The 229,136-nt window shown below is 73.0% G+C and carries 211 protein-coding genes and 6 tRNA genes (1 of these 217 running past the window's edge); 120 read left to right on the forward strand and 97 right to left on the reverse strand.

The window, feature by feature from the left end; genetic code table 11:
* Nucleotides 1-286: 286 nt before the first annotated feature.
* Genes ACFPL3_RS07140 through ACFPL3_RS07155 form a run of 4 tightly spaced genes read right to left on the reverse strand, consistent with a single transcriptional unit; the run spans nt 287 to nt 5,381 of the window.
* A complete protein-coding gene (locus ACFPL3_RS07140; protein WP_343946175.1) occupies nt 287-880 on the reverse strand; it encodes an NUDIX hydrolase in 594 nt (197 codons plus the stop codon).
* A gap of 19 nt (nt 881-899) precedes the next feature.
* Nucleotides 900-2,411: a glycosyltransferase family 87 protein gene (locus ACFPL3_RS07145; protein ID WP_343946174.1), complete on the reverse strand. Its 1,512-nt coding sequence runs from the start codon at nt 2,409-2,411 to the stop codon at nt 900-902.
* Nucleotides 2,408-4,939 (reverse strand): transglycosylase domain-containing protein, encoded by a 2,532-nt coding sequence (locus ACFPL3_RS07150; RefSeq protein ID WP_379588605.1) that lies wholly within the window; start codon nt 4,937-4,939, stop codon nt 2,408-2,410. Before ACFPL3_RS07150 ends, ACFPL3_RS07145 begins: the two co-directional genes overlap by 4 nt.
* Nucleotides 4,940-4,970: 31 nt before the next feature.
* Nucleotides 4,971-5,381 (reverse strand): DUF5318 domain-containing protein, encoded by a 411-nt coding sequence (locus ACFPL3_RS07155; RefSeq protein WP_343940853.1) that lies wholly within the window; start codon nt 5,379-5,381, stop codon nt 4,971-4,973.
* 180 nt (nt 5,382-5,561) lie between these two features.
* Here ACFPL3_RS07155 and ACFPL3_RS07160 point away from each other — a divergent pair, with 180 nt between their 5' ends.
* The 4 genes from ACFPL3_RS07160 to ACFPL3_RS07175 all read left to right on the forward strand — a co-directional run bounded on the left by ACFPL3_RS07160 (nt 5,562) and on the right by ACFPL3_RS07175 (nt 8,727).
* A complete protein-coding gene (locus tag ACFPL3_RS07160; protein ID WP_343940854.1) occupies nt 5,562-6,155 on the forward strand; it encodes a PadR family transcriptional regulator in 594 nt (197 codons plus the stop codon).
* A complete protein-coding gene (locus ACFPL3_RS07165; protein ID WP_343940855.1) occupies nt 6,148-7,227 on the forward strand; it encodes an inositol-3-phosphate synthase in 1,080 nt (359 codons plus the stop codon). Before ACFPL3_RS07160 ends, ACFPL3_RS07165 begins: the two co-directional genes overlap by 8 nt.
* Before the next feature lie 513 nt (nt 7,228-7,740).
* Nucleotides 7,741-8,256 (forward strand): C40 family peptidase, encoded by a 516-nt coding sequence (locus ACFPL3_RS07170; protein ID WP_343940856.1) that lies wholly within the window; start codon nt 7,741-7,743, stop codon nt 8,254-8,256.
* A 63-nt stretch (nt 8,257-8,319) separates the two neighbouring features.
* A complete protein-coding gene (locus ACFPL3_RS07175) occupies nt 8,320-8,727 on the forward strand; it encodes a DUF1707 SHOCT-like domain-containing protein (RefSeq protein ID WP_343940857.1) in 408 nt (135 codons plus the stop codon).
* 2 nt (nt 8,728-8,729) lie between these two features.
* Here the strand turns inward: ACFPL3_RS07175 and ACFPL3_RS07180 are convergent, their stop codons facing one another.
* Nucleotides 8,730-9,569, reverse strand: a complete 840-nt coding sequence (locus ACFPL3_RS07180) for a helix-turn-helix domain-containing protein (protein WP_343940858.1) — start codon at nt 9,567-9,569, stop codon at nt 8,730-8,732.
* Nucleotides 9,570-9,685: 116 nt separating this feature from the next.
* Here ACFPL3_RS07180 and ACFPL3_RS07185 point away from each other — a divergent pair, with 116 nt between their 5' ends.
* Entirely contained in the window at nt 9,686-9,937 is a 252-nt protein-coding gene (locus ACFPL3_RS07185) for a putative antibiotic biosynthesis monooxygenase (RefSeq protein ID WP_343940859.1), read from the forward strand.
* 12 nt (nt 9,938-9,949) lie between these two features.
* Here the strand turns inward: ACFPL3_RS07185 and leuS are convergent, their stop codons facing one another.
* Nucleotides 9,950-12,832 (reverse strand): leucine--tRNA ligase, encoded by a 2,883-nt coding sequence (gene leuS / locus ACFPL3_RS07190; RefSeq protein WP_343940860.1) that lies wholly within the window; start codon nt 12,830-12,832, stop codon nt 9,950-9,952.
* 231 nt (nt 12,833-13,063) lie between these two features.
* Between leuS and ACFPL3_RS07195 the strand changes: the two genes are divergently transcribed.
* Entirely contained in the window at nt 13,064-13,513 is a 450-nt protein-coding gene (locus ACFPL3_RS07195) for an SdpI family protein (RefSeq protein ID WP_343940861.1), read from the forward strand.
* Here the strand turns inward: ACFPL3_RS07195 and ACFPL3_RS07200 are convergent.
* Nucleotides 13,510-14,109: a YqgE/AlgH family protein gene (locus tag ACFPL3_RS07200; RefSeq protein ID WP_379588608.1), complete on the reverse strand. Its 600-nt coding sequence runs from the start codon at nt 14,107-14,109 to the stop codon at nt 13,510-13,512. The genes ACFPL3_RS07195 and ACFPL3_RS07200 overlap by 4 nt on opposite strands.
* A 42-nt stretch (nt 14,110-14,151) precedes the next feature.
* On the opposite strand from ACFPL3_RS07200, the gene ACFPL3_RS07205 reads away from it, so the two are divergent.
* Entirely contained in the window at nt 14,152-15,480 is a 1,329-nt protein-coding gene (locus tag ACFPL3_RS07205) for an MFS transporter (protein ID WP_343940863.1), read from the forward strand.
* Nucleotides 15,481-15,484: 4 nt separating this feature from the next.
* Here the strand turns inward: ACFPL3_RS07205 and ACFPL3_RS07210 are convergent, their stop codons facing one another.
* On the reverse strand, nt 15,485-16,948 hold the full coding sequence (locus ACFPL3_RS07210) for a CCA tRNA nucleotidyltransferase (protein ID WP_343940864.1): 1,464 nt from the start codon (nt 16,946-16,948) through the stop codon (nt 15,485-15,487).
* A gap of 109 nt (nt 16,949-17,057) precedes the next feature.
* Between ACFPL3_RS07210 and ACFPL3_RS07215 the strand changes: the two genes are divergently transcribed.
* The 9 genes from ACFPL3_RS07215 (at nt 17,058) to ACFPL3_RS07255 (ending at nt 27,505) form a co-directional block, all read left to right on the forward strand.
* Nucleotides 17,058-17,552, forward strand: coding sequence for an NUDIX domain-containing protein (locus ACFPL3_RS07215; protein ID WP_343940865.1), 495 nt, complete (start codon nt 17,058-17,060; stop codon nt 17,550-17,552).
* Nucleotides 17,549-19,993 (forward strand): DUF6049 family protein, encoded by a 2,445-nt coding sequence (locus tag ACFPL3_RS07220; RefSeq protein WP_343940866.1) that lies wholly within the window; start codon nt 17,549-17,551, stop codon nt 19,991-19,993. Before ACFPL3_RS07215 ends, ACFPL3_RS07220 begins: the two co-directional genes overlap by 4 nt.
* Complete coding sequence (murJ, locus tag ACFPL3_RS07225; protein WP_343940867.1) at nt 19,990-21,657, forward strand: murein biosynthesis integral membrane protein MurJ; 1,668 nt, start codon at nt 19,990-19,992, stop codon at nt 21,655-21,657. The genes ACFPL3_RS07220 and murJ overlap by 4 nt, the downstream gene beginning before the upstream one ends.
* A gap of 124 nt (nt 21,658-21,781) precedes the next feature.
* Complete coding sequence (locus ACFPL3_RS07230; protein ID WP_343940868.1) at nt 21,782-23,437, forward strand: protein kinase family protein; 1,656 nt, start codon at nt 21,782-21,784, stop codon at nt 23,435-23,437.
* A gap of 60 nt (nt 23,438-23,497) precedes the next feature.
* Nucleotides 23,498-24,043 carry an RNA polymerase sigma factor SigM gene (gene sigM / locus ACFPL3_RS07235; RefSeq protein ID WP_343940869.1) on the forward strand — a complete coding sequence of 182 codons (546 nt, stop codon included), beginning with the start codon at nt 23,498-23,500 and terminating at the stop codon, nt 24,041-24,043.
* Nucleotides 24,040-24,690 carry a hypothetical protein gene (locus ACFPL3_RS07240; RefSeq protein WP_379588610.1) on the forward strand — a complete coding sequence of 217 codons (651 nt, stop codon included), beginning with the start codon at nt 24,040-24,042 and terminating at the stop codon, nt 24,688-24,690. The genes sigM and ACFPL3_RS07240 overlap by 4 nt, the downstream gene beginning before the upstream one ends.
* 96 nt (nt 24,691-24,786) lie before the next feature.
* Nucleotides 24,787-25,794 carry a thioredoxin-disulfide reductase gene (gene trxB, locus ACFPL3_RS07245; protein ID WP_343940870.1) on the forward strand — a complete coding sequence of 336 codons (1,008 nt, stop codon included), beginning with the start codon at nt 24,787-24,789 and terminating at the stop codon, nt 25,792-25,794.
* A 38-nt stretch (nt 25,795-25,832) separates the two neighbouring features.
* Complete coding sequence (trxA, locus tag ACFPL3_RS07250) at nt 25,833-26,159, forward strand: thioredoxin (RefSeq protein WP_075952539.1); 327 nt, start codon at nt 25,833-25,835, stop codon at nt 26,157-26,159.
* A 185-nt stretch (nt 26,160-26,344) separates the two neighbouring features.
* Complete coding sequence (locus tag ACFPL3_RS07255; RefSeq protein ID WP_343940871.1) at nt 26,345-27,505, forward strand: N-acetylmuramoyl-L-alanine amidase; 1,161 nt, start codon at nt 26,345-26,347, stop codon at nt 27,503-27,505.
* Nucleotides 27,506-27,560: 55 nt separating this feature from the next.
* On the opposite strand, the gene ACFPL3_RS07260 is transcribed toward ACFPL3_RS07255, so the two are convergent.
* Entirely contained in the window at nt 27,561-28,262 is a 702-nt protein-coding gene (locus ACFPL3_RS07260; protein ID WP_343940872.1) for a GNAT family N-acetyltransferase, read from the reverse strand.
* Nucleotides 28,263-28,555: 293 nt separating this feature from the next.
* On the opposite strand from ACFPL3_RS07260, the gene ACFPL3_RS07265 reads away from it, so the two are divergent.
* On the forward strand, nt 28,556-29,875 hold the full coding sequence (locus ACFPL3_RS07265) for an aminotransferase-like domain-containing protein (protein ID WP_379588772.1): 1,320 nt from the start codon (nt 28,556-28,558) through the stop codon (nt 29,873-29,875).
* Nucleotides 29,876-29,881: 6 nt separating this feature from the next.
* Complete coding sequence (locus ACFPL3_RS07270; RefSeq protein ID WP_343940873.1) at nt 29,882-30,835, forward strand: D-alanine--D-alanine ligase family protein; 954 nt, start codon at nt 29,882-29,884, stop codon at nt 30,833-30,835.
* Nucleotides 30,836-32,988: 2,153 nt separating this feature from the next.
* Here the strand turns inward: ACFPL3_RS07270 and ACFPL3_RS07275 are convergent.
* The 8 genes from ACFPL3_RS07275 to rpmH all read right to left on the reverse strand — a co-directional run bounded on the left by ACFPL3_RS07275 (nt 32,989) and on the right by rpmH (nt 38,167).
* Entirely contained in the window at nt 32,989-34,050 is a 1,062-nt protein-coding gene (locus ACFPL3_RS07275; protein ID WP_343940874.1) for a ParB/RepB/Spo0J family partition protein, read from the reverse strand.
* Between the two features lie 6 nt (nt 34,051-34,056).
* Nucleotides 34,057-34,980 (reverse strand): ParA family protein, encoded by a 924-nt coding sequence (locus ACFPL3_RS07280; RefSeq protein WP_343940907.1) that lies wholly within the window; start codon nt 34,978-34,980, stop codon nt 34,057-34,059.
* A 23-nt stretch (nt 34,981-35,003) separates the two neighbouring features.
* Nucleotides 35,004-35,684: a 16S rRNA (guanine(527)-N(7))-methyltransferase RsmG gene (gene rsmG / locus ACFPL3_RS07285; RefSeq protein WP_343940875.1), complete on the reverse strand. Its 681-nt coding sequence runs from the start codon at nt 35,682-35,684 to the stop codon at nt 35,004-35,006.
* The gene (locus ACFPL3_RS07290; protein WP_343940908.1) at nt 35,677-36,129 is read right to left on the reverse strand and encodes a Jag family protein; all 453 of its coding nucleotides are present in this window, start codon (nt 36,127-36,129) and stop codon (nt 35,677-35,679) included. The genes rsmG and ACFPL3_RS07290 overlap by 8 nt, the downstream gene beginning before the upstream one ends.
* 141 nt (nt 36,130-36,270) lie before the next feature.
* On the reverse strand, nt 36,271-37,377 hold the full coding sequence (yidC, locus tag ACFPL3_RS07295) for a membrane protein insertase YidC (protein WP_343940876.1): 1,107 nt from the start codon (nt 37,375-37,377) through the stop codon (nt 36,271-36,273).
* Nucleotides 37,371-37,655, reverse strand: coding sequence for a membrane protein insertion efficiency factor YidD (yidD, locus tag ACFPL3_RS07300; RefSeq protein ID WP_343940877.1), 285 nt, complete (start codon nt 37,653-37,655; stop codon nt 37,371-37,373). Before yidD ends, yidC begins: the two co-directional genes overlap by 7 nt.
* On the reverse strand, nt 37,648-38,010 hold the full coding sequence (gene rnpA, locus ACFPL3_RS07305) for a ribonuclease P protein component (protein WP_343940878.1): 363 nt from the start codon (nt 38,008-38,010) through the stop codon (nt 37,648-37,650). Before rnpA ends, yidD begins: the two co-directional genes overlap by 8 nt.
* Nucleotides 38,011-38,023: 13 nt before the next feature.
* On the reverse strand, nt 38,024-38,167 hold the full coding sequence (rpmH, locus tag ACFPL3_RS07310; RefSeq protein ID WP_075952533.1) for a 50S ribosomal protein L34: 144 nt from the start codon (nt 38,165-38,167) through the stop codon (nt 38,024-38,026).
* 487 nt (nt 38,168-38,654) lie between these two features.
* Between rpmH and dnaA the strand changes: the two genes are divergently transcribed.
* The 11 genes from dnaA (at nt 38,655) to ACFPL3_RS07365 (ending at nt 51,149) form a co-directional block, all read left to right on the forward strand.
* On the forward strand, nt 38,655-40,268 hold the full coding sequence (gene dnaA / locus ACFPL3_RS07315) for a chromosomal replication initiator protein DnaA (protein ID WP_343940879.1): 1,614 nt from the start codon (nt 38,655-38,657) through the stop codon (nt 40,266-40,268).
* Nucleotides 40,269-40,955: 687 nt separating this feature from the next.
* The gene (dnaN, locus tag ACFPL3_RS07320) at nt 40,956-42,116 is read left to right on the forward strand and encodes a DNA polymerase III subunit beta (RefSeq protein WP_343940880.1); all 1,161 of its coding nucleotides are present in this window, start codon (nt 40,956-40,958) and stop codon (nt 42,114-42,116) included.
* Between the two features lie 11 nt (nt 42,117-42,127).
* A complete protein-coding gene (gene gnd / locus ACFPL3_RS07325) occupies nt 42,128-43,099 on the forward strand; it encodes a phosphogluconate dehydrogenase (NAD(+)-dependent, decarboxylating) (RefSeq protein ID WP_343940909.1) in 972 nt (323 codons plus the stop codon).
* 3 nt (nt 43,100-43,102) lie between these two features.
* On the forward strand, nt 43,103-44,233 hold the full coding sequence (recF, locus tag ACFPL3_RS07330; protein ID WP_343940881.1) for a DNA replication/repair protein RecF: 1,131 nt from the start codon (nt 43,103-43,105) through the stop codon (nt 44,231-44,233).
* A 348-nt stretch (nt 44,234-44,581) separates the two neighbouring features.
* On the forward strand, nt 44,582-44,908 hold the full coding sequence (locus ACFPL3_RS07335; RefSeq protein WP_379588617.1) for a DciA family protein: 327 nt from the start codon (nt 44,582-44,584) through the stop codon (nt 44,906-44,908).
* 269 nt (nt 44,909-45,177) lie between these two features.
* The gene (gene gyrB / locus ACFPL3_RS07340) at nt 45,178-47,157 is read left to right on the forward strand and encodes a DNA topoisomerase (ATP-hydrolyzing) subunit B (protein WP_343940882.1); all 1,980 of its coding nucleotides are present in this window, start codon (nt 45,178-45,180) and stop codon (nt 47,155-47,157) included.
* 39 nt (nt 47,158-47,196) lie between these two features.
* Nucleotides 47,197-49,695, forward strand: coding sequence for a DNA gyrase subunit A (gyrA, locus tag ACFPL3_RS07345; protein WP_343940883.1), 2,499 nt, complete (start codon nt 47,197-47,199; stop codon nt 49,693-49,695).
* Between the two features lie 48 nt (nt 49,696-49,743).
* Nucleotides 49,744-50,724 carry a DUF3566 domain-containing protein gene (locus ACFPL3_RS07350; protein WP_343940884.1) on the forward strand — a complete coding sequence of 327 codons (981 nt, stop codon included), beginning with the start codon at nt 49,744-49,746 and terminating at the stop codon, nt 50,722-50,724.
* Between the two features lie 62 nt (nt 50,725-50,786).
* Nucleotides 50,787-50,860 (forward strand) — tRNA-Ile (locus tag ACFPL3_RS07355).
* A gap of 53 nt (nt 50,861-50,913) precedes the next feature.
* On the forward strand, nt 50,914-51,024 hold the full coding sequence (locus ACFPL3_RS07360) for a DLW-39 family protein (RefSeq protein WP_343940885.1): 111 nt from the start codon (nt 50,914-50,916) through the stop codon (nt 51,022-51,024).
* Nucleotides 51,025-51,073: 49 nt separating this feature from the next.
* Nucleotides 51,074-51,149 (forward strand) — tRNA-Ala (locus tag ACFPL3_RS07365).
* Nucleotides 51,150-51,243: 94 nt separating this feature from the next.
* Here the strand turns inward: ACFPL3_RS07365 and ACFPL3_RS07370 are convergent.
* Nucleotides 51,244-52,110, reverse strand: a complete 867-nt coding sequence (locus tag ACFPL3_RS07370) for an SDR family NAD(P)-dependent oxidoreductase (protein WP_343940886.1) — start codon at nt 52,108-52,110, stop codon at nt 51,244-51,246.
* Between the two features lie 66 nt (nt 52,111-52,176).
* Between ACFPL3_RS07370 and ACFPL3_RS07375 the strand changes: the two genes are divergently transcribed.
* Nucleotides 52,177-52,746 (forward strand): TetR/AcrR family transcriptional regulator, encoded by a 570-nt coding sequence (locus ACFPL3_RS07375; RefSeq protein ID WP_343940887.1) that lies wholly within the window; start codon nt 52,177-52,179, stop codon nt 52,744-52,746.
* A gap of 30 nt (nt 52,747-52,776) precedes the next feature.
* Here the strand turns inward: ACFPL3_RS07375 and ACFPL3_RS07380 are convergent, their stop codons facing one another.
* Nucleotides 52,777-53,274, reverse strand: coding sequence for a VOC family protein (locus ACFPL3_RS07380; RefSeq protein ID WP_343940888.1), 498 nt, complete (start codon nt 53,272-53,274; stop codon nt 52,777-52,779).
* A gap of 74 nt (nt 53,275-53,348) precedes the next feature.
* Here ACFPL3_RS07380 and ACFPL3_RS07385 point away from each other — a divergent pair, with 74 nt between their 5' ends.
* Entirely contained in the window at nt 53,349-54,035 is a 687-nt protein-coding gene (locus ACFPL3_RS07385) for a nucleotidyltransferase domain-containing protein (protein WP_343940889.1), read from the forward strand.
* Nucleotides 54,036-54,067: 32 nt separating this feature from the next.
* Here ACFPL3_RS07385 and ACFPL3_RS07390 read toward each other — a convergent pair whose 3' ends face one another.
* From ACFPL3_RS07390 to ACFPL3_RS07400, 3 genes are read right to left on the reverse strand one after another with little or no spacing between them, the layout of a single operon-like run.
* Nucleotides 54,068-54,301 carry a protein kinase family protein gene (locus ACFPL3_RS07390; protein ID WP_343940890.1) on the reverse strand — a complete coding sequence of 78 codons (234 nt, stop codon included), beginning with the start codon at nt 54,299-54,301 and terminating at the stop codon, nt 54,068-54,070.
* A 10-nt stretch (nt 54,302-54,311) separates the two neighbouring features.
* A complete protein-coding gene (locus ACFPL3_RS07395; protein WP_343940891.1) occupies nt 54,312-55,916 on the reverse strand; it encodes a thiamine pyrophosphate-dependent enzyme in 1,605 nt (534 codons plus the stop codon).
* 19 nt (nt 55,917-55,935) lie between these two features.
* Nucleotides 55,936-57,228 carry an Nramp family divalent metal transporter gene (locus ACFPL3_RS07400; RefSeq protein WP_343940892.1) on the reverse strand — a complete coding sequence of 431 codons (1,293 nt, stop codon included), beginning with the start codon at nt 57,226-57,228 and terminating at the stop codon, nt 55,936-55,938.
* Between the two features lie 76 nt (nt 57,229-57,304).
* On the opposite strand from ACFPL3_RS07400, the gene ACFPL3_RS07405 reads away from it, so the two are divergent.
* The gene (locus ACFPL3_RS07405; protein WP_343940893.1) at nt 57,305-58,009 is read left to right on the forward strand and encodes a ribonuclease activity regulator RraA; all 705 of its coding nucleotides are present in this window, start codon (nt 57,305-57,307) and stop codon (nt 58,007-58,009) included.
* Here ACFPL3_RS07405 and ACFPL3_RS07410 read toward each other — a convergent pair.
* On the reverse strand, nt 58,006-58,683 hold the full coding sequence (locus tag ACFPL3_RS07410; RefSeq protein WP_343940894.1) for a GntR family transcriptional regulator: 678 nt from the start codon (nt 58,681-58,683) through the stop codon (nt 58,006-58,008). The genes ACFPL3_RS07405 and ACFPL3_RS07410 overlap by 4 nt on opposite strands.
* A gap of 138 nt (nt 58,684-58,821) precedes the next feature.
* On the opposite strand from ACFPL3_RS07410, the gene glgX reads away from it, so the two are divergent.
* Together glgX and ACFPL3_RS07420 are read left to right on the forward strand one after the other, a co-directional pair.
* A complete protein-coding gene (gene glgX / locus ACFPL3_RS07415) occupies nt 58,822-60,939 on the forward strand; it encodes a glycogen debranching protein GlgX (protein WP_343940895.1) in 2,118 nt (705 codons plus the stop codon).
* Between the two features lie 10 nt (nt 60,940-60,949).
* Nucleotides 60,950-61,273 carry a putative quinol monooxygenase gene (locus ACFPL3_RS07420; protein ID WP_343940896.1) on the forward strand — a complete coding sequence of 108 codons (324 nt, stop codon included), beginning with the start codon at nt 60,950-60,952 and terminating at the stop codon, nt 61,271-61,273.
* A 7-nt stretch (nt 61,274-61,280) separates the two neighbouring features.
* On the opposite strand, the gene ACFPL3_RS07425 is transcribed toward ACFPL3_RS07420, so the two are convergent.
* A complete protein-coding gene (locus ACFPL3_RS07425; protein WP_343940897.1) occupies nt 61,281-61,697 on the reverse strand; it encodes a hypothetical protein in 417 nt (138 codons plus the stop codon).
* 84 nt (nt 61,698-61,781) lie between these two features.
* Nucleotides 61,782-62,297: a hypothetical protein gene (locus ACFPL3_RS07430; protein ID WP_343940898.1), complete on the reverse strand. Its 516-nt coding sequence runs from the start codon at nt 62,295-62,297 to the stop codon at nt 61,782-61,784.
* Nucleotides 62,298-62,521: 224 nt separating this feature from the next.
* Between ACFPL3_RS07430 and ACFPL3_RS07435 the strand changes: the two genes are divergently transcribed.
* The 3 genes from ACFPL3_RS07435 to ACFPL3_RS07445 all read left to right on the forward strand — a co-directional run bounded on the left by ACFPL3_RS07435 (nt 62,522) and on the right by ACFPL3_RS07445 (nt 65,116).
* Entirely contained in the window at nt 62,522-63,643 is a 1,122-nt protein-coding gene (locus ACFPL3_RS07435) for an alpha/beta hydrolase family protein (protein ID WP_343940899.1), read from the forward strand.
* Between the two features lie 36 nt (nt 63,644-63,679).
* On the forward strand, nt 63,680-64,228 hold the full coding sequence (locus tag ACFPL3_RS07440; RefSeq protein ID WP_343940900.1) for a peptidylprolyl isomerase: 549 nt from the start codon (nt 63,680-63,682) through the stop codon (nt 64,226-64,228).
* Between the two features lie 165 nt (nt 64,229-64,393).
* Nucleotides 64,394-65,116, forward strand: a complete 723-nt coding sequence (locus tag ACFPL3_RS07445) for a rhomboid family intramembrane serine protease (RefSeq protein ID WP_343940901.1) — start codon at nt 64,394-64,396, stop codon at nt 65,114-65,116.
* Nucleotides 65,117-65,380: 264 nt separating this feature from the next.
* Here ACFPL3_RS07445 and ACFPL3_RS07450 read toward each other — a convergent pair whose 3' ends face one another.
* From ACFPL3_RS07450 to ACFPL3_RS07495, 10 genes are all read right to left on the reverse strand, one after another.
* On the reverse strand, nt 65,381-65,827 hold the full coding sequence (locus tag ACFPL3_RS07450) for a PH domain-containing protein (RefSeq protein WP_343940902.1): 447 nt from the start codon (nt 65,825-65,827) through the stop codon (nt 65,381-65,383).
* Nucleotides 65,828-65,906: 79 nt separating this feature from the next.
* On the reverse strand, nt 65,907-66,173 hold the full coding sequence (gene crgA, locus ACFPL3_RS07455) for a cell division protein CrgA (protein WP_343940903.1): 267 nt from the start codon (nt 66,171-66,173) through the stop codon (nt 65,907-65,909).
* A 69-nt stretch (nt 66,174-66,242) separates the two neighbouring features.
* Entirely contained in the window at nt 66,243-66,878 is a 636-nt protein-coding gene (locus ACFPL3_RS07460) for an aminodeoxychorismate/anthranilate synthase component II (RefSeq protein ID WP_343940904.1), read from the reverse strand.
* A 51-nt stretch (nt 66,879-66,929) separates the two neighbouring features.
* Nucleotides 66,930-68,852 (reverse strand): Stk1 family PASTA domain-containing Ser/Thr kinase, encoded by a 1,923-nt coding sequence (gene pknB / locus ACFPL3_RS07465; protein WP_343940905.1) that lies wholly within the window; start codon nt 68,850-68,852, stop codon nt 66,930-66,932.
* A 109-nt stretch (nt 68,853-68,961) separates the two neighbouring features.
* Nucleotides 68,962-70,371, reverse strand: a complete 1,410-nt coding sequence (locus ACFPL3_RS07470; protein ID WP_379588626.1) for a serine/threonine-protein kinase — start codon at nt 70,369-70,371, stop codon at nt 68,962-68,964.
* The gene (locus ACFPL3_RS07475; protein WP_379588628.1) at nt 70,368-71,843 is read right to left on the reverse strand and encodes a peptidoglycan D,D-transpeptidase FtsI family protein; all 1,476 of its coding nucleotides are present in this window, start codon (nt 71,841-71,843) and stop codon (nt 70,368-70,370) included. Before ACFPL3_RS07475 ends, ACFPL3_RS07470 begins: the two co-directional genes overlap by 4 nt.
* Nucleotides 71,840-73,279 carry an FtsW/RodA/SpoVE family cell cycle protein gene (locus tag ACFPL3_RS07480; protein WP_379588629.1) on the reverse strand — a complete coding sequence of 480 codons (1,440 nt, stop codon included), beginning with the start codon at nt 73,277-73,279 and terminating at the stop codon, nt 71,840-71,842. Before ACFPL3_RS07480 ends, ACFPL3_RS07475 begins: the two co-directional genes overlap by 4 nt.
* Nucleotides 73,280-73,332: 53 nt before the next feature.
* Nucleotides 73,333-74,700, reverse strand: coding sequence for a PP2C family protein-serine/threonine phosphatase (locus ACFPL3_RS07485; protein ID WP_343940652.1), 1,368 nt, complete (start codon nt 74,698-74,700; stop codon nt 73,333-73,335).
* A 94-nt stretch (nt 74,701-74,794) separates the two neighbouring features.
* Nucleotides 74,795-75,250 (reverse strand): FHA domain-containing protein FhaB/FipA, encoded by a 456-nt coding sequence (locus ACFPL3_RS07490; protein ID WP_343940654.1) that lies wholly within the window; start codon nt 75,248-75,250, stop codon nt 74,795-74,797.
* Between the two features lie 74 nt (nt 75,251-75,324).
* A complete protein-coding gene (locus tag ACFPL3_RS07495) occupies nt 75,325-76,629 on the reverse strand; it encodes a DUF3662 and FHA domain-containing protein (protein WP_343940656.1) in 1,305 nt (434 codons plus the stop codon).
* A gap of 134 nt (nt 76,630-76,763) precedes the next feature.
* Between ACFPL3_RS07495 and ACFPL3_RS07500 the strand changes: the two genes are divergently transcribed.
* Nucleotides 76,764-76,846 (forward strand) — tRNA-Leu (locus ACFPL3_RS07500).
* Nucleotides 76,847-77,396: 550 nt separating this feature from the next.
* Here ACFPL3_RS07500 and ACFPL3_RS07505 read toward each other — a convergent pair.
* The 3 genes from ACFPL3_RS07505 to ACFPL3_RS07515 form a co-directional block, all read right to left on the reverse strand.
* Complete coding sequence (locus ACFPL3_RS07505) at nt 77,397-78,014, reverse strand: nucleoside/nucleotide kinase family protein (RefSeq protein WP_343940658.1); 618 nt, start codon at nt 78,012-78,014, stop codon at nt 77,397-77,399.
* Nucleotides 78,015-78,018: 4 nt separating this feature from the next.
* Nucleotides 78,019-78,261, reverse strand: coding sequence for a DUF2630 family protein (locus ACFPL3_RS07510; RefSeq protein WP_343940660.1), 243 nt, complete (start codon nt 78,259-78,261; stop codon nt 78,019-78,021).
* 94 nt (nt 78,262-78,355) lie between these two features.
* Nucleotides 78,356-79,189 carry an LLM class F420-dependent oxidoreductase gene (locus ACFPL3_RS07515; protein ID WP_343940662.1) on the reverse strand — a complete coding sequence of 278 codons (834 nt, stop codon included), beginning with the start codon at nt 79,187-79,189 and terminating at the stop codon, nt 78,356-78,358.
* A gap of 57 nt (nt 79,190-79,246) precedes the next feature.
* Between ACFPL3_RS07515 and ACFPL3_RS07520 the strand changes: the two genes are divergently transcribed.
* The 5 genes from ACFPL3_RS07520 to ACFPL3_RS07540 are packed head-to-tail and all read left to right on the forward strand — an operon-like array spanning nt 79,247 to nt 83,638.
* Nucleotides 79,247-80,365: a 5-methyltetrahydropteroyltriglutamate--homocysteine S-methyltransferase gene (locus tag ACFPL3_RS07520; protein ID WP_343940664.1), complete on the forward strand. Its 1,119-nt coding sequence runs from the start codon at nt 79,247-79,249 to the stop codon at nt 80,363-80,365.
* A gap of 1 nt (nt 80,366) precedes the next feature.
* Entirely contained in the window at nt 80,367-81,113 is a 747-nt protein-coding gene (locus ACFPL3_RS07525; RefSeq protein ID WP_343940666.1) for a class I SAM-dependent methyltransferase, read from the forward strand.
* On the forward strand, nt 81,110-81,559 hold the full coding sequence (locus ACFPL3_RS07530; RefSeq protein ID WP_343940668.1) for a DUF4442 domain-containing protein: 450 nt from the start codon (nt 81,110-81,112) through the stop codon (nt 81,557-81,559). The genes ACFPL3_RS07525 and ACFPL3_RS07530 overlap by 4 nt, the downstream gene beginning before the upstream one ends.
* A 19-nt stretch (nt 81,560-81,578) precedes the next feature.
* Nucleotides 81,579-82,238 carry an NAD(P)H-binding protein gene (locus ACFPL3_RS07535; RefSeq protein ID WP_343940670.1) on the forward strand — a complete coding sequence of 220 codons (660 nt, stop codon included), beginning with the start codon at nt 81,579-81,581 and terminating at the stop codon, nt 82,236-82,238.
* On the forward strand, nt 82,238-83,638 hold the full coding sequence (locus ACFPL3_RS07540) for a dihydrolipoyl dehydrogenase family protein (RefSeq protein WP_343940671.1): 1,401 nt from the start codon (nt 82,238-82,240) through the stop codon (nt 83,636-83,638). Before ACFPL3_RS07535 ends, ACFPL3_RS07540 begins: the two co-directional genes overlap by 1 nt.
* A gap of 10 nt (nt 83,639-83,648) precedes the next feature.
* Here the strand turns inward: ACFPL3_RS07540 and ACFPL3_RS07545 are convergent, their stop codons facing one another.
* The 4 genes from ACFPL3_RS07545 to ACFPL3_RS07560 form a co-directional block, all read right to left on the reverse strand.
* Nucleotides 83,649-84,641 carry a copper resistance D family protein gene (locus ACFPL3_RS07545; protein ID WP_343940672.1) on the reverse strand — a complete coding sequence of 331 codons (993 nt, stop codon included), beginning with the start codon at nt 84,639-84,641 and terminating at the stop codon, nt 83,649-83,651.
* Nucleotides 84,638-85,216, reverse strand: coding sequence for a copper resistance CopC family protein (locus ACFPL3_RS07550; RefSeq protein ID WP_343940673.1), 579 nt, complete (start codon nt 85,214-85,216; stop codon nt 84,638-84,640). The genes ACFPL3_RS07545 and ACFPL3_RS07550 overlap by 4 nt, the downstream gene beginning before the upstream one ends.
* A 38-nt stretch (nt 85,217-85,254) precedes the next feature.
* Entirely contained in the window at nt 85,255-85,761 is a 507-nt protein-coding gene (locus ACFPL3_RS07555) for a hypothetical protein (RefSeq protein ID WP_343940674.1), read from the reverse strand.
* Nucleotides 85,762-85,873: 112 nt separating this feature from the next.
* A complete protein-coding gene (locus tag ACFPL3_RS07560; RefSeq protein ID WP_343940675.1) occupies nt 85,874-86,389 on the reverse strand; it encodes a DUF6474 family protein in 516 nt (171 codons plus the stop codon).
* A 157-nt stretch (nt 86,390-86,546) separates the two neighbouring features.
* Here ACFPL3_RS07560 and ACFPL3_RS07565 point away from each other — a divergent pair, with 157 nt between their 5' ends.
* The 4 genes from ACFPL3_RS07565 (at nt 86,547) to ACFPL3_RS07580 (ending at nt 90,957) form a co-directional block, all read left to right on the forward strand.
* Entirely contained in the window at nt 86,547-88,253 is a 1,707-nt protein-coding gene (locus ACFPL3_RS07565; RefSeq protein ID WP_343940676.1) for a TM0106 family RecB-like putative nuclease, read from the forward strand.
* A gap of 96 nt (nt 88,254-88,349) precedes the next feature.
* The gene (locus ACFPL3_RS07570; protein ID WP_343940677.1) at nt 88,350-89,168 is read left to right on the forward strand and encodes a CPBP family intramembrane glutamic endopeptidase; all 819 of its coding nucleotides are present in this window, start codon (nt 88,350-88,352) and stop codon (nt 89,166-89,168) included.
* Nucleotides 89,165-90,298 carry a sensor histidine kinase gene (locus ACFPL3_RS07575; RefSeq protein WP_343940678.1) on the forward strand — a complete coding sequence of 378 codons (1,134 nt, stop codon included), beginning with the start codon at nt 89,165-89,167 and terminating at the stop codon, nt 90,296-90,298. Before ACFPL3_RS07570 ends, ACFPL3_RS07575 begins: the two co-directional genes overlap by 4 nt.
* Nucleotides 90,295-90,957, forward strand: coding sequence for a response regulator transcription factor (locus ACFPL3_RS07580; protein ID WP_343940679.1), 663 nt, complete (start codon nt 90,295-90,297; stop codon nt 90,955-90,957). The genes ACFPL3_RS07575 and ACFPL3_RS07580 overlap by 4 nt, the downstream gene beginning before the upstream one ends.
* Before the next feature lie 10 nt (nt 90,958-90,967).
* Here the strand turns inward: ACFPL3_RS07580 and ACFPL3_RS07585 are convergent, their stop codons facing one another.
* Entirely contained in the window at nt 90,968-91,882 is a 915-nt protein-coding gene (locus tag ACFPL3_RS07585) for an RNA polymerase sigma-70 factor (RefSeq protein ID WP_343940680.1), read from the reverse strand.
* A gap of 380 nt (nt 91,883-92,262) precedes the next feature.
* Here ACFPL3_RS07585 and ACFPL3_RS07590 point away from each other — a divergent pair, with 380 nt between their 5' ends.
* Genes ACFPL3_RS07590 through ACFPL3_RS07615 form a run of 6 tightly spaced genes read left to right on the forward strand, consistent with a single transcriptional unit; the run spans nt 92,263 to nt 96,626 of the window.
* Nucleotides 92,263-93,042: an ABC transporter ATP-binding protein gene (locus tag ACFPL3_RS07590; protein ID WP_343940681.1), complete on the forward strand. Its 780-nt coding sequence runs from the start codon at nt 92,263-92,265 to the stop codon at nt 93,040-93,042.
* Entirely contained in the window at nt 93,039-93,866 is an 828-nt protein-coding gene (locus ACFPL3_RS07595; RefSeq protein WP_343940682.1) for an ABC transporter permease, read from the forward strand. Before ACFPL3_RS07590 ends, ACFPL3_RS07595 begins: the two co-directional genes overlap by 4 nt.
* A gap of 8 nt (nt 93,867-93,874) precedes the next feature.
* The gene (locus tag ACFPL3_RS07600; protein WP_343940683.1) at nt 93,875-94,915 is read left to right on the forward strand and encodes an ABC transporter substrate-binding protein; all 1,041 of its coding nucleotides are present in this window, start codon (nt 93,875-93,877) and stop codon (nt 94,913-94,915) included.
* Nucleotides 94,916-94,937: 22 nt separating this feature from the next.
* The gene (locus ACFPL3_RS07605; RefSeq protein ID WP_343940684.1) at nt 94,938-95,345 is read left to right on the forward strand and encodes an AraC family transcriptional regulator; all 408 of its coding nucleotides are present in this window, start codon (nt 94,938-94,940) and stop codon (nt 95,343-95,345) included.
* Between the two features lie 49 nt (nt 95,346-95,394).
* Nucleotides 95,395-96,195 (forward strand): alpha/beta fold hydrolase, encoded by an 801-nt coding sequence (locus tag ACFPL3_RS07610; RefSeq protein ID WP_343940685.1) that lies wholly within the window; start codon nt 95,395-95,397, stop codon nt 96,193-96,195.
* Nucleotides 96,192-96,626: a VOC family protein gene (locus ACFPL3_RS07615; protein WP_343940686.1), complete on the forward strand. Its 435-nt coding sequence runs from the start codon at nt 96,192-96,194 to the stop codon at nt 96,624-96,626. Before ACFPL3_RS07610 ends, ACFPL3_RS07615 begins: the two co-directional genes overlap by 4 nt.
* A gap of 11 nt (nt 96,627-96,637) precedes the next feature.
* On the opposite strand, the gene ACFPL3_RS07620 is transcribed toward ACFPL3_RS07615, so the two are convergent.
* Complete coding sequence (locus tag ACFPL3_RS07620; RefSeq protein WP_343940687.1) at nt 96,638-97,804, reverse strand: enolase C-terminal domain-like protein; 1,167 nt, start codon at nt 97,802-97,804, stop codon at nt 96,638-96,640.
* Between the two features lie 112 nt (nt 97,805-97,916).
* On the opposite strand from ACFPL3_RS07620, the gene ACFPL3_RS07625 reads away from it, so the two are divergent.
* From ACFPL3_RS07625 to ACFPL3_RS07650, 6 genes are all read left to right on the forward strand, one after another.
* Nucleotides 97,917-98,537 (forward strand): TetR/AcrR family transcriptional regulator, encoded by a 621-nt coding sequence (locus tag ACFPL3_RS07625; protein ID WP_343940688.1) that lies wholly within the window; start codon nt 97,917-97,919, stop codon nt 98,535-98,537.
* Nucleotides 98,538-98,579: 42 nt separating this feature from the next.
* Nucleotides 98,580-99,104 carry a methylated-DNA--[protein]-cysteine S-methyltransferase gene (locus tag ACFPL3_RS07630; protein ID WP_343940689.1) on the forward strand — a complete coding sequence of 175 codons (525 nt, stop codon included), beginning with the start codon at nt 98,580-98,582 and terminating at the stop codon, nt 99,102-99,104.
* Nucleotides 99,105-99,115: 11 nt separating this feature from the next.
* Nucleotides 99,116-100,348, forward strand: coding sequence for a cytochrome P450 (locus ACFPL3_RS07635; RefSeq protein ID WP_343940690.1), 1,233 nt, complete (start codon nt 99,116-99,118; stop codon nt 100,346-100,348).
* 64 nt (nt 100,349-100,412) lie between these two features.
* Entirely contained in the window at nt 100,413-100,853 is a 441-nt protein-coding gene (locus ACFPL3_RS07640) for a hypothetical protein (RefSeq protein ID WP_343940691.1), read from the forward strand.
* Entirely contained in the window at nt 100,853-101,728 is an 876-nt protein-coding gene (locus ACFPL3_RS07645) for an Fpg/Nei family DNA glycosylase (RefSeq protein ID WP_343940692.1), read from the forward strand. The genes ACFPL3_RS07640 and ACFPL3_RS07645 overlap by 1 nt, the downstream gene beginning before the upstream one ends.
* A gap of 11 nt (nt 101,729-101,739) precedes the next feature.
* On the forward strand, nt 101,740-102,945 hold the full coding sequence (locus ACFPL3_RS07650) for a sensor histidine kinase (protein WP_343940693.1): 1,206 nt from the start codon (nt 101,740-101,742) through the stop codon (nt 102,943-102,945).
* Between the two features lie 274 nt (nt 102,946-103,219).
* Here the strand turns inward: ACFPL3_RS07650 and ACFPL3_RS07655 are convergent, their stop codons facing one another.
* Nucleotides 103,220-103,558 (reverse strand): hypothetical protein, encoded by a 339-nt coding sequence (locus ACFPL3_RS07655; RefSeq protein ID WP_343940694.1) that lies wholly within the window; start codon nt 103,556-103,558, stop codon nt 103,220-103,222.
* Between the two features lie 324 nt (nt 103,559-103,882).
* Between ACFPL3_RS07655 and ACFPL3_RS07660 the strand changes: the two genes are divergently transcribed.
* The 9 genes from ACFPL3_RS07660 to ACFPL3_RS07700 all read left to right on the forward strand — a co-directional run bounded on the left by ACFPL3_RS07660 (nt 103,883) and on the right by ACFPL3_RS07700 (nt 114,323).
* Nucleotides 103,883-104,755 carry a S49 family peptidase gene (locus tag ACFPL3_RS07660; protein WP_343940697.1) on the forward strand — a complete coding sequence of 291 codons (873 nt, stop codon included), beginning with the start codon at nt 103,883-103,885 and terminating at the stop codon, nt 104,753-104,755.
* 130 nt (nt 104,756-104,885) lie between these two features.
* Entirely contained in the window at nt 104,886-105,758 is an 873-nt protein-coding gene (locus ACFPL3_RS07665; RefSeq protein ID WP_343940695.1) for a LytR/AlgR family response regulator transcription factor, read from the forward strand.
* On the forward strand, nt 105,755-107,146 hold the full coding sequence (locus ACFPL3_RS07670) for a hypothetical protein (protein ID WP_379588636.1): 1,392 nt from the start codon (nt 105,755-105,757) through the stop codon (nt 107,144-107,146). The genes ACFPL3_RS07665 and ACFPL3_RS07670 overlap by 4 nt, the downstream gene beginning before the upstream one ends.
* 9 nt (nt 107,147-107,155) lie before the next feature.
* A complete protein-coding gene (locus ACFPL3_RS07675; RefSeq protein WP_343941890.1) occupies nt 107,156-108,892 on the forward strand; it encodes a sodium/solute symporter in 1,737 nt (578 codons plus the stop codon).
* A gap of 52 nt (nt 108,893-108,944) precedes the next feature.
* Complete coding sequence (locus ACFPL3_RS07680; RefSeq protein WP_343941891.1) at nt 108,945-110,693, forward strand: sodium/solute symporter; 1,749 nt, start codon at nt 108,945-108,947, stop codon at nt 110,691-110,693.
* A gap of 264 nt (nt 110,694-110,957) precedes the next feature.
* Nucleotides 110,958-111,245, forward strand: coding sequence for a DUF485 domain-containing protein (locus ACFPL3_RS07685; protein ID WP_379588774.1), 288 nt, complete (start codon nt 110,958-110,960; stop codon nt 111,243-111,245).
* Between the two features lie 17 nt (nt 111,246-111,262).
* Nucleotides 111,263-112,921, forward strand: coding sequence for a solute symporter family protein (locus ACFPL3_RS07690; RefSeq protein WP_425564186.1), 1,659 nt, complete (start codon nt 111,263-111,265; stop codon nt 112,919-112,921).
* Between the two features lie 94 nt (nt 112,922-113,015).
* On the forward strand, nt 113,016-113,348 hold the full coding sequence (locus ACFPL3_RS07695; RefSeq protein WP_343941893.1) for a rhodanese-like domain-containing protein: 333 nt from the start codon (nt 113,016-113,018) through the stop codon (nt 113,346-113,348).
* A gap of 9 nt (nt 113,349-113,357) precedes the next feature.
* The gene (locus ACFPL3_RS07700; protein WP_343941894.1) at nt 113,358-114,323 is read left to right on the forward strand and encodes a DUF4328 domain-containing protein; all 966 of its coding nucleotides are present in this window, start codon (nt 113,358-113,360) and stop codon (nt 114,321-114,323) included.
* Here the strand turns inward: ACFPL3_RS07700 and ACFPL3_RS07705 are convergent.
* A complete protein-coding gene (locus ACFPL3_RS07705) occupies nt 114,286-115,458 on the reverse strand; it encodes a cytochrome P450 (RefSeq protein ID WP_343941895.1) in 1,173 nt (390 codons plus the stop codon). The genes ACFPL3_RS07700 and ACFPL3_RS07705 overlap by 38 nt on opposite strands.
* 46 nt (nt 115,459-115,504) lie before the next feature.
* On the opposite strand from ACFPL3_RS07705, the gene ACFPL3_RS07710 reads away from it, so the two are divergent.
* On the forward strand, nt 115,505-116,446 hold the full coding sequence (locus ACFPL3_RS07710) for a DUF5926 family protein (RefSeq protein WP_343941896.1): 942 nt from the start codon (nt 115,505-115,507) through the stop codon (nt 116,444-116,446).
* A 151-nt stretch (nt 116,447-116,597) separates the two neighbouring features.
* Here ACFPL3_RS07710 and ACFPL3_RS07715 read toward each other — a convergent pair whose 3' ends face one another.
* Nucleotides 116,598-117,413: a CPBP family intramembrane glutamic endopeptidase gene (locus ACFPL3_RS07715; protein WP_343941897.1), complete on the reverse strand. Its 816-nt coding sequence runs from the start codon at nt 117,411-117,413 to the stop codon at nt 116,598-116,600.
* Nucleotides 117,414-117,449: 36 nt separating this feature from the next.
* Here ACFPL3_RS07715 and ACFPL3_RS07720 point away from each other — a divergent pair, with 36 nt between their 5' ends.
* Nucleotides 117,450-117,863: a hypothetical protein gene (locus ACFPL3_RS07720; RefSeq protein WP_343941898.1), complete on the forward strand. Its 414-nt coding sequence runs from the start codon at nt 117,450-117,452 to the stop codon at nt 117,861-117,863.
* Between the two features lie 8 nt (nt 117,864-117,871).
* A complete protein-coding gene (locus ACFPL3_RS07725) occupies nt 117,872-118,189 on the forward strand; it encodes a DUF3817 domain-containing protein (RefSeq protein ID WP_343941899.1) in 318 nt (105 codons plus the stop codon).
* Here ACFPL3_RS07725 and ACFPL3_RS07730 read toward each other — a convergent pair.
* Nucleotides 118,182-118,991, reverse strand: a complete 810-nt coding sequence (locus tag ACFPL3_RS07730; protein ID WP_343941900.1) for a DUF2470 domain-containing protein — start codon at nt 118,989-118,991, stop codon at nt 118,182-118,184. The genes ACFPL3_RS07725 and ACFPL3_RS07730 overlap by 8 nt on opposite strands.
* A 117-nt stretch (nt 118,992-119,108) precedes the next feature.
* On the opposite strand from ACFPL3_RS07730, the gene ACFPL3_RS07735 reads away from it, so the two are divergent.
* Entirely contained in the window at nt 119,109-119,987 is an 879-nt protein-coding gene (locus tag ACFPL3_RS07735; protein ID WP_343941901.1) for a hypothetical protein, read from the forward strand.
* A gap of 12 nt (nt 119,988-119,999) precedes the next feature.
* Here ACFPL3_RS07735 and ACFPL3_RS07740 read toward each other — a convergent pair whose 3' ends face one another.
* A complete protein-coding gene (locus tag ACFPL3_RS07740) occupies nt 120,000-120,542 on the reverse strand; it encodes a macro domain-containing protein (RefSeq protein ID WP_343941902.1) in 543 nt (180 codons plus the stop codon).
* A gap of 22 nt (nt 120,543-120,564) precedes the next feature.
* On the opposite strand from ACFPL3_RS07740, the gene pheA reads away from it, so the two are divergent.
* Together pheA and ACFPL3_RS07750 are read left to right on the forward strand one after the other, a co-directional pair.
* Complete coding sequence (gene pheA, locus ACFPL3_RS07745; RefSeq protein ID WP_343941903.1) at nt 120,565-121,506, forward strand: prephenate dehydratase; 942 nt, start codon at nt 120,565-120,567, stop codon at nt 121,504-121,506.
* A complete protein-coding gene (locus ACFPL3_RS07750) occupies nt 121,503-122,135 on the forward strand; it encodes a histidine phosphatase family protein (protein WP_343941904.1) in 633 nt (210 codons plus the stop codon). Before pheA ends, ACFPL3_RS07750 begins: the two co-directional genes overlap by 4 nt.
* Before the next feature lie 26 nt (nt 122,136-122,161).
* On the opposite strand, the gene ACFPL3_RS07755 is transcribed toward ACFPL3_RS07750, so the two are convergent.
* Complete coding sequence (locus ACFPL3_RS07755; protein ID WP_343941946.1) at nt 122,162-122,500, reverse strand: metallopeptidase family protein; 339 nt, start codon at nt 122,498-122,500, stop codon at nt 122,162-122,164.
* A gap of 67 nt (nt 122,501-122,567) precedes the next feature.
* On the reverse strand, nt 122,568-123,989 hold the full coding sequence (locus ACFPL3_RS07760) for a septum formation family protein (RefSeq protein WP_343941905.1): 1,422 nt from the start codon (nt 123,987-123,989) through the stop codon (nt 122,568-122,570).
* A gap of 185 nt (nt 123,990-124,174) precedes the next feature.
* Here ACFPL3_RS07760 and ACFPL3_RS07765 point away from each other — a divergent pair, with 185 nt between their 5' ends.
* The 3 genes from ACFPL3_RS07765 to ACFPL3_RS07775 are packed head-to-tail and all read left to right on the forward strand — an operon-like array spanning nt 124,175 to nt 126,440.
* Nucleotides 124,175-124,798, forward strand: a complete 624-nt coding sequence (locus tag ACFPL3_RS07765; protein ID WP_343941906.1) for a hypothetical protein — start codon at nt 124,175-124,177, stop codon at nt 124,796-124,798.
* 2 nt (nt 124,799-124,800) lie between these two features.
* Nucleotides 124,801-125,967: a glutathionylspermidine synthase family protein gene (locus ACFPL3_RS07770; RefSeq protein WP_343941907.1), complete on the forward strand. Its 1,167-nt coding sequence runs from the start codon at nt 124,801-124,803 to the stop codon at nt 125,965-125,967.
* Nucleotides 125,968-125,975: 8 nt separating this feature from the next.
* The gene (locus ACFPL3_RS07775; protein ID WP_379588641.1) at nt 125,976-126,440 is read left to right on the forward strand and encodes a DUF350 domain-containing protein; all 465 of its coding nucleotides are present in this window, start codon (nt 125,976-125,978) and stop codon (nt 126,438-126,440) included.
* Between the two features lie 7 nt (nt 126,441-126,447).
* Here the strand turns inward: ACFPL3_RS07775 and ACFPL3_RS07780 are convergent, their stop codons facing one another.
* A complete protein-coding gene (locus ACFPL3_RS07780; RefSeq protein ID WP_343941908.1) occupies nt 126,448-127,092 on the reverse strand; it encodes an endonuclease in 645 nt (214 codons plus the stop codon).
* Between the two features lie 238 nt (nt 127,093-127,330).
* On the opposite strand from ACFPL3_RS07780, the gene ACFPL3_RS07785 reads away from it, so the two are divergent.
* The 6 genes from ACFPL3_RS07785 to rfbB all read left to right on the forward strand — a co-directional run bounded on the left by ACFPL3_RS07785 (nt 127,331) and on the right by rfbB (nt 132,716).
* Nucleotides 127,331-128,359, forward strand: coding sequence for a DNA polymerase III subunit beta family protein (locus tag ACFPL3_RS07785; protein ID WP_343941909.1), 1,029 nt, complete (start codon nt 127,331-127,333; stop codon nt 128,357-128,359).
* A 41-nt stretch (nt 128,360-128,400) separates the two neighbouring features.
* On the forward strand, nt 128,401-129,195 hold the full coding sequence (locus ACFPL3_RS07790; protein WP_343941910.1) for an HAD family hydrolase: 795 nt from the start codon (nt 128,401-128,403) through the stop codon (nt 129,193-129,195).
* Nucleotides 129,196-129,372: 177 nt separating this feature from the next.
* Nucleotides 129,373-129,912, forward strand: coding sequence for a phosphatase PAP2 family protein (locus ACFPL3_RS07795; protein WP_379588776.1), 540 nt, complete (start codon nt 129,373-129,375; stop codon nt 129,910-129,912).
* On the forward strand, nt 129,909-130,829 hold the full coding sequence (locus tag ACFPL3_RS07800; protein WP_343941911.1) for a decaprenyl-phosphate phosphoribosyltransferase: 921 nt from the start codon (nt 129,909-129,911) through the stop codon (nt 130,827-130,829). Before ACFPL3_RS07795 ends, ACFPL3_RS07800 begins: the two co-directional genes overlap by 4 nt.
* Nucleotides 130,830-130,838: 9 nt before the next feature.
* Entirely contained in the window at nt 130,839-131,726 is an 888-nt protein-coding gene (gene rfbA / locus ACFPL3_RS07805) for a glucose-1-phosphate thymidylyltransferase RfbA (protein ID WP_343941912.1), read from the forward strand.
* Between the two features lie 9 nt (nt 131,727-131,735).
* Nucleotides 131,736-132,716, forward strand: coding sequence for a dTDP-glucose 4,6-dehydratase (gene rfbB, locus ACFPL3_RS07810; protein WP_343941913.1), 981 nt, complete (start codon nt 131,736-131,738; stop codon nt 132,714-132,716).
* Here the strand turns inward: rfbB and rfbD are convergent.
* Genes rfbD through ACFPL3_RS07825 form a run of 3 tightly spaced genes read right to left on the reverse strand, consistent with a single transcriptional unit; the run spans nt 132,697 to nt 135,042 of the window.
* Nucleotides 132,697-133,542: a dTDP-4-dehydrorhamnose reductase gene (gene rfbD, locus ACFPL3_RS07815; RefSeq protein ID WP_343941914.1), complete on the reverse strand. Its 846-nt coding sequence runs from the start codon at nt 133,540-133,542 to the stop codon at nt 132,697-132,699. The two genes, rfbB and rfbD, sit on opposite strands and share 20 nt — an antisense overlap.
* 1 nt (nt 133,543) lies before the next feature.
* Complete coding sequence (locus ACFPL3_RS07820) at nt 133,544-134,092, reverse strand: dTDP-4-dehydrorhamnose 3,5-epimerase family protein (protein WP_343941915.1); 549 nt, start codon at nt 134,090-134,092, stop codon at nt 133,544-133,546.
* A complete protein-coding gene (locus ACFPL3_RS07825; RefSeq protein ID WP_343941916.1) occupies nt 134,089-135,042 on the reverse strand; it encodes an NAD-dependent epimerase/dehydratase family protein in 954 nt (317 codons plus the stop codon). The genes ACFPL3_RS07820 and ACFPL3_RS07825 overlap by 4 nt, the downstream gene beginning before the upstream one ends.
* Nucleotides 135,043-135,165: 123 nt before the next feature.
* Here ACFPL3_RS07825 and ACFPL3_RS07830 point away from each other — a divergent pair, with 123 nt between their 5' ends.
* Genes ACFPL3_RS07830 through ACFPL3_RS07855 form a run of 6 tightly spaced genes read left to right on the forward strand, consistent with a single transcriptional unit; the run spans nt 135,166 to nt 140,869 of the window.
* A complete protein-coding gene (locus ACFPL3_RS07830; RefSeq protein WP_343941917.1) occupies nt 135,166-135,771 on the forward strand; it encodes a class I SAM-dependent methyltransferase in 606 nt (201 codons plus the stop codon).
* Nucleotides 135,772-135,801: 30 nt separating this feature from the next.
* Nucleotides 135,802-137,091: a lipopolysaccharide biosynthesis protein gene (locus tag ACFPL3_RS07835; RefSeq protein WP_343941918.1), complete on the forward strand. Its 1,290-nt coding sequence runs from the start codon at nt 135,802-135,804 to the stop codon at nt 137,089-137,091.
* A 45-nt stretch (nt 137,092-137,136) separates the two neighbouring features.
* Complete coding sequence (locus ACFPL3_RS07840) at nt 137,137-137,838, forward strand: glycosyltransferase family 2 protein (protein ID WP_343941919.1); 702 nt, start codon at nt 137,137-137,139, stop codon at nt 137,836-137,838.
* Between the two features lie 6 nt (nt 137,839-137,844).
* Nucleotides 137,845-138,267: a DUF2304 domain-containing protein gene (locus ACFPL3_RS07845; RefSeq protein ID WP_343941920.1), complete on the forward strand. Its 423-nt coding sequence runs from the start codon at nt 137,845-137,847 to the stop codon at nt 138,265-138,267.
* Nucleotides 138,264-139,172, forward strand: coding sequence for a glycosyltransferase family 2 protein (locus tag ACFPL3_RS07850; protein ID WP_343941921.1), 909 nt, complete (start codon nt 138,264-138,266; stop codon nt 139,170-139,172). The genes ACFPL3_RS07845 and ACFPL3_RS07850 overlap by 4 nt, the downstream gene beginning before the upstream one ends.
* The gene (locus ACFPL3_RS07855) at nt 139,169-140,869 is read left to right on the forward strand and encodes a hypothetical protein (protein ID WP_343941922.1); all 1,701 of its coding nucleotides are present in this window, start codon (nt 139,169-139,171) and stop codon (nt 140,867-140,869) included. Before ACFPL3_RS07850 ends, ACFPL3_RS07855 begins: the two co-directional genes overlap by 4 nt.
* On the opposite strand, the gene ACFPL3_RS07860 is transcribed toward ACFPL3_RS07855, so the two are convergent.
* Together ACFPL3_RS07860 and ACFPL3_RS07865 are read right to left on the reverse strand one after the other, a co-directional pair.
* Complete coding sequence (locus ACFPL3_RS07860; RefSeq protein ID WP_343941923.1) at nt 140,866-142,521, reverse strand: hypothetical protein; 1,656 nt, start codon at nt 142,519-142,521, stop codon at nt 140,866-140,868. The two genes, ACFPL3_RS07855 and ACFPL3_RS07860, sit on opposite strands and share 4 nt — an antisense overlap.
* Before the next feature lie 17 nt (nt 142,522-142,538).
* Nucleotides 142,539-144,515, reverse strand: coding sequence for a DUF6541 family protein (locus ACFPL3_RS07865; protein ID WP_343941924.1), 1,977 nt, complete (start codon nt 144,513-144,515; stop codon nt 142,539-142,541).
* A 126-nt stretch (nt 144,516-144,641) separates the two neighbouring features.
* On the opposite strand from ACFPL3_RS07865, the gene glf reads away from it, so the two are divergent.
* Nucleotides 144,642-145,835 carry a UDP-galactopyranose mutase gene (gene glf / locus ACFPL3_RS07870; protein ID WP_343941925.1) on the forward strand — a complete coding sequence of 398 codons (1,194 nt, stop codon included), beginning with the start codon at nt 144,642-144,644 and terminating at the stop codon, nt 145,833-145,835.
* Between the two features lie 142 nt (nt 145,836-145,977).
* Here glf and ACFPL3_RS07875 read toward each other — a convergent pair whose 3' ends face one another.
* From ACFPL3_RS07875 to ACFPL3_RS07910, 8 genes are all read right to left on the reverse strand, one after another.
* Nucleotides 145,978-147,198: an MFS transporter gene (locus tag ACFPL3_RS07875; protein ID WP_343941926.1), complete on the reverse strand. Its 1,221-nt coding sequence runs from the start codon at nt 147,196-147,198 to the stop codon at nt 145,978-145,980.
* 47 nt (nt 147,199-147,245) lie between these two features.
* Complete coding sequence (locus tag ACFPL3_RS07880; protein WP_343941927.1) at nt 147,246-148,592, reverse strand: LLM class flavin-dependent oxidoreductase; 1,347 nt, start codon at nt 148,590-148,592, stop codon at nt 147,246-147,248.
* Complete coding sequence (locus tag ACFPL3_RS07885) at nt 148,589-149,314, reverse strand: ABC transporter ATP-binding protein (protein WP_343941928.1); 726 nt, start codon at nt 149,312-149,314, stop codon at nt 148,589-148,591. The genes ACFPL3_RS07880 and ACFPL3_RS07885 overlap by 4 nt, the downstream gene beginning before the upstream one ends.
* Nucleotides 149,290-150,147 carry an ABC transporter permease gene (locus ACFPL3_RS07890; RefSeq protein ID WP_343941929.1) on the reverse strand — a complete coding sequence of 286 codons (858 nt, stop codon included), beginning with the start codon at nt 150,145-150,147 and terminating at the stop codon, nt 149,290-149,292. Before ACFPL3_RS07890 ends, ACFPL3_RS07885 begins: the two co-directional genes overlap by 25 nt.
* 5 nt (nt 150,148-150,152) lie before the next feature.
* Complete coding sequence (locus ACFPL3_RS07895; RefSeq protein ID WP_343941930.1) at nt 150,153-151,205, reverse strand: ABC transporter substrate-binding protein; 1,053 nt, start codon at nt 151,203-151,205, stop codon at nt 150,153-150,155.
* Between the two features lie 27 nt (nt 151,206-151,232).
* Nucleotides 151,233-152,198: a TauD/TfdA dioxygenase family protein gene (locus tag ACFPL3_RS07900; RefSeq protein ID WP_343941931.1), complete on the reverse strand. Its 966-nt coding sequence runs from the start codon at nt 152,196-152,198 to the stop codon at nt 151,233-151,235.
* 217 nt (nt 152,199-152,415) lie between these two features.
* On the reverse strand, nt 152,416-153,645 hold the full coding sequence (locus ACFPL3_RS07905) for an ROK family transcriptional regulator (protein WP_343941932.1): 1,230 nt from the start codon (nt 153,643-153,645) through the stop codon (nt 152,416-152,418).
* Nucleotides 153,646-153,703: 58 nt separating this feature from the next.
* Nucleotides 153,704-153,796 (reverse strand): putative leader peptide, encoded by a 93-nt coding sequence (locus tag ACFPL3_RS07910; protein ID WP_343941933.1) that lies wholly within the window; start codon nt 153,794-153,796, stop codon nt 153,704-153,706.
* Nucleotides 153,797-153,946: 150 nt separating this feature from the next.
* Between ACFPL3_RS07910 and ACFPL3_RS07915 the strand changes: the two genes are divergently transcribed.
* Nucleotides 153,947-155,956, forward strand: a complete 2,010-nt coding sequence (locus ACFPL3_RS07915; protein ID WP_343941934.1) for a glycosyltransferase — start codon at nt 153,947-153,949, stop codon at nt 155,954-155,956.
* Between the two features lie 10 nt (nt 155,957-155,966).
* On the opposite strand, the gene ACFPL3_RS07920 is transcribed toward ACFPL3_RS07915, so the two are convergent.
* The 6 genes from ACFPL3_RS07920 to ACFPL3_RS07945 all read right to left on the reverse strand — a co-directional run bounded on the left by ACFPL3_RS07920 (nt 155,967) and on the right by ACFPL3_RS07945 (nt 163,360).
* A complete protein-coding gene (locus ACFPL3_RS07920) occupies nt 155,967-156,404 on the reverse strand; it encodes a helix-turn-helix domain-containing protein (RefSeq protein ID WP_343941935.1) in 438 nt (145 codons plus the stop codon).
* On the reverse strand, nt 156,404-156,883 hold the full coding sequence (locus ACFPL3_RS07925; RefSeq protein ID WP_343941936.1) for a hypothetical protein: 480 nt from the start codon (nt 156,881-156,883) through the stop codon (nt 156,404-156,406). The genes ACFPL3_RS07920 and ACFPL3_RS07925 overlap by 1 nt, the downstream gene beginning before the upstream one ends.
* A gap of 102 nt (nt 156,884-156,985) precedes the next feature.
* Nucleotides 156,986-158,893, reverse strand: coding sequence for a glycosyltransferase (locus tag ACFPL3_RS07930; RefSeq protein ID WP_343941937.1), 1,908 nt, complete (start codon nt 158,891-158,893; stop codon nt 156,986-156,988).
* A 97-nt stretch (nt 158,894-158,990) separates the two neighbouring features.
* The gene (locus ACFPL3_RS07935) at nt 158,991-161,891 is read right to left on the reverse strand and encodes an arabinosyltransferase domain-containing protein (protein ID WP_343941938.1); all 2,901 of its coding nucleotides are present in this window, start codon (nt 161,889-161,891) and stop codon (nt 158,991-158,993) included.
* A gap of 33 nt (nt 161,892-161,924) precedes the next feature.
* Nucleotides 161,925-162,428, reverse strand: coding sequence for a hypothetical protein (locus ACFPL3_RS07940; RefSeq protein WP_343941939.1), 504 nt, complete (start codon nt 162,426-162,428; stop codon nt 161,925-161,927).
* Nucleotides 162,428-163,360 (reverse strand): carbamate kinase, encoded by a 933-nt coding sequence (locus tag ACFPL3_RS07945; RefSeq protein ID WP_343941940.1) that lies wholly within the window; start codon nt 163,358-163,360, stop codon nt 162,428-162,430. The genes ACFPL3_RS07940 and ACFPL3_RS07945 overlap by 1 nt, the downstream gene beginning before the upstream one ends.
* Before the next feature lie 299 nt (nt 163,361-163,659).
* On the opposite strand from ACFPL3_RS07945, the gene ACFPL3_RS07950 reads away from it, so the two are divergent.
* From ACFPL3_RS07950 to ACFPL3_RS07965, 4 genes are all read left to right on the forward strand, one after another.
* Nucleotides 163,660-166,401 carry a cation-translocating P-type ATPase gene (locus ACFPL3_RS07950; protein WP_343941941.1) on the forward strand — a complete coding sequence of 914 codons (2,742 nt, stop codon included), beginning with the start codon at nt 163,660-163,662 and terminating at the stop codon, nt 166,399-166,401.
* A gap of 14 nt (nt 166,402-166,415) precedes the next feature.
* Nucleotides 166,416-167,264 (forward strand): polyphosphate kinase 2, encoded by an 849-nt coding sequence (gene ppk2 / locus ACFPL3_RS07955; protein ID WP_343941942.1) that lies wholly within the window; start codon nt 166,416-166,418, stop codon nt 167,262-167,264.
* A gap of 39 nt (nt 167,265-167,303) precedes the next feature.
* A complete protein-coding gene (locus tag ACFPL3_RS07960; RefSeq protein ID WP_343941943.1) occupies nt 167,304-167,942 on the forward strand; it encodes a nitroreductase family protein in 639 nt (212 codons plus the stop codon).
* 172 nt (nt 167,943-168,114) lie between these two features.
* Nucleotides 168,115-169,620 (forward strand): acyltransferase family protein, encoded by a 1,506-nt coding sequence (locus ACFPL3_RS07965; protein WP_379588653.1) that lies wholly within the window; start codon nt 168,115-168,117, stop codon nt 169,618-169,620.
* 22 nt (nt 169,621-169,642) lie between these two features.
* On the opposite strand, the gene ACFPL3_RS07970 is transcribed toward ACFPL3_RS07965, so the two are convergent.
* On the reverse strand, nt 169,643-170,398 hold the full coding sequence (locus ACFPL3_RS07970) for a decaprenylphospho-beta-D-erythro-pentofuranosid-2-ulose 2-reductase (RefSeq protein WP_343943309.1): 756 nt from the start codon (nt 170,396-170,398) through the stop codon (nt 169,643-169,645).
* Nucleotides 170,395-171,756, reverse strand: coding sequence for an FAD-binding oxidoreductase (locus tag ACFPL3_RS07975; protein WP_343943308.1), 1,362 nt, complete (start codon nt 171,754-171,756; stop codon nt 170,395-170,397). Before ACFPL3_RS07975 ends, ACFPL3_RS07970 begins: the two co-directional genes overlap by 4 nt.
* Nucleotides 171,757-171,829: 73 nt before the next feature.
* On the opposite strand from ACFPL3_RS07975, the gene ACFPL3_RS07980 reads away from it, so the two are divergent.
* On the forward strand, nt 171,830-172,429 hold the full coding sequence (locus ACFPL3_RS07980; protein ID WP_343943307.1) for a DUF1707 SHOCT-like domain-containing protein: 600 nt from the start codon (nt 171,830-171,832) through the stop codon (nt 172,427-172,429).
* On the opposite strand, the gene ACFPL3_RS07985 is transcribed toward ACFPL3_RS07980, so the two are convergent.
* Together ACFPL3_RS07985 and ACFPL3_RS07990 are read right to left on the reverse strand one after the other, a co-directional pair.
* Entirely contained in the window at nt 172,420-173,055 is a 636-nt protein-coding gene (locus ACFPL3_RS07985; RefSeq protein WP_343943306.1) for a dihydrofolate reductase family protein, read from the reverse strand. The two genes, ACFPL3_RS07980 and ACFPL3_RS07985, sit on opposite strands and share 10 nt — an antisense overlap.
* A gap of 17 nt (nt 173,056-173,072) precedes the next feature.
* The gene (locus ACFPL3_RS07990; protein WP_343943305.1) at nt 173,073-173,603 is read right to left on the reverse strand and encodes a dihydrofolate reductase family protein; all 531 of its coding nucleotides are present in this window, start codon (nt 173,601-173,603) and stop codon (nt 173,073-173,075) included.
* Nucleotides 173,604-173,755: 152 nt separating this feature from the next.
* Between ACFPL3_RS07990 and ACFPL3_RS07995 the strand changes: the two genes are divergently transcribed.
* On the forward strand, nt 173,756-174,388 hold the full coding sequence (locus ACFPL3_RS07995; RefSeq protein ID WP_343943304.1) for a TetR/AcrR family transcriptional regulator: 633 nt from the start codon (nt 173,756-173,758) through the stop codon (nt 174,386-174,388).
* Complete coding sequence (locus tag ACFPL3_RS08000) at nt 174,321-175,052, forward strand: TetR/AcrR family transcriptional regulator (protein ID WP_343943303.1); 732 nt, start codon at nt 174,321-174,323, stop codon at nt 175,050-175,052. The genes ACFPL3_RS07995 and ACFPL3_RS08000 overlap by 68 nt, the downstream gene beginning before the upstream one ends.
* On the opposite strand, the gene ACFPL3_RS08005 is transcribed toward ACFPL3_RS08000, so the two are convergent.
* The gene (locus ACFPL3_RS08005; RefSeq protein ID WP_343943302.1) at nt 175,027-176,706 is read right to left on the reverse strand and encodes a DUF885 domain-containing protein; all 1,680 of its coding nucleotides are present in this window, start codon (nt 176,704-176,706) and stop codon (nt 175,027-175,029) included. The two genes, ACFPL3_RS08000 and ACFPL3_RS08005, sit on opposite strands and share 26 nt — an antisense overlap.
* A gap of 64 nt (nt 176,707-176,770) precedes the next feature.
* On the opposite strand from ACFPL3_RS08005, the gene ACFPL3_RS08010 reads away from it, so the two are divergent.
* Nucleotides 176,771-177,184, forward strand: coding sequence for a GtrA family protein (locus tag ACFPL3_RS08010; protein WP_343943301.1), 414 nt, complete (start codon nt 176,771-176,773; stop codon nt 177,182-177,184).
* Between the two features lie 58 nt (nt 177,185-177,242).
* Here the strand turns inward: ACFPL3_RS08010 and glfT1 are convergent, their stop codons facing one another.
* From glfT1 to ACFPL3_RS08035, 5 genes are all read right to left on the reverse strand, one after another.
* Entirely contained in the window at nt 177,243-178,169 is a 927-nt protein-coding gene (gene glfT1 / locus ACFPL3_RS08015) for a galactofuranosyltransferase GlfT1 (RefSeq protein ID WP_343943300.1), read from the reverse strand.
* Nucleotides 178,166-178,930 carry a galactan export ABC transporter ATP-binding subunit Wzt/RfbE gene (gene wzt / locus ACFPL3_RS08020; RefSeq protein ID WP_343943299.1) on the reverse strand — a complete coding sequence of 255 codons (765 nt, stop codon included), beginning with the start codon at nt 178,928-178,930 and terminating at the stop codon, nt 178,166-178,168. Before wzt ends, glfT1 begins: the two co-directional genes overlap by 4 nt.
* 6 nt (nt 178,931-178,936) lie before the next feature.
* On the reverse strand, nt 178,937-179,824 hold the full coding sequence (gene wzm / locus ACFPL3_RS08025) for a galactan export ABC transporter permease subunit Wzm/RfbD (protein WP_343943298.1): 888 nt from the start codon (nt 179,822-179,824) through the stop codon (nt 178,937-178,939).
* Between the two features lie 82 nt (nt 179,825-179,906).
* The gene (locus ACFPL3_RS08030) at nt 179,907-180,413 is read right to left on the reverse strand and encodes a bacterial proteasome activator family protein (protein ID WP_343943317.1); all 507 of its coding nucleotides are present in this window, start codon (nt 180,411-180,413) and stop codon (nt 179,907-179,909) included.
* 75 nt (nt 180,414-180,488) lie between these two features.
* On the reverse strand, nt 180,489-181,475 hold the full coding sequence (locus ACFPL3_RS08035) for an NAD(P)H-quinone oxidoreductase (protein WP_343943297.1): 987 nt from the start codon (nt 181,473-181,475) through the stop codon (nt 180,489-180,491).
* Nucleotides 181,476-181,529: 54 nt separating this feature from the next.
* Between ACFPL3_RS08035 and ACFPL3_RS08040 the strand changes: the two genes are divergently transcribed.
* Complete coding sequence (locus tag ACFPL3_RS08040; protein WP_343943296.1) at nt 181,530-182,174, forward strand: GNAT family N-acetyltransferase; 645 nt, start codon at nt 181,530-181,532, stop codon at nt 182,172-182,174.
* Here the strand turns inward: ACFPL3_RS08040 and ypfJ are convergent, their stop codons facing one another.
* On the reverse strand, nt 182,175-183,101 hold the full coding sequence (gene ypfJ, locus ACFPL3_RS08045) for a KPN_02809 family neutral zinc metallopeptidase (protein WP_343943295.1): 927 nt from the start codon (nt 183,099-183,101) through the stop codon (nt 182,175-182,177). It abuts the gene before it with no gap.
* Between the two features lie 136 nt (nt 183,102-183,237).
* Here ypfJ and ACFPL3_RS08050 point away from each other — a divergent pair.
* A tRNA-Ser gene (locus ACFPL3_RS08050) sits at nt 183,238-183,322 on the forward strand.
* A gap of 262 nt (nt 183,323-183,584) precedes the next feature.
* Here the strand turns inward: ACFPL3_RS08050 and ACFPL3_RS08055 are convergent.
* From ACFPL3_RS08055 to ACFPL3_RS08065, 3 genes are all read right to left on the reverse strand, one after another.
* Nucleotides 183,585-183,923, reverse strand: coding sequence for a transcriptional regulator (locus ACFPL3_RS08055; protein WP_343943294.1), 339 nt, complete (start codon nt 183,921-183,923; stop codon nt 183,585-183,587).
* Entirely contained in the window at nt 183,920-184,645 is a 726-nt protein-coding gene (locus tag ACFPL3_RS08060; RefSeq protein WP_343943293.1) for a hypothetical protein, read from the reverse strand. The genes ACFPL3_RS08055 and ACFPL3_RS08060 overlap by 4 nt, the downstream gene beginning before the upstream one ends.
* A 118-nt stretch (nt 184,646-184,763) precedes the next feature.
* Complete coding sequence (locus ACFPL3_RS08065; protein ID WP_343943292.1) at nt 184,764-185,012, reverse strand: hypothetical protein; 249 nt, start codon at nt 185,010-185,012, stop codon at nt 184,764-184,766.
* A 137-nt stretch (nt 185,013-185,149) separates the two neighbouring features.
* Between ACFPL3_RS08065 and ACFPL3_RS08070 the strand changes: the two genes are divergently transcribed.
* On the forward strand, nt 185,150-185,350 hold the full coding sequence (locus tag ACFPL3_RS08070) for a helix-turn-helix domain-containing protein (protein ID WP_094922778.1): 201 nt from the start codon (nt 185,150-185,152) through the stop codon (nt 185,348-185,350).
* A gap of 492 nt (nt 185,351-185,842) precedes the next feature.
* Here ACFPL3_RS08070 and ACFPL3_RS08075 read toward each other — a convergent pair whose 3' ends face one another.
* A complete protein-coding gene (locus ACFPL3_RS08075; RefSeq protein WP_343943291.1) occupies nt 185,843-186,235 on the reverse strand; it encodes an ester cyclase in 393 nt (130 codons plus the stop codon).
* A 1,204-nt stretch (nt 186,236-187,439) separates the two neighbouring features.
* Here ACFPL3_RS08075 and ACFPL3_RS08080 point away from each other — a divergent pair.
* The 5 genes from ACFPL3_RS08080 (at nt 187,440) to ACFPL3_RS08100 (ending at nt 190,584) form a co-directional block, all read left to right on the forward strand.
* Nucleotides 187,440-187,619, forward strand: coding sequence for a hypothetical protein (locus ACFPL3_RS08080; RefSeq protein WP_343943290.1), 180 nt, complete (start codon nt 187,440-187,442; stop codon nt 187,617-187,619).
* Nucleotides 187,620-188,270: 651 nt separating this feature from the next.
* Nucleotides 188,271-189,248 carry an NAD-dependent epimerase/dehydratase family protein gene (locus ACFPL3_RS08085; RefSeq protein ID WP_343943289.1) on the forward strand — a complete coding sequence of 326 codons (978 nt, stop codon included), beginning with the start codon at nt 188,271-188,273 and terminating at the stop codon, nt 189,246-189,248.
* Complete coding sequence (locus ACFPL3_RS08090) at nt 189,245-189,637, forward strand: TIGR03618 family F420-dependent PPOX class oxidoreductase (RefSeq protein ID WP_343943288.1); 393 nt, start codon at nt 189,245-189,247, stop codon at nt 189,635-189,637. Before ACFPL3_RS08085 ends, ACFPL3_RS08090 begins: the two co-directional genes overlap by 4 nt.
* A gap of 9 nt (nt 189,638-189,646) precedes the next feature.
* Nucleotides 189,647-190,243, forward strand: a complete 597-nt coding sequence (locus tag ACFPL3_RS08095; protein ID WP_343943287.1) for a dihydrofolate reductase family protein — start codon at nt 189,647-189,649, stop codon at nt 190,241-190,243.
* Between the two features lie 185 nt (nt 190,244-190,428).
* On the forward strand, nt 190,429-190,584 hold the full coding sequence (locus ACFPL3_RS08100; protein WP_343943286.1) for a hypothetical protein: 156 nt from the start codon (nt 190,429-190,431) through the stop codon (nt 190,582-190,584).
* 3 nt (nt 190,585-190,587) lie between these two features.
* Here ACFPL3_RS08100 and ACFPL3_RS08105 read toward each other — a convergent pair whose 3' ends face one another.
* From ACFPL3_RS08105 to ACFPL3_RS08115, 3 genes are all read right to left on the reverse strand, one after another.
* The gene (locus tag ACFPL3_RS08105) at nt 190,588-191,184 is read right to left on the reverse strand and encodes a DinB family protein (protein WP_343943285.1); all 597 of its coding nucleotides are present in this window, start codon (nt 191,182-191,184) and stop codon (nt 190,588-190,590) included.
* 56 nt (nt 191,185-191,240) lie between these two features.
* Nucleotides 191,241-191,528, reverse strand: coding sequence for a putative quinol monooxygenase (locus ACFPL3_RS08110; protein ID WP_343943284.1), 288 nt, complete (start codon nt 191,526-191,528; stop codon nt 191,241-191,243).
* A gap of 88 nt (nt 191,529-191,616) precedes the next feature.
* Nucleotides 191,617-192,156, reverse strand: coding sequence for an AAA family ATPase (locus tag ACFPL3_RS08115; RefSeq protein WP_343943283.1), 540 nt, complete (start codon nt 192,154-192,156; stop codon nt 191,617-191,619).
* A gap of 117 nt (nt 192,157-192,273) precedes the next feature.
* Here ACFPL3_RS08115 and ACFPL3_RS08120 point away from each other — a divergent pair, with 117 nt between their 5' ends.
* Nucleotides 192,274-193,371 carry an MFS transporter gene (locus tag ACFPL3_RS08120; protein ID WP_343943282.1) on the forward strand — a complete coding sequence of 366 codons (1,098 nt, stop codon included), beginning with the start codon at nt 192,274-192,276 and terminating at the stop codon, nt 193,369-193,371.
* Between the two features lie 93 nt (nt 193,372-193,464).
* Here the strand turns inward: ACFPL3_RS08120 and ACFPL3_RS08125 are convergent, their stop codons facing one another.
* On the reverse strand, nt 193,465-193,701 hold the full coding sequence (locus tag ACFPL3_RS08125) for a hypothetical protein (RefSeq protein ID WP_343943281.1): 237 nt from the start codon (nt 193,699-193,701) through the stop codon (nt 193,465-193,467).
* A 104-nt stretch (nt 193,702-193,805) separates the two neighbouring features.
* On the reverse strand, nt 193,806-195,065 hold the full coding sequence (locus ACFPL3_RS08130; RefSeq protein ID WP_343943280.1) for a M18 family aminopeptidase: 1,260 nt from the start codon (nt 195,063-195,065) through the stop codon (nt 193,806-193,808).
* Nucleotides 195,066-195,085: 20 nt separating this feature from the next.
* Between ACFPL3_RS08130 and ACFPL3_RS08135 the strand changes: the two genes are divergently transcribed.
* Nucleotides 195,086-196,498, forward strand: coding sequence for a GMC family oxidoreductase (locus ACFPL3_RS08135; protein ID WP_343943279.1), 1,413 nt, complete (start codon nt 195,086-195,088; stop codon nt 196,496-196,498).
* Nucleotides 196,499-196,557: 59 nt separating this feature from the next.
* Here ACFPL3_RS08135 and ACFPL3_RS08140 read toward each other — a convergent pair whose 3' ends face one another.
* Together ACFPL3_RS08140 and ACFPL3_RS08145 are read right to left on the reverse strand one after the other, a co-directional pair.
* Nucleotides 196,558-197,334, reverse strand: coding sequence for an arylamine N-acetyltransferase family protein (locus tag ACFPL3_RS08140; RefSeq protein ID WP_343943278.1), 777 nt, complete (start codon nt 197,332-197,334; stop codon nt 196,558-196,560).
* 33 nt (nt 197,335-197,367) lie between these two features.
* Complete coding sequence (locus ACFPL3_RS08145; RefSeq protein ID WP_343943277.1) at nt 197,368-197,787, reverse strand: nucleotide triphosphate diphosphatase NUDT15; 420 nt, start codon at nt 197,785-197,787, stop codon at nt 197,368-197,370.
* A gap of 6 nt (nt 197,788-197,793) precedes the next feature.
* On the opposite strand from ACFPL3_RS08145, the gene ACFPL3_RS08150 reads away from it, so the two are divergent.
* Nucleotides 197,794-199,827: a M3 family metallopeptidase gene (locus tag ACFPL3_RS08150; protein ID WP_343943276.1), complete on the forward strand. Its 2,034-nt coding sequence runs from the start codon at nt 197,794-197,796 to the stop codon at nt 199,825-199,827.
* Here the strand turns inward: ACFPL3_RS08150 and ACFPL3_RS08155 are convergent.
* Nucleotides 199,817-200,602 (reverse strand): benzoate/H(+) symporter BenE family transporter, encoded by a 786-nt coding sequence (locus ACFPL3_RS08155; protein ID WP_343943275.1) that lies wholly within the window; start codon nt 200,600-200,602, stop codon nt 199,817-199,819. The genes ACFPL3_RS08150 and ACFPL3_RS08155 overlap by 11 nt on opposite strands.
* Nucleotides 200,603-200,651: 49 nt before the next feature.
* Here ACFPL3_RS08155 and ACFPL3_RS08160 point away from each other — a divergent pair, with 49 nt between their 5' ends.
* From ACFPL3_RS08160 to ACFPL3_RS08170, 3 genes are all read left to right on the forward strand, one after another.
* On the forward strand, nt 200,652-201,209 hold the full coding sequence (locus ACFPL3_RS08160; RefSeq protein WP_343943274.1) for an XRE family transcriptional regulator: 558 nt from the start codon (nt 200,652-200,654) through the stop codon (nt 201,207-201,209).
* A gap of 104 nt (nt 201,210-201,313) precedes the next feature.
* A complete protein-coding gene (locus ACFPL3_RS08165) occupies nt 201,314-201,523 on the forward strand; it encodes a hypothetical protein (protein ID WP_343943273.1) in 210 nt (69 codons plus the stop codon).
* A 172-nt stretch (nt 201,524-201,695) separates the two neighbouring features.
* Nucleotides 201,696-202,673 carry an MsnO8 family LLM class oxidoreductase gene (locus ACFPL3_RS08170; protein ID WP_343943272.1) on the forward strand — a complete coding sequence of 326 codons (978 nt, stop codon included), beginning with the start codon at nt 201,696-201,698 and terminating at the stop codon, nt 202,671-202,673.
* Nucleotides 202,674-202,747: 74 nt separating this feature from the next.
* Here the strand turns inward: ACFPL3_RS08170 and ACFPL3_RS08175 are convergent, their stop codons facing one another.
* The gene (locus tag ACFPL3_RS08175) at nt 202,748-203,830 is read right to left on the reverse strand and encodes a glycoside hydrolase family 16 protein (RefSeq protein WP_343943271.1); all 1,083 of its coding nucleotides are present in this window, start codon (nt 203,828-203,830) and stop codon (nt 202,748-202,750) included.
* A 306-nt stretch (nt 203,831-204,136) separates the two neighbouring features.
* Here ACFPL3_RS08175 and ACFPL3_RS08180 point away from each other — a divergent pair, with 306 nt between their 5' ends.
* Complete coding sequence (locus tag ACFPL3_RS08180; RefSeq protein ID WP_343943270.1) at nt 204,137-204,823, forward strand: response regulator transcription factor; 687 nt, start codon at nt 204,137-204,139, stop codon at nt 204,821-204,823.
* 138 nt (nt 204,824-204,961) lie between these two features.
* Entirely contained in the window at nt 204,962-205,237 is a 276-nt protein-coding gene (locus tag ACFPL3_RS08185) for a GlsB/YeaQ/YmgE family stress response membrane protein (RefSeq protein WP_343943269.1), read from the forward strand.
* A gap of 64 nt (nt 205,238-205,301) precedes the next feature.
* Here the strand turns inward: ACFPL3_RS08185 and hisC are convergent, their stop codons facing one another.
* Nucleotides 205,302-206,354 carry a histidinol-phosphate transaminase gene (gene hisC / locus ACFPL3_RS08190; RefSeq protein ID WP_343943268.1) on the reverse strand — a complete coding sequence of 351 codons (1,053 nt, stop codon included), beginning with the start codon at nt 206,352-206,354 and terminating at the stop codon, nt 205,302-205,304.
* Between the two features lie 61 nt (nt 206,355-206,415).
* On the opposite strand from hisC, the gene ACFPL3_RS08195 reads away from it, so the two are divergent.
* The 4 genes from ACFPL3_RS08195 to ACFPL3_RS08210 all read left to right on the forward strand — a co-directional run bounded on the left by ACFPL3_RS08195 (nt 206,416) and on the right by ACFPL3_RS08210 (nt 209,424).
* Nucleotides 206,416-207,114: a dienelactone hydrolase family protein gene (locus ACFPL3_RS08195; protein ID WP_343943267.1), complete on the forward strand. Its 699-nt coding sequence runs from the start codon at nt 206,416-206,418 to the stop codon at nt 207,112-207,114.
* A gap of 63 nt (nt 207,115-207,177) precedes the next feature.
* On the forward strand, nt 207,178-209,148 hold the full coding sequence (locus tag ACFPL3_RS08200) for an acetoacetate--CoA ligase (RefSeq protein WP_343943266.1): 1,971 nt from the start codon (nt 207,178-207,180) through the stop codon (nt 209,146-209,148).
* A gap of 54 nt (nt 209,149-209,202) precedes the next feature.
* Nucleotides 209,203-209,292: transfer RNA gene (locus tag ACFPL3_RS08205), tRNA-Ser, on the forward strand.
* 56 nt (nt 209,293-209,348) lie between these two features.
* Nucleotides 209,349-209,424 (forward strand) — tRNA-Arg (locus tag ACFPL3_RS08210).
* 54 nt (nt 209,425-209,478) lie between these two features.
* Here ACFPL3_RS08210 and ACFPL3_RS08215 read toward each other — a convergent pair.
* Nucleotides 209,479-210,021 (reverse strand): EthD family reductase, encoded by a 543-nt coding sequence (locus ACFPL3_RS08215; RefSeq protein WP_343943265.1) that lies wholly within the window; start codon nt 210,019-210,021, stop codon nt 209,479-209,481.
* A gap of 323 nt (nt 210,022-210,344) precedes the next feature.
* Between ACFPL3_RS08215 and ACFPL3_RS08220 the strand changes: the two genes are divergently transcribed.
* A protein-coding gene (locus ACFPL3_RS08220) for a sigma-70 family RNA polymerase sigma factor (protein WP_343943264.1) crosses the window boundary here: on the forward strand, nt 210,345-229,136 show its beginning. 25,146 nt of this gene lie beyond the right edge of the window; the window shows 18,792 of its 43,938 coding nt (coding positions 1-18,792); the start codon lies at nt 210,345-210,347; the stop codon falls past the right edge of the window.

Here is a 229,136-nt window from a genome sequence, read left to right on the forward strand (position 1 = left end):
ACGGCGGCTCCCGCCGCGCATACATCGCCCGCACCGCCGCCACGATCTCCGGCGCCGGCTCCGGCCACGGCGTCGGCTGCACCGACATCACACACACCATCCCACGGCCGGGACAGGGATAGGGGCCGGCCGTCAGATGATCATGAAGCCAAAACCCGCCACACCGACACCGACACGCCAAACCCCACCAGCACAACACTCGCCGCCGAATTAGCCAGCAGGGTCAGCATTCGTCGGGAAACGCCCCCGAACAACGATCATGCGTCCGTCCGACGGCCCCGGGCCCCTACCGCCAGGCGAACACGGGCTGCTCCAGGTGAGCCACCCGCGTGGCGCGGCCCTGCAGCACCACCTCCCGGAACTGGTGGAGCACGGCGGCGGTGGGGGCGTGCACGTACCGGCCCAGCAGCGGCAGCTGGATCACCGGCGCGTCCGACTCGGGGATCGTGACGAACCGCGGCTCGACGTCCACCAGCTCCAGGGGCACCCGGTGCACCTCGGACACCTCCACCGGGTTGGGGCGCAGCACCGGATCGCCGTCGGCCCACAGCACCACCGGCGTGATCAGGTAGCCGGAGCGGGTGGCGTAGTCGTCGAGGAGGCCGAGTTCCGCGTCGGCGTCCAGCACGAGGCCGAGCTCCTCGGCGAGCTCGCGGCGGGCGGCGGCGCCGGGATCCTCACCCGGGTCCGTCCGCCCACCGGGGAGCGCCCACTGGCCCGCGTGCCCGCGCAGCGTGGCCGCGCGCCGGGTGAGCAGGAACGCCTCGCCGTCCGACTCGAGGGTGATGCCGACGGCCGCCGGCTTGAGGTCCGGCCGGTCGAGCGGCCGGCGGGCGAATCGGCTCAGGGCGGTGTGGGTGTGGTGGCGGGTGACGGGCACAGCCGAAGCGTGCCAGCCGTCACCGCGCGCCGCTGACCTGCGGTACCGGTGCCGGCGCGGGCCAGTCCGGGTCGGTGGTGCTCGGCCGCCGCCCCGGCAGGGTGCGCACGGGGTCGGTGTCGGGGCGCAGCACCGATCGCACCACCAGCACGCAGAGCAGCACGACGAACGCGTCGCGCAGCACGACGGTGCCGAGGAACCAGTCCGGCGGGAGCCCTTTGTTCGCCGGTGTCAGGTAGTAGTACATGCGCGGCGCCCACACCAGCGCGTCCACCGCCATCCACGCCAGCAGCAGGCGCCAGCGCGGGAGCGCGAGCACCGCGAGCGGCACCAGCCACAGCGAGTACTGCGGGCTCCACACCTTGTTCACCAGCAGGAACGAGGCGATCACGAGGAACGCCAGCGAGGCGACGCGCGGGGTGTGCTGCGCGCGCAGGGCGAGCACGCAGATGGCGAGGCAGCAGAGCACGAAGAGCACCGCCGACACGGTGTTGAGCACCGTGGGGGTCTCCCCGTCGGCGAGCTTGCCGTCGAACCCGGGCCAGCCCGTGAAGTACTGGATCACGAAGTACAGCGAGTCGGGATCGGCGGGCCGGGTGCGGTTGAGCCGGAAGAACTCCCCCCACCCGGTGGGGTACAGCACCAGCACCGGAACGTTGACGAGCACGAACGTGCCGACGGCCGCACCGATCGTGCCCAGCGCCGTGCCGATCCGGCGTCGGCGCAGGCCCACGAGCAGGACCGGCAGGAGCAGCATCAACGGGTAGAGCTTGAACGCGCCGCCGATGCCGAGCAGCACGCCGGCGAGCAGCGGTCTTCGCCGGGCGAGGGCGAGCATCCCGGCGGTGGCGCAGGCCACGGCGAGCGCGTCGAAGTTGGTGAACACGTGCACCGCCACCAGCGGGGACAGCGCCACGAGCGCCGCGTCCCACGGCCGGTTCGGCCGCATTGCGCGCACCGCCCACACGGCCACGAGCCACGCCAGCGCGAGCCACGCCGCGCTGATGTCGAAGTAGACGACCACCGGCAGCGCGGTGGGCAGGAGCGGGACCACGCCGGCCGCCCACACCCAGGCGTCCGCGAGGCGCGCGTTGACGTACTGGAAGTAGCCGGTGAGCACCGGGTACTCCATGTAGCGCACCCGCTCGTCGTCCGTGCCCGCACCGTCGACCCACGGGTCGCGGTAGGGCACGGCGCCGCGGTCGAGCCCTTCGATGCCCCAGAGCGGGACGGTGTCGGAGTAGCACATCGCCACGTACTGGCGGTTGTTGCGCCAGTCGAGCGCGACCGTGCCGTCAGCGGTGGTGTACTGCTGCAGGCAGGGCGCCTTGCCCAGCCAGCCCAGTGCGAGCACCGCCACCGCGATCAGCAGGATCACGCGCAGCGGTGTCCAGAACCGGCTGCGGCCCACGAGGGCGTGCCGGCCGAGCGGACCACCCGCCACCCGGCTGGCGGCCGTGACGAGCGGTTCGGTCCACGTGGGGACGACGCGCGCGGGCGGGGCGTGCGGTTCCCGCACCCGCGGGCTCACCCGACGGGATCCTCGTTCGTGCTGTCGAGCGTGGACGGATCCGACTGCGAGCGGTTCGACGACCCCGACGAGCCCGAGCTGCTCCCGTTGCCCTGGTCGGAGGTGGGGCGGTCGCTGCCGCGTTCGCTGCCACCGTCGTCGGAGGAGCGGTTGTTGTCGTTGTTCCGCGAGTCGTTGCTGCGCGAGGACCGGCTGTCGTCGTCGGAGGAGCGGCCGGAGTCCCTGTCGCCGTCCTCGTCGCGGTCGGAGTCCTCATCGTCCTCGTCGTCGTCATCGTCGTCGTCCGGCGAGGTCGACTCCGAGGTGAACTCGGCCCGCGGCGGGTCGCCGATGGGCACGAAGGGCGAGAACTGCTCGGCCGGCAGGTCCTCCGTGGCCGTCTTCATGAACGAGTGCCAGATCTGGCCCGGCAGGCCGCTGCCGAAGATCGGCCGCTTCTGGGCGTTGCGGATCGGGTCGCTGCGGTCCGACCCCACCCAGACGGCGGTGGAGACCTGCGGGGTGAACCCGACGAACCAGGCGTCACGGTTGTCGGTGGCGCTGCCCTCGAGCTGGGCCGTGCCCGTCTTTGCGGCGACGGGCCTGCCCGGCAGGCTGTAGTTCTTCTTCGGGGCCACCTCGAGCATCGCCTCGATGACGTTGCGCGCGACCTGCTGCGGCATGACCTGCCGCCCGGCCGACTCATCGTGCTCGTACAGCACCTCGCCGTCAGCGGCCTCCACCCGGGACACGATGTAGGGCTCGTGGTAGACGCCCTCCGCGGCGAACGTGGCATAGGCGGAGGCCATGTCGACGGGGTGCACCTCCTTGTCGCCCAGCGAGATGCCACCGGTCGGGTTGGGGAGCAGGTCCTCCGGGATGCCGGCCTGGTGGGCCGCCGCCGCGACGTTGCTCGGGCCGACCTCGATGCCCAGCTGGTAGAACCAGGTGTTGATCGACTCGGTCATCGCGTAGGTGGCGCCGCACTGGTCGCAGCTCACGCCCTCGACGTTGCGCACCACGCCCGCGCGGCCCGGGAACTCCTTGGGCCCGCGCCCGTCGATCTGGGTGCCGAGGCCGAACCCGTTGTTCTGCTGCAGCGCGGCGGCCAGCACGAACGGCTTGAACGACGACCCGGGCTGGCGGAACGCCTCGCCCGCGTAGTCGACGCCCAGACCGTTGGTGCCGCCGTAGTAGCTGATGATCGCCCCGGTCTTCGGGTCGATGGAGACCAGCCCGTAGCGCAGGTTGTCGGGCTGCCTCGCGGTCAGCTTCTTCACGGTGTCCACGGCCTCCGCCTGCAGCGGCTGCTTGACCGTGGTGGTGACCGTGACGCCCCGGGTGTTGACGACGTCCTGGGGGATGCCCTTGGCCTCGAGCTCGGCGAGCGCGCGCTCGTAGATGTGGTAGCGGTCGTCGTCGGGGATGCCGCCGCCCGTCTTCTCCTTGATCTCGGGGAGCACGGGGAAGGTCTGCGCGTCGCGCTCGGCCTTGTCGAGCCAGCCCTGCTCGACCATGCCGTCGAGCACGAAGTTCCAGCGCTCCTGCGAGCGCTCGGGGTTCTTCGCGGGGTCCCAGCGGGACGGGGACTGGATGACGCCGGCGAGCATTGCGCCCTCCGACACCGTCAGCTCGCTCACGTCCTTGTCGAAGTACGCCTTCGCCGCTGCCTGGACGCCGGACGCGCCACGGCCCCAGTAGATCGTGTTGAGGTAGTTCTCGAGGATCTCGTCCTTGGTCTTCTCGCGCGAGATCTTGACCGCGAGGACGACCTCCTTGTACTTGCGCCAGAGGGAGAAGTCGTCCTCGCCGGTGGAGACCTTGATGTACTGCTGGGTGACGGTGGAACCGCCGCCGACGCCGCCGGTGAGCTGGTTGTAGACGGCGCGCCCGATGCCCATGAAGTCGAAGCCGGGGTTGGAGTAGAAGGTGCGGTCCTCCGCGGCCAGCACCGCGTCGCGCACGTGCTTGGGCACCTTGTCGAGCGTGACGGTGACGCGGTTGCCGTGCTCGGGTCGCACGGTGGCGAGCTCCTCGCCGTTGGCGAACCGGAACGTGGCCACCTGCGCGAGCGCCACCTCCTGCGACGACGGCACCGGGAACATGAACCAGCCGATGACGAACGCGACGAACGGGCCGATCAGCATCAGCCCGAGCACGACGTAGGAGATGCGGCGCACGCGCCGCCACGGCGAGACCTTCTTACGCCCACGCGCGCGGCCACCCGGTGCGGGCGGGCGCCCGGCAGCCGCGGTGGGTGGCCCGTGGCCGGCCACGATCGCGGTGGCGTCCTCGTCGTCGTGGGTGAGCAGCGGTACCGCGGGGCGGGACCCCGGCGGGCGAGCGGCCGCGCGCGGCGGGCCGTCGGCCCGGTAGCGCTGCGGCGGGACACGGGGATCCTGCGGCGGGCCCTGCCTGCGCGGCCGGCCGCCTGCCGGTGCGCCCGGGTCGCGGTGGGGCGGGCCGGGCCGGCGGGGCGGCGGGCCGCCGTACGGGTCGCGCGGGCGGCCTCGTGGCGCGTCGAACCGGGGGTCGCGCTGATCACTCACCGCTGCTCCGGGGGTTCGGGGACGATTGCGGTCACTCGGCGGCGGTCCTCCGTCGGTCGGGCCTGCGGCTGTGGGGAGCGTCGCCCGAGCCCATCACATAGGACAGGACGAGGTGGTTCCAGCTGCAGGTGCGACAGACCTCCACCACGTACACGGAGAAGTCGGCGTGGACGTTCGCCAGTTGCTCGATCTCCTCCGGTTTGCGTGCGGATCCCGCGGCGTGCCTGAGCTCTTCACCGAAGATCCACGAGACCTGAGTGAGCCGTTCCTTGCGGCACACCGGGCAGCTTCGATCAGTGGGTTCGCCGTGGAACCGCGCTGCTCGGAGCAGGTACGGACTGGCGTCGCACACCTCGGCGACGCCGACCCGACCGGAGTGGACCTCGGCGAGCAGCGCACGGCGCTGCAACGCGTAGTCGACCACCTGCCGCTGCGTGCGCACCCGGTCAGGGTACGCGGACCACTCCCGGGAAGGCGCGAGAACACCACCGACCGAACGGCTTGATCGATGACGGGTCGCCGGGCGGCGTTCGCGGGCCTGTCGCCGGATGTATCGCCTCGATATACTCCAGCGCGCTATCGGCACGTTCCATCGGGTCGCGGCAGCGGAGGTGAGGTCGTCGTGCTCGAGCTGGCGATCCTCGGCCTCCTCCAGGAGGCCCCGATCCACGGCTACGAACTGCGCAAACAACTGGGCCTGCGACTCGGCGGCTTCCGGTTGTTCTCCTACGGCTCGCTGTACCCGGCGCTGCGCCGGCTCACCCGGGCCGGCCTCATCGCCGAAGCGGCCGAGGAGGAGGCGCCCGAGGGCGGCAGCTGGTCGCGCCGGGGCCGCCGTGTGTACCGGATCACAGCCGAGGGCAAGGAGCGCCTCGCCGAGCTGCTCTCCGAGGCCGGTCCCCACGCGTGGGACGACGAGGGCTTCGGCGTCCACGTCGCGTTCTTCTCGCGCACGCCCGCGGAGACGCGCATGCGGATCCTCGAGGGCCGCAGGCGGGCCGTCGAGGAGCGCCGGGAGGGCCTGCGGGCGGCTCTCGGCCGGGCGCGCGAACAGATCGACAACTACACGCAGCAGCTCCACCAGCTCGGCCTCGACGCCTGCGAGCGGGAGGTTCGGTGGCTCAACGAGTTGATCGCCACCGAGCGCGCGGCGCAGGACGGGGCGACACCGCTCGAGCACGACCAGGAAGACGAGAGAAGGAGCCGCAATGGGTGAGGTCCGTGTCGCCGTGGTGGGCGTCGGCAACTGCGCCGCGTCGCTGGTGCAGGGCGTGCACTACTACGCGGACGCCGATCCGGCCACGCGTGTCCCCGGTCTGATGCACGTCGACTTCGGCGGGTACCACGTCCGCGACGTCAGGTTCGTCGCCGCGTTCGACGTGGACGCCAAGAAGGTCGGGCGCGACCTGTCCGAGGCGATCTCGGCGAGCGAGAACAACACGATCAAGATCTGCGACGTCCCGCCGCTCGACGTCCCGGTGCAGCGCGGCCACACGCTCGACGGCCTGGGCCGCTTCTACCGCGAGACGATCGACGAGTCCGACGAGGAGCCGGTCGACGTTGCGCAGGTCCTGCGCGACAGCCGCGCCGACGTGCTCGTGTCCTACCTCCCGGTGGGCAGCGAGGCCGCCGACCGCTTCTACGCGCAGGCGGCGCTCGACGCGGGCGTGGCGTTCGTCAACGCGCTCCCGGTGTTCATCGCCTCCGACCCGGAGTGGGCGGAGAAGTTCCGCGTCGCGGGCGTGCCGATCGTCGGGGACGACATCAAGAGCCAGGTCGGCGCCACCATCACCCACCGCGTGCTCGCCCGGCTGTTCGAGGACCGCGGCGTGCAGCTCGACCGCACGATGCAGCTCAACGTGGGCGGGAACATGGACTTCCTGAACATGAAGGAGCTCGAGCGGCTGGAGTCGAAGAAGGTGTCGAAGACCCAGTCGGTCACCTCCCAGGTCGACCGCGACCTCGGCAAGGACAACGTGCACATCGGCCCGTCGGACTACGTGGCGTGGCTGGACGACCGCAAGTGGGCCTACGTCCGGCTGGAGGGCAGGGCCTTCGGCGACGTGCCGCTGAACCTGGAGTACAAGCTCGAGGTCTGGGACTCGCCCAACTCCGCGGGCATCATCATCGACGCCGTGCGGGCCGCGAAGATCGCGAAGGACCGCGGGATCGGCGGGCCGATCCTGTCCGCGTCGAGCTACTTCATGAAGTCGCCGCCCGAGCAGTACAGCGACGACGAGGCCCGCCGTGCGGTGGAGGAGTTCATCCGCGGCGAGCGGGAGCGCTGACGCCCCACCAGCCGATCCGGCCCCGGCCGTGGCCCTGCCGCCGCGACCGGGGCCGATTCGTTTCCAGAGCGCGAACCTTTTCGAGGCTGCGCCGTCGGTTCCGTTCCGGAAACAATTTCACTCGTCTGCATCAATCACGGTCACATCACGGAGGCATCAGTTGCGCAGGTCACCGGCCTGCGGTGCCATGTGATCCCTCGGAGCGGTTCATCGCGCACCAGGCATGACCTGTTCGGCGTAATCAGCGGTGAGCGAGTTCACCGGATAGCGAGTGCCGCTTTGAGAGATGCGTCATGGCATCGCGACGAAATCGGTTCGTAATGTGCCGGACGGCTCTGCGCCACCGACGCTCATCCGGAGCGGCGGGTGCAGGGTCACCGCCGGACGGGCGGGATGCGGCACGCCCCACGTGCGAGAACGGGGCCGTGCGGATCGCAGCCCGCTGGTTCCCGCGGGCTCCCCCCGCCCGCGGGAACCGGTCCGCCGGTGCAACCCCCCCGAGGAACATCCCCCGTGACCAAGCACCTCCCCGCGCTTGCGGTGCGTGCCGCCGTCGTGACCACCACCGCTGCCATCGCCTCCGTCGTGGCCGTGCTCCCCGCCGCCGCCGAACCCGCCCCCGTCGCGCCGGCGGTCGCCCCCGTGGCCGTGAGCGCCCCCGCCGCAGCGGCACCCACCGCCGCCGCTGCCCGGTCCACGGCGCTGCAGCACGCGATGAGCAAGATCGGCGCCCCGTACCGCTACGGGGCCACCGGGCCGAACGCCTTCGACTGCTCCGGCCTCGTCTCCTGGGCCTTCAAGAAGGCGGGCAAGTCGCTGCCGCGCACCAGCCGGGCGATGTCGCAGGTCGGCACGCCGGTGTCGCGCTCCGAGCTCCAGCCCGGCGACCTGGTGTTCTTCTACAAGCCGGTCAGCCACGTCGGCATCTACATCGGCGACGGCAAGATCGTGCACGCCAGCACCCGCAAGAGCCCGGTCAAGATCTCCGACATGGGTCGCATGAAGTTCAACTCCGCGCGCCGCGTCTGAGAACGCGGGCGGTCCGTCGAACGATCGATGCCGCGAGGGGCCTGCGCTCGTACGATCGGTGAGGTGAGCTCCGACGACGACCGCAGGCACCTGCGCGTCTCGGACGCGGACCGGGAGGCCACCGCCGAGCGGCTGCGGATCGCGGTCGACGAGGGCAGGCTCGACCTCACCGAGTACGACGCCCGGGTGCGCTCGGCCTACGCCGCCACCACCTACGGGGAACTCGAGCCGCTCACGGCCGACCTGCCCGCGCCGCCCCCGCCTGCTCCGGCGAAGAAGCCCGCCGCGCGCGGCACGTTGCTCGACGAGTGGCGGGAGTGGCTCGGCGGCGCGATCATCATGATCGCGATCTGGGGCACCACCTCGTTCTTCGCCGGCTCGCTGCACGCGTTCTGGCCCGCGATCCCGCTCGGGATCTGGGCCGCGGTGATCGTCGCGGAAGCGCTGGGGAAGAAGGAGAAGGGCGCCTGAGCTCACACCCCGGCGTCGGCGGCGATCGCCAGCAGCGAGAGTGCGTCGTGGTCGGGTGTGCCCGGCGCTGCCTGGTGGACGCTGATCCGCGTGCTGCCGTCGCCCGAGCGCAGCACCTCCCACGCCAGGGAGATCGAGCCCACGGCCGGGTGGTGGAAGACCTTCCGCGCGCCGGTCTTGTGCTGGACGTCGTGGCGCTGCCACAACGCGGCGAACTCCGGGCTCGCCGCCGACAGCTCCTCGACGAGCGCGGCGACGTCGAGCGCCTCCGGATCGGTGGCGTGGACGGTGCGCAGGTCGGCCACCGCACCCGCCGTGGCCGCCTGCCAGTCCGCGAACAGCGCGGGCGCGTCCGGGTGCCGGAACATGTAGCGGATCGTGTTGCGGCGCGCGGGCGGCCACCCGGCCAGCCCGTGGTAGAGCGCGAGCCCCTCCGGGTTGGCGGCGAGGACGTCGCAGGTGCGGCTCAGCACCAGCGCGGGGCAGGGCCGCAGGTTCTCCAGCAGCATCCGCATGCCCGCCGTGACCGTGCGGTCCGGCCGGCGGCGCACCGGCCTGCGCCGGGCGGCGTGATCGGCGAGAGCGAACAGGTGGGCACGCGCCTCGTCGTCGAGCTGGAGCGCACCGGCCAGCGCGCCGAGCACCGCGCTGCTCGGGTTGGTCTCCTTGCCCTGCTCCAGCCGGATGTAGTAGTCGACGCTCACGCCGGCGACCGCGGCGAGTTCCTCCCGCCGCAGGCCGGGCGTGCGCCGCAGGCCCACCCCGGCGGGCAACCCCACGTCCTCCGGCCGGACCCGGGCCCGCCGGGCCCTCAGGAAGGCGGCCAGCGCTGTCGAGCTCATGCCACCATCATCCGCCGGGCGGCGCGCCGGTGCCTGACCCCAGCACTGCCACCCACGCGGGGACCAGGAACGACGCGCCCTGAACGGCTCGCTCCGGCGCGCCGATCGTGGTGGTCATGTCGAGAACCCCACTGCACGAACGTCCCGCCTCCGCCCGCACCGCTCCGCGGCCCTGGAAGATGTGGGTGCTGCTGACGTGCGCGATCTACCCGCTGCTTCTCGTCATCGTGATGCTGACGGACCCGCTCGTGCACGTGCTCCCGGCACCCGTGCGCTACCTCGTGGTCGTGCCGCTCATGACCGCGTCGGTGGTGTGGGGCGTGCTGCCGCGGCTCCACCGCTGGTTCGGCCGCTGGCTGGCCCGATGACCCGGGAGGGGCTCAGACGACCACGTTGACCAGGCGGCCGGGCACCACGATCACCTTGCGCGGGGTGCCACCGGCGAGGGCGGCCACGACCTTCTCGTCGGCCAGCGCCGCGGCCTCCACCTGCTCACGCGTGGCATCGGCCGGCGTGGTGACGCGCGAGCGCACCTTGCCGTTGATCTGGATCGGGTACTCGACCGTGTCGGCCACCAGGTACTGCTCGTCGGCCACCGGGAACGGGCCGTGGGCCAGCGATCCCTCGTGGCCGAGCCGTGACCACAGCTCCTCCGCCACGTGCGGCGTGAGCGGCGCCATCATCAGCACCAGCGGCTCGGCCACCGAGCGGGGCACGCCGACCGCGCCGTAGACCTTGGTCAGGTGGTTGTTCAGCTCGATCAGCTTGGCGGCCGCGGTGTTGTACCGCAGGCCCACGTAGTCGCTGTGCACCCCGGCGATCGCCCGGTGCAGCACCCGCAGCGTCTCGGTGTCCGGCTCGGCATCGGTGACCCGGAGCTCGCCGGTGCGCTCGTCGACCAGGTTGCGCCACACCCGCTGCAGGAACCGCTGCGATCCGACGACGTCGCGGGTGGACCAGGGCCGCGAGACCTCCAGCGGACCCGTGGACATCTCGTACAGGCGGAACGTGTCGGCGCCGTAGCGCTCGCACATCTCGTCGGGCGTCACCACGTTCTTCAGCGACTTGCCCATCTTCCCGTACTCCCGGCGCACGGGCTGGCCGTTCCACGTGAAACGGCCCTCCTCGTCCTCGACGACCTCCTCGGCGGGGACGTAGGTGCCACGGGCGTCGGTGTAGGCGTACGCCTGGATGTAGCCCTGGTTGACCAGCCTGCGGAACGGCTCCTCCGAGCTCAGGTGGCCCAGGTCGTAGAGCACCTTGTGCCAGAACCGGGCGTACAGCAGGTGCAGCACCGCGTGCTCGACGCCGCCGACGTACAGGTCGACGCCACCCGGGTCGTTCGGGCGCGACGGGTCCTTGCCCATCCAGTACCGCTCGACGTCGGGGTCGACGAACCGCTCGTGGTTCTCCGGGTCCAGGTACCGCAGCGGGTACCAGCACGAGCCTGCCCACTGCGGCATCGTGTTGGTCTCGCGGCGGTAGTGCCGCTCGCCGTCACCCAGGTCCAGGTCGACCTCCACCCACTCGGAGGCGCGCGACAGCGGCGGCTCCGGCTCGGTGTTCGCGTCGTCCGGGTCGTAGGTCTTGGGGGAGTAGTCGTCGACGTCGGGCAGCTCGACGGGCAGCTGGTCGTCGGGCAGCGCCACCGGGCCGTGCTCGTCCCAGACGATCGGGAACGGCTCGCCCCAGTACCGCTGGCGGGAGAACAGCCAGTCGCGCAGCTTGTACTGCACCACGGCCTCGCCCGCGCCCTTGGCCGCCAGCCACTCGGTGATGGCCTGCTTGGCCTCCGCCACAGCCATGCCGTTGAGGCTGATCTCGTCGTTCGCCGAGTTGATCGCCGGGCCGTCGCCGGTGAACGCCTGGCCGTCGAAGCCCTCGGTCGGCTGCACGGTGCGCACGATCGGCAGCCCGAACGCCTCCGCGAAGTCCCAGTCGCGCTGGTCCTGCCCGGGCACCGCCATGATCGCGCCGGTGCCGTAGCCCATCAGCACGTAGTCGGCGACGAAGACCGGGATGCGCTCCCCGTTGACCGGGTTGGTGGCGTACGCGCCGGTGAAGACGCCGGTCTTCTCCCGGTTCTCCTGCCGGTCCAGCTCGGACTTGCGCGACGCCGCCTCCCGGTAGGCGGCCACCGCGGCCTGCGGGTCGGCCGCGCCACCGGTCCACCGCGGATCCACGCCGTCCGGCCACCGCTGCGGCACGATCACGTCGACCAGCGGGTGCTCCGGTGCCAGCACCATGTACGTGGCACCGAACAGCGTGTCGGGCCGGGTGGTGAAGACCTCGATCTCGGTGCCGCCGGCCGCACCGTCGACCGGGAAGCGGACCTGCGCTCCCTCGGAGCGGCCGATCCAGTTGCGCTGCATCGACTTGATGGAGTCCGGCCAGTCCAGCCGGTCGAGGTCGTCGATCAGGCGGTCGGCGTAGGCCGTGATCCGCATCATCCACTGCTTCAGGTTGCGGCGGAACACGGGGAAGTTGCCCCGCTCGCTGCGACCGTCAGCGGTGACCTCCTCGTTGGCCAGCACCGTGCCCAGGCCGGGGCACCAGTTCACCGGCGCCTCGGAGATGTAGGCCAGCCGGTAGCCGTCGATCACGGTGCGCTGCTCGGGCGGCGTCAGCTCACCCCACGGGCGACCGTCCGGAGTGGACCGCACGCCCTGCGCGAACTGCTCCTCCAGCTCGGCGATGGGCCGCGCCTTCTGCTGCTCGGTGTCGTACCAGCTGTTGAAGATCTGCAGGAAGATCCACTGCGTCCAGCGGTAGAACCCGACGTCCGTGGTGGCCACCGAGCGGCGCTCGTCGTGGGCCAGGCCCAGCTGGCGCAGCTGCGCCTTGTAGCGCTGGATGTTCTCCTCGGTGGTCTTGCGCGGGTGGGTGCCCGTCTGCACCGCGTACTGCTCCGCGGGCAGGCCGAACGCGTCGAAACCCATCGCGTGCAGCACCGTGCGGCCGTTCATCCGCAGGTAGCGCCCCAGCACGTCGGTGCCGATGAAGCCGAGCGGGTGGCCGACGTGCAGCCCCGAACCCGACGGGTACGGGAACATGTCCAGCAGGTAGACCTTCTCGCGGCTCGTGGCCTCCGGGTCGGCCCACGGCCCGGACGGGTTCGGCGCGTGGAAGGTGCCTTCGTTCTCCCACCGGTCCTGCCAGCGGCGCTCGATCTGGGCGGCCAGCGCGGCGCCGTACCGGAACGGCGGCGCGCCCTCCCCGGCGTCGGCGCTCTCCGGCGCGGTTGCCGTCGTGTCCGTGCTCATGTCCCGCTCCTGGGAAGTCCGTGGGTGGCCCGAAAACCAGAAGACCCCTCCGCCCGGAGGCAGAAGGGGTCGGCCGCGCCGGGGCGTGTGTGCACGCTCAGTGCGGCGCGGCCTCGAGAAGAAGTCGGCGGGCCACGGCCCCAGGGTAGCGCCGCCGCGCCGGCGGGTGCGATCGGGTACGGGGCCACCTGAGCCCGGCGCGGGCCCCCGACCACCGCGTACCGTGGTCGCGTGCCGCTCCCCGTCCGCCTCGTCCTGGGTGTCCTGCTCGTCGTGCTGGGCGCTGCGCTGCTCACCTACGCGCTGCTCGGCATGCGCCGCAAGCTGCGGCGCAACCGGTGGTTCGGGGTGCGCACGGCAGCGAGCCTGCGCTCCGACGCCGCCTTCGCGGTGGCCAACCAGGTGGCGGCGGCACCGCTGGGCGCCGCGGGCGTCGTGGGCGTGCTCGGCGGCGGCGCGCTGCTGGCGGGCGCCACCGGCGTGCTCGGCTGGACGCTGTTCGCGGTGAGCGCCGTGGCCGTGTTCGTGCTCACCGGCGTGGGCGGGGTGGCGGGTGACCGCGCAGCGGGCGCCGTGCCCGCACCCGACCCCGGCCCCTCGGCCTGCGCGGGCACGTGCGCCGGGTGCGACCTCGTGGCGGGCTGCCGCACCGCGGCCGCCCCGGCCCGCAGCGAGAGCTAGTTGTTCCTGAGGTCCAGCGGGTAGGTCGCCAGCAGCGACAGCGGCATCCCCTGCCTGCGCAGCACGTGGCCCCACAGCCGGGAGTCGTGGCGGGCCAGCACGTCGTCGGGGATGGCGGGCACGACGATCCAGTCGCCGCGCTCGATCTCCGTCGCGAGCTGCCCGGCGTCCCAGCCCGAGTAGCCGGCGAACACGCGCAGCCCGCGCAGGTTCGGCGCGATCGCCTCCGGGTCGGAGTCGAGGTCGACGAGCGCCACCGGGCCGCGCACCGCGATCAGACCCTCCACCGCGCCCGGGTCCTGGCCCGTGCGGACGGTCGCGAGGCAGAGCGCGGTCTCGCTCTCCACCGGTCCCCCGACGAACACGGCGGGCGGCTGCGACGACAACGGCGCCCACGACGGGAGGACATCGCGCACGGTGACCTCGCTCGGCCGGTTGAGCACGACCCCGAGCGTGCCCCGGCGCCGGTGCTCGATGATGTAGATCACAGTGCGCCGGAAGTGGGGGTCGAGGAGCCCGGGCGCCGCCACGAGGAGGGTGCCGGGCGCCACCTCCGAACCGGGAGCCGAACCAGAACGGGAGCGCTCGTCCACCACGCGCCCATCGTCGCACCCCCGCTCAGCGCGTAACCTCCAGCCGTGCCGACAACGGGACCTGGGTCGCCTGCGGCCGCCCCGGTGGTGCCCGGCGCGCGGCTGGGCCTCGGGGGGCTGGTGCGCACACCCGGGTTCCGCAGGCTCCTGGCCGTGCGTTTCGCCACCCAGTGGGCGGACGGGATGTTCCAGGCCGCCCTCGGCGGGGCCGTGCTGTTCAACCCGGAGCGGCAGGCCGATCCGCTCGCCGTGGCCGCGGGGCTCGCGGTGCTGCTGCTGCCCTACTCGTTGATCGGCCCGTTCGCAGGCGCGCTCATCGACCGCTGGGACCGCAAGCGCGTGCTGCTGGGCGCCAACCTCGCGCGGGCGGCCCTGGTGGTGGTCGTGGCGGCCGTGGTGCTCTCGGGCGGCGCGGGCGCGGCGCTCTTCCTGCCCGCGCTCGCCGTGGCGGGCGTGAGCCGGTTCGTGCTCGCCGCGCTCTCGGTGGCGCTCCCGCACGTCGCCCCGCGCAGGCACATGGTGGAGGCCAACACGTTCGCGGTGACGGCGGGGGCGGCCGTCGCCGCTCTCGGCGGGGCCACGGCCATCGGGCTGCGCGAGCTCGTCGGCACCGGCGACACCGGTTCGGCGACGGTCACCCTCGTGGCGATCGCCGGGTCGCTCGCCGCCGCGGTGTTCGCGGGCGGGTTCCGCAGGGGGCAGCTCGGGCCCGACCGCACCGACCGGCGCCCGTCCACGGTGAGCAGCGTGCTGCACGGCTTCGCCGACGGCGCGCGGGCGACGATCGCCACCCCGTCGGTGGCCGCGTCGTTCCTGGCGCTCGGCACCCACCGGCTCGCCTTCGGCGTGTCCACCCTGCTGTCGCTGCTGCTGTTCCGCTACGCGTTCACCGACGCGGGCCCGCTGCGCGCCGGCATGGCGGGCCTCGGCGAGGCGGTCGTGCTCGCCGCGGCCGGGCTGGGCACCGCGGCGCTGGCCACCCCGTGGGCGGTGCGGCGCTGGGGCCGGCCGCGCACGGTGCGCGTGGCGCTCGTCGTCGCCACGGTCACGCAGCTCACGCTCGCGGCGCTGCTCTCGCTGCCGATCGTGATGGTGTCGGCGTTCGTGCTCGGGCTCACCGGGCAGGTCGTCAAGCTCTGCGCCGACGCCGCCGTGCAGAGCGAGGTGGGGGACGAGGTGCTCGGGCGGGTGTTCGCCCTCTACGACATCGTCTTCAACGTCGGCTACGTGCTGGCGGTGACCTCCGCCGCCCTGCTGAGCCCGCCGAACGGGGTGGCGCCCTGGCTGTTCGCCGGGGCCGCGCTCCTCTACGTCATCGGCCTCGTCGGCCACGACCTGCAGCTGCGCCGGGCCCGCGCGACCGCGGCGCGGTAGCGCGTCAGGCCAGGCCGTTCTCCGCCGCCCAGGCGCGCAGCTCGGCCTCCGCCTCCTCGCGCGTGAGCGGGCCGCGTTCCATGCGCAGGGCGAGCAGGTGCTTGTAGGCCTTCCCGACCTGCGGACCGGGCGGGATGCCGAGCAACCGCATGATCTCGTTGCCGTCCAGGTCCGGGCGGATGGCGTCGAGCGCCTCCTGCTCGCGCAGCTTGGCGATCCGATCCTCGAGGTTGTCGTAGCTGCGCTGCAGCGCGGCGGCGCGGCGCCGGTTGCGGGTGGTGCAGTCCGAGCGCACGAGCCGGTGCAGCCGCTCGAGCAGCGGACCGGCGTCGGTGACGTAGCGGCGCACGGCCGAGTCGGTCCACTCGCCGCCCGAGTACCCGTGGAAGCGCAGGTGCAGGAACACCAGCTGCGCCACGTCGTCGACGATCTGCTTGGGGTAGCGCAGCTCGCGCAGCCGCCTGCGGACCATCTTCGCGCCGACCACCTCGTGGTGGTGGAAGCTCACGCGGCCGTCGGGCTCCTTTCGCCTGGTGGCGGGCTTGCCGATGTCGTGCAGCAGCGCGGCGAGCCGGAGCACGAGGTCGGGGCCGTCGGTCTCCCGGCCGATCGCCTGCTCGAGCACCACGAGCGAGTGGGTGTAGACGTCCTTGTGCTGCATGTGCTCGTCGATCGCGAGGCGCATGGCGGGCACCTCGGGGAGCACGTGGTCGCACAGCCCCGTGTCGACCATCAGCTCGATCGCACGCCGCGGGTGCTTGCCGAGGATCAGCTTGCTGAGCTCGGCCTGCACGCGCTCGCGGGTGATGCGGGCCAGCTCGCCCGACATTTCCGTCATGGCGACTACAACCCGCGGCGTGGGGGTCAGGCCCAGCTGCGAGACGAACCGGGCGGCGCGCAGCATCCGCAGCGGGTCGTCGGCGAACGACTCCTCCGGGGCGGCCGGCGTGTCGAGGGTGCCCGCGGCGAGCGCGGCGAGCCCGCCGTGGGGGTCGACGAACCGCCGCTCGGGGCCAGTCAGCTCCACCGCCATCGCGTTCACGGTGAAGTCCCGCCGGACGAGGTCCTCCTCGATGGTGTCGCCGAAGCGCACCACCGGGTTGCGGGAAACGCGGTCGTACGCGTCGGCCCGGAACGTCGTGATCTCCACGGTGGTGCCGCGCCTGCGGGCACCGATCGTGCCGAAGGCGATGCCGGTGTCCCACACGGCGTCGGCCCAGCCCTCGACGATGCCGCGCACCGCCTCCGGCCGCGCGTCGGTGGTGAAGTCGAGATCCGAGACGTCCCGGCCGAGCAGGGCGTCACGGACGCTGCCGCCCACGAGGTAGAGGCGATGACCGGCGGCGGAGAACCGGGCCGCGAGTTCCTCGGCGACCGGGCCGACCGTGACCATCTGCACGACCGCATTCTCCTGGGCTCGCAGGAGTTCGCTGGGTGCGGCGTCGGAGGCGGGGGCGGGTGCGGACACGGCGCGCCAGTCTATGCGGCGCGAATCGGACGGGCGACGAGGATCCGCGGGACGCGGCGCGCGCGGCTCGTGGCGGCGATCGAGGCCTGTCGCTCGTTACCATCCCCACATGTCCTCATCCCGCGGCCGCTCCGGGGGGCGTCGCGGGAGTCGTCCAGCGGATCGCCGCCGCCGGCTGCGCACCGTCGACGAGACGTCGGCGGGTGGTCTCGTCGTCGACCACACCACCGGGGCCGCCGCCGTGATCGGCCGTCTCGACCGCAGGGGCCGCCTGTTGTGGTCGTTGCCGAAGGGGCACATCGAGGCCGGTGAGACGGCCGAGGAGGCGGCGGTGCGCGAGGTCGAGGAGGAGACCGGCATCATCGGCCGCGTGGTCGCACCGCTCGGCACGATCGACTTCTGGTTCGTCGCCGAGGACCGCCGCGTCCACAAGACCGTGCACCACTTCCTGCTCCAGGCGCTCGGCGGCGAGCTGTCCGACGACGACATCGAGGTCTCCGAGGTGGCGTGGGTCCCCCTCGACGAGCTGGAGGGACGCCTCGCGTACGCCGACGAGCGCCGTCTGATCAGGAGGGCCACCGAACTGCTGGAGGAATCCGCGTGAAGCCGGTCGCGACGCTCGTCGCGATCACCCTGCTGACGCTGGCCGGGCTGTTCGGCTCCGGTCCGGTACCCGGTGCGGCCGCGACTCCGGCGCCCGCCCGCGGGGAGCAGGTGGACGGGCCGCTGCGGCTGGAGCTCACGGAGATGTCCCCGCGGGTGGTCACCGCGAGCGGTTCCCCGAACCTCGAGGTCGCAGGCACCATCACCAACACCGGCCCGGACCCGGTGCGCGACCTGGCCATCCGGGTGCAGCGCGGCAACCCGCTCACCACCGAGGGCGCCGTGCGCGACGCACTGGACGGCACGGCGCGCACCGATGCGATCACCCCCCAGTTCCTGCCCCTCACCGGGGAGCTCGCGCCGGGGGAGCAGGTGCCGGTGCGGCTGACCCTCCCGCTGCGGGGCGCACCCGAGACCAGCCTGGCCCTGAACTCCACCGGCGTGCACGAACTGCTGGTGAACGTCAACGGGGCACCGGGGGACGGGCCGCGCGCCCGCCTGGCCGCCGTGCGCATGCTGCTGCCGGTGCTGTCGCTGCCGCCCGACCCGGAGGCCCCGGACCGCGTGCCGGAGGCCACCACGGGCGGGGCCACCCCGTTCGCCCTGCTCGTCCCGATCACCGACACGCCGCGCAGACTCGCCACGGTGCCCGGCGAGCCGACCCTGCTCACCGACGACGAGCTGGCCACCTCCTTCGCCCCCACCGGACGCCTCGGCGGGATGGTGGGCGCGCTTGCCCGCACCGCGCCGCCCGAGTCGCGGGTGCGCGAGGCGACGTGCCTCGCGATCGACCCGGATCTGGTGCAGACCGCGGCGCTGATGCGCAACACCGACGGCTACCAGGTGCGCGGCCCCGACGGCGTCCCCGTGCCCGGCACGGGTGCGGCGGCGGCAGGCGAGTGGCTCGACCAGCTCGCGTCCGTGGCGCGCGGGGGCTGCGTGATCGCGCTGCCGTACGCCGACGCCGACCTCGCGGCCCTCACCCGCGCCGGCATGCCCGACCTGGCCCGCTCCGCGATCACCGACGGCAGGCAGGTCCTGCAGGACATCCTGCAGACGCCGGTCGTGCCGGACGTCACCTGGCCGGTGGAGGGCGCGGTCGACGACGCGACGGCCGCCGTGGCCGCCGAGGCCGACGGTCGCTCGCTGCTGCTGTCCGCCGACGCCGTGGAGCAGGGGAACGTCACCCACGAGTCAGGCGTTCACCCGATCGCGGGTGGGCAGCGCACCCAGTTCACCGTGCTGACCGACCCGTTGCTCACCCGCGCGGCCGCAGGTCACGGCGACGCGCCGGGCCCCGACCTCGCCCCGGTGCGCGGCGCCTCGGCCCCCTCGGTGAGCCCGGCGGGCACGGCGAGCCCGCTCTCCACGCAGGACGTCATCGGCGCGCTCGCGTTCCGCGCCGGGGAACCGGGCGACGCCGCCCGCGCGGGCGGCGGGCCGCTCGTGCTCGCCCCACCGCACCAGTGGACGGCCGACGGCCCCGCCACCGCGGGGCTGCTCGGCGCGGTGGACCAGCTGCTCGACGCCGGGCGCATCGTGCCCCGCGGGCTCGACGACCTGATGGCCGTCGGACCCCCCACCGGCGCGGCCGCGCTGCCGATCACCTACCCGCTGCACGTGGGCGGGCGCGAGGTCACCGGGCCCGCGCTCGACGAGGTCCGCTCCACCGCGGCGCAGATCACCGACCTCGCCTCGGCCGCCGTGCCGAACGCGGGGGTCGGGGTGAGCCCCGACGAGGCGTTCACCCCGCTGCGGCGCGGCCTCCTGCGGCCGGTGTCCGCGGCGTGGCGCGACCGGCCGGACGACGCGCGGGCGGCCGCCGGCGAGCTCGCCGACCGCGTCGACACGTTGCGCGGCTCCGTCCGCGTGCTCGAACCACCGGGCCCGTACTCCCTCGCCACGTCCGACGCGCCCATCCTGATCACCGTGGCCAACGGGCTCCCGGTCACGGTGCGGGTGGACGTGGAGATCCTCCCGTCCTCGGGCCTGCGGGTGGCCCCGCTCGAACCGCAGGAGGTGCCGCCGCTGGGCAGGCGCCAGGTGCGGGTGAGCGCGGAGGTCACCCGGTCCGGGCAGTTCAGCGTGCAGGCGGCGGTGCGCACCCCGGACGGTGAGCTGCTCGGGCAGCCGAGCCGGTTGAAGGTGCGCTCCACGGCCTACGGCACCATCACCGTGTGGTTGACGGCGAGCGCGGGCATCCTCCTCGTGGTGCTGGCCGGCCGTCGGATCGTGCGGCGGATCCGCGGGGAACCGGGCAACCGGCCTCCTGGCCCGGGTCCGGATCCGGCACCCCCGCCGCCGCGTCCGCAGGCGGGCCCGCGCTCCCGCCACACCGGCGACCCTTTCCCGGACCCGCACGCCCCCACGGAGCGGCTCCCGAGGGTGCCGCCCCGCGGCGAGCGCCCGCCCCCCGGCCCACCCCGCGTCCCGAGCCCGTGACCGACCCGGCGCCGGACGACGCGATCACCGAGCGGATCCCGGTCGTTCCCGCGCCGCGGGCCGAGCCGTCGCTCGGCCGCTCGAGCAGCGTGATGGCGCTGGGCAGTCTGGCCAGCCGCGTGACCGGGTTCCTGCGGCAGGTCGCGCTCTTCACGGTGCTCGGCGCCACCGTGCTGAACGACTCGTACACGCTGTCGAACACGCTGCCGAACATCGTCTACGAGCTGCTCATCGGCGGCGCGCTGAGCAGCATGATGATCCCGCTGCTGGTGCGCGCCCAGCGCGAGGACCCCGACGGTGGGGAGGCCTACACCCGCAAGCTGATCACGCTCGCCGGCGCGGCGCTGCTGCTCGCCACGGCGGCCGGGCTGCTCGCCGCCCCGCTGCTGACCCGGCTGTACCTGGGCGGCCAGCCGAGCAGCACGGCCGACCCGGAACTCGCCACCACGCTCGCCTACATGCTCCTGCCGCAGATCTTCTTCTACGGCCTGGGGGCGCTGCTCGGCGCCGTGCTCAACAGCCGCGGGTCGTTCGGCGCGTTCGGCTGGGCACCGGTGCTGAACAACGTCGTGGTGCTCGCCGTGGTCGGGGTCTACCTCGTGGTGCCGGAGGAGGCGCAGCTCCTGGTGCTCGGTGTGGGCACCACGCTCGGCATCGCCGCGCAGACGCTCGTGCTGCTGCCCGCGGCCCGCCGGGTCGGGTTCCGGTACCGCCCGCAGTGGGGCTGGGACCCGCGGCTCACCAGGGCGGCGGGGCTGGGCGCGTGGGCGGTGGTCTACGTGCTGATCGGGCAGGCCGGGCTCGTCGTCACCACCCGGGTGGCCACGGGGTCCGACGCGGGCGCCTTCGCGATCTACACGAACGCGTGGTTGTTGCTGCAGGTCCCCTACGGCGTGCTCGGCGTCTCGCTGCTGACCGCGCTCATGCCGCGCATGTCCCGGGCCGCCGCGGAGGGCCGCACCGGCGACGTCGCCGCCGACCTCGGCCTGGGCGGCAGGCTCGCCTCGGTGCTGCTGGTGCCGATCTCGGTGCTGCTCACCGTGTTCGGCGGCGCGGTCGGGGTGGCGCTCTTCGGCCTGCGGGCAGGCAACCTCGACGGCGCGACGCAGCTGGGCGCCGCCCTCGCCGTGTCGGCGTTCGGCCTGCTGCCCTTCGCCTTCACGATGCTGCAGGCTCGGGTGTTCTACGCGCTCACGGCCCACCGAACCGCCACGTTCGTGCAGCTGTGCGTGGTCGTCACGAAGATCCCGCTGATGCTCGCCTGCCCGCTGCTGCTCCCCGCCGAGGACGTCGTCCTGGGCCTCTCGGCCGCCAACAGCGCCGCGTTCGTCGTGGGCGCGGTGATCGGCCAGCTGCTGCTGCGCAGGATGCTCGGCCGGGTCCCGACGGGTGTGGTTCTCGGCACAGCGGGCCGTTGCCTGCTGGCCGCCGCAGCAGGGATGCTGCTCGCCGCAGGGCTGATCGCGCTGCTCGCCGCCGGTCCCCTCGCCGGGCTGGCGCCGATCGCGCGGGCGTGGGCCGAGATCGGGGTCGCGATTGTGGTCGGCGGGCCGGTAACGGTGCTGGTCATGCGACTGATAGGGGTAGATGAGGTTCGAGTCGTTGGGGAGCGACTCGAACGGCTCGTCGACAGGGGGAAGTCTCGGCGCGGCACCGGCCGCTGACGTAGGCTCTGCCCCGGGCGAGGTGTGGTTCGCGAACGCTGGGGAGGGCGGAGCGGTGAGTGAGTTGGCGAGCCCACCGTCAGGTGCGGCCGCGCCCGAGGGATCGGCCGACACGGCGGCCCCCGTGGACACCACACCTCACGTTCCCGAGCAACAGCGGTCCGACGAGTCGTCGGACGGCCAGCCCACCGTGCGCACCACCCCGGCCGCCGACCTGCCCACCGCGCCCGCGGTGCCGCCGGTGCCGTCCGGCACCATCGCGGGCAGCCTGCTGGCCAGCCGCTACCGCCTGCGCACCCGGGTGGGCACCGACCCGGCGGCGTGCGCGGAGTTCTGGCGGGCCGAGGACACGATCCTGCGCCGCGACGTGGCGGTCACCGTGCTGCGCCGCCCCGCCCCCGGCGTGGTGCTCGGCGACGACCTCAGCGACACCGCCCGCGCCGAGCAGATGGTGGTGCGCGCGCTGCGCTCCGGCAGCTTCGAGCACAGCGGGTGCGCCCGGCTGCTCGACGTCCTCACCCCGGGCGCCGCGAGCCTGCCCGAGGACGTGCTCGGCGCCGCCGTCACCGAATGGGTCCCCGGCCGCAGCCTCGGCGAGGTGGTGGCCGACGGGCTGATCAAGCCACTCGCGGCGGCCCGGGCCGTCGCGCCGCTGGCCGCGGCCGCCGAGGCGGCCCACCGCCACGGCCTCGTGCTCGGCTGCGACCACCCGCAGCGCGTCCGCATCACACCCGACGGGCGCGCCCAGCTGTGCTTCGCGCTGCCCCGCCACGACGTCACCCCCGCCGACGACGTGCGCGGGCTCGGCGCCGTGCTCTACACGCTGCTCACCAGCCACTGGCCGCTGTCGTCCGCCGATGCCGCCCGGGCCGGTCTCTCCGCGGCCGAGCCCACGCCCGGCGGGGCGCTGCCGCCGCCGTCGGAGCTGCGGCCCGGGGTGCCGGTCGAGCTCGACACGCTCACCCACGGCACGCTCGGCCCCGACGGCGTCCCCGGGCACGTCCACACCGCCGCGGCCGTGCAGCGGCTGCTCACCGAGGTGGTGGCCGAGGACGACCGGATGGCGCTGTTCCCACCCGCCCACGACGGCGTGCCGTCCGCGCCGGGCGACGTGTGGCAGGACCGCGGCCGCACCGTCGCCCCCACCGACCCGCAACGCCGCCGCAAGATGACCATCGCCCTCACCGCGCTCGGCGCGGCGGTGCTGGTCGTCCTCGGCTACCTCGGCGTGCAACTCGGGGCCATGTTCGTCGACAACGGCGCCCCGCCGATCGTCGTCGAGGGCGAGCCGGTGCAGCCCGACCAGGCGCAGCCGCAGATCGCGCCGCCCCCGGCCGGTCCCACCGTCGGCGGTGTCGCCGTCGAGGTCTACGACCAGGGCGGCGATCCCGACAACGCCGATCGCGCGGCCCGCATCATCGACCACGACCCGGCCACGGCGTGGGGCACGTCCACCTACTACCAGCAGTTCCCCGCGTACCGGCCCGGCATCGGGATCATGGTGTCGTTCGCGTCGGCGGTGCAGCTGTCCGAGCTCACCATCGACTCGCCGAGCCGCGGCACCGTCGTGGAGATCCGCTCCGCCCCGTCCACCGACGCCACGCTGGCCGAGACCGAGAAGATCACCGAGGTCACGCTCGGCACCGGCCGCACCCCGGTGTCGCTGGACGGCAGCCAGCCCGTCGAGCACGTGCTGCTGTGGATCACCAAGCTGTCCGGCGGCGGCTCCGCGTACTCGAGCGAGATCGGCGAGGTCGAGTTCCGCCGCGCAGGCGCCTGAGGTCGCACGAGTTTCCCCGAACGCCCACGGGAGCTGGCCCCGCCGACCTACCCTCCGGACGTGGGGACGCCGAGCGACGCGGAGTTGCTCGCCGCCCACCGCGCAGGCGACCGGCACGCGTTCCGGGAGCTGGACGCGCGGTACCGCAACCGTCTGTGGGCGATCGCGCTGCGCACCCTGCACCACCCCGAGGACGCCGCCGACGTCGTGCAGGAGGCGCTCGTGGCCGCCCACCGCAACGCGGGGTCCTACCGCGGCGACGCGTCGGTGCGCACGTGGCTGCACCGCATCCTCGTCAACGCCTGCATCGACCGGATCCGCAGGGACAGCCGCCACCGGACGGTGCCGTTCCCCGAGGTCGAGCCCCGGGACCGCAGCCCCGACGTCGCCGCCGACGTCGTCACCCGGCTGTCCGTGGTGGAAGCGCTCGCCGAGCTGCCCGCCCACCAGCGGGTGGCCGTGGTGCTCGTCGACGTGCAAGGTTGGCCCCTCCACGAGGTGGCCGAGGTCCTGGAGGTCCCGGTCGGCACCGTGAAGAGCCGATGCGCACGCGGCAGGCTCCGCCTGAGCGCGCTGCTGGGGCACCTGCGGGAGGGGGAACGATGACCGAACCGCCCGAGCGCCCCTCCCTGCCCGCCGACCTACTCGCCGACCTGCACGCGGGCCTGATCGACCCCGCACGCGCCGCTGAAGTCCGGGCCGCCGCCGATCGCGACCCCGCCGCGCGGGCCGTGCTCGACGCATTGGACACCACCCGGGGCGAGCTGGGCGCTCTCGACGACCCCCCGGTCCCGGCGGAGTACGCCGCCCGCTGGGACGCCGCGCTCGCCGCCGAAGCGCCACCCGGGCGGGAGCCTGCGGCGCGCCGGCGGCGGGTCCGCCCCGCGCTCGTGGCCGCCGCCGCGCTCGCCGCGGCCGTCGTCGCCGGCGTGGTCCTGACCCCCCGGGAGCCCCCCGCGATGTCACTCGAGGGGGTGGACCTCGTGTCCGCGGGCCTCGACGTCCGGGGTGACTTCGACGTCGGCGACCTGGCCGACCCGGCACGGCGGGCGGGCTGCCTACGCGCCGTCGACGCCGGGGTGCCGCCCGAGGCGCCGCTGTTCGGCGGCCGCGACGTCGTCCTCCACGGGCAACCCGGCGTGCTCCTCCTGCTCGGCGGGGGTGGGCCCGGACGGCTGCACGTCGTCGTGGTCGCCCCCGGCTGCGGCCCGGACGGCGGAACCCTTCTCGGAGCTCGCCACATCGGCCGGTGACCCGCATCACTGCCGCAGGGCGGGGCTCGACCGCGGCGGAATGACCGGACCTGGGATGGTGTTGACGGCTGTACGCAACGAGGGAGGTACGCACCCGTGAGCAGCGATCGAGCGAGCGACGTTCGCGAAGTGATCATCGTCGGGTCGGGCCCGGCTGGTTACACCGCGGCGGTCTACGCAGCTCGTGCCCAGCTGAACCCCCTCGTCTTCGAGGGCACGCAGTTCGGCGGCGCTCTGATGACCACCACCGAGGTCGAGAACTACCCCGGCTTCGTCGACGGGATCATGGGCCCCGAGCTGATGGAGCAGATGCGCGGGCAGGCCAAGCGCTTCGGCGCCGAGCTGCGCGCCGAGGACGTGGAGCAGATCTCGCTCGAGGGCGAGATCAAGTCCGTCGTCGCCAACGGCGTCACCTACCGGTCCCGCGCCATCATCCTCGCGATGGGTGCAGCCGCCCGCTACCTGCACGTCCCCGGTGAGCAGAACCTGCTCGGCCGCGGGGTGAGCGCCTGTGCCACCTGCGACGGCTTCTTCTTCCGCGACAAGGACATCGCGGTGATCGGCGGCGGCGACTCGGCGATGGAGGAGGCCACTTTCCTCACGCGGTTCGCCCGCTCGGTCACCATCGTGCACCGCCGCGACGAGTTCCGGGCCTCGCGCATCATGCTCCAGCGCGCCAAGGACGACCCCAAGATGCGGTGGCGCACCAACGCCGAGGTCGTGGAGGTGCTCGGCGAGGGCAGCGTCTCCGGCCTGCGGCTGCGCGACACGCAGACCGGAGAGGAGTCGGTGCTCGACGTCAGCGGCATGTTCGTCGCGATCGGGCACGACCCCCGCAGCGAGCTCGTCAAGGACGTGCTCGCCACCGACGAGAACGGCTACGTCAAGGTCGAGTCGCCGAGCACCCGCACGGCCATCCCGGGCGTGTTCGCCGCGGGCGACCTGGTCGACCACACCTACCGGCAGGCCATCACCGCCGCCGGCTCCGGGTGTGCCGCGGCCATCGACGCCGAGCGCTGGCTCGCCGAGGCCCCGGTGCCCAGCGAGCTCGTCGGTGGTGGCTACGGCAGTTCGTCCGAGCAGGTCGCGGCCGTCACCGGCTGAGACAGAAGTCATCAGGTAGTTCAGGGAACGGAGTACACATGGCCAACACCGTCGAGGTCACCGACGCCTCGTTCGAGAGCGCCGTCCTCAAGAGCGACAAGCCCGTCGTGGTCGACTTCTGGGCCACCTGGTGCGGGCCGTGCAAGATGGTCGCACCCGTCCTCGACGAGATCGCCGGGGAGAACAAGGACAAGGTCACCGTCGCGAAGCTCGACATCGACGCCAACCCCGCCACGGCGCGCGACTACCAGGTGATGTCGATCCCCACGATGATCGTGTTCAAGGACGGCAAGCCGGTGAAGCAGATCGTCGGCGCCAAGCCCAAGGCCGCGCTGCTCTCGGACCTGGCCGACTACCTCGCCTGACGGTTCACACACGCCGAGACCCCGCTCCGGTCCGCCGGGGCGGGGTCTCGGCTTATCACGACACGAACACGACCGGACACGGCCCGCTGTCCGCGCGTCGCCCCCCGGCAGGGCACAATGGTTCGGGCCCGGATCGGGGGCGGGCGGTCCGAGAACGGCAAGCCACGACAGCGAGCGAGGGGTGCATGCAGCTGCTGCGCCGAGGTGACAGCGGTCCGGGTGTCGTCGAGATCCGGTCCACGCTGCGACGGTTCGGTCTGCTGCCCGCGGCCGCCGCGCACGGTCTGCACGAGGACGTCTTCGACGCCGACGTCGAGCAGGCGGTGCGCGCGTTCCAGCAACAGCGGGGTCTCATCACCGACGGGATCGTCGGCCCGGCCACCTACCGCGCGCTGCGCGAGGCCGGATGGCAGCTGGGCGACCGGATGCTCGCCCTCATGATCTCCGCCCCGATGAGCGGCGACGACGTCGTCGCGCTGCAGGAGCGCCTCCTCGAGCTCGGGTACGACCCGGGCCGCCCGGGTGGGGTGTTCGACGAGCAGACCGAGGCCGCGCTGAAGAAGTTCCAGCGCGAGTACGGCCTCGTGCCCGACGGGCTGTGCGGTCCGGCCACGCTCCGGTCGCTGCGCCAGCTCGGCCGCAAGGTCACCGGCGGCAGGCCGCGGCTGCTGCGCGAGCAGGAGCTGCTGCGCCAGGCCGGCCCGCGGCTGCGCGGCAAGCGCATCGTGGTCGACCCGGGGCACGGCGGCCCGGACCGCGGCGTCGTCGCCGCCGGGGTGGCCGAGGCCGACATCGTGTGGGACATGGCCCGCCGGCTCGTCGGCCGGATGACGGCCACCGGGATGGACGCGATGCTGTCCCGCCAGGAGGACACCTGTCCCAGCGAGACGGAGCGGGCGGAGTTCGCCAACGGCGCGGGCGCCGACCTCGTGCTGTCCCTGCACACCGACGCCAACCGGAGCATGCACGCGCAGGGCCTCGCCACGTTCCACTTCGGCAACGGGTCCGGCGCCACCTCCACGGTGGGGGAGGCGCTCGCGGGCTTCATCCAGCGCGAGCTGCTCATCCGCACCGGGCTGCAGGACTGCCGCACCCAGGCCCGCACCTGGGAGCTGCTGCGGCTCACCCGGATGCCCACGGTGCGGGTGGAGATCGGCTACCTCACGCACATCGGCGACCGGCGCAGGCTGCTCGACCCGGCGTTCCGCGACATCGTGGCCGAAGGCATCCTCGTGGCCGTCAAACGCCTGTACCTGCTCGGCCAGGACGATCAGCCCACCGGCACGTTCACCTTCTCCGACGTGCTCGCCCGCGAGCTGGAACGCGGCGGCGCCCAGGCGATCTGAGAGCCCGGGCAGCCCGGGCCCGCGCCCTCCGGGCGCGCTCGGTGCTGCGCAGCGCTCAGATGGCCGTACAGGAGCCTCTGAACGGGCTGCTGAGGGCCGCTCCGGAGCGGGTGGGTACCGAACGCGCCGGCTCGGACCGCACCCCTCCTGCCTGCATCGGGATGGTGATCGTGCCGAGGAGCTGCTCCAGCGCCGCCTCGACGTCTTCCTTCCACGTCATCGCCGACCGCAGTTCCATGCGCAGGCGGGGGAAGCGCGGGTGGGGACGGATGGTCTTGAAGCCCACCGCCCGGAGGAAGTCGGCCGGGATCAGGCACCCCGGCTCGGACCCGGGTCGCTGCTCCCCGAACACCTCGATCGCCTTGACCCCGCGCCGGGTGAGGTCGCGCACCACCGCCTGGGCGAGCATCCGCCCGAGCCCCTCACCCGAGAACTCGGGCAGCACCTGCATGGTGGTGAGCAGGACCGCGTCGGCGCTCACGGGGCCGGTGGGCATCTCGGCCGCCCGCGGCACCGCCGACGGCGGCGCGTAGATCACGTAACCCGCGGGCGCCCCGGCCATGTAGACCACGCGGCCACAGGAGCCCCACTCGAGCAACACCTCGGAGACCCAGGCCTCCTTCTCCAGCTCCGTGGAGCCGAAGTCGACAGCCCGCTTGCCGAGGGTCTCGGACAGCTCCCAGAAGACGCACCGCCTGCACCGTTTGGGCAGGTCATCCAAATTGTCGAGGGTGAGCGCCGCCACATGCCAGGACAAACCAACCTCCGGCGGCGAGGAGCCATCGCGAATTCGGACATACGGCGCCCGCGCGCCGACCCGACGACGATAGATCGGTCCAGCCCGGAAGGACACCCCGACTGCTGCGACCGGCGTTCCCACCACGACGATCGGTCGCAGGTTCCCCCATTCCGGCTACCGCCCGGAGTGGCCTTCATGACGACCGCGGCCGGCGGCGCACCCCCACCCCATAGACTCGGAGATCCCGTCGCAGAGGATCCGGGAGGTCCACCGTGCCGCAGCCGGCCACGCCCCCACCGCCGTTCGACGCCGTGCCCGCGGGCGCACAGGCGGCAGCGGCAGCGGGCGCGCCGCTGCCGGTCCGCCCCGCCGAACGGTTCGCCGCACGCACGGCCGGCATGACCGCCTCCGAGATCCGGGCACTCTTCGCGGTGGCGAGCCGCCCCGAGGTCGTCTCCCTGGCCGGTGGCATGCCCAACCTCGCCGCACTCCCGCTCGACGCGCTCGCCGCCGAGGTGGGCCACCTCGTCGCCCGCGACGGGCAGGTCGCCCTGCAATACGGCTCCGCCCAGGGCGTGCCGGCCCTGCGCGAGCAGATCTGCGCGGTGATGGCGCTCGAGGGCATCCGCGCCGACCCCGACGACATCGTCGTCACCGTCGGCTCCCAGATGGCGCTCGACCTCGTCACGCGCATCTACTGCGACCCCGGCGACGTCTTGCTCGCCGAGGGCCCGTCCTACGTCGGCGCGCTCGGCAGCTTCGCCGCGTACCAGGCGCGCGTCGTGCACGTCGCGATGGACGAGCACGGCCTCGTGCCCGAGCTGCTCCGCGACGCGCTGCGCTCGCTGGCCGCCGAGGGCGTCACCCCCAAGTTCCTCTACACGATCCCGAACTTCCACAACCCCGCCGGCGTCACGCTCGCCGTCGAGCGCCGTGCGGAGGTGCTCGAGATCTGCGCCTCGTACGGCGTCGCCGTCGTGGAGGACAACCCGTACGGGCTGCTGGGGTTCAGCGGCCGCACCTATCCGGCGCTGCGCTCCATGGACCGCGACGTCGTGTACCTCGGGTCGTTCTCGAAGACGTTCGCGTCCGGGCTGCGCGTCGGCTGGGCGCTCGTGCCGCCCGCGGTGCGCGACCGGCTCGTGCTCGCCGCGGAGTCGGCGGTGCTGTGCCCGCCGAACTTCACGCAGATGATCGTGTCGCGCTACCTCGCGGCGCACGACTGGCGCAGCCAGATCAAGAGCTACACCGAGGCGTACCGCGAACGGCGTGACGCGATGCTCGACGCGCTCGACGCCCACATGCCCGAAGGTTGCACGTGGAACGTGCCCGACGGCGGCTTCTACGTCTGGCTAACCGTGCCCGACGGCGTCGACACCAAGGCGATGCTGCCGCGCGCGGTCACGGCGCGCGTCGCGTACGCGTCCGGCACCGGCTTCTACGCCGACGGGTTCGGCAGCCGGCAGCTGCGGATGTCCTACTGCTACCCCACCCCCGAACGCATCACCGAGGGAGTGCGCCGGCTGGCCGGCGTGATCGAGGCGGAGATGGACGTCATGCGCACTTTCGGCAGCCCGGCGCGTCCGGCGCTCGGCGGGGGACCGCAGGCGCCGAGCCCGCACACCCCCTGACCGTCGGTGATCGAACGCAGCGTGGTCGTGCTCGCGGGAGGCCTCTCCCACGAGCGCGACGTCTCCCTGCGGTCCGGCCGGCGGCTCGCCACCGCGCTCCGTGACGCCGGGGCCGAGGTGCGCGAGCTCGACGTCGACGGCTCGCTCGTCGCGCAGCTGCGCAGCGACCCTCCCGACGCGGTGGCGATCGCGCTGCACGGGGGAGAAGGGGAGAACGGCTCGGTGCAGGCCGTGCTCGAACTCCTCGGCATCCCGTTCGTCGGCACACCCGCGCGGGCGTGCCGTCGGGCGTGGGACAAGCCGACCGCGAAGGCCGAGCTCGCCGGGGCCGGCCTCGACACCCCCGACTGGGTCGCGCTGCCGCACACCACGTTCCGTGCGCTCGGGGCACAGGCGGTCCTCGACGCGATGGTCGACCGGCTCGGCCTCCCGCTGATGCTCAAGCCCGACCAGGGTGGCTCCGCGCTCGGGGCGCAGGTTGTCGGCGAACGCGCCGACCTCCCCGCGGCGATGGTCAGCTGCCTCGCCTACTCCGACACGGTGCTCGCGGAACGCTTCGTCCGCGGCACCGAGGTCGCTGTCACGGTGGTCGACGACGGCGTCCTGCGCGCGCTGCCCCCCGTCGAGATCGACACCAGGGGAGGCGTCTACGACTACACCGCGCGCTACACGCCTGGCACCGTCTCGTTCCACTGCCCGGCGCGCCTCGACGAGTCGGTCCTCGCCCGGCTCGAGGAGACGGCGGTCGCCGCACACCAGCTCCTCGGTCTCCGGGACGTGTCGCGCATGGACGCGGTCGTTGACCCGGACGGCCGTGTCCAGGTCCTCGAGGTGAACGTCTCGCCCGGCCTCACCGAGACCTCCCTGCTCCCCGTCGCGGCCCACGCCGCGGGGATGGAGGTGGGGGAGCTCTACGCCGCGCTCGTCGAGCGCGCCATCACGCGGCGGTGTTTCACGTGAAACACGGCGGCCCGACCACCTGAGCCACGGCCGCTGTTTCACGTGAAACATCGCGGACGGCTCCACCCACAGCGCAGGTCGCGGCCGAGGGCCGCAGCGGTGCGGCGCGCCTGACGTGCGAACGGCCCTCTCGTCCGATAGAGCGGTACAAGGGTGCCGTTCGTACGGTCGTCGGCTGGGCGCGCGACATGCCGGCTGCAGTCGCTACGCCACGGTGGATCGCTTGCTGGTTTCTGTCCGCGGAGCCGGCGCGCCGACCGCAGGCGATGCATGGTCCACCGAGAGCTGGCCACCCCAGGCTGCTCACACAGAGGCGGTGGCGCCGGCACACCGGTTGCAGTCGGTGTGCGAGCGTGAGAGCGGTGCGCCACCGTCGGGAACCGCGTGCCCGGCCGCCCCGCAGCGTCCTCGACCCGGCACCCAGTGGCGGCCGAGGCACGGCGCGGCCGCTCACACATCGGCGCTGGTGCTGGCACACCAGTTGCAGTCGATGTGCGAGCACGACGAGCGGTGCGCCGGGCCGGGGTGATCGCCCGGATCACTTTGAGTCGGGCCACGCCGCGGACCCTGTGCGGCACGAAGCACGCCGCCCCAGCGACCCACCGGCGCCGGGCGGGCACCAGTCGCAGTCGATGTGCCACCGCAGCAACAGGTGCGCGCGCACCGGGATGCTCACCCAGCCCCCGAAGTCCACACCCACCGCAGTCGGAGCGAGCCCCCAGACGCCGCCCCCACTCCTGACACACGCGGTTCTGCCCGCACACTGTCATGCGCCGGCGGGCTCGCCCCGTAGCGACCTCGACGTCGGTACACGCACCGCCGGCCAGTCCGCTCGCACATGGACCGTGGTGCTCGCACACCAGCTGCAATCGGTGTGCCGACACCGGGCCGCTCGCCCGCGCCGAATGGAGCCCACGCCCACCACAGCGATGCCGGCACCGAGAACGACGCCCTCAGCCTGCTGACGGACGAGCTGCGGTGCTCGCACACCCCGGGGAAGCCGTCGCCGGGCCGCTCCACAGCGATCTCGCCGGCTCCCAGTCGCGGGTGAAGCTCGGGCGCCACCGGACCGCGGGGGCGGCCAGGACTGCCGCCCCACGCCACGCCACTCACACATCGGCCCTTGTGCTCGCACACCAGTGGCAGTCGGCGTGCCACCGCAGCAGACGGTGTGCCCACACCGGGATGCTCGCCCGGAGCCCGCCTCGGCCGCAGCCGATGAGCGGCCACCACGAACGGCGCCATCCTCGGGACGCTGCCGCCCGGCTACTCACACATCGACACCGAGCGGCGCGCGCACCGGCTCCACCAACGGTTCGTGCCTGGTGCGCGCCGCCGGCGCGCGGCCGCTCCCTCCACGCGGAGGGCGAGCGGACTGCCGTGGGCCTCGCAGCAGGCACAGCGGGTTCACTACGCCTGGCCGGGTCGGCCGCGGCCACCTCCACCGCGGTGCGTGTCGCTCCACGAGCAGTTCGGGGCGCTCGGAGTCTTCGCCTCCCGGTCCGACCTCCGCGATCTCGATGCCGGACACCGGTAGGTCGAGATGCACGCACCACACCGCAAGCCGGCCGCAACGGCCGCCGACCGGGCCACTCACACATCGCCATTGATGCCGGCACACCAATTGCAGTCGGTGTGCCAGCACCACAAGCGGTGTGCCAGGAACCGGGATGCCAGTGCGCCCCGGCGCCCAAGAGTCTTTTGCCATCCGCTCGGCGTGCCGCGCCACCCACGATGCCGCGACTCGAGCGGCCGACTGCCGTCCGCGGCTGTCGCGCACCGATGCGATCGCTGTGGCGGCGACATCAACGACGTGCATCTCCGGGCCGTAGCCGACCGGCCCGCTCACGCATCGATCCCTGGCGCCTGCACACGGCGGCGCCCCTGCGCAGGTCGGACTGGTCAACGGTTCCGGTTTGGCGTCGCCCCAGTGGGCCGAACAGCCGCACTGCGCGTCGTGGCGGGGTGTTTCACGTGAAACACCGCGCCCTTTCGACCAAATCCTCGCTTTGCTGCCCGAGAGCCCCGGAGAGGGGATGTGGCTCGTCCCGGCCCCATCACCCGAGCGCGGTCCAGCCGACCACTTCTCGGCGACCTCAGGGCGCCCTGAGAGCCGTTCTGCGGCGCCGAATGATCGTGCGCGGGTCCGGAGATCAGTCCTGCGAGGGGTTCATCAGCCGCGCGATCCGCTCGAGGTCCTCCACCGAACCGAACTCGACCACGATGCGCCCCTTGCGCTGACCGAGCTCGACCTTCACGCGGGTGTCGAACGTGTCGGACAGCCGCTCGGCGAGATCCTGCAGCCCCGGCGCCTGCATCGGCTTGCGCCGGTTCGGCTTCGCGGCCGAGGTGGGGGAGTCGCGCCGAAGGAGGACGACCGCCTCCTCCGTGGCGCGCACCGACAGACCCTCGGCCACGATGCGGGCGGCGAGGTCCTCCTGCTTGCCCGGGTCCTCGACGCCGAGCAGCGCTCGGGCGTGCCCGGCGGACAGCACGCCCGCCGCCACCCGTCGCTGCACGGAGACCGGCAGCTTCAGAAGCCGGATCGTGTTGGTGACGACGGGGCGGCTGCGGCCGAGGCGGTCGGCGAGCTCGGTCTGGGTGACCCCGAACTCCTCGAGCAGCTGCTCGTACGCGGCTGCCTCGTCGAGGGGGTTCAGCTGAACGCGGTGGATGTTCTCCAGCAGCGCGTCGCGCAGCATGGCGTCGTCGCCGGTCTGCCGGACGATCGCCGGCAGCCTGCTGAGGCCGGCGCGCTGCGCGGCCCGCCAGCGCCGCTCGCCCATGACGAGCTCGTAGGAGCCCGGGGCGACCTCCCGCACCACGATCGGCTGGAGCAGACCGAACTCACGGATCGAGTGCTCCAGCTCGGCGAGCGCCTCCTCGTCGAACTGCGTGCGGGGCTGCTTCGCGTTCGGCTGGACGGCGGCGAGGTCGATCTCGCGGTACACCGCGCCGCCGACGGCGACGGGCGCGGCCGACGGTGGCTCGGAGGCCCGCTCCGGCCCGCGTGGCGTGCTGGGGGAGGGGATGGTCGGTCCCGGCACCACCGACGTCGCGCGGCTGGCCGTGCCCGGGCTCGTGGTGCCCGCACCGTCGGCCTGGGCCGGTGCGGTGGGGATGAGCGCGGCAAGTCCGCGCCCCAGCCCGCCCTTCCGCTGCGGGGCGGACTTCTGGGCCGTGGGGCGCGTCGATGGCGCCTCGCGCTCAGGCATGTGCGGCTACCGCCCGTCCTGGTCCGGCGGCACGGGCATCTCCGCGCCACGCTCGGCGATCTCGCGGGCTGCGTCGACGTAGCTCATCGCGCCGCGTGAGCCCGGATCGTAAGCCAGCACGGTCTGGCTGTATCCGGGCGCTTCGGAGACCTTCACGCTGCGGGGGATCACCGTGCGCAGCACCGTGTTGCCGAAGTGGCTCCGCACCTCGCTGGTGACCTGGTCGGCGAGCTTCGTGCGGCCGTCGTACATGGTGAGCAGGATGGTCGAGACGTGCAGCTTGGTGTTGAGGTGGGCCTGCACGAGGTCGATGTTGTTGAGGAGCTGGCCGAGCCCCTCGAGCGCGTAGTACTCGCACTGGATCGGGATCAGCACCTCGTCGGCCGCCACGAGCGCGTTGACCGTGAGCAGGCCGAGCGAGGGCGGGCAGTCGACGAAGACGTAGTCGACGTCGAGCTCGTCCAGCGCCTCGCGGGACAGCGCCTGGCGCAGCCGGTTCTCCCGGGCCACCATGCTGACGAGTTCGATCTCCGCGCCGGCCAGGTCGATGGTGGCGGGGACGCACAGGAGGTTGGGCGAGGCCGTGCTCTCCGCAGCGGCCTCCGCCAGCCGGATCTCGCCCAGGAGCGCCTCGTACACCGACGGCGTGCCCAGCCGGTGGTCCACACCGAGGGCGGTGCTGGCGTTGCCCTGCGGGTCCAGATCGATCACCAGCACCCTGACGCCGTGCATCGCCAGCGCCGCGGCGATGTTGACGGTGCTCGTGGTCTTCCCGACCCCGCCCTTCTGGTTGGCGACGGTCAGCAACCTCCGGTGGCTGGGGCGCGGCATCCGATAGCGGTCGGGGTGCAGGACCCGCGCAGCACGCGCAGCTTCCTCCGCGATCGGCGTCCATCCGGGTGTTTCACGTGAAACATGGTCAGGGGAGATCTCGTACTGGGACACCTTGAACGTCACGCCCGCCCTCTCCTGCGCGCCGCGCGGGCCGGGGCACCGGCTACCCGCTCGACGACCACCACCGTGCTCGGTGGATCGATGATCCCCGACCCGCACCGTTCGATCCGGGGGACTCCGCCGCCGAGCCGTCGCACGGCCGCAGTGTCCCGCTCCACCTCGTCTGCCGCGCCCGCGCCCTTGATCGCGAGCATGGACCCGCCGGGCCGGAGCAGCGGCAGGCACCAGCCGGCGAGGCGGGCCAGTGGCGCGACGGCGCGAGAGGTCACCACGTCGGCCCCCTCCCATCGCCGCCGCACGACATCTTCCTCGGCTCGGCCCCGCTCCACCTCCACCGCCACGCCGAGATCGGCGATCACCTCTCGCAACCACTCGACTCGACGAGCGAGAGGTTCCACGAGAACGATGTGGGCGTCGGGCAGGGCCAACGCCAACGGTATCCCGGGAAGGCCCGCTCCCGAACCCACATCCACGATTCGGGCGCCGTCCGGCACCAGCACGGCGACGACCGCGCAGTTGAGGACATGGCGTTCCCAGACGCGATCGGCCTCACGCGGGCCGACGAGCCCGCGCTCGACACCGGAGGTGGCGAGGTGTTCGGCGTACCGCCGGGCGAGCGGCAGCCGCTCGCCGAAGACGGTGGTGTCCCGGTCCGCTCCCGCGGGGTCCGGATCAGGCACTGCGGAAGATGACGACCTGCCGGCGCGGCTCCTCGCCCTCGCTCTCGCTCGCCACACCCTTGATCTTGGCGACGGCGTCGTGCACGACCTTGCGCTCGAACGGGGTCATCGGGCGCAGGCGCACGGACTCCCCGCTCTCGAGCACCTCGGTGGCCGTGCGGGTGCCCAGCGCCGTGAGCTCGTCGCGGCGCCCCTCCCGCCAGCGCGCGATGTCGAGCATCAGCCTGCTGCGGTTGCCCGACACCTGCTGCACGGCCAGGCGGGTGAGCTCCTGGAGCGCCTCGAGCACCGCGCCCCGGTCGCCGACCAGCTTGTCGAGGTCCTCGCCACCGTCGATGCTGACGATCGCGCGGCCGGCCTCGACGTCCAGGTCGATGTCGCCGTCGTAGTCCAGGATGTCCAGCAGCTGCTCGAGGTAGTCGCCTGCGATGTCGCCCTCGCGCATCAGCTGGTCCTCGGCGGAGGTGGCCCCGTCCTGCGCAGTCTTCGGCACGATGCGTCTCCTCTCTGAACAGGTGCGGCGCGCCCGGTCACCCGGAACGCGCCGCTGCGGTGGCTGGTGAGGGCCACCGCGGATGGCTCGTGGTCAGCGGCGCTTGCGCGGGCGGCGCGCCGGCGGCCGTGAGCCGCCTCCGCTGCGCGCTCCGCGCTCGCTCCCGCCCTTGCTGCCGTTCACGCTCCCGTCGCCGTTGCCGGAGGCGTCCGCGGATTCGGACTTCGGGGCCGCGCCGTTCGACTCGCCGGTGGAGCCGGAGGCCGCGGGCTTGCGGGTGATGGGCTTGGAGCCCGGGCGCTTGGCCGGCTCCTTCGCCTGGTCGGCCTGCTCGGGCCGCATCGGCTTCTGGCCGGGCCGGGGGGCGCGCGCCTGCCGCGTGACGGCGGCCTGCTCGCGCTTGGCGCTCTCCTCGGCGTCGATGCGCTTGTAGACGACGTACTGCTGGCCGAGCGTCCACAGGTTGTTCGACACCCAGTAGAGGAGCACGGCGAGCGGCAGGAACGGGGCACCGACGACCACACCGACCGGGAAGACGTAGAGCATCAGCCGGTTCATGATCGCGGTCTGCGGGTTCTCGGCCTGCGCCGCGGTCTGGCGGGCCACCGAGTGGCGGGCGGTGATGTGGGTGAAGATGCCCGCGGCGATCATCAGCGGGATCATCACGATCAGCATGGAGGCGATCGAGGTGCCCGCGGCGTTGAGGACCTCCTCGCCCTGCAGCACCCAGTTGCCGAGCTTCGCCCCGAACAGGGTGGAGCGGTTGAAGGACTCGACCTCCTCCAACCCGAAGAAGTAGTTCTCGGTGCGCGGGGCGCCGTTGCTCAGGATCGGGTTGAACTCGCGCAGCACGTGGAAGAGGCCGATGAACACCGGCACCTGCACCAGCACGGGCAGGCACCCGCCGAGCGGGTTGACGCCGTGCTCCCGCTGGAGCCGCTGCATCTCCTCGGCCTGCTTCTGCCGGTCGTTCGCGTACTTCTTGCGGAGCTTCGCGATCTCGGGCTGGAACTCCTGCATCCGGCGCATCGACCGGACCTGGTGCACGAACGGCTTGTAGAGGATGGCCCGCAGCGTGAAGACCAGGAACATCACCGACAGGGCCCACGCGATGCCGCTGTCCGGGCCGAGGAGGAAGCCGAAGACCTCGTGCCACACCCAGAGGATGAACGAGACCGGGTAGTAGATGAAGTTCAGCACGGGGCTTGCTCCTCGATGTTCTTCCGAGCCGAGCAGGAACGGCGCGGTGGCACCGGGTCGACTCCGCCAGGGTGCCATGGTGCGCACCGCACCAGCCGCCGGACCGTGAGCCACGAACCGCGCAGCAGCCCGTGCACCTGCAACGCCTCGATCGCGTATGCGCTGCAGGTGGGGTAGAAGCGGCAGGTCGGGGGGAGCGCGGGGGACACCCAGCGCTGGTAGCCGCGCAGGAGCGCGACGGGCAACCGCGTCAGCGGGGAACGCCGCTCGTCAGCCACGGCGCGTCCCGGCCGCACATTTGCGGAGGACGCCGTGGAGGCCGGCGTCGAGGTCCTCGCCCAGCTCGGCCGACGTGGCGCCGGCGGCGGGCGGGAGCGCCCGGACCACCACCATCGATCCGGGTGGGAGCGCGCCGAGCCGGGGTGCGAGGAGGTGGCGCAGCCGCCGGCTCACGCGGTGGCGCACGACGGAGCCCCCGACGGCCTTGCTCACGATCAGCCCTGCCCGCGTGGGGCCGGGCTCTGCTGGGCAGTGCATGTGGACCACGATCCTCGACCGGCCGCTGCGCCGCCCTCTCCTGAGGACGGCTGCGAACTCGTCCCGGTGCGTGAGCCGGGACCCGGCCGGAAGCACCGGGCCGGCCGGATCAGGCCGAGAGCCGCTGGCGGCCCTTGCCCCGGCGGGCCGCGACGATCGCGCGGCCGGCGCGGGTGCGCATGCGCAGCCTGAACCCGTGGGTGCGGGCCCGGCGACGGTTGTTGGGCTGGAAGGTGCGCTTGCCCTTGCTCACGGTCGGCTCTCCTGGTCGACGGCGATGCGCGGCAGGCCGTCGGTGATCATCATGCGGCTGGTCGGACAGTGCACCCGTACGGGCCGCGCGCCGTACCGGGCGCACTGGGCGCACCACGGGCAGCACTCGACCCGCATGCACGGGCACGGTTGTCGCCAGGGTACATGGCAGGTGGGCCGCCGTCGTCCTGCGGGGGAGGCAACGAGCACGCGAGCGGTGCGCCCACGCTACCCGCTCATCGCGATCATTCTGTTGCCCGATTGCGTGACTGCAACGACTTGTGGCATCGGGCCGACGTTGTTAGCGTCGCCCCTTCCACAGCGAGATCCGGGGGGATCGTCACATCGGCAAGCTGCACGGGCCCGCGCGCGTCTGACGCTGCGTGTCCGCGTAGCGTCTTGCGCACAGGTGTGGACAAGTCTGGGGATGATCGCCCCTCCGGGGCGCGTGATCGTCCGGGGCGACGACCGGAGGGGAGCGCGGACCGGTGGCCGACCAGCCAGGGGACCTGGGACAGGTTTGGAACCGCGTCATCGCCGATCTCTCCGGCGCCGCGGCCAGCTCGGGTCAGTCGCTCTCGCCGCAGCAGCGCGCGTTCCTCCGGCTCACCCGCCCATTGGGTCTCATCGACGGCACGGCGTTGCTCGCCGCGCCCAGTGAGTTCGCCAAGGACGCCATCGAGCGCATCCTGCGGCGGCCGATCAGCGACGCGCTGGGCCGCCACCTCGGGGTCACGGTGAACCTCGCGGTCGTCGTCGACGCCTCCGCAGCGTCGGGCGGCACCGAGGTGCCCGACCCGCCCGGGGCTCCGGCGCGCACGGCGCCGGCCGCCGTCGGTGGGGACGCGGGCGGCGGCAGCCACTCGCAGGCCGAGGAGTCCGAGCAGCTCGGCGGTGCCGACACCATCTCCCTGTCCACCGGTCCTCTTGCGGCGGTGGTCGACGCCGACAACGGGCGCACGAACGGCGGTGGCCACCGCGAGCAGCCCGGTGACGGGCGGCAGGCCGCCGAGGTGTGGCCCACCTACTCCGGCCCGCCGGCGGGTGAGACGGTCACCCCGCGGTCGCAGACCCGGCTGAACGAGAAGTACACCTTCGACACGTTCGTCATCGGGGCGTCCAACCGCTTCAGCCACGCCGCCGCCGTCGCGGTGGCCGAGGCGCCCGCCCGCGCGTACAACCCGCTCTTCATCTGGGGCGACTCCGGGCTGGGCAAGACCCACCTGCTGCACGCGGTCGGCCACTACACGCAGCGGCTGTTCCCCGGCATGCGCGTGCGGTACGTGTCCACCGAGGAGTTCACGAACGACTTCATCAACTCGCTGCGTGACGACCGCAAGGTGGCGTTCCAGCGCCGCTACCGCGACGTCGACGTGCTGCTGGTGGACGACATCCAGTTCCTGGAGGGCAAGGAAGGCACGCAGGAGGAGTTCTTCCACACCTTCAACACCCTCCACAACGCCAACAAGCAGATCGTCGTGTCGTCCGACCGGCCGCCGAAGCGCCTCGAGACGCTCGAGGACCGCATGCGCACGCGGTTCGAGTGGGGCCTCATCACCGACATCCAGCCGCCCGAGCTCGAGACGCGCATCGCGATCCTGAGGAAGAAGGCGGCACAGGACCGCCTCGCTGTGCCAGGCGACGTCCTGGAGTTCATCGCCGAGCGCATCGAGCGCAACATCCGGGAGCTGGAGGGCGCGCTCATCCGCGTCACGGCGTTCGCGTCGCTGAACCGGCAGCCGGTCGACACGCAGCTCGCCGAGATCGTGCTGCGCGACCTCATCCCCGACTCCGCGGCGTCCGAGATCACGGCCCCGACGATCATGGCCGTCACCGCGGAGTTCTTCGGCGTCACGATCGACGAGCTGTGCGGGCCGGGGAAGTCCAAGGCGCACGCACAGCCCCGCCAGATCGCGATGTACCTGTGCCGCGAGCTGACCGACCTCTCCCTGCCGCGGATCGGGCAGACCTTCGGCGGCCGCGACCACACCACGGTCATGCACGCCGACAAGAAGATCCGCAACGAGATCGCCCAGCGCCGGAAGACCTTCGAGCAGGTCCAGGAGCTCACGGCGCGGATCAAGCAGCGCGCCCGGCACTGACGTCACGCCCGCCCGTCCGTACGAGCGGCACCTTCGTCCGCATCTATCGGACGGGAGTGCCGCTCGTACGCGTCTGCGGGGGGAGTTCCACGCTCCGTGACCACACGCGGTCACCGCCCGTGGTCACCCGGGTGCGCCGCGGGACCGCGGGCGGGTTGCGCACGGTGAGGATCGAGGCCCGGATCCGGTCGCACTGCGTCCCCACCCGACCACTCTTCACCCACATCTGGGGACAACTCTGTGGATTGTCGCCTCGGGGCCCGTGGACGGATCGTGTGCAGTCGGTGGAAAACCGGTGTCCATCACGGGGACAGCTGCCCGTTCCGAGCCTCCATCCACGGGTCGTCCGATCCGCCCACGGGTCCGCCCACGCGGCTCTCCACATCCAGACACGGCCTCTGGCCTGCACGAACGCGGTCCATCCACACTGCACACAGGCCCTTTCACTACTGCTGGAGTTCTCTCTTTGAACATCCAAAGAAGAAAGAGCGCGGTGGATGGGACCGGACCGGGGTGCCCGGATCGGGTACCCCATGGCCGGGATGACACCCGCCGTCCCGAGGCTCTACGGTGGGCTCCCCGGGCCGTGGGTCCTCCCCGGCACCACGGCGGCGTCCGGGCGCCGCACCCACAACGCCCGCCGGCACAGCCGGCGACCGAGTCGTCCCCAGCGCGAGAGGTCCCCTCATGAAGTTCCGGGTCGAACGCGACGTCCTCGCCGACGCCGCCGCCTGGGTGGCCCGCAGCCTCCCGGCGCGCCCACCGGTCCCGGTGCTCGGCGGCGTCCTCGTCGAGGCCACCGGCGGGGCCGACGGCGATCGGCTCACGGTCTCCGGCTTCGACTACGAGACGTCGGCGCGCGTCGAGCTCGACGCCACGATCGGCGACCCGGGCCGCGTGCTCGTCTCCGGCAGGCTGCTCGCCGACATCACCCGCGCCCTCCCGGCCAAGCCGGTCGACCTCGTCGTCGACGGAGCGCGCGCCACGATCAACTGCGGCAGCAGCCGCTTCAGCCTGCCGACCATGCCGGTCGAGGACTACCCCCAGCTGCCGGCCATGCCGCAACTCGCGGGCCGGGTCGCGGCGAGCGAGCTCGCCGAGGCCGTCGCGCAGGTGGCCGTCGCGGCGGGCCGCGACGACACGCTTCCGATGCTCACCGGCATCCGGCTCGAGATCGAGGGGGAGCAGCTCACCCTCGCTGCCACCGACCGGTTCCGGCTCGCGGTGCGCGAGCTCGACTGGACCCCCGAGGACGGCGCGCAGTCGAGCGCGGTGCTGATCCCGGCGCGCACGCTGGCCGAGGTCGCGAAGACGCTTTCCGGCGCGGGCACCGTGGAGATCGCGCTGTCGGCGGGCGACGGGATGCTCGGCATCACCGGCGGTGGCAGGCGGGCCACCACGCGCCTGCTCGACGCCGAGTTCCCCCGGTTCCGCCAGCTGATCCCGGCGGAGCACACGAGCGCCGCCGTGATCGAGGTCGCGCCCCTCGTCGAGGCGATCAAGCGCGTCGCACTGGTCACCGACCGCGTGGCGCAGGTCCGGATGGAGTTCGCCGACGACGGGCTGCGCCTCGCGGCGGGCGGCGACGACGTGGGCAGCGCGGAGGAGGAGCTTCCGTGTGAACTCGACGGCGCGCCACTCGTCATCGCGTTCAACCCCGGGTACCTTCTCGACGGACTCGGTGCGCTGCACACCGAACGGGCCCAGCTCACGTTCACCACGCCGAACCGTCCCGCGCTGGTGCGGCCGGTGCCCGCCGCGCCCGCGGAGGAGGGCGCCGCCGAGGAGAGCGCGGAGCCGGTGCCGGGCTACCTGCACCTGCTGATGCCCGTGCGCCTGCCCGGCTGAACGAGCTCCGGATCACGACCCCAGAGAGGCGAAACGTGCAACTCGGACTCATCGGGCTGGGCCGGATGGGCGGCAACATGCGTGACCGGCTGCGTGCGGCCGGCCACGAGGTGGTCGGCTACGACCCCCGCCCCGAGGTGAGCGACGTCGCGTCGCTGGCCGACCTGGCCGGGGCGCTCTCCGCGCCCCGCGTCGTGTGGGTGATGGTTCCCTCCGGGGAGCCGACGCGCGGCGCGGTGCGCGCGCTGCGCGACGTGCTGGACACAGGCGATCTGGTGATCGACGGCGGCAACTCGCGCTACACCGACGACGCCCCCAACGCCGCCCTGCTCGACGAGAAGGGGATCGGCTACCTCGACGTCGGCGTGTCGGGCGGCATCTGGGGCAAGGCCAACGGCTACGGCCTGATGGCGGGCGGCTCCGCCGAGCACGTCGAGCGGGCCATGCCGATCTTCGACGCGCTGCGCCCCGAGGGTCCGCGCGAGGAGGGCTTCGTGCACGCGGGCCCCGTGGGCGCGGGCCACTTCTCGAAGATGGTGCACAACGGCATCGAGTACGGCCTCATGCAGGCCTACGCGGAGGGCTTCGAGCTGCTCTCGGCCGCCGAGCTGGTCACGGACGTGCCCGGGGTGCTGCAGGCGTGGTCGCGCGGCACCGTCGTGCGCTCGTGGCTGCTCGACCTGCTGGTCGACGCGCTCCAGCAGGACCCGGGGCTGGCCAAGCTGGACGACTACGTCGAGGACTCCGGCGAGGGCCGGTGGACGATCGAGGAAGCGATCCAGCACGCCGTGCCGCTCCCGGTGATCTCCGCGGCGCTGTTCGCGCGGTTCGCGTCGCGGCAGGACTCCTCGCCCGCGATGCGGGCGGTCGCGGCCCTGCGGCAGCAGTTCGGCGGGCACGCGGTGCGCACGGCGACGGGACCCACCGGCACGCCGGGCGAGCACGCCGGCCCGACCTCCGGCACCGGCAGCACCCAGAATTAGTCCGTGCACCTGCGCCGCCTCGCCGTCACGGACTTCCGCTCCTGGGAGAGCGCCGAGCTCGACCTGCAGCCCGGCGTCACGGTGCTCGTGGGGCCGAACGGGGTGGGCAAGACCAACCTGGTCGAGGCGGCCGGCTACCTGGCCACCCTCGGCTCGCACCGCGTGGCCACCGACGCCCCGCTCATCCGGCGGGGCGCGGCGCGGGCGCTCGTGCGCGGTGTGGTGGTGCACCAGGGCCGCGAGCTGACGGTCGAGCTGGAGATCGCGCAGGGGCGGGCCAACCGGGCCCGCGTCAATCGCGCCCCGGCGAAGCCGCGCGACGTGCTGGGGATCCTGCGCACGGTGCTGTTCGCCCCGGAGGACCTCGCGCTGGTGCGCGGCGATCCCGGCGAGCGCAGGCGGTTCCTGGACGACCTGCTCGTCTCGCGGTTCCCGCGGTTCGCCGCCGTCCGGTCCGACTACGACCGCGTGCTGCGCCAGCGCTCTGCCCTGCTCAAGACGGCACGGGGCGGCGGTGACATGCGCACGCTCGACGTGTGGGACGGCCACCTCGCCCGCCACGGCGCCGCACTGCTGGCCGGCAGGCTGGAGCTCGTCGACGCCATCGCGCCACGCGCGGTCGAGGCGTTCGCCGAGGTCGCGCCCTCCTCCGACCCGATCGCGCTCGGCTACCGGTGCAGCCTGGAGGGCGAGCTGCCCGGGGCCGCGGCCGAGCTGGAGCCCCTGCTCGTGGAGGCGATGGGCCGCCTGCGCCGCCAGGAGGTGGAGCGGGGCGTGTGTCTGGTGGGCCCGCACCGCGACGACCTGGAGCTGCGGCTCGGTGACGGCCCGGCCAAGGGCTACGCGAGCCACGGGGAGTCCTGGGCGCTGGCGCTCGCGCTGCGGCTCGCGTCGTACCGGCTGCTGTGCGCCGACGACGTCGAACCCGTTCTCGTCCTCGACGACGTGTTCGCCGAGCTCGACGCGCGGCGCCGCAGCGCGCTCGCCGACGTCGCCCGGCGCGCCGAACAGGTGCTCATCACCGCGGCGGTGGCGGAGGACGTACCCGAGGGTCTGGACGGCGAGCGGTTCGCGGTGAACGGAGGGCATGTCGAGCCGTTTGCGCAAGAGGCCACGTCAGGAGGTCGCCTGTGATCTCACCCACCTGGGGACAAAGGTGTGGATACTGTGGATAACTTCGGCCGCACTGGTGATGACAAGCAAAAACGACCGCCCATCGTGCCCGACGAACCGCCCGGCGCGCCCCATTCGAGGCCACCTGTCCCCAACCCTGGGGATGAATCGGAGGCAACCGCTGGTCGCAGCCGGGGTGCTGATCTCGCTCGCGAGGCGCTGCGGGCGGCGCGGGAGGCCAGCGCGGAACGGGCGGCCCAGCGCTCCGCGGAGTCGGACGGACGCCGGCCCACGCGGCCCCGCGGACGCCGCAGGCGGTGGTCCGGTGCGGGCCCCGACGAACGCGACCCCCAGCCGTTCGGCAGGCTGGTGTCGCGGGTGGCACTGGACCGGGGCTGGTCGCCGCGGCTGACCGACGCCACGGTCCTCGGCCGCTGGCCGCAGCTGGTGGGGGCCGAGATCGCCGATCACTGCACGCCGCTGTCGCTGCGGGACGGGGAGCTGGTGCTGCAGGCCGAGTCCACGGCCTGGGCCACCCAGCTGCGGCAGCTGCAGCGCCAGCTGCTGTCCCGGCTCGCCGGGTCCGTCGGGAAGGACGTCGTGCGCCGGATCCGGGTGGTCGGGCCCTCGGGCCCGAGCTGGCGGCACGGCCCGCGGCACGTCCGCGGCAGGGGGCCCCGGGACACGTACGGATGACGCTGATCGCGGCATGAGGCGATTCAGGGCGACGTGACGCGCCCGTAGCCCGATTCGCCCCCCGTGACGGCCCGCCGGACCCGTCTGGGCTCCCGATCGGCGCTCTGCGACGATTCTGGGGGTGTCCTAGCCGCGTTTCAGGCAGGGTGCCCCGGTATGATGGAGGGGTGTTCCCGGGCGCTCCCCGATCGCCCGGTCTGGAGGCTCTGACGCGCGGGGTGCAGCCGTGCGCCCGCGACAGGGCCGTCGTGCGAGGAGACAGGCTGCCCGTGCCGGAGAAGAAGAACGCTTACAGCGCGTCGTCCATCACCGTCCTCGAGGGTCTCGAGGCGGTCCGCAAGCGGCCCGGCATGTACATCGGATCCACCGGTGAACGCGGGCTCCACCACCTCGTCCAGGAGGTCGTGGACAACGCCGTCGACGAGGCGATGGCGGGTTACGCCACGCGCGTCGAGGTCACGCTGCAGGAGGACGGCGGCGTCCGCGTCGTCGACGACGGCCGTGGCATCCCGGTGGGCATGCACCCGGTGGAGAAGAAGCCGGCCGTCGAGGTCGTGATGACCGTGCTGCACGCTGGCGGCAAGTTCGACGGCAAGTCGTACGCGGTGTCCGGTGGTCTGCACGGCGTCGGCGTCTCCGTGGTCAACGCGCTGTCCACCGCGCTCGACGTCGAGATCCACACCGAGGGCAAGGTCTGGCGCCAGCACTACGCGCACTCGGTGCCCGGCCCGCTGCGCAAGGGCGAGGACACCACGCGCACCGGCACCAGCGTCACGTTCTGGGCCGACCCGGACATCTTCGAGACCACCACGTACAACATCGAGACGATCCGGCGCCGCCTGCAGGAGATGGCCTTCCTCAACAAGGGCCTCACCATCGTCCTGCGCGACGAGCGCAACGGGCACCCGGCCGACGAGGAGGAGCCCGACGCCGAGGGCTACGTGGCGAAGGTCAAGGAGTACACCTTCTGCTACCCCAACGGCCTCGAGGACTTCGTCGCCTACCTGAACAAGGCGAAGGACCCGATCCACAAGAAGCTCATCTCGTACTCGGCCGAGAGCGAGGACCACGCGGTCGAGGTGGCGATGCAGTGGAACTCCGGCTACACGGAGTCGGTCTACACGTTCGCCAACACGATCAACACCCACGAGGGCGGCACCCACGAGGAGGGCTTCCGCTCCGCGCTCACCACCACCGTCAACCGGTACGCGCGCGACAAGAAGCTGCTCAAGGACAAGGACCCGGCGCTGTCCGGCGACGACATCCGCGAGGGGCTCGCCGCCATCGTCTCGGTCAAGGTGAAGGAGCCCCAGTTCGAGGGGCAGACCAAGACCAAGCTGGGCAACACCGAGGTCAAGTCGTTCGTGCAGCGGGTGAGCAACGAGTGGCTCGCCGACTGGTTCGAGCGCAACCCCACCGAGGCCAAGACCATCGTCAACAAGGCGGTGCAGTCGGCGCAGGCCCGGATCGCGGCGCGCAAGGCGCGCGAGCTCGTGCGGCGCAAGAGCGCGGGTGACATCGGCGGTCTGCCCGGCAAGCTGGCCGACTGCCGGTCCACCGACCCGGCCAAGTCCGAGGTCTACATCGTGGAGGGCGACTCGGCGGGTGGCTCGGCCAAGTCCGGCCGTGACTCGATGTACCAGGCGATCCTGCCGATCCGCGGCAAGATCATCAACGTCGAGAAGGCGCGCATCGACCGCGTGCTCAAGAACACCGAGGTCCAGTCCATCATCACGGCGCTGGGCACCGGCATCCACGACGAGTTCGACCTGTCCAAGCTGCGGTACCACAAGATCGTGCTCATGGCCGACGCCGACGTCGACGGCCAGCACATCCGCACCCTGCTGCTCACCCTGCTGTTCCGGTTCATGCGGCCGCTGGTCGAGGCGGGGCACGTGTTCCTGGCGCAGCCGCCGCTCTACAAGATCAAGTGGGCGGGCCGGGGCGCCGAACCGGAGTTCGCCTACACCGACCGCGAGCGCGACGGGCTCATCGAGGCCGGCCGGGCCGCGGGCAAGAAGCTGCCCAAGGACGAGGGCGTCCAGCGCTACAAGGGCCTCGGCGAGATGAACGCCAAGGAGCTCTGGGAGACCACGATGGACCCGGCCAACCGGCTGCTCCTGCAGGTCACGCTCGACGACGCGGCCACGGCCGACGAGCTGTTCTCGATCCTGATGGGCGAGGACGTCGAGTCCCGCCGGTCGTTCATCACCCGCAACGCCAAGGACGTGCGGTTCCTGGACGTCTAGTCCCGGCCGCTCCAGCTCCGCACGATTCAGAGAAGGACCATGACCGACACCCTGGACCCCACACTCCCGCCGCCGCCGGAGGGCGACCGCACCGAGCCGGTCGACATCCAGCAGGAGATGCAGCGCTCCTACATCGACTACGCGATGAGCGTGATCGTCGGCCGGGCGCTGCCGCTGGTCGAGGACGGGCTCAAGCCGGTCCACCGGCGCGTCCTGTACTCGATGGGGGAGAACGGCTTCCGGCCGGACCGCAGCTACGTCAAGTGCGCCCGCGTCGTCGGCGAGGTGATGGGTAACTACCACCCGCACGGCGACTCGGCGATCTACGACGCGCTCGTGCGGCTCGCGCAGCCGTGGGCGCTGCGCTACCCGCTGGTCGACGGGCAGGGCAACTTCGGGTCCCGCGGCAACGACCCCGCCGCGGCCATGCGGTACACCGAGTGCCGGCTGTCCCCGCTCGCCATGGCGATGCTGCAGGACATCGACGAGGACACCGTCGACTTCGCCGACAACTACGACGGCAAGACCCAGGAGCCGCTGGTCCTGCCGTCGCGGGTGCCGAACCTGCTGATCAACGGCAGCGTCGGCATCGCGGTCGGGATGGCCACCAACATCCCGCCGCACAACCTGCGCGAGGTCGGCGACGGCATCGTGTGGGCGCTGGACAACTGGGAGGCCACCGACGAGGAGCTCCTCGAGGCGCTGATGCAGCGCATCAAGGGCCCGGACTTCCCGACCGCGGGTCTGATCGTCGGCCGCGACGGCATCGAGCAGGCCTACCGCACCGGCCGCGGGTCGGTGCGGATGCGGGCGGTGGTCGAGGTCGAGGAGGACGCCAAGGGGCGCACCACCCTCGTCATCACCGAGCTGCCGTACCAGGTCAACCCGGACAACCTCATCGAGTCGATCGCGCAGCAGCACCGCGACGGCAAGCTCTCGGGCATCGCCGAGATCAACGACGAGTCGTCCGATCGCGTCGGCATGCGGATCGTCATCACGCTCAAGCGCGACGCCGTGGCCAAGGTTGTGATCAACAACCTCTACAAGCACACCCAGCTGCAGCAGGGCTTCGGCGTCAACATGCTGACCATCGTCGACGGCGTGCCGCGCACGTTGCGCCTCGACCAGATGATCCGCAACTACATCCGCCACCAGATCGACGTCATCGTCCGGCGCACCCGCTACCGCCTCCGCAAGGCGGAGGAGCGGGCCCACATCCTGCGTGGTTACGTCAAGGCGCTCGACGCCCTCGACGAGGTCATCGCGCTGATCCGCGCGTCCGAGACGGTCGACGTCGCCCGCACGGGCCTGATGGAGCTCCTCGACGTCGACGAGATCCAGGCCCAGGCGATCCTGGACATGCAGCTGCGGCGCCTCGCCGCGCTGGAGCGCCAGAAGATCATCGACGAGCTGGCCGAGATCGAGCGCACCATCGCCGACCTCGAGGACATCCTCGCCCGGCCCGAGCGGCAGCGCACGATCGTGCGCGACGAGCTCATCGAAATCGTCGAGAAGCACGGCGACGAGCGGCGCACCCAGATCGTGGCCGATGACGGTGACGTCACCAACGAGGACCTGATCGCGGTCGAGGACGTCGTCGTCACGATCACGCAGACCGGCTACGCCAAGCGCACCAAGACCGACCTGTACCGGGCGCAGAAGCGCGGCGGGAAGGGCGTGCAGGGCGCGCAGCTGAAGCAGGACGACATCGTCGCCCACTTCTTCGTGTGCTCCACGCACGACTGGATGCTGTTCTTCACCAACAAGGGCCGTGTGTACCGGCTCAAGGCCTACGAGCTGCCCGAGGCCAACCGCAGCGCCCGCGGCCAGCACGTGGCCAACCTGCTCGCGTTCCAGCCGGACGAGCAGATCGCCCAGGTCATGCAGATCAAGGACTACCAGGCGGCGCCCTATCTCGTCCTTGCGACGAGAAGTGGTCTGGTGAAGAAGTCCCGGCTCACCGACTTCGACTCCAACCGCACCGGCGGCCTGATCGGCATCAACCTCCGCGAGGACGACGAGCTGGTCGGCGCCGTGCTCTGCTCGGCCGACGACGACCTGCTGCTCGTCTCGGCGGAGGGCCAGTCCATCCGGTTCGCGGCCAGCGACGAGGCGCTGCGCCCGATGGGCCGCGCCACGTCCGGCGTGCTGGGGATGCGCTTCAACGACGGCGACCGGCTGCTGTCGCTCGCCGTGGTGCGGCCGGAGACCTTCGTCCTGGTCGCCACCGCCGGTGGTTACGCCAAGCGCACCCCGATCGAGGACTATCCGGTGCAGGGTCGGGGTGGGAAGGGTGTTCTGACCCTCCAGTACGACCGTCGTCGTGGCACCCTGGTCGGCGCGCTCATCGTCGGGATCGACGACGAGCTCTACGCGATCACCTCGACCGGCGGGGTGATCCGAACGTCGGCCCGCGAGGTCCGCAAGGCCGGCCGGCAGACGAAGGGAGTCCGGCTGATGAACCTCGGCGACGGCGCCACCCTGCTCGCGGTGGCCCGCAACGCGGAGGACGACGCGGACGACCAGTCGCTCGGCTGAGCTCGTGAGCCGCCCCACCCACCAGGCCCCGAGGAGACGCCTCCCCTCGTGAACGAGACGACGAGCACACCGGACGAGCCCGACGGTCAGGGCCGTGTGGCCACCGGCGAGCAGGCGGCGATCCCGCAGCAGGCGAGTCGGCCGGAGGCCGCCTCTCCCGCCGAGCAGGGAGGCGCGGCCGGCACGAACGGGACGGCACCACAGCAGTCCGAGGAGGTGGCCGCAGCGGAGCGGCCGGTCGATCCCACGGGGTCGGACGCGCCCACCACGCACCTCCAGGTCCCGCAGCCGCAGGGCTCGGCTCCCGCGGCGGCAGGGCAGCAGGACGAGACGGAGGCGCAGGCAGCTCCTCAGGCCTCGCCGTCACCGTCCCCCACGCCGTCCCCCACGCCGCGTCCACCGGACCCCGAGCCGGCGCCGGGGCCGATGCCCGGGCCCGGCCCGGAGGCGGCGGCACCGCCCCCGTGGCACCGGATGTCGCCGGGTGGGGCGGCACCCGAGACCACGCCGGAACCGGCCGCCGAGCCGCCGCGGGGCGGGCTGCTCGACGAGGGGCCCACGGCGTTCCTCGAGCCGCCCTCCCGCTACGAGGAGCCGCGCACCGAGACGAACACCGCGGCGGCCGATACCGGCAGTTGGTCCAGCGTGCGGGCGGTCCGCAACCGGCCGCCCCGGCAGGCCGCGCTGCAGCTCAAGCGGCTCGACCCGTGGTCGGCCCTGAAGCTGGGTCTCGTCCTGGCCGTGGTGCTGTTCTTCATCTGGCTGGTGGCGGTCGGCGTGCTCTACGGCGCGCTCGACGGCATGGGCGTCTGGGACCGGCTCAACGGCACCTACGCCGACCTGGTGTCCGGTGACACTCCCACCGGCAGCCCGCTCATCAGCGCGGGCCGGGTCTTCGGGTTCGCCGCGGTCATCGGGGCGATCAACAGCCTGCTCTTCGCCGTGGCGGTCACGGTGGGAGCGTTCGTCTACAACGTGTCCGCCGACCTGGTCGGGGGCATCGAGGTCACGCTCTCGGAGCGCGACTGACCCTTGGGGGTATCCGGTTGAAGGCGGCCGGAGGCGCTGCGGTAGCCTCGTCTCCGTCGCACGGGCCCATAGCTCAGTTGGTTAGAGCGCGTCGCTGATAACGACGAGGTCGCTGGTTCAAATCCAGCTGGGCCCACTCCCCGAGCTCCACTCCGGACATCCTTCGGGACAAGTTAGGACGTGATCCTCGTGAAGAAGCTCATCGCCGTGGCAGTCGCCCTGGCCGCTGGCGCCTTCATCTTCTCCAAGGTCCGCGCTTCCCGCGAGACCGACCTGTGGCACGAGGCCACCAACAGCTGAACCTCGCAGCACTGCCCGCTGCTGAGCGGGTAACGTCCCCGCTCAGCCAGGGGACGTAGCTCAATTGGCAGAGCACCGCCTTTGCAAGGCGGGGGTTAGGGGTTCGATTCCCCTCGTCTCCACCAGCAGGAACGACTTCCAGGAAGATCGTTCCGTGGGGTGAGCCGGACGTGTGCTCCGCCCGCTGCGTGGGCCGAGCACACGCCCGGTTTTCTCTCCTCAGCGTGCCGTCAGTCCCAACGGGTCGACTTCGTCGGCGGTGGCGTCGTCGGCGGTGGTGGAGCGGCTCAGGTCCTCCCACCGCTCGTCCTCGGCCAGCAGTGCACGCACCGCCGCGGTGCCGTAGGCGAAGGCGTCCTCACCGACGAGCAGTCGCACCGGCGGGGCATCCATCGCTGCCACCTGCAGCACCACCTGCGCGACCTTTGCCGGGTCGTTGGCGTTGGTCGCGCCGCCCTTCTCGAATCGGCGCGCCATTTCGCCGACGGTCGCGTCGTACTCGGGCCGGACCGGGGCGATCCGCATGGACGACCCCGCCCAATCCGTCCGCATCCCGCCCGGCTCCAGCACCGTGACACGGATTCCCAGCGGAGCCACCTCCGCGGCGAGCACCGAGGAGAAGCCGCCGACCGCCCACTTCGCGGCCTGGTAGGCGCCCAGCCCGGGGGTGGTGACGCGGGCGCCTACCGACGAGACCTGCACAATGTGGCCGCTGCGCTGCTCGCGCATGACGGGCAGCGCCGCCCGAGACATGTGCACCACGCCGAACAGGTTCGCGTCGACCTGGTCGCGGAAGTCGTCGAGATCCACGTCCTCGATGCTCGCGACGTTCGCGTACCCGGCGTTGTTCACCAGCGCGTCCAGCCGCCCGAAACGATCCACCGCCGTCCGGACGGCCGCTTCGGCAGCGGCCGGGTCCGTCACGTCGAGCGGCACCGGGGTCAGCCGCCCCTCGCCTGTGTCGAGGTCGTCGAGCGCGTGAGGGCTCCGCGCGCCGGCGACCACGTCGTGGCCCGCCGTCAGTGCGGCCCGCACGATCTCCCGACCGAGACCGCGGGAGGCGCCTGTCACCAGGAACACCGACATCTCGTCACTCTCCTAACTAACCAGCTGGAAGACTACGGTCAACTGAACAGTTAGTAGCGTGGGTTCATGCCCGAGCCCCGCGATGCCGCAGCGACCCGCCGCAGATTGCTCGACGCGGCCACAGCCGAGTTCGCCGCGGTCGGGATCGCGGGCGCGCGGGTCGACCGCATCGCGGCCGCAGCCCGGAGCAACAAGGCGCAGATCTACCACTACTTCGGATCCAAGGACGCCCTGTTCGATGCCGTGTTCGAGGACGTCGCCTCCGTCATCGCCGACGCCGTCCCGATCGACGCGGAGAACCTGCCGGAGTACGCGGGTCGGCTGCACGACTCCTACCGCGCGCAGCCGTGGGTGCAGCGCCTCGCCACCTGGTACCGGCTCGAGCGGGGCCGCGACTCGGCGCTCGAGGGCATCCGGCGCAGCAACGCCGCGAAGGTCGAGGCGATCGCGCAAGCGCAGGAGGCCGGGCTCGTCACTGCGGCCTACACACCCGTCGAGCTGCTCGGACTCGTGCTGCACCTGTCCGGCTTCTGGAGCGCGAACGTTCCGGAGTTCGACGAGCTCAGCGAGGAGATCGACCACGAGCGCCGTCGCGAGGTCGTGGTCCGCGCGGTTGCGTCCGTCGTAGCGCCGTGACAGCCTGCCCGCCCCCGCGTGACACCGGGATCAGCTCGCGAGCGACCGCAGCGCCTCGTCCAGGGTTCCGAAGATCTTGTTCGACCCGCCGTCCCAGTGGGGCACCGGGTCGGGCTGGCCGGGCGCAGGCGCCCACAGCCACCAGATGTTCTGCCAGGGGTCGAGCAGCCTGCCGAGGGTCGACTCGCCGTAGAACGGGGTCGGCTCGGTGATCGTGGTGGCGCCGCGTGCGGTGGCCCGCTCCAGCACCGTGGCCACATCGCGAACCCACACCTGGAGCAGGGCGGGTCGTACCGGCCAGCCGTCGAGCCGGTCGGCCAGCATCAGGTCGACGGTGCCGAGCCGGAGCTGGGCGTGGATCAGCTTGCCGTCCGGCATCGGGGTCCTGACCTCGGTGGTCTCCGGTACCTGGAAGACCGCGGACACGAAGTCGATCAGACCGGCGGCTTCGTCCACGATCACGAACGGGTTCAGCACGGCGGCGCCGTGAGGGACGGAGCGGGGCGGGAGCAGGATCTCGTCGTGCATGCCCGGAGTCTTGCGACGATTCCGGTCAATTCCCGGCCGTTGCGCTTACCGACGTGGTGATCGATCCTGCACGCGTGTTGCCGCGAGAGGTTCTCGACGCCCGGTTCCCCGAGGCGCTCGGCGGCATGGTCGCCGGTAGCACCACGCGCTGGGACGACGTCCCGTCGTCGGACCTCGATCTGTTCGTCCTGCTCGCCGGTCGCCCGGCACCGATGCGCAGCACCGAACGCGTCGGCGGGCGGCTCGTGGAGTTCTTCGTCCACACCGAGGAATCGTTCGCCGGCTTCGTCGACCGGGAACGCCAGCTCCGCAGATCACCCCTGCTGCACATGTGCGCCACCGGGCTGATCATCAGGGATGACGACGGGCGACTCGCTCGGCTCCAGGACTCTGCTCGTGCCCGGTGGGCCGCAGGCCCGGCCCCGCTGACCGCCGGCGAACTCGAGGATCGTCGTTACCCCTTGACCGCACTCCTCGACGACCTGGCCGAGGAGGCGCACCCGGTCGACCGCGCAGCGCCGGCGGCCGCCGTCTTCACGGACACGGGTGATCTTGCGCTCGCCGCCCGGGGCCGGTGGACGGGCACCGGCCGATGGCTGACCCGCCGACTCCGCGAGGCGGATCCCGATCTCGCCGATGACCTGGCCGCAGGCCTGCCCGCCGCCGTCGAGGGAGACGCGACGACGCTACTGAGCTGCGGCAGGGCCGAACTCGACCGGCTCGGTGGACCCCTCGACAGCGGATACGAACGCCACGCCTGACGGGCCGGACAGGAACAGCTCCTACGACCACGTCAGCGGGGAACCGCTGTCATCACCAGGTTCGCGCCGCCGTCCGGTGTGGTCGACCGGTCGACGACGGTGGGGCCGGGGATCCCGGTGCAGGCCAGCCACTCGATCCGCAGGCGCTCCTCCCACCGGTCGGCGACACCGGACGGGGGTGTGCGCTTCGCGACGAGCGCCCCGTCGTCGCGCCGGAGCACCTGCGCGTGCGATTCCCCGGCCGCCACCGGGCTCCACTCGGTCACGCCGCCGGTCTCACACCGGGACGCGCTCGAGCAGCCCTGTGAGCGTGGCGGTCGGGGAGATGACGTCCGGGTCGGTGCGGACGGCCACGACGGCGGGCCGGCGGCCGGTGATGGCGCGGTGCAGCGCCTCGTCCAGCCGGCCCGCCTCGGTCACGCCGTACGCGGCGGCTCCGAGCCCTTCGGCCCAGCGTGCGAGGTCCACCGCGCCGATGTCGACGCCCGACGTCCGGCCCAGGTCGCGGGCCTGGTGCATCGCGATCGTCCCGTACATGCCGTTCTGCAGCACCAGGACGACCACCGGCGCGCCGAGCCGCACCGCGGTCTCGATCTCCTGGCCGGTCATGAGGACGCCGCCGTCGCCGACCACCGCCACGGCGGTGCGCTCCGGCGCGGCCGTGGCGGCCGCGACCGCGGCGGGTACGGCGTAGCCCATGGCGCCGTTCACGGGCGCGAGCTGGGTGGTGGTGGCCGGGAAGCGCCAGTAGCGGTGCAGGAACGCGGCGAAGTTGCCCGCGTCGTTGGTGACGATGCCGTCGGGGGGCAGCTGCCGGTGCAGGGCCGAGATCACCGCGGCCGGGTGCACACCGCCGCCGGTCTCGACGGCCGGGGGAGTGGACCAGGCGTCGACGGCCGCGTGCACCGGCGCCCAGTCGACGGCGTCCGTCCGGCCGTCCTGCCGGGCGAGCGCCGCCAGGAGCCCGGCCGGGTCGGCGTCGATCCCGCCGGTGCCGTACCGGCCGATCGGGACGACCTCGGTGGACGGCGCGGGGAGGCGGTAGCGCTGGGTGGTGACCTCGTCGAGCCGCGTGCCAACGACGAGGAGCAGGTCGGCGCCCGCCACGGCGTCGACGGTGGCCTCGGGGGTGGCGAGCGCGAGGTGGCCGAGGAAGTTCGGGTGGTCCACCGGGAAGGCGTCCTGGCGGCGGAACGACGTGCACACGCCGACGCCGAAGCGCTCGGCCACGGCCACCAGGCGGTCGCGGGCCGGCCGGGCGCCCTCGCCCGCGATGATCACCGGCCGGCGGGCTGCGCGCAGCCGCCGGGCGAGCTCGTCGACCACCGCCGGGTCCACGGCGGCCGCTTGCGGCACCTCGACGGCGGCTGGGCCGGTGACCTCGGCGTCCACGAAGTCGCTCGGGATCGCGATCGCCACCGGGCCGGGGCGGCCGGACGTGGCGATCCGCCATCCCCTGGCCACGAGCTCGGGCACGTCCTGTGCGCGCTCGGCGGTGACGGCCCACTTGGTGATCGGCCCGTAGAACGCGGTGAGGTCGACCTCCTGGAACGCCTCGCGCCCCCGCAGGTGCGAGTCGACCTGGCCGAGCAGCACGACCATCGGCGTGGAGTCCTGGTGGGCGGTGTGCACGCCGATCGCGAGGTTCGACGAGCCAGGGCCGCGGCTCGCCATGGCCACCGCGGGGACCCCGGTGAGCCGGGCATCCGCGTCGGCCATGAAGGCCGCGCCGGATTCGTGTCGCACTGACACGAGCTGGAGGTCGGGGTGGCGGTCCACCTCGTCGATCAGGCTGAGGAACGACTCCCCGGGCACGGTGTAGCAGCGGCGGGCGCCCGCCGCGGCGAGCAGGTCGGCCACGGCGGCGGCGACGGTGGTCAAACGTCCTCCTGATCGGTGGTCATGACAGCATTTCCCCCACAGCCTTGCCGATGCCCTGCACGGCGGCGACCGCGACGAACACCGCGACGAGGCCGAGACCCAGGTTCTCCTTCCAGCTGTTGGTGTAGCGGCCCATGATGTCGGCGCGGTTGAGCATCACGATGAGGGCGATCACGATCAGCAGCAGGAACGGCGACGTGAGCACGTGGGACACCACCACGAGGGCCACGAAGCCGGGCGCGTGCGGCAGTGACCAGACCACGGCCAGCAGGCCCCAGAGGATCATCCAGCGGTAGACGGGGTCGGCGGTGCGGCTCCCTGTGTAGCGCGCGGCGCGCTGCGGCCGCACCACGTGCAGCGCCTCGACCACCATCTTGGCCAGCGCGAACAGCGAGCCGGCCACGGTGGTCCACGCGGCGCCGAGCAGGCCGAGGTAGAAGATGTACGGCCCGACCGGGCCCACCGCGGCGCCCAGGGCGCCCGCGATGTCGCCCGCCTCGCTCACGCCCTGCTTGCCGTAGAGGACCTCGGCTCCGATCGCCCACACCGCCACCGCGAGGAACAGCACCACGACGGTGCCGAACAGCAGGTCGTACTGCTGCACGCGGCGGTGGGCGGGCGTGGTCCAGCCCTTCTCGCGCAGGAACTCCGGGTAGAACAGGTTGGCCATCGACCCGAGCGTGGCGAGCACGAGGCTGGAGGCCACCAGGCCGGAGTCGAAGAGCCCCTGCTGCGCGGGCAGCTCGAAGGCGAAGCCCTTCACCAGCTCGCCCCAGTTGATGCCGACGAGCACGATGCCGGTGACGAAGGTCAGCACCATCACCGCGAGCACGACCTTGAAGATGCGCTCGATCAGCCGGTAGGCGCCCTTCATCGTGACGGCGAAGACCGACAGCGCCCCGATCACCGACCACCAGAACGTGGGCAGGCCGCCGAAGAGCCCTTCGAGGGACACGCCGACCCCGCTGAGCGTGAACGCCAGCAGGATGTGGGTGTAGATCACGAACGACACGAGCATCAGCCAGCCGAAGGCCGGGTGCGTCCGCGCGATGCCGCGCACGATGCTCGGGTCCTGCTGCACGTTGTAGAGGGGGTACTTGCCCAGGGCGTTCACGAACACGAAGCGGAACACCAGGGAGAGCGGGAGCACCCACAGCAGCGCATACCCGTAGTTGCCGCCCGCCACCGAGTTGTCGATCAGGTCGCCGGTGCCCACCCAGCTCAGCGCCACCACGATGCCGGGACCGAAGGAGCGGATGTAGGCGAGGAAGTTGTGCGCCGGAGGTGCCACCGATCCCGGCTGCTCGGTCATGAGGTCCCCTCGTCGTCGAGTGAACGGGGTCGTTGGTGTACTGGTATACCATCGCCTTCGTCAGATGAGGAGTCTCATGACGGAACCCGTCGACGCCGGCACGCTCGCCGCGCTCCGCGCCGTGAGCACGGCAACGGTCACCACGCAGCTCATGGCGCGCGGCCTGCGCAACGCGTTCCTGGCCGGCCTGGTGCCCCTGAACCCCGCGCAGCCCCGGATGGTCGGGGAGGCCTTCACCCTCCGCTGCATCCCGTCGCGCGAGGACGTGGACACCCTGTCGGTCTTCCAGGACTACGACCACCCGCAGCGCAAGGCCGTGGAGTCGGTGCCGCCCGGTGCCGTGCTCGTCGTCGACGCGCGGGGGCAGACCCGTGCGGCATCGCTCGGCCACATCCTCGCCACGCGGTTGCTGCGTCGCGGTGCGGCAGGGTTCGTCACGGACGGGGCCGTGCGCGACAGCGAGGGGTTCTCCGAGCTGGCCATGCCGACGTTCGCCGCCGGCGCCGCGGCCACCACCAACCTCGCCCAGCACCACGCCGTGGACATGCAGGTGCCGATCGGCTGCGCCGAGGTGCCGGTCTACCCCGGCGACATCATGGTCGGCGACCGGGACGGCGTGGTCTGCGTGCCGCGCCACCTCGCGGCCGAGGTCGCCGCGGCGGCCGTCGAGCAGGAGCGGCTCGAGGAGTTCGTGCTCGAGAAGATCGAGTCGGGGGCGCCGCTGCGCGGGACGTACCCGCCTGACGAGACGACGCTGGCCGAGTATCGCAGCCGCGGCTAGCGGGCCCGGAACTCGCGCAGGCGGATGATCGAGCGCTGGATGTGCCCGCGCAGGAGCTCCTCGGCGTCGGCGGCCCGCCCCTCCTGCACGGCGGTGAGGATCTCGCGGTGCTCCTCCAGCTCGGTGCGCCAGGTGGGCCACTGCTCCCAGAGCAGGCTCACCGTGCCGAGCGCGGTGAGGTCCTGGAGGTCGTCGAGCGAGCGCACGGCCAGCTCGTTGGCGCAGGTCGAGTACAGGAGGCGGTGGAAGCGGCGGTTGGCGAGGCTCAGGCCCGCGTGGTCGTCGGCTTCCACGAAGCGCGCGGCGTCCTCGAGCGCCCGGCGCGCCTCGGCCACGTCGAGCGTGCCGGCGGCGGCCACCTGACCCGCCGCCCACGGCTCCAGGAGCATCCGCATCTCGTAGACGTGCTGGACGTCCTCGGGCCGCATGCGGCGCACGGCGACGCCGCGGTTGCGGGTGGGCGTGAGCAGGCCGGAGGAGGTGAGGGCGATCAGCGCCTCCCGCACGGGGGTCTTCGAGACCCCGAGCTGGTCGGCGATCCGGCGTTCGACGAGCAGCTCGTCGGGGTGCAGGCGGCCGGCCAGGATCGCCGACTTGATCGACGCCGCCACCAGGTCGGAGCGGGTGGTGGATCGGCCCAGCGGGGGCAGCACCGGGGCCTGTTCGGGCGTCACGAGCTTGGTATACCACGCCGCGGACGGGTCTCCGCGCCGTAGCGGCAGGCGACGTCCGCGGGCTACGTTCGACGCCATGAGGCTCGGCAGCGTGCTCCCGATGGCAGGTCCGGCGGCGGGCGGGCCGGCCTGAGCCACGTGGAGATCTGGCCGGGATCGCCGTACCCGCTGGGCGCCAACTACGACGGCAGCGGCACGAACTTCGCGCTCTTCTCCGAGGTGGCGGAGCGGGTGGAATTGTGTCTGTTCGACGAGAACGGGCACGAGACCCGCGTCGACCTGCCCGAACGCGAGGTGCTGATCTGGCACGGCTACCTGCCGCGGGTGCGGCCGGGGCAGCGCTACGGGTACCGGGTGCACGGCCCGTACGACCCCGAGTCGGGCCTGCGGTGCAACCCGGCGAAGCTGCTGCTGGACCCGTACGCCAAGGCGATCGACGGGGACGTGCGCTGGGACGAGTCGCTGTTCTCCTACCGGTTCGGTGAGCCCAGGTCGCTCAACGACGACGACTCGGCGCCGTTCACGCCGCGGTCGGTGGTGGTGAACCCGTTCTTCGACTGGACCGGCGACCGGACGCTGCGCATCCCCTACCACGAGACCGTCATCTACGAGGCGCACGTCAAGGGCATGACGATGACGCACCCGGAGGTCCCGCCGGAGATCAGGGGGACGTACTCCGGGCTCGTGCACCCGGTGGTGATCCAGCACCTCAAGGAGCTGGGCGTCACCGCGGTCGAGCTGATGCCGGTGCACCAGTTCGTGCACGACCACGGGCTGCGGGAGCGCGGCCTGTCGAACTACTGGGGCTACAACACGATCGGCTTCTTCGCCCCGCACAACGAGTACGCGTCCTTCGGCACCCGCGGTGAGCAGGTGCAGGAGTTCAAGACGATGGTCAAGCAGTTCCACCGGGCGGGGATCGAGGTGATCCTCGACGTGGTCTACAACCACACGGCGGAGGGCAGCCACCTCGGCCCGACTCTGTCGTTCCGGGGGATCGACAACCTCAACTACTACCGGGTGGTCGCCGAGCAGCCGGAGTTCTACTACGACACCACCGGCACCGGCAACAGCCTCAACGTCCGCGCCCACGAGTCGCTGCGCCTGATCATGGACTCGCTGCGCTACTGGGTGCTGGAGATGCACGTCGACGGGTTCCGCTTCGACCTCGCGGCGGCGCTGGCCAGGGAGTTCCACGCGGTCGACCGGCTCGCCGCGTTCTTCGACCTCGTCAACCAGGACCCGGTGGTCAGCCAGGTCAAGCTGATCGCCGAGCCGTGGGACGTGGGCGAGGGCGGCTACCAGGTGGGCGGGTTCCCGTCGCTGTGGACGGAGTGGAACGGCAAGTTCCGCGACACCGTGCGGGACTTCTGGCGCGGCGAGCCGGCCAGCCTCGGCGAGTTCGCCTCCCGCTTCACCGGGTCCTCCGACCTGTACGAGAAGGACAACCGGCTCCCGATCGCGTCCATCAACTTCGTCACGGCGCACGACGGCTTCACGCTGAACGACCTCGTCTCCTACAACGAGAAGCACAACGAGGCCAACGGCGAGGACAACCGCGACGGGGAGAGCCACAACCGGTCGTGGAACCACGGCGTCGAGGGGCCCACGGACGACGGCGACATCCACGCGCTGCGCGAGCGCCAGAAGCGCAACCTGGTGGCCACCCTGCTGCTGTCGCAGGGCGTGCCGATGCTCTCCCACGGCGACGAGCTGGGCCGTACCCAGTACGGCAACAACAACGTGTACTGCCAGGACAACGAGCTCGCGTGGATCGACTGGTCGGCCGCCCGGGAGAACTCGGTGCTCACCGATTTCGTCGCCGAGGTGGCGGCGCTGCGCCGCGAGCACCCCGTGTTCCGCAGGCGCCGCTTCTTCCAGGGACGCCCGATCCGGGGCTCGAGCATCGAGGACATCGCCTGGCTGCGCCCGGACGGCCGGCCGATGAGCGAGGACGACTGGAACACCGGGTTCGCGCGTTCGCTCGCCGTCTACCTCAACGGTGAGGGCATCCCGGAGCGCGACGAGATCGGCCGCCGCGTGGTGGACGACTCGTTCCTGCTGCTGTTCAACGCCCACCACCAGGCCGTTCCGTTCACGTTTCCCGGCGAGGCGTACGGGCGGATGTGGACCATCGTGCTGGACACGGCCGACCCGTTGCGGGCCCGGGCCCGCAGACGCGAGCGGGACGCGAAGCCGGGTGGCAGGCTCCGCATCACAGCCCGCTCACTGATGGTGCTGCGCAAACACTTCTGAACGGAGAGCCATGATCTTCATCGTCGTCAAGTTCACCATCAAGCCCGAGCACGCCGACGAGTGGCTCGACCGGGTGGCGGGCTTCACCGAGGCCACCCGCGCCGAGCCGGGCAACATCTTCTTCGAGTGGAACCGCAGCGTCGACGACCCCAACCAGTTCGTGCTGGTGGAGGCGTTCCAGGACGACGCAGCGGCAGCGCACGTCGGGGCCGACCACTTCAAGGAGTTCGTCAACTGGGCTCCGGACGTCGTGGCCACCACGCCCGACATCATCAGCGTCCAGGGCGTGCCCGGCGAGGGCTGGTCCAAGATGGGCGAGATCAGCCCCCGTTGATCCGCGGTCAGCGGGCGCGCCGCAGGCCGATCCACTGCAGGTCGGCGAACACCGCCACCGCGGCGGCCTGGGCGAGCACCACGGCCACGCCGAGCCCGGTGAACTCGTCCCGGCCGGCCACGGCAGCGCCGATGCTGCCCAGCACCCATGCGGTGTTCCCGAGGACCACGACCCACGCGCCGGTCCTCGGGATCACCGGACGGGCCGCGAGGAGCACGAGCACGAGCGCGTAGCCGAGCAGGAAGGCCCCGGTGGCGCGCAGCCCGCTCTCGGCGGCGCCGAGCGGGGCGGCGAGCGAGGCGGCCGCGACGAGGCCGAGCAGCCCCAGCCCGCCCGAGCCCGCGGCGTCGAGGCGCAACGCGAACCGCAGCAGCCGGCCCCCGTCCCGGACGGCGGTGATGCGGGCGAGCGAGATGGCGGTCATGGCGATCCTCCTGGCGTCGAGTGCTGTCGGGATCGACTCTCGCCGGAAGGCGGTCCTCCGGTCGATGACGCCGGAGGTAATGCGTCAGGAGCGGACGTCGTTGTTCGCGGTGGCGCCCATGACCTTGCCGGGCAGGTCGTCGAACATCGACGCGGCGTCGAGCTGTTGCATCGCCCCGTCGCGCTGCTGGGGGGCGCTCTCGCCCTGCTCCGGCGTCGCGGTGCGGACCTTGACGTCGGTGTTGCGCGACTCCTGGGTCTCGCCCAGGTTCACGGTCTCGCCCGGGCTGGGCAGCCGGTCGGTGGGCAGCGCGTCGGCCGTCGGCAGCTGCGGGGCGCCGCGGTCGGCGGTGTGCACGCCGGTGTCCCGGATCGTGAAGAGTTGGGGCAGGTCGGGCAGCTGCGGCCCGCTGGGCGCCTCGCCCACGACCTGCGGCGTGGAGCGGTTCTCCGGTGCCTGGGCGGTCTCGTCGGTGGTCGGCCGTTCGGGGTCGGCCGGGGCGGGGGCGGCGAACACGGGGCTCGCGAGCCCCACCCCGGCCACGGCGATCCCGGCCACGGCGGCGGTGGCGCGCAGGCCGCGCCGAGCAAGGCTGCTCATCGGCAATCCCTTCGTGCGGGCGGTCGTCGGGGAGCGACGCTGATCTCGGAGGCACAACGAGGCCCGGGGGAGCCGAGATGTCGGACGTCCACCGCTCGTGGTGCCCGGTTCACCCGAACCGGTTGCGGAGAACCCGCAGGTGGGGGCGGTGCTGTCGCGCGCGGTGACGGGATCGGCCCCGAACGCGCTGCGCGGTGCCCGCGGCGCCCGGCATCATCATCCGCGTGGTGCTGCTGCGACGGGTGGGAACCGGACTCGGGGTCGGGCTGGGAGTCGGAGCCGGTGCGGCGGGGATCGGGTGGTTCTACTCGTCGGTGCTGCTCGACACGTCGGTGCGTCCGGTGTTCCCGGAACGGGTGCTCGCCGTCGGCGACGGCACGGTGGTGCTCGCGGCGAGCAGGCTCGCCGCCCAGCCCGGGACCTGGGGGCTGCGGTGGGCCACCGAGCGGGGCAGCGGGCTCGCGGTGATGGGCCCGGTGGCGGTGGCGGACCGGCGGGAGGTGGTGCGGCCGCTCGTGGACGGGGACACCCCGGAACCCGGCACGCCCGCCGTGCTCGACGCGGGCCCCTACGACCCCGACCCGGCGGCGCGCGGCCTGCCGTTCGAGGACGTCGACGTGCCCGGCCCGCTCGGGGCCTACCCGGCCTGGTGGGTGCCCGCGGCCGGCGACACGTGGGTGGTGCTGGTGCACGGTCGGGGCGGCGCTCGCCGCGAGGCGTTGCGGATCCTCCCCACACTGCACGCGCTGGGCCTCCCGCAACTGGTGATCACCTACCGCAACGACGAGGGCGCGCCCGCGAGCCCGGACGGGCGTTACCACCTGGGCGACACGGAGTGGGAGGACGTCGAGGCCGCCGTCCGGTTCGCGGTGGCGCGGGGTGCGCGCCGGATCGTGCTGTACGGCTGGTCGATGGGGGGCGCTGTCACGGGCGCGTTCCTCGACCGCTCGGTCGAGGCGGATCGCGTGGCGGCCGTCGTCTGGGACGCGCCGCTGGTGGACTGGCGGGCGACGCTGCGGCGGCAGGCGCGCAACCGGCACCTGCCACCGGGGCTGTCGCCGCTCGCGACTGCCGTGACGAGCAGGCGGATCGGGATCGACTTCGACCGGTTCGACCTGGTGCGCAATCCGCCCGCCGTCCGGCCGCCGACGCTCGTCGTGCACAGCGCGGGCGACACCGCGGTGCCGGTGTCGGCCAGCAGGGCCCTCGCCGCCGCGGCGCCGGGGCTGGACTGGCCGCTGCGCTACCTCGAGGTTCCCGAGGCCGAGCACACCGGTTCCTGGAACGCCGACCCGGCCGCCTACGAGCGCGCCGTGTCGTCATTCCTCGAGGACGTGCTGGGCTGACCGACGCTCCGACGAGGGTGCTGGCACGATAGGGGGGTGACGGAAGCAGGAAACGGCAAGCACACCGCGACGCTCCGGACGAACCAGGGCGACATCCGGATCGTTCTCTTCCCGGACCACGCCCCGAAGACGGTTGCGAACTTCGTCGGGCTGGCCACGGGGGAGAAGCCCTACAGCCAGCCCAACGCGAAGGGCGGCACGTCGGGGCCGTTCTACGACGGCTCGATCTTCCACCGGGTCATCGGCGGGTTCATGATCCAGGGCGGTGACCCCACCGGCACCGGCCGCGGCGGCCCGGGGTACCAGTTCGCCGACGAGATCCACCCGGACCTGCGTTTCGACCGCCCCTACCTGCTGGCCATGGCCAACGCGGGCCCCGGACCGGCCGGCACGGGCACCAACGGCTCGCAGTTCTTCATCACCGTGTCCACGCCCGACTGGCTCAACCGCAAGCACACGATCTTCGGTGAGGTGGCCGACGCGGAGTCGCGGGCCGTGGTCGACGCGATCGCCGCCACGGCCACCGACCGTTCGGACCGGCCGCTCAACGACGTGGTCATCGAGCACGTCGAGATCCACGACTGACCGACTCATGAGATGACGTATCCCGCCGGACCGCCGCCGTACCAACCCGGGGGCACTCCCTACGGCCCTCCTGCCGTGTGCGTGCGGCACCCCGACCGGGCCACCGGGCTCAGCTGCACCAGGTGCGGCCGCCCGTCGTGCCCGGAGTGCCTCCGCGAGGCCTCGGTGGGATACCAGTGCGTCGACTGCGTCGCCGAGGGGCAGCGCACGGCGCCCCGGCCTGCCTCGGTCGCCGGTGCCCGCCCCGGCGGCCGGCCGGTGGTGGTGCCCACGCTGATCGCGGTGAACGCCGTGGTCTTCGTGCTCACCGCCCTCCAGGCGGCCAACCCCGTGTACAACTCCAACTCGGTGCTGTTCCGCGAGCTGTCGCTGGTGCCGGGGTTCGTGCACGCGGGCGAGTGGTGGCGGGTCCTCACGGCCGGGTTCCTGCACATCGGCCCGATCCACCTGATCGTCAACATGCTGGCGCTGTGGATGCTGGGCCGCGACCTGGAGGTCGTGCTCGGGCGCGGCCGGTTCCTCGCCCTGTACCTCGTGTCGCTGCTGGGCGGCTCGGCCGCCGTGATGCTCTTCTACGCGGCCAACGACCAGGTCGCGGGTGCGTCGGGTGCGGTGTTCGGGCTGATGGGTGCGCTGGTGGTGGTGCTGCGGCGCCTCCGGGCCCCCGCCGGGCAGGTCTTCGGGATCATCGGCATCAACGTGCTGATCAGCGTGGTGCTCCCCGGGATCTCGTTGATCGGCCACCTCGGCGGGCTCGCGGTCGGTGCGATCGCCACGGCGGCGCTGGTCTACGCGCCCCCGCGCAACCGCACCGCGGTGCAGGTCGCCGCGATCGGCGGGCTCACCGTCGTGCTGCTCGTCCTGATCTGGCTCACCACGCTGCGCTGACCTGCCCCGGGAACGACGACGGCGGGGCCCCTCGTCAGGGTCCCCGCCGTGGCTCGTCGGGATGGGTCAGGCGGGTGGATTGCAGCCGCAGCCCGAGCTGCAGCCGTCGGTTCCCCGCATCGGGAAAGTCCTCGCCATCCAGACTCCCTTCGTCGCGTTCATCGATGGTATGACCGGCGACACCCCGAGCACGACCGCACGTTCGGGCGGCGTGTCGGGCACGCGGAGTACCCCGTCTGGTGCATGTGGGGGACGTTGCCCGCCTCATGGCCTAATAGCTTGCAGCTGCGGCACGACATCCTCGGGGTCGGCCGCGAGGTCGAGCCGGCCGAACACCAGCAACCGTTCGGTGCCGTCGGCGGCGACCGTGTCGACCTCCAGGAGCGAGGTCTCCCGGCCGAGCCGCCGGGTGCGCAGCACCCGCATCCCGGTGACGAACGGCCACGGGTGGTGGCGCGAGCGGAGCAGCCCGCCGACCGTCAGCCCGTCGGCATCGGCGCGCAGGCGCGGCCTGGCGCGGGTACCGAACAGGGCGGCGACGCCCGCTCCGACGGCGGCCACGGCCGCCAACAGGCCTCCGGCGGGGTCGGCCCCCGTCCACCACAGCGCCGCGCACCAGGCGGCGGCGCAGGCGGCGAGCAGCCAGGCCAGCACGACGAGGCCCGCGGCCGGGCTCCACTCCCGGACCCCGGGTGAATCATGATCACTCATACGTGTTGATCACGGACGGTGACTTGTCCACAGCACCTGTCCACACTGGGGACTACTCACAATGGTGTATTTAGCCTGGTCAGCGCCACCGCATGGTCATCAACAGGCCGATCACGATCAGTGAGAACCCGATGGCGAAGTTCCACGGCCCGAGCGTGGCCATGAATGAGATCGACTCGCCGGCCAGGTAGTTCACGACGAGCCACGCGAGCCCCAGGAGCATCACGCCGAGCATCACGCCGATGTAGATCGGGTGCGTCGGCCCCGCGACCTTCACCGGGGTGGTGCCGGGGCGGTTGGGGGGCGGGGTGTAGGCCGCCTTCTTCCGGACCTTGGACTTCGGCATGGGCGCTGACCTCGGATACGTCGGAGTGCGTGGCAGCTCCCACGGTAGCGTGCCCGCGGAACGCCGTGCTCAGGCGCTCGCGGAGACGGCCGCAGCCTCCGCGGAGAGGGCCGCCACGGTGGGCTCCGGCACCGGGTGCCCGGCAGCGGCCATCCAGTTGGCCAGCAGCCGGTGCCCGCCCTCCGTGAGCACCGACTCCGGGTGGAACTGCACCCCCACCACGGGCAGCTCGCGGTGCCGGACGGCCATGATCACGCCGCCGTCGGTGCGACCGGTGACCTCCAGCTCGGCGGGCACCGTGTCGGGCCGGATCGACAGCGAGTGGTACCGGGTGGCCACGAACGGGCTCGGCAGGCCGGCGAGCACGCCCGTGCCGTCGTGGTGCACCAGCGACGTCTTGCCGTGCAGCAGCTCGGGTGCCCGTTCGACCACACCACCCCACGCCACGCCGATGGCCTGGTGGCCGAGGCAGACCCCCAGCACCGGCAGTGCGCGGTCGGCGCTGCGGCGGATCACCTCGATGCTCGCGCCCGCCCGCTCCGGAGTGCCGGGGCCGGGGCTGACGAGCACGCCGTCGACCTGGTCCAGCTCGTCGAGGTCGACCTCGTCGTTGCGCCGCACCGTGACCTGCGCCCCGAGCTGGGCGAGGTACTGCACGAGGTTGTAGACGAAGCTGTCGTAGTTGTCGACGACGAGGACGCGCATGGCGCCAGTCTGCCCGATCCCGGCGGGTGGCACCGCCGATTAGTGACGCGACTAGTTGACGAGGCCACCCGGGGCGTCGCCGACGGTGAGGGTGATCTGCTGGTCGGTGGACACCTTCTCGCCCGCCCGGACCGACTGCTCGATCACCCGGCCGTCGTCGGAGTCGTTGTTGACCGTCTCCCGCCGGATCTGGATGCGCCGGAACCCGAGCTCGTTGAGCCGGTCCTGCGCCTGCTCCTCGCGCATGTCGACCACGTTCGGCATCGTGACCTCGCCGCCGTCGCCGCTGCCGGTGAGCAGCTCGACCTCCGTGCCCGGCGGCACGCGCTCGCCCACGGCCGGGCTGGTGCCGCTGACCCGGTCGTTGTCGTCGGCGTTGTCCGGACGGTCCGCACGCAACCCGAGCTCGCGCAGCGCGCTCTCGGCGTCGTCCATGTCCTGGCCGACGACGTCGGGGATCTGCACGCCGGTCTGCTGGGCGCCGATCACGACGTTGACCGGGTCGCCGCCCTTCGCGGCCTGACCTGCCTTCGGGTCTGAGTCGATGACGTGGTTGACGAGCGCGGGGTCGGACGTCGGTTGCTGGCTCTGGTTGCCCAGCTCGAGCCCCGCCTGTTCCAGCGCGGCCTGCGCCTCGGCGAGGGTCATGCCCTCCAGCCTCGGCACGTTGACGCTCGCCGGGCCGCTCCCGACGATCAGGGTGACCGCTGAGCGCTCGTCGACCACGGTGCCCGCCGGCGGGTTCGTCTCGAGCACCTTGTCCTTCTGGTCGACCGGTGACTCCCTGGTCTGGGTGTCGGCCCAGCGCAGCCCGGCGGCGATGATCTGGTTGCGAGCGTCGGTCTCGGACAGGCCTGTGACCGCGGGCACCGCCACCGTCTGGGGGGCCGGCGGGCCGCTCAGCACCTGGTAGGCCACGAAGCCGACCACGCCGAGCGCGAGCACCACGGCCAGCGCGATCCCGATCACCTTGCCGGTGCTGCGCCGCGGCGGTTCGTCGTAGTAGTCGTCGTAGTCGTCCGCGGGCGGCGGGCCGCTGTGGCGGCCGTTGATCCGCCGCGTGGCGGCCGTGGCCGGGCTCGAGGCGATCATGGCCGTGCGCTCGTCGTCGCTCATCACGAGCGGCGCCATCGGGGCTTGCCCGTTGCGCACCCGGACGAGGTCGGAGCGCATCTCGGCGGCGGACTGGTAGCGGTTGAGCGGGTTCTTCGACAGCGCCTTGAGCACGACGGCGTCGAGCGAGGACGGGATGCTCGGGTTGAGCTCCGAGGGCCGCCGCGGCTCCTCCCGCACGTGCTGGTAGGCCACGGCCACCGGGGTGTCGCCGGTGAACGGCGGCTCGCCGGTGAGCAGCTCGAACAGCACGCAGCCCGCCGCGTACACGTCGGAGCGGGCGTCCACGGCCTCACCGCGGGCCTGCTCCGGCGACAGGTACTGGGCCGTGCCGATCACCGCGGCCGTCTGGGTGACGTTCTGGCCCTCGCCCAGCGCGCGGGCGATGCCGAAGTCCATCACCTTGACCGCGCCCGCGTTGTTGATCATGATGTTGGCGGGCTTGACGTCGCGGTGGATGATGTTGTGGCGGTGGCTGAAGTCGAGGGCGGCGCACACGTCGGCCATCACCTCGATGACCTGCCGCTGCGACAACGGACCCTGGGTCTTGACGATCTCGCGCAGCGTCTGCCCGTCGACGTACTCCATCACGATGTACGGCAGCGGACCGAACTCGCTCTCGACCTCGCCGGTGTCGTACACGGCGACGATCGCGGGGTGGTTGAGCGCCGCGGCGTTCTGGGCCTCGCGGCGGAAGCGCATCTGGAACTGGGGATCACGCGCCAGGTCGGCCCGGAGCACCTTCACGGCGACGTCGCGGCCCAGCCGCGTGTCGAGACCGCGATGCACCTCGGACATGCCGCCGTAACCGAGCACTTCGCCCAGTTCGTAGCGCTCGGACAACAGTCGGGGGGTGGTCATCGGTGCCGGTTCCTGGGAGTCATGGATGATTCGGACATCATGCCGGGCCGCGTCGCCCAGTGGGGTGGCCTGTCGGCCACCGCAGCGCCAGGCCGTCGGTTGGACGGGTTCACCGGACGCTCCCCGTGACGATCACCAGGGAGCGCAGCCCGCCGGGTACCGCCGAACTGGTCGGGATGCCCTCCCGACCCGCTACGGTACCGGGTCCGGCACCCTGCGGGGTCGGATCGACGCTTCCGATGGCCGGTAGCCCGCCACGGAACAGGAGCACGCCGACCGCGACGGCGGCGAGGGTGAGCAGCACGAACAGCACGAGCAACAGGGTGCGGCCGGACGACCTCGGCTGCAGCCGGAAGGACTGCGACGACGCGCGGTGCGCCGGCGCGGCCGGGGTGGCGTGCCGGGTGGCAGGGGCCGGCTGGGCCCGCGCGGGGCGCACCGGATCCGGTGCCGGCCTGCGGGTGGGCGCCGGTGCGGGCTGCGCGGCCTGCGGCACCGGCCGCGGCGGCGCGGGCCACGGCGGGCGAGGGGCCGGGCGCGCCGGGATCGGCGCCGACAGTGGCGCGGACGGCGGTGCCGACCGGGGAGCCGCCTTGGGCACGGCCTTCGCGGCCGCCCGTACGGGGGTGGCCGGCGTGCGCGGCGGGCTGATGGTGCCGGTCACGGCGCCCACCGGCGGCAGCGGTTCGCCCCGGCGCACCGCGGCCACGGCGAGCGCGAACTCGCCCCCGGTGGAGTAGCGCTGCGCGGGGTCCTTCACGAGCGCGGCTTCGATCAGCTCGCGGGCGCCCGCCGGGACGCTCGCAGGCAGCGGCGGTGGCTCCTCCCTGACCTGCATCATCGCCACCGCCACCGCGCTGTCTGCGCGGAACGGGCGGTGGCCGGCCAGGCACTCGTACCCGACGATCCCCAGCGAGTAGACGTCGCTCGCCGGGCCGGCCTCCGCGCCGCTCGCCTGCTCGGGGGCGATGTAGTGGGCGGTGCCCATCACCATGCCCGAACGCGTGACCGGAACGGCGTCGGCGGCCTTCGCGATGCCGAAGTCGGTGAGCTTCACGACCCCGTCGGTGCGCACCAGGATGTTGCCGGGCTTCACGTCGCGGTGCACGAACCCGCGCTCGTGCGCCGCCTGCAGCGCCCACGCCGCGTCCTCGATCATCCGCAGCGTCTCGTCGGTGTCGATCGGGCCGCGGGAGATCAGCGTGGACAGCGGCTCGCCGCGCACCAGCTCCATCACCAGGTACGCCGTGCGCCTGCCGTTGGGGCCCTCGTCCTCGCCGTAGTCGTGCACGGCCGCGATGCCCGGGTTGTCGAGGGAGGCGACCGTGCGCGCCTCGATGCGGAACCGGTGCAGGAACTCCGGGTCGTCGCCCAGCTCCGGGCGCAGCACCTTGACCGCGACGCCCCGGCCCAGCCGGGTGTCCGAGGCCTCCCAGACCTCGCCCATGCCGCCGACGGCGATCCGCCGCTCGAGCAGGTAGCGGTCGTCGATCTTCTGGCCCGCAGCGAGGACGGTCACCGGTCGGTCCCCAACCCTGCGCGGATGACGGCGCGGCCGATCGGTGCCGCGACGGTGCCACCGGTGGCCGCAAGGTTGCTGCGGTCACCGCCGGACTCCACCAGGACCGCCACCGCGATCTGCGGGTCGTCGGCCGGCGCGAACGCGACGTACCAGACGTGCGGGGCCACCGCCTGCGGGTTGGCCCCGTGCTCGGCGGTGCCGGTCTTCGCCGCGATCTGCACGCCGGTGATCTTCCCGCTGCCCGAGTAGCTGTTCTCGTTGTTGACCATCATCTCGGTGAGCGTGCGCGCCACCGACGAGTCGACCGCCTGCCCGAGCCGGTCCGGCTCGGTGGTCTCGACCGGGGTGAGGTCCTGGCTCTGGATCTGGCTGATCAGGTGCGGTTGCATCACCACGCCGCCGTTGGCGATGGCGGCCACGACCATGGCGTTCTGCAGCGGCGTGAGCGCGACGTCACGCTGCCCGATGCTGGACTGCTGCAGGGCCGCGGTGTCCGGGATGTCGCCGATCGTGGAGGTGGCCACCGGCATCGGCACCTGCAGGTCGGTGGTGCCGATGCCGAACCGCTCGGCCTGGGTGCGCAACGCCTCCTCGCCGAGCTCGGCGGACAGCTGCGCGAACGCCGTGTTGCAGGAACGCTGCAGCGCGTCGCGCAGGCTGGCGGTCTCGCCGGTGCCGCAGGCGTTGCCGTTGAAGTTCTGCAGCTGTGTGTTCGTGCCCTGCAGGGTGATGGCCGACGCCGCCGTGAACTGGCTGTCGGGCGTGTACCGGCCGCTCGACAGCGCCGCCGCCACGTCGATGAGCTTGAACGTCGACCCGGGCGGATACGTCTCCGAGATCGCCCGGTTCGGCAGCACCGGCGGGTCGGCCTCGTTGAACCGCTGCCACGCCGACATCCGCTCGTCCGCGTCGTGGCTCGCGAGCTCGTTGGGGTCGAACGACGGCGTGGACACCATCGCGAGGATCTCACCGGTCTTCGGGCGCAGCGCCACGACCGCCCCGGTGTAGCCGCGGTCCGTCAGCTGGTCGTAAGCGGCGCGCTGCACGTCGGGGTCGAGGGTCAGCACCACGTTGCCGCCGCTCGGGTCGCGGCCGGTGATGAGGTCGGAGAGGCGGCGCGCGAAGAGCCGGTCGTCGCTGCCGTTGAGCACCTCGTCCGCGGCCCGCTCGACGCCGCTGGAGCTGTAGGTGATCGAGTAGTAGCCGGTGACCGGGGCGTACACCGGGCCGTCGGAGTACTGGCGCAGGTAGCGCAGCCGATCGTCGGTCTCGGTGCTGCTGGCGAGGATCTGGCCCTCCGCGCTGATCTGGCCGCGCTTGCGCGAGTACTCGGCCAGCAGCACCCGCTGGTTGCGCGGATCGCTGCGGTAGTCACCCGCCTGCACCACCTGAACGTAGGTGAGGTTGCCCATGAGCAGAAGGACCATGACCATCACTGCGATCGCCACACGGCGCACCGGGGTGTTCACGACGGCCGCTCCACCAGCTCGGTGCCCGCCTCGGCGATCGGGGGCAGCGGGGCGGCGGGCCGCCGCGGCAGCGGGGCCCGCGCGGCGTTGGAGATGCGCAGCAGCATTGCGACGAGCGCGTAGTTGGCGACGAGCGACGACCCGCCGTAGGACAGGAACGGCAGCGTGAGCCCGGTCAGCGGGATGAGCTTCGAGGCCCCGCCGATGACGATGAAGACCTGCAGCGCCAGCGTGAACGCCAGGCCGGTGGCGAGCAGCTTGCCGAAGCTGTCGCGCACGGCCAGCGAGCTGCGCAGCCCGCGCGTGATCAGCACCAGGTAGACGATGAGGATCGCCGCGAGCCCGATCAGGCCGAGCTCCTCACCGAGAGAGGACAGCATGAAGTCGCTCTCGGCGTACGGCACGAGGTCGGGGCGACCCGCACCGAGCCCGGTGCCGCCGACACCGCCCGTGCCGAGCCCGAACAGGGCCTGCGCGATCTGGAACCCGGTGTTGTCGAAGTCGGAGAACGGGTCGAGCCACACCTGCACGCGCACCCGCACGTGGCCGAACAGCTGGTAGGCCACCAGGCAGCCGCCGAGGAAGAACGAGAGCCCGATGAGCAGCCACGACACCCGCTCGGTCGCGACGTAGAGCAGCACCAGCACGATGCCGAAGAACAGCAGCGACGTGCCGAGGTCGCGCTCCAGCACGAGGACGCCGACCGAGAGCCCCCACGCCACGACGAGCGGGGCGAGGTCCCGGGCCCGCGGCAGCTCCATGCCCAGGAACCGCCTGCCCGCGGTGCTGAACAGCTCACGCTTCTGCACCAGGAAGGCCGCGAAGAACACGATCAGCAGGATCTTGGCGAACTCGCCGGGCTGGATGCCCACCCCGCCGATGCGGATCCACAGCTTGGCCCCGTTGACCTCCGAGATCGACGATGGCAGCAGGCCGGGCAGAGCGAGCAGCACCAGGCCGGTGAACCCGGCCGTGTAGGCGTACCGGGCGATCGTGCGGTGATCGCGCACCACCCACATCACCGCGACGAACAGGGCGACGCCGATCGCCGTCCACGCGACCTGCCGCGAGACCAGCTCCACCGGCGCGTCCCGGCCGGCCGCGAGCGCCCGCTCCACCCTGGCCAGGTCCAGCCGGTGGATCATCACCAGCCCCAGCCCGTTCAACAACGCCACGCAGGGCAGGATCAGCGGGTCGGCGTACGGCGCGAACCGGCGCACCGCGAGGTGCGCCACCGAGAAGAGCGCGAGGTAGGCCAGGCCCACCCACAGCAGCGCCTGCGTGAGCTCCTGCTCCTGGTTGGCCTCCACCAGCGCCAGCGCACTCGTCACCAGCACCGCGGCGAACGCGAGCAGCACGAGCTCGATCCCCCGGCCGGTGGGCAGCGGCGCGGGACTGGGCGGTGGCGAGCCGGTGCGGGGCGCGGGGATGCTCATCGGCCGCCCCTGAAGGCGCGCGGGCGGTGCCCGCGACGCTGACGCTCGCTCATTCAGCTCACCGACCGGCAGTTGGTCCCAGGCTCGGGCACAGGCGTGGGCAGCGGGGTCGTGTCGACCGGAGGCTGCTGCTGCTGCACGTTGGGATCGACGTTCGGATCGGGATTCGGTTGCTCCGGCGGTACCGGTTCGACCGGCTGGGGCGGCTGCGGCGGCTCCGGCGGCGGGCAGGGCTCCAGCATCCCGTCGCGCAGCCGGTCGACCGTGGCGCGGGCGCCCGCGATCCCGTCGGCGAGGATGCCGCCGCGCACCTGGCTGCGGTCGGCCTCCGGCAGGTCCGTCAACGCGATGTCGGTGCGCTCGGCCACCGAGTACAGCTGGAACCCCAGCACGTCACCGTGCACGCCCTGGAAGATCGCGACCTGCTCGCCGTCGGCACCGACGAAGTACTGCTGCATGACCCACATGCGCGCGAGGAAACCGCCCCCGACCAGCACCGCGAGCACCGCGACGATCGCGATCGCCACCTTGGGCGCCGTGCGGCGGCGGGCGGCAGGCGCGGCCTGCTGCGGCACGATCCGCTGCGGCGCCGTGCGGGTCATCGTGGTGGCCGACGCCCTGGCGGCCGCCGAGTCCGGCGGCGGCCCGTCCTCCGAACCGTCGCCGACCGAACCGCCCACGATCGGCGCGTCCTCACCGAAGTCGATGTCCACGACGTCGGCCACGATGCACGTGATGTTGTCCGGGCCACCGCCGCGCAAGGCCAGCTCGATCATCCGGTCCGCGCACTCCCGCGGATCCCGGTAGGCCTGCAACGTCTCGGCGAGGGTCTCGTCGCTCACCACACCCGACAACCCGTCGGAGCACAGCAGGTACCGGTCACCCGCCCGCGCCTCCCGGATAGTCAGCGACGGGTCCACCTCCTGGCCCGTGATCGCGCGCAGCAGCAGCGAGCGCTGCGGGTGGGTGTGCGCCTCCTCCTCGGTGATCCGGCCCTCGTCGATCAGCGACTGGACGAACGTGTCGTCCTTCGTGATCTGCGTCAGCACCCGATCGCGCAGCTGGTAGGCGCGGGAGTCTCCGATGTGCACCAGACCCAGCCGGTTGCCCGCGAACAGGATCGCCGTGAGCGTGGTGCCCATGCCCTCGAGATCCGGCGCGTCCGCGACGTGCCGTGTGATCGCCGCGTTGCCCTCCACCGTGGCGTCGCGCAGCTCGGCGAGCAGGTCGTCACCCGGGTCGTCCTCGTCCAACGGTGCCAGCGCCGCGATCACCAGCGACGACGCCACCTCACCCGCTGCGTGGCCACCCATCCCGTCGGCGAGCGCGAGCAGCCGGGGACCGGCGTACACGGCGTCCTGGTTGTTCTGCCGGACGAGCCCGCGGTCGCTGCGGGCGGAGTAGCGCAGGACCAGAGTCATCTCAGCGCTCCGACACTACGTTCAGGGCAGATCAGCCGGCGCGACCGGCCCGGGCGACGAGCGCCGCGGACACGGCGGTGGAACAAACGCCGGCTCATGATCGAAGCTCGATCACCGTCTTGCCGATGCGGACAGGGACACCCGGGGGAACCCGGGTCGGCCCGGTGACCTTAGCCCGGTCGAGGTACGTGCCGTTGGTCGACCCGAGATCCTCGACGTACCACTCGTCTCCCTGCATCGAAATACGGGCGTGACGGGTGGATGCGTAGTCGTCGTCCAGCACGAGCGTGGAGTCGTCGGCCCGGCCGATCAGGATCGGCCGGGAGTCCAACGTGATGCGCGTGCCCGCCAGGGCGCCTGCCGTGACGATGAGCTGGCGCGGCGTCCGGCCACGGCTCCTGCGGGCCGTGGACCGCCCACCGGGCACCAGGGCGCGCAGCCCGGACGCGGCGTAGAGATCAGAGCGCACCACGCGGAGCGCGACCAGCACGAACAGCCAGAGGAGGGCGAGGAAACCCGCCCTGGTCAGCTGCAGCACCAACTCCGGCACGCGCCGCGAACTCCGTTCTCTCCGTCGTCATCCCCACATGGCCCCCCGGCCCCCTCGCCCCCTCGCGCTCGGCCCTACTGCGTGCGGAAGACGAGGCTCGAGTGGCCGACCCGGATCACGTCGCCGTCGTTGAGCTGCCAGGTCTGCACCGGGTTGCCGTTGACGGTGGTGCCGTTCGTGGAACCCAGGTCCGTCAGCGTGGCGGTGTGACCATCCCAGTTGATCTCCAGGTGGCGGCGCGACACGCCGGTGTCCGGGAGACGGAACGACGAATCCTGCCCGCGCCCGATCACGTGGCTGCCCTGCGTCAGGTCGTACGTGCGGCCCGAACCGTCGTCCAGCGACAGCGATGCCGACAGCTGCTGCTGGTAGCCGCCGTAGCCACCCTGCTGGCCGCCGTAGCCCTGGTCGTACCCGCCGTCGTAGCCCTGCTCGTACTGCTGCGGGTAGCCGCCGCCCTGCTGCTGGCCGTAGCCCTGCTCGTAACCGGCGCCGCCCGGGGCGTAACCCGGCTGCTGGCCGCCGTAACCGCCACCCGGCTGCGCGTAGCCCTGAGGCTGCCCGTAGCCCTGGTCGTAGCCGCCGCCCTGCTGGCCGCCGTAGCCACCGCCGGGCTGCTGGCCGCCGTAGCCCTGGTCGTAGCCGCCGCCCTGCTGGCCGCCGTAACCGCCGCCCGGCTGCCCGCCGTAACCGCCCTGCTGGCCGCCGTAGCCGCCACCCTGCTGCTGGCCGCCGTAACCCTGGTCGTACCCGCCCTGCTGGCCGTAGCCACCCTGCTGCGGGTACCCGCCCGGCTGCTGGCCGTAGCCCGGCTGCTGGCCCTGGTCGGCCTGGTCGTACCCCCCTTGGCGCTGGTCGTAGGCCGGCGGGGCATAGGTCTGCTGCCCGTATCCGCCGGGGGCACCACGGTCGTATCCGTACTGCCCGTTCTCCTCGGGGTGGCCCGGTTGCTGGCTCATGGGTGCTTCTCCTGCGTCGCGTGCTCGGATGGCGTCCCGGCGGGAAGCGTCGGGGTCCACGGTCGAGCGGGTGCGGAACTGTCCCGTGTGCAGCGCATCGGAGCGCTCCAGGAAGACTACGACCTCGCCGTAGGTGTCCCATCCCTGGTCGGCGAGTTGCTCGGTGACAGAGCCGGACAGCGAGTTCACGATCTCCGCTCTGTCACCCCCCATGCGAGCGAGATCGGTGGGGCTGAGCAGCACCGTGAACCGGTTGGGCGCCAGCAGGCGCCCTCCCGCGAGCTCCTCGATCCGGCCTTCGGCTTCCCTCAACAACGCCTGCACAACTTCCTGGGGAACGACGCTGCCGCCGAAGACCCGCGCGAAGGCATCGCCCACCAGTCCCTGGAGACGGCGTTCGAACCTGTCGACGCGGCCCAACCGATCTTCCTCCGTTCGCATCGGCGTGTTGCTGGCAGTACCGATCGTATCTGTGCTAGTCGCCCCTCCGCCGCCCCCCGACCACGCCCCGCCCGAAACCCCCTCCCACCCCCGTGCTAACTTCCTCTTCGCCAGGGCGAGTGGCGGAATGGCAGACGCGCACGGTTCAGGTCCGTGTGTCCGAAAGGACGTGAGGGTTCAACTCCCTCCTCGCCCACCGGGTACCCGTGTTCGCGGGGCGCGCTCACCTCTCAGTGGGCATCGGAGTTGTTCTGGGGGGCCCAGCCCCCCAGACCCCCAGCCGGGGGGCTTCGCCCCCGGACCCCCATCTCCATGGGTCGCCTTTCGATCGCACCCTCCCGTTCCGGGTCGGGCCTCCGGTGGCACCTTCCCGTTCCGGGACAGGACCTTCGTGGCGCCTTCCTTCCTCCGGTGGGCGCCTTCGGCTGGGCCTCGGCGGGCCTATCCTCCCTCCCCTCCTGCTCCTCGTCCGCTGCGGCGTATGGATCTCCGTCATCCGATCATGGGGCTGTCGTCCGGTCCAGCACACGACCGTGGGTAACCGGTGAGCGGTCGGGGGAACCTGACCACCGCCGGTCGGGTGGCACCCGATCGGGGTGGGGCGGGGCGGGCTTGATCAGCGGTTTGGCGCGTTCCCGGGTCGATTTCACCCGATTTCGTGCCGAAGCACTGATCATGCGTGCTTCGACCGCCTCCCGGGTGCCGCGCGCCAACCGGCAGGTCCCGGCCTGCCCGGTCCCGCCGGATCAGCGGCGGATCGCGGGGCGGTCCGGGTGGTCGGACAGCACCACCAGGTCCGCCTCCTCCTCGGGGAAGCGTTCCTCGTCGTAGCGGGAGTAGGCGGGCAGCGTCCACCGCTCGGCGGGCGGGAGGGTGCGAGCGAGCGCGGCGCCGCTCATCCGCAGGTGCACCGCCAGGTCGAAGGGGAGGCCGCGGCCCAGTAGCAGCGCACCCGCGACCACCACCACACCGGCGTCCCCGATGTCGACGTACCCGCCGCGGTGGGCGCGGTCGGCCGCCGCGTCCCACAGCCGGGGCAGGACCCGGCCCGAACCCGCGGGGCCTGCCGGGTCGAGCACCTCGCGGCGCAGCCCGCCGGCGTCGATCCAGCCGTCGAGGAACTCGTCGGGGTCCTCGCGGCCGAACTCCAGGCGCACCGACGCCGGGCGCAGGAAGTCGCCCGCGCTCACCACCACGGCCATGCGGCCCCGGGTGCGCAGCACCTCGGCCACCTGCTCGGCCAGCGCGAGGGGGCGCGTCGCCTGCGGCCCGTCGAGCGCCACGCGCACGCGCCCGGCCCGGGCATCGACCAGCTCCGCGACCTCGTCGACGAGACGGTCCGGTGTGACGGGAGTGACCTGCACGTGCCTACTGCCGGTACCCCTCGACGACGTCGGCGGAGCGCTCCTGCGCCGCGTCCGGGTCGAGCCCGGCGCGCCGCCGCGCGTCCCGCTGCCGCAGGAGGTCCCAGTAGCGGTCCAGCTGGACGCCCAGCTCGGCCAGCCGCTGCTGCTCCGCCGCCGACAGCGCCTGGCCGACGTGGGCCCGTTCGAGGCGGTGCTCCTCGGCCACCAGCTCGTCGATGCGGCGGTGCAGCTCCTCGTCGTCCATCAGGATCCCCGTCCGATCTGTGTGCCGTCGCTGCATGTTGTACCCGAGTCGCGGGCTTCAACCGCTCCTCGTGTGAGATCGACCGCTCGCCGCCTCAGTAGCGGAGGGTGGCGAGGTCGTCGAGCACCCGGAGCACCTCCGCCTCGCCGGCGTCGGGCAGCCCGAGGAGCACCCGGTCGACACCGGCGGCGGCGTACGCGTCGAGCACCGCCCGGTCCGCCTCGGCGCCGAACACCGTGACGTCGAGGTGCCCGCGTCCCGCATCGGAGGCGCGCTCGCGGAGCTCCGCGATGCGCGCGGCGAGGGCGTCCACGTCCTGTCCGGGGCCGCCGCGCGGCATCCACCCGTCGCCGTGGGACAGCACGCGGTCCAGGACGGTCGGTCCCTCGCCGCCGATCAGGACCGGCGGGGTGCGGACCGGCTTGGGCCACGACCAGATCGGGTCGAAGTCGACGAACTCGCCGTGGAACTCGGCCTCGTCCTGCGTCCAGATCGCCCGCATGGCCGCGATGTGCTCCAGCATCCGGCGGGTCCGGGTGCGCGGGTCGACGCCGTGGTTGGCCATCTCCTCGCGGTTCCAGCCCGGCCCGACGCCGAGCTCGAACCGGCCGCCCGCGATCCGGTCGAGGCTGGCGACCGTCTTGGCCAGGCCGATCGGGTGGTGCTGGAGCACCAGCGACACGGCCGTGCCGAGCGCGATCCGCTCGGTGACCACGGCCATCGCGGCGAGCGCGACGAACGGGTCGTACGTGTGCGAGTAGCGCCGGGGCAGCTCGGAGCCGCCCGACCACGGCGACTCCCGGCTCGTCGGGATGTGGGTGTGCTCGGTGAGGAACAGCCCGTCGAAGCCGCGTTCCTCGGTGGCCCGGGCGAGCGTGGGGCCGTCGATGGCGTAGTCGGTCAAGAAGATCATGACGGCGTGCTGCACGTGATCAGCGTGCCACGGTGCGGGCGTGGCGCCACCGGCAGCGCTACCTTCCGGTGCATGCAGCGACGCTCCGAACCACCGTTCCGCGCCGACCACGTCGGGAGCCTGCTGCGCCCGCCCGCGCTGCTCGAAGCGAGGCAGCGGCATGCGGAGGGCGCGCTGGACGACGCCGGCCTGCGCGCGGCCGAGGACACCGCCATCCGCGACGCGGTCGCGATGCAGGAGGAGATCGGGCTCCAGTCGGCCACCGACGGCGAGTTCCGCCGCACGTCGTGGCACATGGACTTCATCTACCAGCTCGGCGGCATCGCGAAGACCGATGAGCAGATCCGGGTCAGCATGCACAACGAGCAGGGTGAGAACGCGTTCACCGCCGCGGGGCTGGCCATCCGCGAGAAGGTCCGGCTCGACCGCCCGATCTTCGCCGAGGCGTTCCGGTTCCTCTCCTCGCTCACCACGAGCGCCACGCCGAAGCTCACGATCCCGTCGCCGAGCATGGTCCACTACCGCGGGGGCACCGCGGCCGTGGACCGCAGCGTCTACCCGGACATCGAGGAGTTCTGGAGCGACCTGTCCGCCGCCTACGCGGCGCAGGTCCGCGCCATGGCCGACCTGGGCTGCCGCTACCTGCAGCTCGACGACACGAGCCTCGCCTACCTCAACGACCCGGCGCAGCGCGCCAGGATCGCCGAGCGGGGCGAGGACGCCGAGCACGCCCACCTGCGCTACATCAAGCAGATCAACGCCGCCGTCGCCGACCGGCCGGAGGGCATGCGGATCACCACGCACATGTGCCGGGGCAACTACCGCTCGTCGTGGGCCGCCGAGGGCGGCTACGACTTCGTGGCCGAGGCGCTGTTCGGCGAGCTCGACGTCGACGGGTTCTTCTGCGAGTTCGACGACGAGCGCTCCGGCGGGTTCGCGCCGCTGCGGTTCGTGCCGCCCGGCAAGCAGGTGGTGCTCGGGCTGGTCACCACCAAGACCGGCCGCCTCGAGGACCCCGACGACCTCAAGCGCCGCATCGACGAGGCGGCGAAGTACGTGCCGCTCGAGCAGCTGTGCCTGTCGCCGCAGTGCGGGTTCTCCTCCACCGTGGAGGGCAACGCGCTCACCGTGGAGGAGCAGATCGCGAAGCTGCGGCTCGTGGTGCAGGTGGCGGAGGACGTCTGGGGCTGACGTGTCCGACGGGCCGCCGGGCTGGGACGCGCCGTTGTACGGCCGGGTGCTCGACCTCGCGGGCGTGGGCGCAGGCACCTCCGTCCTCGATCTCGGGTGCGGGGCCGGGTCGTTCTCCGCGGCGGCGGTCGCGCGCGGGGCGAGGGTGGTCGGGATCGACGGCGACCCGTCCGCGGTGGCCGCGGCGGCTGCCGCGGTCCCCGGTGCCGCGTTCCACCGCGGCGACGCCCACGACCCGCCGCCGGGGCCGTTCGACGTGGTCGCGGCCGTGCAGCTGCTGCAGCACGTCGCCAACCCGCTCGCCGTGCTGCGCGCGGCGGCCCGGGTGGGAGCGCTCGTCGCGGTGACCACGTGGGGGCCGGAGGAGACCTGCGACGTTCGCGCCTTCGGTGAGGCCCTCGCCCCGTGGCTCCCGCCCCGCCGCCCGCAGTCCGGACCGCCGCCGCTCACCGACCCGGCGCGGCTGCGCAAGGTGGTCGGCCTCGCCGGGCTGGCGGTCGTGGCCGAGGAGGACGTCGACTGCCCGTTCACCTACGCCGACGAGGACGCGCTGGTGCAGCCGCTCCTCGTGTCCGGGCTGGGCCGGGCGGCGGCCGCGCGTGCCGGGCCGGGTGCGGTGCGGCGGGCGGTGCTGGCCCGCCTCGAGGGTCACCGGACACCTACCGGTGGCTACGTCCTGCGGAACCGCTTCCGGGTGCTGGTGGGCCGCCCGGGAGGTGGGTTACCGGCCAGTAGCATGCGGGTATGACGGAGACGAGCTGGGTCGGCCCGACGATGCGCAAGACCGTGCCGTGGGTCGACGCGGCCGGCATCGAGTTCGTCGAGGTCACCCCGGGACGGGCGGTGCTGCGGCTGCCCGACGATCCCGGGTTGCGCAACCACGTCGGCGGCCCGCACGCCGCGATGATCTTCGGTCTGGGTGAGACGGCCACCGGCGCCGTCACGCTGGCCTCCTTCGCGGCCACGATGGAGCGGGCCACGCCGTTGCCCGTGCGGTCGGAGATCGCCTACCAGCGCGTCGCCCGTGGTCCACTCACCGCGGTGGCGGTGCTCGCCCGCTCGGCCACCGAGGTGCTCGCCGAGCTCGAGGCGGGTGCCCGCCCCGAGTTCGGCGTCGACGTCACCGTCACCGACGGCGAGGATCGCGACACCACCCGCATGACCGTCGTGTGGACGCTGCGCCCGAACCGCTGACCCGGCTACGGTCCTGCAGGTGCAGGTGGTCATCGCAGGAGCACACGGGAAGATCGGGTTGCGGCTGGCGGCCGCGCTGGCGGGCCGCGGGGACGTGGTCACCGGGGTGGTGCGCAACCCCGACCACGGCCCGGACCTCGAGCGGGCCGGGGTCACGCCCGCCGTGCTCGACCTGGAGAGCGCACGCGCCGACGAGCTCGCCGCCGTGCTGGAGGGCGCCGACGCCGTGGTGTTCGCGGCGGGGGCCGGGCCGGGCAGCGGGGTGGCGCGCAAGGACACCGTCGACCGGGCGGCGGCCGTGCTGCTCGCCGACGCGGCGCGCATCGCGGGCGTGCGCCGCTACCTGCTGGTGTCCTCGCCCGGTGTCGACGACCCGCCCGCGCCCGACCGCGGTGAGGTCTGGGCGGCCTACGTCGCGGCGAAGAAGGCCGCCGAGGAGGCGATCCGCGCCGCGGACCACCTCGACTGGACGATCCTGCGCCCCGGCTCGCTCACCGACGACCCGGGCACCGGACGGGTGCTGCTCGCCCAGCCGCCGGTGCCGCTCGGCAAGGTGACCCGCGACGACACGGCCGCCGTGCTCGTCGCTCTCCTGGACGCGCCGGGCAGCGCGGGCCGGGTGCTGGAACTGCGCGAGGGAGATGCCGACGTGGTCGAGTCCGTGGCGAAGGTGTCGTGATGGCCGACGTGGACGTGATCGTCCTGGGTGGGGGGCCGGCCGGGGAGAACGTCGCCGACTACGCCGTCAAGGCCGGGCTCTCGGCGCTGGTCGTGGAGTCGGAGCTGCTGGGCGGGGAGTGCTCGTTCTGGGCGTGCATCCCGTCGAAGACGCTGCTGCGCACCGGGCACGCGGTGGCCGCGGTGCGCCGGCTGCCCGGCACCACGGCCGAGTTCGACCCGGCGGCGGTGCTCGCCCGCCGCGACGAGTTCACCCATGACTGGGACGACGAGAGCCAGGTGCAGTGGGCCACCGGCGCCGGGATCCGCGTGGTGCGCGGGCGGGGCAGGCTCGTCGGGGAGCGCACGGTGGAGGTCGACGGGCCGGACGGCCCGGAGACGCTGGTGGCGAACCGGGCGGTCGTGGTGTGCACGGGCAGCGTGCCGGTGCGGCCGCCCGTGCCCGGCCTCGACGAGGTGCGCATCTGGGGCTCGCGGGAGGCCACGTCCGCCAAGGAGGTGCCGCCGCGGCTGGGTGTGCTCGGCGGTGGGGTCGTCGGGTGCGAGATGGCGCAGGCGTTCCGGCGGCTCGGGTCCGAGGTGGTGCTCCTGCAGCGGGGCCCGCGCCTGCTGCCGTCGACGGAGCCGTTCGCCGGTGAGCGGGTGGCGGCGGGGTTGCGGGCCGAGGGCGTGGACGTCCGGCTGGAGCACGCGCTCGATTCGGTGGCGCCGGCTCCGGACGACCGGATCGAGCTGCGCACCGCCGACGGCACGGTCGTCGTCGACGAGCTGCTGGTGGCCACCGGGCGCAGGCCGGGCACCGCGTCGATCGGTGTGGAGGTGGTGGGCCTCCAACCGGGGCAGCCGCTGCGGGTCGACGACACGGGGCTGGTCGAGGGCGTCGAGGGGCAGTGGCTGTACGCGGCGGGTGACGTCACCGGCCGGGCGCCGCTCACGCACCAGGGCAAGTACGCGGGCCGGATCGTGGGGGCGGCGATCGGCGCCCGGGCGGGCGGGGCGCAGCTGGACACCCGGCCGTGGGGCGAACACGCCACCACCGCCGACCACGTCGCCGTGCCGCAGGTGGTGTTCACCGATCCCGAGGTGGCCGCGGTGGGGCGCACCGAGGCGCAGGCGCGCGCCGCGGGGATCGACGTCCGGGTGGTCGACATCCCGATCGCCGTGGCCGGGTCGTCCCTGCAGGCCGACGATTACGACGGTGCGGCGCGGATGGTCGTCGACACCGCGCGCGGGGTTCTCGTCGGGGTGACATTCGTGGGTCAGGACGTGGCCGAGATGATCCACGCCGCCACCGTGGCGGTGGTGGGGGAGGTGCCGGTGGACCGGTTGTGGCACGCCGTGCCCGCCTTCCCCACGATGAGCGAGGTGTGGCTGCGCCTGCTGGAGGCGTACCGGGCCTGAGCGGGGCCGGTCAGGCCGACTGGGACAGCGCCGCGGCGATGCCGAGCGTGGCGGCCATGACCGCCACCTCGACACCCGCCCAGCGCAGCACCGGTGTGCGACCTGCCGCGAGCCTGCGCCGGGCGAGTCCGCCGAGCGCGCCGAGCAGCACGAGGCAGGCGATCTTGGCGAGCACGAGCACGCCGTAGCGGGTGGTGAGGACCGCGTCCAGGGTGCCGAGCCGCACCACGGCCGTGAGCAGCCCGGTGAGCGTGACGGCGCCGAGGCACCAGCCGGCGAGGCGGGAGAACCTCGGCAGGACGGGGTCGAGGAGGGCGCGGTGGCACGCCACGAAGGCGAGCATGGCCGCCAGCCCGCCGACCCAGAGCGCGGCCCCCGCCACGTGCACCCCGATCGACATGATCGCGAGCTGGTGGTCGGGATGGGTGCCCGCGTGCCCGGTGACCGCCGGGGTGACGAGCCCCAGCAGCGCGACGATCAGCGGGACGCGGGCCTGCACCAGTGCGCGGTCGCGCATCCGGACGACCGCGCAGGCCAGGAGCGCCGCGGTGCAGACGGCGGTGAGCAGCAACCCGCGCCCGCCCGCGAGCTGGGTGACGAAGCTGCCGATCTCGCCTGCGGCGATCGTGCCGAGCGGCCTGCCGAACGCGTCGGCGGTGCGGAACATGACGGCCAGGAGCACGAGCACGAACCAGATGCCCGCAAGCGCGACGAGCGCGCGGTCGGCGGTGTCCCGCACGCGCGAGAGCGTGCGCAGCGCCGAGCCGGGCAGGTGCCGGGCGGCGGGCAGGAGCAGGGCCAGCAGGCTGAGCCCGACGCACCCGACGCCCACCGCGTCCATCCCGGAGCGGGTGACGGTGGTGCCGACCAGCACCGGGAGCGTGGTGCTCGCGAGCGCGCCGGTGAGCAGCGTCGCCGCGAGCGCGGCACCGACCGCGAGGCCGGCCCACCCGACCGGTCGCAACCGGTCGAGTGGGCGCGGGCCCACGGTCGGCGAGGTCATCCGCGGCCCAGCCGCAGCGCGGCGGTGACCCCACCGCCGACGAGCACGACGGCGCCGACGATCCACGGCCAGACCGGGGCGCCCCCGTCACCGCCACCGTCGCTGCCCGCGGACGGAGCCGCAGCCGCGGGTGCGGGCGTGGCCTGGGCCTGCGGTGCCGGTTCGGTGGACGGTGCGGCGGCGCCGGGACCGGGCGCGGTGAGGGTGAAGGCGACCTCGCCGACGATCGGGTGGCCGTCGGCCGACACGACGCGGTAGCCGATCCGGTACGTGCCGGCCGGGCCGAGCGGCTGCACCCCGACTCTGACGGACGAGCCCTCGATCGTGACGTCCCCGCTCTGGTACTCGACCTGGTCCGGGCCCACCACGGTGACCTCGCTGAAGCCGGGCGTGGGGTCCTCGTTGAAGGTCAGGGTGATGCGCTCCGGGGCGCTGTCGAGGCTCGCCCCGTCGGCGGGGTCACTGCTCTCCAGCCGGGAGTGCGCGAGCGCGGGGGTGGCCCCGAGCAGCAGGGCGAGTGCGGCCAGGAGGCCGACGGCGAGGGCGCGCAGGAGCCGGTGGGTGGGGGGTGGCATGGGTGTTCTCCGGTGGTGTTCGAGGCGTGCGGACGTGGTCAGCACGTCACCGGAGGGCCACGCCGGGCGTGGGCCACGACGAAGGCGCGGGCGAGCCGGGCGGGCACCGCGGGCCCCGGCACCGCGAGCACGGGCAGCGGGCGGTCGGCCGGGGGCGGCGTGACGCGGCGCGGCAGCACCCGCCGCAGCGCCGCCGCCAGAGCCTCGACGCCCCGGTCGGCGTGGCGCAGCGCGTACGCCGTGACGAGGGTGGCTGCCGCGTGCGTCGCGAGCATCGACGGCCCGGGGTGCGACGGGTGCACCAGCTCGAGCGTGCTGTGCAGGACGAACTGCCCGACCGCGAGCACGGCCACCGTGGCCACCGGGCCCCGGCACCGGCTCGCGGTGCCCGTGAACGCCCAGGCGAGCAGGGGCAGCCCGGGGACCAGTGCCGCCAGCTCGGGGACCTCGCCCCCGCCCGCCGCGTGCCCGACGGCCGCGAGCAGCGCGCTCAACCCGGCCAGGACGGCACCCCGGAACACACCACCGCCCGGACCGCTCGTCACGGGGACCGACGGTAGCCGCCGTGCGCGGATCCGGGCCGGGTCGCCCGTACGGCTGATGCCGCCGCGCGTCCGGCTGCGCCGGACGGCCGCCGCCCCGGCGGGGACGTGCTGCCTACGCCCGCACGCCGAGGTGCTGGAGCAGCGTGATCTCGATCCGGTCGAGCTCGGCGCCGATGGAGCGGTAGGCGGTGCGGCGACGCGGGCCGGGCATCTGCTCGGCGGCGCGCACCGCGACGGCCAGGTCGGCGAGGCGGGGCCGGGTGTCGATCGCGAAGCGGTGGGCCGCATCGGTGCGGCGCTCGTCGCCGGACTCGAGCTGGTCGAGCGCTGCCGCGATCCGCGAGAGGCGGGCGTGCAGCGCACCGCCCGGCCCGGCGTAGGCGGCCAGCTCGCCGGGTTCCACACCCAGGCGGGCCGCCCGGTAGGCGTCCCAGCGTTCTCTCGCCACGCCCGCGGCGGCGAGGGCGTACGGCGCGAGCAGCGGCGCGACGGCCTTGCCGATGCCGATCATCCGTTTGGCCCGGGCCGCGGTGAGCGGCTTGCGGGCGCGAGCGTCAGCCGCGGCGGCGTCCGCGACCGGGGTGGCGTCGCCCTCGGGGGGCGTCGACCGGCGTCGCCGCAGGCCCATCCGCTCGTCCTCCTCGTACGGTGATCGGGGACCTGAGCTTAGTGCCGGGCACGTCGCCCGCGCTGGCTCGGCACCGGCGCGTCCCGATGCGGTGAGTCGCGGGCCGGGACGGCCGATCCGGCGCGAACTGTCCGCCCGTGTCATTACCCTCTGGGGCGTGACGGCGATCGAGAACCGGTATCCCGTGGTGGACCCCACGGATGGCAACGGCCCGGTGCTCGACGCCGCAGCCACCACGCGGTGCCGCCGTCGCGTGCACCTCGACCACGATCCCGACGCGGTCTCGTCGCCGCGCGCGATGCCCGACCCGGCGCTGGAGCAGCGGCGGGCCGACGCCGCGGCTCACCGCGCGGAGATCGGCGCCCGCCTGGCCGCGGTGCTGGGGCCGGAGTGGGTCGAGGTCCCGAGCGCGCTGCCCACCGCCGAGCGGGTCGAGGCCACCGCCCGCGCCGTCGCGTCGCGTGCCCGGCTCGTCTGGGGGGCCACCCTGCCCACCGACCGCGCGGCCGGACGCCGCGGCAGCCCCGAGCTGCTGGTCCGGCTGCCGGGCGGCGGCTACGTGCCGGTCATCGTCGTGCGGCACCGCATCACCGACCCCGGCGCAGGCGCCCTCACCACGGCGGTGGAGGCCCCGTGGCCGGGCGCGGCCGCGGTCGACGAGGAGCGCAAGGTTCGCTCGCAGCCGCGCGACCTGCTGCGCCTCGCCCACCTCAACCGCCTGTTGCACACGGCGGGCTGGGCGGCCGACCCCCGCCTGCGCCACGGCGACCACGGCGGCGTCATCGGCCTCGACGCCGACGTCGTCGTGTGGCACGACCTGCGTGCCGGCCACTGGCCGGGAGGCCGGTCCACGCTCGCGGAGTACGACGCCCGCTTCGCCGACCGGCTCGCGGTCGCCACCGCCGCGGCCACGGGCGCACCGGCGCTCGCGGTCCCGTCGCGCATCACCGAGTGCAGGCGCTGCCCGTGGTGGCCCACCTGCGAGGCCGTGCTGGAACAGACGGAGGACGTCAGCCTCGTGGTCCGCGGGGAGTTCGCGGGTGCGCTGCGCGAGGTGGGCGTGGGCACGGTCGCGCAGCTCGCGGCGCTCGATCCCGCGGCGGAGCCCCCGGTGGAGGTGCCGAACCTCCCGTTCGCCGACCTCGTCTCGCTCGCCAGGGCCCGCATGCGCGGGCTCACGGTCGTGCGACGGGTGCCGGAGGTCCCGGTGGTGCGCGCCGACATCGAGGTCGACGTCGACATGGAGAGCTTCGGCGAGGCGGGCGCCTACCTCTGGGGCGCGCTGCTGCGCCACCCCGGCGGCCGCCTGCCCGGCGACGAGCCCGACGGCTACCGCGCGTTCGCCACCTGGGACCCGGTGCCCACGCGCGACGAGGCGCGGTCGTTCGCCGAGTTCTGGACGTGGCTGTCCGCGGTGCGGGCCCGCGCCGCCGCCAGCGGGCGCACCTTCGCCGCCTACTGCTACAACGAGCAGGCCGAGAACCGCTGGCTGCTGGCCTCGGCCGACCGGTTCGCCGGGATGCCGGGGATCCCGCCCACGGGCGAGGTGGAGGAGTTCATCGCCCACCCGGGGTGGATCGACCTGTTCGCCGTGGTCAGCGAGTGGTTCCTGTGCGCGCACGGCAAGGGGCTCAAGCGCGTCGCCCCGGTGGCGGGTTTCGCCTGGCGCGACCCGGAGGCGGGCGGGGAGAACTCGATGCGCTGGTACCGCGACGCCGTCGGCATGGACGGCGCCGCCCCCGACATCCAGCAGCGCGAGCGGCTCCTGGCCTACAACGCCGACGACGTCCACGCCACGCGTGCGCTGCGGGAGTGGATGACCTCACCGGCGGTGATGCAGGTGCCGCTGGCGGCCGACCTGTAGGGCTTCCCGGGGAGGCGTTGTCCCCCGTGCGAGCTACCCGCGGATGTCCACCCGACGGTGACGACCCGGGGCGTCCCGATCCCTAGGTTCTCGATCATGAGGTGGCTGGGACAGCTCGTAGCGGTGGCGGTGGTCGCGTTCGTCGGTTCGCAGGCGATCGGCGCGGTGGGGGACGGCGGGTACGTCACGCTGGTCCTCGGGGTCGCCACGGCCGCGCTCGCGGTGGCCGTCTACGCGTGGGCCGTGCGGTGGACGGAGCGCCGCCGGCCGGTCGAGGTGGGCGCTCCCGGTGCGGCCGGCGCGCTCGGCCGGGGCGTGCTGATCGGCGTCGGGATGTTCGGGTTCGTCATCGTGAACATCTGGTTCCTCGGCGGCTACCGCGTGGAGGGCGCCGGCTCGGTCGCGGGGGCGGCCGGGCTGCTCGGCTTCATGGCCGCGGCCGCGGTCACCGAGGAACTGATGTTCCGCGGCATCCTGTTCCGGTTGGTCGAGCAGCGGGCCGGCACGTGGATCGCGCTGGCGCTCACCGGGGTGCTGTTCGGGCTGTCGCACCTGCCGAACCCGAACGCGAGCGTGTGGGGCGCCGTCGCGATCGCGGTGGAGGCGGGTGGCATGCTCGCCGCCGCGTACGCGGCCACCCGCACCCTGTGGCTGCCGATCGGCCTGCACTTCGGATGGAATTTCGCCGCCGCCGGGATCTTCGGCACCGAGGTGTCCGGCAACGGCACGCCGGAGGGTCTGCTGCAGGGGGAGACGTCGGGTCCGCTGTTGATCAGCGGCGGTGCGTTCGGGCCGGAGGGAAGCCTGTACGCCGTGCTGGCCGGTGTGGTGCTGACGATCGTGTTCCTGTGGCTGGCCCGCAGGCGTGGCCACCTGGTGCCCCGCGGCGGGCGCACCCCTACGCTCGCGCGGTGATCGCGGACCGGTGGCGGCGAGCGGACGTCGTGGTCCGGGACCTCCCGCTCGCGCTGCTGCTCGTCGTCACGTCCTTCCTGCCGCTGTTCGAGGGCCACGAGACCCAGGTCGGCGACCTCCCGGCCCGCCCGTTCGACGCGGTGGCCGCCGTGGTGCTCGCCCTCGAGGCCCTCCCGCTCGCCGTGCGCAGGCGGGCACCCGCGTGGTCCCTCGGCCTGGTGTCGCTCGGCTTCCTCGTCGGAGAGCTCCTGAGCTACCACCTGGTCGCGGCCACGGCGCTGCCCATCGCGGTGATGAGCGCGGGCGCCCACCTCGACCACCACCGGCGGGTGGCGGCCATCACCCTCTCCGCGGGGTACGGGGCGCTTGCCGTGACGCTGCACCTGCTCGGGGCCCCGGAGACGGTGGGCGGGTTCGTGGTGTTCTACGTGGGCCTGGTGGTGGCGTGGGGCGCCGGGTCCTGGCTGCGCTCCACCCGGGCGGCCGAGGCCGAACGCCGCCGTCGCGTCGCCGAGGCCACCCGCGCGGCCGAACGCACCCGCATCGCCCGCGAGCTCCACGACGTCGTCACCCACCACGTCACGGCGATGGTGGTGCAGGCCGAGGCGGCCCGGTACCTGGCGGGCGCACCCGAGCGCCTCGACGAGAGCCTGGCGGCGGTGGCCGACACCGGGCGGCGGGCCGTCGGCGATCTGCGGCACCTGCTGGACGTGCTCGATCCCGGCCACGAGTCCGGTGCCGGTGTGCCGTCCGGCGGGCTGTTGCCCCTCGTGGAGCAGGTGCGCCGGGCCGGGCAGCCGGTCGAGCTCACCGAGGAGGGCAGGCCGGTGGACGTGGACGGCACCGCCGCGCTCACGGCGCACCGCGTGGTGCAGGAGTCGCTGACCAACGCGCTCAAGCACGCCCGCGGCAGCCGCACTGTGGTCCACGTGCGGTACAGCGAGCGGGGAATCGCGGTGGAGGTCGGCACCGACGGCTCGGGCCTGGCGGCCGGCGTGGGCGGGAGCGGCCGGGGTCTGGCCGGGCTGCGGGACCGCGTCTGCGCGCTGGGCGGTGAGTTCAGCGCCGACCGCCGGTCGGGCGGCGGGTTCGTCGTGCGGGCGCGCATCCCCACCGGGGAGCCGGTGTGAGCGCGCCGATCCGGGTGCTGGTCTGCGACGACCAGGCGCTGATCCGCACCGGGTTCACCACGATCATCGACGCGCAGCACGACCTCGAGGCCGTGGGCGAGTGCGGCGACGGGCGCGCCGCCGTCGACCTCACCCGGCGCCTGCGCCCGGACGTCGTGGTGATGGACGTGCGGATGCCCGTGCTCGACGGCATCCAGGCCACCCGCCTGCTGGCGGGCGCCGGGGTGGCCGACCCGGTCAAGGTGCTCGTGGTGACCACGTTCAACCTGGACGAGTACGTCTACGAGGCGCTGCGCGCGGGCGCGAGCGGGTTCCTGCTCAAGGACGCCCCGCCCGCCCAGCTGCTGCAGGGCATCCGCACAGTGGCGAGCGGGGCCGCTCTGCTCGCCCCCGAGGTCACGCGGCAGCTCATCGGGCGGTACGCGGCGCGGATCCGTCCCCCCGGGGAGGCGCAGGCCGACGAGGCGCTCACCCCGCGCGAGCTGGAGGTGCTGCGCCTCGTCGCCGACGGCCTGTCCAACAGCGAGATCGCCGCGACGTTGGTGATCAGCCAGGAGACCGTCAAGACGTACGTCTCGCGCATCCTCGCCAAGCTCGACCTGCGCGACCGCGTGCAGGCCGCCGTCTACGCCTACCGCCGGGGCCTGGTGGAGTGGTGACCACCGCGGGTCAGCGGCGCAGGGCGGTCTCCTGCCGCATGCGCGACAGCTTCTCCGGGTTGCGCACGGCGTAGACGCCGGTGATGCGGCCGCCCTCAACGCGCACCGTGATCACGGCGTCGAGCTTCCCGTCGAGGCGCAGGACCAGCGCGGGCTGCCCGTTGACCTCTGCCGGCTCCAGCGCCACCGCGGCGGCCACCCGGCCCATGCCCGTGGCCAGCACGCGGGCCACGCGGTCGGCGCCGAACACCGGCTTCGGCAGGGCCTGCACGACCCCGCCGCCGTCGCCGACGAGGACGACGTCGGGGGCGAGGACGTCGAGCAGCCGCTGCACGTCGCCGGAATCGACCGCCCGCCGGAACGCCTCGAGCGCCGCCCGTGTCTCGGCCGGGGACACCACCTCGCGCGGCCGCCGCGCCGCGACGTGGGCCCGCGCCCGGTGCGCGATCTGGCGGACCGCGGCCTGGGTCTTGCCGACGGCCTGCGCGATCTCGTCGTAGCCCAGGTCGAAGACCTCGCGCAGCACGAACACGGCCCGCTCGGTGGGGGCCAGCGTCTCCAGCACCAGCAGCATCGCCATCGACACGTTGTCGGCCAGCTCGACGTCCTCGGCCACGTCGGGCGTGGTGAGCAGCGGTTCGGGCAGCCAGGAGCCGACGTAGGACTCCTTGCGGCGCCCGAGCGTCCGCAGCCGGGTGAGCGACTGCCGCGTGGTGATCGTGACGAGGTACGCCCGCGGGTCCCGCACCTCGGCGAGGTCCACGTCGCTCCAACGCAGCCAGACCTCCTGCAGGACGTCCTCGGCGTCGGCGGCCGAGCCGAGCATCTCGTACGCGACCGTGAAGAGCAGGTTGCGGTGGGTCACGAACTCCGTGGTGGCGTCGTCGCGGGCGCCCCCCGGCGCGGTCTGCGGTGTGCCCGTCATCGACTGCTCCCTCCGCTGTCGGTCGACCTCACCACGAGACGCCGCGGGCCGCCGCCCTGTGACACCGCACCAGGCAGAGTGGCGCGCATCACATTTGGATCTCGTCGGGTCGACGAATGACGCATCGAGTACGGGCGCGTACCCGGAAATGCGCCGGCGGCAATTCCGCTCCGGTGGGCGGGGGTCGATGTCGAGGGCCCCGAGCTGCTGTGAGAAAATACCCGATTGTTCCGCACCCGATTGTCACCCATTTGGGTGCCGGGAAATGACCGAGGGTGTTGACACTACCTCCGATCGGTCTTACCGTCCCGCTGACGTAATGTGTTTACTGCTACGCGTAGTACACGTCCTCAGCAGTGCAGTGCCGCCCCGGGGGGCCGATGAACGGAACGAAGCCGAAGGTCGTCGTCGACAACCTGTCCGTGTCGCTGGGCGGTAACCACATCCTCGACGGCATCGACCTCTCGGTCGACGAGCACGAGTTCATCTGCATCATCGGCACGTCGGGCGGTGGCAAGACCACCCTGCTGCGCACGGTGGCCGGGTTGCTCGAGCCCGCGGGAGGATCCGTCCAGCTCGACGGGGCGCAGATCCACGGCCCGACGCCCCGGATCTCGATGGTCTTCCAGCACTTCGGGCTCTTCCCGTGGAAGACGGTGCGCTCCAACGTGGAGTACGGGCTGCGGGTGCAGGGCCGCACCGGCTACGAGAAGCGCGTCGACGAGCTGATCGAGATCATGAACCTCGGTCACGCGCAGCACCGCTATCCCCACCAGCTCTCCGGTGGCATGAAGCAGCGCGTCGGCATCGCCAGGGCCCTGTCGATGGAGCCGGAGCTGCTGCTGCTCGACGAGCCGTTCAGCGCCGTCGACGCGATCACCCGCGAGGTGCTGCAGAACGAGGTGCTGCAGCTCTGGGAGCGCAACCAGGGCATGAGCGCCATGCTGATCACGCACGACGTCGACGAGGCCATCCTGATGGCCGACCGGATCGTCGTGATCGCGGGCCCGCCCGGCCGCATCACGCTCGAGGTGCCCGTCGACATCCCGCGGCCGCGCTCGGCGCGTTCGGTGCGCTCCCACGAGTCGTACGCCGACCTGCGCGAGAAGCTGTGGGACGCCCTCCAGGCCGGCACCGACCGGGTGCTGGAGAGCGCATGACCGCGCCCGTCACCGAGCCGGCGAGCGGCACGTCCGGCCGCACCGGCAAGCCGGGCCGTCGTTCCGGCTCGCTGTCGCCCGCGGTGAAGTGGTCCCTGCGGCTGACGTCGCTGATCGCCATCGCCGTGGCGTGGGAGCTCTACGGCAGCGCGATCAACCCGGTGCTGCTCTCGTCGCCCACGGCGATCATCGGCGCCACGTTCGAGATGATCGCGGACGGCACCCTCACGAAGGCGATGGGCGAGAGCTTCGTCGTGCTGGGCGTCGGCTCGCTGATCGGCGTCATCGCCGGGCTCGTGATCGGGCTGGCCGCTGGTCGCAACCAGGTCATCGCCACCCTGATCGAGCTGCCGCTCAACGCCCTCTACGCCACCCCGACCGTCGCCCTGATCCCCGTGATCGTGGTGTGGTTCGGGTTCGGGCCCACGGCCAAGACGGTCGTGGTGATCCTGTTCGTGCTCTTCCCCGTGCTGATCAACACCATGCGCGGGGTGCAGGAGGTCGACCGCGAGCTCGTCGAGGTGGCGCGGTCGTTCTGCTCCGGTGAACGGCGGATGTGGTTCGACCTGATCCTGCCCTCGGCGCTCCCGTACGTGGTCACGGGCCTGCGGCTCGCGATCGGGCGGGCGCTGATCGGCGTGATCGTCGCGGAGTTCTTCACCGCCTTCTCCGGCCTCGGCTACCTGATCGTCACCAACGCCAACAGCTTCCAGACCGACCGCACCTTCGTGCCCATCCTCGTGATCGCGGCGCTCGGTGTGCTCCTCACCGCGCTGCTCGAGCTGGTCGAGCGCCGCGTCGTGCGCTGGTCGGCGAGAGACTGAGGGGAATCATGTCGTCACGACCGCGGCGGCTGCTCGCCGTCCTGTTCGTCGCGTTGTCCGCGCTCACCGCCGGTTGCGGCGCACTGGGAGAGGAGCCCGAGGCCGCCGCGAGCGGGTCGCCCATCCTGCGGATCGGTCTGCCCACGGGCGTCACCAGCTTCGCGAACGCCGACATCCTCGTCGCCCAGCAGAAGGGCTTCCTGGCCGACTACGGGGTGGCGGTCCAGGTCGAGAACTTCCGCTCGGGCGTCTCGGTGGTGGAAGCGGTCACCGAGGGCGAGCTCGACGTCGGCGCGGCAAGCATCGAGCCCGTGGTGAACGCCGTCGCGAGTGGCGGCGATCTCGCCATCATCGGCGCCTACAGCGACCGGCTCGCCGTCTCCGCGGTCACCCCCAAGGACGTCCTCACCCCGGCCGACCTGCGCGGCCGCCCGGTCGGCGTGCAGGAGGTCGGCGCGTTCCGCGAGGTCATGACGAGGCTGGTGCTCCAGCAGGGCGGGCTCACCCCGAACGACGTGCAGTACGTGCCGGTGGACGCGCAGTCCTACACGGCGGCGCTGGTGGACGGGCGCATCCAGTCGGCCATCCTCCAGACCGAACAGGCCGTCGCGGCGTCGCACGCCTACCCCAACCTGCACGTCCTCGCGAACCTCGCGGACATCGTGCCGAACTACCACTACGGCACGTTCTTCGTGTCGCGCAGCTGGCTCGAGGAGCACCGCGACGCGGCCAACCGCCTGCTCGCCGCCCTCACCAAGGCGCACCGGTTCATGTACGCCAACAAGGCCGAGACGGTGAGCATCGTGGCCGACGCCACCGGCTTCGACGACTCGATCATCTCCGAGTCCTACGACATCCTGCTCACGCAGCGGCAGATCTTCCCGCTGAACACCGGCATCGACACGAACCGCATCAGCGCTACGGTCGACTCGATGAGCCAGCTCGGCATCCTCGAGGGCTCCGCCCCGCCGATCGAGCGGCTGGTCGACACCGGGCCGGCGAGCGACGCGATCAAGCAGCTCGGCTCGGTGTCCGGAGCGCGCCGCTGAACCGGCGGGATGGGAGCCGGTCGTGGAACGTCGTTCTCCGGCGATCCCGCTGTCCCGGCACCTCCTGCGGGTCCGGGACCTGATCGACCGCGCCTACGCGAGCCCGCTCGACGTGCCCGCGCTCGCCCGCAGCGCCCACGTCTCCGAGTCGCACTTCAACCGGTCGTTCGCGGCCGCGTTCGGTGAGACGCCGCACCGCTACCTGCTGCGCAGGCGGATGGAGCGGGCCAAGGCCCTGCTGCGCGCCGGGGAGCTGTCCGTCACCGAGGTCTGCCTCGCCGTGGGGTACACCAGCCTCGGGTCGTTCAGCACCCAGTTCCGCCGGTTCGTGGACGAGAGTCCCACGAGCTACCGCGACCGGGCCGGGCACCACGAGCTCGAGGCCGTCCCCGCGTGCCTCGTCCGCCGCTTCACCCGCCCGGCGGGTTGAGCGGTTTCGGAGAAGCGGCGGCCGCGGGCGCGTCCGTAGCGTCCCGGCTATGCAGACCGTGACCTCCGCGGACGGGACGACCATCGCCTTCGACCAGATCGGCGCCGGACCGCCGCTGGTTCTCGTGGCGGGTGCGGCGTGCGACCGGGCCGCCGACGCGGGCATCGCGGCGGGCCTCGCCGCCCGGTTCACCGTCCTGAACCACGACCGGCGCGGGCGCGGCGACAGCGGCGAAGCATCCCCCTACGCCGTCGAGCGCGAGATCGAGGACCTGGAGGTCCTGCTCGCCGCCGCCGGTGGCTCCGCGGTGGTGGTGGGCCTCTCGTCGGGTGCCGTGCTCGCGGCGTACGCCGCCGCGGCCGGCCTGCCCATCGGGCACCTCGTGATGTGGGAGCCGCCGTTCCGCCTCGACGCCGCCGGGCAGCAGGGCGCGCGCGAGTACGGCGAACGCCTGCGAGCACTGCTCGCGGACGGCCGCCGGGGCGACGCGGTCGAGCTGTTCATGACGGTGGCGGGCGTGCCTGCGGAGGCGATCGCCGGGATGCGGCAGTCGCCGTACTGGGCACGGGGCGAGGCCCTCGCCCCCACGCTCGCCCACGACGCGCAGGTGATGGGCGACGGGAGCGTCCCCGTCGAGCGCCTCGCCGCGATCACGGCACCCACGGCGGTGTTCGCGGGTGGGGCGAGCCCGGACTGGTTCCGCGAGGCGGCGCGGGCCGCTGCGGCCGCGATCCCCGGTGCCGTCGTGCGCGAGCTGCTGGGCGAGACCCACGCCGTCACCCCGGACGTCCTCGCCGCGGCCGTGCACGAGTTCGCCGGTTCCTCCGCGTCCTACGCTCGACGGCCGTGATCACCGGATTCGCCCTCGTCTGCCTCAACGTCGGCGACCTCGACGAGGCCAAGCGCTTCTACGTGGACGTCCTCGGCTTCGAGGTGGGCATCGACCGCGAGATGGACGGCTTCCGCTGGCTGACCGTCCACGTCCCCGGCCGTCCAGAGCTGCCGATGATGCTCGTCGTGCCCGAACCGCCCGTGGTGGAGGAGCCGATCGCGGGGCAGCTGCACAGCCTGATGGCGCGCGGCTACCTCGGGCTCGGCGCGCTCTCCACCGACGACTGCCGGGCGACCTGCGCGGAGCTGAAGGCGCGCGGCGTCGAGATCACCGAGGAGCCGGAGGAGCGCTTCTACGGCATCGACGCCGCGTTCCGCGACCCGTTCGGCAACCACTGGCGACTGACGCAGCCGAAGACGCTCGACGACATCCGCGACGGGGCCACGTGATCTGACTGCGGTCAGAGCAGCGAACGGAAGAGGGCGATCAGGTCCGACCGGGTCTCGAAGCCGATCCCGGGCGCATCGGGCGGCCGGGCGGAGCCGTCCTCGACGACCGTGCCGTCCGCGAACCCGCCGAACGGCTGGAAGTTGTGCGGGTTCACCTCGCTCCCGCCGAGGCCCAGCGCGGCAGCGACGTGGAGTGAGAACAGGTGCCCGCCGTGCGGCTGGAAGGCGCCGCGGCCCCACCCCGCGTCCTCCATGACCTGCACGATCTGCAGGTAGCCGGGTAGGCCGTAGCAGTGCGCGGGGTCGAAGACCAGCACGTCGCGGTCCGGCCGCAGGCCGCCGTAGCGGGCGAGGTTCCGGGCGTCGGACGCCGAGAACAGCGGTTCGCCCGCGGCGAGCGGTGGTGCGTACAGCTCGGCGATCCGCGCGTGCGCCGCGAGGTCGAGGGGGTCGCACACGTCCTCGAACCACCGCAGTCCGTACGGCGCCAACGCGGCTGCGGCGCGTTCTGCCTGGTCGGGGGCGTAGCGGTTCATGGCGTCCACCGCGAGCCGGTCCGCGCTCGGGAGCAGCGACAGGACGGCCTCGATCCGCTCGAGGTCATCGGCGAGCGCCCGGCCGCCTATCTTGATCTTGACGTGGGTGTGGCCGTGGTCCAGGAACCCGCGCACCTCGTCGGTCAGCCGGCCGATGTCCTCCGCGGGGAAGTAGTAGCCGCCGCCGGCGTAGACCGGAACGCGCGCGGCAGCACCGTTCGGACCGTTCGGGCCGGTCGCGTCGGCGAGGAACGCGTGGAGCGGCTGATCGGCGATCTTGGCCGCCGCGTCCCAGAGCGCCATGTCCAGCGTTCCCACGGCCACGCACCGCTCGCCGTGCCCTCCGGGCTTCTCGCCGTGCATCATGCGGTTCCACGCCCGGAACGGATCGATGTTGCGGCCCGCTCCCGATGCCACCTCGTCCCCCGCGGCGACGAGGCGGGGTGCGAAGCGCTCGCGGATCAGCCCGCCCTGCCCGAACCGCCCGATGGACGAGAAGCCGAACCCGACGACCGGGGCGCCGCCCCGGACGACGTCGGTCACCACCGCGACCGCCGTGGTGTCGAGGTCGGAGGCGAGGGCGTCGCGGGGCGCGTATCGCGAGATCGGCACCGTCCGTTCCCGGACCTCCAGAACGCGCACCCGGACTTCGTACCGCACGACGCGAGGGAGGAGCGAACTGGCGGGTAGAAGATCATTCTGGAAGAAGATGCTGTAACGTCGTCCTGTAATGACGTTCCAGTTAGGAGGGCCCGTGTCCTCGTCCCGCGCTCGCACCGCCCGCGCCGAGCGTGCGCTCGCCACCCGGCAGCGCGTGCTGGCCGCCGCCGCACCGATGTTCGTGCGGAACGGGTACGTGGAGACGACGATGGCAGACATCGCCCGCGCGGCGGGCGTTGCGGTGCAGACGCTCTACCTGTCCTTCGGCAGCAAGGTCGCCGTCCTGGAGGCCACGCTCGCCACCGGGGCCGACAACCAGCCGAACGGGTGGCTCGCCGACGTCCGCGCCGAGCCGTCGGGGCCGGCCGCACTGGGGCGCTACGTCGAGCACGCCACGACGACGGTCGAGCGACGCTTCCCCCTCGACGCGGTGCTGAGGGCCGCCGCGGCCGACCCGGAACCCGCCGAGCTGCTCGCCCGCACCCGGCGCGCGGAGCTCGCCGCGCACGGCCAGGCCCTCGACGAGCTGTCCGAGAAGCCGGCCTTCACCACCGAGATCACCGTGCAGCGCGCCACCGAGATCGCCGCGGCGCTGCTGTCGCACGAGACCTATGCGCTGCTGGTCGGCACACAGGGCTGGCCGCTGCAGGACTGGGCCGACTGGGCCGCCCGCCACCTGGCCATCGACCTGTTCCCGCCGGCGCAACGCGGCTGAAAACCGCCAGCCGCTGTCGGAGGGGCGCGCCACACTGGGCACATGACAATCGTCCGTTCCGTGGTGCCCGCCCCCGCGCCGATCGGGGCCCTCACGATCGGGGTCACGCCGCGCGGGCTCGCGCTCGTCGCGTTCGGCGACGTCCCGGAGCTGGTGGAGCGCGCGGGCAAGCGGCTGGGAGAGCCCGTGGAAGACGGCGACGGCGGCGTGGCCGCGGCGCAGCTCGCCGAGTACCTGGCAGGCGCGCGCCGCGTCTTCGACGTGCCGCTCGACTGGTCGCTCACGGCCGGGTCGCAGCGCGTCGTCCTGCAGGCGCTGCACGACACCGTGCCGTACGGCGCCACCGTCACCTACGGCGAGCTGGCCGCCCGCAGTGGCCTGGGCAGCGCCTACACAGCCGCGCGCGGCGTCGGCTCGATCATGGGGTCGAACCCGCTGCCCGTCGTCGTGCCGTGCCACCGGGTGCTCGGATCCGACTCGCTGGGCGGGTTCGGCGGCGGGCGCGCCACCAAGGAGTGGCTGCTCGCGCTCGAGGGCGTGTTGACGCCCGCGCTCGACTTCGGGTAGCGAAACCGTCCGTGACGGACGTCGACGTCTTCGATCCCCGTACCTTCGCGAGCGGAGTGCCGCACGACTCGCTGCGTCTGCTGCGCGACACCGACCCGGTGAGCTGGCAGGAGGAGCCCGAGGTCGGGGTCTGGCCCGCCGGCCCCGGCTTCTGGGCGGTCACGCGCCACGACGACGTCACGCACGTCCTGCGCACGCCTGGCGACTTCTCCTCGGCCCTCGGCGCCACGCAGATCCGCGACCCCGACCCGGCCGACCTGCCGTTCCTGCGCCGCATGATCCTCAACATGGACCCGCCGGAGCAGCTGCGGCTGCGCCGGATCGTCACCGGCACGTTCACCCGCAGGCGGCTGGAGGGGTTCGCCGACGTCGTACGGGAGCGGGCGCACGCGCTACTGGCCGCCGTGGCCGGGCGCGGGCACTGCGACCTGCCGCGCGAGGTCACCGACGACTTCCCGCTGCAGAACCTCGCCGACCTGCTCGGCGTGCCCGCCGCCGACCGGGCCCTGCTCCTGGAGTGGACCAACCGCGTGATCGGCTACCAGGACCCCGAGCACGCCCACGTCGTCACCGACGCCGAGGGGCGGCCGGTCAACCCGCGCTCGCCCGCGCAGCTCGCAGACATGTTCGCCTACGCCGAGGACCTCGCCGCGCGCAAGCGCGCCGAACCGGCCGACGACCTCATGACGGCCCTCGTGCAGGCGGAGGTCGACGGCCAGCGCCTCACCGACGCCGAGCTGAAGATGTTCTTCTTCCTCCTGGTGATCGCGGGCAACGACACCGTGCGCAGCGCGCTGCCCGGCGGCGTGCTCACGCTCGTCCGCAACCCCGACGCCTACCGGCGGCTGCGGGCCGAGCCGCAACTGCTGCCCACGGCCGTCGAGGAGCTCCTGCGCGTCCACCCGCCGGTGCTCACGTTCCGGCGCACCGCCACCCGCGACCTCGAGCTGCGCGGCAGGCGGATCGCGCGGGGCGACAAGGTCGTCGTCTACCACGTGTCGGCCAACCACGACGAGCGCCGCTTCCCCGACCCGTTCCGGTTCGACCTCACCCGCAAGCCCAACGACCACGTGTCCTTCGGGCAGGGCCCGCACCTGTGCCTCGGTGCCGCGTTCGCCCGGCTGCAGATGCGCGAGTTCTTCACCGAGTTCCTGCGCCTGCCCCAGGCGGAGCCCGACGGGGAGCCGCGCAGGCTGGTGTCGAACTTCATCAACGGGATCACCTCGCTCCCGTTGCGGTGGTAGCCGCCATCCACGCCGGATCTGTGGGAAAGTTGGGGAAAACCAAGCACTCACCACGGCGGGGAAGATGGCAACGAGAACGATCGCCGGTGTCGACGGACGCATGTGGTCGGTGCGGCGCAACATCGAGTGGTCCCTGCCGGCCACCGGCGACGACTTCGAGCACGACGTCGACGGCGGGCGCGGCGCGGCCGTGCTCATCCTGTCGGCGCTGTTCGTGTTCTGGCTGATCGTGGTCGTGTGGCGGCCCGCGGGCGTGCACATCCCCTGGTACCTCTACGTCGTCGCGCTGGCGGTCGTGGCGTTCTTCCCGATCCGCTGGTTCCTGCGCAGGCCCTGGACCATCGTCGCCGAGACCGCGGGCGGCTACGACCTGCCCGCCGAGCGGTGGACCGGGCTCGTGCGCGGCGGCACGAAGGCGAAGGAGGAGATCCGAATCATCGTGCGCCGCATCCGCACCCAGGGCACGCCCGGCCACGCCGACAGCCCCCTGCAACCGGTGAACTGATGCCCGAGCTCCCCGAGGTCGAGGCGCTCGCGCACCACCTGCGCGAGCACGCCGTCTACCGGCCGGTCGCCCGGGTGGACGTCGCGAGCATGAGCGCGGTCAAGACCTTCGACCCGCCCGTCACGGCGCTGCAGGGCCGGGTGGTCACGGGAGCGGCGCGGTACGGCAAGTTCCTGTCCGTCGAGTTCGCCGACCGGCCCGACGAGCCGCTGCACCTGATCACCCACCTGTCCCGCGCCGGCTGGCTGCGCTGGCACGAGACCGCGGCCGCGGGCCCGCCCAAACCCGGGCGCGGTCCGTTGGCGCTGCGGGTGCACCTCGACGAGGTCGGCGGGCCGGGCTTCGACCTCACCGAGGCGGGCACCCAGAAGCGGCTCTCGGTGTACCTGGTGCCCGACCCGCAGCAGGTGCCGGGGATCGCCCGGCTCGGCCCCGACGCGCTCGGCCTCACCCGCGACGAGTTCGCCGCGCTGCTCGCGGGCCGCACCGAGCGCATCAAGACGCTCATCGTGGAGCAGCAGGTGCTCGCCGGGATCGGCAACGCCTACAGCGACGAGATCCTGCACACCGCGCGGATCTCGCCGTACGCCACCGCGGGCCGGCTCACCGTCGAGCAGGTCGACGAGCTCTACGCCGCCATGCGTTCGGTGCTCACCGACGCCGTCGACCGGTCGGTCGGGCAGGGCGCCGCGGAGCTCAAGGGCGAGAAGCGATCGGGCCTGCGGGTGCACGCCCGCACCGGCCTGCCGTGCCCGGTCTGCGGGGACACCGTGCGGGAGGTGTCCTTCGCGAGCAAGTCGTTCCAGTACTGTCCCGGCTGCCAGACCGGCGGCAAACCCCTCGCCGACCGGCGGCTGTCGCGCCTGGTGAGGTAGGTAGGTGGAACGTGACTGAGCTGCTGGGCAGCTCCACGGCGCTGCTCGTCGCCGGCGGCGTCATCGTCGTCATGATCGGGCTGCTCGTGTGGCTGATCATGAAGAACCGGCGCAACACCTTCGCCACGCCGTTGGAGCGAGCCACCTTCGCCACGCTGCACACGGTGGCGCTGGCCGCTCCGTCGCTGCGCGAGGGGCTCTCGCCCAACTCCGCGGCGTTCGCGCTGCCGTACCTGCGGCAGCTGCTCGACACCTGCGCGCTCGCCATGACCGACAACCGGGGCACCACCCTGGCCTGGGACGGCGACGCCGACCAGCACGAGCCCGACGTGCGCTCGCTGGCCGACCAGGTCATCTCCACCGGCCGCCAGCAGGTGCTCTCGCACACCGCGCTGTCCTGCGAGCACCCCAACTGCGCGGTCCGCGGCATCGTCGTCGTGCCGCTGGAGACCGACGGTGCGATCGTCGGCACCCTCGCCGCCCTCACCACCTCCACGGCGGGGCCGGTGCTGCTGCGGGCGTCCGCGGAGGTCGCGCGCTACGTCTCCAGCCAGCTGGAGCTCGCCGAGCTCGACGAGTCGCGCGCCCGCCTCAACCGGGCCGAGGTCAGGGCGCTGCGCGCGCAGATCTCGCCGCACTTCGTCTACAACGCGCTCACCACGATCGCCTCCTTCATCCGCACGGACCCGGTGCGCGCCCGCGAGCTGCTCATCGAGTTCGCCGACTTCACCCGCTACTCGTTCCGCACCGCAGGCGAGTACACGACGCTGCAGGACGAGCTCACCAACATCGAGCGCTACGTCCGCCTGGAGAAGGCCCGCTTCGGCAACCGCCTCAACATCAAGCTCCAGATCGCCCCCGAGGTGCTCTCGGTGGTGCTGCCGTTCCTCGCCCTGCAGCCGCTGGTCGAGAACGCCGTGCGCCACGGGCTGGGCGGCAAGCCGAACGGCGGCACCATCACGATCACCGCGGAGAACGCGGGCGCCGAGTGCGTGATCATCGTCGAGGACGACGGCATCGGCATGGACCCGGCCCGCCTGCACGAGGACCTCGACGACGCCCACCAGTCCGGCGCCCACGTCGGGCTGGGCAACGTCGACGACCGGATGCGCTCCACCTTCGGCGACGACTTCGGCCTCGTCGTCGACACCGCCCCCGGCGAGGGCATGAAGATCACCCTGCGTGTCCCGAAGTTCCGCGCCGGCATCCGGGTCTGAGGCCGGGCCGTCCGGCGAGCAGCACACCAGCGTTGCCGCCGGCACCGTGGTGTGCTGATCGTCGACCGTGGGCGCCGCGAGCCGCACGTCAGCGTTGCCGCCGGGCCGTGGCGTCCTGATCGTCGGCCGTCGGTGCCGCGAGTCGTACGTCAGGGCTGCCGCTGGCGCCGTGGTGTGCTGATCGTCGACCGCCGACGCGCGAGCCGCACGCCGCGGCGTTGCGGCGGACGCCGCGACGTGCTGATGGTTGGCCGTCGGTGCCGCGAGTCGTACGTCAGGGCTGCCGCTGGCGCCGTGGTGTGCTGATCGTCGACCGCCGACGCTTCGAGCCGCACACGAGCGTTGCCGCGGACGCCGGCATGTGCTGATGGTTGGCCGTCGGCGCCGGGAGCTGCACGCCGGCGTTGCCGCCGGGCTGCGAGGTGCTGATGGTTGGCCAGCGGCGCCGCGAGCCGTACGTCAGTGTTGCCGCCGGCACCGTGGTGTGCTGATCGGCGAGCGTCGGCGCCGTGAGTCGTACGTCGGGGCTGCTGTCGGCGCCGTGGTGTGCTGGTCGATCGCGCTGCTCCGTGAGGCCGACCGGTGCTCTCCGCAGGTCGGTCGAGGCGGGCATGATCAGCGTCTGCGGTTGTCAGGCTGCACGGGTGCGGGTTGGTGACCGCATGCGGCGATCATGGCCGCGGTTGCGCCGCGAGCAGCACGCCAGCGTTGCCGCGGGCGCAGAGGTGTGCTGATCGTCGGCCAACTCCGCCGCGAGAAGCACGGCACCGTCGCCGCCTCACCGTGGAGTTCTACTGATCAGCGGCGCGGAGCGCGAAGGGCACACCGGGTGACCGGACGCCTGCCAGGCCGTGACGTGGCGCACCGCGATTCCCGGCCGAGGCGTTCTTGATCTTGCGGCTGGCGCGCAGCCGCGTAACGTGGCCACATGGACGTGATCCGCCTCCCGGACCGGCTCGCCTCCCGCCTCCCCGGGCGCCTCGGGGACCGGGCCGACAAGCCCGTCGTGTCGCTGCTCCGACTGCACGGCGTGATCACGGCGACCACCGGGCCGGTGCCCCGCTCCGTGATCAACTCGACGGCGCTGGAGAAGCCCATCGAGCGCGCGTTCGCGCCGGAGCGGCTCGCGGCGGTCGCGCTGCTGGTCAACTCGCCGGGCGGGTCGCCCACGCAGTCGGCGCTGGTGACCGACCGCATCCGCGGTCTCGCCGCGGAGAAGGGCGTGCCGGTGTTCGCGTTCTGCGAGGACGTGGCCGCGTCCGGCGGCTACTGGTTGGCGTGCGCCGCCGACGAGATCTACGCCCACCCCACCTCGATCGTGGGCTCGATCGGCGTGATCAGCCACGGGTTCGGGCTGGACGGGCTGATCGAACGGTTCGGTGTGCAGCGCAGGCTCTACACGGCGGGCGAGTCGAAGTCGCGGCTCGACCCCTTCCTGCCGGAGAAGCAGGAGGACGTCAAGTGGCTGCAGGACCTGCAGGGCCAGCTGCACACGATGTTCAAGGACTGGGTCACCACACGGCGCGGTGATCGGCTCCAGAAGAAGGACGAGCTGTTCACGGGCGAGATCTGGACCGGGGCGAAGGCCGTGGAGCTCGGGCTCGTCGACGGTCTCGGCACGGCGAGGGGCGTGCTCGAAGAGCGCTTCCCCGACGCGGAACTCGTTCCGGTGGAGGGGCGCAAGCCGTTCCTCGCGCGGCTCGGTCTCACCCCTCCGGCGGCTGCGACCAGCGTGATCAGCACCGACGTCCTCCTGGGTGTTGCCCAGGCGGCCGAGATACGGGCCGCGTGGGCGCGGTACGGTTTGTAGCGCGGTGTGATCGGACGAACCCGATTGGTGCTGGACTCTGGCACTCACACGGATTGGCCGTCACCATGGTCGTCGGAGCTGGGGCGGGTAGTCCCGGCCCCGGCCCCCGGACACGCAGGATGAGGAGATCGTGGACAGCAACGACAGCTCCGGCGGCCTGGTCGTCCTCGCGGTGGACGACGAGCTGCCGGCTCTCGAAGAACTGGCCTACCTGCTCGGTGAAGACCCTCGGGTCGGCACGGTGCTCAAGGCGTCCGACGCCACCGACGCGCTCCGCATCCTGAACAGCCGGCAGGGCGTCCGCGAGGCCGCCACGGCCGGGCCGGGCCACCGGGGTCTCGCCGATCCGGTCAGCGGCACCCGGGTCGCCGACCGCACCCACGTCGAGATCGTGTTCCTCGACATCCGCATGCCGGGCCTCGACGGCCTCGAGCTGGCCCGGGTGTTCTCCTCGATGGCGGTGCCGCCGTCGGTCGTGTTCGTGACGGCCCACGACGACCGCGCCGTCGACGCGTACGAGGTCGGGGCGGTCGACTACCTCCTCAAGCCCATCCGCTCGGAACGGCTCGCGGCCTCGATCGACCGCATCCTCGCCAACCGCGCGGCCACCGTGGCCGAGCCGCAGCCGGAGCAGAGCACCGAGGACGAGGTCATCCCGGTCGAGCTCGCCGGCACCACCAAGCTCGTGCCGCGTTCGGCCGTCCGGTACGTGGAGGCACAGGGCGACTACGCCCGCCTGCACACCAACGAGGGCAGCCACCTCGTGCGCATCCCGCTCTCGGTGCTCGAGGACCGGTGGCGCGAGGCCGGGTTCGTGCGCATCCACCGGTCGTTCCTGGTGGCGCTCCCGCTGGTCACGGAGCTGCGGCTGTCGGGGTCCGGATACGTCGTGCGGGTCGGCAGCGGCCCCGACTGCGCGGAGCTCCCGGTGAGCCGGCGCCACACCCGCGAGCTGAAGGACAGACTCGTCCGCGCGACGAAGCAGGCGTGGAGCCAGCGGTGACCACGTTCACCGACGGCGCTCCGCCGTCGGTGACCCCCGAGCCGGACGACGGCTCGGTCCCGCACCGCGCCGAGCCGCCCGGCCCCGACCCGGACGCGGGCGCGGCCTGGCTGCACGACGAGATCCAGCGCCGCATCGCCGAGGGCGCCGCCGCCGGTGGCGGGGGGCGCCACGCCCGCCGCGGTGAGCCCTCGCCCTCCGGCTCGGCCGGTTACGTGCCCCGCCACTCGGTGGCCACCCCGGGGCCGGGTGCGCCCCGGCCGGGGCCGGTCGGCGGGCAGATGTCGCAGGCGAGCGAGCTGTTGCGCCGGGAGCGCACCGAGGCCACCACCGCCCAACCGGTCTGGTCGGGCCCGCCGGTCCGGGAGGTGGGCCCCCAGCCGCCGCCGGCCGCTGCAACGCCGGGTCCCGTCCGCCCGGGCGTGGCCGCAGCGGCCGCGATGCGCGGGGCCGCAGCCGGGCGAGCCAGGGCCGCAGCAGCCGCCGCCCCGCCGGCGGCCCCCGCTCCGCCGGCGGCCGCCCCGCCGCGCCCGGAACCCGCAGGCACCACCCCTGCCGACCCCTCGGCCACCGCGCCGGTCGAGACGGCCGCTGTCGAGACGGCCCCGGTCGAGGCGGTACTCGTCGAGACCGCGCACGTCGAGACCGCGCAGGTGCCCGCCGCGCCCGCCGAGCAGGCACCCGCCGAGGAGGTGCCGCCCGCCCCGGCGCCCGCGGACGCCGCTCCCGTCGCGGCGCCACCCGTCCCCGACGTCCAGCCCACCGGGCCGCTCCCCGTGGCGCCACCCGCGTCCGACGAGGTGCCGGCCGACACCGAGGCCTCGCAGGCACCGGAGCAGGCACCGGAGGCACCCGAGCCGGTCGTGCCCGAACCGGACGCCACCGAGCTCACGGCGCCGGTCCCGGCCGTCCCGGCGGCCACCGATTCGCCGCCCCACGGGATCCGCGTTCCCGAGCAGCGCGGTGCTGCACAGCGCACACGGGAGCAGCCCAGGCCTGAGGAGCCCCGTTCCGAGGAGCCCACACCGCAGGAGAGCAAGCGGGTGCGGGTGGTGCTGGCCGAGCGCAAGGGCGTCGCCCGCCCGGTCCGCACGGTCATCACGATCCAGGAGAGCAGCGGCGTCGGTGAGCTGCTGCGCCGCAACCTCATCGGCTCGCAGCTGGCCATCGCCCTGCGCTTCGCGATCGGCGCGGGCCTCACGCTCGGCCTGCTGCCGCTGCTGTTCGCGATGGTCCCCGAGATCGGCCGCGTCGAGGTGCTCGGGATCCGCCTGCCGTGGCTCCTGCTCGGGGTCCTCGTGTACCCGTTCCTGTTCGGGCTCGGCCTGTGGCACACCCGCACCGCCGAGCACCTCGAGCAGAACTTCGCCGAGACGGTTCAGGACTAGGCCTTTGACGTGAGCACTCCTGCGCTGGTCGCGCTCTGTGCGATCGGGCTCGTCGGGCTGGCGTCTGCCCTCATCGGCTCCTACGGCGTCCGGATGGCGCGCAGCACCTCGGACTTCCTCGTGGCGTCGCGCACCGTCGGCCCGGTGGCGAACGCGGGCGCGATCTCGGGTGAGTACCTGTCGGCGGCCTCGTTCCTCGGCATCGCGGGCCTGATCCTGCGCGAGGGTGCCGACGCGCTCTGGTACCCGGTGGCGTTCGTCGCGGGCTATCTCGCCCTGTTGCTGTTCGTGGCCGCGCCGCTGCGCCGCAGCGGGGCCCACACCGTGCCCGACTTCGCCGAGCTGCGCCTCGCGTCCCCGGCGCTGCGGCGCACCTGCACCGTGTTCGTGCTGGTGATCGGGTGGCTCTACCTGCTCCCGCAGCTGCAGGGAGCCGGGCTCGCCCTCACCACGCTCACCGGGCTGCCCGCGTGGAGCGGCGTCGCCGGGGCGGGCGTCGTCGTGCTGCTCACCGTGGTCGGTGGCGGGATGCGCTCGATCACGTTCGTGCAGGCCTTCCAGTACTGGCTCAAGCTCACGGCGCTGCTCGTGCCCGCCCTGGTGGTGGGCGGCCTGTTCCTCAACGACATCCGCAGCTTCGACCGGCCGACGTCCCCGCAGTTCGGGCACGACACCACGGTCGCGGTGCGCGCCGACGTCGTGCTCGCCGTGACGGAGCCGGTGCGGGTGCGGGTCGACGGCGTCGTGAACGGCGACGACGAACGCGGTGACACCACCTGGGCGCCCGGGCGCTACGTGGTGGACGAGGGCACCACGCTGAGGTTCGAGGCGGGTGCGGCCGTGCCCACGGTGGACGGCTCGCCCACCACCGACCGCCAGTGGCTCGAACCGATGACCGGCGGTGCGGCCGACCAGCTGCTCTCGATCTACTCGGTGCTGATCGCGGGCTTCCTCGGCACGATGGGGCTCCCGCACGTGCTGGTGCGCTTCTACACCAACCCGGACGGCACGGCGGCCCGGCGCACCACCGTGATCGTCCTCGGCATGATCGGCACGTTCTACGTGCTCGTCACGCTGCTGGGCGCGCTCACCCGCCTCTACACGCCGCAGCTGCTGGTGAGCGGCGACACCGACGCTGCCGTGCTGCTGGTGCCCACCGCCGTGCTGGGGCACGGCTGGCTGGGCTGGCTGCTGGGCGGCCTGGTGGCGGCGGGGGCCGCGGCGGCGTTCCTGTCGACGTCGTCCGGGCTCGTCGTCAGCCTGGCCGGCGTGCTGTTCACCGACGTGCTGCGCGGCCGGTGGACCGACTTCCGGCTGGCGGCCGTCCTCTCGGTCGTGGTGCCGCTCGGGCTCGCCCTCAGCGTCACCCGCCTGGACTTCGCGCTCACCGTGCCGCTGGTCTTCGCGGTGGCCGCGGCGACGTTCTGCCCGCTGCTGGTGCTCGGGATCTGGTGGCGGGGCCTCACGCCCGCGGGCGCGATCTCGGGCGTGCTCGTCGGGGGCTGCCTGTCCGCCGTGAGCGTGGCGCTGTCGCTGTTCGCGGTGCTCCCGCACGGCTGGGTGGGGGAACTGCTCTACCGCCCCGCGGTGATCACGGTGCCGGCCGCGTTCCTCACGATGATCGTGGTGAGCAAGTTGACCAGGGCGTCGATCCCGCGCGACGTCGACCGCGCCCTGATGATCCTGCACGCCCCTGAGCAGCTCGGGCTCTCCCGCGACAGCTTCGACCGACCCGGTCGCAGGTGATTTCGACGAAGGTGTAGTGGTGGTCGGGGCACGCCGTTGACATAGTGTCTCCGTGACGACGCCCGGCATCATCGCCATCGTGGCCATCGGCCTCGTCGCGGTGGCGTCGGCCGTGATCGGGTCGCTGGGCGTGCGCGTGGCGCGCAGCACGTCCGACTTCTTCGTGGCGTCGCGCACCGTCGGGCCGATGGCCAACGCGGGCGCGATCTCGGGGGAGTACCTCTCGGCGGCGTCGTTCCTCGGGATCGCGGGCCTGATCCTGCGCGACGGCGTCGACGCGCTCTGGTACCCGGTGGGCTACACGGCGGGCTACCTGGCGCTCGTCCTGTTCGTGTCCGCCCCGCTGCGGCGCTCCGGGGCGTACACGGTGCCCGACTTCGCGGAGTTCCGGCTGAGGTCGGGCGCACTGCGCCGGGTGTGCGCGGTGTTCGTCGTGATCATCGGCTGGCTGTACGTGCTGCCTCAGCTGCAGGGTGCGGGTCTCACCGTCGCCACGGTCACCGGGCTGCCCGCGTGGTCGGGCGCCGCGGTAGCCGCGTTCGTGGTGGTGGCCACCGTCGTGCTGGGCGGCATGCGCTCGATCACCTTCGTGCAGGCGTTCCAGTACTGGCTCAAGCTCACCGCGCTCACGTTGCCCGCGGTCATGGCCGCGATCTTCTTCCTCAGCGACGACCGCACGTTCGACGAGCATGCGCCGCCGCAGTTCCCCGAGGCCGCCACGGTGGACGTGCGCACCGACGTGCGCCTGCAGGTCGTCGAGCCGGTCACCTTCGCCGCCACCGGGGTGATCGACGGGCTGCAGGTGGTCGACGGCACCGTCCGCTGGGAGGTGGGCACGCACACGGTCGAGTCCGGCGCCGAACTCGAGTTCCCGGCCGGGGCGCCGGTGCCCGTCGTGGCGGGGGCGCCGGTGTCGGACTCCACCTGGCTCACCCCGTTCCCGGAAGGGCGGGAGCACGGCCTGCTGGCGACCTACTCGCTGATCATCGCGCTGTTCCTGGGCACCATGGGCCTGCCCCACGTGCTCGTGCGCTTCTACACCAACCCCGACGGGCGGGCGGCGCGCCGCAGTGCCGTGTTCGTGCTCGCACTGCTCGGGCTCTTCTACCTCGCGGTCACGCTCCTCGGTGCCCTGTCGCGGCTCTACACCCCGCAGCTGCTCGTCAACGGCGACACCGACGCGGCCGTGCTGCTGCTGCCGTCCGCGGTGCTCGGCAGCGGGCTGGCAGGCGCGCTGCTGGGCGGGCTGGTGGCGGCGGGGGCGTGGGCGGCGTTCCTGTCCACATCGTCAGGTCTGATCGTGAGCGTCGCCGGTGTGCTGTCCACCGACCTCATGCGCAGCAGCCGCGTGCGCGACTTCCGCTTCGCGGCGGTGCTCGCGGGTGCGGTGCCGCTCGCGATGGCGGTGCTGGTCACCCGGCTGGACTTCTCGGAGGCCGTGGCGCTGGTGTTCGCGGTGGCGGCGTCGACGTTCTGCCCGCTGCTCGTCCTCGGCATCTGGTGGCGCGGCCTCACCGCGGCGGGCGGCATCGCGGGCGTGCTGGTGGGTGGCCTCGGTTCGGCCGGGGCGGTGGCCTCGAGCCTCGCCGGCTACGCCGACTCCGACTGGCTGGGCATGCTGTTCTACCGGCCCGCGGTCGTCACGGTGCCGGCCGCGTTCCTCACGATGATCGTGATGAGCAGGCTGACCGCCCGGCACCGCCCCGCCGACGCCGATCAGGTGATGTTGCGGCTCCACGCTCCGGAACGACTCGGCCTGAGCCGCGACCGGCTCGAGGACCGTCAGCGGCCCCACTGGTGAGGCCGGGGTCCGGTACGTCCGGGTCGGAACCGCTCGTCGACCGTTCGTCGTGCACCGGTGCCGTCGGTCGTGTGCTCGTCGCGACAGCCGCGCGACCCTCGCCTTCACCCAACTGGAGTATTCCGACATGGGAGTGTGACTGAACTATCGTTCCCCGCGTTGTTGCCCCGAAGGTGCGGCGCCGACGCAGTGCGCAGACGGAAGAACGGAGACTACGCCGTGAGTGCCACAGGCGAGCAATCGACAGGCACCATCTACGAACAGATGCAAGCAACTCCCGAATTCGCTGATCTGCGCCACAAGCTCCGGCGGTTCGTCTTTCCGATGAGTGCCGCGTTCCTGATCTGGTACCTCATCTACGTGCTTCTCGCGTCGTTCGCGCCGGCGTTCATGGCGATCCCGGTGGTCGGGAACATCAACGTCGGGCTGGTCATCGGGCTGCTCCAGTTCGTCACCACCTTCGTGATCACCACGGTGTACGTGCGGTACGCGAACCGCCACCTCGACCCGGCCGCCGAGAAGATCCGCCACCAGATCGAGGGGACCGAATGAACAGCGCGGTGAGTGTCCTGGCCCAGGCCCCGGCCTCTCCGGGGGTCGGGAGCCCGGTGCTGAACATCAGCATCTTCGCCCTGTTCGTACTGGTCACGCTCGTGGTCGTGTTCCGGGCCAGCCGGAACAACCGCACCGCGTCGGACTACTACGCGGCGGGCCGGTCGTTCACCGGTCCGCAGAACGGGGTGGCGATCGCGGGTGACTACCTGTCGGCGGCGTCGTTCCTCGGGATCGCGGGTGCGATCGCGGTGAACGGCTACGACGGGTTCCTGTACTCGATCGGGTTCCTGGTGGCGTGGCTGGTGGCGTTGCTGCTGGTGGCCGAGCTGCTGCGCAACACGGGCAAGTTCACGATGGGCGACGTGCTGAGCTTCCGGATGCGGCAGCGGCCGGTGCGGGCGGCGGCGGCCACGTCCACGCTCGTGGTGTCGTTCTTCTACCTGCTGGCGCAGATGGCCGGCGCGGGTGCGTTGATCGCGTTGCTGCTGCAGATCCCGAACAGCAACACGTTCGGGCAGGGTGTCGTGATCGCCGTCGTGGGCGCGCTGATGATCGTCTACGTGCTGGTGGGCGGCATGAAGGGCACCACGTGGGTGCAGATCATCAAGGCCACCCTCCTGCTCATCGGCACCGCGATCATCACGGTCTGGGTGCTCGGCAAGTTCGGGTTCAACCTGTCGGCGCTGCTCGGCCAGGCCGTGGAGGCCAACCCGCAGGTGCAGACCTCGGCGAGCGCCGCGCCCAAGGAGCTCGGTGAGCGGCTGCTGATCCCGGGTCTGCAGTACGGCGCCAGCACCACTGCGAAGATCGACTTCTTGTCGCTGGGGCTCGCGCTGGTGCTCGGCACCGCCGGCCTGCCGCACATCCTGATGCGCTTCTACACGGTGCCCTCCTCGAAGGAGGCGCGGCGCTCCGTCGTGTGGGCGATCTGGCTGATCGGCATCTTCTACCTGTTCTCGCTGGTGCTCGGCTACGGCGCGTCGGCCCTGGTCACCGGTGGTGCCCAGCGCATCGCCACCGCTCCGGGCGGCACCAACTCCGCCGCCCCGCTGCTCGCCTACGAGCTCGGCGGCGAGATCCTGCTCGGCATCATCTCGGCGATCGCGTTCGCCACGATCCTCGCGGTGGTGGCCGGCCTGACGATCACGGCGTCGGCGTCCTACGCGCACGACGTGTACGCCAACGTGATCAAGAAGGGTGAGACCAGCCCGGACAACGAGGTGCGGGTGGCCCGCATCACCGCGGTGATCATCGGCATCATCGCCATCGCGGCGGGCATCCTCGCCCGCAACCAGAACATCGCGTTCCTGGTGGCCCTGGCGTTCGCGGTGGCGGCGTCGGCGAACCTGCCGACGATCCTCTACTCGCTGTTCTGGAAGCGGTTCAACACCACCGGCGCGCTCTGGAGCATCTACGGCGGCCTCGTCTCCTGCGTGCTCCTGATCGTCTTCTCGCCGGCGATCTCGGGCCGCCCGACCTCCATGATCCCGGACGTCGACTTCCACCTCTTCCCGCTGGCCAACCCCGGCCTGGTGTCCATCCCGCTCTCGTTCGTCCTGGGCATCGTGGGCACCTACGTCGGCGGCAAGCAGCCGGTCGAGGAGGGCAAGTTCGCCGAGATGGAGGTCCGCTCCCTCACCGGTGCGGGTTCGGAGAAGGCGATCACCCACTGATCCCTCGAGACACACCACGACGGCGCCCGGCCCACGGCCGGGCGCCGTCGTGCATTCACCGGGGTGTCACGCCACCGCGTGCGAGGATGGGGCCATGACCGGTCCTGCCGTCCCGGAGGTGCCGGTGGCCCAGCTGCCGCCCGACGCCGCGCTCCTCGACGTCCGCGAGTCCGACGAGTGGGCCGCAGGCCACGCGCCCGGGGCCACCCACCTGCCCATGTCCGAGCTCACCGGCCGGATGGGCGAACTGCCCGACCGCGACCCGCTCTACGTCATCTGCCGTTCCGGCGGCAGGTCCGCCCGCGTGGTGGCCTACCTCGCCGGGCAGGGCTATCCGGCGGTCAACGTCGGCGGTGGGATGCAGGCGTGGGCCCGGGAGGGTCGCGACGTCGTCGCCGAGGGCGGCGCCGACCCGCAGATCGTCTAGGACCCTCCCGTGCAGCCACCGGTTCCCGGCGGGGAGGAGGTCAAGATGGGGCCGCCGTGCCCGCGCTGCGGCCGCCAGGCCCCGGCAGGTGGCGGGCCGTTCTGCCCGTTCTGCGGCCGCTACCTGGCCGCCCTGCGCTGGGTGGCCGAACCACCTCCGGGCGTCAACCCGCCCCGCCCCGTCACGGTGCGCTCCCGCTACACCGGCCCGCCGCGCTACCGGTTCCTGCCGCGGTGGGGGTTCCCGCTCGGCCCGTGGCGCTCGCCCGAGCCGGAGCAGCCGCCACCCGACCCGCTCCTCGGAGCGCGCACCCTCGTGGGGTCGCTGGTGCCGCTGCTGTGGGCCACGGCGGCGGTGGCACTGCTCGCCTCCGGCGCCGAGGTGTGGCGCTACGCCCTCCTGCTCGCCAGCCGGGAGGGCGCGCTCCAGGCCGAGGCGGTGGCCGCCTCCGATGCGCTCGTGGCCTCCGCGGGCACCGTGGCGCCCATCCTGAGCCTGGTGGTCGGGGTGCTCATGATCCTCTGGACGGTGCGCGCCGCGCGGGCCGCGGCCGACCGCGCAGGGGTCCGGCCGTCCCGGTCCACCCGCACGATCGTCCTGGGCTGGGTGGTGCCCGGCCTCAACCTGTCGATCCCCGGGTCCGTGCTCGCCGAGATCGAGCACAGCGCCATCGGCCTGCCGCCGGGCATGCGGCCCCGCCCCTCGCGCATGGTGCTCGTCTGGTGGGGCCTGTGGGCGGCCGGCGTCGTGCTCACCGCCGTCGTGCTCCTGTGGTCGCTGCGCGACGGCGTGCAGGCCCGTGCCGACGGCGTCGTGCTGCACGCCGTGCTCGACCTGGTCGCCGCCGTCACCGCGGGCGTGACGGCGCGGCTCGTGCTGCGGCTCACCCGCCTGCTCGCCCCGACCGCACCCCGCCGTCGCGAGGTGTTGCTGGCGGTCAATCCGCCAGCCGGAGCTCCCGCAGCCCCCGCATGACGAAGTCCGGCCGCCGCGGCGGTTCGGCGGCGAGCCGCATGCCCGGCAGCGCCTGCCGTAGCGCGTCCAGGGTGGCCGCCACCTCCACCCGCGCGAGCGGGGCGCCGAGGCAGTAGTGCACCCCGGCCCCGAACCCGAGGTGCGGGTTCGGGCGCCTGCCCACGTCGAGCTCGTCCGGGCAGGCGAACACGGCGGGGTCGCGGGCGGCGGCGCCGAGCAGGGCAGCGATCTTCGTGCCGGCCGGGACGGGGTGGCCCGCCACCACCGTGTCCACCACCGCCGTGCGCTCGAACAGCTGCAACGGTGGGTCGTACCGGATGAGCTCCTCCACCGCGGTGGCGTCCAGCCCGGGGTCGGCGACCAGCCGCTGCCACTGCTCGGGCCGGCGCAGCAGGGCGAGCACGCCGTTCCCGAGCACGTTGACGGTGGCCTCGTGGCCGGCCATCAGCAGCAGCGCCGCGGTGCCCACGAGCTCGTCGGCGTCCAGGTCCGCCTCCAGCAGGTCGCTCACGAGGTCGTCGCCCGGGTGGCGGCGGCGGTGGGCGACCAGACCGCGCAACGCCTCGACGAACTCCGCGGCCGCCCGCTCGGCGTCCGCGCGCCGCACCCGCCCGGGGTCGGCCTCGTACATCGTGACGATGGTGTTCGACCAGCCCCGCAGCGCCGACCGCTCCGGCTCCGGCACCCCGAGCAGCTCGGCGATCACCTCCACCGGCAGCACCGCCGCGACCCCGGCCATCAGGTCGGCGCTGCCGTCGGCCCGGATCCGGTCCACCAGCTCGTCGACGTACCGGCGGGCCAGCTCCCGCACCCGAGGTTCCAGCCGCGCGGTGTGGCCCCGGTTGAAGGCGCCCGCCACCAGCCGCCGCAGCCGGTCGTGTGAGGGCCCCTCGCGCTCCAGCAGCGAGTTGCGGTGCAGCAGGTTGAAGGCCGGGAACTCCGCGGCGGGCTCGGCGTCCACCCAGATGCGCCCGAGGTCGCGGCCGCGCAGCACCTCCGAGCAGGCGGCGTGCGACACCGCCACCGGGATGCCCAGCAACGGGTGCGGGTGCACCGGGCCGAGCGCCCGCAACGCGGTGAACGACGGGTACGGGTCGGCGAGGAAATCCGGATCAGCCGGGTCGAATACGTCCATGGCGGTCCCATCCTGTCGCCCCGCACCCGCTAACGTCTCCCGGACCATGGGCAAGAAGACACGTGCGAAGACGGCGGTGCCCGCGGGTGAGAACCCCCGCCGCCCCTGTCCCTGCGGCTCGGGCAAGCGCTACAAGGCCTGCCACGGTGCCGGTGACGACGTCATCGTCACCCGCCCGTTCGAAGGCCTCGCGGCCGAGTGCGACCTGGTGGCCATGCGGGAGTTCCTGCCGTCGGCCACCGCGCCGCTGCCGCTGCGCGAGCCCGGCGACGTGCCGGTCACGCTGGCCACCGTGCTGCCCGGCGCGGCCGCGGCCGTCGTGCGCCCGGACGGGTCGATCCTGCTCGGCATGCAGGTCCAGACGCGCTCCGGCGACCTGTCCGCCGACCTCGCCCGCGCGCTGCGGTGGGCGCGGGGCGCCACGCCGGGCACGGCGCTCCCGGTGGTCGGGCCGGGGATCGCGGGCGAGCTCGTGCGGGTGCAGGACGTGCTCGACCCGGCCGCCGAGCTCGACGTCACCGTGCACCCCGACTTCGGCTGGTGGATCCCGCCCTCCGAGGACGGCTCCGAGCCCGGTCCCGACGTCACGGCGTCCCTGGAGCGGGCCAACGAGGTGATCATGCCGACCGAGCCCGTGTCGGCTCCGGGGGTCCGGGCCGCCTACTGGGTGGACACCGGCACCAAGGCCCACCTGCGGTGGGTGCGCCCGGAGCCGGAAGAGGCCCTGGTGGCGGCGTTGGCGCGGCTGCAGGCCCGCGGTGAGCTGGCGCTCGCCGACGACGCCCGTTACGCGGGCTCGTTCCGGGCCCACGGCCTGCTCGTGCCCGTCTGGGACCTCGACCGCGAGCTGCACGCCAAGGAGTGGAGCGAGTCCGTGGCGGCGTTCGCCACGCGCCTGGAGGCGGCTCTCGCCGAGGACGCCCCGCTCACCGACGCCGAGCGCCGCGCCCGCGACGCCCTCGCCGGCAAGCAGGTCACCCTGCGCTGACGCGCAACTCGCCCCTCAGAACGCGAGACTCGCCCAACCGGAACGCGGGACTCGGCCTTCGAGACGGGAGACTCGCGCCCCCTGATGGCGAGTCTCCCGTTCGGCGAGGCGAGTTACGCGTCTCGTACGGCGAGTTCCGCGTCCGCGGCTGCTACGGCAGCCAGGACACGCGGCCGGACAGGGCCGCGTAGCCGACGAACGCCACGACGTCGATCAGGGCGTGGGCGCCCACGAGCATCCACAGGCGGTTGGTGCGCTGCCACACGCGGCCGAACACCAGCCCCATGACGATGTTGCCGAAGAAGCCGCCGAGGCCCTGGTAGAGGTGGTAGCTGCCGCGCAGCACGGCCTGGGCCACGAGCGAGCCGTTCTCCGACCAGCCGAGCTGGCGCAGCCGCGTGATCAGGTAGGCGACCATCACCACCTCCTCCGCCCAGCTGTTCGCGGCGGCGGACATCAGCAGCACGGGCACGCGCCACCAGCTGTCGTCGAGCGTGGTGGGGGCGATCGTCACGCTCACCCCGATCGCCCGCGCGAACAGGTACAGGCCCAGGCCGGGCACGCCGATCAGCGCGGCGAGGCCCGCCGAGCCGAGCGCGTCGCGGCCGGGACGGCGGCGGTCCAGCCCGATGTCGCGCATCGCGAAGCCCGCGCGCAGCAGGAGGTAGGCGCCCAGCGCACCCCAGCCGACCAGCTGCAGGACCCGGGTGAGCTGCAGCGCGAGATCGATGAGCCCGACCTCGGCCGCCGGGGCGTTGAGCGCCACCTGCTGCTCGTTGAGCGGCACCGGCTGCATGACGGCGTCGAGCAGGGCGAGCCCGCTGCGGACCGCGGACAGCCCGAGCGTCACCGTGAGGACGACCAGCACCTCCAGCCCGACGAGCCGGCGGGCCCGCGGGTCGGTGACGAGCGCCGTTCCCCGTGGTGGGGGGACTATCCAGTCCCGGAGGGTGGTCGAGCAGGGCACGGTCGCGGACCGTACTAGGCGGGTAGTCTGATTCGCGTGCGCCGCCTGGTCCTCTCCCCGAGATGGATCGTCTGGCACGTGCTCACGCTCGGAGCGATGGTCACGTGCGGCTACCTCGCCGCCTGGCAGTGGCAGCGCGCCGGGTCCGCCATGGGCAGCGCGCTGAACGTCGGGTACGGGCTGCAGTGGCCCCTCTTCGCCGTGTTCTTCGGCGTCATGTGGTGGCGGATGCTGCGGATGGAGGCGGCGAAGCTGGAGGAGGAGGGGCCCTCCGCCGAGGAGGAGGCCCCGCCCGTGCCGCAGCCGCGTCCGGCCACGCCCCCCGACGCCCCGTCGCCGTTCGGTCCGCGCCCGCGCCACGTCGCGCCCCCGGCGGTGGACGACGACCCCGAACTCGTCGCCTACAACCGGATGCTGGCCCAGCTGGCTGCGCGCGACCCCGACCACTGAGAGACGCCGTGCCGATCGAGACCGCCCTGCTCGCCTACCGGATCGCCGCCTGGGTCACCGGCGTCGGCCTGCTCGTCCTCGTGCTGGTGGCGATGCCGATGAAGTACATCTTCGGCCAGCCCGAGCTCGTGGCCGTCGTGGGCGTCACCCACGGCTTCCTCTACATGATCTACATCGTCTGCACGCTGCTGCTGGCGGAGCGCGGGCGGTGGAAGCCGCTGGACGCCCTGCTGATCCTCGTGGCGGGCACGATCCCGGTGGCGTCGTTCGTGGCGGAGCGCCGCGTCACCCAGCGGGTGCGCGCGGGCCGCTCGCCCGTCAGCTAGCGGGCCTGCTGCCGCCGAGCGGGTCGACGTCGGCGCCTCGCCGCATGGGGCACCCGATGAGGTGCTGCATCTGCCTGCGCAGCTCCTCCACGGTGGTGGCCTGCTGCGGCCACGCGATCCGCACGTCGTGGTCGCGGCCGGGGGCCTCGAGGCGCAGGCGCAGGCCGTAGCGGTCCATGCCGAGGGGCCGCAGCCGGGCTTCGCGCAGGTCGCGCAGGGCCGGCGGGAGGTGCCGGGCGAGCAGGTCGAGCACGTCCGGGTGCGAGTTCTCCAGGTGGGCGAGCCAGTGGCTCTCGTAGCGGCAGAACGGGTCGGGCCAGGCGGCGGCCAGGTCCACCGGGGTGAGCGCTGCGCTGCCCTCTGCGTCGGACAGCACGGCCGAGCCGGGGTCGAGGCGCACGAGGGAGGCGCCGTGGCCCAGCCGCAGCAGGTTCTCGTCGGGCCGCACGTCGGCCACCTGGAGGGCGATGCGGCGGGCGATGTCCGGGTCGGGCTCCCGGAGCCTGCCGGTGATCCACAGCAGCCCGCGGACCGGCTCCCTCAGCTCGACCGGGGCGACGTCGGCGATCTCGAGCATCGCCGCGAACTCGCCGCCGGGGGCGCTGCGGATCTCGTGCAGCACGGGTTCGTCGTCGTCGAGCAGGAGGACCGCGGAACCGTCGGCCCGTACGTGGTGGACGAGGGGAGCGGCCTGGGGTGCGCCGGTGCCGACGAGGCTCGCCGTGCCGCCTCGCGCGGCGACGCTTCGGGCGCGTTCGGCGGCCGACGGAGCGGGCGGTCGGCGGGGCCGGGTGGATCCCAACGAGACACCTCCGTGACTTAGGTGAGGCTAAGCTACTGGGCGCTCTGGCAGGTGTCCAGCGTCCGAACGCCCGGCCGCTGTCAGACCGCGCGAGCCCACCCGTTAGCGTCTGTGACCGTGACGACGGCGGCCGGTGCGGATCCTTGGGCCATCCCACCGCTCTTCGCGCAGCTGGTCGACGACACCAGCCTGCTGCAGCCGCGGTCGGTGGCTCCCGGTGTGGATGCCGTCGTATCGCGGTACCTGAGCGCTCGAGACGGGCGATACGGAGGGCTGGTCGGGCAGCTGGTCTGCCCGGTGTCCCGGCTCCCCGCCCTGGTGCAGGAACTGGCGCGATCGGTGCCATCGCGCCCGGTCGACGTGTCGCTCGTGGTCGACACCGGCCTCGGTGCCGTGCCGAAGGCGCTCTCCACGGTTTTCTCGCGGTCGAGCCTGCTCACGCCGCGCACGGTGGAGACGGCGGCGCCGCCCGACGTCGACGCCGTCTGGCTGGAGCGCGTGTCGGAGTTCGTGCCCGAGGACGTCGTGGCGGTCGTCGAGCCGCGCCGCCCGGCCGAGCTCGAGCCCGCCGACATCAGCGCGTGGCTCGGCGCCGTGCGCCGCGTGGCCGAGCACGGGTGCGCGCCCAAGCTGCGCTGCGGCGGCCCCCGCGCCTCCGACGTGCCGTCGGTGGCGGAGGTGGAGGAGTTCCTGCACGTCGTGGTCGACACCGGGCGGCCGTTCACCACGCTCGGCCTGCGTCAGGTCGTGCGGAGCGAGCACGACCACCCGCGGCGCCACGGCATCCTCAACCTGCTGGTGGGCGTCGCGCGGGCGCTCGGTGGCGGCGACGTGCGCGAGGCGCTCGAGTCGAGCGACGGCACGGCGCTGGCGCGGGAGATCAGCGGGATGTCCGAGCGCACCGTCAAGGGCGTGCGCGGGCTCCTGTCGCGCTGCGGGGCCGAGCCGGAGCCGGTGCCGGCCACGCAGCTCGTGGGCCTCGGCCTGCTCGCCTGACGCCGGGGGAGCTCACGCTTCCCCGAACAGCTCGTCCCACGCCTCCGCGACCCGGGCAGCGCAGACCTCCGGGGCCAGCCCGCCCACGCCCGTGCCGAGGCCGGGCAGGGCGACCGTGCGCACGGCCCGGCGCACCGGGGTGCCGTCGGGCAGGTCGCCGTCGCGCCAGAGCCGGAACACGGCAGCGGCTGCGGCGTGCGCGGCGGCGCCGTCGGGTGGGAGCCGTTCGCCGGGGTTGCGCATCGTCGGGGCGCTCACCAGCCAGGCGGGGTGTTCGGCGCCGGTGGGGACGATCACGGCCTGGCCCACCGGGAGGTCGCCGCCGGACGCCGCGCGGACGCGGTCGGAGATGCCGGGGAACCAGCGGGCGTACACGGCGTCGATGCCACCCCCCATGAGGCCGAAGGAGTTGGCCGGGCTCACCACGGCGTCAGCGGTGACGTCGGTGATCGAGCCCTCGTGCACGACGAGGCCGGGACGGCCCTCCGCGATGGCCCGCCAGGCCCGGGCCATGGGTGCGTCGACGGCCACCAGCACCAACCTCGGGGTGTCCATGGGCCCACAGTAGGGTCGCCTCGTGACCCGTATCGCGTTCCTCGGGCCGCGCGCCACCTTCACAGAGCAGGCACTGCGGTCCATGCCCGAGGCCGCGGAGGCCGAGCTCGTGCCGTGCACCGGTTCTCCGGCGGTGCTGGCCGCCGTGCGGGACGGCTCCGCCGACCTCGGGTGCGTCCCGATCGAGAACACCGTGGAGGGCGCGGTCCCCGCGGTGCTCGACGGCCTCGTCGCCGATCCCCCGCTGGTGATCGTGCGGGAGGCCGCGCTGGCGGTCCGGTTCGCGCTGCTCGCGCGGCCGGGCACGGCTCTGGGTGACGTGCGCACCGTGGCGTCCCACCCGCACGCCATCGCCCAGACCCGCGACTGGCTCGCCGCGCGTCTGCCCGATGCCGAGGTGCTGATGTCCGCGTCCACGTCCGAGGCGGCCGCGCAGGTGGCCAGGGGCGAGTTCGACGCGGCCGTCTCGGCGCCGCTCGCGGCCGAGCAGCACGGGCTGGAGGTGCTCGCCGACGACATCGCCGACAACGCGGGCGCCGTCACGCGCTTCGCGCTCGTCTCCCCGCCCGGGCCGCTTCCCGCACCCACCGGCTACGACCGCACGTCGCTCGCCGCCACCACGCAGAACCGGCCGGGCGCGTTGCTCGGCCTGCTCACCGAGCTCGCCGTGCGCGGGATCGACCTCACCCGCATCGAGTCCCGGCCGATCAAGGACCGGCACGCCGAGTACTGGTTCCACCTCGACTGCACGGGCCATGTCGCCGAGCCGGCCATGGGGGAGGCCCTCGCCGCCCTGCACCGCCGGTGCGACCGCGTCCGGTTCCTCGGTTCCTATCCCCGCGCCACCAACGGTGCGACGGCGGCTCCGAGCACGTCCCCGCTGCCCATCGGGGGTGCCGACGCCGCGCAGTTCGCGGCCGCCCAGAAGTGGCTGGACGCGGTGCGGGCGGGGGGTGCCGCGTGAGCGTCACCCGGCTGATCATGGCGCGGCACGGGGAGACCGCCGCCAACGCGCAGCACGTGCTCGACTCCCGGCCGCCCGGTGCCCCGCTGAACGAGCGCGGGCTCGCGCAGGCGGCCGTGCTCGGCGAGCGGCTCGGCGCCGACCCGATCACCGCCGTTCACGCGTCGGTGGCGGTGCGGGCGCAGCAGACGGCCGCGCCCGTCGCGGCGGCGCACGGCCTGGACGTGCAGGTGGTCGACGGCATCCACGAGGTGTTCTGCGGCGAGCTCGAGGGCCGGTCCGGCCGCGACGCCTTGAAGAGCTTCATGGTCGTGTACGACGCGTGGTGGACCGGTGACCTCGACGCGCGCCTCCCCGGTGGGGAGTCCGCCCACGACGTGCGGGAGCGCTTCCTGCCGGCGCTGGACCGCATCCTCGACGGCGCGAGCGGCGACGTGGTGCTCGTGAGCCACGGCGCCGCGATCCGCCTCGCGGCGGCCGCGCTCATCGGCGACACGGCGGAGACGCGCTTCCTCCCCAACGCGGGGCTCGTGGTGCTGCGTCCCGACGGCGCGGGCTGGGTGCTGGAGCACTGGGACAGCGCGCCCCCGGTCACCGGCGACGTCACCGCGGGCGGCGCGCCGGCCTGACGAGGGGCCTGACGACGGGCCCCGGCTCACCCCCAGCCGAGCTCTTCCAGGGTCTCCTCGTCGATCCCGAAGTGGTGTGCCACCTCGTGCACCACGGTCACGGCGATCTCGTGCACCACGTCGTCCTCGTCGTCGCAGATGTCGAGGATCGCGTCCTGGTAGATGGTGATCCGGTCGGGCAGCACGCCCCCGTAGTTCGAGGTGCGCTCGGTGAGGGCGACGCCCTCGTACAGCCCGAGGAGCTCGGGATCGCTGTCGTGCCGGTCCTCGACCAGCACCACGACGTTGTCCATCGCCGCTGTGAGGTCGGGCGGGAGGGTGTCGAGGGCGTCCGAGACGAGCTCCTCGAACCGCCGCCGCGTCATGTCCACAGATGGATGGTGACACTGCGCCGGGCGGCCGCCGGACAGAGCCGGGCGGCCGCCCGGGGGATCACCGGTCCGCGGTGACCTCGGAGGGCGCCACGGTGGGCTGCGGCGGCTCGGGAGCCTCCGGCTTCTCGGGCTCCGCGGGGGCGCTCGGCGTGGCCGTCGGCCGCTCCGGCTCCTCGGGGCCCTCGGGGCGCTCCGGTTCCGCCGGCTCGCTCGGCGGCGCAGGCGTCGCGGGGGCGCTCGGGGTGGCCGTGGGCACTTCCTCGGCGGGCGGTCCGTCGATCGGCGGCAGGGAGGGGTTCGGCGTGCTGCTGGCCGGCGGGGCCGGCTCGTCGCCCACCACGACGTCGCCCTTCACCGGGCCGGTGACGGGCGCGAACCCGCTGCGGTCGGGCAGGAGCGCGGCGAGGTTGCAGTTCACCTTGCGGCTGCCGGCGTTCCAGGACTCCTCGGTGAGGTTGTCCCAGTAGACGGTGAGGCCCTTGTCGGAGATCGCGTCGGCGCTGCCGGCGTACTTGTTGGCGATCTCGGCGCACTGCGGCTGCAGGAAGGCGTCCTGGTCGCCGACCGCGGGGAAGCCCTCCGAGAACTTCTCCGAGAGGTCCACGATCCCGACGGTCTCGACCGCGTGCGGGCCCGAGCAGTCGACGGGGTCGCCGATCGTGCGGCCGTCGATCGCGAGGCAGGTGCCCGGCTCCTGGACGGCGGCCTGCTCCGACTCGGCGGCGCGCCCGGACAGCGGCAGGAGCGCGCCGGAACGGGAGGCGCTCTGCACGCCGCACCGCAGCTCGCGGTCGCCGTCGGACCACTTGGACGGCGACGGCTTGAGCGCGCCCACCCGGTAGCGGCCGTCGGGGTCGAACTTGCCGCCCAGGTACTGCAGCACAACGGGCTCGCAGCGCTCATTGACGATCTGGCGCCACTGGCGGTCGTCCGGCAGTGCCATGTCGGCGGCGAGCGTGACGGAGCCCGCCTGCTCGAACAGGTGCGGCTGGGCGCAGTCGACGACCTCGGTGTCGGCGGCGTCGGGCCGCGACCACATCAGGCAGGTGCCGGGCGTGGCGGGCGGAGCGGGCACCTCCCGGGCGCTCGACCCGGCCGCCGCGGGCAGTGCCGCGAGCGTGCCCAGGACGGGCACCGTGGCGCCCGCGAACGAGTCGAGGGTGGCGACGCCCAGCATGGTGAGCGAGCCGACGAGCACGCCGATGACCATGCGGCGCACGAGCCGTGGCTCGGGGGCGCGTGCGGGCGGTGGCGGCGGGGGCGCGGGACGTGCGGCGGGCCCCGGGACGCTGTGGCGCCCGGTGCGCGCGGGTGCCGGCGCGGGGGCACCGAACGCGGTGGCCCGCGCGGCGGCGAGGCGGTTGACGTTCGGGACGACGACGGTGGGCGCCTCCCCCGGGCGCTGTCCGGGTTGAAGGCGTGGTGCACCAGCGTGCTGCGGCATCTGGGGCCGGCCGGGGGGAGCGGTCAGTCGGTCCATGTCGGCCGTCATCATGCCGTTACCAGGGGTCACGTCCAGGGGGGAGGGCCCATCCGCGCGACCATCGGTCGTCGGCGTGCTGCGAGCGTCAACGTTTGCCGGTGGGTGGCGTCCCGGTACGGTTCGGCGCGCGGGACGGACCTGTCACCGGCCCCGCGGGAGCGCAGCCGAGGGGGGATTGAGCCGTGCCCGACGAGAAGAGCGATGGCGTGCCTGCCGAGCAGCCCGACGGCGGGTCGGCGCCTGACGAGGGCGCCCGCGGCCGGATGCGCTTCCAGGACGAGTCCACCACTCCCCGGGAACCCACCCTCGCCGAGCGCAGGGCGCGGGAGATCGCGGCCCGCCGGGCCGAGGAGGCCGAGCGCCGGGCGGCCGAGGAACAGGAGCGCTCCGCGCGCAGGCGCAAGCGGATCCTGGTCGGCGCCGGGGTCACCGTCGGTGTCGTCGCGCTGATCGCCGTGGGCTACTCGGCGGTGCAGGACGACGAGGTGCAGGCGCAGTGCGTCGACGAGGACGGCGTGATCGTCGACGACTCGAACTGCGTCACCCCCGCCGCGTCCAGCACCGCGCACTACGGCGGCGGCTTCTACCCGATCTTCATCGGCGGTGGCGGACGGCAGTACCACTACACCTACGGCGGCACCGGCACCGTGGGCGAGCGCGTGCAGGGCGGCACGACCACGGTGCCGAAGGAGGGCACCCGCGTCACCACGCGGTCGGGCAAGACGCTCTCCGGTTCGTCCAGCGGCAGCTCGATCTCGCGGGGCGGGCTCGGGGTCTCCGGAGGCAAGTCCGGGAGCGGGTCCTAGCGGTGGAACGGCGCACGGGAGAACCGCGCCCTGGCTGGGAGCGCACCATCCGCGAGCAGGGCATGGTCTTCGACACCCCGGGCCGTGGCGTCGGCGGAGCGCCCCGTCCGTACTGGGACGAGTCGGTGCACTACACGTTCTCGATGGACGAGATCCTCTCGCTGGAGGCCGACGTCGAGGTGATCCACTCGATGTGCCTGCAGGCCGTCGACCACGTGGTCACCAGCGAGCGGTTCCGCGATTTCGCCCTGCCGGAATGGGCGTTCGAGGCGGTGGCGGCGTCCTGGCGGCGCAGCGACCCGCACGTCTACGGCCGCTTCGACCTGCGCTACGACGGCAGCGGCCCGGCCAAGCTGCTGGAGTACAACGCCGACACCCCCACCACGCTGCTCGAGGCGTCGCTGCTGCAGTGGTACTGGCGGGGGGACGTCCACCCCGACGACGACCAGTGGAACTCGCTGCACGAGTCGCTCGTGGAGCGCTGGTCGGAGATCAAGGGGCGGCTGCCGGGCGGCGAGGTCCACTTCACGTGGTCGGGCAGCGAGACCACCGGCGAGGACCACGTCACCGTCGGCTACCTGCAGGAGACGGCGGCCGAGGCCGGCCTGGACACGGTGGGGCTCGCCATCGAGGACATCGGCTGGGACGCCGCCCTCGACCGCTTCGTCGACCTCGAGGAAGCCCCCATCGCGGCGATCTTCAAGCTCTACCCGTGGGAGTGGGTGCTCTCCGACCAGTTCGGCAAGAGCGTGGTCCGCAGCCTGCCGGAGACGCTGTGGATCGAGCCGCTCTGGAAGGCGCTGCTGTCGAACAAGGCGCTGCTCGCCGTGCTGTGGGAGATGTTCCCCGGCCACCCCAACCTGCTCCCCGCGTACCTCGACCAGCCGGGGCTGCTCACCGAGTACGTCCGCAAGCCCCGCCTGGGCCGTGAGGGCGCGAACATCTCGATCGTCGCGCCCGGCATGGAGCACCAGACGGGTGGTGTGTACGGCGAAGAGGGGTACGTCTACCAGCTCTTCGACCCGCTCCCCGAGTTCGACGGCTACCGTCCCGCGCTGGGCGCGTGGGTGGTCGGTGACGCCGCGGCCGGGCTGGGCATCCGCGAGACCGTCGGTCTGGTGACCGACGACGGCGCGGCGTTCGTCCCCCACCGCATCCCCGCAACCTGATGCTCCCCATGGAGGTAGTAGTCGTGACGCTGGCCCAGGTCGGTCCCGGTTTCGCGGAGGTGATCGGCCGGGGCATCGGCGCGATCCTGCTCTACGCCGTGCTCGGCGTCCTGTTGATGCTGCTCGGCTTCTACGCCGTCGACCTCACCACGCCGGGCAAGCTCAACCGGATGGTGCGCGACGGCCTCCCGAACGCCGTGGTGGTCACGGCGGCCGGGATGGTGAGCATGGCGTTCATCGTGGTCGTCGCGATCTACGGTTCCACCGGCGGGCTGCTCGAGGGGCTGCTCGCGAGCCTGATCTTCGGTCTCGTCGGGATCGTGGCGCAGGTCGGCGGGGTGCGGCTGCTGGAGTGGGTCACGGGGATCGACATCGGTGCCGTCCTGACCGCCGACACCATCCGGCCCCAGGCGTTCGTCGTCTCGGCGGCGCACGTCGCGCTCGGCCTCGTCGTGGCGGTCGCGATCCTCTGAGCCGGGTTCACGCGCCGGCCCGCACCTCGTCGGCGAGGGACCGGTCCAGCGCCACCCGCACCAGGGCCGCCGCGAGCGGCGCGAGCTGCGACCCCGGGGCGAGGCGGGCCAGCTCGTCGGCGTCCGCGGGCAGGCCGACCCGGCGCGCGCCGTCCAGCGCCTTGCCGTCGATCGCGGGCCGCAGCTCCGGCCAGACGTCCTGGGCCTCCCGGCAGAAGATGTCGGCGCCGACCGGCCCCAGCCGCGGGAACCCGGTCAGCGCCTCCCGGATCCGCGCCGGGTCCCGCTCGGCGCGCTCGCGCAGCTTCCGCAGGTCGTCGCGGTACTCGCGGTGCACGAGTTCGGCGCCCTCGCCCAGCGCGGTCGCGGTGCTCTCGTCATAGCGCTTGTAGCTCGCCCGGCTGAGCGCGTCCACGCGGTCCTGCCACGACGCCTCGCGCATCTTCGCAGGCGTGCCCATCCCGGCGTCGGCGAGCGAGCGGGACGCGTCCACGGCGATGTCGGCCTTGATGCGGGTCGAGAGCAGGATCGACAGCACGAGCAGGCGGTAGAGCGGCGCGGGGCCGTCCTTCAGCCGGATCCCGGCCTGCTCGGCGTAGGTCGTCCCGGCACGGTCGAGCAGTGTCCGGAGGAGCTTGCGTTCGTCGGACATGGCCGAGGTGTACCCACCTGCCCGTCCGCTACCGTCGTCGCATGTCGAGTGTTCCCTCGCGGGAGCCCCGCCACGACACCGCCGGCGTCCCGCAGCGGCCCCGGCGGTCCTGGATCCGTCGTGCGGAGCTCGTCGACCGGCTCCGACGACCTCGGCTCGGTCGACGGCGTCGCAAGCCGCGGGTCGTGCGCGTGTGAGGGTTGACCCTCGACCATGTCGAGGCACGAGGGTCGCTGACGTGGAGAGCTCGAACGGGGCGGTGCGCACGATCGGCCGGGTGGCGCGCGAGAGCGGCCTCTCGGTGAGCGCGCTGCGGTTCTACGACGCGGCCGGGGTGCTGGCGCCCGCGAGCGTCGACCCGGCGTCCGGCTACCGGTACTACACGCCGGACCAGGTGGCGGTGGCGCGGCTGGTCGCGTCGCTGCGCCGGGTGCGGATGCCGCTGGCCGGGATCCGGGAGGTGCTGGCCCACCGGCACGACCCGGCCGCCGTGGACGCCGTGCTCGACCGGCACCTGCGCCGCCTGGAGCAGGGCCTGGCCGACGCCCGCCGCGAGCTCTCCCGCGCCCGATCGCTCGTCGCACAGGAGGTCCTCGTGCCGTCCACCACCGTCACCGTCCGCGGCGCCGACCTGGCCGGCGCATTGCGCGCCGTCCGGTTCGCCGTGGGGTCCGACCCGCAGCTGCCGGTGCTGTGCGGCGTGTTGTTCGACGTGGCACCGGATGCGCTCACGCTCGTGGCCACCGACCGGTACCGGCTCGCGACGGCGAGCGCGCCCGTCGTGCTGGTCGACGGCCCACCGGTGGAGGCGGTCCTGCCGGTGGAGCTTGTCGATGAGATCCCGCGGGCCGAGACGGTCTCGATCGTCGTGACGGGCGACTCCGTCCGCGTGGCCGCGGGGGAGGAGATCCTGCGGGGTGAGCCGATCGCGGAGCGGTTCCCCGACTTCCGCAGGCTCCTGCCCGCCGACCACGGCGAGACGGCCGTCGACGCAGCCGCCCTGCGCGCCGCGGTGGCGGCGTCGTCCGCGCGCCGGGTGTGCCACGACGGCGCGGAGCACGACGTGACGGTGCTCGCGGGCGGGCCGGACGGCGTCCACGTCACCGACGGGCCCGGGGTCGCGGTGAACCGCGAGTTCCTGCTGGAGGCGCTGGACGCCGGCGGCGACGGGCAGCTCCTGCTCACCCTCGACGGCCCGATCACGCCGCTGGTGATCGCGGCGCCCGCGGCGCGGTCGGTCTCGCTGCTGATGCCGGTGCGCACCTGAAGCCCCGGGCCCCCGGCGGCGGGTCCACGTAGCCTGGTGGGGTGCAACCTCCCCGCCTCGTCGCCACCGACGTCGACGGCACCCTCCTCGACCCTGAGGACAGGGTGTCGCCGCGCGCGCTCGCGGTGGTCGAGCGGCTGGTGGCGACCGGCGTCGGGTTCGTGCTCGTCACGGGGCGGCCACCGCGGTGGATCCCGCCCGTCGTGGCGCAGCTGGCCGTCAGCCCGCTCGCCGTGTGCGCCAACGGGAGCGTGCTCTACGACGCCGCGGAGGACCGCGTGCTGTGGGCCAACACGCTGGCCCCCGACGCGCTCGCCCGGATCGTCGAGGCGGCCACGGAGGCGCTGCCGGGGTGCGGCATCGCGGTCGAGCGGGTGGACCTCGGCGCGCCGTTCGTCGCCGAACCGGGTTACCTCGATGCGTGGGCCAACAGCGACCACGCCATCGCCGACCGCTCCGCGCTGCTGGGCGAGCCCGCGGTGAAGCTGCTCGTCCGCGACCCGCGGCTGTCGAGCGACGCGATGGTGGCCGCGCTCGAGCCGGTGATCGGCCACGAGGCCGACCTCACGTTCTCGCACCCGCGCGGGCTCGTGGAGGTCTCCCCGCCCGGCGTCACGAAGGCCACGGGCCTCGCCGAGGTGGCCCGGCGGCACGGCGTGCATGCCGGTGACGTCGTCGCCTTCGGCGACATGCCCAACGACCTGGAGATGTTGCGCTGGGCCGGCCACGGGGTGGCGATGGGCAACGCCCACCCGGCGCTGCTCGAGGTGGCCGACGAGGTCACCGCCAGCAACGCGGAGGAGGGCTTCGCGCTCGTTCTGGAGCGCTGGTTCTGACACGGTTCCGCCCACGCCCGGCTACGCACGGTGACCGGGCGTAGCATCGGGCGACGACAGCGCACTCCGTGCGGCCGCACGCCGCACCGACCACGCGGGCGTCCGGCCCGCCACGCCGTACTGGAGGCCCCACCTGTGGCCGAGCTCCTCGACCGCCCCGGCCCGCACGCCGTTCCGATCTTCGAGCCGGACGGCACGGTCGACGTGCCGCCCGCGGGGGGCGAGGTGCGGGTCCTGGAGGCCGTTCAGGGCGCGCTGGCCACACCACCCGTGGTGCGGGTCGCGCGCGGGATGTCCTTCTTCGGCGAGCACGCAGCGGGCTGGCTCGTGATGGGCGCGGTCGGCGCGCTGGTCGATCGCAGGCGGCGTCGTGACTGGGTCACCGCCACGGCCGCCGTGGCCATCGCCCACGGTGCGTCGATCGGGGTCAAGCGTGTGGTGCGCAGGCCGCGACCGCAGGACCCGCGCGTGCAGGTCCACGTCGGCACCCCGAGCCGGCTGAGCTTCCCGTCGGCGCACGCCACGTCCACCACGGCAGCAGCGGTGCTGTTCGGCGCGCTGCTGCGCAAGCCGCTCGCCGCCGCGCTCGTGCCCACGATGGCGCTCTCGCGGATGGTGCTCGGCGTCCACTACCCCACAGACGTCCTGGCGGGCTCCGCGCTCGGCGCCGCCGTCGCGTTCGCGGCCCGCAAGGTCGCCCGGAAGGAAGAGCGATGACCAGCACCGACGTGCCGGCCGAGCAGGCCACCCCGCCACGCACACCGGTGCGGGTGGTGCGCGGTGTCCTGCGCACGATGCGCCCCCGGCAGTGGGTCAAGAACGTCCTGGTGCTGGCCGCGCCGTTCGCGAGCGGCGACCTGTTGCGCGAGGGCATCGCCCTCGAACTCGCCGTGGCGTTCGTGGCGTTCTCGATCGCCGCGTCCGGCATCTACCTGATCAACGACGCCAACGACGTCGCCGCCGACCGGGCACACCCCACCAAACGCAACCGGCCGATCGCCGCGGGCATCGTTCCCGCCGGGCTAGCCATGGGCGTCGCGGTCGTGCTGCTGCTGGGCGCGCTCGCGCTGAGCTTCCTGGCCAGCGTGCAGCTGGCCGTCGTGCTCGCCGTCTACATCGCGGTGCAGCTGGCCTACTGCTTCTGGCTCAAGCACCAGGCGGTGCTCGACATCTGCATCGTCGCGTCGGGCTTCCTGCTGCGCGCCATCGCGGGCGGCGCCGCCACCGACATCGTGCTGTCCCAGTGGTTCCTGCTGGTGGCGGGCTTCGGCTCGCTGTTCATGGTGGCCGGCAAGCGGTACGCCGAGATGATGCTCGCCGAGCGCACCGGCGCGAAGATCCGCAAGTCGCTGGAGAGCTACTCGGCGTCCTACCTGCGGTTCGTGTGGGCGCTGTCGGCCACGATCCTGATCACCACGTACTCCCTGTGGGCCTTCGACATCGGCGTCGTGCGGCACAACCAGATGTGGTCGGTGATCTCGATCGTGCCGTTCGTGATCGCCGTGCTGCGCTACTCCGTCGACGTCGACTCCGGCAACGGCGGCGAGCCGGAGGAGATCGCGCTGGCCGACCGGGTGCTGCAGGTCCTGGCTCTGGCGTGGGTCGCCACGCTGACGCTCGCCGTCTACTCCTGATCGGTGCCGATGAAGGGCATCATCCTGGCCGGCGGGTCGGGCACGCGGCTGCACCCGATCACCCGGGCGGTGTCGAAGCAGCTGCTGCCCGTCTACGACAAGCCGATGGTCTACTACCCGCTGTCGGTGCTGATGCTGGCCGGGATCCGCGACATCCTGGTGATCTCCACCCCGCAGGACGTGCCGGCGTTCCAGCGGCTCCTCGGTGACGGCGGCGAGCTCGGCCTGCGGATCGGCTACGCCGTGCAGCTCGAGCCGAACGGGCTGGCCGAGGCGTTCGTGATCGGGGCCGAGCACGTGGGGTCCGACCCGGCTGCGCTCGTGCTCGGGGACAACATCTTCCACGGCCCGGGCTTCTCCGGGCTGCTGCAGCGCTCGATCGCCGAGATCGAAGCGGGGGACGCGGGCTGCATCCTGTTCGGGTACGCGGTGCGCGACCCGCAGCGCTACGGCGTGGCCGAGGCGGATGCCGACGGCAGGCTGCTGTCGATCGAGGAGAAGCCCGCCCTCCCGCGGTCGAACCGCGCGGTCACCGGGCTCTACTTCTACGACAACGACGTGGTCGGGATCGCGGCCGGGCTCAGGCCGTCCGCGCGCGGCGAACTGGAGATCACCGACGTCAACCGCGCCTACCTGGAGCGTGGCGACGCGAAGCTGGTGGACCTCGGCCGGGGGTTCGCCTGGCTGGACACCGGCACCCACGAGTCGCTGCTCGAGGCGGGCGAGTACGTGCGGGTGCTGGAGAACCGGCAGGGTGTGCGGATCGCCTGCATCGAGGAGATCGCCATGCGGATGGGCTTCATCGACCCGGCCGCCTGCTACGCCCTGGGCGAGCGCCAGGCAAAATCCGGCTACGGCGAGTACGTCATGGACGTGGCGAAGACCTTCGCCGGTTAGGAGTGCGTCGTGCAGGTCCTGGTGACCGGGGGAGCGGGCTTCATCGGCTCGCACTACGTGCGGTCGGTGCTGGCCGGCGCGTACCCCGCGTACGCCGACGCCGACGTCGTGGTGCTGGACCTGCTCACGTACGCGGGCACCCTCACCAACCTCGGTGAGTGGGTCGCCCACCCGCGGCTGCGCTTCGTGCGTGGCGACATCCGCGACCCCGAGGCCGTCGCGGGCGTCATGGCGGGCACCGACGTCGTGGTGCACTTCGCGGCCGAGTCGCACGTCGACCGCTCGATCGCCGGAGCGGGCGACTTCGTCTCCACGAACGTGGTGGGCACGCAGGTGCTGCTGCAGGCGGCGCTGGAGCACGGGGTGTCGCGGTTCGTGCACGTCTCCACCGACGAGGTGTACGGCTCGATCGAGCACGGCGCATGGCCCGAGACGCACCCCCTCGAACCGAACTCGCCGTACTCGGCGTCGAAGGCGGGCTCCGACCTGCTCGTGCGGTCGTTCCACCGCACCCACGGCCTGCCGGTCTGCATCACCCGCTGCTCCAACAACTACGGGCCGCACCAGTTCCCGGAGAAGGTCATCCCGCTGTTCGTCACCAACCTCCTCGACGGGAAGAAGGTGCCGCTCTACGGCGACGGCCAGAACGTCCGCGACTGGCTGCACGTGGACGACCACTGCCGCGGCATCCAGCTCGTGGCGGAGAAGGGCCGCGACGGCGAGGTCTACAACATCGGCGGCGGCACCGAGCTCACCAACGCCGAGCTCACCCGGCGCCTGCTCGACGCGGTGGGCGCGGACGAGTCGATGATCGAGCACGTGCCCGACCGGCTGGGCCACGACCGCCGGTACTGCGTCGACTGGTCCAAGATCGCCGACGAGCTCGGCTACGCCCCCGCGGTGTCGTTCGACGAAGGGCTCGCGGCCACCGTCCGCTGGTACACCGAGCACCGCGCCTGGTGGGAACCCCTCAAGAAGCGGACGTCCTGACGTAGTCGGCGAGCCGCTCCCGCCAGTCCGGGAGCTCCACGCCGGCCGCGGCGGCCCGGGACAGGTCGAGCACGCTGTTGAGCGGGCGGCGGGCGGCGTGCGGCTTGTCGGCGAAGTACTCGGCCGTGGTGGTGCCGGTGACCTGCAGGTCGCCGTGCCCGGCCAGGTCGAACGTGGCCCGGGCGACGTCGGCCCACGAGGCGGGTTCGCCGCAGCCGGTGACGTGGTAGGTGCCGTAGGGGGCGCCGCTCGCCACGAGGTGCACGATCGCGGCCGCCAGGTCGGTGGCGAACGTCGGGCGCCCCACCTGGTCGGCCACCACGGTGGGCTCGACGCCCTTCTCGGCCAGCCGCAGCATCGTGCGCACGAAGTTGCGGCCCTCGCCGACCACCCACGTCGGCCGCACCAGGTAGTGGCGTTCCACGCTGCGCGCCGCGATGTCCCCGGCGGCCTTGGAGGCGCCGTAGACCGACAGCGGCGCCACCGGCGCGTCCTCCGCGTACGGCTGGTCGGACCGGCCGTCGAAGACGTACTCGGTGGACAGGTGCACCAGCGTGGAGCCGTTGCGCCGGCAGATCGCGGCGAGCGCGGCCGGTCCGTCGGCGTTCACCCGCCACGCGGCGGGGCGGCCCTCGGCGGTCTCGGCGCCGTCCACGTCGGTGAACGCCGCGGCGTTCACCACGGTGTCGTAGGCCGCCCAGTCGATCGTCGCGGCGGCGGCGTCGGCGATGTCGAGGTCGGAGTGGCGCAACGCGGTGACGCGCGGCAGCGCCGCCACCAGCGCCCGCCCGACCTGGCCGCCTGCCCCGAGAACCAGTACCCGCACGTCAGACTCCTGTCGGGGCCACGGCCGAGAGCGGCGGGTGCCCGCGGTCCTTGTCGGAGCGGATCGCCTTGTCCTCGCCGATGGGCCACTCGATGCCCAGCGCGGGGTCGAACGCCTGGATCAGCGTGTACCGGGCGTCGGGCGTCCAGTGCTCGTTCACCAGGTACGAGTAGACGACGTCCGGGGTGAGCGTCTGGTACGAGTTGCCGCACCCGCGCGGCACGAAGATCGCGTTGCCGGGGTGCAGCTCGAACGTCTCCACGCGCCCGAACGACTCGCCGCCGCGCAGGTCCACGATCGCCGCGAACGCCCGGCCGTGCGAGAGCGAGATGAACTTGTCCCACGGCTCCGCGTGGATGCCGCGCGTGACCCCCACCTCGGCGTTGTAGGAGACGTTGCTCTGCACGATCTCGAACGGTGGGAAGCCGAGCGCCTCGAGCTTGGCGCGCTGGAAGCTCTCCTTGAACCAGCCGCGCCCGTCGTGGTGCACCACCAGGTCGACGTGCAGCAGACCGGGGATGGAGGTCTCCGCGACGCGCAGCTCGCTCATGCCTGCTGCTCCCGGGGGAGGGTGCGGACCCAGTCGAGGGTGGCGCGCAGCCCGTCGGTCAGCGCGGTCGGGGCCGGGAGCCCCAGCTCGGCCCGGGCGCGGGAGACGTCGAGGCAGCTGCGCAGCACCTCGCCCGGGCGCGCGGGCGCGAACTCCGGCTCGAACCCGTCCACGCCCGCGGCGGCGGCCACCGCACCGACGAGCGCGAGCACGTCCACCTCGGTGCCGGTGCCGACGTTGTAGACGTCGTGCGGGAGGTCCGCCGCCGCGGCGGCCGCCCGGTTGGCCGCCACGATGTCGCCGACGAACACGTAGTCGCGCGTCTGCCTGCCGTCCCCGAACACCGTGGGCCGCCTGCCCGTGAGCACCCGGTCGCAGAGGATCGCGATCACCCCCGCGTCGCCGCGCGGGTCCTGGCGCGGGCCGTACACGTTCCCGTAGCGCAGGGTCACGACGTCGAGCCCGTGGCTGCGCCGGAACCAGCAGCCGTACCGCTCCACGGTGCGCTTGCCCAGCCCGTAGGCCGACAGCGGGTCGGTCGGCGTGGTCTCCGGTGTCGGAACGACGTCGGTCTCGCCGTAGATCGCCCCGCCGGTGGAGGTGTTGACCACCCGGCGCACTCCCGCCGCCTGCGCCGCGGAGAAGACGTTGACCGAGCCGAGCACGTTGACCGCGGTGTCCGTGGCCGGATCCGCCATCGACTTCCGCACGTCGATCTGCGCCGCGAGGTGGAACACCAGCTCCGGCGCGAACGCCGTGACGGCGCGCCGCACCCCCGCCTCGTCCCGCACGTCCACCTCGGCGAGCTCGGCCGCGGGGGAACCTGCGAGGTTGGTGGGTGAGCCGTGGCTGAGGTCGTCGAGCACCAGGACGTCGGCGCCGTCGGCGACGAGGGAATCGACGAGGTGGGACCCGATGAAGCCGGCCCCGCCGGTCACTACCGCACGCACGGCGGGATGGTAGCGGCCGACCCGTCCGGACCACGCGAACGGCACTCGTGCCGTGCGCGTCGCGCATTCCTCCATGTGGGGGTGGTCGCCCGCGCGGGGCGCCGCGGCCGTCACACTGGGCCCGTGACTGCTCCGGAAGGCCGACCGCGCACCGACGCACCCGACTACGCCGAACGCCTGAAGAACCTGGAGCAGGCGCGGTGGAAGCGGTGGCTGGACGTGCAGGCCCCCTACCGCTGGAACATCCGCAGGCTGGAGCTCGGGCGCACCCTCGACGTGGGGTGCGGGCTCGGGCGCAACCTCGCCCACCTCGGCGGCGACGGCGTCGGCGTCGACCACAACGCGGCCTCCATCGAGCTGGCGCGGGCCCGGGGGCTCGAGGCCTACACGTCGGAGGAATTCCTCGCCGGCCCGCACGCGCGGGAGGGGGCGTTCGAGAGCCTGCTTGCCGCCCACGTCGTCGAGCACATGTCCGAGGAGGACGCCGTCGGGCTGCTGCGCACGTACCTGCCGTTCGTGCGCAAGGGCGGCAAGGTCGTGCTCATCACCCCGCAGGAGCGGGGCTACGCCACCGACGCCACGCACGTGCGGTTCTGCGGGTTCGCCGAGGTGGCCGCGTTGTGCGAGACGCTCGGGCTCACGGTGGCGCGGCAGTACTCCTTCCCGTTCCCGCGCCCGGTCGGCCGGGCGTTCCCGTACAACGAGTTCGTCACGCTCGCCCGGATCTGACGGACGGGCGGCGGCCACTACCGTGGTCACGTGAACCCCGCACGCCGGATCGGCACCGCGGCGCACCTCGCCGCGGGGCTCGGGGTGCTCGGAGCGGCGGGCTACGCGTTCGTAGCGGTGGTCGGCCACGTGTTCCACGGACCGGTCGACGCGGGCGCGCTCAACGCCCTCATCTCGCTGTACATGCTCGTGAACATCATCGGGCCCGGCGTGTTCGCGGCGCTCGAGCAGGAGACCAGCCGCGCGGTCAGCGCGGCGGCCGCCCGCGGGGAGCCCCTGCGCCCGGTCGCCCGCCGCGCCGGCGTGCTCGCGTTGTGGTCGTTCGCCGCGCTCGTCCTGGTCGTGCTCGTGGCCTGGCCGCTGGTGCTGGGCCGGGTCCTCGAATGGCGCCCGGGCCTGTTCGCCGCGCTGCTCGTGGCGATCGCCGGGTCCGGGGCGGTCTACTGGGCGCGCGGCCTCCTCGGCGGCCAGCAGCGCTTCCGGGAGTACGCCCGCACCCTCTACGTCGAGGGCGCGGTCCGGTTGCTGCCCTGCCTGGTGCTGCTGGCGTTCGCGCTGGAGGTGCCCTCGGCGTACGGGTTCGCGTTCGCGATCGGCTCGGCCCTGGCCGCGCTGAGCGTGGTGCCGGCGCTGCGGCTGCCCGCCACCGACGTCACGACGCCACCCGACGGCATGGGCCGCTCGCTGCTCTACCTCGCCGGGGCCATCGCGCTCAGCCAGCTGCTGGCCAACCTGGCCCCGGTCGTGGTGACCTACCGCTCGCCGGGCGACCTCGTGGCGGCGGCCGTCTTCGGGTCGACGTTCGTGCTCGCCCGCGTGCCGCTGTTCCTGTTCGCGCCGGTGCAGGCGGTGCTGCTGCCCCACGTCACGCGGGCGGCCGCCACGGGCAGGCGCGACGAGCTGACGCGGCGCCTGCGCCAGGTGCTCGCGCTGGTCACCGGCCTCGGCGCGCTCGGCGTGGCCGGCTGCGTCGTGCTCGGCCCCTGGGCGGCGGAGCGGCTGTTCAACACCGCCTACCGCCCATCGACGGCCACCCTCGCGCTCCTCGGCACTGCCACGCTGGTGATGATGCTGGCGCTGGTCGTGCAGCCCACGCTGGTGGCGCTCTCGCGTCAACGTACGGTCACGATCGGGTGGATCGCCGGTTCGATCGTGTTCCTCGTGGTACTGGTGATGGGGCCCGAGCCCATCGCCGCGGCGCTCACGGCCCAGCTCGTCGGCCCGCTCGTGGTGCTCGCCGTACTCCTGGTCGGCGTGCTCCGGGCGTTGCACGCGCCGTCCGCGGGCACGGGTGCGTCGCCTGTCAAGGGTCGCCGGTAGGTTGACGCGGCCATGCCTGGACAGAACGACCCGGAGGAGACCGGTGTGACCACCGTCGACGGCAGGCGCAACGAGGACGTCTGGGTCGTGATCCCGGTCTTCAACGAGGCGCCCGTCCTGGAGTCCGTCGTCCGGCAGGTCCTGGCGGTCTTCCCCAACGTCGTCTGCGTCGACGACGGCAGCAGCGACGGTTCCGCCGAGGCCGTGCTGCGCACCGGGGCGCACCTCGTGCGGCACCCCGTCAACCTGGGGCAGGGCGCGGCGCTGCAGACCGGGCTGACCTACGCGCGCGTGCAGCCCGGCGCGCAGTACTTCGTCACCTACGACGCCGACGGCCAGCACCGGCTCGAGGACGCCGCCGCGATGGTCGACGTCGCGCGCTCCGGAGCCGCCGACGTCGTGCTCGGCACCCGGTTCGCCGACCACGCCGAATCGGTGCCCCTGCTCAAGCGGGTCGTGCTGCGGGTGGCGGTACTGCTGAGTCCGGCCGGGCGGAAGCTGCGCCTCACCGACGCGCACAACGGCCTGCGGGTGCTCACCCGCCCCGTGGCCGACGACCTGCAGATCACCATGAACGGCATGGCTCACGCCTCGGAGATCGTCTCGTACCTCGGGCGTTCGAAGTGGCGGGTGCGGGAGATCCCGGTCTCGATCCGCTACACCGAGTACTCCCGCAGCAAGGGCCAGTCGTTGCTGAACGGGGTGAACATCCTGTTCGACCTGTCCGTCCGCCACCGGGGAGGCTGACCGGCCGTGCTCATCCAGTTCATCCTCGTGCTCGCCGTCCTGACGATCATGTACGTCTTCGTGCGGAGTTCCGGCACGATCTACGTGCAGGCGAGCAAGCGGATCGCGCTCGTGCTCTTCGCCGTGGCGAACGTCTACGCCGTGATGCGGCCGGACGACCTCTCGGTGATCGCCCACTTCCTCGGCGTCGGCCGCGGCACCGACCTCGTGCTGTACGCGCTGGTCGTGGCGTTCATGGCCGGGATGTTCAGCATGTACCAGCGGTTCCGGGTGGTCGACCGCCGCTACACGGAGCTGGCCCGCACGGTCGCCATCCGGGAGGCCGAGCTCGTCAACAAGGAGCGCGGGCTGCGCTCGGCGCACGTGGTCAGCGTGGCCACCGGCGACGGCGACCGCGCGCCGGTGGGGGCCGAGGACGGCAAGCGGTGACCACCGCCGGCCCCACCGTCGACATCATGCTGCCGCACTACGGGCGCCTGGACCTGGTGCAGGAGACCGTGCGCAGCGTGCTCGCCCAGGACGATCCGAACTGGCGCCTCACGGTGGTGGACGACAGCGGCGAGAAGGCCGACGGCGCGCTCGCGCAGTGGTGCGCCGACCTCGGCGACGAGCGCGTGCGCTACCGGCTCAACCCGCGCAACCTGGGCATCAACCGCAACTTCCAGCAGTGCGTCGACCTGGTGGAGCACGACCTCGCCGTGCTCGTCGGCAACGACGACCTCCTCCTCCCCGGCTACGTCGGCACCGTGCGCCGGGCCCACGTGGCACACCCGGCGGCGGCGATCATCCAGCCGGGCGTCGAGGTGGTCGGCGCCGACGGCGCCCCGGCCCGATCCCTGGTCGACCTGAGCAAGCGGTGGGTCTACGCGCCGCGGCTCACCGAGGCCACCGAGCTCTCCGGCGAGGACCTTGCGGTGAGCCTCCTGCGCGGCAACTGGCTGTACTTCCCGTCGATCTGCTGGCGGTCCGAGCCGCTGCGGCGCACCGGCTTCCGCGAGGGCGTCGACGTGGTGCAGGACCTCGCCCTCGTGCTCGACCTCGTGCTGGAGGGCGAGTCGCTGCTCGTCGAGCCCACCACCTGTTTCCGCTACCGGCGTCACGAGGCGTCGGTGTCCTCCGCCCACGCCGCCGACGGCAGGCGCTTCGCGGAGGAGCGCGCGTTCTTCCTGGAGACCGCCGACCGGATGGCTGTCCGCGGCTGGCCGCGCGCCGCCCGTGCCGCGCGCAGGCACCTGTCGTCGCGGCTCAACGCGCTCACCCGGCTGCCGGCCGCCGCCCGGCACGGCGGGCTCGGCGGGGTCCGCACGCTGGCCCGGCACGCCTTCGGCGCATGACCGTGACGGTCCGGCGCCCACTCGGGGCGGCGAGGCGGATGGCCGGCGCGCTCGACGACCGCGCCCCCACGGCGTGGTGGCTGCGCCCGGCCGTCGCGATCGGGGTGCCCACCGCGGCGTTCGGCGTCCACGCCCTGCTCTACGGCCGGTGGATCATCGACGACGCCGGGATCACCTTCGCCTACGCCCGATCCGTCGCCACGGGGGCGGGCCCGGTCCTGCAACCGGGAGCCGACCCCGTGGAGGGCTTCTCGAACCCCGCATGGCTCGGACTGCTCGTGCTGGGCCGCTGGCTCGGGCTGTTCGACCGGGGCGCGTGGTTCGGCGTGCCCGACTACGTCGCGTTCCCGAAGCTGCTCGCGCTGCTGCTGGTCGCCGGGGTGTTCGCCTGCTGCTACGCGGTGGCGTCCGCCATGTCCCGCCGACCGGTGCTGGTCGCCACCGCGGCCGGGCTCGTCACCGCCGCCGTGCCGTCCTTCGTGATCTGGACCGTGTCCGGGCTGGAGAACGCGCTGCTCGCGCTCGCCGCGGCCGGGATCGCGGCGGTGCTGGTGCGCGCGGTCGTCGCCGGGCAGTTGCTCACACCGGCCACCGCGGTGAGGTGCGGCCTGCTCGCCGCGCTGGCCGCGCTCACCCGCCCGGACGGCCTGGTCTACGCGGGGGCGTTCCCGCTCGCGGCGCTCCTGTTGCTGCAGCGTGCCGACCTCGGGCGCGCGGTCCGCGCCGCCGGGCTCAGCCTGCTGGTCGTGGCCGTGCCAACCGGTGCCTACCTGGCCTGGCGGCTCGCGGTGTTCGGGGAGTTCGTGCCGAACACGGCCATCGCCAAGGCACAGGGCCTGCCCGGCCTCGCGGCCGCCACCCGGCCCGGGGAGCTCCTGACCTACGTCGGCTGGCCGGCCGCACTGCTCGCCGTCGCCGCAGTCGGGGCCGCGCTCACCCGGCCCGGCCCGCGGCGGGCGCTGGTGGCCCTGCTCGTGCCGCTCGCCCTCGCCGTGCTGGCCTTCGGGGTGCTGGCCCCGGACTGGATGGGCCAGCTCCGCTTCGCCACCCCGGTGTGGCCGCTCGGTGCGCTCGTCGGTGTCGTCGCCGCCGACATCGCCGCCCCGCTCCTCGCCGCTCGGGCCCGCGTCGTCGTGGCTCTGCTCGCGGTGGGGGCCGCTGCGGTGTCCGGGCTGGCGCTCGTCGACGGTGCCCGCGCCTTCCGCGCCGCCCCGACCGCGCCCCTGTGCCTGGTGGCCCAGAACACCGGGCGCGCCGTCAACTCCTACGCCGAGGTCGTCGACGTCCCCGACCCGGTGCTCGCGGCGCCCGACCTCGGGGGTGCCGCCCTCGTCAGCGACCTGCGGCTGGTGGACCTCGTCGGGCTCGCCGACGAACGGATCGCCCGGTACTGGGCCGCGGGCGACCTCGAGGGCCTGCGCACCCACCTCCTCACCGAGGTGCGGCCGACGTTCATCACCCTCAACCCCGACTGGGCCCGGATGACCGAGCTGCTCACCGACCGCCGGATGTTCGAGGGTTACGACCGGATCGCGACGAGCCCGGCCGGCGTCACCGACTGGGTGCGTAGCGACGTGCTCGGCCCGGGTGACCTCAGCGCGCTCCGGGCGCGTGCCGACGCCGCGCTGGTCGCCGACGAGGCGGCCCGCCGTTCACCACGGGCATCCTGCGGGGACCTCCTCGTGCCGTCGCCCTAGCCACCTCCTGGGGAACCCGGGTCACCACCGGGCCGCCACTCGCCCCGCAGCAGCGCTCCCGGGTCCGGCGCGCAGCCGTTCGGCCCGCTGAAGCGCGGGCACGTGCCGTCGGGCTGCCGCACGTGCTGCGCCACGTAGGCCAGCAGCCCCACCGACTTGTCGTGGCGGGGGAGGTACCGGTCGGCGGTGGCCGAGCCCATCGAGAGCCCGAGCAGCAGCGCCGCGCAGATGGCGCCGATGACCGGTGTCGCGTTCCGCGGAACGCCGCCGTTTCCTGCTGCGGTGCGGGCCCGCCACGCGTCGTGCAGCCGCTTGCCGCCGTAGCGGGCGGCGAACACCGCCATGAGCAGCAGGCAGAAGAGGATCTCCGCGGTGGTGCGGGGGTAGAGCTGCACGGTCTGGGTGGCGTACATCTGCGACGCGATCGCGAGCCGCAGCACCCACGCGCCCGCCAGCAGGGCTCCCACGGCGATCACGGCGGTGCGCCGGCCTGCCACCGCGACGGCCACACCGAGCCCCACCACCAGCAGCGCCGTGAACACGCCGACGCCGGCCAGCTCCCCCGGGGGCGGCCAGGGGCCGACGTTGCCGGGCAGGTCGTTGCGCCACATCGCGATGTAGGCGGGCTCCACGTTGGTGTCGAAGTAGAAGTAGCGGTCCTGCACGGTGCCCGCGGCGGCGAGCAGCCCGAACAGGTGCGGCCACGCCACCGCCACCAACCCGGCCGCTGCCGGTCCGAGCAGCGCGAGGCCGCGCAGCGGGGCGCGCCACGGGAACCGGACGAGCACGGCGGCCAGCGCGCCCGGAGCCGACCAGAGGAACCATCCCGAGTAGACGCAGAACAGCGCCCCGAGCGCCAGCCCGGCCACGGCCCCCGTGACCACGATGCGGGTCCAGCCGGTGGTGGCGGCGCGGTGGAGAACCCGCAGGAACGCGATCAGCAGCGGCACCAGCGCCACCAGCACGACCGTGGTGTAGGGCTTGTACGGCTCCAGCAGCGGCATCGCCGCCACCAGCGCCACCGCCAGCGCCCACGGGGCCGGCAGCACCAGCCGCCACGACAGGTACGCCAGCGGGCCGAACAGCGCGGTGCCCACCACCTGCGACGCGCGCAGCCCGCCGGCCGTCGAGTCGCCGGTGATCTCGGACCACAGGGCGATCATGTGCAGCGCGACGGGCGGGTAGTCGGGGGGCACCCCACGGCCGGCGACGATGTCGTCGGCCCACCGGATGAGCTGGCCCGCGTCGCCCCAGTTCGCGAACAGGCCCCACGACGTGCCGTGCAGCGCGAGCACCACACCGCCCGCCACGAGCCCGGTGGCGAGCCCGGCGACCGCGGCGCACGCGAGACGGCTGACCACCGCGAACACCCGCGGGAAGCGGGCCGTGGTGACGCAGGCGGCGAGCACCGCGAGGCCGAGCAGCACGAACCGCAGGTCGAGCGCCGCGAGGCCGCTGACCTGCCCGACCCGGTTCAGCGGGTCGATGTCCACCGACGAGCTCAGCTGCACCGAGAGCAGCGCGGCACCCGCCGAGGCGAGCACCTCGCCCGCGGCGACCGCGACCCGCACGAGCCTGCCCGGCCGGTCGGGTGCCGGGGCCGTGGGCGTCAGGTCGAGCCCGTCGGCCTCCGCCTCTGTGCGCGCAGACACGGCGCACAGCGTATGGCTCAGCTCGGGCGTGCCCTGATCCGGTAGATGACCGCGTCCCGGTTGCGGTAGACCGTCTCCAGCCAGGGGGCGTCGTCGAGGCCGAGCAGGCCGGGGGCGCGCCGCCAGTCCGTGCGGACGAACCCGCGCCCGAGCACCACGTAGGAGACGTCGAGCCGGGCCACCGCGGCGCGCACGGAGCGGTCGACCGGGTAGTTGTTGAAGCGGGCGGTGAGCAGGTCCGCGTCCGGCCCGACCCGCGAGAAGTTGTAGAACCCCGCCACCGGGCGCACGCCGGCGATCGCGTACATCCACGCGGAGCCGTCGCCGCGGTCGTTCATCACGCGCTGGTCGGGCGGCACCAGCCTCGCGAGGACGCGCATCGCGTCGGCCTCCAGCGAGGACACGACGGGCCCGTCCGGCGCGGCGAGGCGCATCCGCGTGACGTTCCGGCCCAGGTACATGTCCTCGGTGGCCACGAGGAAAAGGCCCACCACGAGACCGGCCGCGACGAACGTCGACGCGTGGCGCGCCACCGCGGGCGGCCCGGCGCCGACCTTCGCGGCGAGCGCCCGGATCCCCCCGGCCGCGTGCCGCTGCAACTCGGCGAGGCCGTGACCGGCCAGCACGGCGATGGGCACGACGCACATGCCGATGAGCCGCCACTGGTCGTTCCACCAGGGCCGGGTGAGCGTGTTGACCCACGGCTCGTCGGACGAGGCTGCGAGCACGAACATCGTGCCGAAGATGAAGCCCGACGCGAAGATCCAGCGCAGGCCGCCCAGCCGGGACAGCCCCGCCACCCCGATGGCGGCCACGAGCACGAGCCACCACTGCGGGTGCAGGCCGTCGTGGCCGAGCGCGAGCAGCTCGCCGAGCGCCTCGGACTGCGTGAGCTCGGCGGGCCAGTCGTACACCGGCTCGCCCGACGCGCTGCCGATGGACCCGAGCACCTGGGGCAGGGCGAGCGCCGCGGCCGCCGCGCCCGCGGCGAGCACGACCAGCGGTTCGCGCAGCAGCAGCCGGGGCCGGCCGGCCCAGCGCTGCACCATCGCGGGGAAGACGAAGACGGCAGCGGTGAAGAGCGTGGCCGGGTTGAGCGCGATCATGCCGAGCAGCCCCAGCCCGAACAGCAGGCCGCGGCCCACCTGCCACAGCCCCCGCGCGTCGAGGACGTCCAGCAGGAGCACCGCGGCCAGCGGCATCAGCACCGCACCGGTGACGAACGGGAACAGGGGCCCGCGCCACAACATGTCGTAGAAGGAGGTCACCGCGACGCTGCAGCCGGCCGCGGTCACCGCGAGCACGGCCCGGCCCCGGAACCGGTGCACCAGCGCCACGATGGTCAGCGCACCCATCCCGGGCAGCAGCACGGTCTGCGCGTTGAGGACGGTGGGGATGTCCGTGCCCGCGACCTGGAACACGATCGCGGCCAGCAGGTGGTAGGCGTTGGGGTAGAAGACCTCGACGTCGTCCTCGTACCAGTTGACCTTCGCCATCCCGGTGAGGCTGCTGTCGCCGGTCTCGGCGATCCACCGGATGCCGTTGGCGTGGAAGGCGGCGTCCCAGTCCTGGGGGATCGCGGAGAGCTGGCCCAGGCCCGCCCAGATCACGGTGCCGCCGAGGACGACGATCGCGCCGAGGGCAGCGGCCACCACGACGTGCGCCCAGGGCGTCCAGACGCGATCCGGGGCGGTCTGCGCCCCGAGGGCGAGCCGGCCGCCGAACCGGCGCGCGAGCGACGGGTGCTGCGCGGCGATGCGCCCGAGCACCGCCAGCGCGCAGAGCACCACGAAGAGCAGGCCCGCACTGGTCGGGGTCCACGCCGTGTCGAGCGCGGCGAAGACCGGGCCGAAGAGCCCGGCGAGGGAGTAGGTGAGCAGCGGGGCGGCCGCGGCCAGCGTCCAGCCACGCATGCCGACGAGGGCGCCGAGCACGAGACCCGGCACCCAGAGGGTGAATGCGTAGAGCGCCACCACCTGCGCGCCTGCGCTCACCAGCCGAACCCCCAGTCGATGCGTCGCCCGAACGCGGCGACCGGCCGCGAACCTACACGTCGGTCACCGGGTCTTCGGTGATGCCAGGGTCGGCGCGTGCCACACCGACCACTACCCTCCGGGGGCGTGACCTACTCGGGATACGACCTCGTCGTCGTCGGCTCCGGCTTCTTCGGCCTCACCGTGGCCGAACGGGCCGCCTCCGAGCTGGACAAGCGGGTCCTGGTGCTCGAACGCCGCTCGCACATCGGCGGCAACGCCTACTCCGAGATCGAGCCGGAGACCGGCATCGAGATCCACCGCTACGGCGCCCACCTCTTCCACACGTCCAACGAGCGCGTGTGGGAGTACGTGAACCGTTTCACGAAGTTCACGGGCTACCAGCACCGCGTGTTCGCCCGTGCGGGCGACCAGGTCTACGCGTTCCCGATGAACCTGGCGCTGATCAACCAGTTCTTCGGCCGGTCGCACACCCCCGACGAGGCCCGCGCCCTGATCGCCGAGCAGGCGGGCGAGATCGACACCAAGGACGCGACGAACCTCGAGGAGAAGGCGGTCTCGCTGGTCGGCCGCCCGCTGTACGAGGCGTTCATCAAGGGCTACACCGCCAAGCAGTGGCAGACCGACCCGTCGCAGCTCGACCCGTCGATCATCACGCGGCTGCCGGTGCGCTACACGTTCGACAACCGGTACTTCAACGACAAGTACGAGGGCCTCCCGGTCGACGGCTACACCGCCTGGCTGAAGCGGATGGCCGACCACCCGAACATCGACGTGCGGCTCGACGTCGACTACTTCGAGGTGCGCGACCAGATCCCCGCCGGCACGCCCGTCGTCTACACCGGCCCCCTGGACCGCTATTTCGGGTTCTCCGAGGGAGAGCTCGGGTGGCGCACCCTCGACTTCGAGCAGGAAATCGTCGAAACCGGCGACTTCCAGGGCACCTCGGTGATCAACTACAACGACGCCGAGGTTCCGTTCACCCGCATCCTGGAGTTCCGCCACTTCCACCCGGAGCGCGATTACCGCACCGACAAGACGGTGATCGTGCGGGAGTACTCGCGGTTCGCGGAATCGGGCGACGAGCCCTACTACCCGATCAACACCCCGGACAACCGGGCCAAGCTGCAGCGCTACCGCGAGCTCGCCCGCAAGGAGACCGCCAACGCGAACGTGGTGTTCGGCGGCCGGCTCGGCACGTACAAGTACCTCGACATGCACATGGCGATCGGGTCGGCTCTCACGATGTTCGACAACCGCCTGCGCCCGTACTTCACCGAGGGCAAGGCGCTGTCGGGCACGGAGTCGGCGGAGGACTGAGGTTCACCGGCCCCGGTAACCCCTCCGCCCCTCCCAGGTCCGAACCATGTCGTAGCGGGCGCGGCGATTCTCCGTCCGCCACCGCCCGAAGAAGAATCCGAACACGCACCCGATCCCGATCAGTACGAGCAGTTCCACTGCATCACCCTCCACGTTTACCGGAGGGATGCTCGCTCGGTTGATCTCGGGCGTTACGGGGTGCCTGGCGCGGCACCCAGCGCGCCATGCCGGCCGCCCCCAGCGCCGAGAGGGCGCCGAGGGCCACGGAGCCGATGCCGAGCGTGGCGACCGCGGTGACGGCGGCGAGCACCAGCGGGCCGGCGAGGGCGCCTGAGTCGTGGCAGAGGCGGAAGGCGCCGAGGAACTCGGCCCGCCCCTCCTCGGGGGCGGCGTCGGCGCCGAGGGTCATCATCAGGCCGTTGCTCAGCCCGTTGGCGAGGCCCATGAGCACGGCCACGAGCCCGAGCGTGAGCACGCCGCCGGTGAGCGGGAGCGCGACGTGCGCCGCCGCGAAGGTGGCCAGCGACGCGACGGCCACGGGGCGGCGGCCGCGCAGGTCCATCCACCGGCCCGCCGGGTAGGACATGGCCACGTCGACCGCGGCGCCGACGCCGAACAGCAGGCTCGTGGTGGTGGCGTCGAGCCCGATGTGGTCGGCCCACAGCGGCAGCACGGCCGTGCGGGAGGCCCGGGATGCGCCCATGACGAGTGCGTTGAAGCCGAGCGTGCGCAGCACGCGCCGGTGGGCCACCAGCACCGCCAGGAGGGGCTGGGTGGGGCGCCCGCCGCCGCGGTCGGACCCGACGGCGGGCATGCCCGCCATCAGGGCCCCTGCCACGACCACGGCCACCAGCTCCACGAGGAAGCCGCCCCGCGGCCCGAGCAGGTAGATGACGCCTGCGCCGAGGAACGGCCCGATCAGGGTGCCCAGCCGGCTCAGGCCTGCCATCGCCGACAGCGCCCGCGCCCGGAGCCCCACGGGGACCGATTCGATGATGTACGCCTGGCGGGCCAGCGCCCACACCGCAGCCGCCACGCCGTACAGCCCGACGCCGACCGCGAGCACGGCAGGCGTCCAGGACAGCAGGCAGAGTGCGGCGCCGACGGCCCCGACCCCGCTCCCGAGCAGCACGGCCGGGCGTTCGCCGATGCGGGCGACGATCCGGCCCGCGGGCAGGTCGCCGAGCACCATGCCGAGCCCGAGGAGCCCCACGATCAGGCCCGCGCCGCCCGCCGACGCCCCGAGCTCCATCGCCTGCAGCGCCACCACCGGCACCGCCGCGCCCTGCCCGACGCCGAACACCGCGGCGGGCAGGAACACCGGGACGGCGAGCCGCCGCAGAGTGCCCGCCTCGGACGTCACCCCTGCTCCTCCCGCCGGTGTGATTGCTTGCCGAGAAGCAAGCTACCTCACCCGGCGGCCGCCGCGGCCTGCTCGGCGAACCGGTTCCCGGGCCGGGGCAGCCCGAAGTGATCGCGCAACGTGCGCCCGGTGTACTCCGAGCGGAAGAGCCCGCGCTCACGCAGGATCGGCACGACCGTCTCGACGAACACCTCGAGCCCACCCGGGTAGTGGGGCGGCATCACGTTGAACCCGCCGGCCGCGCCGGAGGTGAACCACTCCTCGATGGTGTCGGCCACCTGCTCCGGGGTGCCTGCGAAGACCCGGTGGCCGCGCGCCCCCGCCAGCCGGTGCAGCAGCCGCCGCACGGTCGGGCGCTCGCGCTCCACGATTCCGGCCACCACCTGCAGGCGGCTGCGGCGGTTGTCGGTGACGTCCCCCGCGTCCGCGAACAGCTCCGCGGGCACGGGGCCGTCGAGGTCGAGGTGGCCGAGGGTGGCGCCGGTCATGCGTTCGAGCTGGCGCAGGCCGTACTCCGGCACCGTGAGCTCGTTGAACTCCCGCTCGAGGGCGTGGGCGGCCGCCTCGGTGCCCGCGATGAACGGGCTGATCCCGGGAAGGACCTTCACGTGGTCGGGCCTGCGCCCCAGCTGCGCGGCCCGCTGCTTGATGTCGGCGTAGAACACCTGCGCGTCGGCGAGCCGCTGGTGGGCGGTGAAGATCGCCTCGGCGTACCGGCCCGCGAACGCGCGCCCGTCATTGGACGCGCCTGCCTGCACCAGCACCGGGTGTCCCTGCGGCGGGCGCGGCTGGTTGAACGGCCCCTTCACCCGCACGTACCGCCCGGTGTGGCCGATCTCGTGGATCTTCGACCGGTCGGCGTAGACCCCGGCCGCGCGGTCCAGCACGACGGCGTCGTCCTCCCAGCTGTCCCACAGCGCCGTCACGGCGTCCACGAACTCGGCCGCCCGGGCGTACCGCTCGGCGTGCGGCGGGTGCGCGTCCAGCCCGAAGTTCGCGGCCGCGGCGTCGGTGCCGGTGGTGACGATGTTCCAGCCGGCCCGCCCACCCGAGATGTGGTCGAGCGAGCCGAACAGCCGCGCCAGGTTGTACGGCTCGTAGTACGTGGTGGAGGCGGTGGCGATCAGGCCGATCCGCTCGGTGGCCGCGGCGATGGCGGTCAGCAGCGTGATCGGCTCCAGCCTGCCGACGGCGTTGTGGGCGACGTCGCCCTGCAGGGCAGGCCCGTCGGCGAAGAACACGGCGTCGAGCGTGCCGGCCTCGGCCGTGCGGGCGATCTCCTGGTAGTAGGAGGCATCGTAGATCCGTTCGGCCGCGGTGGCCGGGTGCCGCCACGCCGCCTCGTGGTGGCCGGCCGGGTAGATGAAGGCGTTGAGGGAGAGCTGTCGGGTCATCGGTCCACTCCGAGTGCGCTGAGCAGGGACTCGCGGTGCGCCACGAACCGCGGGTCGGCGGCGTGGCGGGGGCGGTCGAGGGGGATTGGCCGGTCGACGGCGACGCGGCCCGCGTCGAGCACGAGCACGCGGTCGGCGAGCGTCACCGCCTCCTCCACGTCGTGCGTGACCAGCAGCACCGCGGGCCGGTGCCGGTCGTACAGGTCGCGCAGGAGTCGGTGCATCCGGATCCGGGTGAGCGCGTCCAGCGCGCCGAAGGGCTCGTCGGCCAGGAGCAGCGCCGGCTCGCGCACGAGCGACCGGGCGAGCGCCACCCGCTGCTGCTCGCCGCCGGACAGCTCGTTCGGCCACGCCCGCTCCCGCCCGGCCAGCCCCACCTCGGCGAGCGCCGCGCGCCCGCGTCCGCGGGGATCCGTGCCGCCCAGGCCGAGGACGACGTTGTCCAGCACGCGGGCCCACGGCAGCAGCCGGGAGTCCTGGAAGACCACCGAGAGCTGCTCGGGCACCTCGAGCACGCCGCTGCCGGCCACCTCGTCGTCGAGTCCGGCGACGGCGCGCAACAACGTGGACTTGCCTGAGCCGCTGCGCCCGAGCAGCGCCACGAACTGGCCGGGCGGGATCTCGATGTCGACGCCGTCGAGGACGGCCCGTCCGTCGAAGGAACGGACGAGGTCCGTGACGCGCAGCGCCTGCGGGGTCACGAGCTGAGGCCGCGTCGCCATGACAGCGCGCTCCTCTCGAGCATCCGGACGAGCGAATCGGAGACGAAGCCGAACACGCCGTAGATGAGCAGGCCCACGATGATCAGATCGGTCTGCCCGTAGTTCTGGGCCTGGTACATCATGTAGCCGAGCCCGCTCGTGGCGTTGATCTGCTCGAGCACCACTAGCGCGAGCCACGAGCCGGTGACCGCCAGCCGCAGGCCCACGAAGAAGCCCGGCAGCGCACCCGGGAACACCACCTGCCGGATGAACTGGGCACGGGTGAGGCCGACGACCCGGGCCAGCTCCACGTACCGGTTGTCGATGCCGGACAGCGCCGACACGAGGTTGATGTAGATCGGGACGAAGACCCCGAGGGCGATGATGACGACCTTGAAGGCCTCGCCGATCCCGAGCCAGAGGATGAACAGTGGGATCAGCCCGAGGTTGGGCACGGCCCGCTTGACCTGCACGGTGCCGTCGATGAGGGCCTCCCCGACCCGGGTGAGGCCCGCCAGCAGCGCGAACACGACGCCGCCCGCGAGGCCGAAGACGAAGCCGAGGCTCGCCCGCTGCAGCGAGGTGAGGATGTCGCTGCGCAGCGTGCCGGTGGTCCAGACGTCCCAGAGGGACACCAACACGGTCCACGGTGCCGGGAGGGCCCGCTGGTCGGTGAGCCCGAGCACGGACACGAGTGCCCACAGGGCCAGGACCAGCACCGGGCCCAGGACCCGGGCGAACGGGAGCCTGCGGCCCGGTGCGAGCCGCCGGGTGCGGGCCCGGCGCGGCGGTGAGCTCGCGACCGGGGCGGGCGCGGCGATCTGCACGGTGTCGGTCTGCACGGTGTCGGTCATCGTCACTACTTCCGGTACTCGTCGGAGACGGCCGCCGCTGCCAGGGGCTCGAAGCGGCGGTCGAAGAGACCCGTGACGTCGAACGGGTCGACGAACCCGCCCTGCGCCAGCAGGTCCGCCGTCTCCTGCTCCCAGGCGATCGCCTCGTCCCAGCTGGGCGGGAAGTAGGGCTTGTCGCCGAGCGCGATGATCTCCCGGGCCGCCTCGAGGGTGAGGTTCTGCGTGTCGACGTAGTAGGCCTGCGCCCACGGCTCCGGGTTCTCCCACGTCCAGGTGGTGGACGCAGCCCACAGCGGCACGAAGGCTGCGATCGCCGCGGCCTTGGCCGGGTCGCGGAGCACCTGGTCCGGCGCCCACAGCACCGTGAGCAGGTCCACCACGTCCGTGCGCAGCGCCCGGGCCCCGTCGCCGCCGTACTGCTGCAGGTACTTCGGCACCTGCGCGAGGCCCAGTGGGGCGACGTCGACCTGCCCGGACTGCAGGGCGGTGAGGAACTGGGTGCTCGCGAGCGGCACCAGCTGGACCTCGTCCGGGTGGATCCCGGCCTGCTGCAGCGCGCGCAGCAGCACCACGCCCTGCGCCTGCCCCTGGGAGAAGGCCAGCCGGGCGCCCCGGAAGTCCGCGACGTCCCCGATGGGGGAGCCCGGGCGCGTGGCGAGCAGGTACTTCGGCTCCCGGGTGTGCCGGACGCCGACGATCTTGGCGTCGAACCCCTGGTAGTGGGCCTGGATGGGCGGGATGCCCGCGTTCAGCCCCACGTCGAGCGACTCGGCGCGGAAGGCGTTGATGATGTCCGGGCCCGCGCCCAGGTTGACCCACTCGGCCACGGTGAACGGCAGGTCGTCGAGAAGCCCCGACAGCTCGAGGGCCAGGTCCTGGACGCGCTGGTTGGAGGCGATCCGCAGCACGGTGCCAGGTGGCACCGACGTGGGCAGCGCGGCGTCCGGGGCCAGCGTCGGACCCGCCGCCGCGCCGCCCGCACAGGCGGCCAGGCCGGTCCCCGCGGCGGCGAACAGCGTGGAGAGCAGAAGGGATCTGCGGGTGAGTCGACCAGACACGGTCGTCCCTTTCGACGGTTCGGGCGGTCAGTCGACGACCACGGCGTGGTCGGCCGTGAAGGGGCGCCCGGCGACGATCTCGGACGAGAAGCCGTCCGGGCCGACGGGCCGGTCCCCGATCACCGTGACGCGGTGCAGGGTGCGGCGGACGTCGAGGTGGGCGAGGTCGCCGGGGGCGAGGTGGGCGGTGGCCCGGTTGTCCCACACCGCGACGCTGCCGGGCTCCCAGCGGAACCGCACCGTGTACTCCGGCCGCGTGATCTCGGCGTACAGCAGGTCGAGGATCGCGCGGCTCTCCCTCGGTTCGACGTCGACGATGTGGCTGGTGAAGCCGGGGTTGACGAACAGGGCCCGCTGGCCGGTGACCGGGTGCACCCGCACCACCGGGTGGACGGAGACGAGCAGGTTGTCGTTGATGCGGCGCGCGTAGGCCGTGTCCCCCTTGGGGGCCTCGTCGCCGCCGTAGCGGTGCTCGGCGCGCAGCCCGTCGACGAACGACCGGATCGGGGCGGAGAGCCCCTCGTAGGCGGCCACGAGGTTCGTCCAGGTGGTGTCGCCGCCGATCTCGGGCACGACCTCGGCGCGCAGGACGGACACGGCGGGCGGGTTCACCGCGGCCGTGACGTCGGTGTGCCAGCCCGCCACGTAGCTGTACTTGCGGCGGCGCTGGGCATTGACGGCCTCGTCGCCGTAGCGCTGCTTGTAGCGCTCGGGGTCGATCGTGAAGATCTCCGGGTGGCCCTCCGGCGGCGCCTCGTCGTGCGGGTGGGCGTAGGTCAGCTCGCCGAAGGTGCGGCCGAACCGGATCTGGGCGGCGTGGTCGAGCTCCTGCCCGCGGAAGAAGATCACCTTGTAGCGGTGCAGCGCGGCGGTGAGCTGCTCCACCGTGGTGGTGTCGAGGGGGCCGGCGAGGTCGATGCCGGTGACGTCGGCGCCGATGTGGCCCGCGACGGGCCGGACGGTCAGCCCGGTCTGCTCGGGTGCGATGGTCATGACGATCCTCTCTCGGTGGTTCGAGAACTGCCGGGAAAATGCCCGGACCATTGCCCGGCAGAATTGTTCGGACAGGTCCGGGAGAGATTCTCAGGACGTGGTCGCGATCAGCGACAGCGAGCGCAACAGGGGAGACATGCCCTGTTCAGAAGCGGTGCGCTCATGTATCCATCGTGTGCAGGAGGGCGTCCGGAAGTCAATTTTCGGACGACAGCAATTAAATCCGTGCAGGTGAATCGAGGGGGCGCTCGTACGTTTCCCGGAGCACCACGGATCCGGCCGCCACCCCGAGCGCCCGCACACCGAACGACCCGGCCACCACCGTGCGCGCCACGTCCGGTCCGCGGTGGGAGTGGCGGGCCACCTCCGCGCGCAGGTCGGTGAGCAGTTCGGGCCTGCGGGACGTCCCGGCTTCGCACACCACCAGCACGTCCGGGTTGATCACGTCGAGCAGCAGCGCCGCGGCGCGGCCGATGGCCCGCACACGGTCGCGCAGGAGGCCCATCGCCCACGGCTCGTCCGCCTCCACCGCCGCGAGCACGTCGGCGAACAGGGGAGCGCGCAGGTGGCCCTCGGCCACGGCCCGCCCGGCGACGGCCCGCTCGGCCGCCGTGGCGGCGAGGCAACCGCGGCGCCCGCAGACGCACGGCGTGTCGCCACCCACGGGGAGGTGGCTGACGTGCCCGGCTGCCGCGTCCGGGCCCTCGTGCACCGCGCCGCCGGTCGCGATGGCGGCGTCGACGACGTTGCCGACGAACAGGTGCACCAGGCTCGACCGCGCCCGCTCGCGCACCCGCCCGAAGAGCTGTTCGGCCCGGGCGAGCGCACGCGCGTGGCCGTCCACCGCCACCGGCAGCCCCAGTCGCTCGGCGAGCAGGTCACCCACCGGGACGTCGTGCCAGCCCAGATCGCGGTGGCGGACCACCACCCCGCGGGCCGGGTCCACCCACCCCCCGGTCGCCACGCCGACCCCCAGCGGACGGCGGCCCGCCCGGTGCGCGTCGAGGAACGCGGCCGTGCGCATGGCCAGGTCGTCGAGCACGGCCGACGCCGAGCGGTCTGACCCGTGGGGCACGCGCTCCTCGACCAGCACCCGCCCGCGCAGGTCCATGAGCACGAGCGTGGTGTGCAGCACCGCGATGTGCGCGCCGACGGCGACGTGGTGGCGCACGTCGAGGTCGACCGGCACGTGCGGGCGTCCGACCGCGGGCCGCGCCGCGGGCACGGGCCGCTCGCGCACGAGGCCGAGGTCGGACAGGTCGGCGATCCGGCGGCTCACGGCCGCCGTGCTCAACCCGGTGAGCCGCCCGACGGTGCTGCGGGCGACCGGCCCGTGATCGAGCACCGCGCGCAGCACGGCCGCGGCGTTCTGGCCGCGCCTGCCGTCGCCCGCGTCGAGCGGGCGACCCGGACCGTCGTCGGGGGTGGGGAGGAGGGTGCTGGGCATGGACGTCCCTGCCGTCGTTCCGAGGTACGGGCGGCGGGCCGCGCGGGTGTCTGGTGCGTCAGCCCCGTGCGGCGGGGGCGGCACAGAGCGCGCTCGCCTGCCTGCGCAGGTCGACGTGGCGGCGCGCCCGGAGCGTCGCGGCCTGGGACATGCGCCGATCCTCCCGGACGCGCGCGGCGCCACGCCATGACCTGCCCCACACCCCGCGGGCGAGCAGCCGCAACCGGCGTCGCTACGCTCGGGAGCCGGGCGCGCACGCGCTCAGCAGCCCCGGCCATCGACGACAGAGGACCCATCCTCGATGACGATCTCCGAGACGCCGCCCCGCCCGAAGCCGGCGGGCCGCCGCGGCTCCACCCCGCCTGCCGCCGACGGCCACCTGTTGCAGCGGGTGATCCTGCCGCGCACGGGCGACCCGATGAGCGTTCGCGCCCTCTACCTCGACGAACGCACGGGGCTGCGGCTCACAGCGGTGCCGGACGTCGCCGGCGGCGCGGAACCGAAGAAGATCAGCTTCGCGGGCACGGCGGTGAGCACCCGCAGGCTGCGCGCCACCTCCCGCACCTCGGCCGTGGTGCCGGAGCAGAGCGAGGTGTCCTTCGCCGCCTACTTCAACGGGTTCGCGGCCGGGTACTGGCGGCGCTGGAGCCGGCTCACCGAGGTGCACCTCAAGCTGTCGCTGGACGGGGCCGGCCGGGTCGACGTCTACCGCACCAAGTCCGACGGCTCCACCATCTTCGAGCGGGGCGTCGTGGTGACGGGCCGCCAGGACCTCGACCTGCCGCTCGACCTGCGGCCGTTCGAGGACGGCGGCTGGTACTGGTTCGACCTCACCACCGACGAGGGCGAGCTCACCCTGCTCGGGGGCGGCTGGTACGCCGCCGACGAGCCGTCGGGCCGGGCCGCGGTGGCGGTGGGCACGCCCACGTTCAACCGCCCCGCCGACTGCGTGGCCACGCTCGCAGCGCTCGGCGAGGACCCGCTGGTGCGCGAGGCGCTCACCGCGGTGATCGTGTCCGACCAGGGCTCCGAGAAGGTGCGCGACGAGCCGGGCTTCGAGCAAGCCGCCGCCGTGCTGGGCGACAAGCTCAAGATCGTCGACCAGCCCAACCTCGGCGGGTCCGGGGGCTACGCGCGGATCATGTACGAGGCGCTCGAGCACACCGACTGCGAGCAGATCCTCTTCATGGACGACGACATCCTGCTCGAGCCGGACTCGGTGCTGCGGGCCGTCGCCTTCTCCCGCTACTCCCGCTCGCCGATGCTCGTCGGCGGGCAGATGCTGTCGCTGCAGGCCCGCTCGCAGCTCTCCACGATGGGCGAGGTCGTCGACCGGGGCACGTTCCTGTGGCGCAACGCGCCCGGCACGGAGCCCCACCACGACCTGGCCGCCGGGCCGCTGCGCCAGACGCCGTGGCTGCACCGGCGCGTCGACGTCGACTACAACGCCTGGTGGACCTGCCTGATCCCGCGCGCCGTCGCGGAGGACGTCGGCATGCCGCTGCCGCTGTTCATCAAGTGGGACGACGCGGAGTACGGGCTGCGCGCCCGCGCCAAGGGCTACCGCACGGCCACGGTGCCGGGCATCGGGATCTGGCACATGTCGTTCCTCGAGAAGGACGACACCAGCGACTGGCAGGCCTACTTCCACTACCGCAACCGGTTCGTGGCGGCCGCGTTGCACGGGCCGGACAACCCCACGGCGCTGCTGCGCGACACGTTCAAGCGCACGCTGCGCCACCTGCTGCTGCTGGAGTACTCCGCGGTCGCGCTGCAGCAGATGGCCGTGCGCGACTTCCTCACCGGCCCGGAGCACCTGTTCCCCACGTTGCCCACGGTGCTCGGCGACATCCGCGCGAAGCGCGCCGAGTTCGACGACGGCAGGCCGCTGGACTCGGCCACCCAGGTGCCACTGTCCGAGCTCGACGCGATGTCGGCCCAGCTGTTCCCGGAGCCGCCGTCGGGCAAGGTCGGGGCGGTGAAGGGGCTGGCGCGGGGTGTGCTGCACAACCTGCGTTCCCCCGACCCCACCCACCAGGTGGTGCCGCAGCGCAACGTCCCGGCGCGGCACGCGCAGTGGTTCGTGCTGTCGCGGCTCGACTCCGCCACCGTGGCCACCCCGGACGGGCGCGGGGTCACGTTCCGCCGTCGCGACCCGGCCCTGTTCCGCACCATGCTCCGGACCGCGGTGTCGGAGTACCGGCACCTCGCGAAGGCCTGGCCCGACCTGCAGCGCCGCTACCGGGCCGCACTTCCGGAGCTCACCAGCCGCGACGCGTGGGCCCGCGAGGTGTTCGACCGCAAGAGCTGAACGTCGCGCCCTACGCGGTGGCCTCGCGGGCGTCCGGGTCCGACCTGGCCGCCGCGAGGAACCGGCCGAGCAGCCCGCTGCGGCGCGGCGGGGCAGGGCGGAGCGGTCGGACGCCGAACGCCGCGGCGGTGAACGACACGCGCTCGGGCTCGGCGAGCCCGAGCCCGTCGGTCAGCAGCCGCACGGTGGTCGGCCGCGGCCTGCTCGTCTCCCCCGATTCGAGCTTGCCAAGTGCTCGCACGCTCAGGCCGGTCCGCTCGGCGAGCTCCTCCTGCGTGAGCGCGGCTCGCAACCGGTGATTGCGGAGTTGGTCCCCGAAGACAGTCACATCGACCCCCCAGTCGTGTCCGTCCCTGTACCAAGAACGACGTGGGAGGCGGCGCCGGGTTGCATCCCCGCGCCGTGATCGGCCGTCCGGAGCAACCGCGGACGGCCGATCGGCGGGCATCAGGTAGGCGACGTGATCCCCGTGTGGAAGCCCTGGTTCGCGTCCACCCAGCTGCCGTTGGCCCGGTAGAAGCCGACCCCGCGCCCGTAGGGCCGCGTGACGCTGACCTCGAAGGTGTCCTTGCCGGTCGCGACCCCCACCGGCTTGCAGCTGTCCGGGCCGTCGCACGCCTCGAGCACCACGAGGGCGCCGTCCAGCCTGAGGTCCGTGCTGATCACCCTGGCGGTGACGGTGGACTCCTCCGGCGTCTCACCCTTCGTGAACTCGTAGCAGACACCGACGGCGCTGAAGGGATCGCTGCAGTGCGACTCGGACGCGGCCGGGGGCGCGGGTTCGGGTGCGGCCACGGCCGGCGCGGCCAGGCCGAGCACCGCGCCGCCCGCCGCCAGCGAGACGATCACGGTGCGGCCTGCCCGACGTGCGAGGTTGAGCATCTCGAACTCCTGTTCCTGCTGGTCGCGCGAGAGTGAACTCGCCACCGGCGGCTCCGGTGACGATCACTCAACCGGGAGCCGGCCGGCCGGAACAGGAACAGCGTCGGCACATCACCGGCACTCGGCCGGCAGGAACAGGGAGTCCGGTCAGTCGTCCAGCCCGTAGAGCCGCGCCCAGTTCTCGCGGCTGGACAGGCGCCCCGCCTCCGCGCGGAAGCGGCCCGCCACGGCGGGGGCCTCGCGCACGAAGCGGCGCAGCAGGTGGGCGGCCCGGCGGGCGAGCTGGATCGCCTCCTGCCGGTCGCGCGTGCGCACCCGGTAGCCCTGCTCGGACATGTCGGTCACGATGGCGCGCTCGAACAGGGAGACATGCCACCAGTGCGCGTCACCCGCGGGCACGGCGCCGGTGCGGTACGCCGCCCGGTCCGCCGCGTGATACGCCACCCGCTTCAGGAACGTGAGGGTCTCGGAGCCGGGCTCGTTCGCCGCGCGGACGACCGGGCGGTCGTGGAACTCGCCACCCGCCTCCGACATCGGGTGCATCACGGTCTCCGGGTAGGCCTTGCGGATCTCGCGGACACGCGCGAGGGCACCCGCCGAGCCGTCCCAGAGGATCTCGGGGCCGTTCAGGAAGTCCTCCACGGCCTGCAGCAGCGTGGCCGTCATGCCGTACTGCATCGCCACCAGCTGGTGGGAGACGAGCTGGGCGAGCCGGCCGGTGATCCGGCGGATGGAGAACCCGGAGTGCAGTGCGGCCATGATCAGCCCGTTGCGGATCGTGAAGTACCGCTGCCACTCGTCGCCGTCCTTCCACCCGAAGTCGGCGTGCCACACGCCGGCGCCGGGGAGGGAGACGGTGGGGAAGCCGTGGGCGCGGGCCCGGTAGCCGTACTCGATGTCGTCCCACTGCAGGAAGAGCGGCAGCGGGTATCCGATCTCCCGGACGACCGCGGCCGGGATCAGGCAGGACCACCAGCCGTTGTACTCGGTGTCGACGCGGCGTTCCTGGTTGATCGGCAGGTTCCGGTCGTCCAGGCCCAGCAGGTAGGCCTCGCGGAGGGCGCCGGGCATCTTCAGCCCCATCGCCAGCACCTCGGGGTCGGCGTACTCCGCCGAGATGTGCAGGTGGCCCGGGTGCAGCAGGTTGAGCATCTGCGCGCCGACGATCATCGGGTGGCGGGTGCTCGCCAAGAAGGCGGTGAGCCGGATCAGCAGCTCCGGTTCGAGGTGCACGTCGTCGTCCATGAGCAGGACGTCGGCGTGCTGGTCCAGGGAACCGTCGGTGGCGTGGATCATGCCGCGGGCGAAGCCACCCGCCCCGCCGAGGTTGGGCTGGCGGACGTAGACGAGCCGCTCGCCGAGCGCCGCGGAGATCTCGGCGAACCGCTCGCGCGACTCGATGGGGTCGCTGCCCTGGTCGGCCACGTGGACGGTGCGGATGTGCTCGAGGGCCTCGGGGTCGCGCGCGAGCGCCTGCAGGGTGTTGAGGCAGTCGTCGACGCGGTTGTGGGTGGTGATCGCGATGTCCGTGGGCGGCACCGGGCGCGCGCTCGCCACGGTCCACCGCACGTCGGAGACGGTGAGCTCGCCGGTCTCCGTCCTGATCTCGACCCACATGCCGCCGCCGTCGACGAACCGGTCGACGGGGCCGACGAGGCGCACCGCGGTGTCCTTGCCGTCCTCCACGTCGACGGAGGCGACGATCCGCCACACCTTGTTGGTGTCGGAGGCCATGAGCCGCAGCCGGCCGGTGCCGGTGGCCACGGCCGTGACCTCGACCTCGCCGACGTCGGTCCAGCGCTGCCAGTAGGTGGCGTGGAACCGTCCGAAGTAGGTGTTGGTGCTCACCAGGGAGCCGGGCGCGAGCGTCACCCGGTTCCGCTCGCGCCGCGCGGTGCCCTGCTCGACCCGCGAGTAGAGGTCCTCGGGGACGAGGGCGGACGGCCCGAAGAACAGCCCCCGCTGGGCCAGCAGCCGGGCCGGCGCCGAGCCGGTCCGCGGCTCCTCCGTGGCGGGCGTGGTGGCCCGATCCGTGCTGTCGGATGTGCGAAGCATGCGCGCGGCCGTCCTCCGGTCGTCGGTGCCGTTGTCACGGGGTCCTTGCCTGTGCGGCCATTGTGGGGGCCGGGTGGCACGGGCCGTGGTCCGGGGGTTACCCGATCGGATCGATTTCCGGCACCCGAGCCCGGCCGTCGGCGTGCCAGCCGGCCACGGTGTGCCAGGTGACGGTGGGTTCGGGGCGTGCCAACGGGGTGATCGGCAGCCAGCGGTAGAGCTGCCCGGGGTCGCGGAGCGGGTCTCCGGCCAGGTAGGTGGGCATCCGCCGTTCGGCGATCAGCATCCGTGGTGCGACGAAGGGGCCGCCGTACTTCGGCCCGTACGTGATGTGCGTCTCCGTGCTGTCCAGGGGCGGCGCGACGCGCCAGTCCGGGAGCGCCGCGGTGCCCAACGGCAGCGGCTCCGGGGTGAGGCAGGGGAACAGGAACGCCACCGGCCAGTCCAGCAGCGCGCTGGTGCCCGGCGGCAGGAGTTCCAACATCGGGGTCAGCCGCGGCGCCCGCGGGAGCGACGCCAGCGCGCGGCCGCCCTCCGGGGCGTCCACGGCCAGGCGCACGGTCGAGGCGGCAGGCGGGGCGAGCTCCCGGATGTCGTCCTCGACCGGCAGCCTCGGGGCGATCGGCCTGCGTTCCACGACCCCGGCGCCGTCGCCGAACTCGAGGAACAGCCCGTCGCCGGGCTGCAGCGTGCCGGAGGTCGTGACCACCACGGGGAGCTCCCCGTTGCGCTGCCGCGGGTCGAGCGCCGCCCACGGGGTGGTGGTCCGGCCGGCCACCGCCACCCCGGGCACGGGGCGCCCGCCCACGTCGACCAGCAGCGTGCCGACGGGGGCACCGTCCAGGGCCGGTAGCACCCCGGCCGCGGGGTCGGTCTCCACCGCGAGGCGTTCCTGCAGGCCGCAGGGGTTGCCGGCGAGGGTGGAGAGGGTGTCCGAGGCGAGTGTGTAGCTGTCGCGGTGGGTCACCGCCACCCGCACCACGGTGAGCACCTGCAGCGCCAGCACGGCAACCAGCACCACGGCGAGGACGGGGGCGGGGGCGGGCAGCCACCGGGGGAGCGGGCTGCGCGGCGAGCCGCCCGCGTCCTGCCACGTCCACCGGGCGAGCAGCACGGCCACCACCGCCCCGCCGACCACCAGCACGATCGTCGCCACCGGGATGTCCGCGACGCGGGGGGAGAGGGTGCTGAACGTCGGGGTGAACCACGCGCCCTGGTAGGGCCAGAGGTTGTAGCCGGCCAGCACGATCGCGCCGACCACGGTGGTGGCGGCCAGTCCCGCGACGAACGCGCGCGGGTGGGGCCGCAGTGGCGCCGCCGACCAGGCCACCGCCCCCAGCACGAGCACGGCTGCGCCGTATCCCGCGAGGTCGCCGAAGTGCTGGGTCCACTTCGTCGGCGACAGGGACAGCGCCGCCATGCTGATCAGCAGCCCCACGACGAGGCGCCGGGCCGGGCCCGGCGCGATCCCCACCCGCGTGCGCCGCAGCGACCACAGCACGCCGGCCGCGGCGAGCAGCGTGACCAGCACGGCGGCCCTTCTCCCGATCGCGCCCTGGAACGTCCACTCGAGCAGGCGCCGGTACCGGTCGGTCTCCTCGAACAGCGGCTGGCCACCGCCCACGGCGGTGCGCACCCGCACCGCCTCGAGCATCCCGGCGAGGCTCTGGTCGGGCACCATCAGGTACACCGCCGACGCCGCCGCGGCCACCAGCACCGCCACCAGCGCCGCCGGGTGCAGGTCACGGCGCCCGCGCAGCCGGGACAGCAGCGGGAGCCCGGCGGCGAGGAACGGGGCCACCGCCATCAGGCCGGCGGGCGTCAGGGCCGTGGTGGCGCCCGCGAGCACGAGCCCGATCGCGAGCGGCAGGAGCCGCCCGGTCGCCAGCGTCCGCTCGACGGCCAGGAACACGGCGAGCGTGCCCACGGCCACCCAGGGTTCGGGCCGCAGCCCGAGGCCGAACGGGACCCACCAGGTGGCGAACGCCAGCGCGGCGCACCACGGCACCCACCGCCGGTGCGCGAACCGCCCGAGCCGGGGCAGCACCAGCCGCGACAGCAGCCACCAGAGCAGCAGGCCGAGCAGGGTGGAGGGCAGGCGCATCCACGGCGTCGACGGCGAGACGAGCGACCACAGGTGGTAGAGGTCGTAGAACCAGCTGAACGGCGCCTCGGGGGCGTTCAGCCAGCGGTAGGCGTTGCCGACGAACCCGTTGCCGCCGATGCTGCGCACGATGCCCGCGATGTAGCCGTCGTCCACGGTGATCGCCCCGATCACCCACCAGACGCCGAGCAGCGCGGTGACCGCCGCGTCCACCGCCCGTGGCCGCCACCAGCGCCGGGGGAGCAGCCGGACGTGCCGCCCGGCCTCCCGGTCGATCCGGTGCAGGGCGGCGAGCGCGCCGAGCAGCGCGAGCACTCCGACGGCGCCGATCGCGGCCTTCCACGGCGAGATCGCGGTCTCGAAGCGGGTGTCGGTGGACAGCTGCAGTTCCACCCCCGACCGGACGTCGGAGAAGGCCCCCGCCACCTCGGGTCGCACGTCGCCGTTCCGGGCGAGCACCTGCTCGCCGTCGATGAGCACCGACGTGCGCTGCGGGTCGGAGACGACCGCGAGCGTGCAGTCGCCCGCCGGGAGGTCCACCGTGCCGAGGTCCACGCCCGCGCTCTCGACCCGCACCGCCCCGCCCGTCCCGGTGAGCAGCAGACCATGCAGTGCCGGTGCGCCCTGTGCGGTCTGCACCGGCACCGTGGACAGCAGGACCTGCTCGGGCGGCGCGTCGCGGGCCGTCGCGCAGCTCGTGCGGGCGCTGAGTTGAACGGGCTGGTAGGGCAGCAGCGGGATGGCGGCGGCGCCGTCGGCAGCCGTCCAGGAGTAGGTGGCCTCGGGCTGCTCGACCGGGGCGAAGGGGAACACCACCGCGGCGAGCACCGCGAGCAGGCCGAACACGCCGGCGGCCCGGCGGGGATCGAGCGCCGGCCGCGCGGGCGGAAGCACGCGCGAAGCCTAATTCGCGCGTGAACTCCGGCCTCAGGCCGGTTCGGGCGTCGCGGGCTGCGGCACGTCGGGGCAGCCGGCCCGGACGCTGTCGATGATCGGTTTCGCGGCCGCCTCGACCTGCGCGACGGACCCGGCAAGGGCTCCCAGCTTCGCCGAGAGCGACGCCTCGTCGCCGATCTGGGCGATGGTCGTCTCCAGCGAGGTGAGCGCCTGCTCGACCTCGGCGACCTGGGGTCCGAACTGCGCGCTCGCGGCGTCGCCGAGTTCCTTCCCCGCCGTCGCCAGGTCCTGGAGGGCCGCCTTCACCCCCTCCGTGCCGACCTTCGTCGCGTCCAGCTCCACGATCGCGTTGGCCGCGTTCTGGAACTCCACCGCGGCCGCGCACGTCTCGGGTGTGAACCCGGTCGGTGCGGGCGCCGTGGTCGGCGCCGGTACCGCGGGCGGGGCTGGCGGCGGGGGCGCGGGCTGCGCGGAGCAGCCCGCCAGCACCGCGGCGACGAATACGGCTGCCGCGGCTGCGTGTCGTGCAGTCATCACGGCCTCCTCGCGTTGTGAGGTGATGCCGGCACGACGCTCGTGCCCGCGCGGCCTGCGACGATCCCGCCGACATCGTCGAGAGCGCCGATCGCCGCCCGCCTGCCGGTCTTCGCGACGAAGCGGGCCGCGGCGTCGACCTTGGGGCTCATCGACCCGGCGGCGAATTCGTGCCCGGCCAGGTCCGCCGGGGTCACCTCGCCGAGCCGCCACTGGGTGGGCATTCCCCAATCGACGTAGACGCCGTCCACGTCGGTGGCCATGACGTAGAGATCGGCGCCCACGTCTTCTGCAAGCAGCTCACCGGCCACGTCCTTGTCGATGACGGCTTCGACGCCGGTCAGGTCGCCGGAGGCGGATCGCACGACGGGGATGGCGCCGCCCCCCGCGCAGACCACCACCGCGCCGAGTTCCACGAGCCACGAGATCGGCGCGAGCTCGACGATCTTCTGCGGCTCCGGGGACGGCACGACCCGGCGCCAGCGGGCGCCGTCCTGCCGGAACGTCCACCCGTGCTCCCGGGCCAGCACGTCGGCCTCGTCCCAGGAGCAGCCAGGGCCGACGAACGTGGCCGGGGCGGCGAACGCCGGGTCCTCGGGATCGACGGTGATCATGGTCAGGACGGTCACGACCGAAAGGTCCGGGGACAGGATCGACCGGAGCTCCTGCTGGATCAGGTAGCCGACCATGCCCTGGGTCCCCGCGTCGAGGACGTCCAGCGGGTACGGCCCCGTGCCGTCGTTCGAGCCGACGTGCAGGGCCGGCACGCCCACCTGCGGCCCGTTGCCGTGCAGCACGATCACCTCGTGGTCGTGGACGAGAGGGGCGATCGCCTCCGCCACGGCCCGCGAGCAGTACCGCTGCACCACCGTCGTCGGCGGGTCCGAGGGGCGGCGGAGGGCGTTCCCGCCGAGGGCGACCACGATTCGCATGCCAGGCCCCGTCTCTCGGCGGTCGGTCGGTGCTGCTCGGGAGCGAGGGTCCGCCCCGGACCGGTGTGGAGCATCGCCCGGCGAGGGTGAGCGACCCGGCCCCGGTGCCCGCGCCGCCGCCCGGAACGGCGCAGACCAGACGGGGCCACGGGCTCCCGCCGCGGGACGGCCCGTCGGGCCGGCGGGCGCGGTCACCCTCCGCGGGTGTGGGAGGCCGGTCGCGGCGCGTGGTGGCCTGTGCGGGCCACCTGACCGTCCACCGGCCCTCCCACGACCGGCGCATGCGGAGGAGATGGGCCATGCGGACCGACCTTCCGGAAGGCAGGGAGTCGCGCACGTCCGAGGACTGGTACGCGCGCCCGCCCGCATCGGTGGCGGAGGCGCTCGGCGTCGACCCCGGCCGCGGGCTGTCGGCGGCGGCCGCCGCGGACCGCCTGCGCTCCAATGGCCCCAACGCGCTGCCGGAGGAGGCGCCGAAGCCGGGATGGCTGCGGTTCCTCGAGGAGTACCGCAGCTACATGCAGATCATCCTGCTCGCCGCGGCGGCGGTGTCGCTGTTCGTGCAGGAGTGGGGCACCGCGGTGCTCCTGCTGTTCCTCACCGTGCTCAACGCCGTGATCGGGCTGCGCCAGAAGGGGAAGGCCGAGAGCGCGATGAACGCGCTGCGGTCGATGATGAAGGCGACGGCGCGGGTCCGGCGCGACGGCGTGGCGAGCGAGATCCCCGCCGAGGAGGTGGTGGCGGGCGACGTCGTGCTCATCTCCGCGGGCGACCAGGTGCCTGCGGACGGGCGGATCGTCGAGGCCAGCGCACTGCAGATCGACGAGTCGGCACTGACCGGCGAGAGCACCCCGGCGTCGAAGGACGCGGCCACCCTCGACGGCGCCCGTGCGCTCGGTCCCGGGGACCAGACGAACATGGCGTTCATGAACACGCCGGTGACGCACGGCAGCGGCACGCTGATCGTCACCGGCACCGGGGCGCAGACCGAGCTGGGGCGGATCTCGTCCATGCTCGCGGCGACCGCGAAGGAGAAGAGCCCGCTCACGAAGGAGCTCGACCGGCTCACCCTGTGGATCGCCGGCGCGGCGGGCCTGACGATGATCCTGATGTTCGTCCTCGGCCGCAGCCGTGGCGAGGCGTGGGACGTGCTGTTCGTCAGCGCCGTCGCGCTCGCGATCGCGGCGGTGCCCGAGGCGCTCCCGACGGTCACCCAGTGGATCCTCTCGGTGGGCGGCGTCGAGCTCGCGGACCGCAACGCGATCGTCAAGGAGCTGTCGTCGGTCGAGACGCTCGCGTTCACGTCGGCGATCAACTCGGACAAGACCGGCACATTGACGATGAACCAGATGACCGCCGTCGAGGTGGTCGACGTCGGCGACCGGTACACCGTGTCGGGGAGCGGCTACGAGCTCGAGGGCAAGATCCACCACGCGGCGGGCAGGTCGCGGTCGATCGAGGCGGCGATCCTCCCGTACGTCGTCGCGAGCGACGCCCACCTCGTCGACGGGCGGGTGGTCGGCGACCCCACCGAGGGCGCCCTGCTCGTCCTGGGGCACAAGGCCGGACTGGACATCGACGCGACGCGCGCCGCGCTGCCCCGCCTGGCCACGCTGCCGTTCGACCCGACCTACAAGATGATGGCGACCTTCCACTCCACCACCGATGCGGACGGGCGCCCGGTGGTGCGGTGCTTCGTGAAGGGCGCGGCGCCCGCGGTGATGGACCAGGCGTCCTCGGCCCTGTCCGCCGACGGGCCGGTCCGGTGGGACGCCGACCTCAAGTCCCGGGCCACCGAGCACATGGTGCGGATGGAGCGCGCGGGGATGCGGGTCATGGCGGCCGCCGTGCGCGACATCGACCCGGCCGGCTTCGACCCCGCCGGGGACCTGCTCGCGCACGTCCGGGAACTCGAGGTGACGAGCCTGGTCGGGATGGTCGATCCGCCGCGCGCCGAGTCGAAGCGGGCGGTGGCCGAGGCGCAGGCGGCCAACATCCGGGTCCGGATGGTCACCGGGGACGACGTGACCACCGGCGCCGCGATCGCCGAGCAGCTCGGCATCCCGGGCACCGCGATCCTCGGTGCCGACTTCGCCGCGCTGCCCGAGCACGTGCGGCTCGCCCGCATCGACGAGATCGGCGTGGTCGGCCGGGTCGCCCCGGAGCACAAGGTGCTGCTGGTCGACACGCTGAAGAAGAAGGGCGACGTCGTGGCCATGACCGGCGACGGCGTGAACGACGCGCCGGCCATCAAGGCCGCGGACATCGGGATCGCCATGGGTTCGGGCACCGACGTGGCCCAGAACGCGGGCCGGATGATCCTCTCCGACGACGACTTCGCGACGATCGTGTTCGCCGTCGAGCAGGGCCGGAAGATCTACGACAACCTCACCAAGTACATCCGGTTCGTGCTGCTCCTGCTGGTGGTGTTCGTCCTCACCTTCCTCGGCGCGGCCGTGTTCGACATCGCGGCGGGTGAACCGTTCACGCCCGCGCAGGTGCTGTGGATCCACTTCTTCGTGAACGCGGCCTTCGGCATCGCCCTCGGTTTCGACCGCGAGACCCCCGGGCTCATGCAGCTGCACCCCCGGCCCCGCGGGGAGTCGGTGCTGACCACCGGGCTGATGGTCACCGTCGGACTCGCCGGGCTGTACGTCAGCGCCGCGCTGCTGGCGCTGATCGTGCTCGGGGAGCAGGTGTTCGGTGATCCCGCGATCGGGCAGTCGATCGCGTTCACGTCCTTCGCCCTGTGCCTGATCGTCGCCGCCTTCGAGTGCCGCAGCGCGACCGAGAGCGTGTTCACGCTCGACACCTTCGACAGCAAGCAGATGAACCGCGCTGCCGCGATCGAGCTCGCGCTCGCCGTCCTGGTGACCCAGATGGACGTTTTCAACCGCCTCCTGAACACGGTCCAGATCAACGCGGTGCAGTTCCTCTGGGCGGTCGTGCCCGCGATCGGCCTCCTGCTGCTGTGGGAGCTGGGCAAGCTCGTCGGGAGGCGGGTGGAGCAGGCGCCGGGGCCCGCGGTCGCGGCCGGGTAGAGGAGGGATCACCCGTGGCCAAGGAGAAGAAGAAGCACAAGAAGGTGCCGACGCCGTCCCCGGCCGCTCCGGAGGCCACCGGACCGCGGCCGAGGATGAAGATGAAGGAGTACCGGCGGGCGCTGCGTCCCCTGCACGGCGAGCTCGTGGCGCTGCAGCAGTGGGTGAAGGCCACCGGCGCGAAGGTCTGCATCGTGTTCGAGGGTCGGGACACGGCCGGCAAGGGCGGCACCATCAAGGCGATCACCGAGCGGGTCAGCCCGCGCGTGTTCCGGGTCGTCGCGCTCCCGACGCCGACGGAGCGCGAGAAGTCGGAGATGTACATGCAGCGCTACGTCACCCACTTCCCCGCAGGCGGTGAGGTCGTGATCTTCGACCGGAGTTGGTACAACCGCGCAGGCGTCGAGCGGGTGATGGGCTTCTGCACCGAGGAGCAGGCGAAGCGCTTCCTCGAGATGGCACCCGCCCTCGAGCAGGCCATGGTCGACTCGGGGATCATCCTCCTGAAGTACTGGCTCGAGGTCGGCAGCGAGGAGCAGACCCGACGGCTCGAGAGCCGGATCGACGACCCGCGGAAGGTCTGGAAGCTCTCGGAGCTCGACCTGCTGTCCTACAGCCGGTGGGACGAGTACTCGCAAGCGCGCGACGACATGCTCACGGCCACCGACACGGGCTGGGCGCCGTGGTACCTCGCGCATTCCGACGACAAGAAGCGGACGCGGCTCAACATCATCACGCACCTGCTCCAGCAGGTGCCCTACGAGCCGATCCACCAGAAGAAGGTCACCCTGCCCGACCGGCACGTGCCCGCCGACGACTCGCCCCCCACCGGCCCGCGCCGGTTCATCCCCACGCCCTACTGAGCACGACCGGGCGAGGGCGGGAGGAGGCATGATCGGGGCATGACGCTCCCACTCAGCCCCGACGAGCTGCTCACCACCACCCGCTCCGTGCGCAAGCGCCTCGACCTCGAGCGTCCGGTGCCGATCGAACTGGTCCGGGAATGCCTGGAGGTGGCCCTGCAGGCACCCACCGGGAGCAACTCGCAGAACTGGCACTGGGTGGTGATCACCGACGCGGGCCTGCGCCGCACCGTGGGCGACTACTACAAGCGCTCCTACGACGCCTACAGCGACCAGCGGGCCGCCCGCAACGCGGCGCTGTCGGCCGAGCGGCAGGCCGTGGGCGCGCGGGTCGCGACCTCCGCCGACCACCTGGCGGAGCACATGGGTGACGTGCCCGTCCTCGTCCTCGCGTGCATCACGGTCGGGGAGGACTTCCCGCCGGGCAACCAGGCGGGCCTGTGGGGGTCGCTGCTCCCGGCGGCCTGGAGCTACCAGCTCGCGGCGCGGGCGCGCGGCCTCGGCTCCGCGTGGACCACGCTGCACCTGGCGTACGAGAAGGAGGTCGGCGAGGCGCTGGGGATTCCGCCGCACGTGCGCCAGGGCGTGCTCCTGCCGACGGCGTACTACACCGGCGAGACGTTCAAGCCGGCGCCGCGCGAGCCCCTCGACACCGTGCTGCACCTCGACACGTGGTGAACGACTGGTAGCACAGAGTGCTCGTGGATGGGGATAGACACGCCGGGGAGACCGGGTGAACTGCACTCGATCGGCCCAGGCGGGCAGAAACGGTCCGTGAGCGCTACGGCCAAGTCGGTACGTTCTGGGTGTCACTCGCACCGCTGGTCAGACGGGGTTCGTTTTCCCGAACGTGACGATCCCACGCCCGGCGGCCACCCCATCCGGTACTCGAACGGCATCCTCCGGTGAGATCCGGGGCCTGACGGGGCTGCGGGCGGTCGCGGCGGTGTGGGTCGTGCTGTTCCACTTCCACTTCACCCCGCTGCCCGGGGTGGCCGAGGTGGCGGGCGTCCTGGGGCCGCTGGTCACCTCCGGGGCGCTGGGCGTGGACCTGTTCTTCGTGCTGAGCGGGTTCGTGATCGCCCACACCTACCTCGACGAGCTCGGTCCCGGCCTGCGCGTCCGGGGCACCGTCCGGTTCCTGTGGGCGCGCGCCTGCCGGCTGTGGCCGGTGTACCTGCTGGTGCTGCACGTGTTCGGGGCGTGGTTGATCCTCCGCGCCACGCTCGATCCCGCTGGGCCGATCGCGTTCCAGGCCGTGCAGCCGGTGCTCGACGTGGGGCAGTACCTGCAGCAGCTCGTGCTGGTGCAGCTGTGGGACGACCCGTACTTCGACGGCGCGTCCTGGGTGGGGTCCACCTGGTCGATCAGCGCCGAGTGGCTCGCCTACCTGCTCTTCCCCGTGGCCGCGCTCGTGCTGTTCCGGATGCGCCGGCTGCCCCTCGCGGTGCTCGCTGGCGGCTCGGTGCTGCTGATGGTCCCGATGGCCTGGTCCTACCTGGCGCTCGGCAGCCCGTACTTCCCGTGGAGCTGGCTGGTGCGCATCCTGTGCGGTTTCGGGGCGGGTGCGCTGGCCTACCTCGTGGTCCGCGGGCTGCGCCGCACGCAGGCGGTGCGCCGGGTCGCGTCGGTCGTCGCGGCGGTGGTGCCCGTCGTCGTCGCGGCCGGCCTCCTGCTCGGCGAGCTCGCCGGGCCCGGCCGGGGCGGCGCCGTGATCGTGCTCTTCCCGGTGCTGGTGGCAGCGCTCGCGGTGGCCGACCGGGGCCCGGCGATGCTGCTGTCCACGCGCGTGTTCGGCTACGGCGGGCGGCTGTCCTACGGCCTCTACCTCGTGCACATCCCGCTCTTCGAGGTGTACTGGTTCGCCCTCGAACGCACCCCGTGGCTCGCCGCCCCGACCATCGGTGCCCACGCCGTCGGCGTGGTGGTGCTGCTGTCCACGCCGGCCGTGGCGGCGTGGACCTACCACCTCGTGGAGGAGCCGAGCCGGCGCCGGCTGCGCGCGCTGGCCCCGGCCGTCGAGCGGCTGCCGCTGCGCCTCGCCATCGCGCTGCAGCTCCTGCGCGCCCGCCCGATCGCCCTACCAGACGTCGCCGCCTCCTCCGACGGCGCGCTGGCCACCGCGGCCGCCCGGTTCGCCGCCAAGCGCGAGGCCCACGCCCGGCTGGCGGGCGCGGACGCCGGGGCGCTGTCGCAGCCGCGCCACGCCGCGTCGCCGCTGCGGCCCGCCACGCTCGCCACCGCGCTGGCCAAGGCCCAGCACCGGCGCGCGGCGCACCGCAAGGAGTTGGACCTGTGGGCCGACTACGAACGTGCCGAGTACATCCGCGGCGGCTACCTGCACGCCGGTTTCTGACGGGGAACCCCGCCGACGCGGCTCAGCCGGGGAGCCGGCGGAACACCGCGCGCGGCAGGTGCCGCAGCACGCTCATCAGGACGCGCACCGGCGCGGGCGCCCACACCAGCTCGCGCCGCTTGCGCACCGCGTCGACCGTGATCGCGGCCACGACCGCGGGGGTGGTGGACAGCGGCGCCGGCGTCCTGCCCTCGGTCATGCGGGTGTGCACGAAGCCGGGGCGCACCACCGTGACGGTGACACCGTGGGGGCGCAGCGCCTCGGTGAGGCCGGAGTAGAAGACGTCGAGCCCGGCCTTGGTGGAGCCGTAGACGAAGTTCGACCGGCGGGCGCGCTCGCCCGCCACCGACGAGTAGGCCACGATCGCGCCGTGGCCCTGCTCGCGCATCCGCTCGGCGAGCGCGACGCCCACCGTCACGGCCGCGGTGTAGTTCACCTGGGCGAGCTGCGCGGCGTACGACACGTCGGTCCAGGCCCGCTCGTTGTCGCCGAGCAGGCCGAACGCCACGACGGCCACGTCGATGTCGCCGCCGGTGAAGGCCTTGCGGACGACGTCGGCGTGCGTGTCGAGGGCCTCCGCGTCGAACGGCAGCAGCTCCACCGCGCAGCCGCGGGCCTCCAGCCGGGCGCGGGCGGCGTCGAGCCGCTCGGACGGGCGGGCGGCGAGCACCACCCGCAGGGGCCGGTCGTTCGCGAACGCCTCGACCACCGCGAGGCCGATCTCGGAGGTGCCGCCGAGCAGCAGGATGCTCTGGGGGTTGCCCACGGCGTCGATCACTTCGTCAGCTCCAGTCTGCGGGACATGTCGGAGGCGAAGACCCCCTCGGGGTCGACGGCGTCGCGCACCTTGCGCCACTCGTCGAAGCGCGGGTAGCCGGCGCGGAACTTCGCGGCGCTCACCCGGGACTCCTTCGCCAGGTAGAACCGGCCGCCCGCGCCGAGCACCAGATCGTCCAGCTCCTCGCAGAGGCGGTGCAGCCCGCGCGCGATCGGGAAGTCCACGGTGATCGTCCAGCCCGGCCGGGGGAACGACAGCGGCGCCGGGTTGGCGTCGCCGAACCGCTTGAGCACGTTGAGCCCGGACGCGTGCGGCGACGCGGCGATCTTCTCGACGATCCGGCGGAACGCCGTCTCCTCGCCGAACGGCACGAGGAACTGGTACTGCAGGAAGCCGCGCTTGCCGTACACGCGGTTCCAGTCGCCGAACAGGTCGAGCACCTGGTAGAAGGCGGTGATGTTCTGGATCGAGCCGCGCTGGCGCTTGGGGGCCTTGCGGTACCAGAGCTCGCTGAACGCCCGCAGCGTGTACCGGTTGGCCAGGCCGTTGGGGAACACGTCGGGGAACGACAGCAGCTGCGGCGCGTCGAACTTCAGCGGGTCGCTGCGCAGCTTCGGTGGCAGCTGGTCGACGGTGGCGAGCGAGCCGCGGGTGAGCACCGCCCGCCCGAGCTGGGCGCCGGTGGTGGTGGTGTCGAACCAGGCGGCCGAGTAGCCGTACGTGTCGTCCGAGCCGTCGGTGAGCAGGCCCATCAGCTCGTCGAGGTCGGCCGTGCGGTCGGTGTCCACCACGAAGTACGCCGACTCGGTGCGGTGCAGCTGCACGGTGGCGCGCACGACCACGCCGGTGAGGCCCATCCCGCCGACGGTGGCCCAGAACAGGTCGGCGTCGGGTCCGTCCGGTGTGAGGCTGCGGACGGAGCCGTCGGCGGTGACCAGGTCGATCGAGCGGACGTGGTTGCCGAAGCTGCCCTTGGTGTGGTGGTTCTTGCCGTGCACGTCGGCGCCGATCGCGCCGCCGATCGTGACCTGCCGGGTGCCCGGCAGCACCGGCACCCACAGCCCGTGCGGCAGCGCGGCGCGCATGAGCGTGTCGAGGCTGACGCCGGCGTCCAGGTCCACGATGCCGCTGCCGGCGTCGATGGAGTGGATCGTGGCGAGCCCGGTCATGTCGAGGACGGTGCCCCCGGCGTTCTGGGCGGGGTCACCGTAGGAACGGCCCAGACCGCGGGCGATGACGCCGCGCGGGCCTGCGGCCCGGACGGCGGCGGAGACGTCCTCGGGGGATCGGGGGACCAGCACCTTCGCGGTGGTGGGCGCGGTACGTCCCCAACCGCGCAGGCTCGTGGATTCGGGCATCGCGGGCCAGGGTAGCGGTCGGGCGGCAGGCGGCCGCGCCGCATCGGGACGGGTCACGGCTTAGGCTCGGGTCGTGAGCGAGCCGCCGTCCGAGTCCCGCGGGTTCCGCATCTCCGACGCCGACCGCGAACGGGCTGCGCAGCGGCTGCACCAGGCCCTCGCCGAAGGCCGGATCACCCTCACCGAGCTGGAGGAGCGGCTCGCGGTGGTCTACGCGGCGCGCTACGAGGCGGACCTGCGCCCGCCGTTCGCCGACCTCCCCGATCCCGACGCCGTGGTCGCGCGGCCCGCTCCCGCCGTGCCTGCCGACGCGCCACCGGTGGTGCTGCGGGCGGGCATGTCGACCATCAAGCGCAGCGGGATGTGGGACGTGCCGCCGCGGCTGCGCCTGCAGAGTGCGATGGGCTCGGTGGTGCTCGACTTCTGCGACACGGTGATCCCGCACCCGGTGGTGGACATCGAGGTCGATCTCGGCGCGGGGTCGGCCAAGCTACTGGTGCCCGACGACTCCACCGCCAACGTCGACGACGTCGTGGCGAGCATGGGCACCGTCAAGAGCAGCGTCCCGTCTGTTCCCCGGCCCGGGGTGCCCCATTTCGTGGTGCACGGCCGGGCCGGGATGGGGTCGGTCACGGTGCGGCGGCGCTACCGGATCGCCGGCCACTACTTCTGAACGGCTCGTGTGAACGTCACGTGCGTGACCCCGCTGGGCGACGAGGTGGTCTCCACCCGGTAGTCCTGCTCGACGCCCTCCAGCCCGTCCCAGAGCCGCACGCCCCGGCCGAGCAGGATCGGCACCACCGCCACGTGCATGTGGTCGATCAGCCGGGCCGCGAGGAAGTCCCGGACCACGGTGGGGCCCCCGCCGATGCGGACGTCCTTGCCCCCCGCGGCCTCGCGGGCCACCTCGAGGGCCGCCGCGGGCGGGGCGTCGAGGAAGTGGAACGTGGTGCCGCCCTCCATCTCGATCGGAGGGCGCGGGTGGTGGGTGAGCACGAAGACCGGCGTGTGGAAGGGCGGGTTGGGCCCCCACGCGCCCTTCCAGTCCGGGTCCTCGTGCCACCCGGGGTGGCCCCACTTGCCCGCGCCCATGATCTCGGCGCCGATCCCGGGGTCGTGCTGCTGGACGAAGGCGTCGTCGACGCCGCTGCTGCCGCCCGGCGTCCACCACCGCGTGGTGAACATCCATTCGTGCAGCCGGTCGCCTGCGTGCCCGAAGTGCGCGTCGCGGCTCTGCCCTTCGCCGGTGCCGAACCCGTCGAGCGAGATGGCGAAGTTGTGGATGCGGACGAGCGACATGGCGGTCTCCCTCCTGGTCAGGCCGGCCCGTAGACGAGGTGCACGACGCCGGTGGTGAAGGTGGTGGACGACAGCAGCGTGAGCGGCACCTTCGCACCGTCGTCGAACAGCTTCTGGCCCTTCCCGATCACCACCGGGTGCACGAACAGGTGGAGCTCGTCGAGCAGCCCCTGCTCGAGCAGCCACTTCACCAGCACGGCGCTGCCGGTGACGCCCAGGTGCGCGTCCTGCTTGAGCCGGGTGAGTTCGGCCTTGACGTCGCCGCTGACGACCGTGGAGTTCTCCCAGGTGGCCTCGGTGAGCGTGGTGGACACGACGTACTTGCGCGCGCCGTTCATCTGCTGGGTGAAGGGGTCGTCCGGGTCGGCAGTCGGCCAGTACTCGGCGAAGCCCTCGTAGGTCGTCCGGCCGAGCAGCATGGCGTCGCCCTCCATCAGCGCGCCGACAGCCGCCCCCATCTCGTCGTTGAAGTAGTCGAAGTGCCAGGTGTCGGGGGCCTCGATGACGCCGTCGAGCGAGATGAACAGGCCTGACTTGATGGATCCCATGCTGGTTCTCCTCCGGTGCGGGTTCGAGGTGCAGACCACGGCGACGTGCGGAATTCATCGGTGCGAGCTACTGTGGCTGCCAGAAACAGTATCTGGCGGACACTGTGTACCGCAGACGCGAAAGCGGCGCAAGAGTCGATCGGAGGCGGGCGATGCGGCGCGGCAGACGGCCCTCCCTCGCGCTCGACCGGATCGCGGCGGTCACGGTCGAGATCGCCGACGCCGAGGGGCCGGCGGCGGTCTCCATGCCGCGCGTCGCGGAGGGGCTCGGCGTCAGCAAGATGGCGCTCTACCGGTACGTCAGGGCCAAGGCGGACCTGCTCGCCGTGGCGGTGGACGCCGCGCAAGCGGACCCACCCGACCTCACGGGCGCGGGTGAGGGGTGGCGGCCGCGGCTGGAGTGGTGGGCGCGGTGCCGGCACGAGGTGTGGCGGCGCCACCCGTGGCTGCCCGCGGCGGTGCCGGGCGATCGGGTCCTCGGCCCGAACGAGCTCGGCTGGATCGACCGGGCCACGGCAGTACTGGAAACCACGGGTCTGGACGGTGGGCAGAGGCTCGACGCCGTGCTGCTGCTCGCGGCGACGACCGTGCCGCGCCCTGACGGTGAGCGGGCGTCCGGGTTCGGCGTGCAGGTCGTGCTGGACGGGCTCGCGGCTGCGATCCGCGCCGCAGATACCGTGTACGACGGAAACGGTTCGACGGCACCGGTGGAGGAGCGTGAGCGGGATCGCAGAGGAACAGGCCGTCGCGGATCCGGACGGGATCGTCGAGCTGCTCTGGGGTGAGCCGAACCGGCCCAGCCGCGGGCCGCGGCCGTCGCTGTCCATCGCCGCGATCGCCGAGGCCACGGTCCGGATCGCCGACGCCGACGGGGTGGCGGCCGTGTCGATGCAGCGGGTGGCCGAATCGCTCGGCGTCACCAAGATGGCGCTGTACCGGTACGTGTCCGGCAAAGCGCAGCTGCTCGCCGTCACGATCGAGGCCGCGGTCGGCGAGCCGCCGGAGCTGCACGGCAGCGGGTGGCGCCCGCTGCTCGAGGAGTGGGTCACCCGGCTGCGCGAGACCTGGCTGCAGCACCCGTGGCTGCCCACCGTCACCGTGGGCGACCGCGTGATGGGTCCGCGCGAGGTGGGCTGGATCGAGCGCCCCGTCGCGGTGCTCGCCGAGGTCGGTCTCACCGGCCCCCAGCAGATGGACGCGGTCCTGTTGTTGTGCGCCCACGTCCGCAACACGCTCACGGGCACCGCGTCGGGCACCCAGCCGTGGACGCCCGGCCAGGGCGCGGGCTCGCTGCGCGATCAGCTCGCGCGGCGCGACGCGGAGTACGCCGCCGTCCTCGCCGCCACCCGTGCCGGCCGGTCGCCGGACAACGGGTGGCGGTTCGGGCTCGACCTCCTCCTGGACGGGCTCGAGGCGCAGATCGCTAGAGCTTCGCCAGCTCGTCGGTGAGGTCGTCGAGGCCGAGGCTGCCCTGCGACAGGGCGGCGGCGTGCCACGCCTTGAGGTCGAACTCGCTGCCGCGGGCCGCCCGCGCCGCGTCCCGGCCCGCGAGCCACGCGCGTTCCCCGAGCTTGTAGCTGATCGCCTGGCCCGGCCAGCCGAGGTAGCGCACGATCTCGCTGTCCAGGAACGGCCCCGGGCGCCCCGAGTGCGCCCCGAAGAACTCCCTGGCGATCTCCGGCGTCCAGGTCTCGCCCGCGTGCAACGGGGAGTCGGCGGGCACCCGCAGCTGCAGGTGCATGCCGATGTCGATCACAACGCGCACCGCGCGCATCTGCTGCGCGTCGAGGTAGCCGAGCCGGGCCCCGGGGAGCGTCAGGTACCCCAGCTCGTCCATCAGGCGCTCGGCGTAGAGCGCCCACCCCTCGATGTTGCCGGACATCGCGCCCACCGAGGTCTGGTACGTCGAGAGCCGGTCGGCGAGGTGGGTCCACTGGGCCAGCTGCAGGTGGTGGCCCGGCACCCCCTCGTGGTACCAGGTGCTGATCAGCTGCCACAGCGGGAAGCGCGTCTCGCCCAGCGTCGGCAGCCACGTGCGGCCCGGGCGGGCGAAGTCCAGCGACGGCCGGGTGTAGTACGGGGCGGCGGCACTGCCGGGCGGCGCGATCATCGCCTCGACCGCGCGCACCGGCGGTGCGATGTCGAAGTGCGTGCCGTCCAGCTCGGTGATCGCCGTGTCCATCATCTGCTGCAGCCAGGCCCGCACCTCGTCGACGTCGTCCACGGCCGGGCCGTTCTCGTCGAGGTGACGCATCGCCGTGCGCACGTCGGCGCCGGGCAGCACGGTCTCCGCCTCGCGCCGCAGCTCGTCGTCGAGCCGCCGGTGCTCGGCCCACGCCCACTCGTACGCCTCCGTCAGGTCGAGGTCCGCGCCCGTGGAGAGGCGGGCACCGAGCCGGTAGCGGTCGGGCCCGACGGCGTCCGGTGTGCCCGCCGCAGCCGGCAGGTAGGTGCCGGCGAGGTGGTCGCGCAGGTCCCGGGTGGCCGCGGCCGCCGCGTCGGCCGCACGCGCCAGGTCGTGGCGCACCGCCTCCGCGACGCCGTCCGGCGCCATCGCCGCGAACGAGTGGAACCACGAGCCGCCCTCGCCCGCGAGCCACTCGTCGAGCTGGCCCACCACCGTCTGCACCTGGCGCGGTGCCGCGTGCAGCCCTCGGCGCGACCCCTCGGTGAGGGAGGCGCTGTAGCCGCGGTAGGCCTCGGGCACCCGGGCCATCCGGCGCGCCACCACCGCCCAGTCGTCCGGGGTGGTGGTCGGCATCAGCTCGAACAGCTGCCGAACCTGGGCGGGCGGGCCGAAGATGTTGCGGACGGTGCGCAGGTGCTCGCCCGCCTCGCTCACCGCCAGCTGGGCCTCGAGCCGCTCGCGCAGCAGCCGCGCGCAGCGGCGGTCGTCGTCATCGGTGACGCGGGCGGAGGCCAGGGCGGCGAGCGTGGTGCGGGCCAGCTCGTCGACGGCCTCCTGACCGGCGGGGGAGAGGTCGGGTACCCGGTCGTCGCCCGGGTGCGTGCCGAGTGACGTCGCCACGCGGGTATCGAGGTCGGCGAGCCGGCGGACGTAGTCGTCGGCGAGGGAACGAACGGTGGGGTCGGTGGTCGTCACCGGCCCATCCTGCCTGGTGGCGGTACACGCAGCCCGGTCCGCCGACACTCGATACCCTTGACCCGTGACCGCGACCCAGCCCGCACCGGCCCGGCCCGGCCTCGCTGCGCAGCTGGGCCGGTTCGTCGCCGTCGGCGCGTTCTCCGCGCTCGTCGACTTCGGCGTCTACCACGCACTCCTCGGCCTGGGCACCTGGGTGCACCTGGCCAAGGCCATCAGCTTCATCCTCGGCACCACCACCGCATACCTGCTCAACCGCCGGTTCACCTTCACCGCGAGCGCGGGTGGCAGCGGGCGCTTCGCCGGCTTCGTGCTGCTGTACGGCACCACGTTCGCCATCAACATCGGCATGAACGCGTTGATGCTCGCGGTGCTGCCGCAGATGCCGTTCCGCACGAGCCTGGCCTGGGTGATCGCGCAGGGCACGGCCACGGCCATCAACTTCGTCATGCTCCGCACGGTGGTCTTCCGCCGCTGACCCGTGAGCGGAAACGAGTGCTGGAGCACTCGTAGCCACTCACGACGTCGACCAGCCGTTATGGCCTGCGGAAGCGCTCCGCCCGGCCCTGGCGCACCAGCCGCACCCACTGCAGGAACTCACGGGGGCTGCGCTTCGTCACCAGGAAGTACCAGGCGAACCGCGGCACCTCCAACACCCCGACGCGGCGCATCCCCGGCTGGGACACCAGGTAGCCGCGGTTGCGGTAGGTGTAGTAGCGCTTCACCGGGTCGTCGGGGTCGCGGGCGTGCAGCCGGCCCCCGAGCATCGGCTTGTCGTCGTCGCCGCCCGCCGGGTGCAGGTACGCCGCGCGCAGCGACGTACCGAACGGCAGGCCCGAGCGCACGAGCCGCCGGTGCACCTCCACCTCGTCCCCGCGCACGAACAGCCGCAGGTCGGGCACGCCGACCACGCCGAGCGTGGACGCCCGGAACAGCGCCCCGTTCATGAGGGCCGCGATACCCGGGAGCAGCTCGTCGTCCGCCCCGTGCTTGACGTCGGCCGCGAGCTCGGCGCGGGACCTGTGCCAGGTGAGCCCGCGGCGCACCGGGAAGGCGAGGCGGTCGGGGTGGGACTTGTCGGCCACGGTGGGGGAGACGGCGGCGAGTCCGCGCCGCTCCGCCAGGTCGACGAGCGTGGCCAGCGTCGACTCGTCGGCGGGCAGGCCGTCGTCGTCACCCAGCCAGATCCAGTCGGCGCCCATCGCCAGTGCCTGCAGCATCCCGAGGGCGAACCCGCCGGCACCGCCGAGGTTCGTCCAGGACGGGATCCAGGTGGACGGCAGCTCACAACTGGCGACCACGTCCTGCGCCGACCGGTCGGGACCGTTGTCCACGACGATCAGGTGGGCGATGGGGCGGGTCTGCTTCGAGAGCGCGGCGAGCGACTCCGCGAGCAGTTCGGTGCGGTGGCGGGTGACCACCACCGCGACGACAGATCCTGCCGGGAGCGGAGCGGAGCTCACCGGGCGTCGATCTCGGCCAGCACGTCACGTCCCTTGTAGTGGTGGAGCACCTCGCGCAGCGGCCCGTGCTCACGGATGGTGCCCTGGTCCATCCAGATCGCGGTGTCGCACAGGTCGGCGAGGAACTCGTCGGAGTGTGAGGCGAACACCAGGATGCCGGACCGCTCGACGAGCTCGTTGAGGCGGTCCCTCGCCTTGGCGAGGAACTCGGCGTCGACCGCGCCGATCCCCTCGTCGAGCAGCAGGATCTCCGGGTCGATGCTCGTGACCACGCCGAGGGCGAGGCGCACACGCATGCCCGTGGAGTACGTCCGCAGCGGCATCGACAGGTAGTCGCCGAGCTCGGTGAACTCGGCGATGTCGTCGATCCGCGACTCCATCTGCTTGCGGGTCATGCCCAGGAACAGGCCGCGGATCAGGATGTTCTCGAAGCCGGAGATCTCCGGGTCCATCCCCACGGCAAGGTCGAAGACCGGCGCCACCTTGCCGACCACGTTCGCCCGCCCGCGGGTGGGCTCGTAGATGCCCGACATGAGCCGCAGCAGCGTGGATTTGCCTGCACCGTTGTGGCCCACGAGCGCGACCCGGTCGCCGCGGCGCAGCGACACCGTGACGTCGCGCAGCGCCTCGATGATCGGCACCTTCGACTCGGTACCGATGCGCCCGCCCGCCCTGCCCAGGACGGCCTTCTTCAGGGAACGCGTCTTCGCGTCGAAGATCGGGAAATCGACGGCGGCGCCCTCGATGTCGATGCTGACCATGCGCCCTCAGACCCAGTACGCCACGCGGGAGCGGTAGTTGCGGAGGAAGACGAGCGCGGCGACGCATCCCACGACGGTGATCGCGCCGACCACGTACCAGTGCCGCCAGACGATCGGCTGGCCCAGCAGCGGCTGACGCATGATCTCCACGAAGTGCAGCACCGGGTTGAGCTCGGCGAGGCGCGCCCGCTCGGCCACCGCCGGGTTGCGCAGCAGCGTGTCGTACTGCCAGACGATCGGTGTCATGAAGAACAGCAGCTGCGTGAGGCTCGCGATGATCGGCGGGATGTCGCGGAAGCGGGTGGCGACGATGCCGGTGAGCACCGCGATCCACGCCCCGTTGATCACCAGGAACGCGAACGCGGGCACCGCTAGCAGCAGCGTGGGGCCCAGCGGGTGCGGGAAGATCACCATCAGGACGGCCCACACCACCAGGTTGTGCAGGAAGAACAGGCTCTGCCGCCACACCAGCCGGTACACGTGCAGCGACAGCGGCGCGGGCAGGAACTTGATGAGTCCCTCGTTGGCGATGAACACCTCGCTGCCCTCGAGGATGCACCCGTTGACGAAGTTCCAGATGAGCAACCCCGTGGCCACGTAGGGCAGGAACTCGGGGAGGTTCATCTGGAACAGGGCGCCGTACAGGATGCCCATGGCGGTGGCGATGACCGCCATGCTGATGCTGACCCACAGCGGTCCGAGCACCGAGCGCCGGTAGCGCTGCTTGATGTCCTGCCAGCCCAGGTAGCCCCAGAGCGGGCGCTGCTTCCAGCCCTGCCCGAGGTCGCCGAACGCGCGCTGCCAGCTGCGTGAGCCGGGGACGTCGACCACCACGGGCCGGGACGGCGTGGCGTCCTCGGCCCGGTCGTCGCCGGTGGTCATGGTCTGAGCCACCAGGCGAGGGTACCGGCGGGTTGCGAGGGCGTCCCGGGCGGTGCGGTCGGGACCGTCGGAGGTAGGGGCCACGGGCAGGCCGCTACAGGTACTGGCCCGTGCCCCGGCCGAGCCCGCCCTCCTGGCCGGGCTGCTGCGGGACGGCACCGGGAGGCAGGCCGCGGCGCATCTGCTCCAGCTGCTGGCGGGCGGCCATCTGCTGGGCGAAGAGCGCCGTCTGGATGCCGTGGAACAGGCCCTCCAGCCAGCCCACCAGCTGCGCCTGGGCGATCCGCAGCTCCGCGTCCGACGGTGTGGAGTCGTCGGTGAACGGGAGGCTGAGCCGCTCCAGCTCCTCGCGCAGCTCCGGCGCGAGACCGTCCTCCAGCTCCTTTATCGAGTTCTCGTGGATTTCGCGCAGCCGGTTGCGGGAGGCTTCGTCCAGCGGCGCGGCACGCACCTCCTCGAGGAGCTGCTTGATCATGGTGCCGATCCGCATGACCTTGGCCGGTTGCTCGACCATGGACCCGACTCCCTGTTCCTCGGCGTCCTCGCCCTGCTGCGGGACCCGCGCCACGCCCACCGGTCGCCCGTCAGGGCCGATGACCATGACCTGCTGGTCGCCGTTCTCCCCGTTGTTCTGCTCCGTTGGCTGGCTCACGCCCACCACGGTACTGAGGTTCGGTCAGGGCAGGGGCAGCAGGATCTTCCCGATCACGCCGCCTCGTTCGAGCTGGGCGTGCGCCGCGGCGACCTCCGGGAGCGGCACCGTGTCGTGCACGACGGGCCGGACCCGGCCGTCCGCGATCATCGGCCACAGCTGCTCCCGCACGCCCGCCACCACGGCCCCCTTCCCGTTGGGCCCGTCCACGGGGCGGCCGCGCAACCCCATCGCCGTGACGCTGCCGCGCTTGGCCAGCAGCTTCCCGAGGTTGATCTCCGCCTTCGTGCCGCCCTGGAACCCGATGATCAGCAGCCGGCCGTCGGACGCGAGCGCGCTGAGGTTGGCGGCGAGGCCTTTCGCCCCCATGTTGTCGAGGATGACGTCGGCCCCGTGTCCGTCGGTGGCCTCCTTCAGCCGTGCCGGGACGTCGTCGTGGTAGTCGATCGCGATGTCGGCGCCGAGCTCGCGGCAGCGCTCCAGACGCTCGGGTGCGCCCGCCGTGGCGGCGACGCGGGCGCCGAGCGCCTTGGCCACCTGGATCGCGTGGGAGCCGATGCCGCTGGTGCCGCCGTGCACGAGGAAGGTCTCCCCGGCGGCGAGGCGCCCGGTGTGCACGACGTTCGACCAGATCGTGCACAGCACCTCCGGCAGGCCGCCCGCCGTCACGAGGTCGACGCCCTGCGGGATCGGCAGCAGCTGGGCCGCGGGCACGGCCACCTTCTCCGCGTACCCGCCGCCCGCGAGCAGCGCGCACACCTCGTCGCCGACCTGCCACCCCTCGACGCCCTCGCCGAGCGCCGCGATCCGGCCGGAGCACTCGAGGCCGATGATGTCCGACGCCCCGGGCGGCGGCGGGTAGAAGCCCTGGCGTTGCAGCAGGTCGGCGCGGTTCACCGCGCTCGCGACGACGTCGACGACGACCTCGCCCGGACCCGCGACCGGATCCGGGACCTCGGTCCACTCGAGCACCTCCGGCCCACCCGGCTCCCGCACCGTGATCGCACGCATGCCCGTGACGCTATTCGGTCGAGCGCCGATGCGCCGTTCCGGCAGGGTGTCTGCATGAACCACCCGGAGTCGTGGCCGCTGCGCCACCTCGTGCTGCGCACCCCGCGGCTGGAGCTGCGCCCCGACGACGACGCGGGCCTGCTCGAACTGGTCGACGAGGCCTACCGCGGGGTGCACCCGCCCGAGCGGATGCCCTTCCTCGTGCCGTGGACCGACACCGACCCCCGCGAGCTGGGGCGCCGGATGCTGCAGCACTTCTGGGCCGTGCGGTCCCGCCTCACCCCCGAGCGCTGGTCGATCAACTTCCTGGTGCGCCACGAGGGCCGCGTCATCGGGGAGCAGGAGCTGTCGGCGACCGACTTCCGGGTCGTGCGCGAGGTCGAGACCGGGTCCTGGCTCGGGATGCGCCACCAGGGCCGCGGGTTCGGCACGGAGATGCGCGCCGCGGTGCTCGCCTTCGCGTTCGACCACCTCGGCGCCGTGCGGGCCCGCTCGGCCGCCTTCACCGACAACCTCGCCTCGCACCGGGTCTCGGCGCGCCTGGGCTACCGGCCCGACGGCTCCACGTGGGTGGCCCGCCGCGGCGAACCCGCGGAGGACGTGCGCCTGGTGCTCGACGCCTCCGGCTTCGTGCGGCCGGAGTGGAAGCTGGAGGTCGAGGGCCTCGACGCCTGCCGCGGCCTGCTCGCGGCCGACTGATCAGCCGAGGTCCACGCCCCGGGAGAACGTGTCGCACCGCGTCGGGTCACCGGTCTCGTAGCCCGTGGTGTACCAGCGCTCGCGCTGCGCCGAGCTGCCGTGGCTGAACTGGCTCTCGTCCACCCGGCCGCCACCCAGTTGGCTCTGGATGTAGTCATCGCCGATCCGGGCCGCGGTGTCGAGCGCGGCCGCCACGTCCTCGCGCGTGACGTCGACGATGAGGGGTTCGCCGGACGCGGTCGGCACCGACTCGGCGTGGTTGGCCCACACGCCCGCGTAGCAGTCGGCCTGCAGCTCGAGGCGCACCGAACCCGACGTCGGCCCCGTCTCACCGGGGCGCACACGCTCGCTGGTGCCGAGCAGCGCCTGGATGTGGTGCCCGTACTCGTGCGCGATGACGTACGCGCGGGCGAACGGCCCGCCCTCCGCCCCGAAGCGGGTCTCGAGCTCCCGGAAGAAGCCGAGGTCGATGTAGACCTCGTTGTCGGCCGGGCAGTAGAACGGCCCCACGGCCGACGTCGCGCTGCCGCAGGCCGTGTTCACACCACCGCTGAAGAAGTTGGTGCGCGGCGCCTGGTAGGTGATCCCGGACCGCGCGAACGCGTCGCTCCAGTAGCCGTCGAGCGAGTTGACGACCGCCACGACCTCGCAGTCCAGCTCGGTGTTGGCCTGCCCGCCGGTGCGGCAGTTCGAGGCGGCCTGCGAGGTGTCGGTCGTCTGCCCCGGCTCCATCCCGCTCAAGCCGGACAGGTCGACGCCCGCCCCGCCCCCGAGCTGGCTGAGCAGGAAGTACAGGATCAGGCCGACGACGCCGAGCCCGCCGCCGCCGACAGCCACCCGGCCCCCGAGCCCGCCACCTCCACCGCCGCTGCCGCGCAGGTCGTCGATCTGAGACGTGTCCAGCCGGGCGTTCTCGTCGAACCGCATGGTGACCTCCCGGGCAGATCCCACCACATGCGCCGGCACCGCTCGTCCGCGCTCGCCTGAGAGGGTGACCGCCAGGCCGCACCGCGCGTTCCGGCCACCACACGACACGGGCGGACCTGTGGCTACCCTGATCCGCGGAAGCGTGGCAGAGCGGCCGAATGCACTCGCCTTGAAAGCGAGAGACGGGCAACCGTCCGGGGGTTCGAATCCCTCCGCTTCCGCCTTTCGGCCCGGAACGCCGGGTGAGCTGATCCTCAGCCGGGCGTTCTCGTACCGGTTGCAGACGGTCGCCGCTGTGTGGCACGCGTCGTGCAGGCGACGGTCGGGGACGCCGCCACGCTCGAGTAGCTGCCTCTGGTGCGTGCGGTCCGTCCGGGATGGATCAGGCCACCGTGACAGTCGGTCGTCGGTCCCCGGCCGGTAGCCGGCCTGCATGCTGGCGCAGGGCCTTGCGCCAGACGTGTGCCAACGGAGACCTCGCTCTCACGAGGGCTCGGTGGCCGCCGGGTCCGCCGCACGGGTCTCCTCCACCTGCCGGATGAGTCGTTTGAGTTGGGAGATCTCGTCCTGCAGCGCTCTCTTGCCGGCTGCGGTCAGGTGGACCCACGTACGGCCGCGCTTGCCCTCGTAGCCTTTCTCGATCTCCACCAGCCCGGCCTTCTCCAACACGGTCAGGTGCTGAGAGAGGTTGCCGGTGGTCAGATCCAACGCGGTCCGCAGAAAGCCGAACTCCACTCGCCGGGCCTCGTGGGCGACGGCGAGGATGCCCAGCCGGACACGCTGGTGAACCACGTCGTCGAGTCCATTCGTCGGATGCGTCATACCCCGCGCCGTTCCGTCAGGGCGAAGCCCATGCCGCCGAGGAGCAGCACGCCGCCGGCGACGACCAGGGCCGGCAGGAAGCCCCACGTCGGGGGGAGGTTCGTGCCGACGCTCAGACCCAGGCTTCGCGTACCCATCCGGCACGCCAGGAGCGCGACCACCAGATAGCCGGTAGCGAACGCCAGTAGAGGCCAGTTGCGTTCCACGCGGGCCAGCACGAACAACGCCAGGCCGATGGAGATCAGCGGGACCAGGCCGACAGCGACCGGACCGCTCGGGAAGTAGTCCTCCAGGTCGAGTTGCTGGGCCCATGCCGAGGCGATGCCGAAGACCAGCCCTGCGGCGACCCCCGAGCCTACGTACGGCAGGACCCGCGCACCGACCCCGCGCTTGCGGGCCCGGTGCGCGTAAAAGGCTGCGATCGCCGCGTACGACAGGACGAAGGCGAGGATCCAGTAGACCCCGGCGGGCCAGCCGACCACCTGGACGCAGGTCCCCTTCTCGACGATCTGCACGCCGCCGCGGGCGCCCAAGGCTGGGTCGCACGTGACGACGTGTCGTCCCAAGCGGTAGAAGGGCGCCGACGCGACGGCCACCAGGCCGAGCAGTACGAGCGGGAACCAGGTACCGCGCTGCGCGTGGCGCACGTGTCGGGTGAGTTGTCGGGTGGTCGAGAGCGCCTGTCGGGCGATATCGGCAGAAGCAGCCGACCCGTCTGTCATGGCAGCAGGTTTGCACTGCAAGCAGATTTTTGCAACACCGGCGGAGGATGGGGTGAGCCTGCCGTCCGTGGGGCCGAATCCCTCCGCTTCCGCCAGCAGCAGCCGGGGCGGCTCCCGGTCACGGGCCCAGGCTGAACAGTCCGCGGGGTGCCCGGTGGTGCGTCCCGTGGAACGGCCGGTTCACGGCCTCCTTGCAGTACCACCAGGCCTCCGACTCCGTCTCGGCCCAGCCGTGCGAGGTCTTCCCCTCGTCCAGCACGACGGTCCAGCGGTACCGGCCGCTCCGCTCGTGGAAGTTCACCGACGCACGCTCCTGCGCGCGAGCGATTTCCAGCCGTGCCTCCGCCTCGTCGCTCGCCTCACCCATCGCGCAACCGCCTCCCGGGATCTCCGTCCACCAGAACGCCATCGGTTCAAACTAACCTAACGGGCTCATTTGCGGTATCGACCACAACGGGACCAACAGGTGTGACCAGCGCATCCGGCCCGACATAACGTCGGCCCGTGGGGAGCGCAGAGCGTCTGGTCAGCACGGGTGAGGCAGCCCGTGCGTTGGGCGTGTCCGCGAGCTCGCTGGCGAGGTGGGCCAAGGAGGGGCGGGTCACCCCCGCACTGGTGACCCCGGGCGGCGACAAGCGCCCGGGTCAGTACAGGTGGCTGGTCAGCGACCTGCGCGAGCAGCTTCTACGAGCCCGGCCCGAGTAGCCGGACGCACGATCGGCTTCCGGTCAGCCATCCCGGCTGAACAACCCGAGATACGCCTCGGGCCCGATCAGTGCCTCCCCGGGAAAGCGCCTCGAAGCGTCCGCGAGCCGAATAGTATGTCGCGCCGTGGACGAGGGTCGACTGATCAGCACGGGCGAGGTCGCCCGCGCCGTCGGCCTGTCCCGGCAGACCATCCAGCGGCACCAGCGGGTTGCTGACCCCGGTGTTCGTCACCACCGGCGGGCACGCGCGCTGGAGGCTCGACGACGTGATCGAGCAGCTGCGGCAGCTCCGCCCGAACGTGGACTGACCGGGCACGGTCCCGGCGGCGGGGACCGATGCAGCTCGTGACAGAGCACCGCACACGTCCAGTCGGGGCCGCACACGTTGCCTGCGCTGTGTGCCGTCCCTACTCGGTGTGTGCGGCGCCCCGGACTCAGCGGTCGCCCGCGCCCAGCTCCACGGGTGGCTCCGTGGCCGACTCCCTGCCCGTCAGGCCGCGAGCTGCTCCTGGAGGGCCGCCGCGTCGTGGACGGCCGACATGTGGAGGAACTTCCCGTCGCGCACGCGGTAGATGGCGTACTCGACGATCTCGATCGACCTGCCGGTGGGGGCGACCCCGAGCCACTCCTTGGCCGGCGTGCCCGTGTTGATCAGGCGGACGGCGAGGCTGTCGCCGTTGACGGCGATCTCCTGCGTCTCCCAGTGGAAGTCGGGGACCGCGTCGACGATGCTCTCCAGCTGTGCGACAACGGCGGCGCGGGAGCTCGGCTCGCTGTGCAGGACGATGGACTCGTGGACGAACTCGTCCATGCGGGCGAACTCGTGCGCGTTGAGCGCCTCGATGTAGCGCTCGTAGAAGTCGCGCAGGTCGGTGGCGGACATTGAGGCTCCCGGTGTCTCGTTGTGGTATGCCAGCGGGTCAACCGGGCCTCGCGTCCTTATATTCCGATCGGTACAGAAGTCTCTGCGCGCCTTGTGGCTGGTGTGGCGGCCGCAGGGCGGCTGTGGCCGCGACCCACTGACGGGTGATCAGGGGATTCGTGACATGAGCCGCACCCGTGCAGCTCATGTCACGATCCTGCCGATCTTCGGTACGACGACCGTGTCTTCTCTCGACGCCGCCGCGACGTCCTGCCTTGCCCGGGAGCTCGCTGGGATCGGACCGCCTCGACCACGGGGGCGACGTCGGCGGTCAGGACTTCGAGGCGCGCTCTGTCGACGAGGTGCCGCTCGATGTCGTGTCCGTGGTGTTCGGCACGGGCGAAGGCGCTTCGGCCGGCTCCGAGCAGGTCTCGCGCGAGGGGGCAGACGAAGTGGTCCACTGCATCGCGTCCTCCACGGGCACTCCGGGTCCGCGGCTAACGCTCCGCCCCACGTGTTGTGTGTGGCAGGACCGCCGCGACTGAGGTTGGTCGAAGCGGCGTCTTCAAGGGAGAACTCTGACTCCAGGATGAATCAACCTCTCGCGCCGGGGGATGCCTTGAGTCGGATGTGAAGCACCATTCGTCGGAAGAGGGGGCGTATTATGGCTACCTTCACCGCGCCGAAGGTCAGTTCGGGGCGTTCAGCTGTGATGTTGTCGGACGCCGACAACATCAGTGTTCGGTTGAGTGCACTTGTTCTTACATTTGTAATGGTTGCTGGCTGTGTCGGGGTGGTCGCTCCGGCAACTGCACCAGCGGAATGTCGCGAGGTGAATGACAGGGTGGACGGATGTCAGTGACGTTCACTGGATGAGCTTCTGGATGCTTACGGGGATGTGAAGGATGCTGCTGGTTTGGCTGCCCTGCTGGGTGCTAGGTGGTGACCTGTAGGCTCTGCTAGCGCCGTCTTCTTTGCCTGGGCCTGGAACAATCAAGTCCATGTGAGGAATGCTGCCCGGCCTGGGCAGGGCGTTGAGTTCATCGACGCTAACGGTGTGATCATGAGGGCTCGTCCTCAGTGATCACCGGAGTTTGGGCAGGTAGTGCCGGGTCGCTGGCCACGCATAGTGCAAGATCCATTGCTGCATCGCCCGTAGATCACCGGTGGTGCCCGTCTTATTGCTCGTGTATACGGCGCGCTGATCGGCAGAAGGGTGACACCGGTGCTACTGAAGCTCTCTCCCCTCATTCTGATGGTGATTGCAGGGGCCGCGATCATCCTTCGATCGGCTGGCCTGCTCGGCGACTTGATAACGTCGATCGTGGTCGCGATTCTGATCCTGATTGCGATTGCAATCGGTATCTATCGGTCGGTGAAGGCGCGTCGGGACAGGGTCTTGTAGCGGCTGCGTCCGACGTGCGGAGCCGTCCGGTGGACGCCTGGCGATGTTCCGGCGGCGTCGATCCGATGAAGTCCGGGAGCGGCGCGGTGCGCCGACGGTGCGGTCTTGAGCAGCAGAGTGCTCCAACGCATGTGGGTCACTCGTTCGGCTTGCTCTGCGACAGGCCGTGTCGCGCCGGTCAGCCGCAAGCTGCTCCCGGAGGGCTGCTGCGTTGTGAGCCGAGATGTAGAGGGACGTTCCGTCGTTGATCCGGCTAGTGGGAGATCGCCCGGGCCGCCCGCCTTACGATCCGATCGATATCGATGCAACGGCCGATCATGGACCCCTCCGGTCGGGTCACTGGCCGAGGCGTTTCTCCTCAACAATCATGATCACTGGATTCGTGACATGAGCCGCATCCCGTGCAATTCATGTCACGATCCTGCTGATCATCGGGACGTCGACCGTGTCTTCTCCACGACACCGCCACTCGCGACGTCCTGCCACGCCCGGACCGTGCGCGCGAGGCAACGGGCGTGGCAACGCGTAGCGCGGTTCAGCGGCGCGCGGACGGCCGTTTCGTTCAAGAACCGTCGGCCGGTCCCGGCCTAGCGTCCCGACCATGCGTCTTCCCCGCTCCGGCCGGCCCGCCCCCACCGTCGGGGGGCCGGCATGATCCTCGTGACCGGTGGCCTGGGGTCCATCGGGTCGCACACCGCGCGTGCGCTGCTCGACCTGGGCGAATCCGTCGTGCTCACCGCCCACCGGTCCACCCGGTTGCCCGAGTTCCTCGCCGACGAGCCCGACGGACGGGTGGTCGTCGAGCCGCTGGACACGGCGGACGAGGCGGCCTTCCTCGCGATCGGGGAGCGGCACGAGATCAGCGGCGTCGTGCACCTCGCGGCGGCCCGCTACGACCTGCCCGACCCGGTCGAGTACCTGCGCGCCGACACGATCGGCCTGCTCAACGCGCTGCGGGCGGCCACGGTGTGGGGGGTGCGGCGGTTCGCCGTGGCCAGCACGATCGCGGTGTACCTGGGCGTGGACGACGTCCCGCTGCGTGAGGAGGCCGCGCTGCCGGTGGTGGCGGCGCACCAGATCCCCGTGTTCAAGCGCACCGCGGAGCTCTACACCGCGCTGGCCGCCGATGCGGGCGGGTTCGAACCGGTGAGCCTGCGGATCGGCACCATCTGGGGGCCGCTCGGGGTGTCGGACAACCCGTTCACGCCGCTGCCGCGGCTGATCAGCGCGGCGGTGCGCGGGGAGGACCCGGCCCTCACGCCGCCGCGGCCGCCCGCCTTCGCCGAGGACGCCACCGACCTCTGCTACGTGAAGGACTGCGGGCGGGCCATCGCCCTGCTCATGCTGGCCGAGCGGCTGAACCACCGCACCTACAACGTGTCCAGCGGGCGGCTGGTGGGCTACCGCGAGGTCGTCGACGCGATCAACGCGGAGGTCCCGGGCGCGGGCATCACGCTGCCGGAGGGGCGCAACCCCGACCGGCCACTGGACCCCTACCTCGACATCACCCGGCTGCAGGCCGACACGGGCTTCCGGCCGGAGTACGACGTCGAGAGCGCCGTGCGGGACTACGCCGCCTGGCTGCGCGCGCACGACCACCAGCCCGTACTCGCGGAGGGACCGGCATGACCACGCTCGACGCGGCGCGCGACCTGTTCGCAGGAACGCAGATCGCCCACCTCGCCACGGTGCTGCCCGACGGCGCGCCCCACTCGGTGCCCGTGATGATCGACGTCGAGGGCGGGTACCTCGTGTTCTTCACCTCGCCCGGCTCGCGCAAGGCCCGCAACCTCGAGCGCGACGACCGCGTCGCGATCTCCGTGGCCGACCGGGACGACCTGGTCCGCTGCGCGGTCGTCCGCGGCCGCGTGGTGAAGCGGGTCGGCGGGGATGCGGGGTGGGAGCTCGTCGACCGCATCTTCGGCAAGTACACCGGTGGCGGCAGGTACCCGCGCGGCGAGGAGCGCGAGGCGTTTCTCGTCGAACCGACGCACGTGATCGTCCCGACGTTCGGCTGAGGAGGGCTGATGGCTCGGGTGATCATGCAGGCGGTGGTGTCGGTGGACGGCTTCATCGCCTACCCCGACGACTCGGTGGGACCGCTGTTCGACTGGTACTTCAACGGCGACACCGAGCTGAGGGCCACCGCGAGCGGGTGGACGTTCCCGGTGTCGCAGACCTCCGCCGCGTACGTCCAGCCGTTCTGGGACGCCGTCAAGGTGACCGTCATCGGCCGCCACCTGTTCGACACCACCAACGGCTGGGACGGCAAACCGGCCGCCGGGGACGAGCTCGTGGTGATCACGCACCGCCCGCTGCCGGACGAGTGGCTGGCCGCCCACCCGGACGCGCCGTTCCACACCGCCGGTTCCGTGGAGGAGGGCATCGCGCTGGCGAAGGAGCTCGCGGGCGACGGCCTCGTCGACGTGACGGCCGGTGACATCGGTGGGCAGGCGTTCTCGGCGGGGCTCGTCGACGAGGTCGGGATGGACGTGGTGCCGGTGGTTCTCGGGGAGGGGGTGCGCTTCTTCGGCAGCCACACCGGCACGGTGCTCCTCGACGACCCGGACCAGGTGGTGCAGGGCGACCGGGTGCTGCACCTGCACTTCACGGTGCGGCGCTGACCGTCAGGGCTCACCCCGACGGGCGGAACTGCGCGACGCGCCGGGCCCGGTACCCGGCGGGCGGGCAGCGCTGAGGGATCTTCGTCCCGTCGGGGAAGGAGGAGGCGCGTGCGCGGTCACCAGGCACGCCGCGCCGTCCGATGAGCCTGCGCCGGTCTTCCGAACTCAGCTGGGACACGCGAGTGGTGTTCATCCAGCGTCAGCAGCGCTGGTGGTGGAACGCCTGGCTCGCCGCCACCTCCACGGAGCTGTACGGCTTCGCCGACTCCGAGGAGGCCGCGGACGAGGCGATGCAGCAGGCGATCCGGGAGGCGCGGCGGCAGCCGGAGGGCGAGGGCTGACCGTCACAGGTCCTCCCGGCCGGTGAGTGCGAGGTAGCGCGCCCGCCACGACGCATCCTCGGCGACCGGCACCTCCTTGCGGTAGACGCCGAACTCGCGCCACATGTCCGCCGCCGGCTCCGTGCCCTCCCACATCGCCCGCGCCAGCTCTTCGGACACCGGTGACTCAACGCCGAGGTGGCGTGCGACGTCGTGTGCCCCGAGCGTGCGCGCGACGTTGAGCTGCCAGAAGTAGTCCCACGCCGGGACGTCGCCGTACCCGCAGTGGACGACGGCGTCGCGGTCGGTGACGCCTGCCGCGGCGGCGCGGGCGCGCTCGCTGATGCGGGTGATGCCGCCGTGGACGTCGTCGCCGAGCAGGTCACCGTCGTAGGCGTCCCGCCCCACCTCGTCCATCGTGCGCCCGGCGAGCATGTCCGGGACCCATGCCTCGTCGTAGGCGAAGTGGGCGAGCACCCGGCGCAGCGGGAGGGGCTGGTCCGCTCCCGGCATGTCGAACAGCGGCGCCAGCACGCTGTCCATGTCCCTCGCCCCGACCAGCGTGAACGCGCGGACAGCCGCCTCGTCGGCGAGCTGGAACACCGCTGCTTCGTGGATCATCCCGTCCTCCTCCGTGGGTCTGCCCCGACGCTAGGAGGGATTGAGGTCAGTTCCTGTCACCTGTTGACCGGGAGCCCCACACCGCCCGTCACGCGCGTCTCCTGCCGGGTGAACTCGCCGGTGAGCAGCGGCATCACCGCCGTGATTGCCGCCCGCGTGGCGGGGAGCTGCAGGGACGCGCTGTGGTGCTCGGCGCTCTCCCAGACCTCGGTGACCCAGATCCGGTCCTCGTCGTCCGCGCATTCGCTCACGACGTAGGACAGGCACCCGGCGGCCGGGAGGTCCTCGAGGCTGCCCGACAGGAGGGCGATGACCTCGGCGCGCTTGCCGGGACGGGTCCGCATGCTTCCGATGTAGCCGTACACGCGGGCAGCCTCGCACGCGGCCGCCCGCCGGCCATTGGACGTTCGCGACAGCGCCCGTCAGGACCCGTCATGCCACCCGGGACTCGTCGAGCCGGAGCAGGATCTCCTCCACGGTCTCGGCGACGGACAGCTCGGAGGTGTCCAGCCACAGGCCCACGCGCGGCGTCCCGCTCCGCAGCACCTCGTCGAGCGCCTCGACGCTCCATGCGGGGCCGTACGCCCGCTTCGCCCGCCCGGCCTCGCGGGCGGCCACCGCGCCCGGGCGCGGGGCGAGCACCACCACGTGCAACGGGCGGGTGCGGATCTCGGCGATCAGGGCCGGGAGCTCGGGGCCGAGCACGACGTCCTGCGCCACCACGGAGAAGCCCGCGTCGGCGTAGGTGTCGCACGTCTGCGCCGTGAGCCGGTAGCGCAACCGCAGCTGGCGCAGCGCCTCCGGGTCGGCGTCCGGGGTCATCTCCGCTCGCCCGCCCACGATCCAGCGGCGGAACTGGTCGCCGTGGACGTGCACCGTGTGGCCTGGCAACCGCTCGGCCAGGGCCTGCGCCACGGTCGACTTGCCCGCGGCCTGGATCCCCGTGACCAGGTGCACCGATGACGTCCCCACGTTCCGGATCTTGTCAACGGGCGAAATCGGGTGCGAGCGGTTTTGCGGCGCCGCTACCCTCGCCCCGTGCCCGGTTGACGCCCGTTGCCGCCTTCCGCTCGGCCCCTCGCCCGTCACATGGTGGTGTGGGCGCTGCTCGCCGACGCCGTCCCGCTGTACCCGCTCTACGCGCTGCTGTTCACGGCCACCGGGTTGTCGGTCGCGGAGATCTCCGCCCTGTTCGCGATCTGGTCGGCGGTCGCCGTGCTCACCGAGGTGCCCTCCGGGGCGCTCGCCGACCGGTTCTCCCGGCGGTCGTGCCTCGCGGCGGCCGGGTTCCTGCAGGCGGCGGCCTACACCGCCTGGGTGCTCATGCCCGGCTTCCCCGGTTTCGCGCTCGGCTTCGTGCTCTGGGGGTTCGGCGGCTCGCTGGCCTCGGGGGCGAAGGAGGCGCTGCTCTACGACGGGCTGGCCGCGGCAGGCGCGCAGGAGCACTACGCGCGGGTGGCGGGCCGGGTCGCGGCCATGGAGCTCGTGGCCCAGATCCCCGTGGCGGCAGCGGCCACCTGGCTGTTCTCCGCCGGCGGATTCGGGCTGGTCGGATGGGTGAGCGTCGGCACCTGCGCCGCCGCGGGGGTGGTGGCCGCCGCGCTGCCCGAACCGCCCCGCTACGGCGGCGACGAGGACATCGGGTACCTCGCGACCCTCCGGTCCGGTGTCGCGGAGGTCTTCCGGAGCCCGGGAGTGGGGGCCGTGGCCGCGGCTGCGGCACTGCTCGCCGCGTTCGATGCGATCGAGGAGTACTTCCCGCTGCTCGTGTCCGACTGGGGTGTTGCGGCCGCCGCCGTGCCGCTGGCCACCCTGCCGATCGTCCTCGGTGGAACGGCCGGCGCGGCGCTCGGGGGAGCGGCGCGGCTGCTCCCGCGGTGGGGACTCGGTGTCCTGCTCGGGGTGGCGACGGCCTTCCTGGCGGTGGCCGCGGAGGCTGCTCATCCGGCCGGGGTGATCGCCGTGGCCGTGTTCTACGGCGGCTACCGGGCCGTGCTGGTGGCGGTGGACGCGCGATTGCAGGAGCGGATCGCGAGCCGGTCGCGTGCGACCGTGACCTCCGTGGCCGGGCTGGGCACCGAGATCGCGACGTTCGGCGCGTACGCCGCGTGGGCGGCGGGCGGCGTGTCCTGGCTCGTGGTGGCAGGCGTGGTGATCGCGGCGGCGCTGCCGAGGCTGCTGCGGTGAGGCGTCGGGGTGGCGGGTAGCGGCGCCCCCGGTATTGCCGCTACCCACCGATGGGTAGAGATCATTTCCACCCGTCGTGATTCGTGAGCAGCGTCACGTCACGTCGTCGTCGCCTGCTTCCGACTCACGCAGCCGGTACTCACCCCCGTGGCCCGCCACCTCGTGCAGGTCGTAGTGGTGCACGATCTTGGGGCCGCCGTGGAGGTGGACGTAGCGGACGGTGCCGGGAGCCGGCTCCGACTGATCGCGGGTGTCGACGCGGCCGTCGAGCGGACCGCCGACGTACCAGTAGACGTCTGGGCCGTCGGCAAGGGTGTCGTCCTCGCTCACGCGATCTCCTCAACGGCGGTGGGCGACGGGCTCCGGATGCACGCCGAACACGGTACGGCCCGGCAGCGCATCCGTCAGGGGTGCGCGGAACGGGCGTCGAGGGATCAGGCCGGGTCGGTGAGGAACGTCGTGGCCGCCGCTGCGAGGTGGCCCGGGTCGCGCACGCCGCACAGCTCGCGGGCGGAGTGCATGGACAGCACCGGGATGCCGACGTCGACAGTGCGGATGCCCAGACGGGTGGACAGGATCGGGCCGACGGTGCTGCCGCACGGCACGGTGTTCTTGCTGACGAACACCTGGGTGGGCACCCCGGACTCGCGGCAGGCGCGGTGCCAGGCCGCGGCGCCCGGCGCGTCGGTGGCGTAGCGCTGGTTGGCGTTGACCTTGATCGCCGGGCCGCCGTTGGGCACCGAGCGGTGGTTCGGGTCGTGGTGGCCCAGGTAGTTCGGGTGTGCGGCGTGCGTGACGTCCACCGACAGGCAGCGCGAGGTGGCGAACGCCACGCCACGGGCGTCGAACCCGCCTGCGAGGCGCGTGAGCACGGTTTCCAGGAGCGGCCCGGCCGCCCCGGTGGCCGAGGCGCTGCCGATCTCCTCGTGGTCGAACGCGACGAACACCGGGATGATGCCTGCGGCGTCGTCGGCCACGGCGAGCAGGGCGCAGAGCCCCGAGTGGACGGACGCGAGGTTGTCCAGCCGTGGCCCGGCCAGCAGCTCCTCGTGCTCGCCGAGCCGGGTGGGCGGGGTGAGCTCGTGCACCACGAGGTCGTGGGCGGCCACCTCCGCCGGGTCGACGCCTGCCTCCGCGGCCAGGAACCCGATCAGGTCGCCCTCCGCGGGCGAGCCCAGCCCCCACACAGGGAGCAGGTGGTCCTGCGGGTCGAGCTTGAGGCCCTGGTTGACCTGGCGGTCGAGGTGGATGGCCAGCTGCGGCACCCGCAGCAGCGGGCGGCGCACGTCCACCAGCACCGTGGAGCCGTCGAAGAGCGCGAGGCGCCCGGCGAGCCCGAGGTCGCGGTCGAGCCAGGAGTTCCACAACGCCCCGCCGTAGACCTCCACCGCCACCTGCCGCCAGCCGGCGGACCCGGTATCCGGGCGCGGCTTGACCTTGAGCGTGGGCGAGTCGGTGTGGGCGGCGAAGATCCGCAGGGGAGTGCCGGGCGGGGCGCCCTCGGGCACGAACCAGGCCAGCAGGGTGCCGTCGCGCACCAGGTAGCGGCCGCCGGGGCCGTCGTCCCAGGGGCCGGCTTCCGGCTGCTCGGTGAAGCCTGCGGCGCTGAGGCGGCGCACGCCTTCGGCCACGGTGTGGTACGGGGTGGGCGCCGCCGTGAGGAAGTCGGCGAGGTCCTGCGCGAGATCGCTCATCACCGGGCATCCTCCCTGATGTGTACGACGTGGTCGTGGTGGGCGCCGGTTCCGCGGGCTGCGCGCTCGCGGGGCGGCTCGCCGAGAACCCGGCCCGGCGGGTGCTGCTGCTCGAGGCCGGGCCCGTCGCCGTGGCCCCGGACTGGCTCGACGGGGCGCGCCCCGGTCACCCGCTGAACTGGTCCTACGCCGCCGAGCTGCGTCCGGGCCACACCGTCGCGGTGCCCCGCGGACGGGTCCTCGGCGGGTCGAGCGTGATCAACGGTGCCACCTGGCTGCGCGCCACCCCTGCCGACGCCGCGGGCTGGGGCGTGCCGGGATGGGCGTGGGCGGACCTGCTCCCGCACTACGTGCGCGCCGAGCACGATCTGGACCTGCCGGACGCGCCGGGCCACGGCGACCGCGGGCCCGTCGCCGTCGGGCGCCCGGCCGGGCCGCTCCTGCACCCGGTGGCCGAACGGTTCCTGGAGGCCGCGCAGCGGCTCGGTCACCGCCTGGAGGCCGACAAGAACGCGGGTGGCCCGCCCGGCGCGGGGCTCGTGCCGGGCAACGCGCCGCGCGGCACCCGCACCAGCGCGGTGGACGCCTACCTCGCGGGCGAGCGCCCGAACCTGACCGTGCGGACCGGGGCGCCTGCCGCCCGGGTGCTCCTCCACGGCCACCGGGCGCGCGGGGTCGAGCTACTCGACGGCACGAGCGTGGAGGCCGGGGAGGTGGTGCTCACCGCGGGCGCCGTGGCCACCCCGCACCTGCTGATGCTCTCCGGGATCGGCCCGGCCGACGTGCTGCACGCCGCCGGCCTGCCGGTCGTGCGCGACCTGCCGGTGGGGCAGGGGTGGTCCGACCACCCCGCGGTGTTCGTGCCGTTCACCACCACCGACCCGCCGGTCCACCCGCAGGGCCCGGGCAGCCAGGCCGCGCTCGACTGGGACGCCGGCTCCGATCCCGGGGGCGACGTCGAGGTGCTCGCGTTCGTCCGGCCCTTCACGCCCGCAGGCGAGCTGCACCTGATGTGCATGGTGGCCGCCCCCGTGAGCCGCGGTGCGATCGTGCCCGCCTCGCCCGACCCGCGCGAGCGGCCCGAGATCCACTACCGGTACCTGCGCACCGAGCACGACCGCAGGCTCCTGCGCCACGCGATCCGCACCGCTGCCGACCTGCTGCGCGCAGGCGTCGGCACCCGCGTGGCCCCCGGCGGTGACGTCCTGGGCAGCGACCGCGAGCTCGACGCCTGGATCGGAGCCCACCTGAGCACGGCCGTGCACCTGTCCGGGAGCGCCGCGATCGGGCCGGTGGTCGACCCGCAGCTGCGGGTGCACGGGATCGCCGGGCTGCGCGTGGCCGACACCTCGGTGCTGCCCGCCGTGCCGCGGCGCGGCACCGCGGCCACCGCCGTCGCGATCGGGGAGAAGGCCGCCCAACTCATGCTGTGAGTGGATACGAGTACTCCAGCACTCGTATCCACTCACGAGGGAGCCTGGGCCTGCTCTGGTCAGCAGCCGGCGAGCTGGGGCACCCGCTCGGCCCACTGGCGGTCCAGCACGATGCCGAAGCGGTCGGCGAGCAGGGCCCACTCCTCGTCGGGGGCCACCTCCCGCTCGGTGCGCTGCCCGTCCGCCAGCTCCGCGAAGACGCCGTTGACCAGCGAGATCCGCCCGGTGGGCGTCGCGATCGCGGCCAGGCGGCGCCCCACGAAGTCCGAGCACGGGTCGTACTGCTGGTAGCGGTTGCGCTCGGTGAAGTCGGCGAGCACCCGCGGCTGCGCGGTCCACGCCCAGCCCCGCTCCCACTCACCGTTGCCACGCCGCTCCGCGGTCCACCAGACGTCGCCGTCGCGGCGCACCTGCACGGGGCCGTGCACCCCCGGCCGCCGCGGCACCGGCTCGGGCCACCGCGCACCGTTGCCGACGTCGACGATCCAGCTGCCGTCCACGGCGTCCACGAGCAGCCGCAGGTGGTCGCCCTCCGGCCCCCGGGTGCCGTCGTCGTCGAGGGAGAACGCCGCGACGAACGTCACCGCGAAACCCAGCTCCCGCAGCAGCAGCCCGAACAGCCCGTTCAGCTCGTAGCAGTACCCGCCGCGCCGCCGCCGGACGATCTTGCGTTCCAGCGCGGCGGGGTCCAGCGAGATCGCGACCCCCGTGTGGACGTCGTAGTCCTCGAAGGGCACGGACCGGACGTGCGCCCGGTGCAGAGCGGTGAGCGAGGCGCTCGTGGGGGCGGCCGGCTGCGATGCTCCGATCCGCGACAGGTAGGCGGCGACGTCCATGGTCGAAGCCTGCGACCTGAACAGGGGTTCAGGTCAAGCAGGTTTCGCGTCCAGCAGGCCCCCGTCGAGGCAACGGCCGAGCGGTGCGAAGAGGTCGGCGCGCCGCGCGCGCAGCTCATCGGCCGTGAGCCAGGCCAGCGCCGTGGCCTTCTCCGGCTCGCGCACCTCCGGTTCACCCGCGACGACGGTGCAGCCGATGAACAACGTCACGTAGTGCCGGCCGATCTCGAGCATGGGGTCGTCGGTGAAACCCAGCCGCGCGGTCGGCCGGACGACGAGCCCGGTCTCCTCCAACGTCTCGCGCGCGGCCGCCCCCTCGGGCGACTCGCCGTACTCCTGGTGCCCGCCCGGCAGCCCCCACGTCCCGGCGCCGTGGGCGCCCGCCCGGCGCATCACGAGGACCCGTGCGCCGTCGCGCACCACCGCTCCGACCCCGACCCGAACCTGTGCCACGGACCTATGCTCGCGCGGGTGACCGGCAACCCGTTCCTCACCCCCAGCCCCCTGCCGTTCGGGTTCCCCGACTTCGACGCGATCCGCGAGGAGCACTTCCTCCCGGCGTTCACCGCCGGGATGGCCGAGCAGCGGGCGGAGGTCGAGGCGATCACGGCCGACCCGGGGCCCGCGACGTTCGAGAACACGGTCGTCGCGCTGGAGCGGTCCGGGGCCACCTTGCGCCGGGTGGCCGACGTGTTCTTCACGCTGGTCGGTTCGTGCAGCACGCCGGGGATCCGGGAGATCGAGGCGCAGGTGGCGCCGCAGCTCGCCGCACACGCCGACGCGATCACGCTCGACCCGGTGCTGTTCACCCGCATCGAGGCACTGTTCGCGGCGCGCCACGACCTGGACCTCGACCCGGAGTCGCTGCGGCTGCTGGAACGGATGCACCGCGACGCCGTCCGCGCGGGCGCCCGCCTCGCGCCGGCCGAGCAGGAGCGGCTCAAGGAGCTGAACGCGGAGCTCTCGGCGCTGTCCACGGAGTTCGGCACCCGGTTGCTCGCGGGGGCCAACGCGGCGGCCGTGCTCGTCGAGGACGAGGCGCAGCTCGCCGGCCTGCCCGCGGACGCGGTGTCGGCGGCGGCCCGGGCCGCGGCCGAACGCGGGCACGAGGGTTCGTTCCTGCTCACGCTCGTGCTGCCCACGGGACAGCCCGCGCTCGCCTCGCTCACCGACCGGGGCCTGCGCGAGCGGCTGCACCGGGCGAGTACCGAGCGCGGGCTGGGTGGCGAGCACGACACGCGCGACATCGTGCTGCGCATGGTCGCGTTGCGCGCCGAGCGGGCGGCGCTGCTCGGGCACCCCCACCACGCATCCTGGGCGGTGGAGGTCGGCACCGCGGGCACCGTCGAGGCGATCGACGCGATGCTCGGCAAGCTGGCGCCGATCGCGGCGGCCAACGCGCGGGCCGAGGCCGCCGAGCTGTCGGAGGCCGCCGGGTTCCCGATCGAGGCGTGGGACCGCGCCTTCTACGCGGAGCGCGTACGCAAGGAGCGCTTCGACATCGACACCGACGCGCTGCGCCCGTACTTCGAGCTGGAGCGCGTGCTGCACGACGGTGTCTTCCACGCCGCGAACCGGCTCTACGGGCTGCGTTTCGCCGAGCGCGACGACCTGCCGCGCTACCACCCCGACGTGCGCGTCTTCGACGTGTTCGACGGCGACGAGCAACTCGGCCTGTTCGTCGCCGACTTCTACGCCCGCGACTCCAAGCGCGGCGGCGCCTGGATGAACTCCTTCGTCGACCAGTCCCACCTGCTGGGCACCGAGCCGGTGGTGCTGAACACCCTCAACATCGTCAAGCCCGCCGACGGCGAGCCCACCCTGCTCACCGTCGACAACGTGCGCACCCTCTTCCACGAGTTCGGCCACGCCCTGCACGGCCTGCTCTCCGACGTGCGGTACCCGACGTTCTCCGGTACGTCGGTGCCCCGCGACTTCGTGGAGTTCCCGTCGCAGGTCAACGAGATGTGGCTGGAGGACCCGGAGGTGCTCGCGAACTACGCGCGCCACCACGAGACCGGCGAACCGCTCCCCGCGGAGGTGGTCGAGCGGCTGGCGGCGTCGCGGCGGTTCGGCGAGGGGTTCGCCACCACCGAGTACCTCGCCGCCACCCTCCTGGACCAGGCGTGGCACCGGCTCGGGCCCGGCGACACCGTCACCGACGTCGAGCGGTTCGAGGCCGACGCGCTCGCCGCCGCCGGGATCGCGGAGCCGACCGCGCCGCCCCGCTACCGCACCACCTACTTCAACCACATCTTCGGCGGTGGGTACAGCGCCGCCTACTACTCCTACATCTGGAGCGAGGTGCTCGACGCCGACACCGTCGAATGGTTCGCCGAGAACGGTGGCCTGCGGCGGGAGAACGGCGACGTCTTCCGCCGGGAGCTGCTCTCCCGGGGCGGTGCCGTGGACCCGATGGAGGCCTACCGGGCGTTCCGCGGGCGCGACCCGGAGCTGGGGCCGCTCCTGGTGCGCCGGGGGCTCACGCGCTGAGCGCGGCCATGATCGCCGGTCTGGCGCGTTTTCCGACACCTTGCGTCGGATTTTGCGCCAGATCAACGATCATGCCCACTTTGCGTGGCCTCCTGGCGGCGCCGCCCGGCACGTTCTGCGAGGCCATCGTCACGAGGAAGAGCGGGAACCCGAGCCCGGCGAGGGTGGCGGGGTCGAACACGGGCGTGGTCCAGACGAGTGCGGGGGCGAGCGCCACGGCGCCGGTGCCGGGGCCGGTCAGCGCGATCGCGACGACCGCTACCGCGAGCGCGGCGGGCACCGCCCACGTGCGGGAGAACCGGCCGACGAGCGCCCAGGCCGCGATCACCGGGGCGGCGAGCAGCGGGACCTCCGCCAGCGCCCGGACCGGGGCGAGGCAGAGTTCGACGAGCACGCCGGCCAGCATCGCGCTCGCGAGGGGCACCGGGATCAGCTCGATCAGTCGCCCGACGGCGGGCACCAGCCCGGCCAACAGGATGAGTACGCCGCAGACCGGGAACGCGCCGACCGCGGCCGGGAAGCCCCCGGGCGGGGTGCCCGCCGTGATCAGCAGCGCCGCGCCCGGCGTGGACCAGGCGATGCTGATCGGGATCCGGTGGCGCAGGCCCAGCACGAGCGACACCAGCCCGCAGGCCAGGCACGGCACCAGCAGGCCGGACGCCGCCTCGCGCTCGTCGGCGCCCGCGGCGCGCAGCCCCGCGAGCACCACGGCGAACGCGCCCGCGAAGCCGACCAGGGCCGTCACCACGCCGGCCAGTACGGGTTGGAGTCGCACCCGTGCCTCAGACCCGTTCCGTTTACGGAACGGTGAGACGATATCCGACGTGACCGCAGCGAGCGACGGTGTTGCGCGGCCGGCCCTCGCGGAAGGGGCGGCCGAGGTCGGGCGCCGGGTGCGGGAGCTGCGGGAACGGCGCGGGATGTCGCTGTCGGAGCTCGCCCGCCGCGCGGCGGTGGGCAAGGCCACGCTCTCCGGCCTGGAGGCCGGCACGCGCAACCCCACCCTCGACACCCTGCACGCGGTGGCCACCGCCCTCGACCTGCCGCTGACCGCCCTGCTGAGCACGCCCGCCGCCCTGCGCGGCACCGCGGTGCAGGTCGAGGTCCTCCGGGTGTTCGACGACGGCCCGGTCACCTACGAGCTGTGCCACCTGCGCATCCCGGCGGGGCTCGCGCAGCGCTCTCCCGCGCACCACGCGGGCGTCACCGAGCACCTCACGGTGTTCACCGGCGTGCTCGAGGGCGGCCCGGTGGACGCCCCGATGCGCGCGGGGCCGGGAGTGCACGTCGAGTGGCCCGCGGACGTACCCCACGCGTACGCGGCCGTCGGCGGGGACGACGTGCTGGCGAGCCTGTTGATCCGGTCGCCGCGAACCCGCTGAACGGACGCGCGGAAAGTCCGGGCCACGCAGGCCGCCGGGAACTAGGCTGTGCCGGTGATCCTCTGAGCGCCGCCCGTCCCGTCCCACGATCTCGGAGGTTCTCCGTGTCCCAGCCCGTTCCGCCCGCGTCCGAGCAGCCCGAACCCGTCGTGGAGGTCGATCCGGCCACCGCGCCGGAGGAGGAGCCCGCCCCGCTCAACCGCGCCGCCCGCAGGGCCAAGGCCAAGAAGGCCGAGCCCACCCACGTCGGCCCGCGCGCCGACCAGGCCGCCCGGGTCCGCGGCGGCCGCCCCCACTCGAAGCGCCCGCGCTGACCGTCCCCGGCGCCCTCCGAAACGCGCAACTCGCCCGCTGAGACGGGGGACTCGCGACCCCCCAGTGTGCGCGAGTCCCCCGCACCACCGGGCGAGTCCCGCGTTTGCGCGGGCGAGATGCGCAACAGCCGGCCCCCGGAATGGCGGATGGCGTTCACCGGTTGCCCCCGGTGTGGTTCCGGAGGTCGCGCTCTCGTTGCTGGACCGCTCGCGCACGCGCGCAGGCGAGCCCGACGCGGCCGCGCTCCGCCACACGGTCGAACGGGCGCGGCACGCCGAGCAGCTCGGCTACCACCGGTTCTGGGTGGCCGAGCACCACGCGGTGCCGGGCATCGCGAGCGGGAGCCCGCCGGTGCTGATCGCCGCGGTCGCGGCGCGCACCGCACGCATCCGCGTCGGCTCGGGCGGCGTGATGCTGCCCAACCACCAGCCGCTCGTCGTCGCCGAGCAGTTCGCGATGCTCGACGCGCTCTTCCCGGGTCGGATCGACCTCGGGGTGGGGCGCTCGCTGGGGTTCACCGCGCCGGTCCGTGCGGCCCTGCGCCGCGAGGCCGACGCACCGGACACCTTCGCCTCCGATCTCGAGGAGCTGCGCTCCTACCTCGACGGCAGCGCACCGGTCACCGCCCGGCCCCGGCTGGAGCGCCCGGTGCCGGTGTACGTGCTCGCGACGGGCCGCGGGCTCGAAGTCGCGGGCGACGCGGGCCTGCCGGTCGTGCTCGGCGGGCCGGTGCTGGACAGCCCCGACATCGGCTCGGCAATCGACGACTACCGGGCGCGGGCCCGGGCCGCGGGCGCCCGCCCGTACGTGGTGGTGTCGCTGGACGTGCTCATCGCCGACTCCCCGGCGGCAGCCCGCGAGCTCGCCCTCCCGGAGGCGTGGGCGCTGGCCGCGGCGCGCACCACGGGCCGGTTCCCGGCGCTGGAGCCGGTCGACCCGGACCGCGCGCTGTCGCCGCGGCAGCGCACGGTCGTGGAGGACGCGATCGGCCACACCGTGCACGGCGACGAGGCCGCGGTGGCCGCCGAGCTCGCTGACCTGTTCGACCGCACCGGGGCCGACGAGCTGCTCGCCTCGACCTCCACGTACGACCTGGCGGCGCTGCGCGAGTCCGACGCCCGCCTGGCGCGGCTGCTCGCCACCCCCTGAAACATCCCGTCCCGCCCGGTGGGGAGCGCCGGGCGGGACGGGGTATCCGCGGTGGTCCGAGAAGCGGGAGCGAGCTAGCGGTAGACCCGCATGTAGTCGACGTGCATCTCGGTGGGCTTCGGCGAGCCGCCCTCGGGGAAGTAGTCGAGCTGGATCGTGGGGTGCATCTTGCCGGGCGGAAGGGTCTTCTCGTCCGTGCTCTCGAACCACTTGACGCCGTCGATGTAGCCGGTGATGCGGCCGTCCACCCACTCCACGGCGTAGTTGTGCCACTGGGTGATGTCGAGGACCTTCTTGGCGTACTCCTGCTCGCTGCCGTAGTGCAGGAAGAACGACACGTCGTCGGACGCGCTCGTGGTCTCGGCGAAGTCGACCTCGCCGTTCTCCTTGCCGCCGCTCTCCCGCCAGAGGATCAGCACCGGGTGGTACTGGTCGTCGCCCTTGGGGAACCGGGCGCGCATCTCCCAGCGCCCGAAGCGCTGGTCCTCCTTCCAGGACATGCCGCCGGTGTTGCCCTTGGAGTCACCGCGGATCACGAGCATGCCGTTCTCGACGCTGATGGCGTCCGGGGTGCGGCGGCCGTTCCCGGCGTGGCCCTCGCTGTCGTAGGGGCTCCACTGCGGGCTCATCCCGCCGTTGAACTCGTCGCCGCCCACGCGCGTCCAACCCTTGGCGGCTGCGGCCGACTTGCCTTCGCCCTTGCCGGAAGCCGCGGCGGCCTTCTTCTCGCCGCCCGCCGACTTGCGCTGGGTGGCGGACGGCTTGTTCGCCGGCTCGGGTTCGGCGCTGGGCTCGGCCGCCGCCTGCGGTGCGGCGCTCGGCTCCGGCGTGGGTTCCGGGGTGGGCTCGGGCGGCGGGGGTGGCGACTGGGCCGGCTCCGTGGCGGCCACGGAGGTGCTGAGTTCCTGGGCCGCGAGCGACGGGTCGTCGGGCGGCTGCGCGAGCGTGGCGACCAGCGTGGCGACGAGCATGACGACGCCGCCGACCGCGAGGGGCGCGAGCCGCTTGGCCATCGAGTTCGGGCGGGGCGCGTCGGTGGTGACGACGGCCTCCGCGTGGCGGGACGGGATCCGGTGCCGGCCCGTGCCCGTGACGGCGTCACTGCCGCTGGTGGCTGAGCCCGGGCGACCGCCCCGTGCGGAGGTGGTCCTTCGCATGGGGTCGAACCATAGGGACGATGACGACCTGTGATCGGAAACCTGAGAGTCGGGGTTGCTCGCACGCGCCAAGGGGTAGGTTGTGCGCGCCGGAACGCACCAGATCGGTGATCTCCTGAGGAATCTGTACTCCTATTGGAGTAATCACCCTCTCAGCCGCCACCCCTGCGCCGTACGCGTGAGGGTGATGTCGCTCCGTTAGCCGATTGTTACTCGCCGCCAGTTGGGCCAAGGTGTCTGGCGATGCTCCCCGCTGCTCCCCCGGGGGGTGCGTCCTCGTACACGTCGACCGCAGCGTCGGCGCGTGTGTCCGTGCCCCCGAACACGATGCCCCTGACCACCAACCACGTCCTGCTCGCACTGCCCCCCACGGCGGCGTCGGCCTCGGTGCTGCGCAGCCTCCGCTCGGAGGGTGTGTCGGTCAGCCCCGTGACCGACGGCATCGGCGTGCTCGACGCCGTGCGCAACCGGGACCCCGCCCTGATCGTGCTCGACGTCGAGCTCCCGGGCCCCGACCAGGCAGCCGTTCTGGCGGCCGTGCACAGCGAGGCGCCGAACGTGCCGGTCATCGCCGTCACGCCCCGCGAACGCAGGGTCGGCCTGCTCGGCCTGTTGCGCGGCGACCGCGACGACTTCCTCGTGCGCCCGTTCGCCGTCGACGAGCTGGCGGCCCGGATCCGGCTGCGCCTGCGGCTCGGGCCGGCCGTCGAGAACACCGTGCTGCGCCACGGCGAGCTCGTCGTCGACACGGAGTTCGGCGACGTGAGCGTCGACGGCCAGCCGGTGTCGCTCTCGCCCACCGAGTACGCGCTGCTGATGTCCCTGCTCGCGGAGCCGGGGGAGGTGGTGCCGCCGCACCGCTTGGCCCGCGAGGTGTGGTCGGAGCCCGCCTCGTCCAACCTGGTGCAGGTCTACATCTCCTACCTGCGGCGCAAGATCGGCGCGGAGCGCATCCGCACCGTCCGTGGTGAGGGTTACGTCCTCGAGGCCTGATCGAGACCGTAATCGTTGCGGAAGTCGGCCCGACCGGGTGGCTTATCCGGCTGCATAGTGCGACCCTGGTCACACCGTGCTACCCAATGCGTACACGTGCCGCGAGGGGAGCGGCCCGGACGAGACTCGGGAGCTCGAATGACCATTACCGGGATCATCACCGCCATCATCATCGGAGCGATCATCGGGTTCGTCGGTCGCCTCGTGGCGCCAGGGAAGCAGAACATCCCGATCTGGCTCACCATCCTGGTCGGGATCGTGGCGGCCTTCATCGGCACCTGGATCGCCGGTCTGTTCGGCGTCGCCGACACGGGCGGCATCGACTGGATCGAGCTGATCATGCAGATCGTCGTGGCCGCGATCGGCGTCACCGTCGTCGCGGGCATCTACAGCAAGCGCGGCGTCACGCGCTGACGCCCTCCGGTCACCGGCCCGGTTCCGAGCAGTTCGGGGCCGGGCCGTTGTCGTCCGCGTCCTGCTAGCGCCCGAACGCGCGCGCGGCGGCGAGGAACGCGTCGTTCTCCTCCGGTGAGGAGATGGTGACGCGGACGCCGTCGGGGTGGAACGGGCGCACCACGACCTTGTGGTCGAGGCAGTGCGCCGCGAACGCGGTGGTGCGCTCACCGAGGGCGAGCCACACGAAGTTGGCCTGGGTGGGCGGCACGGTGAAGCCCGCGTCGAGCAGCGCGTCGCGCACCCGCACCCGTTCCTCGACCACCCCGGCGCACGCGGCGAGCAGCGCCTCCTCGTCGTCCAGCGCGGCGATGGCCGCTGCCTGGGCCACGGTGCTCACGCTGAACGGCGAGCAGACCTTGCGCAGCGCGGTGGCCACCTCGGGGGACGCGATCGCGTACCCGACGCGCAGTGCGGCCAGCCGGTAGGCCTTCGAGAACGTGCGGAGCACCACGAGGTTGGGGTGGGCGTCCACCAGGTCCATGCCGTCGACGGTGTCCGGCTCGGTGACGTACTCGTGGTACGCCTCGTCCAGCGCCACGAGCACGTCCCGCGGCACGGCGGCGAGCAGGCGCTCCAGCTCGGCGCGCGTGACCACCGTGCCCGTCGGGTTGTTCGGGCTGCAGACGAAGACGAGCCGGGTGCGCGGCCCGACCGCGGCGGCCAGCGCGTCGACGTCGTGGCGGAACTCGGCGTCCAGCGGGACGGTCCGGATCGTGGCCCCGCCGATCTGGGTGACGATGGGGTAGGCCTCGAACGAGCGCCACGCGAACACGACCTCGTCCTCGGGCTCCCGGCACGTGGCCTGCACCAGCTGCTGGCACAGGCTCACCGACCCGCAGCCCACCGCGATCCGCTCGGCCGCCACCCCCTTCGCCTGCGCCAGCCGCGCGGTGAGCCCGGTGACGGCGAGGTCGGGGTACCGGTTGCCGGTGGCGGCCGCCTCCGCGATCGCCTCGAGCACGTGCGGCGTCGGCGGCAGCGACACCTCGTTGCTCGCCAGCTTGATCGCGCCCGGGATGGTCTTCCCGGGCACGTATGCCGGAAGGGTGTCGAGGTCCGGGCGGATCAGCGTCATGAGGGTCACGGTATCCGTGCCCGGGGCCGCCGACTTCACCCAGCCGTGACACCCTGGCTCCATGACCGACATCCGCACCGAGACCGTCCCGTTGGTCGACGGCAGTGCGCTGCGTCTCACCGTCGCAGAACCGGTCAGCGCGATCCGCGGGGGGATCGTGGTGCTGCACGAGGCACGGGGTGTCACCGACTCGGTACGCGGCATCGTGCACGGCCTCGCTGCGGACGGCTGGCTGGCCGTCGCACCACACCTCTACCACCGCGACGGCGCCGACGAGCTCGACGGCGCCGACGACGAGGTCCAGCAACAGGTCGACCGGCTCGAGGGCGAGCAGGTGATGGCCGACACGGACACCGCGTTCGGCTGGCTCGCCGACCACGACGTCGCCCCCGACCGGATGGGAGTGATCGGCTTCGACCTCGGCGGCTCGGTCGCCCTGCTCGTGGCCGCCAAACGCACGCTCGGCGCCGCCGTCACGGTGGCGGGCGACCGGGTCGCGTCGGCCCCGGCGAGCGGGTTGCCGGCGCTGGTCGACGCCGCCCCCGGCCTGACCTGCCCCTGGCTCGGCATCTACGGCGAGGCCGACCCCGGCGAGCCCGACCCCGAGGTCAGCAGGCTGCGCGACGCCGCGGCGTCGTCCCGGGTGGCCACCGACGTGGTGGTCTACCCGCAGCGGGGTCACCGCTTCGACGACGACCCCGACGTGGCCGCCGAGGCCTGGCAGCGCACCCTCAACTGGTTCGACTCCCACCTGCGGTGATACGCGCCATTCCCGCTGGGACGGGCTCTGGCGCGTCGGGTCGCCGGACTGCATGCTGCGCGTATGACCGGCGCCGAGGCCCCCGACTCCCCTGAGGTTCTGTGGACCCCCGACCCCGACCACCGGGGCCGGTTGGCCGAGTTCACCGACTGGGTGCGCGCGCACCGCGGGCTCGAGTTCGGTGACTACGCGGCGCTGCACGACTGGTCGGTCGGTGACCTCGAGGGCTTCTGGTCCGCGGTGGCGGAGTTCATGGGCGTGCGGTTCCACGACCAGCCCACCGCGGTGCTGGGGAGCATCGCGATGCCCGGCGCCGAGTGGTTCCCCGGCGCCACGCTGAACTACGCCGAGCACGCCCTCGTGCCCGGCGCCGACGACGACCTCGCGGTGGTCTTCGTGCGGGAGGACGGCCTCGAGCGCGAGCTCACCCGCGGGGAGCTGCGCGACCTCGTCGGCCGGGCCCGCGCCGGGCTCGTCCGGGCAGGCGTCGGCCGGGGCGATCGCGTCGTCGCGCTGGCGCCCAACAGCATCGAGACGCTGGTCACCTTCCTCGCCGCGGCGAGCCTCGGGGCGATCTGGTCGTCGTGCTCCCCGGACTTCGGCGCCCGGGCCGTGCACGACCGGTTCTCCCAGATCGAGCCCACCGTCCTGCTGGCCGTCGACGGCTACGTCTACGGCGGCAAGCGGTTCGACGTCCGCGGCACGGTGCAGGAGCTGCGCGAGAAGCTGCCCACCCTCGCCGCCACCGTGCTCGTGCCGTACCTGGACGAGTCCGCGGGCCTCGACGGTGCGATCCCGTGGGCCGAGTTCACCGGCACCCCCGGCGAGCTGGCGTTCGAGCCGGTGCCGTTCGACCACCCGCTCTGGGTGCTCTACTCGTCCGGCACCACGGGCCTGCCGAAGGGCATCGTGCACGGCCACGGCGGGATCGTGCTGGAGCACGTCAAGGCGCTCGGGCTGCAGATGGAGCTCGGGCCGGGCGAGCGCTTCTTCTGGTTCACGACCACCGGCTGGATGATGTGGAACTTCCTCATCGGCGGCCTTCTCGTCGAGACGACGGTGATCCTGTTCGACGGCAACCCCGGCCACCCCGACCTGGGTGCGCTGTGGCGGCTCGCCGAGCGGCACCGGGTCACCTACTTCGGCACGTCCGCGCCGTTCGTCCAGGCGGGCCTCAAGGCGGGGCTGCGGCCCCGCGACGAGTTCGACCTCGGTGCGCTGCGCGCGCTCGGCTCCACGGGCGCCCCGCTGTCGGCCGAGGGTTTCCGCTGGGTCGGGGACGCGGTCGGCGAGCACGTGCAGATCTGCTCGGTGTCGGGCGGCACGGACGTGTGCGCCGCGTTCGTGGGCTCGGCCCCGGACGTGCCCGTGTGGCTCGGCGAGATCAGCTGCGCCTCGCTCGGCGCGGCGGTCGTGTCCTACGACGAGAAGGGTGAGGAGCTCGTCGACGAGGTCGGTGAGCTCGTGATCACCCGGCCGATGCCGTCGATGCCGGTGGCGTTCTGGAACGACCCGGACGGCACCCGCCTGCGGGAGGCGTACTTCGACGAGTTCCCCGGTGTCTGGCGGCACGGCGACTGGGTCCGCCGCACGCACCGCGGCTCCTACGTCATCTACGGCCGTAGCGACTCCACGCTCAACCGCGGCGGCGTGCGGATGGGCACCGCCGACTTCTACGCCGTGGTCGAGGGCTTCGAGCAGGTCCTCGACTCGCTCGTGATCGACACCACCGAGCTCGGCGCCCGCGACGAGGGGGCCCTGCTCTGCTTCCTCGTCCTCGCCGAGGGCACCACGCTCGAGGACGTGGAGCCCGCGCTGCGCCGGGCCCTGCGCACGGAGCTCTCGCCCCGCCACGTGCCCGACCGGTTCGTGGCGGTCCAGGCGATCCCCCGCACCCTGAACGGCAAGAAGTGCGAGGTGCCGGTCAAGAAGATCCTCGCGGGCACCCCGCCGGAGCGGGCGGTGAGCCGCGGCGCCCTCCAGAACCCGGACGCCCTCGCCCCCTTCCTCGCCCTCGCAGCCGGGGGGTCGTGAACGCCCTGGACGGGCCCATGTACTCTGGTGCGTGCTGGAGGCCGAGAGGCCCCGGGAGGCTTCGCCTAGTCTGGTCTATGGCGCCGCACTGCTAATGCGGTTTGGGGTCACCCCCCATCCCGGGTTCAAATCCCGGAGCCTCCGCGCTTGCATGGCCGACTGCGAGGTCGGTCATGGCATGGTGTACAACTGAACAGCACGCGCCCGTAGCTCAACGGATAGAGCATCTGACTACGGATCAGAAGGTTAGGGGTTCGAATCCCTTCGGGCGCACCACGCCAGTCACAGGCCGCCGCGGGACCATCCGCGGCGGCCTGTGACGTTCTCGCGTCAGACCACGGACACGGCTGATCCCGCCATCACCGCGGCGCCGGCGGTGGCGAAGTTGGCCAGGTCCGCAACCGCCGCCTTCCCCTCCGGTCCCGACATGCCCGCGCCGTACGCCGCCTCGGACTCGAACTCCAGCACGGCCACGAGGTAGTACGGCGGCTTCGCGCCGTCGGGGCCCGGTCCCGGCCGGCTCACCGTGTAGCGCTGCAAACCGGGGATCGTGGTGGCGAGCGGCGCGTGGACCTCGTCGTAATGCGCGTCGAACTTCGCCGGGTCTTCGGGGTGGTTGTACAGAACGGTTACCTGGAACACGAGGGACCTCCGCTGCCGGGCCCGCGGCGCCCGCGGGATCTGGTTCATCTCTAGTGGATGGGACCCGACGGCGACACGGAATCCCAGGATGTGGGAGATCGGGACGCCGCCTTTCCCCGCGCTCGGGTCCCGCCGCTCGTCGCTCCACGATTTCGCGGCGATCATCGTCGCGGAATTCCTCGGCACGCATCGACCGCCGGCCTGAACCGACTGCTCGGCCGGGCGCGTCATCGTCCGTCCGGGGCGATGCGGACCGACCAGCCCGTGTGACGCGCGTCTCGCGGATACGGTCACGATCTTCCCTGAGCCCGGCGATCATCTGGTAGCCTGACCCGCACTTCGCCACATGCGGAGGGTTGGGCCAGATCGACCGGATGCTGACGACGCGCATCGGGCACGTTCCGGCCCGGCGCGGGACGTCCGGATGTCGACCTGGTCCATCCGGAGGTGGGTCGCTGCCTCGGGCGCGACGCGCGTGGTCCGCGGCCTTCCTTTTTCTCGCGGTATCCCCGCAGTTCCGTCCGCTCGTCCTTCCGGCAGCTTGGAGTCGTCGCATGTCTGGGCAGATCGCTCACGAGGGTGAGGCCACCGGCCTCCCCGCGTGCGCTGCTGCCCCCGTGCGGCTGCAGCTCTCGGCGCGCGACCGGGCGTGGCTCGTGGTGCGGTGGACGCTCACGGTGGCCGGCGCGGTCGTCGTGCTGTGGTGCGGGTCGGCGTTCCTCGCCACGCCCGCTTCGGCAGCGGTGGCGGCGGCTCCTGCGATGGCTCAGGGCTTCGTGCTGAAGGGAGGTGGCAGCACGAACGCGGGCAAGAAGACCCCCGGCAAGAAGAACAAGGGCAAGAAGAACAAGGGCAAGAAGAACGCCGGGAAGAAGAACGCCGGGAAGAAGAACGCCGGGAAGAAGAACGCGGGCAAGAAGGGCAAGGGCAAGCAGAACGCCGGCAAGGGCAAGGGCAAGAAGAACGCCGGCAAGAAGGCCAAGGGTAAGGCGAACGCCGGCAAGAAGAACGCCGGCGAGAAGGACAAGGGCAAGAAGGGCGCCGGCAAGAAGCCGGGCAAGAAGGCCGGCGACAAGTCCGGTGAGAAGGCCGGCAAGACGAGCAAGAAGAAGGAAGCCGTCAAGAAGGCGGCGAAGAACGTCAAGGCGGCCATCGAGCGGGCCCGCGGCGGGAAGGGTGCCGTCGCCCGGGAGGACCAGCGCTCGCGGCCGGCGAAGGCGACCAAGCCCGCCTCCGCTCGCAAGACGAAGCCGTCGGCCCCCACGATCCGCGAAGCGATCGACGACGTGGTGAAGAAGCGACCCGCCGCGAAGGGCAAGGGCGTCGTCCGCGAGGTCGCGCGCAAGGCGGCAGCACGCGGCATCGAAGCCGACGAGGTGGCGCGCCTGACCAACGTCGTGAACGAGGTGATCTCGTCGCGGACGGATCGCGAGCGGCCGTCGAAGGAGTCGTCGGCGGATGCCGGCAACGCCACCGAGAGGTACCTCACCGCGCAGGTGCGGCTCTCCCGGAGCGAGACGGCCGTGGCCGCCGCCGAGAAGAAGGCCACCACGAAGGCGGGCAAGGCGAAGCTGCGCAAGCTCGCCGCGAAGCACCGCTCCCTCGAGCTCGCCGCCGCGAAGGCCCGGCAGGGCGTCCACGAGGACGACGCCGAGGCGGTCGAGGAGGTCGTCGCCGGGCACGGACAGCTCGCCCGCTGGGAGACCAGGCTCGCGCGGGAGAAGAAGAAGGTGGGCGCGGGCACCCTGACCCGGAGCGCCTACCGGACCCACGCCTCGCAGTACCGGTCGTTGCGCGCCGATGTCGCGGACGACACCGCAGACCTCCTGGACGCGACCGACCGCGATCTCGACGTGCCCACCGATCTCGAGGACGAGGGCGCCACCGCGGGGTGCGCCGCCGGAGGTGCGTTCGTGGCGTGCGGTGCCGCGGCGCGGTCCGCAGACGGCGACACCGCGGAGCAGTCCTGGATCGGCATCAACGGGTTGACGAAGGGCTTCCGGGTCACCGCGAAGCTGGGCGGGTCGAAGGCCGGCGCGGGCTGCGATCTCGAGGGCTGCTCGTCCCGGGCGCAGCGCGGCAAGCTCGTCTCGACCGCCGCCTGCTCCGGCGACACGAGCGGGTGCACCCAGCGCGTGACGGCCACCGCCAAGCGCACCGAGTCGGCGTGCGCGATCGGCAACGGCCGCTGCGCGAGCGACAGCACCGGGCGCACCGACTCCGCCGCCCGGCTGGACCTGCGCAGCGCCGCGCACGGCACGTCGAGCGCGCGCACCGCGTGTTCCGCCACCACCGGCTGCGGCGTCGACTCCTGGGTGGAGGTCGGCAAGAGCGGGAAGAGCGACACCACCGTGCGGGCCGGGCTCGACGTCGACTGCGCCACCGCGGGGTGCCACGGCATCGGCGAGGTGCGTTCGACCGGCACCGCGGAGGCCGCCCCGATCTACAAGAACGGCAAGAAGGTGGTGCGTTCCACCGCGGCCACGCAGAAGTGTTCGGTGGCGGGTGGCTCCTGCGAGGCGGGGTCCGAGGTCGCGCTGCACCGCGAGGCCGTGAGCACCGCGGCCGGGAAGCTGCGCCCGAAGTTCACCACGAACGTGGCCGCGCACGCCGACATCGACTGCGCCACCGCTGGTTGCCTGTCCGCCCTGCGCGGCACCACGAGCGGAACCGCCAAGGGCGACGTCCGCGTCAAGTCCGGTATCGCCACGTCGAGCTGCATCGCGCAGAGCTCCGGTGCCACCTGCGGCGGCGACGTGAACACCACCGCCGGCTACAGCGCGAAGCGCACCACGGTCGTCAAGGCCACCGGCGACACGTCCGGCACCTGTGCGAACGGCGACGTCCGCTGCACCGTCCAGACGGCCACCGGGGTGGCCGCCCGCAACGCCACCTACTCGCTGCACTACCGCGGTTCGCGGGTCAGCGCCGAGTGCACGGTGGTGGGCGCAGGCACATGCGGCGGGCACAGCACCTCGCTCGGCTCGTCCGCGAACGACTACGCGGTGTCCGGCCAGCGTGGTGCCTCCACGGTCTCCACCTCCGACGGCTACCTGGAGTGCGTCGGCGGCGCGGCCTGCGGCGGGCACGTCCGCACCACCTCGCAGGCCTTCGACGGCGCGGTGCACAACGGCGTTCCGGTGACCTCGACCGACCAGGCCTCCTGCTCGGGCACCGCTCAGTGCGAGGCGCGGTCCACGTCCACCGCCCTCTCGGGTCCGGGCGCCACCGCGATGCTGGCCCGGGACGGCTCGGTCAACCCGGCACGGCTCGGGCACGGTCCGTCGGCGGCGTCGGCTGCGGGGGCGCAGCTGACCTGCACCGGCGCCGAGTGCGGCACCAGCGTGGCGCGCACCGCGGCCACCGCCGTCAGACCCGCGGTGTCGCCGGCCGAGCACGGCTCCTACGCGGTCGGTGGGTGCGACCGGGTTTCCGGCGGCACCTGCAGCGCGGTGATCAACTCGGGCTCCTCGACGGCGCCGAACGCGAGCGAGATCGCTCCGATCATGACCGGGACGTCCACGGCGAACGCCACGGTCGCCGAGGGCACGACGCAGGTGCCCACCGAGCCGGGCTCGCACAGCGCCACGCCGATCGCCCCCACCGCGCCGGGTTCGTCGGCCAGCGGTGGCGCACCGACCGTGTCGGGCGCGTCGAGCTGGGCGATGGCCGACGCCACCCTGGACTGCGCCGCGGGCATCCGCTGCACGGGCCGCGCCACGCACGCGGCCTGGGGCAGCCACACCCCCCTCGACGGGAACGGCGCCGGGAGCTCGCGCGGCCCACCAGCCAAGTCCCTGACCTCCGCCACCTGTGTCTCCTCGGCCGACGCGTGCCGGGTGACCGGTAGCTCCGCGGCGGGGACCGGCCAGGTCGTGGCCGACGTCATCAAGGAGCAGCGCAAGACGAGCAAGCCGGTGAAGAACGCCCCGGCGCTCTGGTCGATCTCCTCGTCCTCCGGCGAGTGTGCAGGCCCCGACTGCCGGCTCACACTCACCGCACAGGCCCCCGGCCACGCCCGTGAGACCGCGACCTGCATCGCAGGCGCCGACGGTTGCCAGGCCGGCGTCCAGGCCACCGCGTCCGGCGACGCGAAGCGCAGCACCACCGGCGAGACCACCGCTCAGGTCTCCTGCCCCGGTACCGGCTGCCGCACCGCGGTCACCGGCGACGCCGCCGTCAGGGCAGGTCCGCCCGCGCGGCACAGCAGCACCACCGCGCACGGCGTCACCCGCTGCACCGGGTGCACCGCGCAGATGACGGTGAGCACCAGTCGCACCGCGGGCGACCACCTCCGCTCCACGAGCGCGTCGATCACCGCGTCCTGCTCGGGCGGCGCGACGGCGGGCTGCGCCACCCGCACCTGGTCGCACACCGTCGCCAGGGGCGCCCGGAACCACCCGGCCACCGTCCGGGCGACCGCCACCTGCGGCAACCGCACCTCCTGCACCACCGGGACCGGCGGCCTCGCGCAGAAGAACGCCGCGCAGGTCGACGCCGAGTGCACCGGTAAGGGATGCCGCGCGACGCTGCGCGGCTTCGCCCGGCAGGGCGGCGCGTCCGCTCGCACCGCGGCGGGCTGCCGGGCAGCGGCGACCGGAACCTGCCGGATCGCGGGCCAGGTCGGTGTCACGCACGGCGCCGCGCAGGCGGCCGCCTCGTGCACCGGCAGCCAGAAGTGCCGCTACTCCTACCGGGCGCGGGCCACCGCCGGCTCGCCCGGGAGCGCCGCCCACGCCACAGCGCGTGGCCACGGTGGGGGCCGGCGCGGACACGGTGAGGTCGCCGTCTCCGCCCAGGTGAAGGTCGGCGCGGGCCAGGCGATGGCAGCGGCCTCCTGTCAAGGCAGCAAGGGCACCCACTGCCGCCACCACTACCGCGCTGGGGTCTCGGCAGGTGCCGCGAACGGGGCCGCGTCCGCGAGCGCGTCCGGTCACGGCGGCGGGCGCAGGGGCAGCGGCTGGGTCGCGGTGAGCGCCACCGCGCAGGCCACCGGCGGCTTCGCGCAGGCCGGGGCCTCGTGCACCGGCAGCGCGGGCACCTCCTGCTCGCACTCCTGGTCGGTGACCGCGTCCGATCACGCCTCCGCGCCGGGCTCGTGGGCGTCGGCGTACGCGCACGACTCCGGTGGCGGCGGGATGGGTTCCGGCGGCGGCTGGGTCGCCGCGCAGGCCGACGCCGGCCCGGGGTACGCCCAGGCGAACGTGTCGTGCTCGAACCCCGCGCACTGCAGCAAGAGCGCCACGGCGCACATCGAGTTCACCGCGCACTGGACCACGCCGAAGACCTGGCTCGACCCGTTCCGCCAGTGGAGCCAGCACAAGTCGGGCACCTGCACCAGCTCCACCGGCTGCGGCGTCCACCGCAGCGGCAACGACGTCGGCTGCTCCGGAGACTGCTCGCGGCTGTCCGTGGTGGTCGGCCCCGCCACCTATGTGAACATCGGCCTGTCCGGGCGGCAGGAGTACGCGGCGCGGCAGCGGGCCATCGAGCAGCGCAAGGCTCGGACCGCCGGTGGCGGGCCCGCAGGCAAGGCTGCTCCGGGCACGGTCGAGGACGAGGAGTCCGGGGCGCGGGCCGGCTGGACGGTGAAGGCGCGTCCGCGGTGTGCGATCTGCGCCGCGTTCGACTCCGACCGGTACGAGTTCGTGCGCGACGGCCAGACGGTCCCCGCGGACGCCCGCCCCGGCGTCGAGGTCAGCTCGGCGGATCCCGCGAAGTCGACGGGGGTCCGTGCCTGCACCACGGGGACGGCGTGCTCGGCGGGCGGGAAGGGGGGCCCGCGGGCCTCCTACACGCCGAACAACGGGTCGAAGACCTTCCAGGTCTCCAGTCCCGCCGCGGCACCGAACAGCAGGGGCCGCGATCGGGTGTCGAGCGAGTCGTTCGCCGGGATCAGCCGCCCCGCCGCGGGCGACGGCCGGGCGACGGTCCGCGGCCGCGGGTCGGTGATCGACGGTGCGAGCGGCTCGAAGGTCGTGTTCAAGGCGGTGGCCCCCGGCGTCACGAACTACGCGGCGCTGACGGGCCCCAAGGGCTCCCCGGTGCGGTCGGTCGACGCGCACGGCCGGCCGGGAGTGTGGAAGACGGGCCTCGGGGACGGCAAGGGCCTGATCAAGATCACCGGCCGCAAGGTGCCGGGGAGCAAGTTCGGCCGGGACACCTTCACGATCCGGGCTCCGAAGGTGACGTTCACCGGTCGCGACAAGCTGCTCAGCCCGTCGAAGATCAGTTGGAACGGCATGGGGCACGGCCGCACCGCCGAGGGCCTCGAAGTCACCAGCCGGAACCAGACCAAGACCCTCCCCGAGCTGTACCGGACCCCGATGGCCGTGGGTGCCGTCGACATCGTCACCGCGAACAGGAAGGGTCTCGGCGGGTCGGTCAGCCTCGACGGCGTCGGCGCGATCCACGCCCCGGGCGGGATCACGATCGAGTGCGGCGACTGCGCGGCCACCCACAAGGCTCCGACCCAGCGCGGCGGCCGGGCCGTCAACACCTGCACCGCCCACGCCGGGGGCTCCTGCACCGCGTCCGACGTCTGGGAGAAGAACGGCGGGTCCGACGTCCAGACGGTCACGACCGGCGAGGGCGAGAGCGAGGAGAACGCGTTCGTCCAGTTCACCCGCCGCGCCGACGGCAGCGGGGGCGGCGCGATCGCCTTCCTGAACGGCAAGGGCTCGGCCCGGGGCCAGGACGCCTACGACGGGTGGGTGAGCACCTCCGGCAAGGGTGGTCGTTCGGCGCTGATGTACACCGAGGCCGACGGCTACGGCGGCCTCCAGTCCCGGGTCGCGGGCGAAGGTGGTCGCAGCGCCGGGTCGGCTCCGGCAGGCGAGCGGGTGAAGTGGGTCGAGCCCACCGCGGACGTCACCAAGGCGCTCGGGCTGGTCTCGGCCGGTCGGCCGGCGATCGGTCCGGCGGTGCCCGCGAAGCTGCGCCCGGGTTCGCAGACCTTGCGCGACCGTGGCGAGGCCGTGCTGCGGAACCTGAACGGGGCCGCTTACGTGGAATGGCGCGCCGGCAAGGGCGCCAGGGCCCTCCAACCGGTGCTGGATCTGGCTGGGAAGCTCCGGAAGCGGGCGGGCGCCCGGCCCAGCGGCACGCTGACCCGGGCCGAAGTCGGTCGGCTCGCCGACCGGATCGAGAAGATCAACCCGGTGCTGTGGTCGCGGTACCTGCGTGGCGACGGGGCACTTGCGGACGCGGAGACGTTCGCGGAGCTGTCCGGCCCCCGGGCCGACTCCGTCGTTGAGAAGAACTTCGCCGCCGGCCAGGCGCTGCGCAACGAGATCCTGGCGCCGACGCAGTGCGCGCCGCTCTGCGCCCCGAAGACCGGGATCCAGGCGCTCATCGGCGCGCGGTCGGGCGCACACGGCAAGGACGTGTCGCTCTCCCAGGCCAGGCACGGGCTGCTCGGCGCGCAGCACGAGGCCCGGACGCAGCAGCTCGCGATCTACGCGGCGCTGGGGGCGCAGCGCGGCGCGCACCGCGTGGACACCTACCTCGAGCACGCGGAAAAGGTGCTGGCGGGCGTGCAGGCCGGGGCGCGCGCCGATGACAAGGCGCAGCAGGCAGGCAGCGTGTTGCGGCAGATCGACGCCGTGGTCGCCAGGACGACCGCCGACCGTGCCTTGATCGCGGGCCTCGCGCGGGAGCGGGCCAACCTCGCCGCGGTGCGCGGCCTGGTCGGCATGCTGCCCGACGTCGGCCGGTCCGCAGGCAAGAAGGCGGCGCGGTCCTACATCGACGACGTCGCCGTGATCGCGGGCTTCGTGAACGTCGCCCGGCAGGGCTACCGGGCCGTGAGCGAGGCGCCGCGGAAGCTGCACAACGTGTTGCTCGGCGGGCGGGTCTCGAACCTGGGTGACATGCGGCTGCCGTCCACGGGGTCGGCCGACCTGGCGCTGGCGATGCGGGCGAACGAGGTCGGGGACAGCGCCTGGTTCAAGAAGGTCGCCAAGGGTGCGACCGGTCCGCTCGCGAACCTCACCGACGACCAGCTCGTCGAGGCCGCAGCGACCTGGAGCTACGGCAAGAGCCGCAGCTGGCACGACATCGCGGGCCTGCGGGCCACCCCGAAGACGGCGGAGCAGCAGGTCAGCGCGTTCACCGGCTGGTACAGGCAGTTCCAGGGCATGTCGGCGGCGGAGGCCCGCGACGAGACCCTGAAGCAGTCCAACGGCTCCCGGTTCCGGGCTTTCGACGGCCTGCTGAAGAGCTCCGCCGGGCACCTGTCCCAGGCTCAGCAGGACGAGCTCGACAGGATGATCAAGAAGAACGATCACGGTCCGATGGCGATCCTGCGCAGCCAGCTCGACTTCGCCCACTGGATCCCCGCCAAGGCCGTCCAGGTCTACGACGACACGATCGGCGACGAGAACGACCGGCTCGCCGCCGACGGCTCCGAGTGGGCGGAGTTCATCAACCCGAAGGGCCGCGACGCCGTCACGGTGTTGGCCGGGGCCGCGTCGATGCCCTGGCTCGCGCTCGGCGGCGGCGGCATCGAGGCCGTGAACCAGGCCGAGGACCGCCTCCACGAGATGTTCGGCGCGGGTATCGGGGTCGACAGCAAGACCGATGTGCTCGGCCTGGCCTGCCCGGGCTGCGCGACGATGATCGACCCGAGCCGGTCGTCGCACCAGCGGCGGGCGGGCGAGTCGGACGCGGAGTTCTACGAACGGGTCTACCCGCTGACCGGCAGCTTCGTCCGCGCGCCTGTCACCGACATCCACCAGCGCTGGTCGCCCGTCGTCACCGACGGGGACTGGAGCCGGGTGCGCCGCGACTACGGTGATCGCCCGTTGTCGTCGCTGCTCACGGACGTGATGCCGGTCCTGCTGGTGACCGGCCCGGCCGGCGGCGGGCTGCGGGCGGGATCCCGGGGCGCGGTCGCCGAGGCTTCCCTGGCCGAGTCCGCGCTGCGGTCGATGCACGGCAAGGTGCACTCCGCGGACAACCTGCGCACGATCCGGGCGCTCCATTCCCAGCGCGACGCGGCGCTGCGCAAGGCGAGGCACCTCGACACCGCGGCCGGCGCGCTGAGCATCCCGGGGAAGGTCGTGACGGCGCCGTTCAAGGTGCTGGGTGCCCCGGTCCGGGCGGCGGGTCTGCTCGGGGAGGCCGCGGGCCCGCTGGCGAACCGGTTGAGCCAGACGGCGCACACCCGGTCCTTCGCGGCCGTCCCCGGTGTCCGCACGACCGGAGGCGTGAAGGCGTTGGGCGTGGCAGGTGCCGCGCTCGGGAAGGTCGCGGTCGCGGGTCAGGCCCTCGGGCGCAACGGCCTGGGCCTCCCGGGGAACCTGAACGCGGCCTACCGGGACCTGGGGGACACGGCGTTGCGCCGAGCCACCGACGGCACCGTCGCCGCCCGGTACGCGGAGCAGACCACCGCGCTGCGTGGACCGGCCACGGCGGAGGCGGTGGCCGCGGCCCGGCTCGTGCGCACGGAGCGCTCCCACGCGGCGATCACGCAGCAGCGAGCCGGCGCGACAGCGAAGCTGCAGGCCGGCAAAAAGGCTGTGGCCGAGCGCGAACTCGCCGGCCGGATCGTGCTGGCCACCAGGCCCGGCGTCGCTCGCTCGCCCGAGGCGCTGGCTGCCGAACTGGGGGTCGGTGCGAGGGCCGTCGCCGAGGCGCTGGTCCGCGAGATCCTGGACGGTGCGCGCGGCGACGGCCCACGCCTGCAGGTGATCGGCGGCAAGGTGCTCCGCGGGGAGTCGGACCCGGTGCGGGCGTTCGCCGAGGAGGTCGACGCCACGCTCCCGGTCGACGGCACGCCGATGTCCGTTGCCGCGATGGCCGCAGCGCGCGAGGTCACCGTGGGCGAGCTGGCCGATCGGCTCGCGCAGTACCGGAAGCAGAGCAAGGACAGCGGCGTGCGGCCGCGGGTCGAGCTGGGCTTCGACCGTGACGGCAACCCGATGGTGGGTCGGCTCGGGAGCACGCTGTTGCCGGACGACCCGGCGCTGAGCATCCTCGCCGACACCGTCGGGACCCGCGTCCGGGCAGCCGGCGACCGCGGTGTCACGCTCGCGGCCCTGTCCCGGGAGACCGGGAAGAAGAAGCAGCGGATCGAGGCCGCCATCGCCGAGCAGACGGCGGACCTGGCCGGGAACGGCGAGCTGCCGTTGCTGGAGATCACGAAGGACGGGCGGGGCACCCGGTGGGTGCGTCCGGTCCGGTCCGGCGTCGAGGCGCTGCCCGCGTACGAGGGTGCGGATCCGATGGCCGCGCCGACGACGAGAAGCCTTCGGCGGGAGGTCGAGAACGCCGAGCGGGACCGGAAGCGCGCGCTCGCCGAGCTCGACGACGAGCTCGCCAGCACCACGGACGACGGGCGCAAGGCGGAGCTGACAGCCGAACGGGGTCGGCTCGAGGAGAACGTCCCCGCCGATCTGGATGCTCGCGCTCGCGCGCTGGAGGACGAGATCGCGGCCGAGGGGGAGATGGGCCGGCGCGGTCAGCTCGAGGCGGAGCGGGCGCGGCTCCGCACCGCGCTGACGGCGAACGAGGCGGCGCACGAGGCGGTGGCGAAGTGGGGCTGGATCACGCGAACCGGATTGCGCAGGCCCGTCACGAAGTTCGTCCGCGAGGTCAACAGGATCCGGGACGGCGGGGAGGTCGTCTTCAGCGCCCAGCTCGAGCGCGCGAAAGCCGGTGAGCTCGGGACCGTCGAGCTGTTCGCACTGGTCAGCGAGGTCATCCGGATCACGGATGGCAAGGAGCTGCGGCCGGTGCAGGCGGCGGCCGGCCTGCTGATCTCCGGTGTCCGCCCGCTGCGCTTCGCGCTGAAGAACACGCGGCTGCGGCAGGTGGTCCTCGAGATGGCGACCGGTGAGGGCAAGACGCTGACCGGGATCGCGCCGATGGCCAAGGCCGCGCACGACACCCCCGGCGGCGGGGTGCAGCTGCTCACCCGGGACATCGCGGACACCTGGTCGGCGGTCGACGCCTACGTGCCCGTGTTCGGGCAGCTCGGCAAGTCCGTCGGCGTGTTGCGCGGCAGCGAGGCCCTCGTCTACGAGGGCGGGCGGCTCGTGCGGTCGGGCAAGGGCGTCGAGGCCCGCCGCGCCGCCTACGAGGCCGACATCACGATCGGTGAGGCCAAGGAGTTCGCGTTCGACCACCTCTACGACATGGTTCGCGCCGCCGACGAGAAGATCCAGACGAGGCACGAGTTCGCGCTGGTCGACGAGGCCGACGAGCTGATGATCGACGACGGCCGCACGTCGATCCGCATCGCGGACACGACGGGTGCCGTCCGGGACAGGGCCGTGCACCTGGCCCGCGCCCACGTCGAGAAGCTCACCGCGGACGGCGTCGTGGAAGCCACCGCCGGCCTCAGGATGCGGCTCACCCAGCTGCAGCGTGCCGCGATCGCGGAGCACCTCGGGCTGGGCACGATGTCCGAGCAGGCGGTGCGCGACCTGCAGAACGCGTTCGACGCCCGGTGGATGGAGCGCGATCGGGACTACATCCTCAGCAAGGTTGACCGCGGCCGGGTGCCGGTCGAGCGGGGCAGGCGGTCGACCGCGCAGACGGCGGACGGGGCGGTCACCGAGGACGGCCTGCAGGTGGTGCTCCTCGACAGCCTGAAGGGCCGCGGCCTGTACGGCCAGAAGTGGGACCGCGGGCTTCAGCAGGCGGTCGAGGCGAAGGAGGGTCTGCCGATCTCGGCGGAGCAGCAGACCGTGCGCTCCACCACCATCAGGAAGTACCTGCGGCTGTTCCCGAAGAAGAAGGTGGCCGGCATGACCGGCACCGCGCAGGCGGTGGAGTCGTTGTTCCGCAGGCACTACCGCATGCGTGTGGTGCAGGTCCCGAGGCACGAGCTGTCCCTGCTGGACGAGCGGCCGCACCGGGTGTTCGTCACCCGGGAGGCGTGGCTGCGGACCCGCGCGGTCGAGGTGGCGCAGCGGACGCGGACCACTTCCGAGGCCGCGGAGCTGATCAACTTCAAGGACCCGGCGGACGCGGTGCTGTTCGCCCGCGAACTGGAACGGCTCGAGGTCGCGCACCGGGTGCTCACCGCGCAGGACGAGCACATCGCGTTCGAAGAGGCGATCACGAGGTCCGCGGGACAACCGGGCACGGTCACGATCGCGACGAACCTCGCGGCTCGCGCCACCGACATCAAGGCCGCCCCGGCCGTGAACCACGTCGGCGGCGTCCGGGTCACCGTCTCCAACGTGCACAACTCCAGCCGCGGGATCGAGCAGAACTTCGGGCGCACCGCCCGCAACGGCAAGCCCGGCTCGGCGGGGCTGGAGATCCACCTCCACGACGACATGGTCCGGTCCGTGCTGACCGAGGAGGAGCGCACGACGTTCCTCGACAGGTACGGCGAGATGGGCGAACTGCCCGCGGGCGAGGCGGCCGCGCTGGTCGGCCGGGTGGTCGAGGCGGCCGACCGTGCCAACCTGCGGCAGGCGGACGCGGGGCTGAGGGGCCGGGGTGGCCACGGGGACTCGATCACCCGCAGCGCCGTGGTCCTGCGGGATGCGGATGTCGCCGTCGCCGCGGACCGGGTCCACGCGACGGCGCGCGACGCGGCGACTGCGCGCTCGCATCTCGTCACGGCGAGCACCCGGGGTGAGCTCGAGGCCGCCGCTGCCGCGCTCGCCGACGCGGAGGGCGCCGTCGCCGCCGCACTGGCCGACTACCGGGCCCTCGTCGGCGCCGGCGAGGCCCGTGCGGTGCACGAACACGAGCGCACCGCCGCCGACCTCGGTGTCACCCACGAGGCAGTGGCCGCGATCGAGGAGCAGCTCGAACGGGATGAGCACGCGGGTGCGGCCGCCGCGTTGCTGAGGCTCGCCGGGGGCATCCGCTCGATCGGGATGTCCGAGGCGTCCCGGTGGGACGCCGCACCGGACGCGGAGGTCGCGGCCGGACACGCCGCGGCCGCCGCCCAGAGCTCCGCGGCCGGCGGGCCGGAGGCCACCGACCGGGCGTTCCAGCGCCTGTCGTCCCTGATGAGCACCCTCCCCGAGGGTGCGACCGGCGTGGCATCGCCCGACCGGTTGCTCGCCGAGCAGATCCGGGAGGCGCGGGGCGAGGACGCGCAGCGCGCGGTCGACGCCGCACAGGAGCGGCGCGACGACGTGCGCGCCCGCGGGGTCCGGTGGCTGTTCAAGAAGCCCGTCGCGACGGGGTGGCACGCCGCGGTCCGCCAGGTCGCCGACGCGTTCGGGATGACGTTCTCCGACGTGACGCGGATCGTCCAGAACGGCCGGATCGGCGCTGTCCCCGAGCTCGGCGATGGACCCGACGAGTTCGCCGAGCGCTTCGCGCTCCTGGGCCGGGTGCTGGACGGGGCCGACGACGACGTCCGGATGGCGCTGGCCGAGCAGCAGCGCGTGCACGACACGCCCATCACCGAGATCATCGACGAGCTGACCGCCGACGCCGTCGCGGAGGAGCAGCCCGAAGCGCTGCGCGCGGCGCACCAGGAAGCGGACGAGAGCCTGGCCGACGAGGCGAAGGACGAGGCGGATTCCGAGGTCCGCGACCCGGGCATCGCCGCGCTGTTCACCGACCCCGTCGTGCCGACCGGCGCCGCCGGAACCGGTGGCGGTGCCGGCACCACGGGTGGCGGCAGCGCGGGCCCGGACTCGGAATCCCCCGACGCGTCTCCCGTCGCCGCCAGCGGGCCCGCTGACGCCGTTCGGGCGGAACCGTCGGCGAAGGGCTCGGCAGCCGAGATCGAGGCGAGGGCGCACGGCCCACCGTCGCCGCTCACCGAGAACGACAACTGCGTCTGCGAGGTCGAGGCGCGATTCACCGCGACCGACCAGGACGCGGTCGACCTGAACGCCCTTCCGCGCGCGAAGCCGGAGGACCAGCAGTCCTACGCGGTGCGCGACCGGCTCGAAGGGATGTTCAACGGCACGTTCCAGCGGGCGTCGAAGGCCGTGCTGGACGAGCACCTGCCCAACGGCGAAGTCGGCATGAAGGTCGTCGTCTGGACCTGGGACGACGATCACGGCGGTCTGTCGCACCTGATCTACGGGGAGCGGACCCCCGGTGGGATGCGCTACCACGACCGCAACCAGGTGCTCACCGAGGCGCCTGCGAACACACGGGCAGCCGTGGTGGCCGGCATGCGCCGCGACCAGCGCCCGATCCTGGACCTGCCCGAGTACGTCGGCGCCCGCGACGAGGACATCGTGGACCCGCGCACGGACACTGAGCTGGTAGCGGCGGTTCGCGGGGGCGATCAGGAGGCTGTGGGGGCGCTCTACCAGCGCCACGTCGAGAGCGGCCGCAGGCTGGCCCGGCAGCTCGTCCAGCTCGCCGACGTCGATGACCTGGTCCAGGCGACGTTCGTGAAGGTCTGGACAGCGCTCCTGAACGGCGGAACGTCGATCACCTCCTTCCGGGCGTACTTCCTCACCTCGATGAGGCGTCTCCACATCGACCAGATGCGGGCGACGAGGAACCTGCACCTCGTCGATCCGCTGGCGATGTCGCCGAACTACGACAGACCGCTACCCGGTGCTGATGAGCTCGTCCTCGAGGAGGAGCGCAAGGTGGCGGCCGGGGCGGCGCTCGAGTCGCTGCCGGAGCGCTGGCAGAAGGTGCTCCGGGCGACGGAGGAGGAAGGGCGGAACGCCGCCGATCTCGTTCCCGAGCTGGGGAAGACCCCCAACGCGGTGTCGGCGTTGGCCTACCGGGCGAGGGAAGGGCTCGCGCAGGCGTTCCTGGGGCACCTGCGAAAGCCTGCTGACCTCGTGGAATGCGAGAACTGCCTGGTCCTCGTCCCGGGATTGCTGCGCGGCTCCCTGTCGGAGCGGGACCAGAAGAAGGCAGCCGATCACCTGGACGGGTGCGTCGCGTGCGCGAAGGTTCGCGACGAGCTGGCGGAGATCAACGCGCAGACGCGTCTGCCCTCTCGGCGAGGCGGTGACGATGACGGCCCGATCGACGCGGCTGGTGAGGCTGCCTACGGCCGCGAGTTCACGGAGGCGGAGCGGGCGTGGCTGCTCCGGGCGGCGCGGCGGATCGCCTCGAACGGCCGCCCGGCCGCGGACGACGTGGCCGCGCGCCGTGCCGCCGAGCTGGGGGCCCGCGCGGAGCTCCGGGAACGGGAGCGGTTGCTGGTGCCGAGCCGCGCGGAACTCGTGGATGCACTGGCGGAAACGCGCCTCCCGACCGAGGACCACAGGCAACGCAACGACCGGAAGCTCGCCGATCGCCTGATCGACTTCGCGTGGCGTGACGAACACACCGGCTACGACACGATCCTCATGACGGAGGAGAGAGCCGAATCGCTGGGGCAGCACGCGCTCGACGAGATCGTGACGCACGCGCGGCTGTACCACTTCGTTCCGGCCGGAACGCGTCGCGCGGGGCACGGGAGCCACGTCGAGTTCATCGTCCGGCTCGTGGAAGTGCAGGCCGGACGCGGCACTCTGAAATGGGCGGCGCACGCCGAGGCCACCTGGCTGACGGCCCTGATCGAGACCATGGAGTCCGAGCGGGCCGACTTCGCCGACTGGTGGGCCGGGGAGTTGGTGCGGGTGCTGCCGGTGATCGGGGACTCGCACGCCGACTACGTCCGGCGATGGGTCTCGTGGGCCGTCCTGGGCCTCGGGCCGAAGGCAGCGGACGCCTTGAACCGTGCGCTGGCCCGATCCGACGCTCCGACGGTGCTGTTGCCGTCCTCGTCAGCAGGCACCCTGACGCCGGCTGGGCGGCAGGCCGCGGTCGCCGTCTACGCGCTGGGCGGCACTGTGCTGCTGGAAGGCGGTGACCGGGAGCAGATCATCGGCATCGCCGACGACCTGCTGTTCAACATCGAGCAGTTCATGGCGCAGCGCACCGACGGTCCGGTCGAGGCCTGGATGCAGGACTACCTGAGGTCGGCCGCGGGGCTTCTCGAACTCTCGGAGACGATGTCCGGTCCGCGGCCTGAGTCCACCGCCGACATCCGCAGGAGGTTGGCGGAGCTCGAGCGGAGGCGGCTCGAGGGACGCCCTGGCGGCGACGAGGTGGGATCCGCGCGTGCCGACGTGGCCGGTGCCCTCGCCGGTGGCTTCGGCGTGGGTGGGGCGTTCTGGTCGGCCGGACCGCTGGTGGGTGCCGCGGTCGCGGTGGTGGTGGCAGCTGTCGCCGCGTGGATCTGGTTGCGGCCGATGGCGCGCGGCCGGGCGGACCGGGCCCCACCCGCTGCCGACGGCGTGGCCACCACGCGTGCGTGGGAGCTGATGGGTTCGCTGATCGAGGAGCGGCACCCCCGCTACCGCTCGGTCTCCGTTCCCGCCGAAGGTCGCGACTCCTCCGTGCTGATCGTCGAGGATCGAGCCCGGGAGTTCGTGTACAAGTGGTCTGATCCGCACAAGATCGACTACGAGGTGCTGGTGCACGCCGTCGCCTCGGCGATCCGGGCGCCGGTGGCCCCCGTGACGAGGTTGAACGCGAACGCCGTCGTCATGCCGAAGGTGGCGGGGCGTACGGCGACGGAACTGAACCTGTCCTACCGGGAGATCCACTCCCGGGCTCTGGAGAGCCGACAGGGTCAGCGCCTGATCCTGCTCGACCGGGTGGTCGGGAACGTGGACCGGTCCTTCTCCAACCTGATCGTCCGGGACGGGGGACGCTCCTGGACGTTCGTCGGCATCGATCACACGCACACCTTCGAACGGCACCCGTTCGCGGCCTCCCCGTGGCATCTCGCCGATCCTGGGCTGAGTCGAGCGGAGATCCTCGACGCGAAGCGTGCGGTCGAGGCCCTCGAGCACACGGCCTTCGAGCGGTTCCCGAACGAGTACGCGTTCGTGATGGCGAACTTCGACGAGTTGCTCGCCGACGCCGGTGATCGGGGGCTCTCCGACCACCAGTCCCCGCTCCGGGCGCGGGCGTTCCGCGGAACGCTGGAGATCGTCACGTCGTGGTTCCGCCGGACGATCATTCGGATGGTGACCGCCCTGCCGAGGCCGCGGACGTCGGCGGCGGGTCGGCGGCGGAGCTTGTCGGCCTGGTCCGTGGCGGAGCTCCAGGAGATCGCGGAGTCGGACGATCCGATGCGAGAGGTGCTCGAGGCGCAGGGGATGGTCGGGGCACCGGTCGTGGTGTCCGGGGAGTCGGCGGCCGAGCTGGTGGCGGCCGGGAACCGGCCGGTGCTGTTCATCCCGCAGGGGGATGGGGCGCGCGAGCGTGCCGAGCAGATCCGCCGTGGTGAGCCGGTGGTCGCGGGCGGTCCGGTCGTCACCTTGCAGGCCGATCTGGGCGAAGCCCGGCGCTTCCGGTCAGAGCACCCACCGGCTGACCAGGAACTGGTGCTCGGATATCTGAGCAAGAACGCCCGTGTGGCGGACAACGCGCGCGAGCGGGCCGTGCGCCGCTTCAACCGGGACCTGCGGCGCTTGGGCAAGCGGGCACCCGAGTTGGCGGATCTACTGATCGCCGTCGGGGATCGAACCGACTACTCGGGTTTCGAGCTGTGGGCGGCGATGGCCGGGTACGACGGGTTCCGCCACTACCCGCGGGCAGACGATCTCAAGCTCTTGCACTGGTCGGTGCTGGTCGTCGATGGTGCGACGGATTCCGCGGAGGCGGCGAAACGGGCCGAGGGCATGGACGTGCCGACGGCCGGTGTGGGCCGGGAGTTGCTCCTGCACGCTCTCTCGACCGAATTGCCGGTAACGGTGCTGCTCGGCGCTGCCGTTTCGATCCAGTTCGGTGGGGCGTCCCTCTACATCGCTCCTCCGGCCGTCCTCCTTCCGACGGTCGTGACGCTGCTGGTCCGCGCCAGGTCGTCGAACCGTCCGGGTGCGCCGGAGTGGCAGATGCCTGGTGCAGAGGTACTGGTGCTCGACGCAGCTCAGAGCGGAGGGCGCCCGAACCTGCGACCGTTGTCCGAGGCGGTGTTCGGGCTGTTGGAGCAGGTGGCTGCATGGCGCCCCTGGTCCCTGGTCGTTCCGGGGCAGGGCCGGGTGGATTGGTTGGTGCGGCTCATCGACGCGGCCGCGGCCGCGGACCCCGTCGGCGAGGTGCGGCACCGGAGATCACTGGTCCGCCGGGTGGACCTCCGGGATCGTGCGGCCGAGCTGGGCTTGCGCCGCGGTGCGAGCGGTCTTCTCGACGTCTCGATGTGGGAGATCGGTGATGGCAGGTGGCGGCTGGCGGGGCTGGCGCCGGCTGATCCAGCGGACGTGATGCCGTTCGACGGAGCGGACCTGATGGCGGCGAACGATGCCACGGTCGATGTCGAACACCAGGCGACTGGTGTGATCGTGCGGCGGGGCGGGAACGGTGCGCCGACCCTGGTGTTGTCGGCCGGGCACGTCGGGAGTGCCGGCCTGCGGGTGGATGGGGCGGCTGTGGTGGCCTCCGTGACGTTGCCCGTGCGCGCATTCGGGCCGCTTTCCTCGATGGCGCGACTCAACAGTCTGCGGTACGGGATCAGGTTCGGCCGCCGGACGGTCGATCTGGTGTTGTGGGCCGTCGATGGGCTCGAGGATCGGCCGGCTGTTCAGTGGGGCTCGGGGCGCACTCCCGCGCGTGGTGACTGGTGGATGCTCATGGGGTATCCCATGGGGGAACGGATCTCGGTCCCGAGCCGGGTCGCCGGGAAGTTCGCCGGAAACGTTCTACTCCGCAACATCACCGGCCCCGGCTCGTCCGGAGGCCCGTACGTGGACCGGGACGGGAACCTGGTCGGCATCCAGTCGCAGGGGAGCCCGGGTTCCTCCACCGCGGTCGGTCCGGCGCTCATCAACGCGTTCCTCGCGACCGCGATCGAGAAGATGGACGCCCAGCTGGCGGGCGGGACGGTCGGGTCGGCCCACCGGCGGGAGACACCGTCGCACGACGACCTACCTCCTGGCACGAACGACACCGACCGGGGATCGGGACTCGCGGCACTGGTGGCACCGCTCGTTGCGATGACGGTCGGTGGTCAGGAGTTGATGGCGCAGCTGTCGTCGACCCCGCCCGCCGTGGTCGTGGGCTTCGTCGTCGCAGCGGTCGTCACCGGGTGGATCTGGGTGCGTCCGATGGTGGCGCGCCGGATGAACCGGATCCGGCTCGGCCGCGCTCCGCCGGCAGCCGGCACCACCGCCGTCACCGAGGAGACCGCCGAGGAGATCTTCCAGGCGGAGCGGGTGTTCGCGCGGGCCCGTGACGAGTACGGGCAGCGCTACTCGTGGGCGGCCCGGCTGGTCGACGAGCTGACGGTGTTCGAGTTCATCGGTCAGGACCGGCACCAGCTCGCGGCGGACGCGCTGGGGATCACCCGTCGCGACGTGGTCGCGCTGGTCGAGGCCGACGAGGTGTGGCACGACCTGCGGATGGCGGCGCCGGACCTCAGGTGGTTCGCGTTGACGGGCCGGGAGTACCTC

It is taken from the genome of Pseudonocardia zijingensis (assembly GCF_042657305.1).
In the GTDB taxonomy this organism is placed as follows: domain Bacteria; phylum Actinomycetota; class Actinomycetes; order Mycobacteriales; family Pseudonocardiaceae; genus Pseudonocardia; species Pseudonocardia zijingensis.

Coding starts and splice junctions, on each gene's coding strand:
- ACFPL3_RS07640 (WP_343940691.1), top strand. CDS start 100,413: ATGGCAACGAGAACGATCGCCGGTGTCGACGGACGCATGTGGTCGGTG.
- ACFPL3_RS07180 (WP_343940858.1), bottom strand. CDS start 9,569: ATGAGCTCGACAGCGCTGGCCGCCTTCCTGAGGGCCCGGCGGGCCCGG.
- ACFPL3_RS08085 (WP_343943289.1), top strand. CDS start 188,271: ATGATCCTCGTGACCGGTGGCCTGGGGTCCATCGGGTCGCACACCGCG.
- ACFPL3_RS08030 (WP_343943317.1), bottom strand. CDS start 180,413: ATGGTCATCGGCCCTGACGGGCGACCGGTGGGCGTGGCGCGGGTCCCG.
- ACFPL3_RS07880 (WP_343941927.1), bottom strand. CDS start 148,592: ATGACCCGACAGCTCTCCCTCAACGCCTTCATCTACCCGGCCGGCCAC.
- ACFPL3_RS07550 (WP_343940673.1), bottom strand. CDS start 85,216: ATGCCACCCCCCACCCACCGGCTCCTGCGCGCCCTCGCCGTCGGCCTC.
- ACFPL3_RS07560 (WP_343940675.1), bottom strand. CDS start 86,389: ATGGGCCTGCGGCGACGCCGGTCGACGCCCCCCGAGGGCGACGCCACC.
- ACFPL3_RS08215 (WP_343943265.1), bottom strand. CDS start 210,021: ATGACGCGCCCGGCCGAGCAGTCGGTTCAGGCCGGCGGTCGATGCGTG.
- ACFPL3_RS07800 (WP_343941911.1), top strand. CDS start 129,909: ATGACCAGCACCGACGTGCCGGCCGAGCAGGCCACCCCGCCACGCACA.
- ACFPL3_RS07820 (WP_343941915.1), bottom strand. CDS start 134,092: ATGAGCGAGCTGCGCGTCGCGGAGACCTCCATCCCCGGTCTGCTGCAC.
- ACFPL3_RS07570 (WP_343940677.1), top strand. CDS start 88,350: ATGAGGTGGCTGGGACAGCTCGTAGCGGTGGCGGTGGTCGCGTTCGTC.
- ACFPL3_RS08140 (WP_343943278.1), bottom strand. CDS start 197,334: ATGGACGTCGCCGCCTACCTGTCGCGGATCGGAGCATCGCAGCCGGCC.
- ACFPL3_RS07400 (WP_343940892.1), bottom strand. CDS start 57,228: ATGACCGAGCAGCCGGGATCGGTGGCACCTCCGGCGCACAACTTCCTC.
- ACFPL3_RS08110 (WP_343943284.1), bottom strand. CDS start 191,528: ATGCGGACCCGTCCCGGCAAGCGCGCCGAGGTCATCGCCCTCCTGTCG.
- hisC (WP_343943268.1), bottom strand. CDS start 206,354: ATGACGCTGATCCGCCCGGACCTCGACACCCTTCCGGCATACGTGCCC.
- ACFPL3_RS07370 (WP_343940886.1), bottom strand. CDS start 52,110: ATGTCGGTGTTCCTGGTGACAGGCGCCTCCCGCGGTCTCGGTCGGGAG.
- ACFPL3_RS07855 (WP_343941922.1), top strand. CDS start 139,169: ATGACCGTGACGGTCCGGCGCCCACTCGGGGCGGCGAGGCGGATGGCC.
- ACFPL3_RS07215 (WP_343940865.1), top strand. CDS start 17,058: ATGTCCTCATCCCGCGGCCGCTCCGGGGGGCGTCGCGGGAGTCGTCCA.
- ACFPL3_RS07545 (WP_343940672.1), bottom strand. CDS start 84,641: ATGACCTCGCCGACCGTGGGCCCGCGCCCACTCGACCGGTTGCGACCG.
- ypfJ (WP_343943295.1), bottom strand. CDS start 183,101: ATGCGGTTCGACGAGAACGCCCGGCTGGACACGTCTCAGATCGACGAC.
- ACFPL3_RS07655 (WP_343940694.1), bottom strand. CDS start 103,558: ATGCCCGCCTCGACCGACCTGCGGAGAGCACCGGTCGGCCTCACGGAG.
- ACFPL3_RS07540 (WP_343940671.1), top strand. CDS start 82,238: ATGGCCGACGTGGACGTGATCGTCCTGGGTGGGGGGCCGGCCGGGGAG.
- ACFPL3_RS07915 (WP_343941934.1), top strand. CDS start 153,947: ATGACGATCTCCGAGACGCCGCCCCGCCCGAAGCCGGCGGGCCGCCGC.
- ACFPL3_RS07930 (WP_343941937.1), bottom strand. CDS start 158,893: ATGCTTCGCACATCCGACAGCACGGATCGGGCCACCACGCCCGCCACG.
- ACFPL3_RS07950 (WP_343941941.1), top strand. CDS start 163,660: ATGCGGACCGACCTTCCGGAAGGCAGGGAGTCGCGCACGTCCGAGGAC.
- ACFPL3_RS07740 (WP_343941902.1), bottom strand. CDS start 120,542: ATGGACACCCCGAGGTTGGTGCTGGTGGCCGTCGACGCACCCATGGCC.
- ACFPL3_RS07530 (WP_343940668.1), top strand. CDS start 81,110: ATGACGGAGACGAGCTGGGTCGGCCCGACGATGCGCAAGACCGTGCCG.
- ACFPL3_RS07705 (WP_343941895.1), bottom strand. CDS start 115,458: ATGGACGTATTCGACCCGGCTGATCCGGATTTCCTCGCCGACCCGTAC.
- ACFPL3_RS07695 (WP_343941893.1), top strand. CDS start 113,016: ATGACCGGTCCTGCCGTCCCGGAGGTGCCGGTGGCCCAGCTGCCGCCC.
- ACFPL3_RS07255 (WP_343940871.1), top strand. CDS start 26,345: ATGCAGCTGCTGCGCCGAGGTGACAGCGGTCCGGGTGTCGTCGAGATC.
- ACFPL3_RS07910 (WP_343941933.1), bottom strand. CDS start 153,796: ATGTCCCAGGCCGCGACGCTCCGGGCGCGCCGCCACGTCGACCTGCGC.
- ACFPL3_RS07510 (WP_343940660.1), bottom strand. CDS start 78,261: ATGGACGACGAGGAGCTGCACCGCCGCATCGACGAGCTGGTGGCCGAG.
- ACFPL3_RS07600 (WP_343940683.1), top strand. CDS start 93,875: ATGTCGTCACGACCGCGGCGGCTGCTCGCCGTCCTGTTCGTCGCGTTG.
- ACFPL3_RS07240 (WP_379588610.1), top strand. CDS start 24,040: ATGACCGAACCGCCCGAGCGCCCCTCCCTGCCCGCCGACCTACTCGCC.
- ACFPL3_RS07610 (WP_343940685.1), top strand. CDS start 95,395: ATGCAGACCGTGACCTCCGCGGACGGGACGACCATCGCCTTCGACCAG.
- ACFPL3_RS07430 (WP_343940898.1), bottom strand. CDS start 62,297: ATGAGCAGCCTTGCTCGGCGCGGCCTGCGCGCCACCGCCGCCGTGGCC.
- ACFPL3_RS07645 (WP_343940692.1), top strand. CDS start 100,853: ATGCCCGAGCTCCCCGAGGTCGAGGCGCTCGCGCACCACCTGCGCGAG.
- ACFPL3_RS07450 (WP_343940902.1), bottom strand. CDS start 65,827: ATGAGTGATCATGATTCACCCGGGGTCCGGGAGTGGAGCCCGGCCGCG.
- ACFPL3_RS07985 (WP_343943306.1), bottom strand. CDS start 173,055: ATGTCGCTCGTCCGCATCCACAACTTCGCCATCTCGCTCGACGGGTTC.
- ACFPL3_RS08195 (WP_343943267.1), top strand. CDS start 206,416: ATGACCGACATCCGCACCGAGACCGTCCCGTTGGTCGACGGCAGTGCG.
- ACFPL3_RS07775 (WP_379588641.1), top strand. CDS start 125,976: ATGGAGGTAGTAGTCGTGACGCTGGCCCAGGTCGGTCCCGGTTTCGCG.
- ACFPL3_RS07995 (WP_343943304.1), top strand. CDS start 173,756: ATGCGGCGCGGCAGACGGCCCTCCCTCGCGCTCGACCGGATCGCGGCG.
- ACFPL3_RS07890 (WP_343941929.1), bottom strand. CDS start 150,147: ATGACCGACACCGTGCAGACCGACACCGTGCAGATCGCCGCGCCCGCC.
- ACFPL3_RS07990 (WP_343943305.1), bottom strand. CDS start 173,603: ATGGGATCCATCAAGTCAGGCCTGTTCATCTCGCTCGACGGCGTCATC.
- ACFPL3_RS08105 (WP_343943285.1), bottom strand. CDS start 191,184: ATGATCCACGAAGCAGCGGTGTTCCAGCTCGCCGACGAGGCGGCTGTC.
- rfbA (WP_343941912.1), top strand. CDS start 130,839: ATGAAGGGCATCATCCTGGCCGGCGGGTCGGGCACGCGGCTGCACCCG.
- ACFPL3_RS07595 (WP_343940682.1), top strand. CDS start 93,039: ATGACCGCGCCCGTCACCGAGCCGGCGAGCGGCACGTCCGGCCGCACC.
- ACFPL3_RS07165 (WP_343940855.1), top strand. CDS start 6,148: ATGGGTGAGGTCCGTGTCGCCGTGGTGGGCGTCGGCAACTGCGCCGCG.
- ACFPL3_RS08090 (WP_343943288.1), top strand. CDS start 189,245: ATGACCACGCTCGACGCGGCGCGCGACCTGTTCGCAGGAACGCAGATC.
- ACFPL3_RS07590 (WP_343940681.1), top strand. CDS start 92,263: ATGAACGGAACGAAGCCGAAGGTCGTCGTCGACAACCTGTCCGTGTCG.
- dnaN (WP_343940880.1), top strand. CDS start 40,956: ATGAAGTTCCGGGTCGAACGCGACGTCCTCGCCGACGCCGCCGCCTGG.
- leuS (WP_343940860.1), bottom strand. CDS start 12,832: ATGAGCACGGACACGACGGCAACCGCGCCGGAGAGCGCCGACGCCGGG.
- ACFPL3_RS07405 (WP_343940893.1), top strand. CDS start 57,305: ATGACGGAACCCGTCGACGCCGGCACGCTCGCCGCGCTCCGCGCCGTG.
- ACFPL3_RS07780 (WP_343941908.1), bottom strand. CDS start 127,092: ATGTCCGACGAACGCAAGCTCCTCCGGACACTGCTCGACCGTGCCGGG.
- ACFPL3_RS08120 (WP_343943282.1), top strand. CDS start 192,274: ATGGTGGTGTGGGCGCTGCTCGCCGACGCCGTCCCGCTGTACCCGCTC.
- ACFPL3_RS08200 (WP_343943266.1), top strand. CDS start 207,178: ATGACCGGCGCCGAGGCCCCCGACTCCCCTGAGGTTCTGTGGACCCCC.
- ACFPL3_RS08075 (WP_343943291.1), bottom strand. CDS start 186,235: ATGTCCGCCACCGACCTGCGCGACTTCTACGAGCGCTACATCGAGGCG.
- ACFPL3_RS07185 (WP_343940859.1), top strand. CDS start 9,686: ATGTCGAGAACCCCACTGCACGAACGTCCCGCCTCCGCCCGCACCGCT.
- ACFPL3_RS07685 (WP_379588774.1), top strand. CDS start 110,958: ATGCAAGCAACTCCCGAATTCGCTGATCTGCGCCACAAGCTCCGGCGG.
- ACFPL3_RS07585 (WP_343940680.1), bottom strand. CDS start 91,882: ATGACGGGCACACCGCAGACCGCGCCGGGGGGCGCCCGCGACGACGCC.
- ACFPL3_RS08040 (WP_343943296.1), top strand. CDS start 181,530: ATGAACCACCCGGAGTCGTGGCCGCTGCGCCACCTCGTGCTGCGCACC.
- ACFPL3_RS07420 (WP_343940896.1), top strand. CDS start 60,950: ATGATCTTCATCGTCGTCAAGTTCACCATCAAGCCCGAGCACGCCGAC.
- gyrA (WP_343940883.1), top strand. CDS start 47,197: ATGACCGACACCCTGGACCCCACACTCCCGCCGCCGCCGGAGGGCGAC.
- ACFPL3_RS07760 (WP_343941905.1), bottom strand. CDS start 123,989: ATGGACCGACTGACCGCTCCCCCCGGCCGGCCCCAGATGCCGCAGCAC.
- wzt (WP_343943299.1), bottom strand. CDS start 178,930: ATGGTCAGCATCGACATCGAGGGCGCCGCCGTCGATTTCCCGATCTTC.
- ACFPL3_RS07900 (WP_343941931.1), bottom strand. CDS start 152,198: ATGACCATCGCACCCGAGCAGACCGGGCTGACCGTCCGGCCCGTCGCG.
- ACFPL3_RS08185 (WP_343943269.1), top strand. CDS start 204,962: ATGACCATTACCGGGATCATCACCGCCATCATCATCGGAGCGATCATC.
- ACFPL3_RS08175 (WP_343943271.1), bottom strand. CDS start 203,830: ATGCGAAGGACCACCTCCGCACGGGGCGGTCGCCCGGGCTCAGCCACC.
- ACFPL3_RS07425 (WP_343940897.1), bottom strand. CDS start 61,697: ATGACCGCCATCTCGCTCGCCCGCATCACCGCCGTCCGGGACGGGGGC.
- ACFPL3_RS08095 (WP_343943287.1), top strand. CDS start 189,647: ATGGCTCGGGTGATCATGCAGGCGGTGGTGTCGGTGGACGGCTTCATC.
- ACFPL3_RS07710 (WP_343941896.1), top strand. CDS start 115,505: ATGGGCAAGAAGACACGTGCGAAGACGGCGGTGCCCGCGGGTGAGAAC.
- ACFPL3_RS07755 (WP_343941946.1), bottom strand. CDS start 122,500: ATGACGCGGCGGCGGTTCGAGGAGCTCGTCTCGGACGCCCTCGACACC.
- ACFPL3_RS07960 (WP_343941943.1), top strand. CDS start 167,304: ATGACGCTCCCACTCAGCCCCGACGAGCTGCTCACCACCACCCGCTCC.
- ACFPL3_RS07920 (WP_343941935.1), bottom strand. CDS start 156,404: ATGCCCGCCGATCGGCCGTCCGCGGTTGCTCCGGACGGCCGATCACGG.
- ACFPL3_RS08060 (WP_343943293.1), bottom strand. CDS start 184,645: ATGACAGACGGGTCGGCTGCTTCTGCCGATATCGCCCGACAGGCGCTC.
- ACFPL3_RS07460 (WP_343940904.1), bottom strand. CDS start 66,878: ATGCGCGTCCTCGTCGTCGACAACTACGACAGCTTCGTCTACAACCTC.
- ACFPL3_RS07275 (WP_343940874.1), bottom strand. CDS start 34,050: ATGCCTGAGCGCGAGGCGCCATCGACGCGCCCCACGGCCCAGAAGTCC.
- ACFPL3_RS07485 (WP_343940652.1), bottom strand. CDS start 74,700: ATGACTCTGGTCCTGCGCTACTCCGCCCGCAGCGACCGCGGGCTCGTC.
- ACFPL3_RS08035 (WP_343943297.1), bottom strand. CDS start 181,475: ATGCGTGCGATCACGGTGCGGGAGCCGGGTGGGCCGGAGGTGCTCGAG.
- ACFPL3_RS07945 (WP_343941940.1), bottom strand. CDS start 163,360: ATGCGAATCGTGGTCGCCCTCGGCGGGAACGCCCTCCGCCGCCCCTCG.
- ACFPL3_RS07940 (WP_343941939.1), bottom strand. CDS start 162,428: ATGACTGCACGACACGCAGCCGCGGCAGCCGTATTCGTCGCCGCGGTG.
- ACFPL3_RS07520 (WP_343940664.1), top strand. CDS start 79,247: ATGCAGCGACGCTCCGAACCACCGTTCCGCGCCGACCACGTCGGGAGC.
- crgA (WP_343940903.1), bottom strand. CDS start 66,173: ATGCCGAAGTCCAAGGTCCGGAAGAAGGCGGCCTACACCCCGCCCCCC.
- ACFPL3_RS07375 (WP_343940887.1), top strand. CDS start 52,177: ATGCCCGAGCCCCGCGATGCCGCAGCGACCCGCCGCAGATTGCTCGAC.
- trxA (WP_075952539.1), top strand. CDS start 25,833: ATGGCCAACACCGTCGAGGTCACCGACGCCTCGTTCGAGAGCGCCGTC.
- ACFPL3_RS07380 (WP_343940888.1), bottom strand. CDS start 53,274: ATGCACGACGAGATCCTGCTCCCGCCCCGCTCCGTCCCTCACGGCGCC.
- ACFPL3_RS07975 (WP_343943308.1), bottom strand. CDS start 171,756: ATGCCCGAATCCACGAGCCTGCGCGGTTGGGGACGTACCGCGCCCACC.
- ACFPL3_RS07630 (WP_343940689.1), top strand. CDS start 98,580: ATGACAATCGTCCGTTCCGTGGTGCCCGCCCCCGCGCCGATCGGGGCC.
- ACFPL3_RS07480 (WP_379588629.1), bottom strand. CDS start 73,279: ATGAGCATCCCCGCGCCCCGCACCGGCTCGCCACCGCCCAGTCCCGCG.
- ACFPL3_RS08150 (WP_343943276.1), top strand. CDS start 197,794: ATGCTCGCGCGGGTGACCGGCAACCCGTTCCTCACCCCCAGCCCCCTG.
- ACFPL3_RS08065 (WP_343943292.1), bottom strand. CDS start 185,012: ATGGGTGAGGCGAGCGACGAGGCGGAGGCACGGCTGGAAATCGCTCGC.
- ACFPL3_RS07885 (WP_343941928.1), bottom strand. CDS start 149,314: ATGGCGACGCGGCCTCAGCTCGTGACCCCGCAGGCGCTGCGCGTCACG.
- pknB (WP_343940905.1), bottom strand. CDS start 68,852: ATGACCACCCCCCGACTGTTGTCCGAGCGCTACGAACTGGGCGAAGTG.
- ACFPL3_RS07290 (WP_343940908.1), bottom strand. CDS start 36,129: ATGCGCGAGGGCGACATCGCAGGCGACTACCTCGAGCAGCTGCTGGAC.
- ACFPL3_RS08130 (WP_343943280.1), bottom strand. CDS start 195,065: ATGAGCGATCTCGCGCAGGACCTCGCCGACTTCCTCACGGCGGCGCCC.
- ACFPL3_RS08055 (WP_343943294.1), bottom strand. CDS start 183,923: ATGACGCATCCGACGAATGGACTCGACGACGTGGTTCACCAGCGTGTC.
- ACFPL3_RS07905 (WP_343941932.1), bottom strand. CDS start 153,645: ATGCCCAGCACCCTCCTCCCCACCCCCGACGACGGTCCGGGTCGCCCG.